Source organism: Rhodococcus sp. H29-C3 (assembly GCF_030063405.1).
Lineage (GTDB): Bacteria > Actinomycetota > Actinomycetes > Mycobacteriales > Mycobacteriaceae > Rhodococcoides.
Genome location: NZ_JASITC010000002.1, coordinates 440,426 through 671,111 on the forward strand (window position 1 = coordinate 440,426; position 230,686 = coordinate 671,111).

Sequence of the window (230,686 nt, forward strand, 5' to 3'; positions counted from 1 at the left end):
AATAGGCCGCAAGGTCGTGGGAGAGCAGTAGCCGGTCTCCGTAACCTCGGGCGCACAACTCCGCGATTATCCGCACCCGATCTTTCAAGCCGAGTCCGACGTCGCAGTATCCGAAGCGGTCCATGCCCAGGTAGCAGCCACGTTCGAGCATTCGCTCCAAGTAGTCGATATTGTCGGTGTCTCCACTGTGCCCGAGCACTACTTGGTGCGGCGCTACGCCGACGCTTTCGAATAGGTCCATGATCTCATCGCCATTACCGAGGTGCGCATGGTGATGGGAGAAAATCGGCAGCCGCTGTTCGACTGCTACCCGGCCGATGGCGCGGAAGACCTTGTCCAGGATCGGTGTGATGCCGGCGTCGGCGCAGGCAGTTTTCATGATCCCTGGCCGGACGCCGGTCTTGCCGATGCCGTCACGGCACTCCCCGCTGATCAGCGCATAGATCTCGTCCTCGGTGCGCCAGTTCAGATACACCTCATCCTGGTAGTAGAAGCCGCTGGAAACGATGAAATTAAGCCCAGTCCGTTCTGCGACTTCACGGATCAGTGCGATGTCGCGGCCCATGTTTACCGGGGTGCCATCCACCACCGTCCGGATCCCACAGGCCTTCGCGCGGTTGAACTGCTCTACAGCTTTCTCGAGCACGACGTCGTGCTGGTAGTACTGGTCACCGAATGCCATGCGCATCGACCAGTCGGCCGTCGCAACGTGCTCGTGGATCAGTGTTTGGCCGAGCTCAGAGACATCGATCGGGCCTAGCACACCGTGGACGGTCATGAATTCTCTTCCAGGAGTGGTCAGTTGCGCTCACTGGCGATGACCCATAACAACCAGCGTGGCTCGACCCGGGGAGGGCTGAACGGACCAATGATGCTCACCTATCGGTGACTCAGCGCACACTTTGTCCCACTGACCGGAATCGGGTGTCCCCGCCCGATCGATGAACCTGCGTGATGATCGAGACAACGCGCTTGTCTGTCGAGCCGCGTCGCGACCTGACAGCGGACCGATGTCGATCGCCGGACTACCAGAACAACCATGCGAATACGGTCAGGTGAACATGATCAACTCATGAGCGACTGAAGTTCTCTGTGAGGTGATCACTCAGATCCCCCACCAGGTCGAGGAGCGAGTAGTCGCGGAAGGTGAAACGCCAGACTCCGTCCACGCGAGCAAACTCGTCGTGATATCTCCCTGCGGCGATAACTTGGAGCGGCACCGTAAGGGTTTCCTGCAGGACCGAGTAGTAGGAGCGGCAGGTCGCGGTGCCTGCCGCCTCATCAACGTCGATTATGGGGTTGGTGATCACATGCTTGGTTCGCGGCGTGCCGCCGGGGTGAATCTTCACCACACTTCGCCACGAGTTGAGCAGTGCGACATGATCGAGGACCTTTTTGCCGGTTCGCACCCGCGCATTTTCGAACATCGCGCTGGCCTCCTCGAAGCGGCCGGAGTCCATGTTCTCCGCATACCTGTACAACAGATTGGCAATGTCAGTCGCGGCGCAATTCATATCTGTCCTTCGTGGGTCGTCGGTGCATGGCCGGAGATGGCGTTGGCGGCAGATATTCGGGCGTTGGCGGCCGCTCGGCGGACGATATTCTCGGCCACCTCCTGGCGCCGGCCCTCCACCGGGCGCCGGCATGGAAAGGAGCTGCGGCATAGTCACTTTCGATCTTGCCATGAGTCAGGTCGTCTCCCATGTGCCGGCAGTATCTCGAGGGGTCCCGGCTCATACCCCCCCCCCGCAAGTCAGGCCCCGTGCTGTCTACGAGCCCGTCCGGGTACTCCAGCCCGCGTCGACCGGGACAACGATCCCCGTCAAGTGGGCGCTCGCCTCAGCTGCTAGGAAGAGCACGACCCGGCTGACCTCGCTGGAGTCCATGACCGCGATCGGCTGGACATGCAGCTGACCGAGTAAGGGACCCACATCATCCCAGGTGGGCGACTCCAGATCGGGGCGTACCAGGCTGTATAGACGCTCGTTCTTGACCATGGGCGTGTCGATGTTTCCTGGCGTGATGACGTTCACAGTCACACCGCTATGCGCGAGATCCTGCGCGGCGGACTTCGACATCCCGATCACTCCCCACTTGGAGGCGCCATACGCGACCTGGTTGGGCGCCGAGCTGCGGCCGAGCATCGACGAGATGGTGACGATGCGGCCGTAGCCGCGCTCGGCCATGCCCGGGGCAACCGCCGCGAGGGTATTGAACACGCCGGTCAGGTTGGTGCCGATGACCTCGTCCCAGAGTGCCTGGGGATGATCGGTGATCGAAGCCGCGCTGGAGACCCCGGCATTTGCGACCGCGATATCAATGCCGCCGAGTTCCTTCTCTGCCTGCGACACAAAAGTATTCATCGCATTGCGATCGGAGGTATCAACCCTGCCCGAGAAACACTTTCGGCCCAGCTCCTCGACCATCCGCTTGGTCTCTGCCAATTCGGCCTCCGTGCCGAGCGGATAGCCGACGGACTCAGAATCCGCGCAGCGATCGCAGATCGCAATGTCAGCCCCTTGCTCAGCGAATGCCAGGGCGTGCGAACGGCCCTGCCCACGTGCGCCGCCAGTAATCAGTGCAACCTTGCCCGCAAATTCGTCGGTGCTCAATTCATACTCCGTTTCAATAGAATTTTGATCGCGCAGAAGTGAAATCATTGTGTTGCGCATGCCGTTCGGTCCCGGTACACCGTCAGGACACAACTTTCTACCCTGAAGGAGTTGACATCTCCCGTATTGAGCAAGCGCTTGATTAATGGCCAAGCTAACACATGGTGCAGAACTTGATCTACGTTATTTGTCCGGGAATCTACTGATGAAGGATGTGGCTGCTGTGAGCGCAGCATCGAACAGCGACTGGACCAGCATGACCGCAGTAGATGCTCTGCAGCGTCATGCGCCTGAGGTGGCGGCACGGCTGGCAGACCTGATCGCGCTGAACCCGCCGGTCGCAGCCGCGCCGCTGGCTGCCTTGGTGCGCACGGTCTGCGCCGGCGCAGTCTCGCTGCCGCCGCTGCCTCACCCCTACGCCGAGATACCGGCCGCCACGAGCCTCGATGCCGGCGCGCAGATCGCGCTCGAGTTCGCAGAACAGTTCAGCATCGACGTATCGGCAATCGACGATGCGACGCGCACCGCGCTGATGGATGCGCTCGGCGATCGGACCGGTGCATTGGTGACGGCCATGTATGTCGCCGATTGGGCGCCGCGGGTTCGCCGCGCGCTCGAGCAATTGTTCGCGCCGGCCGCCGACGGCTGGGGCGTGCCGGCCCAGTGGAACGAATCAACGGACGATCTCATGCCACTAGTCGACGAGTTCCTGGCTAGCGTGGCTCGGGTGCAGGGTCTGGATCCGGTGACCACTGAACTTGTCAGGCTGCGCGAGGCCCGCCAGCACAATTGCCGGATCTGCAAGTCGATTCGGATCAGGTCGGCACTCGCCGCCGGAGGCGACGAGTCCATGTACTCCGAAGTCGACAGCTACGAGGACAGCAACCTATCCGGCCGTCACAAGGCCGCGTTGGCACTGACCGACGCGATGATCTGGCAGCCGGGATACATAAGCGAAGCCGTGACTGACGCTGTGCGAAAGTATTTTTCACCTGCAGAGGCGGTCGAGCTGGTCGTGGACATGATGCGCAATGCCAGCGCCAAGATGGCGGTCGCGAAGGGCACCGATGAGGCCAATGTGAGTGAGGGCGTCGAGATCTACGAGGTCAATCCAGACGGCAGCATGGACTTCGGCCTCACCGCGCCCGCGCCGCGCTGAAGGCCGCCCGATATCTAGATGTTCTTCGCGGGGGAAGTTATGGACGGATCCTAAGACGTAGCTCCTGACGAGTCAAACTGCGGCAACGGCAAGGGCATCCACGAATTCCGTTGGTGCAGGGAGAGACTGGTACCCGTCTGCGAGAATGCGGCGGCACCCGTCGAGCTCGACGTGGACTTCGAGAGGTTCCCAAGTGTTCGATACCGGACTGGGGGACAACGAGAACGTGGCGAGCGAAGTAGCACGCTGGGCGCACGGCGCTGCCGGCGCCAGATCGGCAAGTACGGCGAACGCGTCGGGACCTGATTGGACGTCGTACCGATCTGCACCCAAGAACAATGGGACAGCACCCGATATATCGAAGCGGCAGAATCCCGACGGCAGCCAGGGAAAATCGGTCAGGATTCCGGCCCCGGCGTCAGGGCCCTCGATACGGGCGAGCAGTTGAAGAACCGGGAGATTCCGACCGCGTCGAGTCTTACGCCGTGCTCGACAGCAGCGGTTTCGTCCAGTTTCCCGATCTCGTACAACCCGAGGGTGTTGTCGATCCCGCAGTCGCTGAGTGGGTACGAGGGTTCCAATGGCGGCCCGACGCGCCACAACTCATCACCAATCCACCCGCGCTGCCATCGCGAGCAATCTCTCTCGACGCGTACTGCTCGTTTCACCGATGCGCGCGATGCGCCCGTACACGTGGGCGCGGAAATCTGTACTCCCGTTCAGGTTTTGGACATCAGCACCCGTCGTGATGCAGTTGTGGAGCAGCGCGCGCAGGGCGTCGTATTCGGCTCTGGGTACTGCGGGCCAGTCGTTGACCACCAGGCCGGTCAGTTGTTGTCGCTGGTGTGCCCGCCGCACCCGCGTCTTGTCCGGGTGCAGGGCGAAACCCTCGTCATGTGCGACCTGACCGACCACCCACTGCAGGGTGTCCACGTCTGGGCTACCGGAGAATGCCAGGTCGTCGGCATAACGGGTATATCGCAGCCCCATGGATCGCGCGAGACCGGTCAACCGGATATCCAATTGCCGTGCTGCAAGATTGGCCAGTGCCGGTGATGTCGGCGCGCCCTGCGGCAGATGAGTGGATCGCAATCGAGAGGCTGTCGGCCGGTCGATTCCGACCAATTCGGCCGCGGGCGTCACCGTCGTACACACGCCTGCAAGATTCGACGCGACAGTCGGGGGATAGCCCACAGCTTCGAATATCGCTACGACACGGTCGAATCCGATGGATGGGAAGAAGTTCTTCAGGTCGACTGATACGACAACTTCGCGGCCTGCGTGTGGAATTGCGAAGGTCCGCGCACTGCGGGCTCGCCGAAATCCATGTGCGGCAGGGTGCGCGGGCACTCGATCGAGAATCCGCCGTAGGACCTTTCGCTGAATCTCGCGCAACCGCGGCTTCGGCACTTCCAGGAGCCGCCAGCCGACCCGCTTGTCGATTCGGGCAGACCGATAGTGCTGCATCGGAAACGGCGCTCTCGTCAATCTTCCCTGAAGATCAGCGAACCAGTCCATTTCGTTGATCGTGAGATCGAGAGACTGTGCAAGCTGACCCGTTGTCTCGTAGCGAGGCACCTCGAAACGCCACGGCTTGACGTTGCCTCCCGGCGGCGGCGTATGCGAGGACACCGAGGGCTCCGGGATGAACGGCAGGTCGCGCAGAAGGCGGAAGATCGACGACTCGTCGAACGGCGGCATCGGAAAAAGATTGATCACGCGGTCCGCCAACCACGACGCTCTGGCCGGAACGAGCGCCGCGAATGCATCCTCGAGCCCGCTACGCGTCCACTGCACATCCGCAGCCAGAGCCGCCAACGCCGCAGCCGATCGCGGCGTCAGTTCTCGGTCGGCCATGCATCTCCTGGAATGAAACACAGCGGCGCGGGGCGACCGAAATCTTTCGTCCTCGGAGCAGGCAAGCACGCGGAGCGTGCCGAGCTGCTTCGGACGCAGTGACCGATTCTCATTTCTTTCCCAGGGGTTACCCCTGAGCTTGGTCGCACGGACCAACTCTCGCCCACGCGCCGCTGCATGCCTCCCACTGTGCCAAAAATGTCCGACTTCTGCGCGGTGTTCCATCCTTGGAGTTCTGTGTATCGAGCGAAAGTGCCGAGAGGGCCTACCTCTGGCGCTGCGCTAGAGGTGTTCGGACACCAGTACCGCCACGGTGTTCGGCTCCAATGCTTCGAAGGTGTGCGGCTGATCCCCGGGTACGAAATGTAGTCACCGAGATGTAGCTCGACGGGGTCTCGGTAGGTCCAACCAGTGCGCGACCCACCGACATGACGACATGTTCGACTACGCCTGGCGAGTGGGGATCTGCCTGCCGTGCGTCACCGACTTGGGCGTTGATGATGTAGAGGTCCCGACGCGCATGCGGTGGGCAGGAGGCGAGCAGCCGTTCGATATGGCGAACACCCGCGCCGCGAGACATCGCCCTCGTATGCCTAGCCGACGGCCTCGTCGGTGCATCCCAGTTCATTCTCGTGGGAGTTCTTGCTGCAGGAGGAAATCCAGTCGCCGCAGTCGCCAGCGCGATGCTCGTAAACACCAGACTCGTCCCACTCGGCTTCTCGGTCGGCGACGCATTGGCCGGCTCGAGCTGGCCCAGAAAGGGAACATCGGCGTGCTCGGTGGTGCGGTCATCGCCGTCGCCGCTGCCACCGTGCTCCCCCCGGGAATTCCGGTCCTCCTCGCACTCGTCGGCGTTGCCTGATCGGAGCGACGGGCACGCAACCAATACTTCTGTGGGCGAAGAACCCCTTCCCGAAACCGGCGACAAGGCGTACTATTCGTACTGGCCTTATACCCCCCAGGGGTATCAACCACGAACTCGATCAGTGGGAGTACATGCACGATGAACAACCACATGAACCCCGACACTGCACATCCACCTCGGCCGGATTCGGCGCATTCCGGCCAAGATGACATGGCAGGGCACGACATGTCCGGACACGCAGGGCACGCCGGACACGGCGATCACGCCGGCCAGTTCCGTCGCCTGTTCCTCATCATGGTGTTCTTCGCCGTCCCAGTCGTGTTCGCCTCGAACATGTTCGCGATGATCGTCGGTTATCCGCTACCCGACGCAGCGTGGATCGCCTGGATCTCACCGGTACTGGGCACCGTCATGTACTTCTGGGGAGGGTCACCGTTCCTGACCGGCGCGGTCAGCGAGATACGTTCGCGTACACCAGGAATGATGCTCCTCATCGCACTGGCGATCACGGTCGCATTTCTCGCATCGATGGGTTCGAGCATCGGCGTACTCGACCACCAGCTCGACTTCTGGTGGGAACTGGCACTGTTGATCGTGATCATGCTGCTCGGGCACTGGGTCGAGATGCGGTCACTTGCGCAGACCACCTCTGCATTGGATTCACTGGCAGCGCTTCTCCCCGACACCGCCGAACGCGTCGAGGACGGCGGTGTCGTCTCGGTGACGCCGGATGACTTACGGGTCGGCGACGTCGTCGTCGTCCGTCCAGGCGGGCGGGTGCCTGCCGATGGCACCATAGTCTCCGGGACCGCGAGCATGGACGAATCGATGGTCACCGGCGAATCGCGCACTGTCCGCCGCAGCGACGGTGACCACGTCGTCGCCGGGACCGTGGCCACCGATTCCGGCGTCCGCATCCAGGTCACTGCCATCGGCGAGGACACCGCCCTCGCAGGAATCGGACGTCTGGTCGCCGACGCGCAGAATTCGTCGTCGCGGGCTCAGCGCATTGCCGATACCGCGTCGGGTTGGTTGTTCTGGTTCGCGCTGGGAGCGGCGGCCATCACCGCGGGAGTGTGGACACTGTTCGGGCTGCCCGACGACGCCGTCATCCGCACGATCACCGTGCTGGTCATCGCCTGTCCACATGCCCTCGGGTTGGCGATCCCCCTGGTGGTGTCCATCGCCACCGAACGAGCCGCCCGCAGCGGTGTCCTGATCAAGGATCGGTTGGCGCTGGAAACCATGCGGACAGTGAATACCGTGGTATTCGACAAAACAGGAACGCTGACCAAAGGTGAGCCCACCGTCATCGCGATCGAGGTGACCGGGGGCCACACCGCCGACGAAGTCCTGGCGTCGGCCGCCGCCGCCGAAACCGATTCCGAGCATCCACTCGCCCGCGCCATCGTCGAAGCCGCGCGTCACCGTGGCCTGACAGTACCGACCGCTACCGACTTTCGGTCGTCCCCGGCAGTCGGGGTGTCCGCCGACATCGACGGAACTCGTATCCACGTCGGTGGCCCCGGCCTGCTCGAACAGGAGCACGCCCGCGAACTCGCTGTCGCCGAACGCTGGGGTGACGACGGTGCGATCATCCTGCATGTCCTCGCCGAAAGCGAGGTCATCGGAGCATTGAAGCTCGCCGACGAGATCCGACTGGAATCACGCTCCGCGATCGAGGAGCTTCATAGCCGCAACATCGAGGTCGTCATGATCACCGGTGACGCCGATGCCGTCGCGAAGTCCGTCGCCACCGAACTCGGTATCGACCGCTATTTCGCCGGAGTAAAACCAGAAGACAAGTCCCATCACGTCGCCGACTTGCAACGAGAAGGACGCACAGTGGCGATGGTCGGCGACGGCGTCAACGACGCTCCGGCGCTTGCGCAGGCCGACGTCGGGATCGCGATCGGCGCGGGCACCGACGTCGCCATCGCGTCGGCGGGAGTGATCCTGGCCAGCGACGACCCCCGATCGGTGCTCTCGGTGATCGAGCTTTCGCGTGCCTCCTATCGGAAGATGAAGCAAAACCTGTGGTGGGCAGCGGGATACAATCTCATCTCCGTGCCGCTCGCGGCAGGAGTACTGGCACCGATCGGGTTCGTGCTGCCGATGTCGGTCGGGGCGATCTTGATGTCGTTGTCGACGGTCATCGTCGCGGCCAATGCGCAGTTGTTGCGTCGACTCGATCTCACACCTGAAAGCATCGCCGACGACGAGCATCCGAATGATGTGGCCGAAGAGCATCGACCAGCACTGAAGAGCTGAGTTCGAGGCAGACAGTGGAACGACCGAAGGCCGCACCCCCACGAGGGGTGCGGCCTTCGGTGTGTAACAGGTCAGCCCAGGAGCTGGCGCATCGTGTCGATCTCCTCCTGCTGGGAAGTGACGATCATCCGCGACATCGCCTGAGCCTCAGGATTGGAACCCTGTTCGATTTCGACATTCGCCATGTCGATAGCACCGGTGTGGTGGGCAATCATCATCGTCAACCACTGGCGGTCGAACTCGGGTCCCGAGGACGCCATCAATGACTCCATCTCCTGATCGGTCATCATGCCGCTGCCCGAGCCATGATTCATACCGCCCATACCGCCCATCTCCCCCAAGTCAGCGGAAGGGGCAGGCTGGCCCCACTCGGAGAGCCACGCGGTCATCTGGTCCATCTCCGGCTGCTGCGCGGCTTCGATCGCCGACGCCAATGCCAGGACATCCGGGTTCTCGGTCCGCCCGGTTGCCATCTCGGACATCTCGACAGCCTGTGCGTGATGCGGGTACATCATCTGCGCGAACATCACGTCGGCATTGTTGAACTGCGCCGACGCATCCGACGAGGACGAAGTGGACTGCGACGAGTTCATCGACTGCCCATCCATCATCTGCCCGTTCATCGGAGTGTTTGAAGAGTCGTCGCTGCAGCCGGTGAGGAAAATAACGCCTGCCGAGGCAGCCGCGAGTGCAGCAAGTACTGGAGTACGCATGTGAATTCCTTACGAGAGTGATCTTTTACGGAGTTCGGATACAAAAAGCGATCCGCCGAGATGCAGGAGCATTTCGGGCTCCCCGTCACACTCGCAAGGTCACCGATTTGTCCAACTCCGAGAGAACCCACGGCGGTGCACGTTCCAGCGCGGAGGCGGTGCGGCCGCCGAAGATATCCACCGCTCGTGGTGAAAAGTCGAAGTCGATGCTGGTGATCGGCACTGTCAGAGCAGGCCACGACGTCGTCGTGCCCGCGCACGGATGCATCATCGAATGTGCAGACGGGCAGTCGTGCTCCCCGAACGCGACAGGCCCCGAAGCGTCGAGTCGATACTCCGACGCCATCGCAGAACCACCGCCGCCCATCGGTGACATGGACGACATGGACGACATGGACGCCACCGAGTGCATGAGCAACATCCCGAAGATGGTGAATGCAATCAACAACCCGGTAGCCGAGGCTGTACCTCGTCGACTACCGCGGATAACTGAGTGCATGCAACCGACGGTACCAGCCATACCCCCGGGGGGTAAAAGCGTCATTGTCGCTGGGCGGGCTACTCGATCTCGCCTCGATAGCGCCGCGAAGCCGCGATGATCTTCGTTATTCCGTCCAGGACTCGAAGTATCTCCTCTTCCCCCACTGCCTGCCCGACGGCGTCGGCCCACGCATGTTGATCGTCGCGTAGCGCCGTCAGGGTGGTCCGCCCTGCTGGTGTGGGCCGAAGCAATTTGGCGCGTCGATGCTTGGGGTTCGCGAGGTACTCAGCCCATCCCTTGCCCACCAGGATGTCCGCCGTGCGCTGCACGCTCTGCCGCGCAAGACCGAGGCCGACGCGTCGAGCGATCTCGGCTACTGCCAACGGCTCCTCCAGCGTGGCACCGAGTACTTGCCACCACGCAGGAGTCAGGCCCGCTGGTTCGGCTATCTGCCGCGCTGCCGCGAGAAATTCACCATTGAGTTCGAATGCAGGAAGTACGACGGAGGTCAGCGCATCACCGGCTGGTGAACGGTTCATCCGGCGACCAACTGGTCGTAGAACTTGCGCTCCCCGGTGGAGTACAGCCCGTACCAGGCCTCGATGATCGGCTGCGGGAAGAGTTCGAGTACCTCGAACATTGCTTTCGTGAACTGCAATGCAGCCGTGCCGGGTGCGGTCACCAGGGAGCGATCGGACACCACCCGTGCATCGCGATAGTGCTCACTGCCGGTGTATTCGGCTGCACCGGAGATGAATTCGAGTGCATTGCTGGTGTGTGGGCGAGCATTCAGCAGTCCGGTGCGCGCAAGCCCGAGCGTGGCACCGCAGATGGCACCGACGGGTACTGCGCGATCGATCGCCGTCCGAGCGAGCTCGAGCACCGCGGAGTGCCCCTCACCCCAAGTGTCGCCGCCGGGGAGGACTAGCGCCGCGAGCGATCCGACGTCGAGATCGGTGACGTCACCGTCGGGAAGAACACGAATGCCACCGGCGGTGGTGACCTTGCCGCCGCCGTCGGAGACAACCTTCAGCTCGTACCGAGAGTTGCCTTGTTGCCGCGCCATGGCGATGCCTGCCACGAGGTATCCGTATTCCCAGTCCGCCATCGTGTCGAGTGCGTAGAGAGCAATGGTCTTCATCGGAACCTCCATAGTTGACAGGATGCTGTCACTGTAGCAATCGACAGAATCCTGTCAAGATGCGCGGGCAGGTACGCGTTCGGTCCGAATGCGTTGGAGAAGTGTCGCTCCGTCGCAATGTGGGCACAATAGAGTCGATATACGAAACCAGCACGGAAAGCGGGTACCCATGGCAGCCCTCGATGCCCTACGCGGCCGGTGGCCGAAAAGCTTGCCCCTGCAGCCATTGCCTGCAGAGGCGTGGGCCAAACAGGAACCGACGTGGAAGGGTGCGAATCCGCAGGTCATCGAGTCCGCGCTCAAACGCGCGAAGATGCGGCCGTCGGGAAACTGGTTCGTCTTCGCCGCGAGCCGCGACATCCCGAAGGACAAGCCGTTCGGACGGCATATCGGTGGCACCGAACTGGTGGCCTGGCGCGACGAGAAGCAAGGAATCCACATCGCCCCTGGAGTGTGCCCACACCTCGGCGCGCCGCTGGACAAGGCCAAGATCGAATGCGACACCCTCATCTGCCTGTGGCACGGCATGCCGCTCGGCCCCAAAGGACGCCCCGGGTGGAAGCCGCTACCCGCCTTCGACGACGGCATTCTCGTCTGGGTCCGGATGGACGAACTCGGTGGTGAAGAGCCCACCGAAGTGCCGATCGTCCCGATCCGACCACCCGCCGCAAACTCGGTCGATGCGGTCGTGACGGTGACCGGCATCTGCGAACCGGACGATATCGTCGCCAATCGCCTCGATCCGTGGCACGGAGCCTGGTTCCATCCGTACTCGTTCGCACGACTGAAGGTGGTCGACGCACCCACCGACGTCGATGTCCCCGAAAAGGACGATCGGTTCCTGGTCGACGTGACATTCCGCGTCAGCCGAGGAGTCGGCGTACCGGTCCGTGTCGAATTCGTCTGCCCAGGTCCACGCACCATCGTGATGCGCATTCTCGAAGGCGAGGGCATCGGAAGCGTCGTCGAGACGCATGCGACGCCACTGGGTCCCGGGCCGGACGGCAAGCCACGGACAGCCGTCATCGAGGTCACCGTCGCCAGCTCCGAGCGTCCGGGATTCAAGATGGCCCGCAAGGTCGCACCGCTGCTTCGTCCCGCCATGGGATGGACTGCTGAGCGACTGTGGAAAGACGACCTCGACTACGCCGAGCGAAGGTACGAATTGCGTTCACGCGGCATGTGAAAAACCAACCTGTCGATCCCCCCGATACGCGGGGGGATCGACGCGGTCAGCGCTTGGTGAGCCGAGCCAGCTTGTCGAACACTCGAAAGCGTCCGCGTGTCGGGACCGTATAGATCGGGTGCCCGGCGATGCCCCAGCCCGAGAGCAGAGTGTTCGCCGCATGCAACCCCGTTGTCGCGGCACGTTCCATCAGAGCGACCGGCAGATCGATCCTGATGCCGTCCCCTGCTAGCACGACGCCCGGTTCCGGGGTGCGCACGGTGGGCCGATTGGCGAACTGACCGAGGCCGAACAACGGGCAATCATTGCGCCATTCGGTGCGCTCGGATACCACTGTGGCCGAAGCGGTTTCAGGGTAAATCTCATGCATCCGCGCCATCAACTGCGCGCGCGTGTCCTCTTCGGAGTCGACGGCGGCATACGCGTGCAGTTCGACAACCGATCCGCCGGTGCGAGCGGCCCACTCCGCCGCCTCGTCCTCGAACCGCTCGAGCACGCTGATGTTGTCGATCGGCGGCATTCCGCCGGTTCCGATGAAGGCCGGGCGATCGGCATTCACCGGCTTGTCGAGCCACACTCGATGCACCAGAAACGGCGGCGTATTTTCCAGTGCCTCAATGCGTTTACGCCACTCCGACGTCCCCAGATCCGGCGAGTTCTCCACCACGTTCTGCAAGCCGGCGATATCGGTGGCAAGCACCACGGCGTCGACCTCACCCACTCCGACTACGTCGTATGCGCGTTCGCGGCCCCGGGCAATCCCCTCACACGCGGTGCCCACCCTGATATCGACGCCCAAGCCTAGTAAGTACTCTCCCAACGGATTCCACAGCGCCTGCGGATACGGTCCCCGAGGCACGTCGAAGATCAGCCCCTCCGACGAGCCGAGGAAATAGATGTGGAACATCATGGCCAGCTCGGCCGCGGACATGTCCTCGGGATCGGCGAAGAAGCTCCGCGAGAAAACCCCGAACGCCAAGTGTCGCGCGGCCTCGGGGAAGTTGATGTTGCGCAGAAACTCCGCCGCCGGGGTCGTGTCGAGCTGCTCGAACGTCTCCGGGACACTGACATTCATCAGCGGTAGCGCCGCTACACCCTTGAGCGAGAACAACTCTCGCATTCGGAAAGTAGGACTCCGAGCGACGAACGCGAACGCATTCAACGGCGGCGTCTGCGGCAGACCCTTGAAGCCGTCGATTCGGCCATCGCCGTCGATCAGCGGATAGTCCTCGACCGGACGTAGCCGTCGCAGGCCCGGATCACTGCGCTCCATCAGGTTTCGAAGGTTGTAGTACTGCCGGAAGAACGCATGGAAACCGCGGCTCATCGTCACAGGAGTGCCGTCGTCGAGCGTGGTATCCCACCCGCCGACGCGACCGCCCAGGTAGTTCTCACGTTCGAGCACGGTCACCTCGACACCGCGCTCCGCCAATGCCGTTGCCGCACTGAGGCCGGCGATCCCGCCACCGACAACGACGACGCGCGGCACACGAGTCAGCGAACCGGCATCCGGAAACCCGGCAGGAGCGGGATGTTCGACGCGTCGACTATCGGTCACAGTGTCTCCATCGGGCGGGCCCCGAGAAAGGTGTGTACGACACCGTTCTGCCAGCCCGTCATAGTCTCGGTAGCCAAGGAAGTGAAACCTGCACGCTGCATACGCCTGGCGAACTCTCCAGCACCGTCGAACGTCACCACACTGCGCCACAGATGCTGGTACAAGGTCGTGTTACGGGTGGCCAAGTAACCGAGCGGAATGATGACCGCCCAACACACGAACGTCCACAGCACCTGTGCACGAATGGAATCCTTGACCGAATACTCATGAAAAGCGATGCTCCCACCGGGCTCGAGCAACGACATCAGAGACTTCAACTCCGTATCAGGATCGTCGACGTTCCTGATCAGGTACGCAGCGAGAATGCCGTCGAACGGGCCATCGACCCCGTTGACATTGAGATCCTCGACGCGACTGTGCACGAACGTCACATTCGACGGCCACGACTTCGAGCGCGCCACCTCGAGCATCTCCGCCGACGCATCGGCAGCAACGATCTGCGCGTGCGGAGCCGCCTTCAACAATGCCGCCGTCGACGCACCCGTGCCGCAACCGATATCGAGCAAACGAAGCCCATCACCGAGCCCAGGAAGGCGTAGCCGCTCCGCTGATTTCGCCAAATGATCGTGATAACCGGGGTTCGCACCGACCAACCGGTCGTACGCCCGTGCCCCGACGTCGAAAGCCCCAGGCACCTCATCTCGCGGCAAACCCATACCCGTCACCCGCATGCCACCCCATTCGCGCCCGCCAACCTTCACAGCGCCGACTCACTCACGACGCGAGCCGACGGGCCACCGTCGATCGAGACGACATCGCCCGAATGAAGTTGGCGACCACGTCGCAGATCCACCTCACCATTGACGCTGACCTGCCCATCGGCGATGAAAGTCTTCGCCTCCGCCCCCGACTCGATGAGGTTCGCCAACTTGAGAAACTGCCCGAGCCTGATGGACTCGTCACGGATCGGAACATCTTGGGAGTCAGCCATGACTCCATCTTGGACTACACCAAGCAGATGGTCACTCCGCAGGCTCCGCTCCCGACCTCTCTGGTCACTCCGCAGGCTCCGCTCCCGACCTCTCTGGTCACTCCGCAGGCTCCGCTCCCGCCGCCTGGAAGCGCCGCAAACGCAGACTGTTGGTCACCACGAACACCGAGGAGAACGCCATCGCCGCGCCCGCGAGCATCGGATTGAGCAGACCCGCCGCCGCAAGTGGGATAGCCGCGACGTTGTACGCGAACGCCCAGAACAAGTTGCCCTTGATGGTCGCGAGCGTCTTACGGGAGAGCCGAATGGCGTCGCCGACGGCGCGAAGATCCCCGCGAACGAGGGTCAAGTCGCTAGCCTCGATCGCGACATCGGTGCCGGTCCCCATCGACAATCCGAGATCGGCCGTGGCCAATGCTGCCGCATCGTTGACGCCGTCGCCAACCATCGCGACGACCCTGCCCTCGGCCTGCAGTCGCGCGATGACATCGACCTTGCCCTGCGGGAGCACGCCGGCGAATACCTCGGTGATGCCGACTTCGGCGGCGATCTTCCGCGCAGCTGCCTCGTTGTCACCGGTCAGCATGACCGGAGTCAGACCGAGTTCACGCAATTCGGCGATGGCCTGCTTCGACGTCGGCTTGAGTGCATCGGCGACGACGAGAATTCCCCGTGCACGCCCGTCCCAACCGAGCGCGACGGCAGTTCGGCCGTCGGCCTCCGCGTCGTGCAGCGCGCGCTCGAGTTCCGGCGGGAGCGGGAGTGACTTCTCGGCCAACAGGGCTGCCCGCCCTAACACGACCGTCCGGCCGTCGACAGTTCCGGTGACCCCCAGGCCTGCAACGTTCGCGAAATCGACCACCACGGGCAGTGAGTCCTCTTGCCTGGCTGCCGCGGTGATGGCCGCTGCGATGGGGTGTTCGGAGCCGGACTCGATGGCGCCCGCCACCGTCAAAATCTCGTCGCGGTCTTCACCGTCGGCGCCATGGACCGCGAGCAGCGTCATCTCACCGGTGGTGACAGTGCCGGTCTTGTCGAGGACGACGGTGTCGATCCGACGCGTCGACTCGAGCATCTCGGGGCCCTTGATCAGGATGCCGAGCTGGGCGGCTCGACCGGTGCCGACCATCAATGCCGTCGGAGTCGCGAGTCCGAGCGCACACGGGCAGGCAATGATCAGAACAGCAACCGACGCGGTAAATGCCGCGGCGACGGAACCACCGGTTCCGAGCCAGAAGCCCAGTGTCGCAACGGCGATAGCGATGACGATGGGAACGAAGATCCCGGAGATGCGGTCGGCCAGGCGCTGCACCTGAGCCTTGCCGGTCTGTGCTTCCTCGACGAGGGTGGCCATCTGCGCGAGCTGCGTATCCGCGCCGACCCGCGTGGCTTTCACCACGAGCCTGCCACCGACGTTGACGGTCGCGCCGACCACCTCGTCGCCGGTGGAAACTTCGACGGGCACGGACTCACCGGTCAGCATCGACTTGTCGACGGCGGAGGCGCCGGATTCGACGATGCCGTCCGTCGCGATCTTCTCCCCCGGCTTGACGACGAACCGATCTCCGACGGCCAGTTCTGCGACCGGTACCTGCTTTTCGACGCCGTCCTTCAGGACTGTGACGTCCTTGGCACCGAGGTCCAGCAATGCCCGAAGCGCGGACCCAGCTCGCCGTTTGGCGCGCGCCTCGAAGTAGCGGCCGGCAAGAATGAACGTGGTCACGCCAGCAGCAGCTTCGAGGTAGATGTTGGACATGCCGTCCATGCGGGCGATGGTCAGTTCGAACGGATGCTTCATTCCCGTCACCCCGGCGGTTCCCAAGAACAGCGCGTACAACGACCATCCCAGCGCCGCGAGCGTGCCCATCGACACGAGCGTGTCCATCGTGGACGTGCCGTGACGCAAGTTCTTCGCGGCTGCGACATGGAAAGGCCACGCGCCCCAGACGACGACGGGTGCCGCGAGAGTCAGTGACAGCCACTGCCAATTGTCGAACTGCAACGCAGGCACCATCGCCATGGCGATGACGGGCACGGACAATACGAGGGAGATCAGCAGGCGCTGCTTCAACGGGTCCGAGGCGTCTGTTTCGGCAGTAGCTTCGCCGGCAGCCGGATCTTCGGTGCGGGGCAGGGTGGCGGTGTACCCCGCCTGCTCCACGGCCTTGATCAGATCGGCAGTCAAGACGCCGTCACTGACGACTTTCGCCTTCTCGGTGGCGTAGTTGACCGTGGCTGTCACGCCGTCGAGTTTGTTCAGCTTGCGCTCGATGCGATTGGCGCACGACGCGCACGTCATGCCGCCGAGGATCAGTTCGGTGTTGGTAGTCACGACTCGTTCACCTGTACATGCTCATGGCTGGCGGGAACCTGTTCTCCGACTGGTCCCACCAACGATCCGACGAAGTAGGCGGCGAAGAACACCACTGTAATTCCGAGCACGAACATCGAGAGTTTGGCCAGCATGTCGATCTCCTTCATTCATCAAGTTCTACCATACCCCCTGGGGGTATAAAACGGCCGGGCTGAAATCGGGGTGTAACGCGATGGGAGCCCCGTGCGAAATCCAGGTAGCCCGCCACGCAGACCGGCGCGGGTCGAAGTTCATGGTGAACCTGCGCGATCAACTGCAGGTTCACATCGGTTCGGGGTCGAGTCGACCAACTGATGGGGATATCTGATGCCTTTACGCCGTTCGGCCCGCGGGCCCGCACATCGCCGACGTCTCGCCACGAGTGCAGTTGCGTTCCTCTCACTGGGCGCACTGGCCGTCGGTGGCGTCGCACTGACCGATTTCGGTGGATTCACCTCCTCTGACGCAGAAGTCGAACTCGCCTCGACGGCAACCTGCTACGACATGGTCAGCATCGCCGTCGGCGGACGTGGTGACAGCCCGAAGAACGGTGTCACCAAGATGCTGACGACACCCGATGGAACGGCGCTCCCCGCAGCACTGGCAGGCGATTTCGAGAGCGACTGGATCGACCAGATGGTCGGCGCGCCCAACGGCCAGGTCAAGGAAGGCTCGTACGCAGCCGTCTACGTCGAGTACCCCGCCAACATGGCGTCCTACGACGAAGCCGTCAACACCGGCGTGGAGAACTCACAGAAGGTCATGCGCGCCATCGCCGCATCCTGCCCGAATACCCGCTTCGCCATCGTCGGCTACAGCGAAGGCGCCGACGTCACGCGTCGAGCAGCCATGGAAATCGGCAATCAGACTCCTGACGGCAACGGCAACTACGGAATCGTCGACCCGTCCAAGGTCGTCGGTGTCGTCATCCTCGCCGACGCCGGACGCACCGCAGGTGAAGGTGCATTCCCCGGATCCGCGTCCGGAACAGGTCCCGACGGATTCGACACGGTCTACCAGAACGGTTCCGGTCCTGCAGGCGCCGGCGCACTGCCAGGCACGTCCGGCAGCTTCGGCGCGCTCGAGGGCAAGGTGGCGTCATTCTGCTCCGAGGGCGACCTGACCTGCGCAATGCCGGAGAACACCTCGCTACTGCACCTCGCCGCCAACGTGGGACGTCAGCTCGACGTCGACACCCTCCAGCGTGACGGCGCGCTCACCCCCGCCACCGGTGCAGACATGGCCATGGTGCTCGGCCGCATCGCCGTCGCAGCGTTCAGTGACATCGCGAGTCAGGACAACTGGCTGGCCGGTGACGAGACGTTCCTCGAGGTGCTGATCAAGGTGTCCGACCCGGGCTACAAGCCGGGTGTCGTGACCAAGCCGGCCGCAAAGGTCGACGAAGCTGGTGAACCACTTCCAGCCTCGGAAGCCGTCAACCTCGCCTACCTGCCGTCGAAGATCGCCAAGGAGATCATCGGCTTCATCGGCTCGAACACGAACACCGTCCAGGTAGTGATGAACGATCCCTACGGGCAGACACTCGGACCGGGATCGGGACACCACTTCGACTACTGGCGCGACGCTGACCCGGCCAAGGGCAAGCCGCTGACTTCCGCTCAGTACGCCGCGGCCTGGTTGACCCAGCTGGCCAAGGACGCGGAGGCAGGCAAGCCGATCAAGACCGACGCCGCGCAGGAAAACGCTCGACTCGCCGTCCTGGCAGATCCGACCACAGCTACGACCACCTCGGCTGCTCCGACGACGACCTCGGTCGTCACGGCACCCCCCGCGGCACCGGCTGAGCTGGCTCCGATCGCACCTGCAGTTGTGGCTCCGCCCGTCGACCCAGCGCTACCGGTCGATCCGGCTCAGCCCGTCGACCCAGCGTTGCCCGTCGATCCGGCTCAGCCTGCAGACGGCACGCAGACAGTGGAAGGCACTCAGCCTGCCGAGGGGACGGTCACTACTAGCACTGTCGCCCCGACGACAGTGGCGCCCACCACGACGCCGGCTCCGTAAGTTCTTTCCCTCTCAGCGCCTATCCGAGATCGTTCGGGTGGGTGCTGAGTCGTCTATCCAGTGTGTCTACCCCGTGTTCTGGAGGTTTGCCTCGGGAAGGCAGATACGGGCTAGGAGCTCGAGCGGGACGTCCAAGACAGCTGCAAGTGCAGCGACCGTCGTGAAGGCTGGGGTGGCCAGACGGCCGGTCTCGATCTTGCGCAAGGTCTCGGGTGAGATCGACGCGGCGAGCGCCACTTCGGCAGGCTTGCGGTCGCCTCGCGCTTGTCGGAGGTAAGCGCCGAGACGTTTACCGGCATCGAGCTGCTGCGGCGTCAAAGGGGATCGCACCATACGAGCAGGCTACGCCATCCCGGTATGAAAATACCTAACCGTCGTTTACTGTGGTATTTCTATACCGATCTATCGGCGACGAAGTGGAGAGCAAACGCGTGCTGGAACTCAAAACACACCAGGAAATCGAAGCAATGCGCACCACCGGCGCCTTCATCGCCCAGCTACTCGACGAACTGCAGGCGCGCGCCCTGGTAGGAGCCAATCTTCTCGATCTCGAACAACACGCGCGAAAGATGATCACCGAACGTGGCGCGGTGTCCTGCTATTGGGACTACGCGCCCTCGTTCGGCCGGGGTCCGTTCCGCAATGTCATCTGCCTGTCCGTCAACGACGCAGTGCTCCACGGTCTTCCGCACGACTACACACTGCTCGACGGGGATCTGTTGACCATGGACATCGCGGTCTCGATCGACGGCTGGGTGGCAGACTCGGCGCGCAGCCTGATCGTCGGCACGCCCCGAGCCGAAGACCAGCGATTGATCGAGGCCACCGAGAACGCCCTCGTCGCCGGTATCGACGCCGCACGTTCCGGCCGACGCCTGGGCGATATCTCCGCAGCGATCGGGGCCGTCGCGGCCGACTACGGCTATCCGGTCAACACCGAGTTCGGCGGGCACGGGCTCGGTCGAACCATGCACGAGGACCCACACATCCCCAACCAGGGGCGCGCAGGCCGCGGCCTGGTGCTTCGGCCCGGACTGACCCTCGCCCTCGAGCCGTGGTTCGCTCACGGAACCGACAAGATCGCCTACGACCCCGACGGCTGGACCATCCGATCCGCCGACGGCTCACGGACCGCCCACAGCGAACACACGATCGCGATCACCGACGGTGATCCACTGGTTCTGACCCGCCGCGCGGGGTGATGGGGGCGGCGTTCGTCTGCGGCGAGCGCACACCCTTTGTGCAAACCGAGCACCGGTATTCTTGTCCGAACTCGGGTGCACGGTTACCAAAAAGGGTGCGCGGTCCAGAGAACCAGGCATCGATCACCGCAGGGTGTACTCGTTGACCACGACCCCCGATTCGTAGGGCGTACTGGCGACCAAGTTTGCTCGCATGGGCGCATACTCGCGCGCGGCGAAGATTCGTTTTCCCGAACCCAACAGGATCGGGTTGATCTTGATGATCAGCCGGTCGATCTCGTCGACCAATTCCGATGCGAGGATGCCACCGCCTGCAAGCCAAATTCCACTGCCGTTCTCCTGCTTAAGCTTTCGAATGAGCTCGACAGGGCTTTCAGTTGGAATTGTCACTGCAGGTTCGACGTCGGTGTGGTTCCGGGAGAACACGTATTGCTTCAGATGACCGTATGGGCCACCAGTCGGGTGTGGACCGCCAGCGGCATAGGTGTTCCATCCCATCAAGACTGTGTCGAAACGGGTCAGGTCCGGCGTCAAGCCGGTTGCTTCGAGTGCGAGGGTAGGAAGAGTGTCCGTGTACTCCCGCAGGATCATGTCGATGTGATCACCCTGCATCGGGAAGGCGTCGAACGTGTCGTCCGGGGCAGCGATGTATCCGTCGAGGCTGACCGCGACGTAGTAGACGAGTTCACGCAAAGGAGGCTCCAATCACGACAGCTGTAGTGGTCACTTTAAGACTACGACAGCCGTCGTGGTTGCGCTAGGCTTTTTCCATGGCCCGCAATCTGCAGAGACGCTCCGAGCTCGCCGACGCCGGTCTCCGCATCCTCGCGCGCGAAGGCGCACGCGGACTCACGCATCGGGCGATCGACGTCGAGGCCTCGGTGCCCAAGGGAACGACGTCGAACTACTTCAAGTCCCGCCACGACGTCTTCGCAGGCCTGATCGATCGGATCGGCGAAAGACTCGCACCCGATCCCGTCGTCCACGGGCCACTGGCAGAACAGGTCCCGAGCCCTGCACTGTTCGCCGACTACATTCGCGACATCGTCGCACGGCTTATCGGCAATCCAGATGTGACGCTGGCCCTGTTCGAGTTACGGCTCGAGGCATCGCGACGTCCCGAGATCGGCGAGATACTCGGCGACTGGCAACGCTCGAACTTCGCCGCAGACGTCGAATTCAATATTGCCGCAGGCCTACCCGGCGGTGCAAAAGAAGTTGCACTGTTCCATTACGCGATCGACGGCCTCCTGCTCGACCGCCTCACCTACCCGATAGACCCCGAGACGTCGACGGACGAGATCGTCGACGCTCTCGTCGACGGCCTGCTCAGGTAAATTTCACTCCCTGAGCCAACGGCAGATCATTGGAGTAGTTCACGGTGTTGGTTGCCCGGCGCATGTACGCCTTCCAGGCATCCGATCCGGATTCGCGGCCGCCACCGGTTTCCTTCTCGCCTCCGAATGCTCCGCCGATTTCGGCACCGGACGGCCCGATGTTGACGTTGGCGATACCGCAGTCCGAGCCTGCTGCGGACAGGAACATCTCCGCCTCACGTAGGTCGGTGGTGAAGATCGAAGACGAAAGCCCTTGTGGCACATCGTTGTGCAGGGCAATAGCCTCGTCGAGCGTGTCGTAGGTGAGCACGTAGAGGATCGGCGCGAACGTCTCGTGCTGGACGATGTCCGTCTGTGTGGGCATCGTGATGACGGTCGGCTCGACGTAGTACGCGTACTCACCGAATATCTCGACGCGGTTGCCGCCGGCACGCACGATGCCGCCGTCGGACACTGCCACGTCGAGCGCCTTCTGGAAACCGGCGAACGCGGGTGCATCGATCAGCGGTCCGACCAGAGTGCCTGGGTCCAGGGGCGATCCGATCGACAAGGTGGCGTACGCCCGCGCGATCCTTTCCACGAGTTCCTCGGCTATGGACGTGTGCACGATAGCGCGTCGCAACGACGTACACCGTTGTCCTGCAGTGCCTGCCGCGGAGAACACGATACCGCGGGTGGTCAGGTCGAGATCTGCTGACGCTGTCACGATCGCCGCGTTGTTGCCGCCGAGCTCGAGCAGTGTCCGTCCGAATCGCTCTGCCACGCGAGGTGCGACGGCCCGTCCCATCCGCGTCGATCCCGTCGCCGACACGAGCGCCACCCGCGAGTCGTCGACGAGGGCTTCACCGGCAACCCGATCGCCGATGACAAGCTGCGCAACCTTCGGATCCACGCCTGCTTTCTCGGCGGCACGCTCGAACAATGCCTGCACCCCGAGGGCGGTCAGTGGCGTCTTCTCCGAGGGCTTCCACACCACCGTGTCACCGGCAACCAACGCCAGCACGGCATTCCACGACCACACCGCTACCGGGAAGTTGAACGCAGTGATGACGGCGACGACGCCGAGGGGGTGCCACTGCTCCATCATTCGGTGGCCGGGTCGTTCGGTAGCAATCGTCTTTCCATAGAGCTGACGCGACAATCCGACGCCGAAGTCGCAGATGTCGATCATTTCCTGCACCTCGCCGAGGCCCTCGGAGACGATCTTGCCGGCCTCGATCGACACGAGCGCACCGAGATCGTCTTTGTATTCACGTAGCAGTTGACCGAGTTCACGGATGAGGCCACCGCGGACGGGCGCCGGCACGCTCGACCACTGGGCATAGGCCGTCCTGGCGTCGGCGATGACCGCGTCGACGTCGGAGACCGTGGCCGAACCGAGGGATGCCAAATTGCCACCGGTGATCGGTGAGCGCGCCACGATCGGCATTGTCGAGATGGTCGCCGTGGTCGCCGTGGTCGAGATGGTCGCCGTGGTCGCCGTGGTCGAGGCATCGAGATCGACACGAACGCCGAGCCGCCCGAGAATGGCGCGGGTCTCGACACTCAACGCATCGTGGGTGACGGGTGAGGGCATGGTGCGCACCTTTCGAAGCCGGAGAGTGTCACTTCAATCTAGTCGAAGGCCCGAAGACAGGAAAATATACTGCTGACCGGGCTTACTAACGGAATATTAACGCGTATCTTGAGCAATATGACGCAGGTATTGCAGCGCGCGGCAGCGGCCACATCGACTGTCGACGCCCACGAGGTTCATGCCATCATCGGTCGCCACATGCTCGCCGACGGATTCGAGATGGTTCTCGATCTCGACAAGAGCCAGGGATCGACGCTCGTCGATGCCAGGGACGGCACGTCGTACCTGGATCTGTTCACGTTCTTCGCCTCTTCTGCGCTCGGGATGAACCATCCCGGTCTGGTGTCGGACGCGGCGTTCCGCGCCGACTTGCTGCAGGCGGCGATGAACAAGCCGAGCAACTCCGATGTCTACACCGTGGCCATGGCGCGGTTCGTCGATACCTTCGCCCGAGTGCTGGGAGACCCGCGTCTGCCGCACCTGTTCTTCGTCGAAGGTGGTGCGCTCGCCGTCGAGAACGCACTCAAGGTCGCGTTCGACTGGAAGAGTCGATGGAACGCCAAGCACGGCATCGACCCAGCACGGGGTACCCAGGTACTGCATTTCGAGCATGCGTTCCACGGCCGCACGGGGTACACGATGTCGCTGACCAACACCGACCCCAACAAGGTCGCCCGGTTTCCGAAATTCGATTGGCCACGCATCCCGTCCCCGTACATCCGCAGCGGTGTGAACATGGACGCGCTCGAAGCCGACGCGCTTACCGCAGCCAGGATCGCCTTCGAGGCGAATCCTCACGACATCGCTTGCGCGATAATCGAACCCATTCAAGGCGAAGGCGGCGACAACCATTTCCGCCCGCAATTCCTGGTGCAACTACAAGATCTGTGCCACGAGTACGACGCATTGTTCGTTCTCGACGAGGTACAGACGGGCGCCGGAATGACCGGCACCGCATGGGCTTTCCAGCAGCTCGACGTCGTCCCCGACGTGCTCGCGTTCGGCAAGAAGGTCCAGGTCTGCGGCGTCATGGCGGGCGGGCGCGTCGACGATCTCGACGATCACGTGTTCGCGGTCTCCTCACGAATCAACTCCACGTGGGGTGGCAACCTCACCGACATGGTGCGTTCTCGCCGGATACTCGAGATCGTCGAGTCCGAAGGGCTCATCGAGCGGGCAGCCGACCTGGGGTTTCACCTGAGGAGCCGCCTCGACGACATGGCAACGCGGCACGAGATGGTCACCGAGGTTCGCGGCCGCGGGTTGATGTGCGCTTTCACGATGCCCGACGCCGGGAGCCGCGACCGCTTGATCGAGGACCTCCGCACCGAGGAGCACGTTCTCGCACTCGGATGCGGCCATAGTGCGATCCGCTTCCGGCCTGCGTTGACGATCAGCGAAGCAGACTTGGGCCGTGCCGTCGACGCGATCGAGCGCGTACTGATGCGGATGGCGAGCTAGCTCGGGGCGCGAGAGTGTGTACAGTCACTCGACATGTACGCACCTCTACTCGTTGCAGGATCATGGTGGTGGCGCTCTTAGGCGCCCACACCTTTGCGTACTTCAACCGTGGCCGCCTTTCGAGGTGGCCATTTTTTGTTGTCTCGGCCCCTCGGCGGGCAGCCTTTTGCGAATCCGAAAGGCTGATCGACGTGCACGAAGCTCCGACCTCGAAAGTTTTGAAGAAGGCTCTCACCGGTTCCGCGCCATTCGCGATACTGAGCCGCGAACACGGTATCGACGTTCTGATCGGCGATGTCACCGATGCGCCGTCCCTCGCCGACATTCCATTGAATCCGCATGCCGACGGCCCCGACGTGTTGGCACTGGTCCCATTTCGGCAGGTCACCGAACGCGGTTTCGTATGCCACGACGACGAATCCCCGCTGCAGTGTCTGCAGATCCGCGAGCATGCCCTGCTGAGTATCGACGCTGTGCTCGGCGCACTTCCGAGCGCCGAACTGAACCTTCTCGACGGCCGTTTCGAGCCCGAAGACGACGCGTATGCTGCGGTCGTGGAGCGGGTGCTCACCGAAGAAATCGGCCGGGGTGCGGGTGCGAACTTCGTCATTCGTAGAGACTTTCGGGCCCAGTTGGACGATCCGATCGCCAGTGGACTCGAGATCTTCCGAAGACTTTTGGTCGGTGAATCGGGTTCGTACTGGACATTTTTCGTACACACACCGCAGATAACGCTCGTGGGTGCGACCCCGGAACGGCACGTCGGATTCGATGGCACGACGGCGATCATGAATCCGATCAGCGGTACCTACCGGCACCCGGTCGAAGGCCCATCGGGCGCAGGTGTTCTCGACTTTCTCGGGGATGCGAAGGAGAATGACGAGCTGTTCATGGTCGTCGACGAGGAACTGAAGATGATGAGCCGCATCTGCGAAAACGGTGGCCGCGTCATCGGTCCGCGCCTCAAACAGATGGGTCATCTGACGCACACCGAGTACATCCTGGTGGGAGACAGTGCGCTGGATCCACGCGAGATCCTGCGGGAGACGATGTTCGCACCCACTGTCACCGGTTCGCCGATCGAGAACGCCGCACGTGTCATCGAGCGTTACGAGAACACCGGTCGCGGTTACTATTCCGGCGTGCTGGCACTGTTCGGGGGCACCGACGGGGTGAGCACACTCGACGCGCCGATCCTTATCCGCACGTGCGAGATCTCGCCTGCCGGTGAGCTGAAGATATCGGCAGGCGCCACCCTCGTGCGCAACTCGATACCCGAACACGAAGTGGCCGAGACACGTTCGAAGCTCGGTGGCGTACTTGCCGCCCTCGGTGTCGAACCAGCACGTCCACGCGGAACGGACGCGGTCCGTCTCGACACCTACCCGGGCGTCGCCGACGCGTTGGCGTTGCGTAACGACAAGCTGGCGTCGTTCTGGCTCGACCAGCAGCCGCTCGTCGTGCTGCCCGAACTGCTGGGCCGTACCGCGGTCGTCGTCGATTTCGAGGATCAGTGGACGGCGATGATCGCCCATCAGCTCCGCCACCTCGGCATGGACGTGTCGGTTCTTCGATGGGAAGAGTACTCCGGCACCGACGCCGACCTGCTGGTGTGCGGACCGGGGCCCGGGGATCCGAACGATCTTCTCGACAACCGGATTCGTGCTGTCGAACGGGCAGTCCGCGCTCGACTCGACGCCGGCGCACCGCTACTCGCGATCTGCCTGAGCCACCAGGTTCTCGCGCGGATTCTCGGCCTGGGCGTCGTCGCGCTTCCTCATCCGCAGCAGGGGGTTCAGCGGGCGATCGAGCTTTTCGGAGAGCGTCGGACACTCGGATTCTACAACGCGTTTCTGGCGCAGCCGGGAGAGATTTCAGGGGTGGAGTCCTCGGTCGATTCTCAGGGCGTCAACGCGCTACGCGGCGCCGGATTCGCGTCCGTTCAGTTCCATCCGGAGTCCATATTGTCGACCGACGGGATCGACGTTCTCCAGTGCATGGTTCAGCGGTTGTTGGAGCCGGTCGGCGTGGTATCGGCAAGAGCGCCTTTCGGACATAGGTCTTCAGAAGTCGTCCAAGCGTCTACCAAAACAAGGTAATCATCCTGTTTCTAGCGCGAAAGCAAACTTTCGGGCTATTCTTGCGCGTGGCCGACCGGTCACAGGGGGGGAGTATGAACCGAGATCCCTCCATGCCCCGACCACGAATCGAAGATCCGCATTCGGCGCCACGTGACGCGCTGGATGCGATCCCCGAAGCCCTCCTGCTTGTCGACGCCTCCCTTGTCATCACCTACGCCAACCCTGCCGCTGCGCAACTGCTGGGTACGACGCTCGATCGCCTCCTCGGACGCGAACTCGAAGCGTGGTTCAACGAAGCCGCTCGGGCAGAATTCCTTGCCAAGTGCACCCTCCCCGGCTGGTCCGGCGTGGTCGAAGATTTCTCGTACGCACTGCAGAAGTGGCTGTCGTACAAGGTCAACCCAGGCTCGGGTGGCTACGCAATCTGGGCCCTGGATGTCACGACCGAGCGGCTCGGCGACGGTCGAAGCGAATGGACCGACGAGCTCGCCCAAACCATGCTCGACGCAGTCCCCGCTGGGACCGTTGTACTCGACACCATCGGCACCATTGTGCTGGTCAACCAACAGTGGGATCAGTTCTGGGGCAGTTGGCCGGGTGGTTCTCGCTACGTTCCGGGCGAAAACTACTTCGATATGTGGCGCACTGAGGCCGAGTCCGGAAATCAGGACGCCGCGATCGTCCTGACCGGACTCCAGGGACTCGTGGCCAGTGACTCGGCGATGCATACCTTCGACTTCCGATGGTCCACACTCGAAAACAACTACTGGTACCGAATGCGTGCCGCGCTGCTCGCCGACGGAAACGGCCTCTACATCACCCACACCGACATCACCGCTCTTACGGCGGAGCTGGGTGAGGCTTCGCGGCAGGACCCGCTGACCGGCCTGGCCAGCCGCGACGAGATCGAAACGCTGTTGCGCGTCGAACTTCAGCGGCGTACCACCGACAACGAGGTCAGCGTCCTACTCGTCGACATCGACGGTTTCAAAGAGTTCAACGACGCGCTCGGACCCACACAGGGTGACGAACTGCTCCGCCTCGTCGCACACCGCATCGAGGCGTCGACGCGCCCCACTGACACCCTAGGCCGACTCACCGGTGACGAGTTCGTGGTCATCGCCCGCGGATGTCAATCCATCGCGGCACGCGCACTTGCCGCCGGGTTCGTCAGCGTGCTGGAGCCGTCGTTCGAGCTCGGCACCCGCCAGCTGACCATCACTGCCAGTGTGGGCGTAGCCACCTCCGATGCGGAGAACACCGACCCGGTTCAACTCATTCACGACGCAACCACGGCGATGCACGCAGCCAAATCGCTCGGACGCAGCAGCCACCAGGTGTTCTCGACCGACCTGCGCGACAGCAACCGCACTCGGTTGGAAATTCTCGAACGCTTGCGCGGGGTGGCCATGGCCGAACACGAACTGGAGATGCTCTACCAGCCCATCGTCGAAGTGTCTTCCGGCATCGTCATCGGCGCCGAAGCACTCATTCGATGGAATCATCCCGAACTGGGTCTACTGATGCCCGACACCTTCATCCCCCTCGCCGAAGACGCCGGCCTCATCATCCCGCTCAGCAACTGGATTCTCAACGAGGTCGGCCGTACCATCGCCAGCTGGCAACATCGCGGTATCGCGGCGCAGATCGGCATCAACGTCAGCCCACTGCACTTCGCCGCAGGAACACTGGCCACCGACGTCATCGACGTCATCGACTCACTCGGCATCGAGCCCGGACGCGTCGTGCTCGAATTGGCAGAATCGAAATCGTTGCACAACGTCGACGCCGTGCAGTATCAACTACTCGACGTGCGCCGACACGGCGTTCTCGTCGCGATCGACGACTTCGGCTCCGGCTTCTCCTCGCTCGAACGCCTCGCAACCCTTCCCGTCGACATCCTCAAGATCGACAAATCACTCACCCAGCACCTCGACAGCAAGAACCTTCAGCGCAGGCGGGCCATCTCCGCGCTGTGCAAAGCTGTCGTCGACGTCTCGCACGACCTCGGCAAGGACACTGTTGTCGAAGGTATCGAAACGCCAGAACAAATGGCTTCCTGCACTGACATGGGAGTCACCTTCGGACAAGGCCACCTTCTCGGTCATCCGATGACAGCCGTCCAGCTCGAGAAAGTTCTGTTCCAGGATGGCGCACACAGCGCCTCTGCATGACAGAGCCCCAGCTTCTTACGCACCCCGGATCGAGGAAGGAATCAACCGTGAAGATCGCCGACGACACCATCAGATTCTCCGCCGCCCACCGAGCGATCCTGTCGACGATCAATCCCGACGGCACACCACATCTCGTGCCTGTCGTCTTCGCCGTCGTCGACGATCGCATCGTCACCGCCGTCGACTGGAAGCCGAAATCCACCCGTGAACTCCAGCGACTGGCCAACATCCGCGCCGACCCGGCTGTCGGCCTCATCGTCGACAATTACGAGGACGAGTGGGACAACCTGTGGTGGGTTCGCGCCAGCGGATCCGCCCGTGTCGTCGACGCTCACTCCGACGAGGGCAGAGCCGCAATCGACGCCCTCGTGGAGAAGTACGACCAATACGCTTCCGCGCGCCCGGAGGGGCCGGCAATCATCGTCGAAAAGTTGAGCTGGCGGTCCTGGAAAGCCTCCTAACCAGCACCCTGTAGGCCCACGACTGTCGAATGATCCCCCCTGAACCTGCTGTCGGCGTTACCGTTGCCCCTGAGTAGTTGGGTAGTTGGCAACGCTGACGGCAGGAGTGGGCATTGACGAGCACATCGGTGTCACCGGAGAAGTCCGCCCGCGCGGAGGAGAAGCCCGCGCGGGCCTTTGCGCCACCCGAACACGGCCGGCTGGCGCAGGTTCCACACATCGCTGGGCTGATTCTCGGCACTTTCGCTGTGCTGGTGTTTCTGTGGAGTATCTCCCCGGCGCTGCGAGAGGCCGTACGGGTACCGCGAGAGTACGTGGACAACTTCTACATCGATGCCCCGGACACCTCACTGGCGTGGGCGCTCGTAGTCGGTCTCACGGCGGCAGCATTGGCAAGCCGTAAGCGCATCGCCTGGTGGTTCCTGACGCTCTATCTCGTACTCTTCGCACTTACCGATCTCGCCGAGGGAATCCAGGAAAAGAACGCCAACGCCTGGGTCGCCCTCGGCGTTCATGTCGTCATCATCGGCATTCTGCTGGCAGCGCGCAAGGAGTTCTACACCCGAGTACGACGCGGCGCGGTGTGGAAGGCACTCGGTGTTCTGGTGCTGGGCGCGATCATCGGCACCCTGCTCGGATGGGCTCTGGTCGCATTGTTCCCCGGGACACTGCCGGAGAACGAGACGTTCCTGTGGGCCTTCAACCGCGTCACGGCATTGGCGACGGTCGACAACGAGCAGTTCAGTGGTTACCCACACGGTTTCGTCAATACTTTGCTCGGCCTGTTCGGCGCACTCGCCTTGCTCGCAGCCGTCGTCACCCTGTTCCGGTCCCAGCGCTCGACCAACGCGCTGACGGGTAGCGACGAGTCGGCACTGCGCGGCCTCCTCGACAAATGGGGTGCGGAGGACTCTCTCGGCTATTTCGCCACCCGCCGTGACAAGGGTGTCGTGTTCGCCCCGAGCGGTAAGGCTGCGATCACGTATCGCGTCGAGGTCGGGGTGTGCCTTGCCAGCGGCGATCCGATCGGCAATCCCGAGGCATGGCCGCACGCCATCGAAGCGTGGCTCGAGTTGGCCGCAAAGTACGGGTGGTCGCCCGCAGTGATGGGGGCCAGCGAAATCGGTGCGACGGCGTACAAACGGGCCGGCCTGAACGTCCTCGAACTCGGCGACGAGGCCATCCTGTACACCAAGACGTTCAACCTCAACGGCCGCGAGATGCGTCCGGTCCGCCAAGCCGTCACACGTGCACGCAAGGCCGGCGTGACGGTGGAAATACGTCGTCACCGCAACATTCCTGCACCCGAGATGGCCGAGATCATCGACTGCGCCGACACGTGGCGCGACACCGAGACCGAGCGCGGATTCTCCATGGCGCTGGGCCGCCTAGGCGATCCGCTCGACGGCGAATGCATGCTGGTTCAAGCCAGACAGGGTGAAAAAACCGTCGGAATTCTGTCGTTGGCGCCGTGGGGGCGCACTGGCGTGTCGCTGGATCTGATGCGACGCGATCCCCAGTCCCCCAACGGAGTGATCGAACTTTTGGTCACCGAATTGGCGACCGGTGCAGATCAATTCGGTGTCAGCAAGATTTCTTTGAACTTTGCGGTGTTCCGAGCCGTATTCGAGGAAGGCAGTCGAATCGGTGCTGGGCCGGTCCTGCGGATCTGGCGTTCGATGCTCGTGTTCTTCTCGCGGTGGTGGCAGCTCGAAGCGCTGTACCGCTCGAATCTGAAGTATCAACCCGACTGGGAGCCGCGCTATCTCTGCTTCGCCGACAGTCGCGTACTACCGAAGGTCGGCATCGCATCTGCCATTGCCGAGGGCTTTCTGACGCTGCCGAGTTTCCGACGCGCACGCAAACACACCGGTAGCCACGTAGCTGTGCCTGCAGCTCTCGCCGACAGTACCGATATCCACAGTGACGGAAGCGGACCGGAAAATGTAGCGGAGGAGGACGAGCAGCCGCAGGGGCCGCGGCGCCCCGACCAGGTTCGCGTCCGGATCTCCAAGCTCGAGCGCCTCGAGAGCGAAGGCACCGAGGGCTACCCCGTCGCGCATCCGCCGACGCATTCGGTCGCCGAGGCATTGGCGGCCCCTCGAGGGACGACGGTTCGGATTGCCGGTCGTCTACTGCGAATTCGCGACTACGGCGGGGTCGCCTTCGCGATCGTGCGGGACTGGACCGACGACATCCAGGTGTTGTTCGACCGGGCGCGCGTCGGGGACAAGCTGGACGTATTCGATGCCGACTTCGACCTGGGCGATCTGATCGAGGTCAGCGGAGTAATCGGACGAAGCAACAAGGGCGAGTTCTCACTGCTGGCCGGCGACTGGCGGATGAATGCCAAATGCCTGCACCCGCTGCCGGACAAGTGGAAGGGCCTCAAGGACCCGGAGTCTCGGGTGCGCCAACGCTACGTCGATCTTGCGATCAACCGCAGCACAAGGGATTTGATGATCGCTCGCAGCAACGTCGTCAAATCGATGCGAGACTCACTGTCCGGCCGCGGATACATGGAGGTGGAGACGCCGATCCTGCAGCAGGTTCACGGCGGAGCGAACGCGGCGCCGTTTGTCACGCACATCAACGCCTACAACCTCGATCTGTATCTGCGGATCGCACCCGAGTTGTACTTGAAGCGGTTGTGCGTCGGCGGGATGGACAAGGTGTTCGAGATCGGCCGAGTGTTCCGCAACGAAGGCGCCGACTTCAAGCACAACCCGGAGTTCACCATCCTCGAGGCGTACGAAGCACACAGTGACTACGAGCAGGCGATGGTGTTGTGCCGCGAGCTCATTCAGCAGGCCGCTATCGCCGCGCACGGTCGCGAAATCGTCCTCCGACCCGACGGCCCGAACGGCGAGATGATCGAAATCGACATCTCCGGTGAATGGCCCGTCAAAACACTGCATGGGGCCGTCGCGGAGAAGCTCGGCGTCCCGGTCGCCCCCGACACCTCGCTCGCCGAACTTCGCAGACTCTGCGAGGAGAACGACGTTCCCTACGAAAAGAATTGGGATGCAGGCGCCGTCGCACAGGGGATGTACGAGCATCTGGTCGAGGACTACACCGAGTTCCCCACCTTCTACACAGACTTCCCGACGTCGATGTCGCCGTTGACCCGTCCGCATCGATCGATTCCGGGTGTTGCCGAGAAGTGGGATCTCGTCGCGTGGGGTGTCGAACTGGGCACGGCGTACAGCGAGCTCACCGACCCCGTCGATCAGCGTCGCCGACTGACCGAACAATCCCTTCTGGCGGCGGGTGGTGACGAGGAAGCGATGTCGCTCGACGAAGACTTCCTGCAGGCACTCGAGTACGGCATGCCGCCGACAGGCGGTCTCGGCATGGGTGTCGATCGCGTCGTCATGTTGATCACCGGTGGCAGCATCCGCGAGACCTTGGCCTTCCCCCTTGCGAAGCCGCGACAGTAACGAAAAAAATGGAATGTTTCACATGAAACAATCGCCTCCCGGCAGGTTCGTCGTAGTCGACGAGCTGCGCACTCACGTCCTGGTGACCGGTGGTGGTCCGACGATCGTCCTGTGCGGCGGACTCGGAGGCAATTGGTTCGACTGGGACGACGTGGCCGCGATCCTGTCGGCATTTCACACCGTCGTCGTGTTCGATCGACCCGGGTTCGGGCTCAGCGAACCGTTTCCGCACGGCCACACCCCCACCGTCGAGGCCGAGGCAGCTCGCATCTTCAGCATTCTCGACGCCCTCGAGCTGCCAGACCCGGCCGTGGTCGTCGGGCACTCGATTGCGGGGTTCTACGCAGAGGCGTTCGCTCGGCTGTACCCGTCACGCACCGCGGGAATGCTGCTGCTCGACTCGAGCGCGGAGCGCGATCCGCGGCATCTGATTCCGAGGCGCTGTCGTATTTCGGCGGCATACGCTCTCTCGAGGACCCTGACGACACTCGGACTGCAGCGACTGCTCGGAACGACGGTCCGACGCATTCTCAATCAGTCCATCCCTCCCGACGGCATTCCCATCGAGACCTACGACTGGATTGCACAGATTTATCGGACGCCGTCGTACCTCGAGGCGGCGCTGGTGGAGGACTTCGTCTACCCGGATATGGCACTCGAACTCAACCGAATCAGGCGCACCCATCCGACACCGGATGTGCCTGCGACCGTCGTCGCCGCCCATACCGGCCGTCCGACACCGTGGGGACGCCACTGGATCGCCAAGCAACGACGATTGGCGCACTATCTCGGCGCCGAATTCACGGTCGTCACGAACGCCCATCATCACGCGATGATCGACCAGCCCGCCGAGGTGGCAAGCCTGATCGCCGAACTGGTGTGACGCACCGAACTCCGCGCACGTAACGTGTCCTCTCGAGCCCGTAGCCCAAGACCCGATCCACAGTTCGGCGATGGCGCGGTAGCACGAGAGGAACACAGATGGGTGCATCGATCAGCACAACTTCCGGCCGGCAGTCCAAGCTTCTCGGCTTGGGTGTCCACCGCCCCGAGCGGGTGGTGACCAACGCCGAAATCTGCGAAACCATCGACTCGAGCGACGAGTGGATTCAGACGCGGACGGGCATCAAGAATCGTCGCTTCACCAAGCCCGAAGAAAACGTCGTCTTCATGTCCATCGAGGCCGGCAAGAAGGCTCTCGCGGCAAGCGGCGTCTCGGCCGAGGACATCGATACCGTCATCGTCGCGACATCGACGCACCTCGAGCAGACCCCGCAGGCTGCCGCCAAGGTTGCGCACGCCCTGGGCACCAAGGGCCCTGCCGCATTCGACATCGGCGCCGGCTGCGCAGGATTCTGCTACGCCCTCGCCGTCGCGTCCGATCTGGTCAAGGCCGGAACCGCCAAGTACGTCCTCGTCATCGGCGCCGAGCAGCTGAGTGAGACCACCGACCCCTACGACCGCACGACGCGATTCATCTTCGCCGACGGCGCGGGCGCGGTAGTCGTCGGCCAGAGTGACGAGACCGAGATCGGGCCTGCCGTCTGGGGCTCCGACGGCTCACAGGCGGACGCGATCTACCAGACCATCGACTGGTACGACTACATCACCACAGAGGGTGCCGAGCGTCCCTGGATCAGGATGAACGGCATCTCGGTCTTCCGCTGGGCCGCGTTCGAGATGGGCAAGGCGGCACAAAAGGTGATCGACGCCGCGGGCATCAAGACCGAGGAACTGCACGCGTTCATCCCGCATCAGGCCAACAGCCGGATCACCGAACTGCTCGCCAAGAGCCTGCACCTCGGCGACGACACTGTCGTCGCCAACGATATCGAGGAGACCGGTAACACCTCGGCCGCGTCGATTCCGCTGGCGATGGAGGAATTGCTGCGCACCAACAAGGCCAAGGCGGGCGACACCGCCCTGCTCCTCGCCTTCGGAGCTGGCTTGTCCTACGCCGGGCAGGTCGTCAAGCTCCCCACCCTGTAGTTCCTCTCTTCCAGCAGTTCTTCTCTTCCGGCCGAGACCGACCTCGTTCGTTCTCGGCCGGAAGTAGAGTGGCGTCATGCCGAAACCACCGCTGCCGCCAGAGGCCATCGAGCTACTGAAGAAGCCGAACCCCGCAGTCATGGCGGTGGTACGAGCAGATGGCACACCCATCACCGCCCCCACCTGGTACCTGTGGGAGGACGGCCGGATCGTCCTGAACTTCGAGGCCGGCCGTAAGCGCCTCGAGCACATCCGCGGCAACCCCCGGGTGTCGATCTCGGTGCTCGACGAGGCCAGCTGGTACACCCACATCACCATTCACGGCACCATCACGCTGGCGGACGATCCGGATCTGGTCGACATCGACCGCATCTCGACCCACTACACCGGTGACAAGTACCCGGTGCGCGACCAGCCGCGGGTCACCGGCCATCTCTCGGTCGACGCCTATGTCGGCTGGGGCAGCATGAAGACCGACTAGTCGTGCTGTCCACTCCCGTCGCGATCACCATCGGCTCAGTCTGCATCGGATTCGTCCTGTTCGTCTCGGCGGCCGCCGGAGCTCAGCAGAAATGGGATCGCCGAGGGGTCATCGCAATGTTGATACTGGCGATTTGTTGCCTGAGCGTCGTCCCGCTCACGGTCGCCCTCAGCGCTGCGGTGTGACCTGAGGCGTCGGGGCCGCGAGCGTGGTTTTCAGTCGTGTGCCCTGTAGCAATGCCCATCCACCGGCGGTCGCGATCAGACCGATGACGAACAGCGCCATCGCGGTCCAGCCGTACATCTGAAATACCACTCCGCCGAGCCAGCCGAGAACGCTGGATCCGCCGTAGTAGAAGAGGTTGTACAGCGACGTCGCCTGCGTCCGTCCGACCACCGCACGCTGACCCGTCCATCCCGACGCGATGGCGTGGGCGGCAAAGAATCCGATGGTCAGCACGACCAGTCCGGTCAGGATGACGATCAGGTTGGTGCTGATGGTCAGTGCGACACCGGCGGCCATGGTGGCTGTCGAACCCGCGAGGACGACGCCTCTGCCGTGACGGACCGCCAGTTGTCCGGCAATGCGCGAGGACACCGTTCCGCTGAGATACGCCACGAAGATGAGGCTGATGAGCGACTGAGGGAGCCCGAACGGGCCGGCCTCGAGCCGGAAGCCCAGGTAGTTGTAGATGGCGACGAATCCGCCCATGAGCAGGAAGCCTTGGCCGTACAGGGTCAGCATGCCGGGCTCGCGGAGGTTGGCCCATAAGCGTCGCGGCAGTGAGGGGCCGTCGCGGGAGACGGTGGGAGATCTGCGCGGAGTCGGTGCCAGCCACACGAAAAGGGCGGCCGCTACCGCTGCGAGAACCGACACCGTCAAGGTACCGACGCGCCAGTTGGTGTACTCCGCGACAGGTCCGGCGACGATCCGACCCAGCAGACCGCCCATGGAGGTACCGGAGACGTACGTCGCTGCGGCGAGCGCGGTGTGTTTGCCGTGCACTTCCTCGCTCAGGTAGGCGATGGCAATCGCGGGGAGTCCACCGAGGGCTGCACCTTCGAGGAAGCGAATCGACAGCAGCATCGGTAGCGACGAAGACAGCGGAACCATCAGTCCCAGAATCGTTGCGGCGATCACCGAGATCGTCATCGCGCGGACTCGTCCGATCCGATCGGCGACCACCGACCAGGGCAGGACCGCAGCGGCTACACCGACCGTGGCCGATCCGACCGCAAGAGAGGACTGCGACGGCGTGATGTCGAGGCCGGCCGCGATGAGCGGAAGAATGCCCTGCACCGAGTAGAGCTGCGCGAACGTCGCGATACCCGCGAACAGCAAGGCCGCAACCAGCCGCTTGTATTCACGCGACCCGCGAGGATGGCCCTCCCAGAGGAGGTCAGCGTCCGCATCGGTCGTCGATGAACTCATTTTCTCGACGCTATCGTTGCGGTGTACATGCGTCCAATGCATATGCACCCGGCAATCCATACTTACGCGATATCATTGCAAAGGTGCGCGAGGAATCGAAAGAACTACTCCCCCTCATCCCGACGCTCGTTGCCGTCGCGGAAACCGAGCACATCACCGAAGCTGCCCACCTGCTCGGGATCCCCCAGCCGACCGTCAGCCGACAGATCGCCCGGGCAACAGCAATCCTCGGGGTTGCGGTCGTCGAACGTCGCGGACGCGGCATCGCGATGACTGCCGCGGGCCGAATCCTGATTCCCTATTTGCAACGCGCCCTGGTCGATCTCGAGGCCGGTCTCGACGCGATGAGCGAGCACGACGCGAAGGCCCGCGGCCGAATTTCCATCGCGTTCCAGAACACGCTCGGCGAGGACATCGTGCCGGCACTGATCAAGGCCTTCGGGACCGGTCACCCGGCCGTGACATTCGATCTCGATCAGGGTGCCCGCTCGCGCTGCCTCGACCGCCTCGACGACGGCTCCGCCGACCTCGCCTTCGTCTCGCTCAGTACCGAGCACACCGACGCCAATTCCTTCCAGCTCTACGACGAACGACTGGTCCTGGTCGTACCCACCGGACATCGCCTGGCCGGTCGCCGCGGCGTGCACGTCATCGACACTGCCGAGGAGCGCTATATCGCCATGGGCCACGGGTTCGGCATGCGGTCCATCTGCGAAGGCCTGTGGGCCGAGGCAGGCATGTCCCCGCACATTGGGTTCGAAGGACAGGACATCCACACCATCCGCGGACTGGTCGGAGCCGGTCTGGGCGTAAGTATTCTTCCCAAAATTCGCGGGCCACGATACGAGACCGTGGAAGTACCCCTGGCCGATCCGACTGCCCGGCGACGCATCGGCATGGTCTGGTCCGAGCGCATACCGGCGAGCCACGTGCAGGCCTTCCGTGCAATGACGATCCGCAACGGCCGCAGTCTCGTGGTCAGGTAGGCACGGTGGTCAAGTAGGCACGGTGGTTAAGTAGGGACGGTGCAGCTCATACTGGTTCGCCATGCGCTCCCGCAGCGCTCCGAAGACACCGCCGATCCCCCACTTGCCGAACTCGGCCACGAACAGGCCGCCCGCATCCCTGCCGCGCTGGCCCGGTTCGCGGTTGCCAGGACCGTCTCGAGCACTCAACTCCGCGCCCGGCAGACCGGCTCGGTCTTGGCCGCCGAGCTGGGGTCGACGCTGGAGTCCGACGAGCGCCTCACCGAATACGACCGAGATTTCGGCGGCTACGTTCCGATCGAACTTGCGCGCACCGAGTTCCGCGATGCATTCGACCGGATCAAGGCCGGACACCTACCAGAGGAGGTCGACGAGGACGCGTTTCGTACGCGAGTACTCGTCGGCATCGACGCAGCGGTCTCGGGAGTCGAACACACCGACACGGTGGTGGTGTTCGCCCACGGCGGTGTCATCAACATCCTGCTCCAGGACATCCTGCAGACCCCCACGGTGCTCGGATTCCCGATCGACTACTGTTCGATCACTCGAATCCTGTACTCCCGCAACGGCAGTCGATCGGTCGCAGCGGTAAACGAGACGCAACACGTGTGGGATTTGCTGCCCCGCAACAGAGACCGATCCGCCAACTCCACAGAGAGCTCTTAAAGTGCCTGCTCAGAGCGGCGTTTCAGTCCACATCAGGGCTTCTCGTGGTCATGGTGCCGTCAGTGGCCGGTTAGCCTCGAAAGCACTATGGGTAAATTTCGAATCCTCCGGCAACCGACCGCCGCCCTCGTCGCTCTCGCCTTTCCGCTGGTAGCGGCCGGAGCGTTCGCGCTCGGTGCGGGCTACGACCTGAGCCCCGAAAACACGGCGCCGGCCACCGCGGACACGGCAGCGGGTACACCCAGCGCCTCCGCCGGCGATCCCCTGGCCACATCGAGGAAGAGCCTGCAGCAAGCAGGCTTACCCATCAGCTTCCTGTCCGGGGGCGTATCCCAGCTGACCGATGGCGGTAAGCAGCTCAACGACGGCGTCGTGATCCTCGCCGACGGAATAACCCAAGCTCATGACGGCACGATTCAGCTCGCCGACGGATTCGTCCAATACCGTGACGGCATCGGGCAACTCGGTGACGGTGCATCCCAGATCAGTGGCGGAGTCGATCAGCTCGTCGATCAGCTCGCCGGCTTCGGTGCTCAGCAGGGTGAGTTCACGGCGAAGCTCGAAGCCACTGCACAACAAATCGACAGCTTCCCGCACCCCGGATCCGACGCCATCTCCGGCCAGATTCGCTCGGTGATCGACACCCTGAACACCCAGGGATTCGGCCCATCGACGCTCGATCAGCTGCAGACCCTCAAAGGCGGTGCACGCCAGCTGTCCGGTGAGCTGAACGATCCATCCGGCCAGTTCCTGACCGCTACCGGTCAGCTCGGCGACGCTACCGTCCAACTTCGAGACGGACTGGGCCAGCTCGACGACGGCGGCGGACAACTCCGAGCCGGAACCGACCAGTTGGTGACCGCCGTCGGCCCGGTCTCCGGAATCGTCAGCGGTATCGCGACCAACGTCCAAGAAGCAACCGCCGGGCTCCCGACGGCCAAGGAGCTGAGCGCGGGCTCACCTGCACCTTCTTCAGGGACCGAGGTGACGCAGGCAGCCGCGTCGAGCACGCCGATGGCGCCGTATCTGGTTGCAGCACTGGTGGCGGTCGGTGCTATCGGCGCGGTGAGCCTGGTACGGGTTCTGAGCCGCGATTCCCGCTTCCGCTGGATTGCGGCCGCGGTCGCCGTCTTCGCCGTCGGGGTGTGTGCAGCATTGGCGTTCGCGTTCACCGCACCCGACACGGGGATCGGTGCCCTACTGGGAGCGGGTCTGTTCCTCGTCGCTTCCGCGGCCGCCTATTTAGGCGCTGCCGGCGCAATCCAACGCCTGCTCGGCAACGTCGTCGGCCAAGCGGTCAACGTCGGCTTGCTACTCGTCCAGGTCGTGGTGTGCGGAGCTGCCTATGCGAGTAGTGCCTCGATCTGGGGGCACCTGTCGGCGTTCATGCCGATGAGTTACACCGCTGCGGGCGCGCGTGAGATCGGATACGGGCAGATGACCTCGACAGGCTGGCTGGCAATCGGTCTGACCGTCGTTCTCCTCGCTGTCTCCGGGATCGTCTTTAGAACTCTCGATACCGAACCCGGCGACAGCGAAGCGAACGAATCAGGCGGAAAACTACCCGACTACGCGTAGCGGGTGAATGGACGGTGCACTGGCGAGGTGGGCACCGAACTCGCCCAGTGCCTTCTGCAGGTGGGGTGTCTGCATGTGCGCGTCGAGGTCCTCTTGCGATCCCCACACCTCGATGGTGACGAAAGTGCCCGGCTCGGAAGCTGACTCGAACAGTTCATAGGAGACGTTTCCGCTCTCCTTCGCCGACTCTTCGGCCAGCGTTGCCAGACCTGTTCGTATGGCATCGACCGACTCCGGCTTGGCGGTGATGGTGGCGACAACCTTCAGCTCATTGGGCATACTGCGTCCTCTCGTATGTGGCACCTGACAGGCAACCACCGAATGCGACGGTACCGTCATGTGGGTCCTCCGCATCGGCGTTGGCGAACAAAAGAAGTGATTGCGGCGGAAGAAGAGATCCATGACCGGCGACCCCCCGAAGGCAACCCGCAAGGATTGGCTCGGACTGAGCGTTCTCGTAATCCCGATCCTGCTGGTCTCGATGGACATGTCGGTGCTCTACCTGGCGCTTCCTTTCATGACCGCAGACCTGGAACCGAGCAGCAACCAAACACTGTGGATTCTCGACCTGTACGGCTTCCTTCTGGCTGGTCTGCTCATCACGATGGGTTCTGTCGGTGACCGGATCGGCCGTCGCAGACTTCTGATGATCGGTGCAGTCGTTTTCGGAGCCGCATCGCTGCTCGCAGCCTTCTCGACATCACCCGAGATGCTTCTTCTCTCGCGAGCACTCCTGGGCGTCGGTGGCGCCACCATTGCGCCGAGCACATTATCGTTGATACGCAACATGTTTCATGACCCGGGTCAACGTAAGGAAGCCATCGGACTGTGGACCGCCGGATTTGCCGGGGGCGGCGCCCTCGGTCCCGTCATCGGCGGGGCGTTGCTCGAGCACTTCTGGTGGGGCTCGGTGTTTTTGATCAACATTCCGATCATGGTCGTCCTGCTCATCTCGGCGCCGCTGCTGGTGTCGGAGTTCAAGGATCCCGATCCGGGCCGCTTCGACCCGCTCAGCGTCGTGCTGTCGATCGCGGCGATGCTCGGGATCGTCTACGCAATCAAGCACGGCGCACAGGACGGGATCGACGCTACGACTACCGCCACGGCTACCGCCGGAGCAGTTCTGGGCTTGCTCTTCCTACGAAGGCAACGGCGCGGGCGCGACCCCCTCATCGACATCACCCTGTTCGCCGAACGTGCCTTCAGCGCAGCAGTACTCGTTCAATTCCTGGTGATCTTCGCGCTCACCGGATTCAGTCTGTTCGCCTCGCAGTATCTGCAGCTGATCGTGGGGCTCGGTCCACTGGAGGCGGGTCTGTGGCTGCTGATCCCCGCGATCGCAGCCGGAGCCGGGGCGGTACTTGCACCGAGCCTGAGCAAGATCGTCTCGACCGGAGCGATCATCGCCGGCGGACTCGCCTTGATCGCCGTCGGCGCCGCGGCGATGGCGTTCATTCAACCCGATTCCGGACTGCCGCTACTGGTGGTGGGCATGTCTCTGCTGGCGCTCGGAGTCGGTGCGTCTTCGACGCTCAACTCCGACATCGTCCTCACAGCTGCGGCGCCGGAGAAAGCAGGTGCCGCCTCGGCACTGTCGGAGACCGGCGCCGAACTCGGCGGCGCCGTCGGTATCGCCATCCTCGGAACTATCGGATCGACCGTCTACCGCCACCGACTCGAGGCCGCCCTGCCCCCGGATACCCCGCCGGACATCGCCGGGGCGGCGTCCGAGACCGTCGGCGGCGGCATGACCGTTGCCGACCACCTTCCGCCACCACTGGATTCGGCACTGCGAGACATCGCGGGAGCGGCGTTCGTCGACGGGCTCACCCTCGCCGCCACGTGGAGCGCACTGGGGATGGGAGCAGCGGCGATCGTGGTCTATCTCCTACTGCGAACCCAACCGACCTGCATCGAGGCCGGACCTTCTCAAGCCTGATCGAGCAGGTAGTTCGCCAACCACGACGTTGCACTCGTTCCATTACCGTCCACCGCATAGCTTCCGTATTCCTGGTGGATCCCAGAGCGATAGAACGCGTCGATTTCGCGTCGACGCTGCTCGTTCGCCTGATCGGTCAGCTGACCCTGCAGTACCGGAAGACCGCCCGCTGCCGACAGATCGCCGATGAGAATCTGCGCCTCCTGCTGCGCCTTCGCGACCACATCGGGGTTGGGATCGGAAGACACCGCGAGGAAGCCGGCCAGCCGGGAAATGTAGTCGTCCTTGGGCGTCGAGCAGTACAGATCACCGATCGCGCAGAACGTCTTCACCACCGGGCTGACGAAACCGAACCCACCGACGCGCGGGCCACCGACACCGGTACCGACGACCTCGGGGCCGACCAGTGCATCAGCGTCGGAACGCTTCGGGTCTGAGATCAGACCGACCGCGACGACCCGATTCGCCGGCACCACGCCCAGACCCGTTCCGATCGACGCAGCGAGATCGCCTGCAGCGTCGGCACCTTGGCTGTAACCGATGATGCCGAGCTTCGTTGCTCCGCACTGCGCGGCCATCGCTTCGAGCATTCCGCCCGCATTCGCCGTGGCGATCGCTCGAGACTCCCCGTAGATCCCGCCCTCCCAAGGAAACGCGGTGGCCGGGTACGACACGTAATCGGTGCGTACGGACGAACTCGCGATGCGGTCGGTGACGACCGTGAGCATGCCCGGTTTGGGCGCTGCGCCCGAACTCGTCTCCCACGTCCCCGGGATCGCGACGACATACAGATCCGGGCAGCCACCTGGATCGGCCGACGCGGTCTCCGTCGACAGGACCGACGTCCCGGCAGCAACCGCCATGACGGCTCCGACGGTGGCGACGAGTTTCTTCACGCGCATGGTAACGGCCTCACTGCAGTAGCGGACTTTCGACTTCGAGGGTCAGGATGCCAGTCGCTGATGTCGAATTGATGCCCAATCGGTAAACGGAGGTTACCTAAAACCAGGACATCTCACCATCGGTAACGAAAACGAGGTTATGGAGCGGAAAAACCGGCTTTCCGTCCATAACCTCGTTCTGGCTCAACCGATCAGCGCTGCGGCGCCTGAGTGGGGACGATAGGCGATGGGAGGGCCGTCACACCCTCGAGGAACGTATCGACGGCAGCCGCACACGAACGGCCTTCGGCGATGGCCCACACGATGAGCGACTGCCCACGGCCCATGTCACCGGCAACGAACACACCGGGCACGTTGGTGACCCACTCGTTCGAGCGCTTGACGTTGCCACGCTCGTTCAGGTCCACGCCGAGATCGGTCAGCAGTCCCGGCTTCTCGGGACCGACGAAACCCATGGCAAGAAGCACCAGATCGGCCTCGAGGGTGAACTCACTGCCCTCGACCTTCTCGAACTTGCCTGCCTTGAACTCGACCTCGTGCGCTTCGAGACCCGTGACCTTGCCGTCGGCACCGACGAAACGCTCGGTGTTGACCGAGAACACTCGCTCGCCGCCCTCTTCGTGAGCCGAAGCGACGCGGTACATCAACGGGTACAACGGCCACGGGGTGGACGTCGCACGCTCTTCCGGCGGGCGAGCCATGATCTCGAACTGGTGAACGCTCTCCGCGCCCTGACGATGCGAGGTGCCGAGGCAGTCTGCACCGGTGTCACCGCCGCCGATGATCACGACCTTCTTGCCCTTCGCCGTGACGGGCGGAGCGTCGTAATCGCCCTGCTGCACGTGATTTGCTCCAGGAAGGAACTCCATCGCCTGGTAGATGCCCTCGAGTTCGCGTCCCTCGATCGGCAGATCGCGCCACGCGGTAGCACCACCGGACAGAACGACGGCGTCGAACTCTTTGCGCAGTTCTTCGGCCGAGATGTCCACTCCGACATCGACACCGGTACGGAAGACCGTGCCCTCGGCCTCCATCTGCGCCAGACGACGGTCGATGTGGCGCTTCTCCATCTTGAACTCGGGGATGCCGTAGCGCAGTAGCCCGCCGATGCGGTCTGCCCGCTCGAACACGGTGACGGTGTGTCCGGCACGTGTCAGCTGTTGTGCGGCTGCCAATCCCGCAGGCCCCGAACCGACGACGGCGATGCTCTTGCCCGTCAGGAACGTCGGGTAGACGGGAGTGACCCAGCCCTCTTCGAAGGCCTTGTCGATGATCTCGACCTCGACCTGCTTGATCGTCACGGGATCCTGGTTGATTCCCAGTACGCACGACGCCTCGCACGGAGCAGGGCACAGTCGCCCGGTGAACTCCGGAAAGTTGTTCGTGGCGTGCAAGCGGTCGATGCTCTCGCGCCAACGATCCTTGAACACCAGATCGTTCCACTCGGGAATCAGGTTCCCCAGCGGGCAGCCGTTGTGGCAGAACGGAACACCACAGTCCATGCAGCGGCTCGCCTGTGTCTGCAAGGCTTCCTTGGGGAAGTCCTCGTAGACCTCTTTCCAGTCCATCAACCGTAGGTCGACGGGTCGACGCTTCGGCAGTTCACGAACCGTGTGCTTCAAAAATCCTTGTGGGTCACCCACGAGCTGCCTCCATGATCGCTTCGTCCACGTCCGCGCCGTTCTTCTCGGCTTCGGAGATGGCCAGCAGTACCTTCTTGTAGTCGCGCGGCATGACCTTCACGAAATGGTTCACCTGCTGTGACCAATCGTTGAGGATTCGCTCTGCAACTTCGGATCCCGTTTCCTCGTGATGACGGGTGACGATGTCTTTCAACCAGATGAACTCGTCGCCTTCGATGTCCTCGATATCGACCAGCTCGGTGTTCAGGTTCGCCTCGAACGTCTTGGCCGGGTCGAAGACGAATGCGACGCCACCGGACATGCCGGCACCGAAGTTCCGGCCCGTCTCACCGAGGACGACGACCTTGCCACCGGTCATGTACTCGCAACCGTGGTCGCCGACACCCTCGACGACGGCCACCGCACCGGAGTTACGTACTGCGAAGCGCTCACCGACGACGCCTCGGATGAGGGCTTCGCCATTGGTGGCACCGAACAGGAAGACGTTGCCGCCGATGATGTTGTCCTCGGCGACGAAGCCTTCGGGAGCATCGAGCGAGGGCCGCATGACGATGCGTCCACCGGAAAGACCCTTGCCGACGAAGTCGTTGGCGTCGCCGTGGAGGCGAAGCGTCATTCCGGCCGGCACGAAGGCGCCGAAGCTGTTGCCCGCCGAGCCGGTGAAGGTGATATCGATGGTGTTCTCGGGCAGGCCGACGCCGCCGTACGCCTTGGTCACCTCATGGCCCAGCATGGTGCCGACCGTGCGGTTGACGTTGGTGATCTTCGAGGAGAACGACACCTTCTCGCCCTTGTCCAGAGCATTTCGACTCTGCACGATGAGCTGCTGGTCGAGTGCTTTGTCGAGGCCATGATCCTGGGTACCGGTGTTGTAGAGGTCCTGGTTCATGAACGCCGACTCGACCTCGTCGAGAATCGGCGACAAATCGAGCTTGGATGCCTTCCACGCGTCCTTCGCTGCGGTGGTATCCAGTAGCGCCACCTGGCCGACGGCCTCGTTGAGGGTGCGGAATCCGAGCTCGGCCATCAGCTCGCGAACTTCCTCGGCGATGAACATGAAGAAGTTCTCCACGAACTCCGGCTGACCGGCAAAACGCTTGCGCAACAGCGGGTTCTGCGTGGCAACACCGACCGGGCACGTATCGAGGTGGCACACGCGCATCATGATGCATCCCGTCACGACGAGAGGCGCTGTTGCGAAACCGAACTCCTCACCACCGAGCAGAGCTGCAACCATGACGTCGCGTCCGGTCTTGAGCTGTCCGTCGACCTGGACGACGATGCGATCACGAAGACCGTTGAGCAACAAGGTCTGCTGCGTCTCGGCCAAACCGAGTTCCCACGGCCCGCCCGCATGCTTGACCGACGTCAGCGGCGTTGCACCGGTACCGCCATCGTGACCGGAGATGAGCACCACATCGGCGTGCGCCTTGGAGACACCCGCGGCGACGGTGCCGACGCCGAGTTCCGAGACGAGCTTGACGTGAATGCGCGCTTGCGGGTTGGCGTTCTTCAGATCATGGATCAGCTGCGCCAGATCCTCGATCGAATAGATATCGTGGTGCGGCGGAGGCGAAATCAAGCCGACACCTGGCGTCGAGTGGCGAACCTCGGCAACCCAGGGGTACACCTTGTGCGCCGGAAGCTGGCCGCCCTCACCGGGTTTCGCGCCCTGAGCCATCTTGATCTGAATATCGGTGCAATTGGTCAAGTAGTGCGAGGTGACACCGAAGCGTCCCGACGCGACCTGCTTGATCGCACTGCGTCGCCAGTCACCGTTCTCGTCGGGCTCGAAACGCGAGACATCCTCCCCGCCTTCACCCGAATTCGAACGCGCACCGAGGCGGTTCATTGCGATCGCCAAAGTTTCGTGCGCCTCGGCGGAGATGGAACCGTAGCTCATCGCTCCCGTCGAGAAACGTTTGACGATCTCCGACGCCGGTTCGACTTCGTCGATCGAAATCGACTGCCGGTCTTCGGTTTTGAAGCGGAACAGTCCACGCAGCGATGCCAGGCGCTCCGACTGGTCGTCGACCATCTTCGTGTATTCCTTGAAGACGTCGTACTGGCCGGTGCGGGTGGAGTGCTGGAGCTTGAACACGGTGTCCGGGTTGAAGAGGTGGTACTCCCCTTCACGACGCCACTGGTACTCCCCGCCGGTCTCGAGCTCACGGTGCGCGCGCTCGTGCCGGTTGGTGAGATAGGCGATGCCGTGACGCGTCTGCACATCAGCGGCGATCTGGTCGAGATCGATACCGCCGAGCTGACTGTTGAGTCCGGTGAAGTACTCGTCCACCAGGGTCTGCGCGAGGCCGATCACCTGGAACAGTTGCGCACCGGTGTACGACGCCAACGTCGAGATGCCCATCTTGGACATCACCTTCAGGACACCTTTGCCTGCCGCCTTGATGTAGTTGGCGACGGCCTTGTCGAGCTCGATATCAGCGAGGGCACCGCGCTCGATCATGTCCTCGATGGACTCGAACGCCATGTACGGATTGACCGCTGCCGCACCGAAACCGATGAGAAGCGCCATGTGGTGCACCTCGCGGGCATCACCGGACTCGATGATCAGGCCGACCTTGGTGCGGGTCTTCTCGCGGACCAAGTGCTGATGAACCGCTGAGGTCAGCAGCAGCGACGGGATCGGCGCGAGCTTCTCGCTGGATTCACGATCGGAGAGCACGACGATGCGCGCTCCACCGGAAATCGCGGCAGATACCTGTGCCCGAATCGCCTCGAGCGACTGTCGAAGTCCCTCGCCGCCCTCGGCCACCGGATACAGACCGCGCACGACCACCGAACGCAGGCCTTCCTGCGTGCCGTCGTCATTGATGTGGATCAGCTTGGACAGGTCGTCGTTGTGCAAGATCGGCGTCGGGAGCACGATCTGCTTGCACGCGTCGGCGCCAGGGTCGAGCAGGTCGCCCTCGGGTCCGATGGTGCCGCCGAGGCTCGTGACGATCTCTTCACGGATCGCGTCGAGCGGCGGGTTGGTGACCTGCGCGAACAGCTGCGAGAAGTAGTCGAACAACATCCGCGGGCGGGCCGAGAGAACCGCAATCGGAGTGTCGGTACCCATCGAGCCGATGGCCTCGGCCCCGGTCTTCGCCATCGGCGAGAGAAGAACGCTCAGCTCCTCGGTGGTGTACCCGAAGATCTGCTGACGGATGAGAACGCGATCGTGCGGCATGTGCACATGCGGGCGGTCGGGCAGATCGTCGATCTCGGTGAGACCGTCGTCGAGCCATTGCTGATACGGGTGCTCCGCAGCGAGCTCGTCCTTGATCTCGTCGTCGGAAACGATGCGACCCTGAGCGGTGTCCACGAGGAACATCCGTCCGGGCTGGAGACGAACCTTGCTGACGACATTCGCCGGATCGATGTCGAGCACGCCGACCTCGGACGCCATGATGACGAGACCGTCGTCGGTGATCCACAGCCGGCTCGGACGCAGACCGTTGCGGTCCAGCACTGCTCCGATGACGGTGCCGTCGGTGAAGCACACCGAGGCGGGGCCGTCCCAGGGCTCCATCAGCGAAGAGTGGTACTGGTAGAACGCACGACGGGCGGGATCCATGCTCTCGTGACGCTCCCAAGCCTCGGGGATCATCATGAGTACGGCATGCGGAAGACTGCGGCCGCCGAGGTGCAACAGTTCGAGTACTTCGTCGAAACGAGCTGTGTCACTTGCACCGTGGGTGACGACGGGGAAGATTTTCTTCAGCGCGTCGGGACCGCCGAAGACGTCGGAGGTGATGAGGGCCTCGCGGGCACGCATCCAGTTCTCGTTGCCGGTCGCGGTGTTGATCTCGCCGTTGTGTGCGACGCGACGGAACGGGTGCGCCAACGGCCACGACGGGAACGTGTTGGTCGAGAAACGTGAGTGCACGAGTCCGAGTGCGCTTTCGACACGATCATCCTGCAGATCGATGTAGAAGCCCTTGAGCTGTGGGGTCGTCAGCATGCCCTTGTAGACGAACGTCTGCGAGGACAGGGACGGGAAGTACACGGTCTCGCGGCCGGGGCCGCCTTTGCCGGGCCCCTGTTCGCCGAGCTCGTGCTCGACGCGTTTGCGGATGACGAATGCGCGACGCTCGAGATCCATATCCGTAACGGAGGAATCGGAAGAGCCGAAGAACAACTGACGGAACGTGGGCATCGCATCTCGCGCAAGTGCCCCGAGAGAGGAGTCGTCGGTGGGAACATCACGCCAGCCCAGAACGGTCAGGCCCTCGTTCTCGACGATCTTCTCGACGTCCTCGCACGCCCGAGCGGCATCGACTTTGCCTTGCGGCAGAAAAGCGATTCCGGTGGCGTACGCGCCCGCGGCGGGCAGTTCGAAATCGACGACGGCTCGGAAGAACGCGTCCGGTACCTGAATAAGGATTCCAGCGCCGTCGCCGGTGTTGGGTTCGGAGCCGGCGGCGCCCCGATGCTCGAGATTGACCAGCGCAGTGATGGCCTTTTCGACGATGTCACGGCTACGGCGACCGTGTATGTCCACCACGAACGCAACTCCACAGGAGTCATGCTCGTTACGGGGGTCGTAGAGGCCTTGCGGGCCCGGAGTGTGCTTCATACCTAGCCTTCGGATAAGTCCAGCTTTCAAGTACGCCAGAGCGGCTCGGCACAGATCACCGGCCGTCGCGGACGGCTGTTGGGTGCCGTTCGCCGTTGAAGCAGCACCCCCGAGCGTCGGTCCTTGCCTACCGTCGAGCAGATCAGCTCGGGGGCACACGCAAGCCTCGTTCGGGTGGATCGGCCGTTTGTACGCCGGTCCAATGACAAACGATAAATCAGTACCCTGGTAACACTGCAAATAAGGTTAACCTATTAATGTCCTCGAGCTGGGGGTTCACAAAATTATTTTCAAGCCCAGATCGACCCCTGCGCTCCGGTTTCGTACGCGAGAAGCGACCCGAGAGAGACACTGCCCGGAATTGCCCTCGGGCTCACAATCCGGGTGTCACCGAAGGACATCGGGAAACAACGTCGGTGTAATTCGTCACCTGGGTTCGGCGAAAGTGCGCCCGCCGAGTTCAGGGCGGGCGCCCGCAGTGCGGCCGAAAGCCGGATTGCACTCGGCGAACAGTGCATTGGGCATCGACCAGTCCGACACCTGACGTTCGGATCCGGTCTTCGCAGCGGAGCCGCAGCCAAGGGAAACAGTCCGGCTCGAGCTGGACCGACTTACTGTGCTAACTCGAATTCGCGCAGCTCAAAGGGCTCAGAGCCCGGGCCCTGCGGGCTAGGGTGAGGACAACGACAGTGTCATCTCCAGTGTTTTGCTGTGTTTACGAGCACAGTGCCGACACCACCGTCCTGGTGCGCAGGCAACAGAAGGGAACAGATTTGTGAGTTCATCGGTCGAGGATTCCAAGCCAGATGTGGCCGAAGTACCGGAGGCTCGATCGCGGGTGAACTGGCGGGTCTTCGTACCCGCTGCACTGTTCACTCTTGCGATTACGATCTGGGCGCTGATCGCACCGGAGAACGCGGAGAGTGTGCTCGGCAGTGCAGTGACGTGGACGTCGGACTGGTTCGGGTGGTTCTACGTGGCGCTGGTCGCAATCGTGCTCGTTTTCGTTCTTTACCTGGCCTTCTCGGGGTTCGGCAATCTCAAACTGGGGCCCGCTCACTCGCAACCGGAGTTCGGGTTGCTGTCATGGGCGTCGATGCTCTTCGCCGCCGGCATCAGCACCGATCTGATGTACTTCGCCGTCTCCGAGCCGGTGACGCAGTACCTCCAACCACCGAGCACCGAAGCCGGTTCAGTGGATGCTGCCCGCGAGGCGACCGTATGGACGCTCTTCCACTACGGAATCAGCGGATGGGGCCTCTACGCCCTGATGGGGATCGCGTTGGCCTACTTCGCGTATCGGAAAAATCAGCCGCTGGCGATCCGCTCGGCACTCGCGCCCATCTTCGGCAAACGCGTCAAGGGTGTGCTGGGCGACACTGTCGACTTCGCTGCACTACTCGGAACGATCTTCGGCGTGGCGACCTCGCTGGGAATCGGTGTCGTAATGATCAACGTGGGACTGAACGTAGTTTTCGGACTGGAGGTCAGCACCGGTGTCGAAATCGGCATCGTCGCCGTCGGTGTTGCCATTGCCACACTTTCGGCCACCTCGGGCGTGGACAAGGGCATCAAGATTCTCTCGCTCCTCAACGTGTTCTTGGCATTCGCACTGTCGATCTGGGTGCTCGTCATGGGCCAAACCCAGTTCCTGCTCGACGCCCTAGTTCTGAACGTCAGTGACTTCGGTCGACTGTTCCCGAACATGGTCGGTCAGACCTTCGCGTTCGAGGACACCGGCACATGGATGACCGACTGGACACTGTTCTTCTGGGCCTGGTGGATCGCGTGGGCCTCGTTCGTCGGCCTTTTCCTTGCGCGGATCTCTCGAGGCCGCACCATCCGCCAGTTCGTACTCGGGACTTTGACGATCCCCTTTCTCTACATCCTCATGTGGGCCTCGGTCTACGGAAACTCTGCCCTTCAGCGGGTTCGCGGCGGTGACAGCGAATTCGGCGAACAAGCGATCCTCAACCCGGAGGGCGCGTTCTACGAACTACTGAGGGACTACCCGGCATTCATCTTCATCGCCGCCCTCGCCACCTTCACCGCTCTTCTCTTCTACGTCACGTCCGCGGACTCGGCCGCGCTGGTGATGGCCAACCTCTCCTCGCACCTGCCGAGCCCGCAACACGACGGGAACGCGCCGCTTCGCATCTTCTGGGCGCTGGCGACAGGCGGTTTGACCGTGGCCATGCTCGTCGTAGGCGGCGTCGGAGCTTTGCAGAATGCTGCGGTCATCATGGGCTTGCCCTTCGCCTTCGTCATCATCCTCGTCATGATCGGGCTCTACCGGTCGCTGAGAGTGGAAACGTTCCGAATCGAAAGCGCCGAGCAGAGTTTGCCGGGCTCGCTCTCGGTCCGCACCGGAGGAAACCGCGGAGTCGATTGGTCCTGGCGCCACCGACTCAGTCGGGTTCTCAGATTCCCCGGCGAGGACCGAGTGCGAGAGTTCGGACGCGAGGTGGTGTTGCCGAGTTTCAACGAGGTCGTCGAAGAAATGCGGGCGCAAGGGATCGATGCCCGATGCGGTCCCGTCGATGACACCGAGGACCTGTACGAACTCGAGGTCGGTGCAGACCACGCTCATCCGTTCCGCTATCAGGTGTGGCGACGCAAGGTCGCCGTCCCGTCCTTCGGGCTGACTCTGCCTCGCACCGAAGACGAGTACTACCGGATGGAGGTCTATTTGGACGGTGGTTCCGGTCAGGGATACGACATCATGGGATATACGAAAGACCAGGTCATCGAAGATATCCTGGACCATTACGAAGGGCACCTGACTTTCCTCCAGCTCGAGGAGAACAGCGGCGGTTCTTGACCGCTACAACCGCACGGACAGCCCTATCAGCACAACCCACGCAGCAAGGAGACCAGCCTCATGCCCAAGACGTTGTTTATCGATGGTGAGTGGACCTCTGCGGTCAACGACGGAACTCGGGAGATCCACTGCCCGGCGAACGGCGAACTCGTCGGCACCGTCGACGAGGCAGATGGTGCCGATACCGCAGCGGCCATCGCCGCCGCCCGACGCGCATTCGACGCCGGAGTATGGAGTTCCACCTCGGCGAGCGAACGTGGCGCGTTGTTGTTACGGGTCGCTGATGCGATCCAACAACGTAAGGACGAGTTCGCCCGCGCCGAGTCACTCGATACGGGCAAGCGCCTCGCGGAGAGCGAAATAGACATGGACGACATCAGTGCCAGCTTCCGCTATTTCGGGGTGCTCGCCGGGCAGCAGGCGGGGCGGGTCGTGGATCCGGGCATGCCCGACGTCGTGAGCAAGGTCGTGTACGAGCCCATCGGTGTCTGCGGAATGATCACCCCCTGGAACTACCCTCTCCTGCAGGTGGCGTGGAAGGTGGCACCCGCTCTCGCAGCGGGCAACACATTCGTGCTCAAGCCCAGCGAACTCACCCCGCACACTGCGATGCTTCTGATGGATGTACTCGATGGGCTCGGACTACCCGCAGGCGTGGCGAACCTCGTGCTCGGCGCCGGTGCCACCGCGGGCGCGCCGTTGTCGGAACATCCCGATGTCGACATGGTCTCGTTCACCGGCGGGCTCGCGACGGGCCGCGTGGTCGCTGCAGCGGCAGTGCAGACGGTCAAGAAGGTGGCGCTCGAACTCGGCGGGAAGAACCCCAATGTCGTCTTCGCCGACGCCGACTTCGATGCGGCCGTCGACAATGCCCTCAACGCAGCCTTCGTACACAGCGGCCAGGTGTGCTCGGCAGGAGCGCGTCTCATCGTCGAGGAGTCCATCCACGACCGCTTCGTTCAGGAGTTGATCCGGCGGGCCAAGCAGATTCGCTTGGGCGGGCCGTTCGACGAAGCTGCGGAGACGGGTCCGCTCATCTCGGCGGACCATCGTGACAAGGTCACCGCCTACGTCGACGCTGGCATCGAGGAAGGGGCCGTCGTCGGCTGCGGCGCCGAATGGGGCACCGGTGAACTCGAGGCGGGCTTCTACTATCTGCCGACAGTCCTCGACGGCTGCAACACCGCAATGTCGGTGGTTCAGGAAGAGGGCTTCGGTCCCGTCGTCACCGTGGAGACCTTCCACACGGAGGAGGAGGCCATCGCCATCGGCAACGACACTCGGTACGGGCTCGCCGCAGGCGTCTGGAGCCAGGACGCCGGAAAGACCGAACGCGTGGCAGCGCGGTTGCGCCACGGCACCGTGTGGATCAACGACTTCCACCCCTACCTGCCACAAGCCGAGTGGGGCGGATTCGGCATGTCGGGCAACGGCCGCGAACTGGGTCCGACCGGTCTGGCCGAATACCAGGAGATCAAGCACATCTACCAGAACCTCCGGCCCGCGGTCACCGGCTGGTTCCCGCAGCACTGAGCACACCACCGATTCTTCGGTTCGGTTCGGTTCGGTACAAGGAGAGGCGCAAGAAACATGTCCGAAAAGCGATTCGATTACGTGGTCGTCGGTGGCGGCAGCGCCGGCGCGGCCGTGGCGGCACGTCTCAGTGAGGACTCGTCCGTCACCGTCGCGTTGGTCGAGGCCGGCCCCAGCGACGTCGGCGTCGACGCAGTCCTCCAGCTCACCCGCTGGCCTGCACTGCTCGGATCAGGTTTCGACTGGGACTATCAGATCGAACCGCAAGAGCACGGTAACTCGTTCATGCGCCAGTCGCGGGCGAAGGTGCTGGGCGGATGTTCCTCACACAACTCGTGCATCGCTTTCTGGCCGCCTACCGAGGATCTCGACGAGTGGGCCGGCAAGTACGGTGCCATCGGCTGGGATTCCGAGCAGATGCTGCCGCTGCTTCGAAAGCTCGAGAACAACGACCAACCGGGCACGCACCACGGTCACGACGGGCCAGTGCGCATCCGGAACATCGAAGCCGTGGACCCGGCAGGTGTGGCGATTCTCGAAGCGTGTGAGCAAGCCGGCATCCCCACCGTGCAGTTCAACAACGGCACGGTTGTCGCGGGCGCCGGGTTCTTCCAGGTGAACGCGCTGGCGGACGGCGTGCGGTCCTCGTCTTCGGTGTCTTATCTACACCCGGTCATGAACACGCGCAGCAACCTCGAGGTCCTCACCGGTCTCTGGGTCAAGAAGCTCATCATCGACGCGGACAAGCGATGCACGGGCGTACAGGTTCTGAACCCGGACCTGGTGCACACCGACACCATCCACGCCGACCGTGAGGTCATCGTCTCGGCCGGCGCCATCGACTCCCCCAAGTTGCTCATGCTCTCCGGCATCGGCCCGGCCGACCACCTACGCGAGTTAGGTGTCGAGGTGGTGGTGGATTCACCCGGCGTCGGCTCGCACATGCAGGATCACCCAGAGGGCGTCATCTCGTGGGACGCGAAGAAACCGATGGTCACCGAGTCGTTGCAGTGGTGGGAAGTAGGAATCTTCACCCGCATCGACAAGGAACGCGACCGACCGGACCTGATGTTCCATTTCGGCAACACCCCTTTCGACATGCACACGTTACGACAGGGCTACCCCACCTCGGAGAATGCGTTCTGTCTGACCCCGAATGTCACGGATGCACGGTCGCGCGGCACAGTCCGTCTGCGCAGCCGAGACTTCCGCGACAAGCCGCGGGTCGATCCGAAGTACTTCTCGGACCCGTACGACATGCAGATCATGACCTACGGGATCAGGCTGGCCCGCGAGATCGTCGGGCAGCCTGCGATGGCCGAATGGGCGGGAATGGAGTTGTTCCCAGGTGACGACGTACGCACCGACGACGAGATCGCCGACTACATCACGCGCACCCACAACACCGTCTACCACCCCACAGGCTCGGTATCGATGGGCGCGGCCGATAATCCCGACGCACCCCTCGATCCGCAGTTGCGGGTCAAGGGGGTACGCAACTTGCGCGTGGCCGATGCGTCGATCATGCCGAAAATCGTGGCCGTCAACCCCAACATCACCACGATGATGATCGGTGAAAAGTGCGCGGAGATGATCAAGAAGGGCACCTGAGCAGGCACAAAAGAAAACCCGGCCGAAGGAATTCGGCCGGGCTTTCCGTGTGTTCATCGCGACATCTCGGTCGTAGATAAAGCACTGGCCGCAGCGAACGAATCAGCTGCGACCAGTGTTGTGGGCGGAGGGGGACTTGAACCCCCACGTCCCGAAGGACACTGGCACCTGAAGCCAGCGCGTCTGCCATTCCGCCACCCGCCCGGGTGACCGGTGAACGTTAACACGCACATCCGGCGACGAAGAAATCGAGAAGTCGACCGTTCAGCGCACGGGTGCTTACCGACCCGCAACGTATATCATGCATGGACGAAGACCTCGAGCAGACACGCGTTCGCGGTCACGCGTTCGGTTCCTACTCGAAGTTGGTTCCTCGAGCAGGAACGATGCAGACCGAGCACTATAAGGGAGGGAAGGTCACCATGGGTATTGTCCAGCGTTTCGAGCGAAAGCTACAGGGCGCGGTCGGTGACGTATTCGCCCGAGTGTTCGGTGGCGGAGTGGTTCCGCAGGAAGTCGAGGCAGCGCTTCAACAAGAAGCGTCGGACCTGGTCCGTCCGCTCGACGGCGGCCACTACCTCGCACCGAACAGCTATGTGATCACCATCAACAGTTCCGACCATGACGGACTCGCCGCAGATCACGATCTGACCGTGAAGGCTTTTTCTCGCCACCTCGGTGACTACATTCGTGATCAGGGCTGGCAGACGTACGGGGATGTCGTGGTTCGATTCGAACCGTCGCCCACCTTGCACACCGGTCAGTTCCGGGCCAGTGGTTCGGTCGATCCCGATGTGGGACGATCGTCGACTGCAACCGGTAACGCCTCGGCGGCCGGCCTACGCCCCCCGCGACCGTCAGCCCCACCTAAGTCGACATCAGGAGCCGGCCCCATGACGCAGAACCCAGGCTACGACCCGCAACGCGAACCCGCTGACGGCTCTCGCCCCGATCCGCGCGCCCACAACGGGTATCCGGCTCCCGGCCAAGATCCGCGTTATGCGCAGGGCCGCGACCAGAACGGATACGACGCGCGCCGCAACGGCGCTCCGTATGCGAACGGCGCTTACGGCGCCGATTCCGAGGCTCCTCCGCAGCAGGGTCAGCCCCGAAGTGATCAGTACAACCAGGGCTACGAACAGCAGGCCTACGGAGATCAGGGGTACGACCAGCAAGCGTATTCGGATCAGGGTTACGCGCAGGGTGGTTACGCGCAGGGTGGTTACGCGCAGGGTTACTCGGCTCAGCCGCCACCCGAGCAGGCCTACTCGGACCAGCAGGGCTACTCGGACCAGCAAGCCTATGGCCAGCAGGCGTACGCCGAGCCCGCTTACGGCGAGCAGCCGGCCTACGGGGAGCCCCAGCAGGCCTACGGGGACCAGCGCTACGCCGAGCCCGCACAACAGCCTGCTTCCTATCAGCAGCCCGCGTCCTACCAGCAGCCCGCATACGACTATCAGTCTCAGCAGGGCGGCTACCAGCAAGGCGGATATCAACAGCCCGACTATGGTTATGCCGAGCCCGCCTACAACGATGCTCAGAGTCTGGCCGCGACATTGCAGCTCGAGGACGGTAGCGGCCGCTACTTCCAGCTTCGCGAAGGCCAGAACATCATCGGCCGTGGTCAAGATGCCCAGTTCCGGCTCCCGGACACCGGAGTATCGAGGCGACACGTCGAAATCCGTTGGGATGGACGCGTCGCGATGTTGTCTGATCTAGGTTCGACCAACGGCACCACCGTCAACGGCGCATCCGTTCAGGATTGGCAGTTGGCAGACGGCGACGTGATCCGCGCAGGACACTCCGAAATATTGGTCCGCATCGTTTAGCGCACCCCGCCAGTATGGTGATCGACACACACAGCTTCTCTCTAGGATGCTGTGTGTGAAAACGTCTGCACGTGGTGCGTGCATGGGGGAAGGAACCGGCGTGTTTTCCACGCTGGTCGACACAGATGTGGCAAAGGAGGTGGACGGCTGTGCAGGGATTGATTCTGCAGCTGACCCGAGCGGGTTTTCTACTCTTGCTTTGGTTCTTCGTCTGGGCCGTCCTACGAACCCTACGGAGCGACATATACGCCGCTTCCGGCATGCGTATGCCAGCACGCTATTCCCGGGGCTCGAAGGTTCTTCCCTCGTTCAACAAACAGAAGGTTGCCAAGAATCTAGTGGTAACACAGGGCGGTCTCGCCGGAACTCGCATTTCTCTCGGCACGCAACCGGTTCTCATCGGCCGCGCCGACGACTCGACACTCGTGTTGACCGACGACTACGCGTCGACCAGGCACGCACGCATCTCGCCACGCGGGGGTGACTGGTACGTCGAAGATCTCGGTTCGACCAATGGCACCTACCTCGACCGGGCCAAGGTGACCACTGCCGTCCGCGTCCCCCTCGGCACTCCGGTGCGTGTAGGCAAAACCGTGATCGAGTTGCGCCCGTGACTCTTGTATTACGTTATGCGGCCCGTAGTGACCGCGGGCTCGTGCGATCGAACAACGAAGACTCCGTCTACGCAGGAGCTCGACTCCTCGCGCTGGCCGACGGGATGGGCGGACATGCCGCGGGCGAGGTCGCTTCGCAATTGATGATCGCCGCCCTGGCGCACCTCGACGACGACGAGCCGGGTGACGACCTTCTCGGCAAGCTGGAAGCGGCGACTCGCGAGGGCAATGCCTCCATCGCCGATCAGGTCGAAGACGAGCCCGAGCTCGACGGGATGGGCACGACCCTCACCGCAATTCTCTTTGCAGGCAAGAAGATCGGCCTCGTTCACATCGGCGATTCGCGGGCATACATGCTTCGCGACACCAAGCTCTCCCAGATCACTCGCGACGACACCTTCGTTCAGTCGCTCGTAGACGAGGGCCGGATCACCCCCGAGCAGGCGCACACACACCCACAGCGCTCACTCATCATGCGGGCGTTGACCGGCAACGAAATCGAGCCGACGCTGACCGTCCGCGAGGTTCGTGCGGGTGATCGTTACCTGCTCTGCTCGGACGGTCTGTCCGACGTGGTGAGCGACGAAACCATCGAGAACACCATGAACGAGGGTGACTGCGCCGAGAGCGCCGACCGCCTCATCGAACTTGCTCTACGAAGTGGTGGACCGGACAACGTCACCGTCGTCGTCGCGGACGTCATCGACCTCGACTACGGCCAGAGTCACCCGATCGTCGGGGGTGCGGCCAGTACCGAGGAAGAAGAGTACTCACCGCCGCTCAACACCGCCGCCGGTCGTGCTGCGGCTATGCGGCCGCCGAGGTCGACACCGAAGCGAATCGCCACTCCCGCACCGGAACCCGAGAAGAAGTCGCACAAGCTCCGCTGGTCGTTGGTCGCGCTGACACTCATCGCATTGCTGGTCGGCGGCGCCTTCGTCGCCAATGCGGCGATCCGAAACAACTACTACGTCGGCGAGGAGAACAACCGCGTCGCCGTCATGCGCGGAGTTCCGGGTTCGATACTGGGTTACTCGCTTCAGACGGTCCACTCCGTCGGCTGCCTCGACGCAGACGGCGCGCTCACCCTGCGTGGCCCCGATTCTTCCGCAAGCTCATGTGACGTCTTCGAGGTCGACGATTTGGTGCCCGCTGCTCGGGAACAGGTACGAGCCGGACTGCCGTCGGGCAAGCTCGACGAGGCGAACGGACAGATGAAGCAGCTAGCCGCCGGTGACCTGTTGCCGCTGTGCGAGCCCGAGCCTGCGACCCCCGCTACTACGACGACGGCGCCACCGGTGCCACCGCCGCCCGGTGCTCCAGCGTTGCCTCCGGCGCCCGATGCCCCGCCACCTGTCCTGCCCGAACCAACGGCCACCCCAGCACCGTCAGCACCACAAGTAGCAGGTCAGAACTGTAGGGCCGGTATTTGATGAGCTCCAATTCTTCTGTGGGGGCATCCTTTCCGAGTCCGCCGGAAGGATTTGCTCCGGCCCCCGTTCAGTCGAACCGACGTAACGTCGAGTTGCTGTTGCTCGGGATAGCGGTCGTGATCACCACATTGTCCCTGGTGTTGGTAGAGGCAAGCCAAGAACAAACCATCACCCTCGACCTCGTCAAGTACTCGCTGGCCTATCTGGCGTTGGTGACGGTGGCGCATCTCGCAGTCCGCAGATTCGCCCCGTACGCGGACCCACTGCTGCTGCCGATAGTGGCGCTGTTGAACGGTCTCGGCCTCGTGCTGATCCATCGGCTCGATCTCGCCGACCAACAGTCGGCCGCCTACCTGGGTCAGGAGATCCCGTCGCCGGACGCCAATCAGCAGGTGCTGTGGACGACCCTTGCGATCGCCGGATTCATCGCCGTGCTGGTCCTGTTGCGGGACTACCGCACGCTGGCGCGCTACAGCTACACCGTCGGTCTGGCAGGCTTGGTGCTGCTCGCCATTCCCGCACTGCTTCCGTCGGCGTTCTCCGAGGTCAATGGATCGAAGATCTGGATTCGGCTGCCCGGCTTCAGCCTTCAGCCCGGTGAGTTCGCGAAAATCCTGTTGCTGATCTTCTTCGCATCGCTCCTCGTCGCCAAGCGTGAACTGTTCACCACTGCCGGCAAACATGTACTCGGGATGGACTTTCCCCGTGCGCGCGACCTCGGTCCGATCCTGCTGGTGTGGATCGTCTCGGTCGCCGTCCTCGTGTTCGAGAAGGACCTCGGTACGTCGCTGCTGATCTTCGGCACCGTGCTGGTGATGATCTACATCGCCACCGAACGCGTCGGCTGGCTCATCATCGGATTCGCGCTGCTGTTGATCGGCTTCCTCTTCGCCTATCAAGTCTTCGGACACGTCAAGATCCGCACCGATACCTGGCTGCATCCGTTCGAGGACTACAACGACACCGGCTATCAGATCGTCCAGTCGATGTTCAGCTTCGCCACAGGCGGCCTCGCGGGTACCGGTCTGGGAAGTGGGCGTCCGTCGCAGGTGCCGTTCGCGAAGACCGACTTCATCATTGCGACAGTCGGCGAGGAGCTCGGACTCATCGGACTCACTGCGGTCCTGGTCCTCTACCTGGTCTTCATCATCCGTGGCCTGCGCACCGCGCTCGCCGTTCGTGACAGCTTCGGCAAACTTCTCGCTGCCGGGCTCGCGTTCACCATCGCCATTCAGTTGTTCGTCGTGGTGGGTGGCGTAACCAAGCTGATTCCGCTCACCGGACTCACCACCCCGTACATGTCGTACGGCGGATCCTCGCTGCTCGCCAACTATCTACTGCTGGCGTTGTTGATCAAGATCTCCGACGCAGCGCGTGAGCCCGCCGTTCCGAACAAGAAGCCGGTGGTGGCGACGCCGATCGCGGAAGCGCCGACCGAAATGGTGAAACGCCCGTGAACACTCCACTTCGACGGGTCTCCATCGCCGTCATGGTCATGGTCGTGGCTCTTCTCGCCAATGCGACCTACCTGCAGGTGATCAAGGCGGACGATCTGCGGACCGATCCACGTAACTCGCGCGTACTACTCGACGAGTACTCACGCCAGCGCGGACAAATTTCGGCAGGGGGCCAGGTCCTTGCCGCATCGCTCGCTACCGACGATCGATACAAATACCTACGCACCTACCCGTCGAATCCGGCGGCGACGTCGAGCCCGTTGGCGAATGCGCCTGTCACCGGGTTCTACTCGATGCTCTACTCGAGCAGTGGCCTCGAGCGCACCGAAGATCAGGTGCTCAACGGTTCGGACGATCGTCTGTTCGGTCGTCGCCTCTTCGATCTGATTTCAGGACGCGACCCGCGCGGGGGCAACGTGGTGACCACCATCGATCCCGTCGTACAACAGGTGGCATACGACCAGCTCACCTCCAAGGGTTACACCGGATCCGTCGTCGCGATCGAGCCCTCGACGGGCAACGTCCTCGCGATGGCGAGTACACCGAGCTACGACCCCAATTCGTTGGCGAGTCACGACGGGCAACAGACCACCGAGGCGTGGGATGCACTGAACGCCGACCCCGACAAGCCGTTGCTGAATCGCGCGATATCGGCGACCTACCCGCCGGGATCGACCTTCAAGGTCCTCGACACGGCAGCGGCCCTCGAGAACGGTGCTACACCTGACGATCAGCTGACGGCGGCGTCGAACATCACCCTTCCCGGCACCCAGACCACCCTCGAGAACTACAACGGCAGCACATGCGGCGGCGGGGCGACGGCGTCGCTACGTGAGGCGTTCGCTCGCTCCTGTAACACCGCCTTCGTCGAGCTCGGCATCAAGACCGGTGCCGATGCGCTTCGAGATACCGCGAGCGCGTTCGGTATCGGGGAAGATACGACGTCCTTGCAGCTCCCCGTCGCCGACAGCACGATCGGATCCATCCCCGATGACGCCGCGCTGGGCCAGACGAGCATCGGTCAGCGAGATGTTGCGCTGACGCCGCTACAGAATGCCGTGATCGCAGCGACAGTGGCGAACAACGGAGTTCGGATGGCGCCGCACTTGATCAGTCAGCTGCAGGCACCGGATCTGTCGGACCTCTCGACCACCAAGCCACAATCGGAAGGCCAGGCCATCAGCACGGAGGTCGCTTCGACTCTGACCGATTTGATGATCGGCGCCGAGAACAATGCCGGTTCACAGGGCAAGATCCCCGGCGTGCAGATCGCATCGAAGACCGGCACTGCCGAACACGGGACCGATCCTCGGAACACACCACCGCACGCGTGGTACATCGCTTTCGCGCCGGCCGAGGCACCGAAAATTGCCATCGCCGTACTCGTCGAGGACGGTGGCGACCGCGCACTCGCAGCGACCGGTGGTTCGGTGGCTGCACCGATCGGTCGCGCGGTCATCGCTGCCGGATTGCAGGGGAGGTGAGAAGCAGATGCCACTGAATAACGGTGCCGTGATCGCACAGCGTTATCGGCTCCTGAGGCTCATCGCCACCGGCGGTATGGGCCAGGTATGGGAGGCGATGGACAATCGTCTCGACCGCAACGTTGCCGTCAAGGTCCTCAAAGCCGAGTTCTCCGAGGATCCGGAGTTCTTGCAGCGCTTTCGTTTCGAAGCGCGTACGACGGCTCAACTCAACCACCCCGGTATTGCCGGGATCTACGACTACGGCGAGACGCGCGACGAATCAGGTGAATCGCTGGCGTATCTCGTCATGGAACTCGTCAACGGTGAGCCGCTCAACGCTGTGCTCGGACGGATCGGGAAGTTGCCGCTCGGGCATGCCCTCGACATGCTGGAGCAGACCGGTCGATCGCTTCAGGTCGCGCACTCGGCAGGCGTTGTTCACCGCGATGTGAAACCGGGCAACATTCTGATCACCCCCGCGGGACAGGTGAAGATCACCGATTTCGGGATCGCGAAAGCTGTCGACGCATCACCGGTCACCAGGACCGGCATGGTCATGGGCACCGCCCAGTACATTGCCCCCGAACAGGCTCTCGGCGACGAAGCCACCTCGGCCAGCGACGTCTACTCCCTCGGTGTCGTCGGCTACGAGGTGCTCTCGGGTACGCGGCCGTTCCTGGGCGACGGTGCACTCACCGTCGCGATGAAGCATGTCCGCGAGATGCCCGCCCCGCTGCCCGCCGACCTGCCGCCGTCCGTTCGCGAGCTCATCGAGATCACGATGGCCAAGGATCCTGCCGCCCGGTACGCAAACGGCGGTGAGTTCGCGGACGCTGTTGCCGCAGTGCGTGCCGGCCGACGGCCTCCAGCTCCCGGTAACGGTCGGGGTCCGGGTACCGGCCGCGTTCTGATGCCCGGTGTGGTCGGTGCTGGCGGCACCAATCCCGACAGCACGCAGATGATGCCGACGTCGCAGAACCGATATACCGGGCCGACCACGGGCGCCGCGGTTCCCGCCACGCCGGAACCCACGGGGATGACCTCTGCCCAGAAGGCTCTTGCTTGGGGTGGCGCCGGCCTCCTGGTGCTGGCGATCATCATCGGTGGATACGTGCTGCTGACGGGAGGGGAGGGAACACAGGCGCCGTTCACGCCGCCGACGACGAGGCCCGTCCCGACCACGACGACCACCACAACCACGGAACCGACCACCACGGAACCGACCACCACCCGGGAAACCACCACCACAACTACCCCGCCCCCGACGACAACCACAACGGAACCGCCGACCACGACCACCGCGCCGCCGACGACAACGACGGCCCCAGCGGTGACGACGACGAGCGCTGGGTTCACCTTGCCGCAGTTGACCCTCCCATCGCTGCCCGGCGCCGGTGACGAAGAAGACTCCGGTGACACCGGAGCCGGCGGCGCCTCCAAACCTCAACTCGGACCTGATCGACAAGGACAACCATGACGACTCCCCGCAATCTCTCCTCCCGTTACGAGTTGGGTGAGATTCTCGGCTTCGGTGGCATGTCCGAGGTCCACCTTGCGCGCGACAGTCGACTCGACCGTGATGTAGCCATCAAGGTGTTGCGGGCAGATCTCGCTCGCGATCCCACGTTCTATCTTCGGTTCCGACGCGAGGCGCAGAATGCCGCGGCTCTCAACCATCCGGCGATCGTGGCGGTCTACGACACCGGTGAGGCCGAGACCGAAGCCGGTCCGCTGCCGTTCATCGTCATGGAGTATGTCGACGGCAATACTTTGCGTGACATCGTCCGCGCCGATGGTCCGATGACACCGCGCCATGCGATGGAGGTCATCGCCGACGTCTGTGCGGCTCTCGACTTCAGTCATCGCAACGGCATCGTGCATCGCGACGTCAAACCTGCGAACGTCATGATCAACAACGCCGGTGCAGTCAAGGTGATGGACTTCGGTATCGCCCGCGCGATTGCCGACAGCTCGAGTCCGATGACGCAGACCGCCGCCGTGATCGGCACGGCTCAATACCTGTCCCCCGAACAGGCCAGAGGCGAGCAGGTGGACGCCCGCTCGGACGTGTACTCGCTCGGTTGCGTCTTGTTCGAGGTACTGACCGGTGAGCCCCCGTTCAAGGGTGACTCACCAGTGGCCGTCGCATATCAGCATGTGCGGGAAGATCCACAACTACCGTCCTCGGTCAATTCTGCGATCCCGCGGGAACTCGATTCGATCATTCTCAAGGCCATGGCCAAAAACCCGGCCAACCGCTATCAGTCGGCAGCAGACATGCGCACCGATTTGGTGCGAGTGCTCGGCGGACAGCGCCCCTCGGCCCCCACCGTCATGAACGACGACGACCGCACCACAATCCTCGGCTCGATGGATTCGCGGGAGCCGCAGTACCGATCGAGTGACGCCGACCGCCCGGCCGAGCAGCCCTCAGCCGGGCGCGGTGAAGACAACACCTCGAAGCGGAGAGGACTGCGAATAGCAGTGATCGCACTGGCAGCGGTAGTCGTGGTCGGCATCATCACCGCGTTTCTGTTATCTCTCGGCAGCGATTCCTCACCGGAACGAGTCGCCATCCCCACCGTCGCAAATCTGACGACCGCAGAGGCGACCTCTGCTCTTGCAGACCTCGGACTTCGAGTCCAGACCCGCGAGAAGCCCGATCCCACGATCGCTGCGGGCAGAGTCATTGCGTCACAGCCGCCCGCCGGGACGCAGGTCGATTCGCCGAGCACGGTCGACCTCGATGTCTCGACCGGTCCGGAGCAGGTGCAGGTTCCGGCGTTGGCCGGCAAGACTGCCCAGCAGGCAACTCAGACGTTGTCCGCAATCGGTCTCGAACTCGACGCTTCTGTCGCCCGAGTGGCTTCGACACCGGAGAATCTCGACAAGGTAGTCGAACAGAATCCGTCGACCGGTGTCGGGATCACCGTCGGTTCGGCCGTCAAAATCACGTTGGGCAGTGGCCCGTCGCAGATCCGGGTGCCCGACGTCACCGGTCAGCAGGTCGACGTCGCGCGACCCAACGTCGAGGCTGCCGGCTTCAAGGTGCAGATCGAGAACATCGACTCGGGTCAGACCGTCGGTGAGGTTGTCTCGACGAGCCCGGCAGGTGGATCGAATGCCGCCGAAGGTGACACCGTCACACTGCGCGTCTCGAACGGAGACAAGATCCCCATGCCCGATCTTGTCGGAATGACGCCTGCACAAGCGCTGTCGGCACTCGAGGCAGCAGGGTGGACGGGTACGTCAGCCAACATCACCTCGACCCCGCAGAGTCAGCTCGACCCGACCCTGGTGGGGCGGATCGTCAATCAGGCCGAACCCGCCGGATCGGAAATCACCAAGTCCCAGTCGCTCAACGTGAACGTAGGGACGCTGGGAATTCCGCCCCGGTAAGTGGTGCGCCGCGTCAGCTGAACGCGAGTGCGACCTGCGCCTCGAGTTCGACCACGAGGCGCTCGTCCTGCTCGAGTCCGCAGACGGCCAGCCAGTTGGACAGCATCCGGTGGCCACCCTGAGTGAGTATCGACTCGGGGTGGAACTGGACGCCGTGTATCGGCAACGTCCGATGGCGCATGCTCATCACAAGGCCGGATTCGGTGCGTCCTGTCACCTCGAGTTCGTCGGGGATGGTGTCCTCGATGACGGTCAACGAGTGGTATCGAGTAGCGGTGAACGGCTCGGGTAGTCCTTCGAGGACGCCGACGCCCGTGTGATGAATGCTGCTGGTCTTTCCGTGCAGTAGTTCGGGCGCGCGGTCGACGGTCGCACCGAATGACGCACCGATGGCCTGGTGCCCCAAACACACCCCGAGAAGTGGAGTACCGGACGCAGCGGCCGCGGTCACGAGATCCATCGTGGCTCCCGCTCGCTGCGGTGTTCCCGGCCCTGGGCTGAGCAGAATGCCGTCGAAGTCTGCAACGACGGCGGCCCGGTCGGTCAACCTGTCGTCGTCGTTACGCCAGACGGTCGCGTCGACTCCGAGTTGGCCCAGGTATTGGACGAGGTTGAAAACGAAGCTGTCGTAGTTGTCGACGACCAGAATGCGCATGGGGCAAGGATAGGTGAGCGCGTCGGGCACGAATCGCCCCGATGTCCCTTTCCGACGGTGTGGCTGACTACTGCCGAGGCGCTCATCGCGCAGGCTGGGCGAATCCGATGCGTATCGGTCCGGTGTATCCGGGCACGGTCAAGGCGTCGGAACGTGTTTCCTCGAAACCCAGCCCGTACCGAAACGCATACTGCCGAAAGATCCGAACACCTGGATTGTCGGCGAGCGCCGCAGAGAGCCGCTCGGGGTCTCCCAAGGCCGTCACCACGTAGGGCGGACTGTACGTGCGTCCGCCCAGCAGAAGCGTGTTACCGATGCAACGCGGCGCGACCTGGCTCGTGATCCGTTGATCCTGCATGGCCATTGCCGAGGCGCCGCCGGTCCACAGTGCGTTGAGCACACTCTGCACGTCCTGTTGATGCACGACGAGATCGTCGGGCGACGCGTCCGACGCGTATCGCCCGTCCGGGCCCCGGGCTGCGTCGGTCAACGTCACGACCACACCTGGCCCCGATGCCGGCTCGACCCCCGCCTGGGCGGCGAGCGGATCGGCCGCGGCAAGCGCACGTCCCACTTCGACGTCGGAGGAACCAGCTGTGCGCTGCAGGTCGTCGACCTGCCGGGCCAGGTCGTTTCTGATCGACTCGGCGTCGTCACTGTTGCTCTGGGCCGCTCCGACCAGATCCGACAACCTGGTGGTGTCGCTTCGCCGTATTTCGTCACCTTGAGATACGACCCTGGTGGTCGCAAGGAGTACCCCGACGACAAGGCACACGACGAGGACCAGGATCTGCCAGCCACGCGCCGCGACGCGCTCCCTGGTGGTCGATTCCTCGATCATGGTTTTCATCCGATGCTCTCTCGTGACATTGCGCTGAGCTAGCGTGTGTGGGCATATGGTGACCGGTTCGAAAAGCCGGGCCTGTGGATAACAACGCCAGGCAAAGCAGTGTTGGCTCAATAACAGTGCGAAACTCTACTAGCGAGGACGCTACCTGTTGCGGTTGTCCACAACCGTTATCCACAGGTCGACGGGTCGTGTACCGGTAAGTCGCCTGTACGAGCGTGAGCACACTACGAAGGGTTGAACATGCCGAAATCGAAGGTTCGGAAGAAGAAAGATTACACCGTCGCACCCGGCGCCAAATCTGCTGGAGCGCTGAAGGCTGGGCCGTCGAGTCCTCTTTTCGTGGCGGTGATGCTCGGGTTCATGCTGGTAGGGCTGTTATGGCTCATCGTGTACTACTTGGCTGCCGACAATATCTCGTGGATGAACGACCTCGGTGCGTGGAACTTTCTGATCGGTTTCGGCTTCATGGTTGTCGGTCTCGTCATGACCATGAAGTGGCGATGAACAGGCCCCGTCGACGGCTAGTTACACGCGTGTCATTCATCCCCAATGTGGATAAAGCCTGTGGATAACTTTTCGGAGTCTCCACAGCCTGTGGATAGATTGAGCTGGGCGACGCCCCTTTCGGCTGTCATCGCGATGACCTTGGGCGGATTCGCACTGTTCGGAGCGGCATTGTTGACCGGTACGGACGCCACCGGCCGACTTCTCATCTCGATAGCGGCCATCGGCCTGTGGACGATCGCGGGGCTCGCTGCCCTGCAGCGGCCGAGACTGGCGATCGTCGACGGCTCACTGTCGATGAAGCGCCTGTCGGGAGTGCAGGCATACGCCCCGAGCGAGATCGTGCGAATCAAGCTCGCTCGATACCCCCGACTCGGGCGGCGAGTGCCGATGATCGAAATCGACCTTCAACGCGCGGGCGACACCGAGGATCGGCTGATCATCTTCGGTCGCTGGGATCTTGGAACCAGTCCGGAGACAGTGTTCGAGCAGCTCGAGCGACATGGGTTCGTACCCGCGGGCTGACGAGCCGGGCGGTTGTTCCAACGGTGCTGGAGGGTTCTTACAGACCCATCATGGAGCGAAGCGACAGCACGCGAACTGCGATGACTGCGACACATAGGGCTGCGACCGCACCGACGGCGATCCACCCGATGTTCGGTGTCCGCAGGCGGCTGGGCAGAAACACGATGCCCGCGGTCGCGGCGGCACCGGCGACGAGGCCGCCCATGTGTCCCCAGAGCGAAATTCCGGGGATCGAGATACTGATGAAGATATTGAGGCCGATGACCACAAGAATCGGAGTCGGGCTGCGGCGAAGCTTCAGCAGAATTACCGCTTGCGCACCCAACAGTCCGAAAATTGCGCCCGAAGCTCCCGCAGTGACGGTGATCGGGGCCTCGAGGACCATGACCGAGGCACTGCCCCCCAGTAGCGAGACGAAGTAGACCGCAAGGTATCGGCTTCGACCGAGAATCATTTCGACATCGCGGCCGATGATGTACAACGCGAACATGTTGACGAGTAGGTGGATCGGCCCGATATGCAGGAAGCCGCTGCCGATGAGGCGCTCGACGTCACCGGTAGCTACCGATGGTGGAAACAGCGCCCAGGCATTGAATAGTGGCGACGCGTCGGTATTGCCCATCACATCGCGGGATTGCATCGCCGTCACCGCGAAGACGAGGACGTTGAGGGCCATGAGGATGTACGTGACGAGTCCGTACGTCGATCCGGCCCGCGCACCGGCGACGGTCCGGATAGGCCGGACCGAGGCATTGGCGTCACGTACGCAGTCGACGCAATGCTGCCCGACTGCTGCAGGTCGTAGACACTCGGCGCACGCAGGGCGTCCGCATCGCGAGCACGCCAGTCCGGTCGCTCGATCGGGATGCCGGACGCACCTCGACTGGGGTGGGGTTGGCTGATCGCCGGGCGCGCCACCCCAGCCGGGGTCGGTCATGGTGAAGTTCCTCTACGGTGAATTTTTTTAAGCACCTGAATTGGTGATGTGAACGTTTCTCAGGAGAAAGCGATCACGCAATGGTGACGCTGTTGATGACGACATCCTCGACGGGACGATCGCCGCGGCCGACAGCAGTTCCGGAGATGGAATCGACTACCTTCTTCGACGCCTCGTCCGTCACCTCACCGAAGATGGAGTGCTTGCGGTTCAGGTGCGGGGTCTTGCCGGTGGTGATGAAGAACTGCGATCCGTTGGTTCCCGGACCGGCGTTGGCCATGGCCAGCAGGTAGGGGCGGTCGAACGAGAGCTCGGGGTGGAATTCGTCGCCGAACTTGTAGCCCGGTCCACCCGAACCCGTTCCGGTCGGGTCTCCGCCCTGGATCATGAAGCCGTCGATGACGCGATGGAAGACAGCGCCGTCGTAGAACGGGCCGGTCTTTCCGCCGGACGCGTTCGTCGAGGTGTAGTCCTTCGATCCGTCCGCGAGCCCGACGAAATTCTCGACCGTCTTCGGCGCATGGTTGCCGAAAAGATCGATGATGATGTCGCCGTGGTTGGTGTGCAACGTGGCAGTGGAGGTCTTGTTTGGTGAAGTCACCCCTCCATCGTGCCATTGACGCGCTACCGAGCGGTCGGCAACGGTCCTTCGAAGTGTTCATTCCGGGCCCTACGCCTGCATATGGAACAGTGAGGGCATGACGAGCACATCGAAATCCGGCCGGATTCGTGGAATTGTGACGACCACCGGTGGCTCTGCCGTGCAAGCTGCGAAAGTTTTCAGTGGAGGTGCAGCGGGCGTCGGACTCCAGCTCTCCACTCGAGGACTGAAGCTTGCCCGACGCGAAATTGCGCGGCGTAAGCAGAGCGGTCCCGTTCGGCGAAAGGCCGAGCCTCGCCTCTCACCTGGCACGAAGCGGATTTTGATCTTCGGGGCCCTGTTCGGGACAGTCGCCGGCATCACAGTTCTCGCTACACGACGTCGCAACACCTTCCAGCCGCCCGCTGACGCGCCGCCCAGTCTCGCCGACTACGACTCCGAGACATCCCACGCTGCCGACGGTCAGCCCGACCCCCTCGAACACCCCTAGCCGCGATCGTCGGGCGTTGCCGGTCAGCCTCCGGCAATTTCGGAGGCCCGTCCGGCAACGACCAGCGCGCTGTTGTGCTGTGCCGTGGTGCCCTCGACGAAATAACCTCCATGCCCTTCGACCGGCAGGTACGCCGAGCCTTCGGTAGGGAGCCATGCTGTGCCTTCGAGTCGGCTCGGATCCGTGCCGAAGGCCCCGAGGTCCGCCACCCTGTCGTCGGATGCTTCACCGACGAATACGTGACCTGGCGGTACGGACAACTCGGCGACAGTCCCGGTTCCCAATCCTGGCGACCCAACAACGACCAGATCGTCGACGCCCGTGTCGTCGGCACCGCGGACCCCGTACGCGGCGGTGAGCGAACCGTAGGAATGACCGAGCAAAGACAAATGAGGGTCCTCGGCACGCGCGGCATCGAGTCCGTCGAGAAATGTCGACAACCGCTCTCCGCCCGCGATCGCCGCTGAGCCGGAGACGACGGAACGGTCCGGGTTCAACAGGTTCCATCCGAGGTGCGGAGCTTCGTAGTTCATCCAGGTCACGCACGCGGCGGTCTCCGGCGGATCCGCCGGAAGTAGTTGCTCGACAGCCATTTTCAATGAATCTATATCGCCGTCGTATCGCCGCAAGTCCCCTTGGACATCCGAGTCGAGTCCGGGCACGAACACCGCCACATGGGTAGCGGTGTCGACATTGCCCACCGCGATCGCAGCCAAGGTGTCCTCGCCACTCCGATTGTCCAGCACCAACAGTTGGCGATCCCCCTGGTCAAGGGTGGTCGTAATCGCGTCGAGCGCGGCCAAACGCTTGTGTGTCTGCGCCAACCCCGCATCGGCATTGTCCAACATCCCACCGAAGATGTTGTCGTTCAAGCGATCCTGCAGATCGGCGGCAGCTTCCTCGAGGCGGCTTCTTTCGCGAACGAGCATCCGTCGGTTGGCCGCATCCCGGACCACCGCCGGAATCCCGTCCAGGTTCCCGATCAGCTCGGGTCGATCGACCAGTAGTCGGGTTCTATCGGCCATCGTGAGCGAATCCCAGAACGCGGCGTTGGCGGACGCACTCTTTCCGGTCGGTAAGGCTGTCTCGGTCGGTACTGCAATTCTGGATGCTGGTGCAGCAGCGGGGACCGTGGAGACGTCCGCTCCTGTCGCCGATACCGAATCGGACAGTGTCCGCAGTATCGCGGCTCCCTGCGAGTCGAGATATCGCGCACGCGTCAGAAGTTCGGTAGCTCTGTCCCGCAGATCGCGTATTCGCCTGAGCCGATCACGACCGAGGCTCCATGCATCTTCGGACGCGCTGGAGTACAGCGGCATTCGATCCACAACACCGCCGTCGTCGTCGATGTCGGCATCGCTTTCCCGGGCGTCACGGTCGCAGTCGAGAACCGAAGCCACGAGCGGGTACATCGAATACGTAAGGCCCTCGACACACCTACCGATCGACATCAACTGATCGGCGGCGCAAATATATTCGTCGTGAAGGCGGTAAATCTCCGTGCGCGCCGCGTCTGCAGCAGCACCTGTCCACTCGAGGCTCTCGGACAATCGCTCGAGCGCCTGCATATCCCCCATCAGCACGTCCGACGTGTGGATCAGCGAGTCGGCAAGCAGACCGATCTTCTCTGGGTCCCAACGGCGAATGTCACTCCAGGTAACCATGCACACATCCCCCGTCGACTGCCGAATCGTCGTCCGGTCGGTCGACGTGAGAACACAGTCAACACTCTTTCCAGTTCGCGCTGCCGAATCTATCCACAGGCTGTGGATGAATCCGGGCGGCGGTGCGTCAGCGCTGTATTCTCCACTCCGGTTCGCCGGTGGATTCGGTTTCAGCAGCGCCAGGCTGCCTTTGCGCTCCCGGTCTGCTGCGCTTGGCACGATACAAATCTGCATCGGCCGCCCGGTATATCTCCGCCCACCGACACGTTGCAGGCATGCAGACCAATCCGACACTCCATTCTGCACGATGTGCGCGCCGCAGCCGTTCGATGATGTGCCAGGCCTCTGCCTCGTGGACGCCCGGCATGAACAGGACGAACTCATCGCCCCCGAGCCGGCCGAGCACGTCCCGTCGAGTGAGTTCGGCTTTCCACGCCTTCGACAGGCGCGAGAGCAGCACGTCACCGGCGATGTGCCCGTATTCATCGTTGATCTGCTTGAAGTTGTCCAGGTCGAGCACAGCCACGCTGACCGACAGACCGCGAGCCGCGCAGGCCGGGAGCATCTTGTCCACCTTGGATTCGAATCCGAAGCGGTTGAGAAGCCCGGTCAGAACGTCGTGTGTCGCGGAATAGCGCATACGCCGGGCAAACGTACCGAAGACTTCGGTGGAGCCGACTACGCCGAGCGCAATGAGGATGTACGCGATGAACGGCGAGTCGTATGGCGCCACAGAGGTACCCGCTACCGCCGAAAGCGCCACGAACGCCGCCCATATCCCCGCATTACGCTCGGACCAGAACGCCCCGACGTGCATGCCCAGAAACATCGCGGACTGCACACTCACGAGAAGGGTCGGCAGGGCGGTACTGACGGCCGACGTCAACGCCAGAGCGACGGTCGCCATGAATGTGACACTGCCGATGGTGCGCTTCGGGCTCGGTTGCTTCGATCTCAGAAGCATTACCGCGGATGCGATACCGAGAGCCGTCGACGCGAGAACTGCGAGCCGACCCGCTACCCCCAGTTGGCCCCACGATGCGCTTCCGCCAGCGAGGGAAAGAAGCGTCGTTCCTACGATGAAAACCAGCAGTGTCAGGGCAGCTTCGTCGAGCTCGAGTTTTCTCACGCGCGATTGGCCCCGCACGAGTACACGCGGAGGCGTCCCAGATGCCCACTCCGTCGACTTCGATTCGACATGGTCCACCTCCCATGGTCGCGTCATGTGAAACGTAGGCAGACGCGCTCTACGTGCCGGACCTTAACACTTACCGACGACACTCGAATCGGTAGAGCAGTCGGGGAGAAGGCACTTTCGACATCGGCCTGTCGAGGGGATCCGTTCGGACATCCACCATATCGCGCCGACAAAAAAGATGACGCCCAGCTGGTGCTGGGCGTCATCTTGTGTCTTCGTGAAACTGTGGAGCCTAGGAGATTCGAACTCCTGACATCTGCCTTGCAAAGGCAGCGCTCTACCAACTGAGCTAAGGCCCCGGGTCTATCCGGCGAGCGAACAACACGTTACATGTTCACTTACCTTTTGCAACAACCGGTCTCTGACAACCGGTTTCACCTCACCGTCGGACGTTCAGGCAGTTGTGACTTCGTGCCAGACACCGTCTCCGCTACGCACTGTGCGCAGCTTCGTCACCGTCAGAACCGCTGTCACAACCGCACCGGCGAGGAGGAGAATCTTTAAGAGTCTCATCCTCTCCGCCTTCCGGTTGTGGGCCTAGGAGGACTTGAACCTCCGACCTCTTCCTTATCAGGGAAGCGCTCTAACCGCCTGAGCTATAGGCCCTCGAACCTCGGTCACAGGGACCATTGATCCGAGGAAATTATTCTCCTCGAACCGAGGAGTGAGGTTACCGCATCGAGCCGCTGTAAACCAAAACGGCTCGATGCGGTGACCGTCCAACGCTGTGTCAGTCCCGATCCGCGAGCGTCACTTCGACGCCCCCGACCAGGTCGGACGACAAGTTGTAGATAAATGATCCGATCGTCGTCAGTGCAGTGAACAACACCACATTGAGGATTCCGATGACGGCTGCGTAGCCGAACACCTGACCTGCACTCACCAGTCCGCCACCGCCATCCTCGTTGACGATTTCGGTGAAGGCGCTGTTCAGTCGGTCCCACACACCCATGCCGTCCAGGACGGCGTACAGAAGTCCTACTGCCACCATCCAGACGAAGAACAAGGACACCGCGATGACGAGCGAGATCTTCAGGGTCGACCATGGATCGATCTTCCGGATCTGAATCGTGGCACGTAGCGGCTCGCCCTCTGCCCGCGCAGCCACCGCAATCGGGACAGGAGCCTTCTGTGCCTCGCTACTGGGCGCTGGATGTCGAACCGATGACAAGTCCGGCATGTCCTTCGCCAGATCCTTGCGTTCGATATGACGAGTAGGACCGTCGATGACGGCGGCTTTCGACTTGGCATCTTCCCGCCGCTGAGCCTTCGCCCCCTGACTTTCGCCACGGGCTTGCGTGGTGGGAGTGACTGGTCCGTCGGCAGGTGATCCAGCCGGCAACGAGCCGGTTCGAGTCGACAGATTGGTCTGCGGCTGGTTCTGCGCACGATTCACGGTCTCGTGCTGCCCCTGCCCTTGACCACGTTGCCACGGTGGCGCTCCCTGCGCAGATCTGTTGGGCCCCGCACCATCCGGCACACCAGCCGAGTCGGCGTGCTCCTTCGGCAGAGCGGTCGTCGGAGGCTGCTGACTTCCGGCCCTCACTGGATCGAGTGGAGCCGACGCCGATCCCGACGCTGCAGCAGGTGCAGCCACCGAAGGCTTCTCATGCGGACGCCCAGGCACACCTTTGACCGAAGGTGCTGCCTGAGTCGGCTGTGGCTCCGCCGCGGTCGGTCGAGACGCAGGCTGCACCCCGGCCGGAGGCTGCACCCCGGCCGGAGGCTGCACCCCGGCCGGAGGCTGCACCCCGGCCGGAGGCTGGGCCCCCGGTGAAGTCGGGGTCCCCGGTGCCTTCTGCGGCCGCTGTGAGGCGGGCTGCTGAGCGCGCTGTTCGGCCGTGGCCGGAGCCTCGGAACCGGTTCGTCGAGTAGGCGCAGTAGCACCGGCACTCGGTCGTTGGCCGGAAACTCCCTGCTGTGGGGGTCCCTGTTGTGGGGGTCCCTGTTGTGGGGCGCTCTGAGCCGGGGGCCCCTGCGTCGGCCGCGTGGGAGGACGTGCACCGCTCTGCGGCGGCTGCGGCGATCCTGCCGCGGCCGGCCGCTGTGGTGCCTGCTGCGACGGGGTACGCCCGGGCTCCGGTGCGGAAGGAGGCCGTGCGGCCGGCTGCGGTCGCGCGGCAGCATCGCCTTGTTCGCCCTGCGGGGCCGGCCTGCTACCGGGCCTGTTGGGAGTACTCACTACGACTCCTTCGGTGCATCTTCTTCGGTGCCCTCAGCGCCCAACTCGGGCTCATCGGCATTGCGGGCAATAGCGAGCAGTGTGTCGCCTTCACCGAGATTCATCAACCGAACGCCCTTCGTCTGTCGGCCTGCTTTCCGGACCTGCTTTGCCGCGGTACGGATGACGCCGCCCCCGGATGTGATGGCATACAGCTCGTCGTCATCGTCGACGATAAGAGCCCCTACCAGCGTGCCACGCTTCGGATCGTACTGAATCGTCAGCACGCCCTTTCCGCCTCGGCCCTGCTGCGGGTAGTCCTCCATCGCGGTCCGCTTCGAGTAGCCACCCGAAGTTGCGACCAAAAGGTACTTACCTTCGCGGACGACATTGAGGGACAGTAGTCGATCTTCACCGTTGAATCGCATGCCCTGTACACCGGATGTCGCCCTACCCATCGGACGCAGCACTTCGTCCGTCGCCGAGAACCGGATGGACTGGCCCTGCGCGGAGACGAGAAGCAGATCGTCGTCAGAGGACGCCAACACTGCACCGACCAGTTCGTCCTCACCGCGGAGGTTGACCGCCACGATGCCGCCGCTTCGGTTGGAGTCGAAGTCTGTGAGCTTGGACTTCTTGACCAGACCGCCCTTGGTCGCGAGAACCAGGTACGGCGCGTCTTCGTAGGTCTGGATCTGAATGACCTGAGCTATCCGCTCGTCCGGCTGGAAAGCGAGCAGGTTGGCGACGTGCTGGCCACGCGCGGTGCGATTGGCTTCTGGCAGCTCGTACGCCTTCGCGCGGTAGACGCGCCCCTTGGTGGTGAAGAACAGAATCCAATCGTGCGTCGAGCAGACGAAGAATTTGCTGACGATGTCGTCCTGTTTGAGTCCCGCACCCTGAACGCCCTTGCCGCCGCGCTTCTGCGAACGGTAGAGATCGGTCCTGGTCCGTTTCGCGTAACCGGTCTCGGTGATGGTGACCACGACGTTCTCGCGTGCGATCAGATCCTCGTCGTTGACGTCACCGTCGGATGCAATGATCCGGGTGCGCCGGTCGTCGCCGAACTTCTCGACGATCTCGGCTAGTTCGTCGCGCACGATCTGGCGTTGACGCTCGGGCTTGGCAAGGATGTCCTCGAGCTCGGCGATTTCGATTTCGATTTCTGCCAATTCGTCGATGATCTTCTGACGCTCGAGGGCAGCGAGCCGCCGGAGCTGCATCGCGAGGATCGCGTCGGCCTGAATCGTGTCTACCTCGAGCAAGTCGATGAGGCCCGTGCGGGCGGAATCGACGTCGGGAGAGCGGCGGATCAAAGCAATGACCTCGTCGAGCGCATCGAGCGCTTTGACCAGTCCGCGCAAGATATGTGCGCGCTCCTCCGCTTTGCGCAGCCGGTATCGCGTGCGGCGGACGATCACTTCGAGCTGATGGGTCACGTAATAGCGGATCATCTGGTCGAGCCGCAAGGTACGCGGGACGCCATCGACGATCGAGAGCATGTTGGCGCCGAAGCTCGTCTGCAGCTGGGAGTGCTTGTAGAGGTTGTTCAGTACCACCTTCGCGACGGCATCGCGTTTGATGGTGACGACGATGCGCAGGCCGACGCGGTCCGAAGACTCATCGTCGATCTTCGAGATGCCACCGAGCTTGCCGTCACGCACCTGCTCGGCAATCGAGGTGATCATGTTGTCCGGGTTGACCTGAAAGGGCAGCTCGGTGATCACGATCGTCGCACGACCGTTGGAATCTTCTTCGATCTCGACCACGCCGCGCATCCGGATGGATCCGCGTCCGGTGGAGTAGGCATCCTGGATGCCCTGGCCACCGACGATGAGCCCGTGTGTCGGGAAGTCCGGGCCCTTGACGCGTTCCATGCACGCGGCCAAGGTAGCTTCCTCGTCCGCATCGAAATTGTCGAGGGCCCAGAACACGGCTTCACTGAGCTCGCGCAGGTTGTGCGGCGGAATGTTGGTGGCCATACCGACGGCGATTCCGTTGGACCCGTTCATCAACAAGTTGGGTACCCGCGACGGAAGTACCGTCGGCTCTTGGGTTTTGCCATCGTAGTTGGGAATGAAGTCGACGGTTTCCTCGTCGATGTCGCGCAGCATCTCCATCGCGAGCGGAGTCAGACGTGCCTCGGTGTAACGCATTGCGGCGGCGCCGTCGTTTCCGCGCGATCCGAAGTTGCCCTGACCGTCGACCAACGGGTATCGCATCGACCACGGCTGTGCCAAACGGACCAACGCGTCGTAGATCGAGCTGTCGCCGTGCGGATGGTAGTTACCCATCGTTTCGGCAACGGGGCGTGCGGATTTGACGTAACTGCGGTCGGGGCGGAAGCCCGAGTCGTACATGGCGTAGAGCACGCGGCGGTGCACCGGCTTCAAACCGTCTCTGACCTCGGGTAGCGCGCGGCCGACGATGACGCTCATCGCGTAGTCGATGTAACTACGCTGCATTTCCTCTTGAATGTCGACCGGATCGATCCGGTCTCCACCCTCGGCGTTGGTGGTCGAACCGGGAGGCGGTCCTACTGGTGGTTCGGTGATATCGGACATAAGCGTTTTCTCCTAGAGAAAGTCACCGTAGGTCAGCACGAAACAGTGGCGGGCCGACCTACGGACATCAACTAAACGTCAAGAAAGCGAACATCTTTGGCGTTGCGGGCGATGAAACTGCGACGAGCGGGCACGTCCTCGCCCATCAGTACGCTGAAGAGTTCGTCTGCAGCAGCAGCGTCGTCGAGAGTGATCAAACGCAAGACGCGCACCGACGGATCCATCGTCGTTTCCCACAGTTCCTTGGGATTCATCTCACCGAGACCTTTGTAGCGCTGCACACCGTCCTCGATGTTGATCTTGCGCTTGTTGGCTATACCTGCCTCGAGCAAGCCGTCTCGCTCAGAGTCGGAGTAGGCAAAATCGGGTTCGCCGCGACTCCACTTGAGCTTGTACAGCGGCGGCATCGCGAGGTAGACGTGGCCATGTTCGATCAAGGGCCGCATGAATCGGAACAGCAACGTCATCAGCAGCGTGGAGATGTGCTGACCGTCGACGTCGGCGTCGGCCATCAGCACGATCTTGTGGTAACGCAGCTTGGTGATGTCGAACTCGTCGTGAATACCGGTGCCGAAGGCGGTGATGATCGCCTGGACTTCGTTGTTCTTGAGTACGCGGTCGATGCGGGCTTTCTCGACGTTGATGATCTTTCCGCGAAGCGGCAGGATCGCCTGGAACATCGAGTCGCGGCCGGATTTGGCCGAGCCGCCGGCGGAGTCGCCCTCCACGATGTAGATCTCGGACTTGCTGGGGTCGTTGGAACGGCAGTCGGCTAGCTTGCCCGGCAGTCCACCGATATCGGTTGCGCTCTTGCGCCGCACCATTTCTCGCGCTTTACGCGCAGCCATACGAGCCTGTGCCGAGGACACGGCCTTGTTGATGATCGTCTTGGCGTCGGCCGGGTTCGACTCGAACCAGTGCGAGAGATGCTCGTTGCAGGCCTTGAGAACGAACGAACGAACCTCGGTGTTGCCGAGTTTGGTTTTCGTCTGGCCCTCGAACTGGGGTTCGGCCACGCGAACCGAGAGAACGGCAGCCAATCCCTCACGGATGTCGTCTCCGGTGAGGTTCCCGTCCTTTTCTTTGACCAGCTTCTTTTCTTTGGCGTACTTGTTCACCGTCGCAGTCAACGCCGTGCGAAATCCTTCTTCGTGGGTTCCGCCCTCATGCGTGTTGATGGTGTTGGCGAAGGTGTGAACCGACTCGGAGTAGCCGGCGTTCCACTGCATCGCGACCTCGACCTCGTGGCCCGTGCCCTTGCCGGTGAATCCGACGACCGAGGTGTGGATCGGGGTCTTCTTCGCATTGATGTGCTTGACGAAGTCGACCAGACCGTCCGGGTAGTGATACGTCCTTTTCCGTGCCTTCGGGGGCTTGGCGACGGCTGCTTCGGCCTGTTCCTCGGAAGCAGACTTAGGGGCCAGCGCAGTTTCGCCCAACTCGTCTTCGGTCACTTCGGCGACGGCAATGCGCTCGTCGGCGAAGTTGATGGTCAGACCCTTGTTGAGGAAAGCCATTTCCTGTAGGCGACGGTGCACGGTCTCGAAGTTGAAATCTAGCGTCTCGAAAATCTTGCCGTCCGGCCAAAAGCGCGTCCTGGTACCGGTGTCGCTGGTATCTCCGACGGTTTCGAGCGGACCGGGCTTGGCGTAGTCGTACGTTTGGGTGTAGCGATGCCCGTCGCGGGAGATCGTGAGCTCGACCTTCGTGGACAGTGCGTTGACCACGGAGATACCGACGCCGTGCAGACCACCGGAGACCGCGTACGAGTCCGAGTCGAATTTGCCGCCTGCGTGCAGCTGGGTCATGACGACCTCGACAGCGGGTACACCGGAGGAGTGGGTGTCGACGGGCATTCCTCGACCGTCGTCCGCGACCTCTACGCTTCCATCGTCGTGGATCGTGACGTCGACGGTCGATGCGTATCCGGCCATCGCCTCGTCGACAGAGTTGTCCACAACCTCCCAAATCAGGTGGTGCAGGCCTCGCTCGCCGGTCGAACCGATATACATACCGGGTCTCTTACGGACTGCTTCGAGCCCCTCGAGAACCGTGATCGACGAAGCGCCGTAATCCTTGTTATCGCTCTTACCTGACTTTTGGGCAGTCACGGTCGGGTTGTTCTCCTTCTACGCATCTTCGACTCCCCCTCGCACCACACGGTGCTGCCGCATCGAAAACACACTCGTGGTGCTCCGGCACGGAAGCGACACACCGTCAGGGACGCCTTCCGCATTCGCGGTGGACGTCCTGGTTCGGCAGAGTCGATCCGAAGGGCTTCCTTACGTTACCGTCCTATACTACTGGTACACGCTGGCAGCATGGGGCCATTGACACCCCAAACTGGCCTCTGAATGGCTCACAGACGCATTTTCTCGGAGTGCGACGGCAAAGATGGACAGTAGATCCGCCTCGAGGGTCAGAGGTCCAGCACGATCCGGTCACCGCTCGAGCGGGACACACAAATCAGCATTTCTTGCTCCTGCTCGTCCGAGGTCAGCCTGTGTTCGCGGTGTTCGGGCCTTCCACTGAGAACCCGAACACGGCACGTGCCACAAAACCCCTGCTGACAGGAGTAACTGACATCGGGCCGAATCTCCCGAATCGTCTCCAACACAGTCTTGTCCGCCGGAACAGTGACAACTGTTCCGGAATTCACGAGCTGAACCTCGAACTCCACCCCGCCGCGCACCGGTGGCGCTGAGAACCGCTCAAAATAAAGATGTGTAGCAGGGAACGCGTCGAACGCCGTTCGCACACACTCGATCATCGGCGGTGGACCGCAACAATAGACAGCACCACCGACAACGGGCTCGAGCAGTGTCGGGCCGGACGGCACACCTTCGACATCGTCGGTGCGTACCGTCACGCGGTCCGAATCCCACATTGCTATCTCGTCGAGAAACGGCATCGATTCGCGAGAACGCCCGCAGTAGACGAGATGCCAATCCATACCCACTTCGCGTGCGGCACGCACCATCGGAATGATCGCAGTGATCCCGATTCCACCGGCTACGAACACCGCCTGCCCTGTAGGCACGAAAGGAAACCCATTGCGTGGTCCGCGCACCACAAGTTCGGCTCCCTCCTCGAGGGCGTGCATTTCCGGTGATCCACCGCCTCCGTCCGGGATGTACCGCACCGCAACGGTGTAATTGCTGAGATCCCCAGGATCGCCACACAACGAGTACTGCCGACTCCGGCCCGAAGGCAGGTAAAAGTCCAGGTGCATTCCCGGCGCCCAGGCAGGCAAGGGCGACCCGTCGGAAGACCGGAAAGTCAGCTGAACCACACACTGATCTACACAGAGAATCTCTCGCCTGTCGAGGGTGAGTGAGACAGTACGCACCAGTTCTGGCGCAGCATACTCGCCGGAATACGGTCCATCGTCGAGAAGGGCGAACCACTTGTCCAGGGCATCGGTGACGATCGACACCGTCTGATCCGACGCGGCCCGCCCGTACAAATCACCCGGGATCACTCGGCCCACGCGGAAGGTCTCGACGGACCGCGTCATTTTTGCCCACTTGCGACGAAAACCCAACACACTCACCGTGCAGCTGCGCGTGCAGCCGGGGAAGTGGCGAGATATTGCACCGCCTGCGCGGTGGATCCCTCCTGTGACGGGTGATAGTCGGACCGCAGATAGCGTAGCGATGCTTTCCACAACGACTTCGGACTCGGAAAGAGCCCTCGAGCAGCAACCCGGCGATAGTCACGCAACGAGGGGCGGCGCTTTTTCGGTGGTAAAGCTGCCAATGTCGGGTCCTGATCCATCAAGAACCGCACCCCGCGCGTCCAGAACCACACCATGGTCGGCGCGATGGCGATATAGGTCCGCAGCCGTCGTGCCGGTCGAACGTCGAAATACTGCATGACCTCGAAAGCGACCGATCGGTGCTCGACTTCTTCGGCCCCATGCCACCTCAACAGGTCCAACATGGTCGGGTCGAAGTCGACGACGTCGAGCTGACGGGCATTGAGAACCCAATCTCCGAGAAAAGCCGTCAAGTGCTCGACTGCTGCGATCAGCGCAATGCGCTCCACCAGGCTGTTGCGCGAATGTCCGGTCCTGTTTCCCAGTGCACGCCCGAACAGGAATCGCATTTGCTCGACGTAAGGCTCGACATCGATCCCGTAGGCGGTGAGCTGGTCGAGGACCTGTGTGTGGGCCTGAGCGTGTACTGCTTCCTGCCCGATGAAGCCGATGACGTCGTCTTTGAGTTGCTCGTCATGGATCAAAGGCATCGCTTCTTTGAATGTCCGAACAAACCACTCTTCGCCCTCGGGCAGAAGAAGATGCATCACGTTGAACAGATGGGTCGCCAACGGATCGGAGTCCACATAATGCAGCGGCAACGAGCCCCAGTCGAACGAGACGTTCCTGGCCTGCAGAATGACCCTGTCATTCGGGGTAGCGGCGTCGACATGGCGCGTAACTGCGGCGGTCGAGTGCCCGTTACGGTCCGAGGATCGAAAATTCTTGGGTAACACTGCATCCCTTCGTCGCCTGCGTCGGCTGCCCCGAGCCAACAGCCCTTGTGGAGCCGAGTGAATACGCATCCGAAAACGGCCAATCACCCACAATACGCTTGAATCACCGGCGAAGCTGTGATAATCCCACTCGTGAATTATCACGAACAGGAGTAATCACCCATAGGTGTCCCGGGGACCCCTCCCCTTGACGTGGCGATCGCCCTTACGCCAGCTTTTCGTCGTAGGTCCGGTGATCTTCAGCGACTTCACGATCCCGTGGCCGACCGCCGCGGCGATCTTGGCCAGAATCTGCGCCTGCATCAACCGAAGTTGAGTCGCCCACGCCGTCGACTCCGCCGATATGCTCAAAACACTGTCCTCGAGCTTGACAGGGACGGCATGTGCCGCAATGTCCTCACCAACGACAGTGGGCCAACGCCCCATCACCGTGCCCTCTGCCACCTTGTCGGACCATCCACGGTTCTTTGCAATCGAGCCCGCCACCGAACCGAGTGTCTGTGGGTCGCGATCGTCTGGTCCGGCCCCGGACCATCCACGCTTGCGTCGACCTCGAAGCGCGCGAACTCCACCGCTGGGCGATGATCGCCCCTGCCCCACGGACTTACCACTCGCCTTCGCCGCCGCCCGCGCCTCCTCGAGGGCACGTCGAGCAAGGTCGACTCCGCGTAGTTCGTTCTCCGGGTCTTTGCCTTCGGCACCGTCCGTCATCAGCACACATTTTCTTCGAGCGGAGTGATGGTGGAGATTCGACTCGAATCTCCCTGAACAGCTTCGACGCCGAAGCGCCTGGCGTCGATCTCGGCTGGAAGGTCCTCGGCAACCGCAGCCGTGATGATTACCTGCTCCGCCCCGGAAGCCACCCGCGCAAGTGCGCTACGACGTTTGCGATCCAGCTCGGCGAATACGTCGTCGAGCATCAGGACCGGGTCACTACCCTCGGCGCGGAGCAGCCCGAACGACGCCAAGCGCAACGACAACGCGAAGGACCACGATTCGCCATGGCTCGCATAGCCTTTCGCTGGTTGATCACCAAGCCCAAGTTCGAGATCGTCCCGGTGAGGTCCGACCAGACAGACTCCACGCTCGATCTCACGGGTACGCATTGTCGAAAGCTGATGCAAGAAAGCAGCTTCCAAAACCTCCACATCGTCGGATTCGGGTTCGCGATTCGGATCCGAAAACTCCGGTGGCAGCGCTTCGGCGAGGCTGCTGCGATACTTGATTGTCGCGGGACGTGACTCCGGGGCAATGGACGAGTACGACTCGGCCACATGAGGTGTCAGCTCGTGCACCAAAGCGATTCTTGCGGAAAGCAATTCGGCACCGTGCGCAGCGAGATGCCCATCCCACACATCCAGAGTCGCCAATGCGCCCACACCGTCGCTCGAGTTCGAGCCACGTCTCAACGCTCCACCGGCTGTCTTGAGCAGCGCCGATCGCTGACGGAGCACCTTGTCGTAATCTGCTCGGACAGCGGCCATTCGGGGACGACGAGTGGTCAAAAGTTCGTCGAGATATCTACGCCGCTCGCCTGGGTCTCCCCGCACCAGCGCGAGATCCTCGGGCGCGAACAACACACTGCGCAGTACCCCCAAGATTTCACGAGGCCGCCGAACCGGAGATCGATTCATTCTTGCCTTGTTCGCACGGCCCTCGAGGATCTCGATATCGATCGTTAATTCTCGACCCTGATTTACTACCGATGCACCCGCAAAGGCTCGCTCCGCGCCTGCTCTGATCAGCGGCGCATCCGAGGACACACGGTGAGAGGACAACGTCGACAGATATCCGAGCGACTCGAGGAGATTCGTCTTCCCGTGCCCGTTGGGACCGACGAACACCACCGAACCAGGACCGAGATCAGTGGTGACGTCATCCCACGAACGAAAATCGCGAAGAGTGAACGAACGAACGTACAAGGCTATTTCTTGGGGTCGGGTGCTCGAAGCAATTCATCGGCACCTGCCCGCTTGACGGCATGGCCACCGAACTGGTTACGAAGAGCCGATACAGCCTTCATCGAGGGCGAATCATCCTGCCGCGAAGCAAATCTCGCGAACAATGCGGCCGAGATAACCGGCACTGGGACCGCATGCCTGATCGCCTCTTCCACCGTCCACCGACCTTCACCGGAATCCTCCGTGTAACCGGAGATCTCGCTGAACTCGGGGTCCTGCGCCAAGGCCTGGACGAGCAGATCGAGCAGCCACGAACGAACGACGGTACCTTTGCTCCACGCACGCAGCACACCGTGGACGTCCTGAACGAGTTCTTCCGCCTCGAGCAGCTCGTATCCCTCGGCATACGCCTGCATGAGGCCATATTCGATGCCATTGTGAACCATCTTGGCGTAGTGGCCTGCACCGACCGGGCCTGCGTGGACGAACCCGTCGGCACGCTCACCCTCTGGGCGTAGGGCGTCGAAGATCGGAAGGGCGCGTGCAACGTCCCCCTCGGAACCACCCACCATGAGGCCGTATCCGTTTTCGAGTCCCCAGACACCACCTGACACGCCGGCATCGATGTAACCGATGCCTTTCGCCGCAAGTCGCTCGGCGTTCGCAGCGTCGTCGGTGAACCGCGAGTTGCCACCGTCGATGACCAGATCACCGGTGTCGAGTACCTCGCTCAACGAAGCGATCGTGCTTCGGGTGATGTCACCGGACGGAACCATGACCCATACGACCCGCGGCGCCACCAAGGTCTTGGCCAGCTCCTCGAGGGACGGAGCGTCGGTCACCTCTGGTCTTGGGTCGTACCCGATCACTTCGTGCCCGTGCGCACGCAGGCGCTCGCGCATGTTGAAGCCCATTTTCCCGAGGCCGACCAGTCCCAGCTGCATGAGGAGATGTCCTTCTCTAGTGTGCGGATACCCCGTGGTATCGAGTAAACCGCATTCACACGTGTTCCGTATCCGATCAGCCGGGTAGTCGAACCGGCATCAGCAGATACGTGTACGCGCTCTGCGGTGCTGGGAACTTGCCCGAAGAATCCGGAACGAGCTCATCCTCGGTGGTCGGACGCAGAACTGCAGGTCGACTGGGAGTGGTGAACCCGAACGTGACTTTTTCGCTGTGCAACGACGACAATCCGTCGATCAGATAACCCGGATTGAAGGCAATCGTCAATGCCTCACCTTGGAAGTCTGCAAGCAGTGCCTCTTCGGCACGCCCAGCGTCGTCACCGCCTGCGGAAAGCAGCACACCTTCGGCCGAGAACTCAAGTCGCACCTGGGCACCGCGCTCGGCGACCAACGCGACGCGCTTGATCGCTTCTACGAGCGGAGCGATCTCCACGACCGCTACGGCCGTGTGCTCCGGCGGCAACAGCTGGCGGAACTTGGGAAAGTCTGCGTCCAGGAGTCGGGTGGTGGTGCGACGTCCTTCGCTGATGATGCCCAGCAAACCGTCGGCACCGATGGTCGACCCAGAACCCAATGCGAGTTCGACGGGTGAGCTCGCATTTCCGACCAGGGTCTTCGCCGACTCGGACAAAGTTTTCGCTGGTATCAGAACTTCGGTCGTGATGTCCTCGCCGACAGGTGTCCACTCGAGCTCGCGGACGGCCAGACGGAACCGATCGGTTGCAGCGAGCACCACCTTGGTGCCCGCAATCTCGACTCGAATGCCGGTCAGCATCGGAAGGGTGTCGTCCTTGCCTGCCGCAACTGCAACCTGCGCAATGGCTTCGGAGAACACCTCCACCGGGATAGATCCGGTCTGCGTCGGCAGTTCGGGAAGCTGCGGGTAGTCCTCGACGGGCATCGTCGGCAACGAGAACTTCGCGCTCCCGCAGGTGATGAGCACTCGAGTTCCCTCGACACCGACGTCGACGGGCTTGTTCGGGAGAGACTTCGTGATATCGGCCAGAAGCTTGCCGGACACGAGGACTCGGCCGGAGGTTGCGACCTCAGCAGACACCCGGACCTGGGCTGATACCTCGTAGTCGAACCCGGAGACAGTCAGACCCTGCTCGTCGACGGCGAGAAGAACTCCACCGAGAACGGGAACGGGCGGCCTGGACGGGAGGCTTCGAGCAACCCAGGCAACGGAATCGGAAAAATCTTCGCGAGCAACGCGAAACTTCAGACTTCCAAGCTCCATCGCTAAAGTCTTTCCTCTCGTTCGGCAGCAGTTCGTTCCCACAAAGGCTGCGGTGAGCGCGACGTGCGCTCATGACCGGTGCATCGAAGAGTCTGACACAACCGAGCAGAAGCACACCGTATGCCCTTCCCGACCAACTTGAAAGCCGAACGACGGGGTCGACGACGTAGGCCCACGGCTGTCGGGTGGGGCCTGTGAACGAATCGTTCCCCAACACCTGTTTTAGAAGAAGGTCTTTTCAAGAGAAATTCTTAGTATTAATAGGTCCTGTGGAATCTGTGCACCGAGGTGTGTAGACCCTGGTCGCCAAGCGTGGTGTCGTGGGGATGAATTCGGGACCAATCACCGGTGGCGTGCCAACAGCCTGTGGACGAATTACATCGGTTCACAGGCTCTCACAAACCATCCCCAGATACAGCCAGTTATCCACACGGTTATCCACAGGTGTGAATCATTCGAACGGAGTCCTGAAAGTACGGTTTTTTGGGCATCCAGGCACCGAAAATCGACCAAAAATTTCTTACGGAGAGTGGCGGACGTCGCTCGAGGGGCACGGTTGAGTGATGTGGAGCGCACTCAACCGTGCCGGCGTGGGTAGCCGCGAGGAAAGTGGAAGAGAACCCGCTCAGCGACGAAGTGGGCTACGCGTCAGCGCTTGGACCGCTGCTTCACTCGAGCGGTCAGCTCTTGGACCTGGTCGTACACCTTGCGTCGCTCGGTCATCTCTTTGCGAATCTTTTTATCTGCGTACATGACCGTTGTGTGATCGCGGCCGAACGTCTGGCCGATCTTGGGCAGTGACAAGTCGGTGAGCTCACGGCAGAGATACATAGCAATCTGCCTGGCCATCGCAAGCGCACGCGCCTTACCGGGTCCACAGAGATCGTCGATCGAGGTGTCGAAGTACTCCGCAGTGACAGCCATGATCGTCGCGGCGTTGATCTCGAGGCTCGAAGAGTCGGGCATCAAGTCGCGAAGTACTACCTCTGCCAGAGTGAGGTCCAGCGCCTGACCGTTCAGCGACGCGAATGCCGTCACACGGATCAACGCGCCTTCGAGTTCACGAATATTGCGCTCGATCCGACTGGCGATCAACTCGAGGACATCGTGCGGAACATCGAGACGATCCATCCGAGCTTTTTTGCTGAGGATGGCGATGCGAGTCTCGAGTTCCGGAGGTTGAACGTCCGTGATCAGGCCCCACTCGAACCGAGTGCGTAGACGCTCCTCGAGGGTTGCAAGCTGTTTCGGCGGGCGATCGGAGGAAACGACGATCTGCTTGTTCGCGTTGTGCAAGGTGTTGAAGGTGTGGAAAAACTCTTCCTGAATACCTTCTTTACCCTCGATGAACTGAATGTCGTCGACGAGGAGTACGTCCGTCTCCCGGTATCGGCGTTTGAACGCCACCTTTCGGTCGTCACGAAGACTGTTGATGAAATCGTTGGTGAATTCCTCGGTCGAGACGTACTTCACGCGCATGCCTGGGAAGAGACGTTGCGCATAGTGGCCGGCAGCGTGGAGCAAGTGCGTCTTCCCTAGCCCGGACGCTCCCCAGATGAATAGAGGGTTGTATGCGCGAGCAGGTGCTTCCGCGATGGCGACTGCCGCTGCGTGGGCAAATCGATTCGATGCGCCGATGACGAAAGTATCGAAGGTGTACTTCGAGTTGAGGCTTTGTGCCCCCGACGTCGTCGATGTGGTTGCCGGCGGCTTGGTGAAGTAGGTAGGCCACGAGTTCTGCACACTCGCCAGTGCTTCCCGCTCGTCGTCCACTTCCTCGTAGTCTGCAGTTTCCGAGTCGGACGGATCGTCATCGGTGCTGGTGAGGAAGCGTCTGCGGTAAGTCGGAGTGCTCGCTGCCTCCGAATACCTCGGTTGCTCAGGTTCGTGTTTCTCTTCCTCGGGCGCTGAAATTCGCACCCCGAGGCCTTCGACGCCCTGGCCGAGGTGACGGCCGAGTGCGTTCAGTATCGGTTCACGCAAGTCGCGCTCTATCGCTTCCTGCGCGAAAGACGAAGGGACCGCCAGCAGTGCGAAGCCCTGAGTCAGGGTAAGGGGTTCGACGAGAGCGAGCCATGCCTTTTGCCCTTTGGTCAGAGGTTGACCACTGTGCCGGTCGGACGTCAATTCCGTGACTACCTCTGGCCAGATACGCGCCAGCGCATCCGGATCCTCGTTCACGGTGCCTCCCCATTCGGACGTGCGATTGAAGCGAACGTGCATGTCGTCGACAGCACGTGCCGCGGACAGTGCCTTCGAAAGACGCTGTTGTTTCACGCTCGCACCGCATCGAAGTCCGATATCGTCGTCGTCGATCACGAGTTCATCGGGGAACCACAGCCGGAAGTGCAACGTATCGGGTACGGACGTGCCGTGTACGAATATGCCATTGGTTCGTGTTTCCACACAATTATCCACAGGTGTGGATGAACGACATCGGTGTCACCCCGATCGGCGAAATTCTCCTGAAACTGTCATGCGCAGTGTCTTGACCAGTGCTTTTGGTGAACGCGAATTTCTCGAGTTACAGGTTTCCGCCGAAGACTCGACCGGGAACAGCGGCGAGAGTGGTTATCAACACCCCTTGCTCCCCAGGCCTGGGGATGAATTACACAGATGTGATGCAGGGTCGTAGGATCGGACGGGTTTGACCACCGCTAAGTCGATCAGTACTGTCGAACAGTCACCCAAGGCGAGGTGGCCGATGCTTGCTGGCTGCTCACAGTCTGTGTTCACTCGGATTTCTCGCTGTTGGGGTGTAAACGAGTTCGACCGAACTCGCTACCACCGTTTCGGACGCTTCAGAGTAAGCGTCTTTGATTTTCGAGGAGTGTTGACCGTGGCCAAGGGCAAGCGGACGTTCCAGCCGAACAACCGACGCCGCGCGCGTGTTCACGGCTTCCGTCTTCGTATGCGTACGCGTGCAGGTCGTGCAATCGTGGCGGCACGTCGCGGCAAGGGCCGCAAGGAACTAACCGCCTAATCCATGTTCGTCTGAGTTTACGGAGCTCGGGGTGTTACCTGAGCCGCATAGACTGCACCGAAGCGCTGATTTCACCCGCGCGGTGCGTCAAGGCCGCCGAATGGGTAGACACGACTTGGTCGTCCACGCCTACGCGCGTGACGATGCAAGTTGTGTTGGTGTCGGCGAACCTAGATTCGGATTGATCGTGAGCAAAGCTGTCGGGCCGGCGGTAACTCGTCATCGAGTTGCGCGCCGGCTTCGGCATATCTGTTCGGAGATTCTCCTGGAAGTACCCGAGACTTGCGACGTCGTTATTCGCGCACTGCCTGGCTCTGCGAACCTGTCCTCGAAAGATCTGCAACGACAGGTTCGTTCCGGGTTGAAGAAGCTGGGATACCTCGGAGCGGTTAGAGATGCACGCTCATGAAATTCATACGCCTCGTCCGGTCGTTCCCTGCGCGGATTTTGATCTTCTGTATCGAGCTCTACCGGACCTATGTGTCTCCGCTCAGACTCCCCACCTGCCGTTTCTCCCCCACGTGCAGTGAGTATGCAGTCGAAGCGTTGAAGACTCACGGGGCCGTCAAAGGAACTTTGCTAGCTATAGCGCGGCTACTGAAGTGCGCGCCCTGGCACTCTGGAGGCTGGGACCCGGTGCCTGATCACGGGTCATGGCGGGTACACAAGCAGACTTCGACCGAAGAAAGCCACGATCTCGCGAGAGTGGACGAACAGAGGAGTACATAGAGCCGTGCTGGATTTCATCTATTATCCGGTCTCCTGGATCCTCTGGGTATGGCACAAGGTGTTCGGTGCCGTCCTCGGAGCGGACAACGGCTTTGCATGGGCCTTGTCCGTAGTGTTCCTCGTGTTCACTTTGCGATTGATTCTGTACAAGCCGTTCGTCAAGCAGGTTCGTACCACGCGTCAGATGCAGGAACTGCAGCCTCAGATCAAGGCTTTGCAGAAGAAATACGGCAAAGACAAGCAGCGCTTGGCCGTGGAGATGCAGAAGCTCCAAAAAGAACACGGATTCAACCCCATCATGGGTTGCTTGCCGGTCCTTGCACAGGCACCCGTGTTCATCGGCTTGTTCCACGTTCTGCGCTCGTTCAACCGTACGGGTACTGGGGTCGGTCAGCTGGGCCTTGATCCAGCGGACAACCGTACGATTCCGAACTACGCCTTCGATGTCGCCGATGTGAACTCTTTCCTGGACGCCCGACTCTTCGGCGCCCCGATCTCGGCCTGGATCACGATGCCGAAGGCACAGCTGGACGCCTTCGCGAACCCCGAGCTCGGTTTGGGGATCCCGTCGATCTGGACGATCGTCGCTGTTGCGGTGCCGCTGATGATCATCGCCAGCATCGCAACGCACTTCAACTCGCGCGCCTCGGTTGCCCGACAAAGCGCAGCGGCTGCGGCCAATCCGCAGTCCGCGATCATGAACAAGCTTGCTTTGTACGTGTTCCCCCTGGGTGTTCTCGTCGGTGGACCCTTCCTCCCGATCGCCATCCTGCTGTACTGGGTCTCCAACAACGGCTGGACCTACGCCCAGCAGCACATCGTGTTCGCGAAAATCGACAAAGAAGAAGCTGAGAAGAAACAGCAGTCCATCGAGAAGAGAACCGAGAACGCGCCGAAGCCTGGCGTGAAGCCGCCGGCCAAGCCGAAGCCTGGTGCACGGCCCAAGCTCTCGAAGCTCCCGCCCGCGACTCTCGACGCTTCCGATGGGGTCACCACATCGGATGAAGTATCTTCTGCTAGTTCGACTGCATCCGACGGCTCACAGCCACAGAAGCCCACCCAGCCGAAATCTCAGGCGAACCGTAGTAAAGCCAAGCGCAAGCGACGCTGAGACGCATCGAAGACAAGGACACCAAGCACATGTCTGCAGATACTGACGAAGTGACCAACCCCGACGAAGCAGTGAGCGCTGGGGAGGGTAGTGAAATTGTGGCAGTCGATTCAGAAACGGATCCGACTGAGGGCGAAGCGTCCAAGGTGACGTCTGTCGACACCGTGGCCGACGAAGACACGGATTCGGACGACGAGGATTCCGAAGACTATCTGGTCGAGGAGGGCGAGATTGCCGGCGATTATCTCGAACAGCTCCTCGATGTGCTCGATTTCGATGGAGATATCGATCTCGATGTCGAAGGTGATCGCGCAATCGTCAGCATCGATGGCGGAGATGACCTGACGAAGCTCGTCGGACGAAAGGGTGAGATTCTCGATGCCCTGCAAGAACTGACTCGACTTGCTGTCCAGCAATCGACGGGCGAGCGAAGCAAGTTGATGCTCGACGTAGCGGGCTGGCGGGCTAACCGCCGGAGCGTACTGAGCGCCTTGGGTATCGAGGCCTCGAAGCGAGTCCTCGAAAGCGGCGAGCGTGAAGAGCTGGACCCGATGACTCCGTTCGAACGGAAGATCGTGCACGACGCGGTGGCCAAGGTCGACGGCGTCGAGAGTGAAAGTACCGGTGTCGAACCGTCACGACGAGTAGTTGTCGTCAAGTCTTGAACTGATGAACTGAAAAGGCCCCCAGGCTTCGGTCGGGGGCCTTTTCGTTCCTTGAACAAGGCTGAGTCGACGTGAACTACAGCGCTGTTATTAGTTCGGTAGGTCCTGTTTCACGTGAAACAAGGTATGCGGTCGAAACGTCACTGTGACGGACCCACTCGGTGCAGTCTCCTCTTGATGTTTCACGTGAAACCATGATCGTTGGCGTCCGAACACGAGGTGAGGTCGGCCTCGGAATATTCTCCTTTCGGTCGTCATTCCCGGGCCTGGCTTCGCCTTTGGAGAGGCATGCTTTTTCTGCAGGATCTCGAGACTTGTCCGGTCCATTTGTGACGCGCGTGCTACAGCCGGTTTGGATAGTGCCGGATAGTAGAACTGAGACGTTCCAGGCTGTGGAAAGCAGTCATTCGCCAAGCCGCGCTGCGTCACTGGCTGAACAAGTGTCTCTCAATCGATTGCTTTCGCGTGGATACCCGCCTGCGATCTCCGCGAAAATTTGGGCCACAACATCAGGCGTTCTCCATATCCATGATTTACCGAGAGATGTCGAAGTGCTTGAGGAGCGCGCCCCCCTGCGATACCTAGTGCAGCGCTGATTCTGCTGAATCTGCTGGGCTGTTACTGCGCAGAAGTAGTCGGTTCTCAGGTGAGCGCTCGTGAATCGAATTTCGGAGGTCTCCAGTGCCTTTCCTCCTGGTGGATCAAGAACTGATCGGTGCGAGACACGCTCACTCTTTGTGTCCCCTGGGAAGCGAGCAGGACGCATTGCAATATCGAAGGTCGATTCGCCTTCGTCTGGTGGACACCAGGTGATTGCGCTCAGTGAGCCGTGGACCGACAAAGTGAATCGCCCTCCTCGCTGCATGGGCCGTCGGTCGTCGTTGCGCTGTTTGTGGGGAGAGCAAGCGGGCCGGATACACGGGCTGTACGGCCGAATGTGGATGATCGGTGGGATCGTTCTGGCGTGTCCCCAGTGAACGGGGCCATCGATTTTCAGAGTCTTGTTGCCGTTATGAAGAGACCTGTTCACGATCAGCGGACCTATCGCTAGCAGTCCATCGACGCTCCACCACACCCGGCAACACCACCCCTCGATTCTTGACGAAGGGACAAGAAGTCATGCGAGGTCTGACGACCGCAGCCGTCTGTTTCAAGGACCATCAATAGATAACGGGAGACGCACGACAGTGAACTTTCCATTGTGGCAAGACTGAAGTTTCCCAGGTGGAAAGACGCCCAGAATTTTCCCGTCAGAAGCACGTGCCGCTCTGGAATCGGTTGCCGATGCCAAAAGACCGCTGGCGTCGCACACTCGATCCCCGTTCTGGCTCTATCCAACGCTCGGTTTCGCCAGTGCCGCCCTCGTCTCCGGAATCGCACTGTCGAAGCATGCCCCGTTGGCGACGAGCGTGATCGCCGTGACGGTGCTGGTGCTGGCGGTTCTGCCGTCGATTCCGCGACCGAAGTTCCAAGTGAGAATCGATGCGTTCTCCCACCCGCGGAACACCACTATTGTGGCGATCTACTTCGGTGTGTTGGTGTCCGTAGCGGTGACCGCGTTGGTTCTGTCTCCTCGGCCGGGGGCGATAGCGTTGACAGCTTTGGCGGCGTTCGCGTGGACGGTCGGCATCGGAACGTTTCTGGACAAGCGCCTCGAACGGGCACTTCGGGATGGGCGGTGACCGTGTTCAACGACATCATTCATGTCCCCACGCGCCTACGAACCTGCTCGATTCTCGCCGAAGCCGATGAAGTCGAGTTCGGGTTGGTACGCGACTCGGTCGCTGTCAGCGACTCGGTGCTGAGTAAGCACATCAAAGTTCACGAACAGGCAGGCTACGTGACAATCCGGAAAGGAATTGTCGATTCCCGAACTCGCACATGGTTAGCGTTGAGACGCGCAGGTCGACAAGCATTTACAGATCACGTAGAGGAGTTACGCAGGCTTACCTCCCCTGCCGGCAATAGGTACGAACCGCGTACAGCACATCGACTGACTTGAAGCAGAACGTCGTTCTAGATCGCGGTGGTCAGACTATTGGGGATCTGCCAGTTTCGTTGGGTGTAGAGGATAGTCTGCACCTGCTGCACCTGCACCTGCACCTGAATCGAGCGACGAAGGGTGGGGTTGGTTGCGCCCTATGTGCCGTCCTATGTGGCATGCCTCTCCGACACTCTCGTCGGGCGGAGTCAGTGAGTCGCTGAAGCCTTCGGTCACGGGTTCGGTGTCCGAGAAGATGTGCGAGTCGACGAGAATTTCGGTTGGACATTGATGGTTAGCGCTCGAGGGAGTCGGGTTCAAGAGTGGGCGGTTCGATCCGATCGGTGTACTGCTCCAGAAGGTGTGCCTCGCCGTGGTGGCAGTCAGCTCGACGCACATGATGGGACGGCATCAGTGGGCCGACGATTTGTCACAGTTGAGACAACCAATCATCGTGGGCTGATTCACGTCGGTATCGAAATGATGAACCCACGCGGTCGAGGATTTCGCTCGTCGAGTGCCGTGGAAGATCTGCCGCAGACTGTGTCGGTGCCTGTACGCCTGTTCCCTCGCACCGGCCGGTGTACTCGGTTCAGGTTGATGAGCAATCCGGCCGGTACTTGGTGAATTCAATTGTGTTCAGACTCGGCGGGCTGTCCCGGCTTACGTGCACTCGTCTTTCTCGACTGTGGTTGTGGGTTCGTCCGAGGCGGACCGGTGGAGCGCGTTAGCCACTGGCTGTCCGTTTGGGTCCGCATGCTCGATCAGTAGCGCATCCGTCGGCGGCTCATGTTTCACGTGAAACCTCTCGGTGACGGGTAGTCGATCCGCCGCGCGGGTTGTCCTCCAGCGTCACGTCGCGCTCGGTGCTGTGCTTGGACGTTTCGACCATGGGTGCATGCAGAGGACTGCTATCGATGAGCGGCCTTGTCGTCTACCCCTCGGCGTCGCTCCTCCCCCGGGCGGACTATTCAAGAACTTGGGAATGGGTGTTTCACGTGAAACACCGAATGGGACCGGTCGAGTTGAGACTGCGATCATCAGAGCCGCTCGGTATTGGCTAGTCCGATCTATGTGCTTCGCTTTGATGCGCGAGCAGTCATCCTGAAGCAACTCGAGATGACACGGCCAACGAAATTCGACCAATCCCCTCGAGGAGGTTGCCGATTGGATCGATAGTTCGGTGGACCCTCATCGGCACGTGATTCCTCGACCGTCGATGCCGTCCGACTTTTGAGCTGGCCAGTTTCGGCGCGGAACAAAGGTCACGTCGAATCGGGGGCCGTATCAGTGAGGCCCACTTTCGCCTAGAACGGTGATGCGCTTGCCGCCGAAACTACCTTCCTGCTAAGAGTGACCGGGGACGCTATGTCGCAGATGAAACGTGCGACGGTGCCCGTTTGGTGCGCGTCGACGACTTAGGTGAGCGCGTCGGTAGCACTATCTGCCGGACGCGCCTTGGTTGTCCGGGGGTATTTGGGCTTCGAAGGGGATCGCCACGATGTCGTCATTCGTCGGGGGTGACTTGTCTGTCGGGAGGACTCCACGCTGATGTCATTTTCGAGTCGGCCTCTCGCAGGACGAGTGGTGAAGTTGATTGCCACTGATGTTCTGTCTTATGTGGCGGGCCTTGTAGCCTTGCCACCGGGCGGGGTCAGTGAGGCGTTGGGTGTTCGGGCTCGAGGTCGTTGTTCTAGTAGGTGCGGGTGTCCATCCGTCTGACGGGGAGTGTTCGTGGGTGGCCGGCGATGACGGAATCTTTCGTCGGGTGTTTTGGCGGGCGCGGGTGCTGAGCGCGGAATCGGTGCTGAGCGCGGAATCATTGGGGCGCTCTGTGGTACCCGACCCGACCCCTCGAGGGGTGCGGCCGAATCTAGTGTGTTTCGGGCGTAGCCTCCCCGACTATCGGGCGCCTCGCCACTCGGGGGTTCGAGCAACTGCCGAGTCGCGCACAGTCTCCAGCACCGGACGATCGACGTCCCCTGTCTGGGGAGCGCGACAGGTCCCGCGACCGTTGGCGCGAGTGTTGGTGATGCGCGCTCGGCAGAAGGACTTCGTCTGATAATTCAGCGAAGCTCTGTCGAGGGAAGATGCCAACGCCCGAATACCGTGAGGGCCGGGCGACATGTTCCGCACACCCCGTCGTCCGCTTAGTCCATTAGCCGGGGTTCGCTACGAAGAGTGCGTGTTCCGTTCGAGACGATCGCGCCGCAGAATCTATCCAGGTTTCGGCGTCGACTCGACTGCTTCACTTGGGTGAACGTGCGGGTTTCATCGTGGACAATTCATCTCTGCTCAAATGCTCGGCCTGTTGGGATTCGAACCCCCTACAGGAGGTTCGAACCCCAACACGGAGAGTAAATTCCCCGAGCGGTTCCCAACCCGATCCCGAGCTGTCCCCTCGAGCCGAGCTGTCCCCTCGAACCCGCGCCGCGCCGAATCCGTGCTCTCCAAACCCATGCTGCCCTAGACCGAACCGCGGCGCCGATGTCGGTGTGGTCCAGGGGCCATTGGATAATTCGAGTTTGCTGCCTCTCTGAAGGGGGCGTCGCGAAGTAAGTCCACCGGTACACAGGAGCGTCCTTCCTCGAGTGCGCTGCCTGGCTGTGACAGATATTTTCGGAGTCGTGTGAAGTGTCGCCCGCGCCCGCAAAATGCACCGCCCTTACTGTGCGGGGGACAGTGGCGTCCCCACCGGTAGCTCGGCGAACTCCGAACTGAGTCCGCTCCCCTGTCAAGTTCGATGACCGCCGGCTGACTGTCGTCAGGTCCGTGAGACGAGCCTGATCTGACATGTGCGAGCTGTAGGTCTGTACTTTTGTCTCCGCGCGGTGCCTGCCGACCGCCACTGTTTCACGTGAAACTTTCGGTTCCGACGGGATAGACCGGATGAGTCGTTCTCACTGTCCACCATGGTGACGCCACGCTGTGGACTAGGACGGTCGGATGAGCCCCGATGTTCCAGGCGACGGCCAAGTCCGCTGACACTCTGATACCGATGTCGAGTCCGGTGATGTGCACCTGAAGCAATGGCGGGGACGCGGAGGGTTGGGCATGGGGTAGGTTGCCGCAGTTTCCGCGCAAGGGCGGCCAGGCTCCCATGTGCTTCGCGTAATGGTGTCGTGGTCCATTCGACGAGCGCTGAAACGAGGTGCGAGCGTGGCGTCAATTGACATCAGCTCGGCCAAGGCGGGTGTAGGACGACGCCGATCCCGCCTCCGCTTCACATGAAACCGCCGGACCTTGGGCGTTCGACGGTATTTTCTTGGGCACGAGGACGACTCGTCACGCGACACGGCTATGGAATGCGCCGATGGTTTGGCGAACGGTGCTCGGAAGCGAGAGAATGTTTCACGTGGAACCAGAAGCGTTGGATGACGATCGATTGATGGCAACCGCAGAACGCGTGTTTGGTCCGCGCCTGAATTTGGCACAGCAATATTACGAATCTCTTGCAACTGCGGGAGTCGAGCGCGGGCTGATAGGTCCGCGCGAGGTTCCTCGGTTGTGGGAGCGGCACTTGCTCAATTGCGCAGTCGTCGGTGAGTTGATCGACGAGGGTGAGCGGGTGGTGGATGTCGGGAGCGGTGCTGGATTGCCGGGAATACCTCTGGCGATTGCCCGCCCGGATTTACACATCACTCTCATCGAGCCGCTCCTTCGTCGAACGGTGTACCTGGCTGAGTTCATCGAGAAGCACGAGCTGAACGTTCTTGTGGTGCGAGGGCGCGCAGAACAGCCCGGAGTGAAGAAGGAAGCCGGAGGCGCCGACGTCGTCACCTCGAGAGCTGTTGCCCCTCTGGAGAAGCTCGCCAAGTGGTCGCTGCCGCTCATTCACGAGCGTGGTCGGATGCTTGCGCTGAAGGGAACGAGCGCCGAAGAAGAGATAGAACGCGATCGGGCTTCCCTTACTCGCATGGGTGCTGGCAAGCTAGAGGTTGTGAAGTGCGGTGTCGATATATTGCCGACACCGACAATCGTAATTCGAGCCGAAAGAGCACCTCGGCGCTCCCTCCGCACATGATGTGCGCTTGTTTCATTCCTGCTCGTTCGTAAGCAAAAAAACCAGTTCCGCAATAAGGAGCACCTATGTCGGGTGGATTTGATCCTGCTGTTTCACGTGAAACAAGCACCGCGAAGAACGATGCACAACCCGCTTCCAAGTCGAAGGGGGGATCTGGGTTCGATGCATTCAGCGGCATCTCCGCCAATGACACCCCGATCGGTGCTGCCGCACAGCGGGCAAGCCAGGTTCTACATCCCAAAAGCGTGACGTTGCCGAAGCCAACGCATCGCCGAATGCTGACGATCGCAAATCAGAAGGGCGGGGTCGGAAAGACCACGACAGCGGTGAATCTCGCTGCGGCTTTGGCACTGCAGGGGCTGACCGTCCTGGTGGTCGATCTAGACCCCCAGGGGAACGCCAGCACCGCTTTGGGCGTCGAACATCACTCGGGTGTGCCGTCGAGCTACGAGGTGCTCATAGGCGAAGTGACCGCCAGAGAAGCGATCCAGCAGAGCCCGCACAGCGAGCGTCTGTTCTGCATTCCAGCCACAATCGACCTTGCCGGCGCGGAGATCGAACTGGTATCCATGGTCGCCCGCGAAGGACGTCTCAAGACTGCGCTGATGGACCTCGCGGACGTCGACGCAGACTTCGTATTGATCGACTGCCCTCCGTCTCTCGGACTGCTCACGGTCAACGCCATGGTTGCCGCCACCGAGGTTCTGATCCCGATTCAGTGCGAGTACTACGCCCTCGAGGGTGTAGGCCAGCTCCTGCGAAACATCGAACTGGTACAGGCCCATCTCAATCCCCAACTGCATGTTTCGACAGTCATCCTCACGATGTACGACGGCCGAACAAAGCTCGCAGACCAGGTTGCGGAGGAAGTACGAAAGCACTTTGGCGATGCAGTGCTTCGCGCGGTGATTCCGCGCAGCGTCAAGGTCTCGGAGGCGCCCGGTTATGGAATGACGGTATTGGATTACGACCCAGGTTCCCGTGGCGCGATGAGCTACTTGGATGCCGGTCGTGAACTCGCAGCACGGTCGTCCTTTGCGACAACCGATGGAACTCAGGAGCACTAGGGATATGAGTCAAGCACGCAAGGGTGGACTGGGACGCGGACTAGCTGCTCTCATTCCCACAGGGCCCGAGGCCGGTCCGCGACTCGGGAGTGCAGCCGCAGATGTAGTGATCGGTACTGCGGCGGACGGAAAGATCAGTCGGAACGCAGCAGAGAAGGCAGCGCGTGAGGCATCCGCACCGACTCCGACGCCACCCGTTCGGAGTGGCGAAGAGGACCTCTCCCCCGCCGGCGCGGTGTATCGGGAGATCGATCCGAAGCTGATTCAACCCAATGCCAAGCAGCCGCGGTCGGTGTTCGACGAGGAAGCTTTGACCGAACTCATCCACTCGATCCGCGAGTTCGGCTTGATGCAGCCGATCGTAGTGCGACCGGTGGCCGATGGTCGATACGAACTGGTGATGGGCGAACGCCGCTGGCGCGCGAGCCAAGAAGCGGGCCTCGAGTCGATTCCTGCAATCGTTCGTGAAACAAATGATGACGCAATGTTGCGTGACGCGTTGCTCGAGAACATCCATCGAGTTCAGCTCAATCCCCTCGAGGAGGCTGCCGCATATCAGCAGTTGCTCGAGGAATTCGACGTCACCCATGAAGAGTTGGCGGCGAAAATCGGTCGCTCACGTCCTGTTGTGACCAACATGATTCGACTGTTGAAGCTGCCGATTCCCGTTCAACGACGAGTTGCAGCCGGGGTTTTGTCCGCCGGCCACGCGCGCGCTCTCCTGTCGTTGGATGCGGGTTCGGATGCGCAGGAGTCCTTGGCTGCGCGAATTGTTGCCGAGGGCCTGTCGGTTCGTGCAACAGAAGAAGCAGTTACGTTGGCGAATCGCAACGACGACATCAGTCCTAATCCCGCTCCTCGCCGCAAACCGATTCAAATGCCGGGCCTTCAGGATGTCGCCAATCGACTCTCGGATTCGTTCGATACCCGCGTGACAGTGAGCTTGGGTAAGAGAAAAGGCAAGATCGTCGTCGAATTCGGCTCGGTCGACGACCTCGAAAGGATTGTCGACATGATGGAGAGTCAGAAGAAAAAGTAGCGGCGAAATCTCAGGTACAAACACCCACGGTAGTTATGTCACTGTGACGTAAGTTCGCTATCGAAGACCGGAAGGACGCGAATGATGTTGCTATACAGCATTATTCAGCTCTCCGGCTTTCTCGAGGATCAAGGTTGTGGCGATCGCTTACTTTTGACGCGCGTGCCGGTGCGTCATCGAGGTCGAACGACAAAATTCGGTGCATGGAGGCTGAGGTAGCAGTGTCGACACTCGTCACTGGAGTCACATTGGACTCCTTCGATCAACTACCCAAGCACACGCGACGGTGTCGTTTCTGGGTGCTCGATCCAGCTAGGACACGAGCAGACGGTGAGTCACTCGATGTGGAGTTCGAGAACGAGGCGTGGCTTTCGATGGTCATGCTCGAGTGGGGATCCTGCGGACAAATGCTGTCGGTCGGATCGGAGATGGTGGGATGCGCCTTGTACGCACCCCCGGGCGCAGTTCCTCGGTCCACCACTTTTCCGACGTCACCTGTCAGCGCTGATGCCGTGTTGCTGACAACGTTGAGAATCGAGTCGGATGTCGATCGGGAGGGACACTCGGCTTCGTTGATTCAGGCTGTAGTCGCGGATCTCGTCAATCGTGGCGTTCGTGCGCTCGAGGCATTCGGGATTCGTCGAACCGAGGAAGACGAGGCGATCGGTCCGCGGGCGACGATGTCGTTGACCTGTTCGGACACGGAATGCATGATCGACGCCGACTTCTTGGAGCAGGCCGGATTCGAAGTGGTCGCGCCACATCATCGATACCCGCGACTCCGACTCGAATTGCATCGCGATCATGGATGGAAGGAAGACGTCGAGTCCGCCCTCGAGCGATTGCTGATTGCGGCCAGTCTGACTGCGGTAGAGATCGAGCACAAGGAAACCGTCGGAGTCAGATGAGCGGAGGTAGCGAAGCGCGGCTGGCCGTCAACTTCGATCTGCGGCAGCAAGCTCGTCTGCGAGAAGCTCGGCGAAGGTGAATGTTCCGGTGGGCTGATCGTCTTGACCCAGTAGGTACAGACGCTTCACCGAGATGAGAATTGCCTCGGCGATGATGTCCCGGGATCGGGGATCACTGAGCACATCGATGTCGGAAGTGTTTGTCAGATAACCCATGTCTACTTGCACTGTCGGCATGTTGGTAAGCCGCAACAGATCCCAAGTTCGCCCATGGCTACGGCAATCGAGTAGTGGAGTTCGGGCGACGATTTCTCGTTGGATGTAACCGGTAAGGATCTGACCGATCAACGACGCCGAACCGTGTGAGTTGCCGAAATGGAAACTTGCCACTCCGTTCGCGGCTGGACTCGAGCTCGACGCACAGCGAAGTGAAATCATCAGGTCCGCATTGAAGCCATTGGACGTCTCGGCGCGCTCGGCAACACTTGGATTGGTTCCACGTGCACGGGACAGAAACGTCTCCATCCCGGTGGCGGCCATTCGGCCCTCGAGGCGACTGGCGACATCCCAGAGAATTTCTGCTTCGGAGACTCGGCCGAACATACCTTGGACTATGCGTCCGGTATCGGCGCCCCCGAGATCGGGGTCGATTACGATGCGCTTGCCAGTCAGCTGGGGGCCGGCCGCCCGTACGAGTTCTTGTTCACTGATGGCGTGTGGTGATCCCCCAGTGACACGCGTACCGAGCAGTTCGAGAGAACGCAGCGTCGCCGGGCCGCAAATACCATCCGGGGACAGCCCGATTTCCCGTTGGAAAGAGGAAAGCCCTTCGTGAGTTTTAGGCCCGAAGTATCCGTCGACGCGTTCGCTGTAGAAACCCAAATCCTGCAGGCGCGTCTGGAGGGTCGCAATATCGTCCCCATACAGAGGAGCTGAGAGCTGGTAGATGAGAGTGCGAGCCCCGAGCCGGTATGACGCTTCCTTCAGGGATCGGTAGGTAGCGGGTCCTACGACACCGTCGACCAGCAGGCCCCGATATTGCTGAAAGGCGCGTACGGCGCCTCCCAAGGATTCATCGAAATCGGATGCGGGTGGCGTCCAATGCGTCGGATCGCTCGCGAAAGTTGGATCCGTGTCCTCCACCAGAAATCCGAGCGAGACAAGCGTGCTCCGAACCTCCGCGACGGCGGGTCCAGAATCGCCGTGACTGAGTCGGTGCATACAGTTGACCTTCCGATCTCCAGATTCGATTCTTGCAACGACTGTATCCGCAACCCCGGAACGGAGAGTTCCGATTCCGGGACTGGGTCGATACAAAAGTCGATGTGCCGAACTTGTCGGCACATCGACCAATTGTCGCAGAAAGTGACCGTCAAGCCCCAATCCGCCAGGTAGAGCCGACGGATCGCGGCGGCTGTGTCGGTTACTGCTCAGGCATTGTCTTCCTGATCACAAGACCGCTTCGAGGTCCTTGAGAAGGGCTGCCTTGCCCTTGGCGCCGACGATTTGCTTGATCGGCTTGCCGCCCTGAAAGAGGATCAGAGTGGGAATCGACATGACCTTGAAGTCACGAGCTGCCTGCGGGTTGGCGTCGATGTCGAGCTTTGCGATCGTCAGCTTGTCCGAGTGTTCGGCCGCGATTTCCTCGAGTACCGGAGCGACCATCTTGCAAGGCCCGCACCAGGTGGCCCAGAAGTCGACGAGAACGGGCTTTTCGCTGCTGAGCACGTCGTCGACGAACGACGCATCCGTGATGGTGACGGTCTTCTTGTCGTCGGACATGTGTTTCTCCTGGTTGTGTAGTAGTGCGGAACGAGAATTCAGGCGTTGACGACGTCTACCGGCTGGTCGGCGTGCTCGAGCGTGTTGGAGGAGATGTCGCCCTGCTCGGCGAGCCAGCGCTCGGCGTCGATGGAGGCCGTGCAGCCGGTTCCGGCCGCGGTGATTGCCTGCTGGTAGACGTGATCCACCAAGTCACCTGCGGCGAACACTCCGGGTAGCGACGTAGTCGAGGATGGCGAGGCTACCTTGACGTAGCCTGCTTCGTCGAGCTCGACCTGGCCCTTGACCAGCTCGTTTCGCGGATCGTGACCGATAGCGACGAACATTCCCGTTACCTCGAGGGTGGTCTTCTCCCCGGTGATCGCATTTTCGAGTGCCACACCGGTGACAGAGGTCTCACCCAGGACTTCGAGAACGTTGGTGTCGGTGAGGAAGCGAATCTTCTCGTTGGCCTTTGCGCGCTCGAGCATGATGCGAGATGCACGAAATTCGCTGCGCCGATGGACGATGGTGACGCTGCGTGCGAAGCGAGTGAGGAAGGTCGCTTCTTCCATAGCCGAGTCCCCGCCACCGATGACGGCAATGTCCTGATCGCGGAAGAAGAATCCATCACAGGTGGCGCATGAACTGACACCGCGTCCGAGCAGCTTTTCTTCACCTGGTATGCCGAGGTACCGCGCCGCGGCGCCCATCGCCAGAATGACCGCGCGTGCCTGGTAGGTCTCGCCGCCGGCGGATACGGTTTTGATCTCGCCGCGGAGGTCCATCTCTTCGACGTCTTCGGTACGAATGTCCGCGCCGAACCGCTTGGCCTGCTCGCGCATCTGCTCCATCAGGTCCGGTCCCATGATCCCTTCGCGGAAACCGGGAAAGTTCTCGACGTCCGTGGTGGTCATCAAAGCGCCACCGAACTGAGTTCCCTCGAACAGAATCGGCTGGAGTTCAGCCCTGGCTGCGTATACACCGGCGGTGTATCCGGCCGGTCCCGAGCCGACGATGATGAGATCGTGAACCTGTGGGGTTGTCATGCGGGCCTTCCGATCGAATGTGCTGTCTACCGATTGCGTTGAAACAAGTCTGCGTTGAAACAAAAGTCGGGGGCGTAGTTCTGGTACGCCCGCCGGTTATGTCAACACCAGCGTAAAGGGTGTTGTTCCCGGTAGTTCTCCTGCGCGTCCGAGATCAGTTCAGATCGCGACGGACCAGTGTCTGCGGGTTGCCCTCTCCGCAATCCGCGCCCACCACGAGTACGGTCATGCCGTCTATCGGAAAACGCGGCACGACGAGCAGTGTTGCGGACCGCCCGTCGACCTGTACCGGAGTGGCTGCGAGCAGAATTGCCCGAGGGTCGAAACCGTTGGCCGCCAGACACTCTGGAAGATTCCCGGCGTCCTTCAGTTCGGTTGGATCCTGTCGGCCGAGGAGGTCGCGGACAACGGCGGAATTCAAGCCGTTCGAGTCCAGAACCAGGCTGGGCGGATAAGCGGGCGCAGCAACCGTGTCGGGGCCGGTAGGCCCGCTCGAGCGGGCGAACAGCAAGGCGGAAAGCGCAGCGACGATCGCGGCCGCAGCTGCGATACCGATACCCGTATAGGCCCACCCGCGTGAATAACGATCGGGTCGGTCACCGAACGATGATTCCTGCTCGGTCATCAGAGCGCGATCGATCCTCTCGGCGACGTCCGGAGGCATCGGCTCGCCGGACTCGAAGTCGCTTCCGAGTGAACCGAGACGGGCAGAAAGCGCGTCGAGAGCGGAGATGATCTCCATTGCTCTCGGATCTTGTCGAACGAGAGGCCAGAGCTTCTCACTTACCGACTCGTCGAGCACTCCTGCATGGAGATCCGCCAACAGGTCGGGCGAGTACGGAGCGACGGGTAGAGGCTCGGTTCCGTGCGATGCCACTTCGGTCTCCTCCCAGCGCAAGCTCTACCCACGGCCCGTCTTGTTTACGGGGCAATCGTGCCTACACATGGTAAGACGCGCCGGATCCGCTAACGGTTCCCTTCGTACCGCAAATACTCGAGTTGTATTACCAGTTTCAACCGTCCACGGGCGCATCGGCTCTTGATCGTGCCGGTGGGTACACCGAGTATGCGGGCAGCATCTGCAACCGAGTAACCCTCCATGTCCACAGCTACGACGGCTGATCGTTGTTCGGGTGGCAACGACATGAGCGCCTTGCGGACCTCGATGGAGGTTTCGACGGCAGACATTTGATCCCGACCGTCGACCGGCTGGATGTCGTCCTCGTTGGTAAGCGACACGGTCGGTCTCGAACGGTTACGTCGAATGCGGTCGAGGCACGCGTTGACAACGATCTTGTGTAGCCAACTGCGAACAGCAGCATCGGCCCGGAAGGTGGCGGCGGTGCGGTGGGCTGACAAGAGTGCTTCTTGCAGTGCGTCGGCAGCGTCCTCGTTGGTATAGCTGGTTCGGCGTGCGGTCATCCAAAGGTGCTCGTGGTGTCGGTGTACCAGCAAGGTGAACGCATCGGCCTCCCCGGCAACGTGCGCACTCAACAATTCGACGTCGGAGCGTCCGCCGAGCAGACCCCCGACAGCCCAGTCCCTATGTAAATCCCCCATACGAAAACGGCTCCCCCCGTATTACCGCATTGTCGGAGAGCCTAAGGCATAGAGACCGTCGAGTACGAAACGTCCCCCGAACCGAGACATTCGCCGGTTGAGACGGGTGAATCAGGAGTAGCCGTCACGGCTGCGCGGTGAAGCCGAAATCCGCGATTGTCGATTGGTTGCGTCCATCGTCGTTGCCGAGTCCGGTAATCCACAGTAGAACATGCGTTGTGGGCTCGGAAACGGTCAGTGGAATATCGGTGACGCCGTTGCCGAGCGTCGCCTGACCGATGACGGTGGTGTCGCTGAGGCTTGCAGAATCGCTTGGGGCGGAGCGGATTTCGACAACGGTACCCGGAGAGGGCGAGTTGACGAAGGCACTGGTGAGGACCTGCGAAGACGGCAGGGTCGCGAGTAGTCCTACGCCTTCCTTGAGTGACGGGAAGGGCTGGAAGTACGCGTCCGTGGTCCACGTGGAGCTGGGGTTGCCGTCGATGGCATTGCCTGCTGAACCGGCGTTGTCGGCACTGCCCTGAGGTGAGAACACCTCGACCGAGTCGATCGCCGTCGGAGCAACTGCGGCAGGCGGCGCGACGTCTTCTGCACCAGGTGCGGCAGGGGCGGTCACGCTGGTGGTGAGGCCGAAGTCCTGCTGCGTCAGCGGCTCGTCGGAGCTGTCACCTGCGAGGAATGTGAAGAGCCAGTAACCCGCGAAACCGAGAACGATGACGGTCAATGCGCCCAATACGACGAGCGCGATGTTGGTGCGCTTCGACCGCAATTGCTGAGCGGCGATTTCCGCTGGGTCGGCCAGCGAGTGGCCGGTGGCACCCGGTGCACGCTGACCGAGGCGCAGTGCGGGCATCAGATCGGTCTTGTCGTTGATGACTGCAGCTTGATCCAACACGTGCTGGACGGTTGCAGCCGTACGGATACCACTGTTCTGCTCGAGTGCACGGACGGCGACTGCCGAGATCTCGAAGGGCACGTCGGGTCGGATACGACGCGGCTCGATGGCGTTGCCACTTGCATCACGGTCCGCAGGGCGCATGCCGCCTACCGATCGCGGCGATGAATCAGAATCCGAACCAGGAGTCTTTCCGACAGCGTCGGCGAGAGGCCAACGCGCAGTGATCAGGGCGTACAGCATCGCGCCGAGCCCGCGAACGTCGGAACCTGGGTCTGCATCGGCCAATGTCGCCGGGAATGCGAGAACTGCGTTTCCGCTGCTGCTGATTCGGACGCGGTCGGGATGGTCGATCGAGAGTGCCCCGCCGCTTCGGTGTGCTGCTTCGGCGGCCGCTGCGAGGGCCTTGATGGCCCGGGCTGCGCCGGTCGGCGATGGAACGGTGTCGGCCATTTCACGTAGCGAACGACCCGGGGTCCATTCTGCGACGACGATGCCGCCGGAGCTGCCCCGGACGACGTCGAGAACGCGAGCAAGCCCTGGGGAGTTGATCCGGCCCAGTCGCAGGGTGCGGGAAAGGATCGCCTGAGGGCCCTCGGGTCGGTCGGGCGAGAGCGAGGACGCTTGCTGGTCGGCGTCGACGAACGTCAAGGCCACTTCGCGATCCAACTTGACGTCGTGGGCCTGCCAGAACTTGAGGCCACGTGATCCACCGTGCGGGGTGAGCAGCCGGTAGCGACCGCCTGCCACGGACGCACCCGGGATGAGCTTGGGGCCGCGAAGAGACCGTGCAGGCTCGGAACCCGGTCCGACAGGCGGCAACGATGGTGATCCGACTGGAGCGGCACCCGTGTCGTGTGCGACGCCACGGGGGGACTTCACGGCTGCGGTCGTGGACGCTTCGTCTGCTGCGTCTTCGTCGGCCACCTCACGTCGAGGGTGGTCCGTGTTGGTGGTGTTCTCGGCGCCCGATACGACTGCTGCGCCCGAAACAACTTTGCCCGCCGCCGGAGTGTCCTTGGAGTCGTCCTTGGCAGGCTTGGCCTTCTGCTCGGCAGATGCTTCCGAAGTTGTGGCCTCGGTTGCGTCGACTTCCTTGGAAGGTTCCGCTTCCTCGGTCGGTGACGGCTTCTTGAACGGTGAGGGCATCTTGGTAGGCGTGGTGGGCGTGGAAGGCGTCGTGGCCTTCGATGACTCGAGCTTGCCCGACGCATCTTTGGCGCGATCGTCCACCTCGACACCGCCGGCATTTCGCTCGGTGCCGTTTGTTGCGGACTCGGCCGGCCCCCCAGCCACATCGTCGTCGGTCACTCTCACTCCTTCACGCGTCTCTGCCCCGAGTTGTCCTACATAGCGTCCCGTCGCATGTCGCAGCGGCGGTGGTGCCGCCGGCTGACCTGAGGTGTACGGGGTCCCAGTCTGTCGCGGTCCAGGGTACGGGAGTTGTCGGGGAGCATTCTCCCATGCAGGTCCCGAGCGGACGACCGGTATGTGTTCAGTCGTATCGATGTCGGTCGTCCGCATCGGATCGTGGGTCTCGATCGACTTCCCGCGGAATCGTCGAATCAGTTTGCTGACGGCGACGGTCACTGCCAGAACCTCTGGGATCCGGCCGAACCAGAGGATTCCGAAAGTTATCGACAGCATCAGGACGGCGCAGATGCCGACTCGGAGCATTGCACCGATGGCTCCCAGTGCGTCGGTGATGTTGCCGAGGTCGGCGACCCGGTCGATGGCCAGCATGGCGGTACCGCCCGCGGCCGATGCCATCAAGACCATCCAGATGGTCTTACCGATATTGATCATCCGCAGGTTGCCGAGACTGCGATGGAGCAGGAAGCCACCGATGCATGCACCGACCACGAATCCGAGTCCGTTGGCGACGCCGAGGATCAGCACCACCTGCTCGTCGTTGCCGGCCAGTATCGGGGCCAAGGCCGACAGCGCGATCTTGACGCCCGTGATTCCGAGGATGATCCAGGTGGGAGTCCATGCCTGTTCTCTGGCATAGAACACGCGCAGATGGATCAGTACGAGTGCATAGGGAATCAACGTGAATGCCGACCAGCTGACGGCTTCGCCGAGACGGCTCGCATCGTCGGCGAATTTTCCGAAGCCGAACAGTGCTTCGCCGACCCATGGGCCGGCGAAGGTCAGGAACACCACGATCGGCACCAACGCGACCAGTGTCAACCGGGTGGCCACCGACAGGTCGTCCACGACGGCTGGAGTGTCTCCGTCGGCTGCGTTACGGCTGAGCCGCGGCATGATGGCGGTGAGAACGGTGACGCCGAGGATGCCGTACGGAAGTTGAAGCAGGATCCAGGCCTGGGAGTAGATCGTCGGGCCCGCGTCGTCTGCTTCGGCGGAGATTCTGGTGGCGAACACGAGCCCCGCCTGGCTGATGACGACGTAGAGGATGATCGCGGCGGCCATACCGCCGAAGGTCTTGAGTCGGGCGTCGATTCCCCATAGCGGTCGAAGGTCGATCTTTTCTCGACGCAGTGCCGGGATCAGTGCGACGACCTGCGTGATCACACCTGCGGTGACACCGAGCCCGAGGATGAGGACGTGTGGGTCACTGATCTGCACCGGATCGAGGGAGATCTCACCCGGCACGAAGAAGTAGAGGGAGAAGATCCCCAGCACCACCAGGTTGTTCCAGACCGGTGCCCACGCGCCGGGTCGGAAATTCTGGCGTGTGTTCAGAATGGCGGTCAGCAGGCCCGAGAGTCCGTAGAACAGGATGGCGGGCAAGAGCAGGTACGACAGCGCAGTGGTCAGATCACTGCTGACTTTCGCATTCTCGTCGATCAACACGCGGCTGAGTAGGGGGGCACCGATAGTGGCGATCAAGGCGACGATGGCCAACATCGAGAATGCGATGGTGAAAAGCCGTCGAACGAACGACGCTCCGCCGTCGGCATCCTCCATCTCGGCGCGAACCAGAACCGGAACGACGATGGCGCTGAGCACGGCACCGAGAACCAGTTCGGAGATCATGTTCGGGAGGATCGCCGCGGAGGTGAACGAACTCGCGATCGCGCCACCGAGAATCCCCAACATGGCGATCTGCTTGAAGAACCCGGTGATGCGGCTGACGAGCGTTGCGATCGCGATGGACCCCGTCGCAGCCATCAGGGAGCTCTGTTGCTTTTCGGGGGCCGGCGGCTCGACTGGACCCGGAGCGCGCGTCGGCTCTGCGACGGGTGGGTAGTCCTCGTCGCGGAACCGAGGAATCAACTGCGTGACGGAATTGTCCGGGGCAGGGCCACCATCCGGGGACGGCGGTGCTGGATAGCTCCGCATCTCCCGGAACGGATCACGGGGAGCCGGCTCGCGTTCCCAGGGCGCCGCAGACGGCTCGAGAGTTCGGCGGAAGACCTGTGCCGCGGGCAGCCGCGTGCGTGGGACGTCCCCCTCGTACGGGATGTTCCCGGTCATGGTCGTTCGTACCCTTCGTCGGCCGGGTCGGGTTGATCCCTGAACCTGTGCCACAGTCGGCGTCCGGCAAGCAGTAGCAAAAGAACACCTGCGCAGACGGTAATGATGGCCAGCGCTTGTCCGTACGCATTCGACCGTACGGACACAGTCGACGCTTCGCCCAATTGCTGGCCGTCGAGGGTGGTCAACGAAAAGTCGACCGACAGATTGCGGCTGTCGTCGACCTCGGCCGGAACGGTGATCGTCCGGCTCCCTCGAGGTGGAAGCGCGGTGGCACCGACGTCGGTGATGCGCATTTCGGGAGGCGCATCGACATCCAACCGCACGTTGATGCCTACCGGCAGATCGTTCTGCGCGACCAGAAGCAGTGGACTCTGCTCCGACGCCAACGTGTAGACCCCGCCTGGGGCGAGGACCGTCACCGCGTCGAGCAGCGCGTCGACGCCCGCCTCGGAACTGCTCGTTCGAATTTTAGCCATCTCGGCCGCAGCGGTGGGATCGGTGTTCTTTCCTGCCGAGCTCAGCGCGCGCAGCAGGTCCTCCTTCAGTGGTGCCGTGTACAGCCGGGGTGTCAACGGCAATTGGGGGTCATCGACCAGGGATCCGGACAAAGATTCGATCCGCCCATTCTGGACGCGGACACGATCCTCGGTAGTGATGTCCCTGCCGGTTTGCTGCACCGTTCTGGCTTCGACGGGCATCCCGGTAGGCGGCTCGGCCAGCAGTTCGGTGAACGGCCGCGGTGACGCGAGGCCGGAGCGCAGCATCGAGGAGATCGAAGACAGAATCGTGGCGGGCTCGTCACCGTCGGCGCTCCAGTTCTGCGGTGGTGCAATCGTCAAGTTCCGCGGGGTGCCGTTGGGCGGAGTGAGAGCGTGATAGACGACGGCTCCGACGGCGTCCTGCAGGCGGGCGGTTCGTGAGTCCTGCTGGAGGTCGAAACGTTGATCCGCGGGAGTGAAGTCTGGGGTCGAGGGTTCGGACCCGACAGCTGCCAGTGCGGTAGCGGTGGCTGCGTCGAATACGGCAGCCTTCAACTCGGCGTCGACGCTACTTCCACCGGTGACCAGCGCAACTCCGCCCGCCGCTGCGGGGGCCACGCTGTTGTCGGCGACCAGGGCAGTCCGTGGACCGACGGAACGTACCGTTGCCGCGGCGCGGGCGCCGAGCTGACCGGAGGAACTCCAGACGACGTCGGGGACCGATGTCACTCCGAGGATCGAGTCCACGATGGTCGACGGAGACTCGAGCGCAGTCGATACCAATGATGCATCGCCGACATTGCCGAGTGCGTCGAGATCGACTTGGGCGAACGGAACGGCGGTGACACACATCGAATCGGCGAGTGGCTCGAGCCGGGAAACCCAACTCGCGGCAGCGTCTCGTCCGGTCCCGTTGTGGGCCGACCCACGGGGATCGGCTGGATCGTCGACCACCAGGTAGCCCCGAGCCATATTGGTGACCGTGACCAGGAGGTCGGGATCGATGGCCAGGCACATGCTGTCGGCGAGGCGGTTCTCCGGATCGAGTTGGTCGCTCGTGGCGTATTCGACGGCTGCAAGTAGCTTGTCCAGACGACCACCCGTCGCGAGTTCTTCGGCGAGCTCGTCGTCGACGAGTCGGACCTTGTCCTCGAGCGACCCGGGGATACCGGCAGCGAGTCGGGGTTTGTCCGCTAGTGGCCACATCACCGTCGTTGCGACCGGGCTCGACGTGCTCGGTGGAAGCGCGACGGCGTCGGGGGACGTCGGGTCTGGCGCGGTCGGATCAGGCGGAACTCCGGCGACGGGCAGCAGGAAGCGGGCGTCGTCGAGTCGGGCAGTGCCGCCGTACTCGGGTGTGCCGTTGACGTTGAGAAGAAGCGGGTAGACCCCTGGTGCATCGATTCCCAGCGAGGGCCCCTGGGTGCCTCGCAGCGGTAGCGACACTACGAATTGGGTGCTCGCGCCACGCTCGAGGCTCTCGGCGACGTCCTGGAACTCCCCGACTGCCCCGAACTGCTCTTGTTCGAGCGTCAGCGACGTACGCAGCTCCTCGGGCCGGTCGACGGCGTCAGCGCCCTGCATGCGGACACTGATGGCGTCGACGCGCCGGTCGCCGGTGTTGGTGACGGTGGCGCGCACGGTCACGAACGGTTCGCTGGTGGTGGTGACGGTGGCGGGTGCGACGGTGTCGATGGACAGTTGGAGGAACTGAGTGCCCCGGCGAGTCTCGGGAAGGTCGCTGTCCTCCGATTGGTAGGTGAGATCCGCCGACGTCGACGGGTCGCTGTTCCACGGCTCCTGCGCGATCGCCGTTGCCGGCGTCAAGGCAGCAGCCGGCGCGAGGACAAGCAGGAATGCGGTCAATGCCGCCGCAGTGACCCTGGTACGCCGCACGATCACTCCTTGCCGGCGGCGGTAGCGCCAGGTGTCTTGGGAGGGCTGGGTGTCTGCGAGTCGGGTCGATGCATGTCCGCGATCAACCGATCAGCGATGGCGGCCAGTTTTCGTTCGTCGGCATACGCGAGTCGCGACTGGAGTTCGCTGAGCGGGACCCAGGCCACTTCGGTGACCTCGATGTCTTCGTCGGAGAGTTCGCCGCCGAGGAAACGGAGCAGGTAGTGGTGGACGGTCTTGTGGACGCGGCGACCTTCGGTGACGAACCAGTAGTCGATACTTCCCAGCGCCGCCAGGACCGAACCCCGGATTCCGGTTTCTTCGGCTACTTCACGCATGGCGGTCTGCTCGGCTGTCTCGCCCTGTTCGATATGGCCCTTCGGAAGCGACCACAGCAGCCGACCTCGGCGATCGGTGCGTCCGATGAGCGCGGCGCAGCGTTTCTCGGGTGGGCCGTCGAGACCGTCCACGACCAGGCCACCGGCAGAAGTTTCCCGCACTGTGCGGAGTTTGGGCTTGTCGCTGTCGACGCGTGCGTTTCGCCGCCGCGGGTTGCGGCGGCTCCTGTTCGCACGTTCGCCAGCAGACACCCAATCCATACTAGTTGGAAAAATGGGGCGATCTCTCCTCCCGCACCGAGACGGGCGTACTCATGATCACGACCTCTCGCCTAGGCTCTATCAACGTGGCCGAACAGTCTCCAACTCCCCGACACTCCGACGCGAGCGACGACCGGCGGGAAAGACTGATGGAAGCGGCTACGTCGACCCTCGGAGAGTTGTCCGGCGTGTTGAGCCCGCTTGCCGATCGCTTCGCTGCTCACGGGCACGAGCTGTACTTGGTCGGTGGCAGTGTCCGCGACGCGGTCCTCGGCCGGTTCTCCGGCGATTTGGACTTCACCACCGACGCGCGCCCCGAGATGGTGCAGCAGTTGCTGTCCGGCTGGGCCGACAATCAATGGGACACCGGCATCGCGTTCGGCACGATCAGTGCCGCGAAGGACGATCAGCTCATCGAGATCACCACCTTCCGAACCGACTCGTACGACCAGGTCTCGCGCAACCCGCAGGTTCGGTACGGAACCAGCCTCGAGGAAGACCTGATCCGACGCGATTTCACCGTCAATGCCATGGCGGTTCGGCTCGGCCCGGACGGATTGCAGGAGTTCGTCGATCCGCTCGGCGGGATGGACGCATTGCTCGAGGGGCTTCTCGATACGCCGTCCACGCCTGAGAAGTCGTTCAACGACGACCCGTTGCGGATGTTGCGCGGGGCACGGTTCGTCTCGCAGCTCGGCTTCACGCTGATGCCGCGCGTGCACGAGGCCATTTCGAACATGGCGGGTCAGATCGAACGAATCACCGCTGAGCGCGTCCAGGCAGAGCTCGACAAGTTGCTACTCGGCGAGTACCCCATCGACGGTATCGACGTGATGTGCGAGACGGGTCTTGCGGCGTACGTGCTGCCGGAGGTGCCGGCGATGAAGCTCGAGATCGACGAGCACCACCAGCACAAAGATGTGTACTGGCATTCGTTGACGGTGTTGCAGCAGGCCATCGATCTCGAGGACGGTGACCCCGACCTGGTATTACGTTGGGCTGCACTACTTCACGACATCGGTAAGCCGGACACGCGTAAGCACGAGCCGGCTGGTGGTGTCAGCTTCCACCACCACGAGGTCGTCGGGTCGAAGATGGTGCGCAAACGGATGCGCGCGCTGAAGTACTCGAAGAGAATGATCGACGACGTCTCGCAGTTGGTATTTCTGCACCTTCGATTCCACGGCTACGGCAAAGGGCAGTGGACCGATTCCGCGGTCCGACGCTATGTCACGGACGCGGGAGAGCTACTTCCTCAGCTGCACAAGCTCGTTCGCGCCGACAGCACCACCAGGAACAAGCGTCGAGCGGCGGCGTTGCAGGCGACGTACGACGATCTGGAGGAGCGGATCGCGCGTCTCGCCGAGCAGGAGGATCTGGCCAGAGTGCGCCCGGATCTCGACGGCAACGCCATCATGGACTTGCTCGGTATCACGGCCGGACCGGACGTCGGGAAGGCCTGGAAGTTCCTCAAGGAATTGCGGCTCGATCACGGACCACTCCCCCGTGAGCAGGCAGAGGCCGCGCTGCTCGAGTGGTGGAAGACGCAATCGGTCAGTTGAGGTCGGCCTTCATCAGGTACACGTTGTAGCTGTCCCATTCCGATATCGCGAAATACAGCTCGCCGTTCTTCGACCACGGGTGCATGAATCCACCGTAGGCTTTCGGGTACTCCGCAGTCCGAACCAGAGTCGACGGCGCGGTCCACTCTCCCTGCGGTGAATTCGCTTCGCGGAGAACGATATTACCGGCGATCGGATCGAGGTAGGTCATCTGCCACAGGCCGTCGTGGAAGCGGACCGACAGTTCCGCCGAGATGCCGTCGGCGATCGGGGTCGCCTCGTTGGAGTCCACCGGCGCCCAGGTGCCGTCGACCCAGTATTGGTAGGCGGTCTTGTCGAGGACCTCGCCCTTCGGCACTCGGGCCAAGCCGACCGTGCCGATCCGGCCATTGACGGTGCCGAACATGTAGACGAAGTCTCCGGCGGGAACCATGGTGGACACCTGGAACTTGGAGAAGCCGAACATGTTGTCCCACCGGGCATATGGGTCTTTGGCCCAGGTGGAACCGTTGTCGTCGGAGTAGGCGATGCCGCCGTAGTTGGTCCACCACATACCCGGGACGACGCTCCAGCGACGGATGGACATGTACGACATGTACTGCCGATCCCCGACGGCGAATCCGGAGGTCGGAATGACCGTCGTCTCCCAGTTCTTGATTTTGCGACTGTTGAGCAGTTCGGCTGCGTGGCAACGGGAATCCTGCACCATACTGTCGAGGGTCAGGCCGTCGGACAGGTCGGTGTCGGTGCTGTGGCCGAGGACGTTGCTGCGCCAGTCGTCTCCGCCGACGACTCCGTACTCCCAGCTCTTGCCGAAGGAGTCACCGAAGACGACGGCCACCTCGCCTGGCTTCGATTCCCACATGATGCCGAGGTCGGTGCCCTCGACCTGCCAGCGCTTGTCCGTTCTGTTGATCGAACCCTGGCCCGTCATCTGCGAGATCACCGAGACGTTCCCCACCAGAGGCTGTTTCGGCGCTGGAGAAGTCGGGCCCGCCTCGGCTGGATTCACGACGGCGGGAGGTGCGGGTAAATGCGGTGCTGCTGGCGGGCCGGGGATGGGAATGGGGATGGTTTCCGGTTGCGGCTCGATCTTGATGCGTGGGAACGGGAGATGGGCAGATCCGGTCGCGGCGACGGGTTCTTCGGTCGTGTCGGTGAGATCGGGGCACGGATCCATGCATGGATCGGGTAGCGGGTCCGCGTCGACTCGGGTGTTGTCGGGTTCGGGATCGGGGACCGGTACCAGTTCGACGGAGGGATACGGCACCGGAATGACGAACTTGTCCGGCAACGACGGTATCGGCGGCAGCACGGGCGGAGCGTTGGGATCGACTGGCTCGGGTGGATAGTCCTTGGGATCGAAGCCGGTCTCTCCGCACTGGTTGACCGGGGCGGGCGGGGCCGCATTCGCCGGTGCTGCCAGCACGCTGCTCGATACGAGTGCGAGCGCGCATCCCACGACGGTCAATCGGGCACGCATCTTCGTCCTTTGGGCCGGCGACAACGGAACAGACCGTGCGGTCCTCGATCAAGGTATCACTGTGACGAGCGGCGAGCACGACGGTTGTTGAGGGTGACGGCGAGCAGGCCCAGCATGTAGACCACCACTCCGGCGTAGACGACGGCGTGCGCCGACGTCTCCTCGGCAAGGTTGGTGGAACCGGCGCCCACCGCGAAGGCGGCAGCTGCGAGCGAGGCGACGAAGGCGATGTTGAAGACGGTGTCCTGCAGGGCGAAGACGCGTCCGCGATGGTCGTCGTCGATGTCGGTTTGCATCGACGCATCACCCGTGAGCTTGACGGTTTGTCCAGCGACGCCGAGTAGAAAGGCGCCGAGAAGCAAGCTCGTCTGGGTCATGGTCGCAATGAACGTCGCCTGGACGACTGCGGCGAGGATCAAGGCCCCGACAATGGATCGCACTCGCCCGAATCGTGGAAGGACGAACGGGGTCAGGACCGCTGCCAAAAGCATTCCCGCTGCTGTTGCGCCCACGGCGATTCCGAAGCCGGCAAGCCCGCCGGGGAGAGAACTCGAGCCTTTCTCGCGCAGGATGAGCACCATGATCAGGGTGTCGGCACCGAATACGATGCGGTGCGCGCCGATACCTGCCAGCGCTGCCGTCACCATCGGAGATCGCCACACTGCGGCAGCACCGGATCCGAGGCCTGCTGCAATGTCGGCGATTGCCCGTAGCGCGGCGTGCTCGGTCGGTTCGGCGACTGTGGCAGGCCCGAGTGACTGTGGTGCGAACCGAGCTGCGGCAATCGTTCCGACGATGGATCCGGCTGCCGCCGCGCCGACTGCTATGCCGGATCCGAGGTCTCCCGCTCCGATGATCCCGATGATCCCGACGGCGGTGCCTGCTCCTGCAGCGGCGAATCCCGATCCGATGGTCGCGAGCAGTGAATTCATCGGAACCAGCCATGAGGTGCGCACCACGTGGGGCAGAGATGCGGATACTCCGGCGAGTACGAATCTGCTCAACCCGACTGTGGTGAGCGCCAGCAAGAGCAGCGGGGTCTCGCCACCACCTGTGCACAGGAGAAGCGAGGTGGTCGCGATCAGGATCATGCGTAGGACGTTGGCCCACAGCAACACCGCGCGCCGATCCCATCGGTCGAGCATCGCGCCCGCGAAGGGGCCGATGACCGAATACGGAACCAGCAGGACGGCAAATCCAGCGGCAATGGCTACTGGATTGGATTCGCGTTCCGGGTTGAACAGGATCGCTCCGCTGAGCGCGGCTTGGAACAGTCCGTCCCCGAACTGACCGGCAAAGCGAATCGCGGTGAGCTTGCCGACGCCGGGCGATGTGCGCAGCCGCATCCGCAATGTTTCTTCACTCACTCCCCGCACAGTAGCCCCAGGGAAGGGCGCGGCTCAGCCGAGCATCGTCAGGACACCGGGGTTATGTGGGTCGACTTCCACCACGCGAGAGTGCTCGCTGCCCCTTCCTCGAGTGGAGTGGGATGGAGGCCGAGGAGCGCTTCACTTCTGGTGCTGTCGAGTTGGTAGGGGTATTGGAATTGGTAGAGAGTGTCGCCGAGTTCGCGGATCTGCCCGGGGACGACGCCGAGAGTGCGGATCAGCCAGGCCGGTAGTGTGCCGACCCGAGGTGCGTCTACTCCGGCTGCGCGGGAGAGAAGTTCGATCATCTCTCGCTGGGTGAGTGCGGGTGCGGTGGGCGCGTGAAGAAATGTGTCCCACAGTGCGGGGTCTGCTGCGGCCGCGATCATTGCCGCGGCGAAGTCCGGCACGAAAGTGAAGGAATGCGGTATGTCGGCGTTAGCGAGAACTCGAATGGCTTTGTGGTCCAGAATGTTCGGAACGATCCGTTCGCCCATGTGTGCGGTGCGTACCCGTGGACCGTAGAAGTCGGAGGCCGCGACGCTGATCGTCGGTGTCGAGTGGGCGTCACGAGCGGCCAGTAGTCCGGTTCGGACGCCGAGCTTGCGGTAGGTTGCGTTCCGCGGCAGGTCTTCTCGAATCGGTCCGTCGATCTTGCCGTAGGAGTAGAGACTCTCCGGGAAGACGACGACGGTACCGGCGGCCGCGTCGAGGACCAGTCGTTCCATTGCGGGGAGTTGGGCGCGCCAGGCTTTGTCGCTGTAGGCGACGTGGGTGCAGTGATAGATGGCGGTGGCGCGGTGGAAGGCGCCGCGGAGGTCTCCGGTCGTGATGTCGACCTGGCGTCGTTCGATCGACGGGTGTTCGGGTCCGGATCCGGAACGAGTGAGAATGCGTACCGAATATCCCTGGGCGGCAAGCTGTTGCGCGACGGTCCATCCGACGGGTCCGGCTCCGGTGACGACGTGTAGTTGGTTCACGGTAACTCTTTCCCTCGAAAATGTGAGCGCTGCTCTCTGTTGTTTCGAGTGTGCGCCTGCCTGAAACAAAAAGCAAGAGCAGTGCTCTCTAAAACGTTCGGTGCTCTAGTATCGGCAGCATGACGACCACTCCCCGTGAACGAGCGCGCACTCGGACGCTGGCCGACATCACTCGCATCGGCCGCGAACACCTCGCCGTCGATGGGGCTGCGGCGCTGTCGCTGCGTGCCGTCGCGCGAGACCTGGGCGTCGTGTCCTCGGCGGTGTATCGCTACGTCAAGAGCCGCGATGAACTGCTCACCCTCCTCGTCGTCGACGCGTACACCGAGCTCGGTGACGAGGTGGACGAGGCCGTGGATGCACTCGACTCGGCCGTCGAGAAATTTTTGGTACTCGGGCGGACCGTGCGCGCATGGGGTCTGCGCGAGCCTGCCGGCTATGCGTTGCTGTTCGGAAGTCCGGTCCCCGGATATCACGCGCCTGCAGAGCACACGACCGGACCCGGCACCCGGGTCATCGTCAAGCTCGTCGAGATTTTCGACGCGGCCTGGCGCGCCGGCAGGTTGGTGGAACGGCCGACCACGGTGTCGCTGTCCGGATTGCACCAAAGTTTCGTCGAGGTTCGTAACGAAATGGGCACGAATATGTCCGACGAAGCGCTGGCCCGAGGAGTGCTGGTGTGGGCATCGCTGTTCGGTGCCGTGAGCTTCGACGTCTTCGACCAGTACGGATCGTCGACTTTCAGCGCCCGCGACCAGCTGTTCGAGCATCAGCTTGCACTCTTGGTCGAGCTTGCCGGCCTGACGTAGCGCCCGAAAACGCATGGCATGCCATGCGTTCCATCGGGTGGTCGGCGGTGCCACAATGACTCCATGGCGTCGCATGCGGAAGAACCCGAAGACCAGATGGCATCGGTCGATCAGGCGGTGCGCCCGGGGAGCTTGTTGGTGTCTTCGATCGAACTTGTCGAGCCCACGTTTCGCCGAACCGTGGTGTACGTGATCGAACACAATGACGCCGGTAGCTTGGGTGTGGTCATCAACAGGCCGAGCGAGACTGCCGTGCAGAATGTTCTGCCGCAGTGGACGGATTTGGCCGCTCGACCGAAAGCGCTGTACGTCGGCGGACCGGTCAAGCGTGATTCGGCCCTGTGTCTGGCCACGGTCCGAACCGGCGTCGCCATCGACGGTGTCCCCGGGATTCGACGCGTCGACGGGCGGGTGGTGATGGTCGATCTCGATTCCGATCCGGCAGAGATCGAATCCCTCGTCGAAGGCGTTCGAATCTTCGCGGGATATTCGGGTTGGACATTCGGCCAGTTGGCGAGCGAACTCGAGCGAGAAGACTGGATTGTCGTCTCGGCCCTGGCATCCGACGTCATCGGGGCGCCGCGGGTGGATCTGTGGGCGCACGTCCTGCGCCGTCAACCGATGCCGTTGGCGATGCTGGCCTCACACCCGATCGACGTCACGCGTAACTGAGTACGATTTTTCGCGCTCGGACCGCTGCCAGGAGCGAATCAGTAGTGGCGCAATAATATCGAGGATGAAACGGCGTCGAACGAGGCTTTCAGAGCTTGGTTGTCGAACTTCGATTGCCACCGTCGAGTTTGGCCCGGTACATCATCGAGTCGGCAATCCGGCCGGCCTTGTTGATGACCGAGGGTCCGTCGACCCACAGGCTCGAGGGCGAGGCGAGGACGCACGCGCCGACGCTGACGGTGATGGGGATGGGGTCGCTGGAACTGTTCAAAGTGTTCACAACGTCGTGGATCCGTTCGTGAACGATGGCGTCCGGTGCGGCGAAGACGGCAATGAATTCTTCGCCGCCGGTGCGCGCTACGACGCCGTCTTCCTGAAACAGCATCGACAGGCGGTCGGCGACGCGGACGATCACGGCGTCACCGCTGTCATGCCCGTAGTAGTCGTTGACGACTTTGAATCGATCGATATCGATCACGAGGACCGTCAGGCTGAACTCGCGCCCGTGACCTCGGTGCCATAGGTCTTCGGCCGCGTCGTCGAGTCCGCGACGGTTGAGCAGGTTGGTCAAGGGGTCGAGCAGTGAGCGTCGAGCATCACGACCGATCGCGGTCCATGCGATATGAGCGAGCAGCGGTACCACTGCGGTGGCTGCAAGAATTACCAATGCGGTAGCCAGGACGGTAGGGGTGTCCTCGTCGGCGGTCAGGAGGTTGCGCACCGTCATGGCTGCGATGAAGCTGCAGCACAGGGCCAGATGAGCCAGCATCCATTTCTGGCTGACGAAGAAGATGCACAAGCCGCCGGTCAGCGCGAAGAGGCAGCATCCAACCAGCGCACCGAACGGTGAATAGAGCATCAGCACCGAGGCGGTGCCGGCATCACCGAAGATGGCATACGCAATGAAGTCCCGCTTGACGGGCAGCGGACCGAAGAACCAACGCAGAGCGACGGCCACCTGCATGAGCAGCACAATCGAGATCCACGCTTGCGCGCCGAATCCGTGCGGGCCTCGCGAACTGAACAGCATCAAAACAGAGGCGACTGCGTACAGCGTTGTTGCCGAGCCGAAGAGATATTGCAACGGCTGGTGGAGGCCACGTATCGACCGGTGCTTGGCCATCCACTCGTAATCGAACGGCTGGGTGTACCAATCGATCAGCGCGGCCCGGGCGCTGTGTAGGGCCGGTCGGCGGTGACTGGTCGGTCGATTCGTCTCCGACTGTCGACCACTGAACGGCGGTGTCGTGTTGTTCGTTCCGACCTCCCGTCCCCAACCCAAACCACGTTGGAGATTAGCCGACAATTCCGGCTCTCGATCTGTTTCGGTGTTCAGCGCCGCGAGGCAAGGGTGTTGAGTACTCCGACGATCTCCTCGGCACGGTCGCTCGTGATGGTCAGCCGCTGGCCGTTGGCGAAGGTAATGAACGCGGCGGGCCCCTTCTGGACCGCGACGGCGTAGTTTCCTCGCCCCTTGACGCGTAGACCCCATCCGCCGAAGTCACCGAACGGATCGACCTCGCGAACCGATGCCCCGGTCACTTCGTCGATCGAGTAGTCGAAGGCGGCCATGCCGAAACTCCGCACGCCGATCCCTGACTCGTCGACGACCAACTGGTACCGCATGAGAGACAACGGAAGTATCGAGACGGGCACGAATATAGCGATTGGCCACCAGGAGTTCGATACCCAGCAGGTGAATGCGGCGGCTGCGGCAAGAATGACGAACAGGACGATCACGGCCACTGGACCTGCACCGAGGCGTTGGACGATCGGACCGTCGAATTCAGCTCTCGGAAGGCTGGCCGGGGGTGGCGATGTCGCAGGCGTGCGTTCACGGTAATCGCGTAGAAGCGAGGCTCCCAGAATTCCCACCGCGAACCCGACCAGGGTGCCCAGGCCCAACGCCCAACTGGGCACCTCGGCATCCTCGACCGTGCTGACGTCGAGCTGCCCGGACAGAATGGCCAGCTGCAGAACTGTGATGAGTCCGACGACCGTCGATCCGATCATCAGCATCGTGCGTCGCATGATCAGGAGCGCGTGGGCCAGTGCTCCGACGGCGCTACATCCGCCGCCGACCAGCACGATGACGATGGCAAGGGTCCAGGCGCTGGTGGTGGGGCTGGTGAAGGCGTCGGGCTCGGTGCCACTCCAGTGCGTCGCAATCTGTTGTGGGAGCCGCGACTTCCACAGGTAGGCCGCCATGACGCCGAGTCCAGCCGCGAGTATCGGGACAACCACCCCGAAGACGACTCCAGCGGGATCGAATGTCCGCACCTTGTCGGTTCGGGCGTCTTGCGTTCCCAATGTCATCTCGCGCTCAGCTCGGCTGGCACGCGTCTTTCAGGGTGCACGAGATGCACGAATGCCCGCAGTCTTCCTCGGCGACCGGGACGGGCGCAGCGGCAGCGGCCCGCGCTCCGATGGAACCACCGATACCTGCTACGACGAATGCTGCGAGAACGCACGCAACAACGGCGACGACGGAGAATGCGCCACTGAGCATCAGGCCGGCAGCGCCGCCGATGAGCAGGAGCAACGCTGCTGCAGCGTTCGTCGGTCCGGCGACACGGTTGGCCATGACGAACGTCTCGTCGTCGCGCATCGACTCGGGGGTGCGCACACCGGCCCAGCGGTTGCGCGGCAACCGGCCCAGAAGACTGGCGGTGGCGACTGCGCCGACCACGAGAGCGAGCACGAACATCACTACGGACACGATGAGCACAGTGGCCACGATACGTCTCCACGAGGCCGAAGTACCAGTCGGCCCAGCTCACGCCTTAGGCTGGTGGGTGTGACCGATCCAGTTGATACGCCCTACGAGACCGCACCCGAGTACCGCTACACCGCGGATGTGGCCGGGCGTATCGAGGAGCAGTGGCAGGACCTGTGGGATGAGCAGGGCATCTTCGACGCCCCGAACCCGGTCGGCGAGCTCGCCGGTGACGTACCGAAAGACAAGCTTTTCGTCCAGGACATGTTCCCGTACCCATCGGGCAGTGGTCTGCATGTCGGTCACCCACTCGGTTACATCGCCACGGATGTGTTCGCCCGGTTCCATCGGATGCACGGACGCAACGTTCTTCACGCCCTCGGATACGACGCCTTCGGGTTGCCTGCCGAGCAGTACGCGGTGCAGACCGGCACCCATCCGCGGTCGACCACCGAAGCCAACATCGCGAACATGCGACGCCAACTTCGGCGGCTGGGACTCGGCCACGACCGTCGCCGCTCGCTCGCGACGACCGATGTCGACTTCTACCACTGGACGCAGTGGATCTTCCTACAGATTTTCAACGCCTGGTACGACGTCGATCAGGCGAAAGCTCGTCCGATCTCGGAGCTCGAAGCTTCCTTCGCCGACGGTTCACGCTCGATGGACGACGGTCGAGACTGGTCCTCGCTGTCGGCGACCGAACGGGCAGGCGTTCTCGATTCCTACCGTCTGGTCTACGAGTCCAACTCGATGGTCAACTGGTGCCCCGGTCTCGGTACGGTCCTGGCCAACGAAGAGGTCACCGCCGACGGCCGAAGTGACCGCGGTAACTTCCCCGTCTTCCGTAAGAACTTGCGCCAGTGGATGATGCGTATAACCGCGTACTCGGATCGACTGATCGACGATCTCGAGTACCTGGATTGGCCCGAGAAGGTCAAGACGATGCAGCGCAACTGGATCGGACGTTCACGCGGAGCGCAGGTGGCGTTCGGCACACCGGCCGGTGACGTCGAGGTGTTCACAACGCGTCCGGACACGCTCTTCGGTGCCAGTTACGTGGTGCTCGCGCCTGAACACGAACTGGTCGACGGTGTGACCGCCGCGCAGTGGCCCGCCGACGTCCCGACCCCGTGGACGGGCGGCGCCGCCACCCCGGCCGAGGCAGTCGCGTCGTACCGTGCCGCCATCGCGGCGAAGTCCGACCTGGAGCGCCAGGAGAACAAGGAGAAGACCGGTGTGTTCACCGGCTCCTACGCGGTCAATCCCGTCGACGGTCGGCAGGTTCCGGTATTCATCGCCGATTACGTGCTCACCGGTTACGGTACCGGCGCGATCATGGCCGTTCCCGGGCACGATCAGCGGGACTGGGATTTCGCCACCGCGTTCGGTCTGCCGATTCTCGAGGTCATTTCGGGCGGGGACGTCACCGAAGCTGCGTACACCGGCGAGGGTCCGCTGGTGAACTCCGAGTACCTCGACGGCCTTCCCGTCGACGAGGCCAAGGCCACCGTGATTGCCCGCCTGGAAGAAGAAGGCAAGGGCCGCGGCACTATTCAGTACAAGCTGCGTGACTGGCTCTTTGCTCGCCAGCGTTACTGGGGCGAGCCGTTCCCGATCGTCTACGACTCGAGCGGCAATGCGCATGCTCTACCGGAATCCGCTCTGCCGGTAGAGCTTCCGGAGGTCGAGGACTACGCTCCCGTCTCGTTCGATCCGAACGACGCCGACTCCGAGCCGTCGCCACCGCTGGCGAAGGCCACCGAATGGGTCGAGGTCGAACTCGATCTGGGTGACGGCCTGCAGACCTACAGTCGCGACACCAACGTCATGCCGCAGTGGGCAGGAAGCTCGTGGTACCAGCTCCGGTACATCGATCCGACGAACTCCGAGACCTTCGCCGATCCCGAGAACGAAAAGTACTGGGTAGGACCGCGTCCCGAGATTCACGGACCCAACGATCCGGGCGGGGTGGATCTCTACGTCGGTGGCGTCGAGCATGCGGTTCTGCATCTGCTGTACTCGCGATTCTGGCACAAGGTTCTCTTCGATCTCGGCCATGTCAGTTCGAGCGAGCCGTATCGCCGCCTGTTCAACCAGGGCTACATCCAGGCATACGCATTCACCGACGCGCGCGGGGTATACGTGCCCGTCGAAGAGGTGGAAGAGCGCGACGGCGGCTGGTTCTACCAGGGTGAACCCGTCAACCGTGAGTACGGGAAGATGGGCAAGAGCCTGAAGAATTCCGTCTCCCCCGACGACATCTTCGCCGAATACGGCGCCGACACTCTGCGTGTCTACGAGATGTCGATGGGACCGTTGGATACTTCACGGCCATGGGCGACGAAGGACGTCGTCGGTGCGCAGCGATTCCTGCAGCGCGTCTGGCGACTGGTCCTCGACGAGGAAACCGGTGCTGTCCGCGTCACCGACGAGAAGCCGAGCGAGGACACCTTGCGCGTCCTCAACCGGGTGATCGAGGGCGTGGAGGCCGATTACATTGCGCTGCGGGACAATACGGCCGGGGCGAAGCTCATCGAGCTGACCAATCACCTGACCAAGGCGTATCCGGCAGGCGCACCACGTGGAGTGGTGGAGCCTTTGGTGCTGATGCTCGCCCCGATGGCACCGCACTTGTCCGAGGAGCTGTGGAAGCAGCTCGGGCACGATCGCTCTCTCGCACATGGTCCGTTCCCGCGGGTGGAGAAGAAGTGGCTCGTCGCCGACACCGTCGACTATCCGATCCAGGTCAACGGCAAGGTGCGTAGCCGCATCAGCGTGCCCGCCGATTCCGCCAACTCCGACGTCGAGAAGACCGCCCTCGCGGACGAGAAAATTCTCGCGATCCTCGAGGGCAAAACTCCGACCAAGGTCATCGTCATCCCGGGCCGGATGGTCAATATCGTTCTGAAGTAGCCGCGGGGTACACGGCTTCGGTACACGGAAAGGCTGGCCGGCCCAGTGGGACATGCAGCCATGGGATCTGGCAATCACTTTCGGACAGTTGCCGAGTGCGACAGCCTGACCGGTGTGCGCGGCGACCGAGGTATCGTCGTGTTCGGCGACAAATACCGATCGGGGGGTTCGATGAGTCTGGCACGCGACATCCAACTGGTTCTGCCGGTGTTCTGGTTGGGCATGGTGATCGCGATTTCGTTCATCGAAGCGCCGATCAAGTTTCGGGCACCGGGGGTGACGCTGGCGATCGGCCTCGGCATCGGTCGTAAGGTGTTCGCGGCGTTGAACATCGTCGAGGTGGTCCTCGCCGTCGCGCTATCGGTCGCGTGGATTTTCGCGGACACGAATGGCTGGTTGCTACTTGTGCTTGTCTCCGCGATCCTGGTGCTCCAGGTCACGGTGGTTCGTCCGCCCCTGACGAAGAGGTCGAACCGGATCCTTGCCGGTGAGGACCTGCCGCGGTCGAATATCCACTTGGCTTACATCGCACTCGAGGTACTCAAAGTCATTCTGCTGATTGCGGTGACTGTCGATCTCCTGGCGCAGATTTAGCTTCCTATTCTAGGATAGGAAGTCCGACTCGCTCCACACGATCACCGGCGAACAGGTGTTCTACCGCCCCACCGACCAGTAGGGCGATCGAGTCCGCGCAGTGGTTAGGGTCCTGCGGCAACAGTCTGGCACCGACGCCGATTCCATGATGTGAACCGCTTCTCCATGATGTGAACCGCTTCGATTTCGCACTTGGGCAGATGAAATGCGCGAATTTATCGGCCCAAGCGCGAATTCAATTCGTTGTTCAGCGTTTGCGCTTGGTTAGCAGTTCCGTCGACTCGCGGCTTTTTTCGCGCTTTTCAGCACGACGCTCTTTGATGCTTTGCGCGGGTTTTCGTAGGTTTCGACCCGGTGTTTTCTCAGCCATTGACGCTCCCTTTTCGAAGTGGCAATCACGATCTGACACCGACCATACCCAGTAAATAAAATAAAGCCAGTCGCGAGCATTTTCTATCCGACGAAATTGACTACGGTGCAATAATTTTCGCTACCGTCAGCAATACTGTCGAGGTCTCGAGCGCTTCGAGCGCGTGACGTGAATTGGGCACGACGAGCAAATCTCCGGCCGAGCCTTCCCAGGCGTCCTCTCCTGCGGTGAGACGGACGCGGCCGTGTAGAACGTGGACGGTTGCCTCACCGGGGTTTTCGTGCTCGGCGAGCACCTGACCGGCGACGAGCGCGACCAACGTTTGGCGCAGGACGTGCTCATGGCCCCCGTACACAGTGTGGGCAGCGCGCCCACTGGACGCCCTTTCGGCGCTAGCTATCTGTTCACGACCCAACGCTGTCAATGATCTCTTGTTCATGTGAATCACTCTCCTTCATCGATCGGCATCTACAGGGTCTGACGGTAGCCGAAGAATTCGTGGTCTTGGTTGTAGCCTCCGAAACCGCCCCCGACGTCGTCGAAGCTGGCGACGAACTCCACACCTTTGATCCATTTGACCTGTTTGAACCCGAGTTGCGTTTCGTTACGCAGCCGTATCGGGGCGCCGTGCCCAAATGTCAGTGGGGCACCGTTCATGTCGTAGGCCAGCATCGACAGGTGATAGGACATCTGGTCGATGGGGTGGGCGTCGTAGTAGACGCCGCCGTCGGAACCGTCGCCGAGGGAGTAGAACACTACCCATTTAGCTTCGGGACGGGGATGAACCTGGTCCATGATGGTCTGCATCGACACTCCACCCCACTTCGCGACGCCGGACCATCCCTGGATGCAGAAATGCTGTGTGATCTGTTCGTGGTGTGGCAAGTCGCGTAGTTGTGCGAGATCGAAATCGCGAGGGTTGTCGACGAGTCCGTTCACTCGCAGCCGATAATCGGTGAAGTCGTTCTCGCGCAAGGCTTGGTACTCGTCGGAGTCGGGATAACGGCCGTTGTGCCAGAAGTACGGCGAGAGATCTGCTTCGGTGTACTCGCCAGGTTTGGCGTCGACATGTTCGAACAGACGCTGAACCGGTCCGATCAGTGCAAACCCGACCCGTTGCACCAGCCGTGGATGGCGCAACGTTATCGGAGTTGCCGCAACCCAACCGGCAATCACGACGATCATCGACACTGCGAAAATCCCCAGGCCGATCCAACTCTGGTCGTCACGTGCTGCGTACATGTGGTTGAGGTTGCGCACCACACCCGTGGTCACGACCATCGTGACGTGTACGACGATGAAGACCAAGAACCAGATCAGCACGAGGAAGTGCAGTGAGCGCGCGGTTTGGATGCTGAGCACTCTGCTGATCCGTCGGAAACGGGTGGACAGCGCAGGCGACATCCCCAATCCCGTGATCATCGCGGCCGGTGCTGCGACGAACACCGTCAAGAAGTACGCCAGCAGTTGCAGGCCGTTGTACGCCACCCAGTGCCCCTCCAGCGGCCAGTCGAGCGAGAGGTATTGGATCAGCACTGAGAATGCATTGGGAAAGACGTCCCAACTGGTCGGAATCACATGTCGCCACTGCCCGGTGGCGAACAACAACACATAGAACACGACACCGTTGAGGAGCCACAGCATGTTGGTGCCGAGATGCCACCACCGCGCCAAACCGATCGAGTGTCGAATGCCCGGCAAGCCGACGTTTCCGGGTAGGGAAATCGAGTCTTCCTTCGCAGTCCACAACGGGTCGGTGGGAACCGGCTTCTGGATTCGGAACCAATCTCGCCCCGGGGTGCTGTGACGGGTCCAGTAGAGCCGAGGGTGGTCGGTGAGGATCTGCACTCCCGACCGAATGATGAAAATCATCAGGAGCAGATTGAGGAAGTGCTGCGCCCCTACCCATGCCGGCAAGGCAGCAGTCTCACCTGCAGCCGCCTCGGAGGTACCGGGATGTTCCTCGATGAACTGCTGCATGAAGTCAGTGCTGCGTAACCCTTTGGCGGCAGCCACCGCGACGATGAGGACGACGAAGCCGATCGGCAGCAACCACAGCAAGTTGAACCATCGGTTGGTACCGATGCGCACCCGCGGAGCGACGCCACTGGCCGGCTGCACCGAACCCGCCCACGTGGCCGGGTCGACCAGATCTTCACCCGACGTCAGTTGCGAGCGAAAGCTCTCGCGGTTTTGTACAGGCTCGACCATCGATGCACGTCCAAACGTTTGCGAGAAAAACGTCGGCCGACCAGCCAGCGCCTGTATGCCCCCTCGGTGGCCTCACCCTAGCCGCCACCGAGATCTTCGGTGCCGTGGCATCCTCGTGTGTGTGACGACGATGGACACACGCACGCTTCCGATTTATGCGGCCGGCGAGATTGCGATGCCGTATGTCATCGACGGCTGGGACGAGGTGATCACAACTGACACCTGGTTCGAGGAGCATTCGCATCCGACCCACGAGCTGCTGTGGAACGAGTGGGGTGCATCCACCGCTACGATCGGCTCGCGCATCTGGACCATCACCACGACGGTGGGCCTGTGGATTCCGGCGGGGCTGTTGCATTCCGGGTGGTTTCCATCTGGAACTCGGATGCGCACGGCACAATTCCGAGTGCAGGATGCCCCGGCGATCGCACCCGATCCCGTCGGCGTCGATATCACCCCGATGCTCCGGCTGCTGCTCGATCGCCTCAACACCGAGCCACTGTCGGATTCTTCGCGTGTCACTACGGAGGCGATGGTGCTCGATGTTCTCGCGCCCACCGCCCGGGAACTGCTCATCCGCATACCGCAGTCCGAGCTGGTGGCACCTATCGTGAGCACTGTTCGAGCTCGCCCCGACGATTCGACGACGCTCGAGCAGTGGGCCCTTCGACTGAAGGTGAGCACTCGAACGATCACTCGCGTTTTTCACGCGGAGACCGGCTCGAGCTTCCGGGAGTGGGTTGCGGGTGTTCGCACTCAGCATGCGATGTCCATGCTGGCTCGAGGCGATGCGATCGAGGAGATAGCCGTCGCGGTGGGCTTTCGGTCCGTGAGCGCGTTCGGTGCGTCTTTCCGGAGAGTCAGCGGTATGAGCCCGGGACAGTTCCGCGCTCAGTAGTACGACCACGGCGTGTCCGTTCGGCGACAAACGCTGTCCATTTGGCGTGATTGCGTACTTACTGAGGGTGCACTATCTTAGGTGAGGAAATCCTTGCTTCACCGGAGTTGCGGCATAGACGTCGGCGTACGCGGGCTTTCCAAACCTGCACTGCCGCAGGACTATGCGCGACGCTCTGCGTCAGAACCCCGAAGGAACTCATGTCCAACGTCTCCCGCTTTCTTGTTCTGTCCGCGGCCGCCGCGCTCACAGTCGGTCTGGCTTCTTGCTCATCCAGCAGCTCGGACGAAGCCTCCCCGACGACCAGCGCGGACTGGACGCCCGTCACCATCGAGCATGCTCTCGGCACGACGAAGATCGAGAACAAGCCCGAGCGCGTCGCCACCGTCAACTGGGCCAACCAAGAGGTGCCGCTGGCGCTTGGGATCGTGCCGGTCGGCATGGCCGCGGCGAACTTCGGTGACGACGACGGCGACGGCATCCTCCCCTGGGTAAGTGAGAAGCTCGACGAACTGGGCGGCGACGCACCGGTCCTCTTCGACGAGACCGACGGCGTCGACTTCGAAGCCGTCGCCGACACTGAGCCCGACGTCATACTGGCAGCGTATTCCGGTCTGACACAAGAAGTTTACGATCAGCTCAGCGATATCGCACCGGTCGTCGCTTACCCGGAAACCGCGTGGGGTACGCCATGGCGCGACATGATCTCGGTCAGCAGTAAGGCGCTCGGCATGGCCGAGGAAGGCCAACAGCTGATCGCCGACCTCGACGCACAGATCGACGATGCCGTGGCACAGCATCCGGCGATCGCCGGCAAGTCGGCAATGTTCCTCACCCACGTCGATACGACGAATTTGAGCGAGGTCAGCTTCTACACCACGCACGACACGCGCGCGAAGTTCTTCGAGGACCTGGGGATGGTCACCCCGCCGAGTGTCGCCGCGGCGTCGGCGTCGACCGACAAATTCAGCCTGAAGCAGAGCGCCGAGCAGGCCGATGCGTTCAGCGACGTGGAGATCATCATCACCTACGGCGGCGACGAGCTGGTCAGTGCGCTCGAGGCCGACCCACTGCTCTCGCAGATGCCCGCAGTGAAGAACGACGCGATCGTCGCACTTCCCAGTGACGGCCCGATCGGCACCGCATCGAACCCGACTCCTTTGTCGATCTCCTGGGTTCTGGAGGACTACCTGGATCTTCTGGATCGAGCAGCTGACTCCGCGCAGTGACGCAGACCCTGACGTCGGAAACAGCACCCGTTCGAAAGCCGGCACTGCTGAAGTCGACCGGACTTATCGTGCTCACCGCAGTGCTCGTGGCGTTGGTTTTCGCCTCGATCACGGTCGGTTCACGTGAGGTCGGGTTCGACGACATCATCGCGGCCCTGGGTGGATCCAAGGAAGGGTTCGACCAGGCCGCGGTGGCCACGAGACTTCCGCGCACGGTGCTGGCCCTCCTGGCCGGTGCAGCGTTGGGTATCTCCGGTGCGGTCATGCAGGGAGTGACGCGTAATCCGTTGGCGGACCCCGGAATTCTCGGTGTGAACATGGGCGCTTCACTTGCGGTTGTCAGTGGCATCACGTTCTTCGGTCTCGCTGCGGCGACGAGTTTCGTCTGGGTGGCCATCCTCGGAGCAGCCGTCACTGCGGTGTTCGTCTACGCCATCGGGTCCCTCGGGCGCGGCGGTGCGACGCCGTTGAAGTTGGCGTTGGCCGGTGCCGTCACCTCGGCTGCGCTCATTTCCTTCGTCAGTGCAATTGCGTTGCCGCGCAGCGACTTGGCAGGCGGCATCCGGTCGTGGCAGATCGGTGGAGTCGGCGGTGCTGTCTTCGACAGAATCTGGATGATCCTGCCGTTCCTACTCGTCGGGTTCGCGATCTCCCTCGCATCGGCTCGTGGCCTCAACTCGCTGGCGCTGGGCGACGAGCTCGCTGCCGGTCTCGGCGAACGCGTCGCACTCACGCGTGGGGCCGCGGCAGCAGGTGCGGTCATTCTGTGCGGGGCAGTCACTGCCGTCACGGGTCCAATCGGATTTGTGGGGCTTGTGGTTCCGCACGTATGCCGGCTGATCGTCGGCGTCGACCATCGGTGGTTGCTTCCGTATTCGGCACTCGGTGGGGCGGTGCTTCTCACTGCCGGGGACATCGTCGGACGCATCGTCGCCCGGCCGGCCGAGATCGACGTCGGCATCATCACCGCGCTCGTCGGAGCACCGTTCTTCATCTACATCGTTCGACGCCAGAAGGTATCCGCATTGTGAGCGTCGTAGATCGGCCCACCGTAGAGATGGTGGCCCGCGGCCGCAGCAGCCGCTCGAAACGTCGACGAACGACGATGGCAGTGTTGGCACTGCTCATCGTGTGCGGTTTCGCGGTCACCCTGATGGTGGGTCGGACCTTCTACCCACCGGCCGAGGTAGTCCGCGTTCTTCTCGGTCAGGACGTGGCCGGGGCAAGCTATACCGTCGGCCGCCTTCGACTTCCCCGCGCGGTCCTCGCGATCACCGCCGGGTTCTGCTTCGGCATCGCGGGCGTGACCTTTCAGACGATGCTGCGCAATCCACTCGCCAGTCCCGACATCATCGGAATCAGCGCCGGGTCCAGTGCCGCAGCCGCATTCGCGATCGTCACTCTCGGACTCGGTGCGACGCAGGTATCGATTTTCGCCATCGTCAGTGGGTTGGCGGTGGCGCTGATGGTCTACGTGCTCTCGTTCAAGGACGGGATCGTCGGCACCCGCTTGATTCTCATCGGCATCGGTATTGCCGCGATGCTCGACAGCGTCACCGCCTACATCCTCTCCCGCGCAGGTCAATGGGATCTGCAGGAGGCGACACGGTGGTTGACGGGCAGTCTCAACGGAACAACGTGGTCCTCCGTCGTACCCGTTCTCGTGGCCATGGCCGTCCTGACGCCAGTGCTGTTGATGCAGAGCCGGAACCTTGCCGTCACACAGCTCGGTGACGATATGGCTCCTGCTCTCGGGGTGCGGGTCAGTCGAACACGGCTGATCGTCATCGTGGCAGCCGTCGGGCTCATAGCTTTCGCGACGGCGGCGACGGGACCGATTGCGTTCGTGGCCTTCCTGTCCGGTCCCATAGCCGCACGCATCGTCGGAGCGGCCGGGTCTTTGCTGGTTCCCGCTGGGCTCGTCGGTGCGCTGCTTGTTCTCGTTGCCGATTTTGTCGGTCAGTACGGCCTGGGCACCCGCTATCCGGTGGGGATCGTCACCGGTGTCCTCGGTGCGCCGTACCTCATCTACCTCATCATCCGTAGCAACCGCGTCGGAGGCACACTGTGACCACCACCCATTCACTCGAGATCGAGCATCTGACCCTCGGCTACGGGGACCGAACCGTGATCGGCGACCTCGATCTGTCGGTGTCTCCGGGGAAGATCACCTCGATCGTCGGCGCGAACGCCTGCGGCAAATCGACTCTGCTGCGGTCGATGTCGCGGCTGCTGAAACCGCAGCACGGGCATGTCCTGCTCGACGGCCGAGACGTGCATCGGCTGCCGGCGAAGGCATTGGCCCGCGTCCTCGGTCTGCTCCCACAGTCACCGATCGCCCCCGAGGGCATCACCGTCAGCGATCTCGTCGGCCGTGGACGCCATCCACATCAGGGAATGTTCGCGCGATGGTCCCGTGAGGACGACGTCGTAGTCGCCGACGCGCTCGATCTCACCCAGACCGCAGCGTTGGCCGACCGTGCCGTCGACGAGCTGTCCGGTGGTCAGCGCCAACGAGTGTGGATCGCGATGGCCCTCGCGCAACACACGGATCTACTGCTGCTCGACGAGCCGACGACGTTCCTCGACGTCAGCCACCAGGTGGAAGTACTCGATCTGCTCACCGACCTCAACCGCAGACGCGGCACGACGATTGTGATGGTGCTGCACGATCTGAATCTTGCCACCCGTTACTCGGACCACCTGATTGCGTTGGCGGACGGACACATTCACGCCTCGGGCAGTCCGGGTGAAGTGTTGACAGAGGACTGCGTACGCACTGTCTTCGGGTTGAACAATCGCATCATCGTCGACCCGACATCCGGAAAGCCGCTCATGCTTCCCCTGGGTCGGCATCATGTGAAGGCGGCTGTCCAGTCCGTCGGGAGTTAGAGCAATCGTCCGCCGCACAGCGCTTCGGGAAGAACCGGCTTCGAGAAGAACCGGCTTCGAGAAGAACCGGATTCGGCTACCGATCGCTTCGATCGCAGGCAGGATCTCCTCGCCTACCCGCAGGCCACCACGTCAGCAGGAAGAAGGATCGCGGATAGCTCGACCCGAGCCTCGAACCAGGTGTGACTTCGCTTACCCTCTAAGGCGTCACCGAACCGTGGGCACCTGCCCGTCTCACCGTTCCGGTTGCGTTATCCGTTTCGGAACCGGGCAGGCCGAGCAGAAGGAAGACCAGATGCCAGACGAGTTTGCTGACCTCCACCGGCCGATTTACGCTCCGGACCTGCTCCTTACCGCCCTCGAACGGAACCACGACAAGCCGGCGTTGTACATCGGCGACGTTGTTCTCACCGGCGGACAGATGCGCGATCAGATCAGCTGTTTCGCCCAAGCACTCGCGTCGCTCGGCATCACCCAGGGCACCAGCACGGTGATGCTGTCCAAGAATCGTCCCGAAGTGCTCGTCAGCATGGGCGCAACCATGATCACCGGTTGTCGCGCCAGCGCCCTCAATCCGATGGGTTCACTAGACGACCACAAGTACATCGTCGACGACGCCGAGATCGAGACCCTCATCTTCGATCCCGACGCTTTCGAGGACCGCGCCGCAGAGTTGAAAGCGTCGTCGCCGTCGTTGACCACGATCCTGTCGATGGGGCCCTCCAAGGTGGGCATCGACATTCTGGCTCTCGCGGCCACATTCGAGCCTGCCGCTCTCACAGCCGCGCACGTCGATGCCGAGGACGCCAGCAGCATGGTGTACACCGGTGGCACCACAGGAAAGCCCAGAGGCGTTGTCGGATCCTTCCGTTCAGGCGCCGCGCTCAATCAGATCCAGATGTCGGAATGGCAATGGCCCGAGGAGAACCGTTTCCTCATCTGCACGCCGCTATCGCATGCCGGTGCCGCGTTCTTCACTCCGACGCTGCTGCGCGGAGGCGCGCTGATCGTCCTGCCTGCTTTCGAACCCGGAGCGGTTCTCGAGGCGATCGAAAAGCACAAGATCACCGCAACCATGTTGGTGCCCACCATGATCTACATGCTCATGGACCATCCGGACCTCGAGAAACGGGACGTCTCCAGTCTGCAGACGCTTTTCTACGGGGCATCCGCGATGTCGCCGGCACGTTTGCAGGAAGGCATCGAGAAGTTCGGTCAGATCTTCTTCCAGTTCTACGGTCAGACCGAGTGCGGCATGACCATCTCGGTGCTCCGTAAGGAAGAGCACCTCGCCGACGACCCCGCCCGACTTGCCACGTGTGGCCGTCCGGTGGCGTGGCTCGACGTCCGACTGCTCGACGACGACTTGAACGAAGTGCCGCAGGGCGAACTGGGCGAGATCTGTGTCCGAGGCCCCTTGGTGATGAAAGGGTATTGGAAGAAACCTGTCGAGACCGCAGAAGCCTTCCGCGGCGGCTGGCTGCACACCGGCGACATCGCGCGCAAGGACGTCGACGGCTTTCTGTCCATCGTCGATCGCAAGAAGGACATGATCGTGACCGGCGGCTTCAATGTGTTTCCGCGCGAGATCGAGGACGTGATCTCCGCGCACCCGTCTGTCGCCTCCGTGGCGGTTGTGGGTGTACCGGACGACAAGTGGGGTGAAGCCGTCAAAGCGTGCGTGGTTCTGCGCGGCGGGCTCACTGTCGCGACGGACGAGCTGGTCGAGCGGGTGAAAGCAGCCAAGGGGTCAGTGCACGCACCCAAGAGCATTGATTTCGTGGACAGCCTGCCGCTGACACCGCTCGGTAAACTCGACAAGAAGGCACTACGCGCGCGGTACTGGGAGGCCAGCGACCGCGCTGTGTAGGAGTGGATTTTCCCATCATGCAGTCCCGGATTTCAGACCGGAGGTGTCCGGCAGGCGGTGAGGTAGTCGGCGAAATCCCAGGTGCTCAGAAACTGTTGCGCAGCACGGACACCGTTGTTGTAGAGGGTCTGTCTTTGCGCGTCGGTGATGTCGAAATCCACGGCGCTGATCGACTCGGTAGGGACGAACACCGTGCGCCGCACCGTGCAGGGTGAATCGACGTAGGCGGCGTCCTGGTTGGTGAACAAGGTGTCGATCGCGGCTATACCGAGGGCCAGGGGCCCGCGCACGTGATGGGTAGCCGGGGGTGTGCCCGGTCGTGCGGTGAGCCGCACACCGAATGTCGGCCAGCGAGGCTCTACGGTGTCGGTCCGGTCGAACAATCCGACGGGGAAGTCGGAGAGCAGTCCGCCGTCGACCCAGGTTGCGCCCGAAACTTGGACGGGTCGGAAGAGGAACGGGATCGCCGCCGAGGCCCGCACCGCCTTTGCGACTGGGAAGGTATCGGGGTCGATGTCGTAGAGCGGTAGGTCCCACGGGATCCGGACAAGACGTTTCCGGGAGAGGTCGCTGGCGGTCACCACCAGCGAATATGCGTAGCTCAGCGGTTCCTCGCCGGTGCGTAGATCGCCGAAAGTGTGGACACCGAATTCGGCGAGAGTATCGGTGAGGAGGTCTTCGAGATAGGCCCCCTGATAGAGCCCGTCCGAGATGAGCAACGAAAGGACGCCGCCGATGAGAGGCACGCGCCCGAGCAGTGACGGGTCGGTCAGTTTGCGGTAGTCGACGCGCTGCGCAATCTCCGGCAATCGCGTCAAGGGCTCCTTGGCGTGCTGCAAAGCAGCCACCAAAGCCGCGACGACCGCACCGGCGCTGGACCCGGCGACGCGCGGAAAGCCATAGCCCGACTCGGCGAGCGCATGAACAGCTCCGACGAGGCCGATGCCTTTGACCCCGCCGCCTTCACAGACCAGATCTGCCTGACGGACCGCTGTCGTCACCACACCAACGGTACGCGCGAAGAACAGTGGTCAACGGTGTTTTGCACCAGCAGATCAGGAACCACAGGTGGCTGCACGTTGTCTGTGTAGAGTCTTCCCCTGTTCGGCGGATGGTTCCAGAAACTGACGCGGTGTAGCGGATTTTCGAGGGATCGGGTCCGCGCCCGCCGAACCGCTGGATCCCCGGATTGTCCTCTTGCAGGAGTGAAGTTGTCGACTCGAACCCCCGTCCGCACCGCACGTCCAAGATGGAGCAGGGCGATCGCCACGGCCACCGCCGCCGTGCTCATGATGCCGCTGGGCGTCGGGTTCGCAGACGCGACCCCCGCCATCTCCGCAGAACTTGCGCCATTCCTGGATCTGCCGCTCATCAACCGCGATGCGGGCCACGGCCCGGGCGGTGTGAATCCGGCGTTGCCCTATGACAAGGCACAACTCGAGAATCTGCTGGAGCGAGCGGATAGCGAGGGTGTCGATCCGCCCCGTTATGCGGCGTTGCTGCTGCAGTACCGCCTGGTCGATGTCACCGAGGCTGCCGGCATCGACCTCATGACCTGGGACCCGCGTGCGGGCGTCGAGGCCAACCGGCAGAACCTGATCGACTCCTACAGCTACTACGTGGGTCTGCAGTTGAGCCACCGCGAGTTGCAGTGGGCTGGTATGGGCGGACTCGTGGGCGCAGATTTCGGTGGCGGCCTGATCGACTTCGAGCTGATGTCCGGGATCTACGATTTCCCCGGGATGGCGCAGGCAGCCAACGCCATCGTCGAGCAGACCCTTCAGGTGCTCGGCCCCGAAGCGGTGGCTCTTCTGCCCAAGGGGCTGCAGGCGCTCGCTCGATCGGGTGCCACCATCACCCCCGAGGACCTGCAGCAGACCCTCGGCGAGATCTTGGTGATGCAGAAGAACATCTTTTCCGACCTGATGCCCATGCACCATGCGTATGTCACCGAGGGCCTCCCCGCGCTGGAACAGATGCACCGCGCCGGGCTGTTCGACGACACCGTCCTCAACGCCTGGAGCGATGTCGCCTCGGGTGACCATGACCGCATCGCCGCAGGCAACCGCGTGCTGCTGCAGCGCGAGCAGGGCGAGGTGATCAGGTCGCAATGGGACGACGTCCGCAACTACAAGGGCGACGTCGGCGAGGCCATCACCTACGCGTCGACCATCGCCGCCTCGCCGTCGGTGGCCGGGGTAGTCGCGCCGCGCTCGTACAAGCCGGTCGCCATCAGTGCCACGCTGGCCGACGGGCGCGTCGCTACCCTGACCACGCCGCTCCCCAGCTGGAATTGGTCGGTATTCGATCAGCGGTGGGACTACATCTCCGCCGAGCTACTGCCCAAGTACAAGGCGATAATGGCGAACAATTGGCCGCAGCTCGAGTCCGAGCTGCGCGAGCCATACGATCAGAAGCTCGAGGGCGCACGCCCGCTGCGGAACATTCCGCAGATTCTCCAATCTGCACTGGAGGGAACCACGGTGACGTTCGCATGAAACGCGCAACCACACTTTTCACAGCCACGGTCGCCTCCATCGCAGTCGTCTTCGGCGCGCAGTCGGTGGCACAGACGGAACCGGTGAGCACCCCCGGGCTCGACGAGATTTTCACCGACTACACGACGGGCATGCTCGAGGACGGCGAGTTCGCCACGGTGGACGAGATCACTGAAGCGCTGACGCCCAACGACTCTTTCTACGACGAGCCTGAGCTGACCGGCAACGAGGCTCCCGGAATGCTGCTCGAGTCGCAGCCCGTGCAGGTGATGTTCGCCGGTTTCCAGCCGGGCAACCTCGACGCCTACAAGGTCATGTACGTGACCCGCGGCGTCGACGACATGCCGGCGATCAGCACCGGTATCTTGCTGATCCCGATCGACGGCCGAGACAACGTGGACCGCCCGATCATCGGCTACCAGGAAGCCAACGACAGCGTCGGCGCCTACTGCCACCCGAGCAGCCTGTGGACCGGCGCGAATCCCCTCGATAGCGCAACGTGGTCGGCGGTGGGGCCACTGACGCTGATGCTCGACAAGGGCTACGCAGTCATGATCAGCGACGTCGGCAATGGCGGTGACTCGGACCCGCACGGCGTGTTCGCGGGCAAGTTCGGCGGACAGTCCAATCTCGACGGGCTTCGCGCCGCACTGCAGGTACAGGAGACGGGTCTGAGCAAGGAGGCGCCGATCGGTATCTTCGGCATCGCGGGAGGCGGCGTCGGCGCCGCAGTGGCCGCAGAGATCCAACAGGAGTATGCGCCCGAGCTCAACGTCAAGTCCGCCGTGCTCGAGGGCATGGTCGTCAACCAAAAGAACTTCATGCGCACCGCCGACGGTTCCGTAGGCTCCGGCTTCGCGTTCGCCAACCTGCTGGGCCTCGAGCCCTGGTACCCGGAGATGAAGATCGACGAAAAGCTCACTCCGATCGGCAAGGAGATCGCTTCCTTCTACCGCACGCAGTGCCAGACACCGGCGTACTTCGCCATGCCCTTCGTGCCGTTGCAGACGCTGTTCATCGACGGACAGAGCCCCGTCGACATCCCCGATTTCCAGCCGGCTTTCGAGGACAACAAGCTCGGCAAGCGTGCGCCGCAGGCCAAAGTCCTCATCACCTCATGTGGCGCCGACGACTCGCCGATGTCCTTGGTGCCCGCGCAGGACTCCCGAGACCTCGTCGAGAAGTACCGGGCCGGGGGCACCGACGTGACATATGCGCCTAGCGACTGCTCGATGAGCAAGACCCTCACGGACCCGTACGGGTGGGGCACCGACCTGTACGGCATGCAGACAATGGACTGGCTCGATTCGACGCTGCGGTGAGATTCCACGTTGCATCGACCTGATCTGTGGGTTGACCTGCCTCGATACGGCCATCGGCTCTACGTTCGATGTGAGGTTCCCGGCGCGGCTCAGGTGTAGCTGTTCACCAGTGGCCCGACGATCTCGAACGCGGCGGCGTCGGGGACCAAGTACTTGACGACCGTCCCACTGATGAAGGGGTGCCAGGCCGGCCCGGCGTCGGATCCCTCTGCCGAGACGACTAGGGCGCTGCCAACGTAGACGCCGGGGAAGTGTCCGTGCGCCAGGGCTTCGTTGTGGGTGGCGACGGCGAGGAGTTCCTCGGCGTGGCTTCGATCTATATCGTCGCTCATGCCGGCCAACAACTCGTGCTGGAGCTCAGCGGGGGTGCCGACGGTGCGGGACTGCAGCGGATCGCTGCCGAGCAGGGTCAGGCTGTCCACTGCGACGCCGTGCCCCTGCATGACGACGGCTACTGCGTGGGCGAGAAGGCCACCGAAGGAGAGTCCGAGAAGGTGGATCGGTCGCACACTGTTGGCGGCGAGAATCTTATCGGCGTAGTAAGCCGCGAGAGCCGTCAGCGACTTCCAATTCTCACCGGGTGTGGGCGCTTGAACACCGTAGATAGGCTGCTCTTCGTCCAGGTGCGCAGCCAATGACGCGTAGCAGGAGGCGAGTCCGTCGATCGGATGAATGCAGAAGACGGGTGCCCGTGTTCCCGCGACGCGGATCGGCAGAATCGTCGGCCTCGGATACGTGGTGGATGACCGGTCGACGATTCCCGTGATAGAGGGGTGCGAGAGATCGTTGACGACGGTCATGCTGAACCTCCGGGATCAAAAGTCTTCGGTCATTCGGCCGCGTGTGCGAACAACCTGTGAAGTTCGTATGCGCCGATCGACGAGTATGTCGCCGGAGGGGGCGCAGGTGTTACCTGCATCTCATCGATTATTCCATGATCGCGGTGTACAAAAGCCGGATCCGAAGATCTTATCGGGCGAAATACCTGCTCAGGCTGCATGGGCTCGCCGACGTTGCTTCAACGAATTACATAGTGGTAATTCAGGATTCGAGAGATGGATCAAAGTCGTGGACGCAGGGGATCGCCGGAACCTACTTGCATCTCATTGGCAGGAAAGACCGAGGCTCGGCACGCTCGTCGGACGGAATCACCGGACGGGATGAAGTGCCGGTTCATTTGAGCAAGATCCACAACCCTGACGCGCTCAGTACGATCAGACTCATCGCCAGCACGCCACCCATCGCCAACGCAGGTGTTGCCTTTTCGGTTGTGAACAGCGCCAAGCGTGCAGGCCTCGAACGGCGTTCGAATATCGTCACTGCGATTATCAGCAAAGCGGCAATCAATGGCCCGATCAATGATGCCGCTCCGAATGGTGGCAGCCATCGCAAACATGCTGCGGACAAACCTAGGATCGACAAACTTGTACGCACAAATGAAAGCGACGTGCGTTCGGACTGCAGACCCCCGTCCGGAGACTTCGGCACGTTTTCGGAACGAAGCGTGGTCATTTCAGCTCACGACGCCAATCACCAGTACCGTTGCACAGATCACCAGGATCACCCCCACCGCCGGAGCCATCAAGGGAATCGGAAGCGTGCGTTCCGCTCTCAACGCTCGTTCCGAACTGATCCAGTGAAAAAACGAGGTGACAGTGATCAATGCTCCACCGATCAACAGTAAGGCTGCCAAAGCAGAACGCGTTGTCGACGGAAGGATGTCGGCGCCGAAAGCTTCGAGTCCGACACCCGATGCCACAAATGCCGTCGCGGTGCGAATCCAGGCCAGGTACGTCCGTTCGTTGGCGAGCGTGAATCGCGGATCTGGGTCTTTTCCTGAAACAAAAGGTTTCCAGCTACCCATACTTTGCATTCCTATCTCGAGGAGACCCGTGTTGGATATTTCGTTGTACAGACTGCAGGCGGTCTTGTAATTCTTCAGGGGTAGCTGTCACCCACGTCCGGTGCTGCTGTGGTGAGGATATCGGTGACGGGCTCGGTTGTTGTCTACCTCGACCTGAGCACGATCTCGGTCGGATGGGTGTCGGCTGGGGTGTCGATAGCGTTCCGAACGGCCAGCGCGACGGATCCCGCCTGCAGAAACTTCGACCCGTCGTATTCCCCGCCTTCGTGCTCGACGATTGCGCGTTGCATATCGGTGTCGATCCTCCCGGGGTGCACCGACGTCACACGCAACGACGGCTCTTCCTGGCGCAGCGCATCGGCGAAGGCCCGCAACGCGAATTTCGACGCCGCATATCCGCCCCACCCAGGGTTGGCCCGGATGCCGGCACCCGAATTGATCAGGACCACATGTCCGCCAGCGCGCCGCAGTGCAGGCAGCAATAGCTGGGTCAGTGCAACCACCGACAGGACATTGCTCTCGTACTGGCGACGCCAATCCTCGACCGACGACTCCTCGATCGTGCCGAGTGCCGCGATGCCGGCGTTGTGTACCAGAACATCGAGCGACTCAATCGGCTGCACTGCGGCGGCGACGGCGTCGTGATCGGTGAGATCCACCGGCCAGGGCGTGCCGGTACCGAGTTCGCCGGCGATCGAAGCGAGTGATTCCGAAGACCGTCCGCCCAGGTACACGTGGTGATCGGATGCAAGTTGCCGCGCAATCGCCGCACCGAGGCCTCGGCTCGCACCCGTCACCAAAGCTGTTCGAGCCAATGCTGCTGCAGTCATGAGTCCAAACTAGTCATTGCGCTTACCTAGTCGAACGTCATGCCTGCTTCGGCCCCCATGGACATCGTCGTGTTCCCGCCGTCGAGGGATTCCCGGATGATGTCGGCGTGGCCGGCGTGCTGAGCGCACTCTCGCAAGATGTGGAGCAGGGTGTAGCGCACCGACTGCCACGAGCGTTCCGGAGCCCACGGCGCGGTCGGGAGTGGTACCTGGACGTCGAGGTCGAGGTCGAGATCGGCGATTGCCGCTTCCGATGCGGCAGCGACCAGGGCGAACTCCTCGACGAGGCCGGCGACGCTCTGGCCCGGACTCATCACGTATTCGGTCTCCATTCGGGACAAGTCGAACTCGGCGGATTCATCCATGGCAGCGATGATTCCCATCCAGGAACGCTCGTTGTTGACGACGTGGTTGAGCAGTCCGCCGAGGGTGAGGTCGCTGACGGTTGTTCGTTGGCTGGCCTGCTCATCGGTGATCCCCCGAACCGTGTACAGAAAGTTCTTGCGCTGGTCGGCGAGCATTCTTGCAATGTCGGCCTTCTCACCGGTGAGTGTCATGAAAGTTCCCTTCGTTGCTGGTGAAGACAAAGGTACGAGCGATTGCGGACAAGTTCAGTCCTCGATCGAGTCCGATGCGCGAGAAACCCAAAACAGACGCAAACTAGAACCATGGGCGACCGTGGATTCACTTCGACACAACTGGCCGCTCGAGCTGCTTATCTTCTCCGCGGCAACGACTTGGGCACCATGACCAGCGCCGCACCGCGGCTGTATCCACATATGTGGAGCTGGGATGCGGCCTTCGTGTCGGTCGGACTCGCGCCGCTCAGCGTCGAACGAGCCGTGGTGGAGCTGGATACCCTGCTGTCCGCGCAGTGGAAGAACGGCATGATTCCGCACATCGTCTTCGCCAACGGCGTCGACGGCTACTTCCCTGGACCAGCGCGGTGGGAGACGAGGGAACTGGCCGTACACGCGCCAGTCGGGCCGCAGACGTCGGGGATCACGCAGCCGCCGGTGCATGCCATTGCGGTGCAGCGCATCCTCGATCACTCGAAGCGACACGGTCGGACCACTCGGGCCGTCGCCGAGGAGTTTCTGGATCGTCGGTGGGAGAACCTCGTCCGGTGGCATCGATGGCTCGCCACGGCGCGCGACATCGAGGGCAGCGGCCGCATCACGTTGTTCCATGGCTGGGAGTCGGGCATGGACAACTCCCCGCGCTGGGATAGCTCGTATGCCAATGTCGTCGCCGGGCAGATGCCGCCCTACGTCCGCGAGGACCACGCGGTGATCACCGATCTGTCGATGCGTCCGAGCAACAGTGAATACGACCGCTACATCTGGTTGGTCGAAGAGATGAAACAAGTGGGCTACGACGACGCGGTGCTGGCAGAAAAGATGAGCTTCGCCGTGGAGGACGTTTTCGTCAGCGCCATCTTCTCGATGGCGTGCGATGTGCTCGCGACCATCGGTGAGGAGCATTCCAAACCACACTCCGACGTCCGAGACCTGCGCGAGTGGGCCGAGAAGTTTCGCAAGGGCGTAGTCGCAACGACCGATCAGCGTTCCGGGGCGGCCCGAGACTACGACGTCCGGGCGGGCCGCTGGATCTCCACCGACACGATCGCGATGTTCGCTCCCCTGCTGTGCGGAGGGTTGCCACGCGAACAGGAACGCACGCTATTGCGGATGTTCGAAGGCACCCGATTCTGCGGACATCCGGATCTGCTGTTCGCTGTTCCGCCGTCGACGTCGCCGGTCTCGAAAGACTTTCGCGCACGGGAGTATTGGCGCGGACCGGTGTGGCCGGTCATGACCTGGTTGTTCTCGTGGGCATTCTCCCGGCGTGGATGGGCCGAGCGGTCGTTGACGCTGCGTGAAGAAGGACTGCGTCAGGCCAGCGACGGGAGTTTCGCCGAGTACTACGAGCCGTTCACCGGTGAACCGCTCGGCAGTATGCAGCAGTCGTGGACGGCGGCAGCGGTACTGGACTGGCTCGGCTAGCTGCTGCCCCAGTTCTCGGCTTTCGTCAGACAGAAGGGATGGCCGGCCGGGTCCAGTAGCACCCGCCACGTTTCGCCCGGTTGGTCCTCGGGGAGGCTCGCGCCGAGTTCGACGGCCTTCTTCGCCGCATCGTCGAGGTCCGTCACCGCAAGATCGAAGTGATATTGCTTGCTGCCGTGCGTATTGGGCCACGCCGGTGCAACGTAGTCCTCGACGCGGCCGAATCCAAGGGCACTGCTCGGGCCGTCGAGCATCGCGTAGTCCCTCTCGGAATGGACGACGCTCCAGCCGAGTAGTTCAGACCAGAACTTCGCGCTGCTCGGCGGGTCGGGGCAGTCCAGGGTGACCATCTTCAGTGTTGCGACAGGCGTGTCTGTCATCTGCTTTTCTCCTGCCAACGGTGTGGAAGTCCAGACTCCTACACTCGGCGTGTGGTGGATAGGAAAAACGCGACAGCAACACATGCGGGCGTGCTGCGACCCGAAGAGTTGGCGCAGCACGTCGATCTCACGCGTTTGCCCTGCGCGCCGTCACTGGACCCGTGGGTCGAGAACTATTGGCTCCTGCGGTGGGAGTTGCCGTCCGGCAGGACCTACAGCACCTCGACGCTGCCACACCCGGCCTGCACGTTGAGTATCGAGCACGGTCATTTACGCGCCGGTGTCATCGATCCCGTGGTCGTGACCGGAGTACTCACCAAACGCTTCGATGTCACACTCGCAGAACGGGGCTGGGTCTTCGGCATCAAATTTCGGCCCGGTGGATACGCGAGCCTGACCGACACCCACGCTCGAACGCTGCGCGACGTGCCGGTCGCCCCACCGACCGCATTTCGGAAAGGCACGGTCGCCGCACTCGCCGAGTTGGGGCCGCACCACGATCCGGACTATTGCCGAATCGCCGTCGACACGGTCTTGGCGCCCTACGAACAGCCGGCCGACTCCGACTACCTGGAGGTTCTGGACATCGTGTCGGTGATGCTCCACGACCGATCGCTGGTGCGTGTGGGTGGCGTCGAGCAGCGGTGCGGTATCGGCGCTCGGCGGCTGCAGCGATTGTTCGAACGCTACGTCGGGGTGACCCCGAAGTGGGTCCTCGGGCGGTACCGCATCCATGACGCCGTCAGTGACCTCGACGGCGGGTTCACCGGTTCGTTGGCCGATCTGGCAGCTCGGTACGGCTGGTTCGACCAGGCGCATTTCACTCGTGAGTTCACCGAGCTGATCGGGGTAACGCCGAGCACCTACCTCCGCTAGCCGGTCAGCGCACGCTCCAACGTCGGCCACGATGCACGCAATGCGTCCTGCCAGTACATCCACGAATGTGTGCCGGGGGAACCGAGATCGAAGTGTGCGGGGATACCCAGTTCGTCGAGTCGTTGCTCGAGTCGCTCGGAGCAGCCGTTGGTCACTGCTTCGATGAGACCACCGATGACGACCTGGTCGGGCAGCGGAGGCGCTCCGGCGGGTCGGACGACTCCTGGCATGTCGAACCGTCCGGGCAGTCCGGTGGAATTGGAGACGAACAATTCCAGTCCGCGTAGCTTCTCGGCGTTGACGTAGGGATCGTGCTCGACCCAGCGTGGGTCGCTGTCCGGCCCCCACATGTTCTCGACATCGCCCTTGCCGCGACCTTCTACCAGTAAGCGAATAAAGTTGCGTCCCAACGGATCCGAAGTCTGCGCACAACCGCTGTACGACGCCACTCCGCGGTAGAGGCCTGGTGCCTGGATCGCCAGGTCGAGGACCGAACCGGCAGACATGGACAGCCCACCGATGGCGTTGACGCCGTTGGCGTTCAGTGCGGCGTCGAGGACGGGCGGTAGTTCCTGGGTGAGGAAGGTCTGCCACTTGTTGCGTCCGAGTGCGGGGTCGTCGCGTTCCCAGTCGGTGTAGTAGCTCAGGTACCCGCCGACGGGAATGACGACGTTGACGTTCTTGTCGGCGAAGAAGGCGGCCATGTCGGTCTGCTTCAGCCAGTTCGCGCCGTCTTCGCCGCCGCCTGCGCCGTTGAGCATGTACAGCGTCGGACGCGGTACCGACGTGTCTGCGGGCCGGAGAACTTGGAGTTGGATGACGCGGTCCATGGACGGCGAGTAGACGTGGACGTTCCAGCGGGTGTCGTCCACCTGCTCGATCCGGTCGAGCGTTCCCACTGCCGCAGTGGCGGGTTCGGCGACCGCCACGGTCGTCGGAGCGAGGAGAAGTACCGCCGTGATCGCCAGGATCAGCCTTCGCACAGTCTTCATCGCTGCACCTCGCGTCGGATGTAGTGATCGATCAGCGATCCGATGGATTTCAGTGCAGTCTCGGATGTCATCTGCCAGTGTGTGTTCGGTATGGACACTGTGGTGATTTCGCCTCGAATGTAGGGGTGCCATGTTGCGAGTCCTTGCCGTTCTTCGTGGCCGGCCGCGACGTACAGTACTTCGCCGTCGTACACGCCGGGTTGGTGTCGGGTGGAGATGTCGTGATTGTGGCGTGCGGAACCGAGGAGTCGTTCGACCTCGTCACGGCTGAGTACACCGGAGCCCGAGACGAGATCCGACAGCGATTCCAGCGATATCCGCTGATCGTCGATACCGGGTAGGGCAACACCTACTGCGTGCATCAGATCCGATGCAGCCATGTCGGTGTCCCAAACATTTTCGGGCCCAACGGCGTGAGCGTCCAACATGATGAGCGAATCCACTTCCTTGCCGGCAGCCCGCAGCGCGACGGCAATCGCGTGCGCGATCGTTCCGCCGAGTGACCAGCCGAGCAGGTGGTACGGGCCGTCGGGTGCGATCCGTTCGATCTCCCCGATGTACCGCTGAGCCAGATCGTCGAGTGAACCGGGAAGGTCGGTGAGCCCGGGTGTCTGAATACCGTAGATGGGCCCGGCCGTGTACTTGTCCAAACCTGCGTAACACCAGGACAATCCGATGATCGGGTGAATGCAGAACAGCACTGCCTTGGGCCCTCCTTCGCGAATCGGGAACACCACGTCGAAGGAGCTACCGACGTCGGCGCCCGAATCCAGGAGTGATGCAAGAGATTCGGGAACCGGATCGGCCAAGAGTGCCTGGAGTGAAAGCGTGGTACCCGTCGACTCGCGCAGGACGGTGAGCATCCGCATCGCGCTCAGCGAGGTCCCTCCCAGTTCGAAAAAGTTGTCGGTGACCGACACCTTGTCCACTTTCAGAACCTCCGAGAACGATCGAACGACGGTATCTTCCGTGGCTGTTGTCGGGGGCCGGTATGCGCTGCGAAGCCCGGAGAAGTCCGGTTCCGGCAACGCGTCGACATCGAGTTTTCCGGTGGGAGTCCTCGGGATCGTGGTGAGAACCATGACGGCTGCGGGAATCATGTAGCCGGGCAGTAGTGCCCGAACATGGTTGCGGAGAACATCGTGACCGGCGAGCCCGTCGTGGGTGACGAGAACGTACGAGACGAGCGCGGTATCTCCCGATGGACCTGGACGGCCGAGCGTGACGGCGAAGTCGACGCCGGGATGTGTCGACAGCGCTGCATCGATTTCGCCGAGTTCGACGCGGAAGCCGCGCACTTTCACCTGGTGATCGAGCCGACAGCTGTAGCGGAGTGTGCCGGTTGCCGTCCACCGAACGATGTCGCCGGTTCGATACATCCGGCCGTGTCCGAATGGACTTGCGACAAACCGTTCGCTGCTCAGACCCGGCCGGCCGTGATAACCGCGTGCGAGTGCGGGTCCGGCGACGTAGAGCTCACCGGGAACGCCGACCGGTACGGGGTGCAGGCGGGTGTCGAGAACGACGGCTTCGAACCCGGTGATCGGCGTGCCGATATCGATCGGTGACCCGTTCTCGACTGGGCCGAGCGTCGAGATGTCCGTAGCCTCCGTGGGGCCATAGCCGTTGAGCATGAGCCGCCCGGGTGCCCACCGAGTCACCAGTTCCGGGCTGCAGGCTTCACCGCCGACACAGACGACTTCGAGGTCGGTCAGGTTCTCGGGATCGAGGGTCGACAATGCCGAGGGCGTCATCAAGGCGTGCGTGACGCGCTCTGCTCGTAGGAAGGCCGTCAGTTCGTCGCCGCCGAGGATCTCCGGCGGTGAGATGACGAGCGTGGCTGCGGCGGACAGCGCCGACACCATCTCGCCGACGGCCATGTCGAAGCTCGGTGATGTGTTGTGCAAGAAGCGCGAGAAGGACTGCACTCGGTGCAGCTCGCGCCGCGATGCCGCGAGATTGGCGAGACCGCGATGGCTCACCACCACTCCCTTGGGCATACCGGTGGATCCCGAGGTGTAGATCATGTACGCAGCCGTATCGAGATCGACGTAACCGTTCGATTCGGTGGATCCTATCGGAGTCTTCGGTGCGCTTTCCTGTTCGGCGACATGCTCTTCCGAGTCGAGCTCGAGCCAGGTGATCCCGGTCGGCAGTGCCGATACGTGCTCGGCAAGAGTTATTCCCATGACCGCACCGGAATCGGTGACCATGTGTTCGAGGCGGTCGGCCGGGTATGCGGGATCGACCGGAACGTACGCGGCGCCGGTCTTGGCCACCGCCCATACCGCGAGGACGGACTCCACCGAACGAGGAAGCCCCAGCGCTACAACCGTTTCCGGGCCGATGCCGTAGCCGAGAAGCACCCGGGCGAGCTGTGTCGATACGACATCGGCGTCGGCATAGGTGTAATCACGGCCGCGCCAGCGCACGGCCACGCCGTCGGGATTCTGCGATACCGCCGAAGCGATCAGCTCCAAGAACGTACACGGCTTCGGTGCATCAGCGCCGTGTACCGGTGCCAGTGCACTGCGTTCGGCGGCGTCGAGGATGTCGATGTCGCCGACGGGACGCGACGGCTCGGCAACCGCGGCGTCGAGGATCATCTCGAATCTTCCGGCGAATCCGGCGACGGTGTCGGCGTCGAACAGGTCGGTGCTGTAGCGCAGAACGCCACGAAGTCCGTGGTCGGTTTCGGTCAGAGTCAGCGCTAGATCGAAACGTGTGACCCCCGGTTCGTAGGGGAACTCCGAGACGGTCAGACCCGGTAGATCGATGGTGTTCGGGCGCTCGTGCTCGTACGCGAGAAGTGCTTGGAACAGCGGCGAGTGCGAAGTCGACCTGGTGGGCCGTAATGCTTCGACGACCTTTTCGAACGGAATGTCGGCGTTCGCGAATGCATCGAGATTGCGCTCTCGCACCTCGCCGAGCAGCTCTGCGAAGCTCGCCGAAGGCCGGATCTCGGTGCGCAGCACGAGAGTCCCGACGAACATGCCGACGACGTCGTCGAGCACACCGGCCCCGCGGCCGGACACCGTCGTCCCGACGGCGATGTCGCTGGTACCCGACAACCGTGCGAGCAGTATCGCGTATGCGGCGTTCATGACCATGAAGGTCGAGGCACCGTGACGATGGGCGAGGGAGCGTGCGGCGGTGAACATGCGATCGTCCAGCTCGAAGGTGACCTGGTCGCCGCGCTGCGATGCGACGGCGGGTCTGCGGCGGTCGGATGGGAGTTCGAGCAGGTCCGGCAGACCGTCCAAGGTGGTTCGCCAATATTCGAGTTGGCGGGAGGCAACCGAATCCGGATCCTCGGTGGACCCCAGGACGCGGTGCTGCCACAGGGTGTAGTCGGCGTACTGCGCGGGCAGCGGAACCCAGGGCGCAGGCGCTCCGTGTAGTCGCGCTGTGTAGGCGATGAGGATGTCGCGAGTCAGTGGCCTCATCGAGACCCCGTCGGCCGCAATGTGATGCACCACGAGCAGGAGTACGTACTCACCGGCTCGTGTGCGCAGAAGCGATCCGCGCAAGGGAACCCCAGCCGTGACATCGAAGCCCCGCCCCAGAATCTTGGCGGTCTCGGCCAGCACGGCACATTCGTCGAGGTCGACCGGCGTCAGGTCCAACCCGACCTCGTCGGCATCGAGGATCACCTGCTCGGGTTCGTGGCCGCCGGAGTACGTCGTACGCAGGGATTCGTGCCGATCGAGCACGTCCCGCACGGCAAGCGCGAGCGCAGCCGCATCGAGCGTCCCGGTCAACTTGACGGCCAACGCAATGTTGTATGCGGCGGAGTCGGGATCGGCTCGGTTGAGCAGCCACATCCTGCTCTGCGCCGCGGACAGTGGAATGCGCTGCGGTCGCGGACCAGCCGTCAGCACGGGAAGCTGCGAACGCTCAGCGGCATCGAGAGCGACGGCAATGCCTGCGACGGTGGGGGAATCGAACAGAGACCGCACGGGCAGCGAGGTTCCGGCACGTTCGTTGATGCGCCCGACCACACGCGTGGCGACGAGGGAATTGCCGCCGAGGTCGAAGAAGTCCTCGTCGGACCCCACACGGTCCAGATCGAAGACGGTGGCGAACACCTCGGCGACGAGTATCTCGCTGTCGGTTCTCGGTGCGAGGAATTCTCGCTCTACCTTCACCGGTGCGGGTAGCGCCGACCGATCGAGCTTGCCTGCCGCTGTTACCGGGACCGATTCGATGATCGTCACCGATCGCGGAACCATGTGCGACGGCAGAGTCCGACGGGCATGGTCGACGAGGTCGGCCGGAACCGGTGAACGACCCACTGCCGGAACGACATAGCTGACGACGGCATCGGAATCGATATCGGAGACAGCGTTGTCGACGTCGGGATGTCGGGTGAGGACTGCGTCGATCTCGCCCAGTTCGATGCGGAAACCGCGGACCTTGACCTGCGCGTCGGCGCGTCCGAGGAACTCGAACGAATTACCGAGACTGCGGACTCGGTCGCCGGTGCGATAGAGGCGGGTTCCGCGTCGCGAGAACGGATCGGCCACGAAGCTGGCCGCTGTCGTACTGACCTTGCCGTGGTAGCCACGAGCGAGGGAGTCCCCGCCGACGTAGAGCTCGCCGATCACCCCGCTGGGTACCGGATGGAGTCGAGAATCGAGAACGTACGCGCTGACTCCGCGTATCGGTCCGCCGATTCCGAACCGTAGCTCAGGGTCCAGTGGCCCGTCGATGGTCGGGGCGATGGTGGCCTCGGTGGGGCCGTACGCGTTGAACATCGCGACCCGGCCTGCCCAGGTCCGAACCAGCTCGGTCCCACTGGCTTCTCCGCCGACGACGACGGTATTCAGCTCGGGTAAGGCGTCGGGGTCCACCGTGGCGAGGGCGGCGGGAGTCACGAAGGCATGGGTGACTCCGCGCAGGGCCCGAGTCAGTTCGGCGCCGCCGTAGATGTCGGGTTCGGCGATGACCATCGTGCAACCGGTGCCGAGAGGGAGCAGCATTTCCAGTATCGAGGCGTCGAAACTTGCCGACGCGAAGTGGAATGTGCGACTGACGTTGTCCAGCCGCAATCGTTCACACAACTCGGCGCTGAAGTTGGCAAGGCCGTTGTGCGTGACCGCCACGCCTTTCGGTGTCCCCGTCGAACCGGAGGTGTAGATGATGTACGCGCAGTGCTCCGGGCGCAGCGTGTGTATTCGGTCGGCGTCGGTGATCGGGGCCGCCGATCCAACCGACGGGTCCAGCTCGCTGGGGCGAATCCAGTGCACGGATCCGACTCCGGGCGAGCTGTCACCGGGCTGACCGATACCCAGTTTCGCACCGGAATCGGCCAGCATGTGTTCGATTCTGCCTGCCGGATAGCGCGGATCGATCGGGACGAACGCGGCGCCCGTCTTGGCTACCGCCCACAGCATCAGAACGGCGCTCGCACTGCGTCCCATCATGATTGCGACCGAAGATTCCGGACCGGCTCCGCGTGCGATCAGTTGTCGAGCGATGCGAGTGGATGCATCGTCGAGTTCCGGGTAGGTCCAGACGATATCGCCGTCCTCGAGTGCCGCGGCGCCGGTCGAGTTGACCACAGCCGATGCCAGCAGCTGCGGCAACGTACGTCGGCGCAGCGCGGGGCTGCCCTGCAGCACTGTGGGATCGGCCAGGTCGATGTCGCCGATCACTGCGTTGGGATCGGCGGTGGCAATGGCAAGAATGTTGACGAAGTGCCGGGCGAAGGAGACGACCGTCGAGGCGTCGAACAGATCTGTTGCGTAGGTGAATGTTCCGTGCAAATCGGCGGGATCGATTTCGAGTTGCAGATCGAACTTCGCGACGGCCGCGACACCGGTGACCGGAGCGACGACGAGCCCAGGCAATTCCACCGTCGGCGCCGCATCGTCCACGGACAACATGACCTGGAAAAGAGGGTGATGTGCGGTCGACCGGGTGGGCGCCAGTACCTCGACAAGTCGATCGAAGGGGACGTCGGCATTGCTGTAGGCGGCGAGGTCGCGGTCGCGAACCCGGTGCAGCAGTTCGGTGAAGCTCGCCGCGAGATCGATCTCGGTTCGCAGGGTGAGGGTGCTCACGAACATGCCGACCATCTCGTCGAGCGCCTCTTCGCCGCGACCTGCGACGGGCGTGCCGACGGTGATGTCGCGTTCTCCGGACACTCTCGCCAACAGCACGGTCAGAGCGGCATGCAGAACCATGAACGGCGTCGTCCCGGTGCGTTGCGCGAGTGCGGTTACGGCTCGGCGGGTGTCGTCGGTGACGGTGAATTCGGCGGTAGCGCCGCGGTGCGACGCGGCGGCGGGGTGTGGACGGTCCGTCGGCAGCGGCAGTCGTTCGGGTACGCCGCGGAGTTCGTGCTTCCAGAAGGCGAGCTGCTGGGAGATCATCGAGTCCGGATCGGACTCCGATCCCAGTACCTCGATCTTCCACAGCGCGTAGTCGGCGTACTGGATCGGTAGCGGAGTCCACGTCGGTGCGGTTCCGTGAGCCCGAGAGGTGTAGGCCGCCATGATATCCCGGGCCAGTGGACGCATCGACCAGCCGTCCGCGGCGATGTGGTGGGTGATCACCATCAGTACGTGTTCGTTGGGGCCGAGCCGGAGCATGGCTGCCCGGATCGGTGGTTGCGCGGTGACGTCGAATCCGCGTCCGGCCATGCTCGCCAGCGCTCCGGCGAGATTGCGCTCGGTGGTGTCGGTCGTCGGCACCTCCAGTGTGGCGGATTCCAGCACGACCTGGCGTGGGCCGTCCGGGGAATCGGGATAGACGGTCCGCAGCGATTCGTGCCGCTCGACGACGTCGAACACTGCCTGCCTAAGCGCATCGGTGTCGAGGTCTCCGGTCAGGCGAATGGCGCCCGCGATGTTGTACGCCCCCGAAGCCGGGTCGAAGCGGTTGAGCAACCACATGCGGTGCTGGTTGGGTGCGAGCGGAATCGACTCGGGGCGCACTGTGGTGCCGAGGGCGGGACCGCAGTGCCCGTGTGCGAGTTGCGCCGACAGTGACCGAACGGTGGGGTGATCGAAGAGGGCTCGCACACCGATGTTGCTGCCGAGCTCGGAATTGACCCGCGCGACGACCTGGGTGGCCGTCAGCGAATTCCCGCCGAGTTCGAACCAGCCGATAGTCACTCCGACGTCGGATCGACCGAGTACATCGGCGAAGATCGCGGCCACGGCTGCTTCGGTGTCGTCGGCCGGGGAGATCACCTCGGCCGACTCGCCGACCGGCTCCGGCAACGCGGACCGATCGAGTTTGCCGTTGCGGCCGAGGGGCATGCGCGTCAGCGGCACGTAGACGGTCGGAACCATGTAGGCCGGAAGTTCGGCTTCGGCGCGGCTGCGGATCTCCTCGATCGACGCCGTTCCGGATACATAGGCGACGAGTGTCTCGGCGGGAGTGGAGCCTGCGGAATGACTCACGTGGGCGGCGCCCGATCCGTGCACGGTGACGACGGTGGACCCGACGCCGGGTGTGCGCAGGATGGATGCCTCGATGTCACCGAGTTCGAGACGCTGGCCACGGAGCTTTACCTGAAAGTCGTTGCGGCCCAAATATTCCAGCTCGCCGTCAAGGGTCCACCGAACGAGATCTCCGGTTCGGTAGAGCCGAGTGCCGCTACCGAACGGGTCGGGCACGAATCGTTCCGAGGTCAGCGCGGCCCGCCGGAGATAACCGCGTGCGAGTTGTGCACCGGCGAGGTACAACTCGCCGACTGCGCCGATGGGGACGAGACGTAGAACCGGATCGAGAACTCGCAGCTGGGTGTTCCACACCGGGACGCCGATCGGAACCAGCGAGTCGGCGCCGGGCTCGGTCTCGTGGAACGTGACGTCGACAGCGGCCTCGGTAGGTCCGTAGAGATTGTGCAGCGAGGTATCCAGCGCGGCGTGGAACCGTCGAACCGTCGACCGCTGCAGTGCTTCACCGCTCGCGAAGACGTGCCGCAACGACGTGCACGCTGCGCTGTCACCGTACTCGAGGAACAGATCCAACATCGACGGAACGAAGTGCGCGGTGGTGATCCCCTGCTCCTGGACCAGGCCCGAGAGATACTTGGGATCGCGATGGCCTTCGGGCTCGGCGATGACGGTTCGGGCGCCGGTGAGATGGGGCCAGAACAGTTCCCACACCGAGACGTCGAATGTCGTCGGCGTCTTGTGCAGTACGACGTCGGACTCGTCCAACGGATAGGTGTCCTGCATCCAGAGCAGACGGTTGACGATCGAGGCATGCGACACCGCCACACCTTTCGGCATCCCGGTGGACCCCGAGGTGAAGATGACGTACGCCGTGTTCTCCCCGTGGGGGGCAGCCTTTCGTTCCCACGGTGCGATGGGCCCGGTACCGAACCGTGACAGGTCGAGGGTGCGCGGGTCGATGACCGGTGCAGTCGCTTCGAAGTGGGAACCCAATATCACAGTGGGAGAACAGGTATCGATCATGTAGGCGATTCGTGTGCCGGGAAGGGTCGGGTCCAGTGGTAAGTACGCAGCACCTGCGTGCACGACGGCGTGGATGGCGACGAGTTGATCGATGGATCGCGGCAGCGCGACGGCGACGACCGACTCCGGACCGACACCGCGGGAGAAAAGGAAACGCGCAAGGCAGTGAACCCGTGCGGCGAAACTGCCGTAGGTCAACGAATGCTCTTCGAACACCACGCAGGTCTCGGACGCGTACGTGCGGGATGCCGCGCTCAGAAGTTCCGTGAGCGTCGTTGGTTCGATCTCGCGGTCGTTGGCATTCCAGTCCAGGGTCAGCGCTTCGCGTTCGAGCTCCCCCAACACATCGATATCGATGAGGGCGCCATCGGGACGGTCGGTCATCGCCGTCAGTACACGCTGCAAACGCTCGGTTATCGTCGTGACCTGCCCGGGCGAGAACGCGTCGGGTGAGAACCTCAACATCATGGTCAGATCCGGTTCCAACACCGTGACGAGCGTCAACGGATAGTGCGTTGCATCCTCGACCGCGACGTCGAGCACTCGCATCCCGTCGATATCGGTATCGGACCGCAAGGCACTGCGATCGATCGGGTAGGACTCGAAGACCGTCAACGTATCGAACATCGCCCCGGGGCCTGCCGCACCCTGAATATCGGCAAGTCCGACGTGATGGACGTCGAGCAGTTCGACCTGCTCGCTCTGCAGCCGAGCCATCACCGTCCGAACAGAATCGGTGGCGCTCGATCGCACCCGCACGGGCAGGGTGTTGATGAACAGTCCGAGAGTGTCCGTCGCGCCGGGCACCTCGGCAGGCCTGCCCGAGACCGTCGCGTCGAACACGACATCACTGCGAGTGAGCAAGGAAGACAACACGATCGACCACGCAACCTGGACGACGGTATTGACCGTCACCGCTGCATCCTTCGCCAGCGCCGCGATGGCGTCGCGGTGGACGCGAACGGACACCTCGCGCGGCAACAGCGACGTGCCGTCCGCGGAGTTGGTTGCGGGCGCGAGGAGAGTCGGTTCGTCGAGCCCCTCCAGCGCGGTGACCCAACGCTCGCGGGCAGCATCGTGGTCGCGTTGGGAGAGCCATTCGAGATAGTCGCGGTACGCCCTGGCGGGGGTCGGGATCGGGGCGTCGGTGCCGTACAGGACCAGCAGATCCTTGATGAAGATCGGCATCGACCAGCCGTCGAACAGGATGTGGTGGTTGGTGACGACCAGTTGTGTGCGGCCGGCGCTGTGCAGCAACGCGAACCGGACCAGTGGGGCCGCTGCCATGTCGAATCTTCGCAGTCGTTCCTCGGCGATGATCCGCTCCGGATCGGTGACGGTCTCCTCACGCCACGGCACGTCGACGTCAGTGAGGATCACCTGCACCGGCAAACCGCGTGCGTCGTGAACGAACGCAGCGCGAAGGTTGTCGTGGCGATCGAGTAGGCGCTGCGCTGCGCGACGCAACCGCGGGCTGTCGATATCGCCGTCGAGCTCGAACACGATCTGGGCGGCGTAGACGTCCACGCTGTCACGGGTCAGATCGGCATGGAACATCAGCCCGCGTTGCAACGGTGCCAGTGGCCACACGTCTTCGATCCCGCCGAAACGGTCCTCCCACAGATCGATTCGATGCTGATCGACCTGAACCAGAGCCGCGTCGGCGGGAGTCAGACCGCCGGCCGACGGGTCGTTGGCGTGCGCGGAGAGTTCACCGATCGCAACGGCCCACAGCGATGCGAACTCGCGTACCTCGGCGTCGGTCAGCACCCCGTCGGGATAGCCGATTCGAGTCGACAGTCGTTTCCCCGCAAGCACGACGTTGATGTCGATCACCACGTCGGTTGCAAGATCCTCGCCGCTTCCGCCATGAACCTCGGCCGTCATATCCGGAATCCACCCGACGCCGAGGAGGGCGTCCGAAGTGTCCGCTACCCGTCCGAGGTAGTTGAAGCTGATCTGTGGGGTGGGAAGTCCGTCCAGAGCCCCGGCTGCGCGCAGCGACCCGTATCCGGTGCCGCGGGCGGGTGTCGAACGAAGCTGTTCCTTGACCGCCTTCACCGTCGCAGCAGGATCGGAAGCGTCGGGCACCGAGAGCCGGACGGCGTGCACGGTGGTGAACCACCCGACTGTTCGTGTCAGATCGGCGCCGGGAAGTAGTTCTTCGTCGCGGCCGTGACTCTCGATCGACACCAACTGCGACGTGCCGCGCCAACGGTGAAGAGCCAGCGCCAATGCCGTCAGGAGAGCATCCTCGGGGCCCATCCGGTACGCGGTGGTGAGCGGACCCAACACGGCGGCGGTGACGTCGGCGTCGACGTCGAGTTGGACTGTACGCGTGCTTGCCCCGGTGTCGCGCTTCGAATCGAGTGGTCGGGACCCGATCGGGGTGCTTTCACCGTCGAGGATCGATATCCATCCGTCGCGTTCTTTCGTGAAGTCGAGTTCGGCGAGACCGTGCGTCCATCGCCGCATCGAAGTCCCCGAGGGCGCGAGCGTGATCGCATCGCTGCTCTGTGACCAGGCCGACGCCAGGTCCGGCACGAGAATGCGCCAGGACACGCCGTCGATCACCAGGTGGTGGGCGACGATGACGAGCCGCGCCCAACCATCGCCCACGACAGAGACCAGTTGGAGCATGATGCCGTCTCGTGGACGGAGTCGCCGGCCCGCGCGTCGGGCGGCGCCCTCTATCGCTGGACCGAATTCGGTTTCGGAACCGACTGTTTCGTGCGAGATCACCGAATCCGGGGACGTGGTTCCTGGCTCGGCGACGACCAGGTTCTCCCCCACCCAGCGTGCCCGCAGCATGTCGTGATGATCGAGGACGGCCGCGACGGTACGACGGAGCCGTGTCGGGTCGAGGTCGGGCGGCGAGGTCAGGACGAGTGCCTGGTAGAAGCTGTCGAGGTCCGCTGGTTCGTCGGCGCGGGCGCACACGCTGCGCGCGATCGGAAGCAGCGGCATCGGGCCGACGCCACCGCCGTCGAGCTCCGCGAGCTCGACTCGATCGGCCCTATCAGCCGCAACCTCGGCGAGGGCGGCGACGGTACGACGCTCGAAAACATCGCGCGGGGTGAAGATGACGCCGGATTCCTTCGCCCGAGAAACGAGTTGAATGGCGATGATGCTGTCGCCACCGAGGGCGAAGAACGAATCGTCGATGCCGACGGAGTCGAGACCGAGGACGGCAGCCATCGATTCGGCGATGGCCAGTTCGACGAGGCCGGTTGCCGCGCGGAAGGCAGTAGTGGTCCTGGTGTCGATGGGATCGGGCAGTGCCGAGCGGTCCACCTTGCCCGTGGCCGTCAGGGGCACCGCCTCGATCTCGATCAGGTGTACCGGAATCATCTGTGTCGGAAGGAAATTCGACGCCAGAGCAATCAGGGACTCGCGATCGAAAGTGTGATCCGGCTTGATCTTGACATAGGAGACGAGTTGGGACCGACCGCCGTGACGGAAGATGGTCGAGACGACGAAGTCGGTCGAGGCATGCCACGCCAGCACGGCATCCACTTCACCCAACTCGATGCGCAGCCCGTGCAATTGGACCTGGAAGTCGCTGCGGCCCACGAACTCGAGTTCGGCCCGAGCGACGTCGGCACCCCGCCACCGCACTACGTCACCGGTCCGGTACAGCCGGGTTCCGGACCCGAACGGATCGGCAACGAATCGCGCCGCCGTCAGATCGAAGCGGCGGTGGTAACCGCGCGCCAGGCCAGGCCCGCCGACGTACAACTCACCCGTCGCTCCGGACGGAACTGGTCGTAACCAGCGGTCGAGTACGACTGCCGATGCGCCTTGGAGCGGACGGCCGATGGTGATCGAGTGTGGGTCGTGCTGCGGCTCGGTCATCGTGACGACGATGGTGGACTCGGTGGGGCCGTAGCTGTTTCGAAGATCGGCGACGCCCGCCAAGCGCTCGATCAGATCTGGTGGGCAGACATCGCCACCGACGACGACGGACTCGAGCGAGGTGACCTCTTCGACGCCAACGGTCGACAGGAGGGCGGGAGCGGTGATGACATGGGTGACGGCGTGCTCGGACATCACTTGCGTCAGCTCACGCCCGCCGTACACCTCGGGAGGCGCGATGACCATGGTGGCACCGGCACTGAACGCAGCGATCATTTCGAAGATCGACGCGTCGAAGCTGGAGGAGGAGAAGCGCAGAACTCTGGAGGCGGTAGTCAGCCCGAGCTCGGGCCGCTCCGCCGCGGTGAATGCACTCAGTCCGCGATGGGTGACCAGGACGCCCTTCGGTGTCCCCGTCGAGCCCGAGGTGTAGATCGTGTACGCGGCGTGGTCGAGAGCGAGAGTGCACCGGCGGTCGGCGTCGGTGATCGGAGCCGAGCTTCGTTCGGCGAGTTCTTCGGTCAGTGCCTTCTCGTCGAGGGACAACCAGTGGACGCTCTCGGGGAGTGCCGCGGCCAGTGAACCGGTACTGAGGCCGATCAACACCCCGGACTCACCGACCATGTGCGCGATGCGTTCTCGCGGATACGTGGGATCGATAGGGACAAACGATGCCCCGGACTTGGCGACCGCCCAGAATGCGAGAACCGAGTCGATCGACCGTGGGAACGCCACCGCGACGACGGTGTCCGGGCCTGCGCCTCTAGCGATCAGAGCGCGCGCGAGAGCGTTGCTGGAGAGGTCCAGTTCGCGGTACGTGAGCGTGTACGTCCCGGCGATCAGCGCGATACCGCCGCGATTGCGGGCCGTACCCGCGGCGAGGATCTCCGGCATCGAGGCAGTCTCGGCGGCGGCGGGTCCGCGCGCAGGCACGAGCGCTCGTACTTCTTCGACGTCGAGGATGTCGAGCCCCAGGACCGGCGCCGACGGTTCGCTGCCGAGGAACTGCGCCAGGAGCCCGAGGAATCGACGGCGAAGATCGTGGAAATCCCCTTCGCTGTAGACATTCGGGTTCGCCTCGAAGTCGATTCGAGATCTGCCGCCCCCGACGCCGGGGTAGAGGTTGACCGACAGATCCTCGACCGGTCCGGTGGACAGCACGTTGAACAACCCGGTCACAGGACCCAGTTGCACTGTGTCGTCGTACGCCATGATGTTGATCGCGGGTCCGAAGAACCCGCGTTGCTCGCGCGGCATATCGGCGTCGCGCCGGATGTCTTCAGCGCGGTATCGCTGGTGACGCAGTGCGCCCGTCAGCTCGAGTTGAACGTCAGCGACCAGGCCGGCAATGGTGGTGTCCGAGCCGATGCGGACACGGATCGGCAGCACGTTGGAGACCATGCCGCCCGAGCGGCGGAGCAACGCAGTGGTGCGGCCCGCAACCGGCAGACTCAACACGATGTCCTCGGCCCCGGTGAGCGCGGACAGGAATGCCGCGACCGCGGCGACGGCTATCGGCGCGAAAGCGGAATCGAGCCGGTCCGCGGTACGTGCCAGCGCCATCTCGAGCATCTCCGACAGCGGTTCCCCGCAGATCCGCGACCGCGACGACGGTGGAGCGGCCATCCCGGCTGGGCTGGCCGGCGCCGGCATATCGCGAGTCTTGTTCATCCAGTACTGGCGATCCTTGCCGAACCGGGGTGAAGCCCGGTACGCCGCTTCCGCCCCGTAGATGTCCACGAGGGCCCCTGCCTTCGACGGCGAAGGATCCTGGCCCGCGACGACGGCGGAGTAGATCTCGGCAGCACGATTGATCAACCGGACCGCCCCGTAGCCATCGAGTGCGATGTGGTGGCTGCGGGAATACCAGAAGATGCGGTCCGGGGAGATACGGATGATCGCGAGGCTGGTGAGTGGGCCACCGACGAGATCGATCGGTTCGCAGTACGCAGCCTGCATCCAGTCCAGTGCGGACTGCTCAGGATCGACGGCATTGCTGAAGTCGATCCGGACCGTGTCCTCGCCTCGAGCGGCGTCGACGTATTGGTGTGGCTCCCCATCGATTTCGACCAGGCGAAGCGATCCCGCCCCGAGCTCGCGAACGGTGCGCCGAACCGCGTACAGCATCAGCTCGATATCGACGGTTCCGCGGATGTCGAGATAATTCGCAATGGTGATGGGGACTTCGGGCATCAAGTGCTGCGCGAACCACAATCCCTTCTGCGCCGCGGTGAGCGGGAAGGGTGCGGCGTCAGCGGCGGATGCACGGTCGCTCTCGTCCGAACGTACTTCCAGTGATTCAACCGAATCCACAATGTGCTCTCTCAGTCGGGAGCATCGGTACCGGAGTGAGGCGCCGGGTCATCGCAAACTGAACGTTGCCCGATACGCTGTTTGCATTCGTGATGTGAAACCCAACTGCCGGTCTGTCCTACCGAGGTTTACACAAGCGTTACCGAGGGTCAACCGGAAACGGGAACACGCCGCTCCCCCTCGAGAGAAGTCACAGGGGGCGTCGACGGTTTGAATGACGACTACTAGCGACGAAGGCCCACACAGCCGCCATCCAGCAGCTATGCGGGCCTCAGGGGCACCGGCGACTAGGTTTTCCAGACCGCAACCATGGCGGGACGCGGCTGAGAATCACCGCCATCGGGCCAGTGCGACATCGGGTTGTCGGCAGATGCCTCGTCGAACTCACCCGGATGCTGGACTGCGACGACGACGCGCTCGTCGGAGATGATCGGACCGCACGTCTCGCCCCCGGCAGGGACGGTCAGGAACTGACGCGTCTCTCCGCGCCGTTCGCCGTCGAGAACCACCGCGAACAAGCCGTCGTTCGACTCCAAAGCGTTGCCGTCCGTGGAGATCCACAGGTTGCCCTTGGAGTCGAAAGCCAGGTTGTCCGGGCACGAGATGGGACTGACCTGAGTTTTGTCGAAGCCGCCGAAATAGGTGTCGGCCTCGTTCGGATCGCCGGCGACGATGAGAAGGTTCCACACGAACGTGGTGCCTGCATGGTCGTCGTCGATCTCGAGGATCTGGCCGTTCTTGTTCTTCTCTCGTGGGTTGGCCTCGTCGGCGGCGGCTTTCCCATCGGTGCCACGCTTGGTGTTGTTGGTCAGGGCTACATAGACCTTCCCGGTCACCGGGTTCGGCTCGAAATCCTCTGGTCGGTCCATCTTCGTCGCGCCGACCTTGTCTCCGGCCTGACGGGTGAACACCGCCACCTCTTCGGCGGACATGCCGTCGACCAGCGATTCGCCACGGCCGTCGTCGCCGGTACGAAGGAGCGGAATCCACTCACCTTTTCCGGCGAACTTACCGGCCTCCGGAAGCGTCCCGGTGCCGTCGATCGCGTCGGGGGCGTCACCGGTGAGTACGGCGACGTACAACGTGCCCGCATCGAGAATCGTCAGATTGTGACGCATCGCTGCTTGACCGTTGCCGGGCATCATCTTTCGGCTGGAGACGAACTTGTACATGTAGTCGAACCGCTCGTCGTCACCGCTGTACGCGACGACGGTGCCGTCAGCGGTGACGTAGATGGTTGCGGCCTCGTGCTTGAACCGACCCAGTGCCGTGTGCTTGATCGGAACCCCGGTCGGATCCCACGGGTCGACCTCGACGACATAGCCGAACCGGTTGACCTCGTTGGGTTCCTGGGCCAGATCGAACCGCTTGTCGAAACGCTCCCACTTGCGATCACTGGCCGCGCCCTCTATCCCGTAGCGGGCGAGTCGCTGCGCGGCAACAGGATCGGTGACGGATTCGGCATTACCGAAGTATTGGTTGATGTTCTCTTCACCGGACAGCACGGTGCCCCACGGGGTGAGGCCACCGGAACAGTTGTTGAACGTTCCGAAGACCTTGGTGCCTGTCGGATCAACACTCGTCCTGAGAAAGTCACTACCCGCTGCGGGGCCGGTCAGCAGAAACTCCGTCGTGCCGGTGATACGACGGTTGTACTTGCCGAGCTCCGGTGTCAGTGCGCCGGAACCGGACCGACCCGTCACCTGGACTACGGAAAGCCCATGTGCGGCAAGGGCGATATCGAACTGCGCACGCGTCGGATTCTCCGCGTCGTATCCCTTGAACAGGAACGGCTCGGTGGTGTACTCGTGATTGACCACGAGAAGGTAGGCATTCGGCGTGCCCTCGATCGGCAACAGCCCGGCAAAATCGTTGTTGTACCCGAACTGCATGTTCTGCGCGGCGGCGGTCTGATTGTCGAAATCGAACGCGGGGGCACCCGCAAGGACTGGATCACCCCACCGAATGATGACGCCCTGCTCGTAGCCCTGAGGAACCACGACGGCATCTTCGGTGTTGGGCTCCACGGCGATGAAGTCGACGCCGTCGACCGGTGGTGTGCTCATCTCGCCGCTCGAAGCTGTCGGGCTTGCCTCGTCCGTGCTGCACGCGGCAAGCATGCTTCCGGCCCCGACCGCCACGACCGCCATCGCTCCTCCGCGGAGGACGCCGCGGCGCGTCATCGCAGTCTTGACGATGTCGCCGAAGTACTGGCCCTTCGAGGTGTTAGGGATCTCGTGGAAGCAGGCGTCACCGCACTTGTACTTGCACGTCAAGGAGGAACGCGCGGAGCTGCCGTCGTGGACCGAAAGGATCGGAAGAAGCTTCATGCCGCGAACGGTGACAGGTCGAAACGAAAGCGGGGAAACGCCGAGGTGAACGGCAGGCGATATCGAAGTGCCGCGCAGTTGCCTACAGGACCTGCGAGAGGAACTGCTTCAGGCGATCGGTATGCGGGTCGTCGAAAAGTTGTTCCGGGGTACCGGTTTCGATGCCACTACCGTGATCCATGAACAGCACCTTGTTCGACACCGAACGCGCAAAACCCATTTCGTGCGTGACGACGACCATCGTCATACCGCCGGAGGCGAGGTCGGCCATCAGTGCGAGCACACCCTTGACCAGCTCAGGGTCCAGCGCCGATGTGGCCTCGTCGAAGAACATCACCTCGGGTTTCATGGCGAGTGCCCGAGCGATGGCGACGCGTTGCTGTTGACCACCGGAGAGGTTACCCGGGCGTGAATCTGCCTTGTTCGACAGACCGACGAGCTCGAGTTGCTCCATCGCTCCAGCGCGCGCCTCATCCTTCGACTGCCCTTTGAGCTTGCGTAGGCCGAGCGCGATATTGTCCGCGACTGTTTTGTGCGGGAACAGGTTGAACTGTTGGAACACCATGCCGATGCGCTGACGCAATTCGTCCGGATTGTCCTTCAACACGGATTTGCCGTCGAGCAGGATGTCACCCTGGTCGGGTTCGTGTAGGCGGTTGAGCACACGGAGCAACGTCGACTTGCCTGATCCCGAAGGCCCGATCACCGTGGTGGTTCGCCCCGCATCGACGTGAATATTCACGCCTCGGAGCACCTTGTTGGTACCGAAAGCGAGATGAATGTCGGTGCCGGTCAATGAAACAGCCATTACTTACCTCTCCACCACGATTGATACTTCCAAGGGATCGAGCGTGCCCGAAGTATCGGCCTTACCGGAGCGCATGCGCTTGTCGATGAAGTTGACGAGGTGCGTCAGCGGGATGGTGAGGATCAGATAGAACACGCCCGCAGCCAACAGTGGCGAGAGATTACCGGTCTGTGCAGCGGTGTCCTGCCCGACCCGAAACAACTCGCGCTGCGAGGCCAGCAGGCCGAGGAAGTAGATCAGTGAGCTGTCCTTGATCAGCGAGATGAACTGATTGACCGTGGCAGGCAGGACGCGTCGGATGCCCTGAGGCATGACCACCAGGGCCATCGAACGGCGGTAGCTGAACCCCAATGCGCGTGAGGCCTCCATCTGACCCGCATCGACACTTTGAATACCGGAACGGAAGATTTCACCGAAGTACGCGGCCGACATCAACGCCAATGCCGCGATGCCCAGCGGGAAAGGGCTACGGCTGCCGGTCAATTGGGTCAGCGTCGGACCGAAACCGAGACCGATGAGAAGAATGACGACCGCCGCAGGGAGTCCACGAAAGATATCTGTATACATCCGCGCCGGCCATCGGAGCCAGCGGGAGCGGGAGATGCCCGCTACCGCCAACCCGATCCCGATCACCGTGCCGATCACCCCTGACGAAGCAGCGAGAATCAGGGTGTTCGGCAATCCGACGGTGATCAGCTTGGGAACGGTGTCCCAGATGAGATCCCAATCGAAGAACGTGTCGTACAGATTCGACAGTGTGCTCATATCAGCTTGCAGGCAGGACGGAAGCCTTGCTGCCCGGCTTCCAGTCGGCGGGAACCTGGCGCTCCGGGTACCACTCGTTCTCGAGGGTATTCCACGTCCCGTCGGCGACGACGGCGTCGAGACCGGAGTTGAGAGCGTCGATCAACGGCTGATTGTCCTTGTTCACCGCGTACGCCGTGAAGTTGGTGGTGTTGATCGTCTTCTCGAGGATTGCGACGCCGTCCTCGGCCTTGACCTGACCGGAAGCCTGCTGCGACGGCGCGACCCACGCGTCGATCTGGCCGGACTTCACATTCGCGTACGCGGTGTTGTAATCCGGGAACCGCACGGGCTCGATACCGAGGGTGTTGGTGACGTAGTCGTCCTGGACGGTGCCCTGAACCACGCCGATACGCTGCTCGGTGTCGAGATCGGCGATGGTCTTGATCGCGTAGTCGTTCTTGGCGACAAGCGCCATCTCGCCGAAGTCGTATCCGTTGGTGAACCCGACGGTCTGGCGACGCGCATCGGTGGTGGAGATCGACGAGGAACCAGCGTCGTAGACCTTGTTGTTCACTGCGGCGAGCAAGCTGGAGAACTCGGTGGCCGAGAACTCGACGGTCAGGTTCAGCTTGGCGGCGACGGCCCGGAGCAGCTCGTTGTCGAAGCCGGTGAACTTGCCCGACGGGTCGATGAAGATGTTCGGCGGAGCGTCGGACAAGGTGCCGACGTACAGCTTGCCCGGCTCGATCAGACCGATGTTCGAGGTATCGATCTGATCGAGCGGGGTGACATCGTCCGTCGTGTACTTGTCGAGCGAAGTCTGGTCGGAGCCGGCAAGGGCGTCCTCGCCCGTTCCGCCCGAGCTGTTGTCACTCGAACATGCGACGGCGCCGAGCGTGAGAGCGAGCGTGGCAGCTACTGCGGCCAGGGTGCGGCCGCGTAAACGTCGACTGGTCAAGAGTGAACTCCTCGGTGCGGAAAACAAGTGAAATGACGTCCGAGGCTATCGCGAAGCCGCGAGCACCCGGAAATCAGATTGCCGCCAAGCTCAACCAGCACTCAGCGCAGTCCATTCCCGACCGGTGTTCACTGCTGACTGTTGCGCCATCCGATGGCGTCGCGCAGATCCGTCATGTCGTAGTCCGGGCCGCCGATTCCGACGGTGAACAAGGTGGCTCCGGCATCGAGAAACGCCGGTGCTTTGTCAGCCCCGGGCCACGGCACCGACTTCGTGATCACCGAGGTATCGCGCCCGACGGTGACCCCGTGCTCGGCGAGAATCCCGGACTTGCGCTTCAGCTCGTCGAGGTCGGCGAAGCTGTGCCAGATGTGCGCATACTCGGCGACCATCTTGAGCGTCTTCTTCTCCCCGCCCCCACCGATGAGAATGGGGATCTCGCGGGTAGGGGCGGGATTACCTACCGCCAGGCGATTGCTGATTCGAGCGAGGTTCTCGTTCAACAACTTCAGGCGCGACCCTGCGGTGCCGAAGTCGTAGCCGAAGTTGTCGTAGTCCTTCTGGTTCCAGCCGCCGCCGATGCCGAGGATCAACCTGCCGCCACTCATGTGGTCGACCGTTCGGGCCATATCGGCGAGGAGATCCGGGTTGCGGTAACCACCGCCGGTGACCAGTGCTCCGATCTCCACGTTGGACGTCTGCTCCGCCCACGCGCCCAGCATCGTCCAACATTCGAAGTGGGCACCGTCGAGGTCGCCGTACAGCGGATAGAAGTGATCCCAGTTGAAGACGATATCGACGCCGGCGTCCTCCGCGCGCAGAACCGCGTCGCGAATGATCTGGTAGTCGGGTGCGTGCTGGGGCTGGAGTTGAACGCCGATCTTGATAGTCATGACTTCCATGATGCGCTTCCTCGCAGCGAACCCGCTTCAACCGATCTTCACACCGTTCTCGGCCATGGTGGCACGCAGTAGGAAGCCAGCTTCCTGACCGATGATTTCCCCGACCAGTGTGACGAATCGATCGACGAACTCCCCGCCGTGGGAGGCAAGATCGGATCCTTCGGATTGCAAGTGGTGCGCAAGTTCGTGCAGGACTACCAGTTCGCGCAGCGCCCACGCCTCGTTGTTGCGGTGTAGAGGCACCGCAATGGTGTGGGTATCCCGCTCGTAGTGCGAAGCGCCGGTGCCCGAACGTTCACGGACCTGCACGACCGATCCAGCATGCGGCCAGGTTTCACGAACCCAGTCAAGCATCAAGATCGCGTCGATGTAGCTCTGCACCGACTCGATCGACGCGAACTTCCGTTCGATCGGCAGGGCGATGGTCGATCCGAACATTTCGACGGTGCGTAGTCCGCGCTCGTCTGCACGATCGAACATGACGCGAACCATGGCCTCGGCGTCGTAGACCTTCGAGCGTTGTGAGTCCCTGTTCTTCACCGATGCGATTTTATGCCCTGTGGTCCAGTGCCCTGTTCTCCAACGCAACCGCGACCCAGAACTGCAAGTCGGCGCCCCGGGTTTCCTCTGGCGAGACGGTGATCCACCCGGTGCTCATCTTGCGGCCACGCATGTCTGCACGCTGGGCTCCCGGACGGGCGATGAGCTCCTCGGTGCGCGACGGGTCGCATCTGACCAGTAGATCACCGTCTACTGTGGCGCCGACGGCGATCTTTCCGTCGATCATGAACTGCAGTCCACCGAACATCTTCTTTTCCACGACCGGTACCGAGGCCAGCGCCGAGCGAATCCGTTCCGCGAGCTGTTCGTCGTAGGACATCGGCGTCAATCCTCCGGTGGTAGGAGAGCGGCAACATCCAGTTTTGCAGGCTCTTCCATCGAGTGGGGCCCGATCGCACGAACGCCGTCCGCAACGACCCACACGGTGTCTTTGCCGTCGACGAGATGCTCCATCACCTGCCGAGTTGTGTCGAACCGCGCCCCAACTCGGGCTCGCCGCCCAAGCGTGCTGCGCGTCCCGCTCTGTCTCCTGCGGCACGTGCACCGCGGGAGTATCCGGCATTAGCGGACTGCCCGCGCCACGATCCCCGCGCTTTCGACGTCGAGGTGTAGAAGTCCTTCAGCTCGATCTCTTTGTTGCGCAGCACGAGTGCCGTCCCGGCGCCGAGCTTCTCCGCTTCGATTGCCTTCACCTCGGCCTCCTTCTTGACGCTCGCGAGCCGCTTGCCGATGCGCTCGGCGAATGCAGTGTGAAAGTTGAGCCGGGCGGTGACGCCGGCAACGACGACAACTTCTTGGCGTTTGTATTTTTTCCGACCGATGGTTTCCGTGACAGTGCGTACGGCTGTTTCGTTCCGGTAGGAACCTGACTTGATGTATGCGTCCGAAGCGCGGACCATCTGGATCAGCAGGCTCGAATACAGCGCTTCACAGGTGTCGATGTCGGAGTCGAAACCGTATGCGAACACCTGAGTCGACGATCGCGAGATGTCACATTTGACGTCGTTCGCACACGCAATGACGAGGAACAGCTTCACGAAGGTTCTGAGCCCCTTCTTGCCCGGCTCGCCGATCCTGATGACGCGTTGCGTCGGTGCTGCTTGCTTCTCGCGCGAGGCACTGTGCGACCGCGCCACCGCAAGGTCGATCGACGTCGCTGTGGCCAACCGCTGGGCGGCCTCCATGAACGCCTCCGCCTCGTGCGGATTGTCGGTGGATTCAGCTTGGCGTAGCAGTCCGCCGATGCGGGTCAACATCTTCTCCGAACTCACCGGTAGGACGCTACAACGCCCCACCGACAACTCGGTTGACCGATTCAGGTGGGGCGAAATAACACCTATCGGGTGAGTTGTGTGCCAGAGTGCGTATCGACATGTGCGTCGGGGGCAGCACAGTTGGTACATTACTGTGTTCGAACTCACTGTGCTCGTCCCCGACGCATACCAACGTGTACGAAGTTAGTGGAGAGACAACAATGGCGTCTTTGATCTCGAAGGTGGCGGTGCTGGCAACAGCTGCAACGCTACTGACGCTGACCGCGTGTTCCAGTGACAGCGGTTCCAGCGATTCCGCGTCGGAAAACACCGACGGCCGCGGCCCCATCACCTACGTCGAAGGCAAGGACACCACCGAAACCGGTGTCGTCAAGCAGATCATCGACGAGTGGAACTCGACTCACCCGGACGAGCAGGTCACGTTCAAGGAGCAGTCCAACGACGCCGACCAGGCTCACGACGACCTGGTCCAGCATCTTCAGGCAGAGCAGAGCGACTACGACGTGATGGCGCTCGATGTCATCTGGACCGCAGAGTTCGCAGCCAAGGGATGGCTCGTTCCGCTCGAAGGCGAGTTCGCGCTCGACAATGCGGGCATCCTGCCCTCGACCGTCAAGAGTGCCACCTACAACGGCACGCAGTACGCCGCTCCGAAGAACACCAATGGCGGTCTGCTGTTCTACCGCAGCGACCTGCTGCCGAAGGCGCCCACCACGTGGGCCGAGCTGACCAACGACTGTGCGGTCGCCAAGACCAACAACATCGATTGCTACGCAGGTCAGTTCGCATCGTACGAGGGCCTGACGGTCAACACGTCCGAGATCATCAATGCATACGGCGGATCGTTCGTCGGCGAAGACGGCAAGACCCCGACCGTCGACAGCCCGGAAGCAAAGGCGGGTCTGCAGGCTCTCGTCACCGCTTTCGAGACCGGAGTCATCCCGGAGCAGGACACCACGTTCAAGGAGCCCGAGAGCCAGCAGGCCTTCGAGGACGGAAAGGCCCTGTTCCTGCGTAACTGGCCTTACGTCTACGGCACTGCAGCCAAGGAAGGCTCCGCCGTTGCAGGCAAGTACGCCGTAGCACCGCTGCCCGGCGCAACCGGCGTCGGAACCTCGACGCTCGGTGGCTACAACGCTGCCATCAGCGAATTCTCCGAGAACAAGGCAACTTCCGCCGACTTCTTGCGATTCCTTCAGGGCGAGCAGGCCCAGCGCATCATCGCCGAGGGTGCACTTCCGCCCGTGCTCGGCTCGCTCTACGACGACCCGGCCCTCATCGCCGAGATGCCGTACCTGCCGGCGCTGAAGCTGTCGATCGAGTACGCTGTTCCTCGTCCCGTCAGCCCGTTCTACCCGGCCGTCTCGAAGGCCGTTCAGGACAACACGTTTGCAGCAATCAAGGGTGAGAAGTCGGTCGATCAGGCCATCACGGACATGCAGGCCGGCATCGAGTCCGCCGGTTCCAACTAGCCCGTCCGTTCCCGACCGTTCTTTCGAAGCACTACAGGAGAACACACGATGGCTGTACCTACTGGTCAAACCAGTGGGGCTGTAGACACGACCGCGGCCGGGGGAGAATCCCCCGGCCGCGGTCGGCATACACGCACCGAGAAGAAGGCAAAGTTCGGGCTCTCCAGTGGGCGAGCGTGGCTACTGATAGCGCCGACGCTGGTCATCCTGGCCATAGTCATCGCGTACCCCGTCGTACGTGCCGTCATCATGTCCTTCCAGAAGGACGCGGGCCTCGACCCGGCGACCGGCATGTTCGTCAAGGGAGGCAGCGCGGGGTTCTCCAACTACACGCATTGGATTCTGCAGCAGTGCACTTCCGCGTCGGGGACGCTGGTTCCGTGCCCGCCCGGCACTCTCGGCTCCCAGTTCTGGGGAGCGGTAGGCAACACCGCCTTCTTCACGGTGGTGACGGTATCCATCGAGGTCGTCATCGGCTTCGGGATGGCTGTCATCATGGGTAAGACTTTCGCCGGACGCGCACTGCTGCGCGCCGCGATCCTGATTCCGTGGGCTATCCCGACGGCTGTGACAGCGAAGCTCTGGTACTTCATCTTCGCCTACGACGGTATCGCCAACAAACTTCTCGGCACCAACATTCTGTGGACCGGTGATGCCTGGCCTGCACGCTTCGCGGTTATCATCGCCGACGTATGGAAGACGACACCGTTCATGGCGCTGCTCATTCTTGCCGGGTTGCAGATGATTCCCGCCGACGTCTACGAAGCTGCGCGAGTGGACGGCGCGTCGGCGTGGCAGCGGCTGACGAAGATCACGTTGCCGCTGGTGAAGCCGGCCCTGATGGTGGCGATCCTGTTCCGCACGATGGATGCGCTCAGAATGTACGACCTGCCTGCCATTCTCACCGAGGGCAACCCGGCCACGCGAACTATTTCCATTCTGGTGGTGGAGCAGATACGGCAGGGATTCAACAGTGCCGCATCGCTCTCGACCATCTCGTTCATCATGATCTTCATAGTCGCGTTCATTCTGGTGAAGTTTCTCGGGGCCAATGCTGTTGCCACGCAGGAGAATCAGCGTAAGGGCGTGGTCCGATGAAAAGTACTGCGATGAAAACTGCTCGCATCTATCTCGGCGTTGCGATCATCCTGATCTGGGGCCTTGCACCGTTCTACTGGATGGTCGTGACCGCGTTACGAGATCCGCGCTACACCTTCGATACGACGCCGTGGCCGACGCATGTGACGATGGAGAACTTCTCCAACGCCTTGTCTACGAGTAACGGCAACAACTTCGTTCGAGCGGTGATCAACAGCCTGATCATCGGCGGCGCAACCACTCTCGTTGCCCTCGTCATAGGCATCTTCTCCGCGTATGCCCTCTCGCGGATCGACTTTCGGTTCAAGTACATCGTCGTCGGTATCGTGCTCGGCGCCTCGATGTTCCCGGTCGTGGCATTGGTGACGCCGCTGTTCCAATTCTTCACCGACATCGGGTGGATCGGTACCTACCAGGCGATGATCATCCCGAATATTTCGTTCGTACTGCCGCTGACCATTTACACCCTGGCCGCGTTCTTCGCCGAATTGCCTTGGGAGCTGGAAGAAGCCGCCCGTATCGACGGCGCAGGACGCTTCCAGGCGTTCCGACTGGTCATGTTGCCGCTCGCAGCACCGGCGCTGTTCACCACTGCCATCCTCGCCTTCATCGCGGCAGTCAACGAATATCTCCTGGCGAGTCAGCTCTCCAGCGACAAGACCGAACCAGTGACGGTGGCTATCGCCCGGTTCTCCGGCAACGACCCGCATGTGGTTCCGTACGCGGCGATCATGGCGGCGGGCACCATCGTCGCGATCCCGCTGGTGATCATGGTCCTGCTGTTCCAGCGTCGCATCATCTCGGGCCTGACTGCAGGCGGAGTCAAGTCGTGACTGCGGGCGATCACCTCCAGATGCTGGCGGGCATTCTGGGGTTCTTCGCGCTGATGGCGTTCGTGGCTGCAGTAGCAGGCATCGTCGGTGGCGATCCGAGCGTATGGGCGTCGGTCGTCCTTCTCGGACTGCTTGTCGCCCTTGCTTTCGTCATCCGCAAGCTGAAGGTCACACACTAGGAAATTCGATCCTGCCCAAGATCCATGGGCGGTGAAGTCTTCCAGTACACAGCATTCTGCCCGGGTGCACATGGTCGTCAGTGGAGACCGATCACATGTACCCGGGCAGGAAGCGAAGCTGATTACGCGTCGATGATGAACGCTTCGAGCTGCGTGCGCGCGACGTCGTCGGCGAGCTGCTTGGGCGGGCTCTTCATCAGGTAGGCAGACGCCGGGATGACCGGTCCGCCGATGCCACGATCGAGTGCGATCTTCGCTGCGCGAACCGCATCGATGATGACGCCGGCCGAGTTGGGCGAGTCCCAAACCTCGAGCTTGTACTCGAGGCTCAGTGGCACGTCGCCGAAGGCGCGGCCTTCGAGGCGGACGTAGGCCCACTTGCGGTCGTCGAGCCAACCGACGTGATCCGAAGGTCCGATGTGAACGTCCTTGGCGTTGAACTCCTTCTGGAGGTTCGACGTCACTGCCTGGGTCTTGGAGATCTTCTTCGACTCGAGGCGGGTGCGCTCGAGCATGTTGAGGAAGTCCATGTTGCCACCGACGTTGAGCTGCATGGTCCGGTCGAGCTGGACGCCGCGATCTTCGAACAGCTTCGCCATGACGCGGTGCGTGATGGTGGCGCCGACCTGGCTCTTGATGTCGTCGCCGACGATGGGGACGCCTGCGTCTTCGAACTTCTTGGCCCAAACCGGGTCACTGGCGATGAAGACGGGCAGAGCGTTGACGAATGCCACGCCTGCGTCGATCGATGCCTGCGCGTAGAACTTGTCGGCTTCTTCGGATCCGACGGGAAGGTAGGAGACGAGGACGTCGACCTTCGCGTCGCGGAGGGCCTGGGCAACGTCGACTGCTTCGGCGTCGGCCTCAGTGATGGTCTCGCGGTAGTACTTGCCGAGTCCGTCGAGGGTCGGTCCGCGGAGTACCTGAACGTTCTTCGGCGGCACGTCGGCGATCTTGATCGTGTTGTTCTCGCTGGAGAAGATCGCGTCGGAGAGATCGAAGCCGACCTTCTTGGCGTCCACGTCGAACGCGGCGACGAACTCGACGTCGCGGACGTGGTACTTGCCGAACTTGACGTGCATGAGGCCGGGAACGGTGGTGTTCTCGTCGGCGTTCCGGTAGTACTCCACGCCCTGGACCAGGGATGAGGCGCAGTTGCCCACACCCACAATGGCCACGCGGATGGCGTTGCTGTTCTCACCCATGGTCGGGTTCTCCTTCTGTCTTGGAAACATTGTTCGGATTCGTAGTGGAGGTGACGGACGGGCCCGCCTGCTCGGCTGCGATTACTTCGTTGAGCCACCGCACTTCGCGGTCACTCGATTCGAGGCCGAGTTGGTGAAGCTGACTGGTGTACCGGTCGAGCGTCCCGTTGGCTCGCCCCACGGCGTCGCGGAGTCCTTCACGGCGCTCCTCGACCTGACGTCGCCTGCCTTCGAGGATGCGCACCCGGGCTTCTGCCGGTGTGCGACTGAAGAAGGCGAGGTGAACGCCGAATCCGTCGTCGGTGTAGTTCTGTGGTCCGGTGTCGGCAACCAACTCTGCAAAGCGCTTCTTACCTTGCGGAGTGAGCTCGTACACACGCCGTGCCCGACGTTTCACGAGGGTGTCCGGCCCCGCATCCTCGGCAATCAGCCCGTCCGCCTGGAGGCGGCGTAAGGCTGGATACAACGAGCCGTACGAGAAGGCTCGAAATGCACCGAGGAGTCCGGTCAGACGCTTGCGGAGTTCGTATCCGTGCATCGGCGCCTCGAGGAGCAAACCGAGGATTGCGAGCTCGAGCATGCGACCCTCCTCCTCTGATGTCTGTACCGCAACTATTGATGCGATTGCCAAGCATATACACAAAATGTATCGACCCGATATAAGTTTGAACATATCTGGGCCTTCGGGTAGCCGAAAGTGCAGTTCGAAGCTCGCGTGCGAGACCTGGGCGCTCGCAAGTGGTGAACGCTTCGGCAGAGGTGAAGCGCCATGGGCGGAGCCAATTTCAGCGAGAGGTGGCGCGCCGTTGTCACATCAGAGTCGGGATGCCAGGTTCGCAAGTCTGCGGCCGCACGTACTCTGGTCCTCGTGCGACTTCAGCGACAGGTGGTGGACTACGCCCTTCAGCGACGGTCACTGCTCGCCGAAGTTTATTCGGGCAGGACCGGCGTGGCTGCGGTGTGTGATGCCGATCCCTATCTACTACGTGCGGCCAAGTTCCACGGCCGCGGTAGCGACGTGGCGTGCCCGATCTGCCGCAAGGAGCAGCTCACCCTCGTCTCGTGGGTGTTCGGCGAGAAGCTGGGGACACTCTCGGGTTCAGCGCGGACGGCGGACGAACTCGTTCGCCTCGCGGCAACGCAGGAGGAGTTCTCGGTCCACGTTGTGGAAGTCTGCCGTTCCTGCAGTTGGAATCACCTGGTCCAATCCTATGTACTAGGTGCAGTTCCCGCCCCGAAGCAACCGCGACGGCCCCGATCGGGATCTCGCGAACCGAACCGTCGAACAGCGAGCGAGTGAGACACACCGCGTCGCTGACAATCCCGGTCGGCATACGGATGTGCCTGCCGCAACCACTGGAGACCTGTACGTGAGTTCCCCCTACGACAACACGCCTGGTGGCAGCGACAACACGCCAGGCGGCAGCGACAACACCCCAGGCGCCGGCGGCCCGCCCCCCGGTCGTCCGCCGATGGGCCCACCCCCGGGCGTTCGACGCGACGCGCAAGGTCGGCCTCTCGGTCCCCCGCCAGGACGACCGCAGGGTCCGCCGCCAGGACGACCGCAGGGTCCGCCTCCGGGTCGGCCGCAGGGTCCACCGACGGGACGGCCACCGGGTCCGCCTCCGGGTCGGCCACCGGGTCCGCCTCCGGGTCGGCCAGGCCCACCGGCAGGAGGCCAACAGGGTCCGCCGCCGGGACGTCCTCTCGATCCGCCGCTCCGACCACAGGGGCCCCCGCCGCAGACCCGCCGACCCATGCAAGGCGGTCCGCCTACAGGCCGTCCGCCTACAGGCAACGGCCCGGCTGGTCCACCTCCCGGGCGCCCTCCGCTACCCAACCGCGGCCCCGAAACGGGCCCACCGGTTGCACGCGGTGCCGGTGGGCTTCCGCCGACCGGACCGCCGGACAACCCGCCCCCACGTTCTTCGGGCAATGAACCGCCCGAACCGCCCGAGAGAGGTTCCGCCGCGAACACGAAGAAGAAGTCCAAGTGGCGGCCCGTCCGTCGCACGCTGTATGCGCTGATCGCGTTGGGGATGATCATTCCAATTCTCGCGTTCATGGTCGCCTACACGGTCGAGGACGTCCCACGCCCGGGCGACATCAAGACCAACCAGGTCGCCACAATTCTGGCGTCCGATGGTTCGAGTGTGCTCGGTAGGGTCGTGCCCCCCGAGGGCAATCGCACCGATGTCTCGATCGAGCAGGTGCCGGTGCACGTACGCAACGCAGTGCTGTCAGCGGAGGACAGGGACTTCTACTCCAACCCCGGCTTCTCGGTCACCGGCTTCGGACGCGCATTGCGTGACAACGTTCTCGGACGCGACAGTGCAGGTGGTGGCTCGACCATCACCCAGCAGTACGTCAAGAATGCCCTGGTCGGATCCGAACGCACCTTGACGCGAAAGATGCGCGAGCTCGTCATCTCGTCGAAGATGGCTCGTCAGTGGTCCAAGGACGACATCCTGGCGGCATATCTGAACACGATCTACTTCGGCCGAGGTGCGTACGGGATCGCTGCCGCGTCGACGGCGTATTTCGGCAAGCCGGTCGACCAGTTGACTGTCGAAGAAGGTGCCGTGCTGGCGGCCACCATTCAGCAGCCGTCCGGCCTGGACCCCGAGTTCAATCCGACCGGTGCTCAGACGCGGTGGAACTATGTGCTCGACGGTATGGTTTCGCAAGGAAATCTGGAGCAGGCGCAGCGTGCAGCGATGCAGTACCCACGTTGGGTTCCCGCCTCACAAGCCGATACCGGCGACAGTGACTCCGGCCCCAACGGGCTGATCAAGTCCCAGGTTCTGCGTGAACTATCAGCTGCCGGTGTCAGTGAACAGGACCTCAATACCGAGGGGTTGCAGATCACCACGACGATCGATCCCGTGGCGCAGGCCGCAGTGATCGATGCGGTCGACTCGAACATGGAGGGCGAGCCCTCCGAGCTGCGCGCGGCGTCCGTTTCGGTCGACCCACGCACCGGCGCGGTCAAGTCCTACTACGGCGGCTCGGACGGCGGCGGATTCGACTTCGCTCAGTCGGGTCTGCAGACGGGGTCCTCGTTCAAGGTCTTCGGCCTTGCGGCGGCACTGGATCAGGGCATTCCGCTTTCGCAGATGTTCGACAGCTCGCCGCTTACCGTCAACGGCATCCCCATCAGCAATGTCGAGGGCGAATCCTGCGGAACCTGCACCATCGCAGAGGCGCTCAAACGCTCGCTCAACACGAGCTTCTATCGCTTGCAGTTGTCGATGGACAACGGTTCGCAGGCGATTGCAGACATGGCACACAAGCTCGGAATCCCTGAGGAGATCCCGGGCGTCGGTCCCACGTTGACCGAGCCGAACGGTGCCGGACCCAACAATGGAATCGTGCTCGGCCAGTACCAGTCTCGCGTGATCGACATGGCCTCCGCCTATGCGACGCTCGCTGCGTCGGGTGTCTACCACGCGCCGCACTTCGTGCAGCGCGTCGTCACGGCCGACGGTACGGTCCTGTTGGATCGGGGTGCCGAGGCGGGCGAGCAGGTCACCTCCGCCGCTGTTGCAGACAACACCACCGCTGCGATGCGGCCGATTGCCGGATACTCCAAGGGCCACAATCTGGCCGGCGGCCGTCAATCCGCCGCGAAGACGGGCACTGCACAGCTCGGCGATACCGGCGAGAACAAGGACGCCTGGATGGTCGGGTACACCCCCTCGCTGTCGACGGCAGTATGGGTGGGAACCGAGCAGGGACTTCCTCTGCAAAACAGCTACGGCGGATCGATCTACGGTTCTGGACTCCCGTCGGATATCTGGAAGGACACGATGGACGACTCGTTGGAAGGAACGTCCAACGAGAACTTCCCAACTCCCGAGCCGATCGCCGGTCAGGCTGGTGTGCCGCAGTACTCGGCTCCCGCAGCCCCGGCCACGACACCCAGCGCAGCAGCAGTGGTGACGCCACCACCACCGATCACGTTGCCGATCCCGACGGAGATTTCGCCGCCCGTCGTGATCACACCGCGCCAGGTCGAGATCCTTCCGGGGGTGACGATTCCGCTACCGGGCCTCGCTCCGGCGCCGGCGCAGTCGCCCGAATCCGCCACACCACAGACGCCCGAAGAAGAGCTCGAACCTGCTCCGGCTCGGTAGCGTGACCGGGTGAGCGACGACAGATCCATCGAACCCGGAGCCTTCGAACCCGGAGCGAGGAAAGTCGTCGCGAGTCCGGGACCGTTGGCACCCGACCGATCCTCGAACGTGGCCCGAGACCTCCCGGGCGCGAACGACCCGATGACCGCAGAGTTCGCTGCGGGCATCGGTGGGTCGGCGGGCAAGCACGCACTGATCGGCCGCCAGCGATTTCTGACGCCGCTTCGGGTGGTGTTGCTCCTCGCCGTAGTGTTCCTGAGCTTCGGTTGGTTCGCCAAGGCCGGCTGTATTCAACAGGCACCCAACGGACCAGAGGGATCGCTGGGTCTCGACTGGAGTGGTAGCCGTCAGTACGTTGCAATGTGCTATTCCGACACCGTTCCGTTGTACGGCGCAGAGCGCTTGGACCAGGGCGCTTTCCCGTACAAGAAGTCGTGGGAAGAAGTGGCCGCGGACGGAAGCACGCAGATTCGCTACATGGAGTATCCGGTCCTGTCGGGGATGTATCAGTACGGCTCGATGGTCGTGGCCAAGGCGTGGAGTTCGATCTCCTGGCTGCCGCAGGCGCTCTCGGTGGTGATCTACTTCAACGTCGTTGCGATCGGGTTGGCCCTTGCATGGTTGGTCACCGTCTGGGCGACAGCGATGTCGGCCGGCCGGCGCATCTGGGATGCGGCGCTCGTGGCAGGTTCACCGCTGGTCATCGTGCACAGTTTTACCAACTTCGACGCGCTGGCAACAGCTTTCGCCGCCGTGGGAATCTTGGCTTGGGGGAGGAAGCGACCCGTACTGGCCGGTGTCCTGCTCGGTCTCGGCGGCGCGACCAAGTTGTATCCCCTGCTTCTCTTGGGCCCGCTCCTCGTATTGTGTTGGCGCGCCGGGAAGATGCGCGAATGGTTCCTGACCGCTTCCGCCGCCCTCGGAGCGTGGCTGGCCGTCAATCTTCCTATTGCACTCCTGTTTCCGAGCGGATGGTCGGAGTTCTTTCGGCTCAACTCCATGCGCGCTGCCGACCCGGATTCGATCTACAACGTCATCTCGTCGTTCACCGGATGGACTGGATTCGACGGAACCATGCATCCGGGTGACAAACCGCTGTTCCTCAACGCCGTCACGATGGTGCTGTTCGTTGCCGTGTGCGCCGGTATTGCCTACATCGCGATGAATGCTCCGATGCGTCCGCGATTGGCACAGTTGAGCTTCCTCGTCGTCGCCGGTTTCCTACTGACCAACAAGGTGTGGAGTCCGCAGTACTCACTGTGGCTCGTGCCCCTGGCTGTGCTCGCACTACCGCATCGAAGATTGTTGTTGGCGTGGATGGTGATCGACGCCTTCGTCTGGTTCCCCCGGATGTACTACTACCTCGGTGTCGCTGACAAGGGTGTCCCGGAGCAATGGTTCACCGCGGCCGTCGTTGTGCGTGACATCGCCGTGATCGCACTGTGTGCGTTGATAGTTCGGCAGATCTATCGCCCGGACGAGGATCTCGTGAGACTGGGCGGGGTGGACGATCCGGTGGGCGGAGTGCTCGACCATGCGCCGGATGCGCATCGGGTCACGAAAACCACCGCACCGCAGGCGGTTTCCGTGCCCATGCGCGTGGACTAGATGTACTTGCCGAGATGCGGAACTGCTTCGCCTGCGTGCTTGGCGGCGATGCCGTCACCGATGGCCTGAAGCTTCCAGTTTCCACCCTCGCGGTAAACCTTTGCCATGACGAGGCCGGTGAACGGCATCCCGCCCTGGAGAGTGAAGCGGGCGAGCTCGGTGTTGTTGGTGTCGTCGACGAGGCGGCAGAATGCGTTCTCGACCTGCTCGAAAGTTTGCCCTCGGTACGAGGTCACCGTGAACACGATCGCGGTTACATTCGCGGGAACACGCGTGAGGTCTACGTTCACTACCTCGTCGTCGCCTTCGCCGGCGCCGGTCAGGTTGTCGCCCTGATGCAGGATCGACCCATCCTTGGCCTTCAGCTGGCCGTAATACACGACATCTGCCACGTTGCGCCCGGCGAACATGATCGCCGACGCGTCCAGGTCGATGTCCCCGCTGCGACCGCCACCGCCGAAGAAGCCGGTCTTCTTGGGCGCCGCCACCGGGTCCCATCCCAGACCCATCCGGATCTTCGTCAGCGCGACGCCACCGTCCTTGCGCAGTGTGACCTTTTGACCCTTGGTCAGGCTGACCGGACGGGCCTTCGTCAAACTGACCTCGGATGGGCCGGACGGCGGTGGTGTCGGTGCGGGCGGTGGTGTCGGTGCGGGCGGTGGTGTGGGTGCAGGAGGAGGCGGTGCGGGAGGAGAAGTCGGGGTTGCCGGTTGCGCGGCGGGAGCGTCGTCGACGGACACACCGTGGTCGGTGACGAGTGCAGCGAAACCGCCGGAGTAGCCCTGTCCTACCGCGCGAACTTTCCAGGTGCCCGAGCGTCGATACACCTCGACTGCGATCACGATGGACTCGCTGCTCAGGCCGTCGACGACGTACTCGTACAACACGTTGCCCTGCGCGTCGGCGATGCGAGCGGTCGGCGGTGCGCCTCGGCCGAAGCTGCTCGACGCGTCGTCGAGGGTGATGACTGCGCGGATCTGTTCGATATCGGCGGGGATTTCGGTCAGCGCGATCGATAACTGTCCGGGTTGTCCGGTGGCGCCGGGAGCCAGAGAAACACCAGGCCCGGTCGGTTGATTGAAGAAGACGAAGTCCGCGTCGGTGCGGACTTTGCCGTCCCCGGTTACCAGGAGTGCCGACAGGTCGGCAGGAGCGCTGAGCTGCACGGATACGACCACATTGTTCACGGTGATCGGACCGTTTTGTCCCTTCGCCAAGGGCTGACCGGCTGGAGCAGACAATGTGTGTCCTTTTCGATGAGAGCGGGTCGTGAAGTGCGAACACCAATGTACTGGGTCGAAATGTCCGAATGCTGTGGACGAAGTTCCACCACCGGTGCCGGTGGCCGGCTTCAGTTCTCGGCTGCCAACGCTGCGGCGAGCCTTCGGACTTCCGCGGCCACGTCGGAATCGGAGGCGGGAATGACGCTGACAGTGGAACCTGACCGGACCAGGTATCGACCGTCATCGGCGTTGTCCACCCAGTGAAAACCAGCCAAGTTCTTTTCGACTCGATTGTCGGTGGTCTTGCCAGGGCAGAGGAGGATTTCGCCAGCGCTGGTTCGACGTCGGCCGAGAAGGCGGTCGAAGTGCTCCCTGGAGGTCGACCCTGTGGCGCTGTCGAACACGACGGAATTCGCAGTCGATCGGCCGATCGGAGAAGGCCGCGGAATGTCGATGCGAGGGTTGGTGCCCTTCGGGGATTCGGGCAGTGCGCCCAGCACTCCATTCACCGCTCGATACGAGGCGGCCAAGCGAACCGTCACCGGACCGCCAGAGGAATCATCGAGTCCGGGTTGTTGGATCAGCACCACTGCACTGTCGTGTCCGATCGCGGCATGGCCACGGATCTTGACGTCGGCGGAGCCGTCGGCTGCACTCGTGCTCCTCGTATGGCCGACGACCTCGATTCGAAGCCGCGGGTCGAGAAGGATCCGTCCGGCCTCGCGCAGGTCCTCGTCCATCCTCGTCGCGACGCCGATGGACGCCTCGTGGCATCGACGGTGATATTCGGCTGCCGAGCGTGCGGACGCACGAATTTGCAGTGGGAACGGCAATCGATCGCGCCCGAACTGCTCCATCATGACCCGAAATTCGAGGCCGGTCATGCTCCACTCGCGCTCGTTCACCCGCCGAGCACCGGTGGAACGACAAGTGGGAGCGTGCCGATCAATTCGTCTCCATTGACGGCATCGACCAGATAGCCGGGCGTCTTGTGGACGTCGTCTGCACCCCCCGGCCCACCGCGACCTGCGCCAGGCGACATTCCGCCCATTCCAGGGGCACCGGCACGCCCTGAGGCCGTACCCGACCCTCCGGTCGATCCTTGGCCCCCAGCCGCGGCACCGCCCTGGCCAGGAGCTCCGAGAACCGAGCCTCCGACTCCGGGGCGACTCAACCGCCCGATGCCAGACCCCGAGCCCGAACTACCCGAGCCAGAACCGCCGGAGCCCCCGCCGAACCGAGAACCGGTACCGCCTGATCCACCGCCCCGGGAACCCGAGCCCCCGGCACCTGAACCGCCGGCACCTGAACCGCCGGGACCACCGAGTGGACTACCGAGCACCGAGCCACCGGGTGAGGACCCCGCTGGTGATGAGCCGGAGGGGGCATTCGCCCCTTGCTGTGCCCCGGCCGGACCGGTGGGCGGCTGCGGCGACTGTGGTGCCTCACCGGGCGCCCAATTCGACGCCTCTGTCCCGATGTCCTGAGGATCCGATGCAGGAGACCGAAGAGCGCCGCCGTCGGAGGCAGGTGAACCGGTCTGCCCCGAAGCACCATAGCCGGATTCGGGCCCAGTGGCCGATGCGTCCGCTCGGGGAACAGGTTGCGCATTGAAGCCGGAGCCCTTGGTGCCCGGCTGGTGCCTGGCGGCATCGCCTGCGCCGCCGTCGGTGACCGGGTCAAGCGCGGTCGGCAGAATCGGAACTTGGTCGTCGGATTGATGTACGACCGGCATGTACACGCTGCGCATGACCTGGCGCGCAGCTTCTTCCGCCTCTTCACGTGCGTGTTGGGCCTGCTTCAACGCACCGGGCACGATAAAGCCCGGAACGGCGTCGAGCACTTTCTCGAACGGGCCGGTAGCCAGCGGAGGCGGAACGCTCGCCTTGGTTTGCTGAAGCCCCGTATATGCCTCGAGCAGCTTGTTCGCCACAAGATGTGCAGTCGTTTTCAACTCTGCGGTCGACTTCGTGTACGCGTGAACACCGTCGACTGCGGCGGTGGCTGATGGGCCCTGCCAGCTGGTGCTGTTCACCGCGGCCATTGCCTGAGCGAACTGATCGGCGCCCTCGGCTGCATGGGCTCCGATCGCTCGCCAGTTGTTGGAGGACTCCTCGGCCCGCTCAGGTTGGAACTGCTCGACTTTCCCGAAGATCTCTCCATGCGACATTGCCTCGAACGGGTCGTCGTCGAACACTGCCTTTGGCTCGTAACCTCCGCCGAACGCGTAACTGTCCCGCTCTTGGTAGATGACGGCGCGTGTCAGATCGCCGAACTCCTGCGCCGACATGTCACCGAACCCGCTGATGGTCCCGAGTCTGCGCAGGGTCTGCTGCAGTTCTACCGAAGGATCACCGCTCATGCCTCGTGCTCCGGATCATGCGTCGGCATGGAAACCGATTCCGCGGATGCGACACGACCCGCGCCCGTCCAGGGCCTACCTTTCGAGCCCGTTCTTCCCCAGCCCATGCCTGTACCCCCGTGTGTGCGTCAACCCCTTGCCTTGTTCGACGCAGCGGACGCACGGATGGTTCCATCGACTTCTCGAGCCGTCTCGGCATGCAGCCAGGTGAGAATCTCCTCGCCCGCGAGCCCACCCGCCGCCGTCGTGACCACCAACCCGTCGTGCCGAAAGTTTTTCGCCTCCAACTCGCCATGCCGCGGCCTGATGGACCGGTCGGCGGCGATGAGCATCTCTGCATCGAGTGCACCGTCACCCGCAGCAAGCGTGAGGGCCCCGTCGTCGAGAATGCCGTCGTCGATGCAGCGGGTGAGAACTTCGGCGACGGCGCGACTCTTGCAGACGACGTTGGGCATCGTGTAAATCTTGCGTCCCTGTTGCGAGACGTTCCATCCACGCGCGGCGCACCACGAAGACCAGTCCGCGAGGAATTGAGGCGGAACCGCTGTGGGCTCGACGACGAGGTAGCAGAAGAGATCGTCCGCAGTCCGACGCTTGAGAACCCAGTCGCCGCGGGTTCGACGCGTCAGTTCCTCGCGGACTCCGTCGAGATCGATGTCCGAGAAACTGGAACGCCATGCACGGTCGGGTTCACCGTCGACGAGGATGTTGCCGCCGTTGCTCGTGATCGAGAACCGCCAGGGCGCGCCGGGCAGTGAGATTCGCTGGAATTGCTCGATCGTACGTGTTGTTGTCGGCACCACGACGGCATCGGCGGTGAGGGTGCGCAGCGACTCGGCGGCGGTGGTGGTCATGTAGGACAGTGGCGCTCCGTCGAACATTTCGACGCAGACCACGCTGTCGTCGACCTCGAACCCCAGCGCGGCCGCGGAGAAGATCATCGTACGGTCCAGGTCGACCGCTACGAGGGTGTTCATGTGACATCCTTGATCAGGCCCATGCACGAATATGCCAGGTCGGGCACCTCGATCACCGGAACATCTCTGGCGGCAGCCAACATTCGGATGTGTCGGTGCTCGGGGGCATCGAGCTCGCGCACGAGAATCCGCCATGGAATTCGACGGAGAAGTACTCGCGTGGTTTCCCCTACACCGGGTTTGACGAAATTGACATGTGAGATCCCGAACTCTTCACGGACCTTCTCCACCGAAGCCCATCCGGTCCATGTCGGAGTGCGATCCGAGTTCGATACTGCGGTGACCGAGCGGGCAACGTCCTCGCGTACCGAGTCGAATTGTGCTGACACGGTGTCGAGCAGATGATTGGACACGTCGTCCGGTGCAAGGTCGGCGTAGTACTTGGCACCGTGGAATTCGCCGTCGTCGATCAGGTCGCGGTTGAGGACCGTCCGGGAGACGAGACCGGAGACCGTCGAATTGAGGCAAGCAGATGCGATGAGGAAGTCATCACGCGTGCCGTAGGTCCGCGCGCAGTGGCCAGGGTCGGCCAGAACTGCGAGATCGCTGTTGAATTCCGCGCCCTCGAATGCCGTTAGCGCAGCGGTCAATTCGCTGGCAATGGCACCTTTTCCTGTCCAGCCGTCTACGAAGACGACCGACCGGGGATCATGATTGTCCGCGAGGTATTTCAGTGCGACAGTATCGATTCCACGGTCACGGACGATCGAGAGGGCGTAGTGCGGCAGTTCGAGTCCATGCGCGTGGTGTGCCCAGCGGCGCATCAGTATCCCGATCGGTGTGCCGGCTCGAGCCAACGATGCGAGAACGATGTCGTGCCCGCGCTCGGCCAGAACGAGTTCGGTGACGGTACCGACTGCGACTGCTAGTCGAGAAGCGCTGTCCTGCAGAACTTCTTCGAACAATTCTCGGTACGCGAGATCGGGCTGAAACTCTACGGGCAGCGATTCGGCGTAGTGCGCTGTGCCGGCTTGAATTCGTTTCTCTCGCTCACCGACATCGGCTTCGAGCTCTACCCCCGAGAGGTCCTTGAGCAGCCACGTCACCTCACCAGGGGCGTAGGAGCCGAATGCGGGCCCGGCGAGGGGCACCGCGCGGCGCGACACCGCGAGGGCAACCGGATCGGCACCGGTGATGACGACCACGAGGACATCGGAGCCGGAAGCGGCGAGAGTGCGAGCGGCACCACCTTCGCCGAACAGACGGTCGGTGTCCGCAGGCTCGTCGACCACGAGAATCAGCAACGCATTCTCGGGACCGTCCGCATTGTAGACGTACCGAGCCTCGGGTTCGCCGTTCTCCGGCGCCAGAAACTGGAAGCCACGACGCAACGGATAATTCGGTGTATCGAGTACGTAAGCCGGTGACCGAGTGGTGGTTTGGAACAATGCCGGATGACCACCCGCACGGAGAATCAACGCGAGGCGAAGCGGCAAGTACATCAATTCTTCGTGGCCGAGGACCACTACGGGCCTGCCGACGGGCACGACGGTCTCGACGCGGGCGGCAACGTGAGCGATCGCGTTCTCGAAGGCCGGAGTGTCGAAGGAAAGGAAGCCGTGACGGCCGCCGTCGGGAACGGCTGCGGGCCACTCCACATCGAGGCGGGTCACGGTGCCCGCAGTCTCCGCGGCGGGATTGAATGTCGGGTCCGGTAGTCCGGTCACATCACCGACGAGTCCGTCGGCCAGTTCGACGCTGCCCTGCGCGAGGCTGACGCTGACGATGGTGACGCCGAGTTCGGTCGCGACGGCTTCTGTCTCGAGAATGTGCTTCTCGCTTCGCATGTCGACGAGCGAGGCGATCACGTAATGTGCACGCGGAGTGACGGCGTGGACGGAGCGGATTGCTTCGAGTGCCGTTTTACCGGTGGATATCTCGTCGTCGACCAAGACGAGGGGAAGCGGAACGGCCATGACGTCCGCGGACGTCGGCAGCAGTTTGTGATCCGTCGCGTGTGAATGACCTTCTTGGAACTCGCCGTACACCTCCAGGCCGGGCACGTCGCGACGCGTCGAATGCAGGTAGGAATAAGCGTTGAGTCGCGCCGCCACGCCATGTCCCAAACCAGTTGCTGTTTCGGCGAACCCGAGCACGACGACGTCCGATCCACCGACCGCGTCGAGTACGAGCGTCCCCAGCTGGTCGGCTGCGGAGGTCACGAGTTCGGGGTCGACCGGTATGTGTTTTCCGAGTACCTCCGACACCAACAGATGCGCACGCCTGGGGTTTCGACGCAATCCGGGGCGGACGAGTTGCTCTACCGACCACTCCGAGGACGTGCCGGTGCCGGTGACTTTGATGCCGTCGGTCGGGTTGTTCATCGGTCCGCCAGAGCGGTGAGTACGTCCACGAACGTGATCTTTTCGTTGGTGACGCCGAAAGCATCGGCACGCAGCAATGTCTGGCTCGCCCAGTTACGATGTGGTCCAAGCTCGTTCATCTTGTTACCGTAGCCCGATGCCCGGACGCCTCCGGCGTCGGATTCCAAGATGTCGAGCGCATCGTGGTACTCCTCGTGTGTGACTGCAGACAGTGCATGTACGGCTGGAACGTGAGATGGGTGAATTACCGTTTTTCCTTGAATCCCGTTGGCGCGGTCCAATGCGACTTCGCGAAGTAGGGCGTCGAGGTCACTGCTGACGAGCTGCTGCCGAAATCGAACTGCCCCGGGTTCGACGAACGGGGTCTGTCTGAGCATGGGCCGGAACATGCGTTCGTGATCGGCGAAGTACTCCCATACCGGTCCTGTGATGACGAATCCGGTTTCGTTGTTGCGCCCGAGGTGGTTGACGATGGCGCTGATGACGTCGGCGACGACTCGGACGTCGTAGATGGTCAGATCTCGGTCGCGGCGGATACCGAACATGCCGCACATGTCGGTGGCGCCGATACGCACCGCGAGTACTAGGTCACTGTGTGCCACAAGCAGTTCGCGTACCGCGATCAGTTCGGTGTCGCGTGTCTCTCGGAATACGACCTCGGCGGATTCGAGAATTGGCATCGCGAACAGTCGCTTGCCGTGCTCACTCGAACCCGCGGCGATGGCGTCGAGGAAAGAGGCGCCGTTGGCTGCTGTGAACTTGGGCACCACGAATCCGGCGAGGGCGGCGGCACCGTGAGCGATCTCGGAACAGATTCTGCGAATATGCTCCGGAGTGCGGGCCCGGACGAACACCAACGCCGTAAGGTCCTCGGCCGTGGCCAGCTCGTCGAGTGTCCGCACGGTATTGGCGAGCGCCTCTTCGAGATGGTGATCGGCGACGGCATCTTCGAGGTCGATGACCAATGAGCAGACGCCCATGCGGCTGCGTTTTGTCAACGTCGCGGTCAGGTGGGTCCGTGTCGCCGGCATGTACAGTGTCGCGCCGAGTGCCGTTGCGACACTGACGATGTCCGCATCGACGGCAATGTTCTTGGGTGGCCGGAAGAACAGTGCGTCGTGCACTGCGGGGTCGAGATGTCGAAAGTGTTGCACCGGGCGTCCTTAGCGTTCGTGAGCAAATGAATTGTGGAGTTCGGCAATCAGCGAGCCGAGCCTCGCATCCTGTCGACAACCCCGGAAATGAAGCCCGAAATGGTATTCAGATCTTGCAGGTAGGACCAGTAATCGGGGTGAGTTCCGGATAGTGCAGTGCTCGCTCTCTCGATTCGAGCCAGCTGAGCATCCAATACCGATCCCCACTCTGCAACCAGGCCGCGGTTCACGGCCAACTGTTGTGCGTCTCGTAACGTGAAACGTACCGCCCGTTCCTTCTCCCGTGGGTTTGCCTTCACCGCACGCAGCAGTTCGACTCGATCGGTGACGGCATCGACGAGGGCCTCGGCGTCGGCAAGGCGAGCGCGAGCCTGTGCGATGTAGTCGAGCGCCTGTTCGGGGTTGCTCGCGTCGGCGGCCGCCCGCGCGGCGGCGAGGTCTTCCGAGGCCTGCTCGATGTAGCGGGCGCTCATGTGCTCGTTGGCCGAGAGGTCGGCGGAGCTGGCGACATTGAACTCGCGGAGCAACGTCGAGAAGGCAGGTGCGAGTCGTTCGAAGCGCGTGCGGACAGCCTCGAGGCGTGTGCGGACCGACGAGAGAGCCGAGCGCGCTTCCTTCGCTCGGGCCGGAGCGGCTTCGAGGGCAGCCTCCAGCGCTGCTGCGGCCTCACGAACTGCGGCGGCGGCATTTCGGACGCCCAGAGCGTCACCTGACGCGGTGGCGCCGTCGAGGGTGGCAACGCCGGCGTCGAGTGTCTGCCATGCCGCCCGTATCGACGGGTAGTCGGTAAAGCTGTCATCGGCGGCCGCGACGGCCAACTGGGCCTTCTCGGCAAGAGCCTTGGCATCCTGAGCCAGGCGCGGGGTAGCGGCGAGCGTGGAACGTGCTTGTTCGAGGTCGATTCGGTGCGCTTGGTAGAACTCGTCGACAGCGCGACATGCTTCGCCCAGCGCATGCGTCGCGGCGTCGAATGCGTGCTGTGCCGCAGGGGTGGTGATGCCGTCGAACTGATCCACCGCCGTCAAGTAGGCAGCGCCGGCTTCGAAACACTTCTTCTCGGTGTCGTTCCACAAGGACGTGATGTCGCGTGCGGGAGTCAGAGCCCGGATTGCGTCGACACCCGTGGACGCGATCGACTGTCGTTTGTCCATGTCGAGGAAGGCAGCGACGGCGCTCTCCTGTGCTGCGCGCGCAGCAGACTCCGATCCACCTCCGCGGCGGAAGGTCCCAGGCCAGCGACTTGTCACCCGCTCGATAGTACTGACGGGAACTTCCCGCCGTGGTGTGCACGTTGCCGTAGTGCAACTACGACAAACAGGATCGGGCCTGCGGTGTGACCGCGAGCTCCTCACAAATCGGACAGATGACCACTACGGTGGAAAGTCGTAGCGGAATCCACACGAAAGGACAGACATGGGCGTCAGCCTCAGCAAGGGCGGCAATGTTTCACTCACCAAGGCAGCTCCGAACCTGACCGCGGTCACGGTCGGACTCGGTTGGGACATTCGAACGACGACCGGAACGGACTTCGACCTCGACGCCAGCGCCATCGCGCTGAACTCGACGAAGAAGGCATTGAGCGACGGACACTTCGTGTTCTTCAACAACCTCAAGTCCCCCGACGGCTCGATCGAGCACACCGGCGACAACACCACAGGTGAGGGCGAGGGCGACGACGAGCAGATCAAGGTCGATCTTGCTGCCGTCCCGCCGGAGATCGAAACGATCACCTTCCCCGTCTCGATCTACGACGCCGACGCGCGTTCGCAGTCGTTCGGGCAGGTGCGCAATGCGTTCATCCGCGTACTGAACCAGGCCGACAATTCCGAACTCGCCCGCTACGACCTCAGCGAGGACGCCTCCACCGAGACCGCCATGGTTTTCGGTGAGCTGTACCGCAACGGTGCCGAGTGGAAGTTCCGTGCCGTTGGCCAGGGTTACGCCTCCGGCCTCTCCGGAATCGCTCGTGACTTCGGCGTGAACGTCTAGGGTTCGTAGGTCGTACTTCGATAGGGGAAATCCCGCCGCATCATTCATGATGTATCGGGGTTCTCCCCTATTTGTTTTTATTGCTGCCAAGAGAAAGGCCACCGACAGTGGTTCTACGGATATTCGGATGGTCCATCGGAGTCACGATTGTTTCGGTGATCGTCGCTTTCCTCTACGGCGGCCTTGAGGCGATGATTCTCGTCTTGATTCTTGGTGTCCTGGAAGTGTCGTTGTCGTTCGACAACGCGGTCATCAATGCCACCGTGCTTCGCCGAATGAGCGAATTCTGGCAAAAGTTATTCTTGACCATCGGCATTGTCATCGCGGTGTTCGGCATGCGGTTGCTCTTCCCGCTCGTCATCGTCTGGGCCGCATCCGGTCTCGGACCCGTCGCAGCGATTCAACTTGCACTCAATCCGCCGGAGAACGATGCTGCGACCTTCCCCGACGGCAGTCCCAGCTACGAGACCCTCCTCACCGACGCGCATCCTCAGATTGCTGCGTTCGGTGGCATGTTCCTGTTGATGCTGTTCCTCGGTTTCATCTTCGAAGACCGCGAGATCACCTGGTTGAGCTGGCTCGAGAAGCCGTTGGCCAAGATCGGCAAGCTCGATCAGCTCGCGGTGGTGGTGGCAGGTCTGCTGCTGGTGCTCAGCGCGGAGTTCCTGGCCGACGACGACAAGATTTCGACGGTCATGGTCGCCGGCGTGCTCGGCATGATCACCTATATCGCCGTCAACGGACTGGGTGAGCTGTTCCATACCGACGAAGAGGGCGAAGAGGCATCGAGTGGTCCGAGCGAACTGGCGAAGGCGACCGGCAAGGCCGGGTTCTTCCTGTTCCTCTACCTAGAGGTCCTCGATGCTTCGTTCTCGTTCGACGGTGTCATCGGCGCTTTCGCGATCACCGCGGACCCGATCATCATCGCCCTCGGCCTCGGATTCATCGGTGCGATGTTCGTCCGATCCATCACGGTCTTCCTGGTCCGCAAGGGCACGCTGTCCGATTACGTCTACCTCGAGCATGGTGCGCACTGGGCCATCGGCGCACTGGCGATAATTCTGCTGGTATCGATCGGAGTGGAGATCAACGAGCTGATCACCGGCTTCGTCGGCATTCTGTTCATCGGCGCTGCTCTGATCAGCAGTATCAGGCGCAACAAGAAGCTGGTCGAGCAGGGTGAGGACACGAAACTCACGGTGTAACGAGTAGGGGAAATCCCTCCGTCACCAATGGTTGAGCTTGGTGTGGCCGTCCTGTAGCGCGCGAGCGAACAGGGCGGCCTTCGTCGATGCAGGCCTACCTACCGCCGCGTACTTGTGGCGAATGCGAGTGAGATGAGTGTTGACGGTGCCGACAGAAATGCGGACCGTAGATGCGGCGTCGGCTTTCGAATCCGATGAGAACCACGCAAGCATGACTTCGACTTCGCGGGCGCTGAGCGCGGGTCTGCGATACAGGTATCCATCGAGTTCGCTGGTCGACACCGAATAACGTGCAGACTCCGCTCCTGTATCCCGCGCAATCGTGGGTGGACGTGGCGAACTCGACAACGTGTACCTCCTGCAGTAAGAAATCCAGCACCAGAGACGTTCTTCCCCCATGCCGAGCGCCCGACCGCCCCGTCGATTCTGCGCGCGCAACCGGCATCTGAGAAGGGGTGTACCGAAATCTGTACACAATCAATACGTCGGTCGCGCGGAAGTACCTACAGCTCCGCGATATCGATCATCCCGTCCTGCAGAGCCCGCGCCACCAGCGATGCTTTGGTCGAGGCCGGGCGGCCGACCGCCGCGTATTTCGCCCGAATTCGCGTCAGGTGTGTGTTGACGGTGCCCAATGACAGGAACAGCGACTTGGCCACCTCGGTTTTGGAGTCGCAGCGGATCCAACCGGTAAGCACCTGGATTTCGCGTCCGGTCAACACCGGTTTGGGCAGGAACGAGCCCGACATTCCGGCGACAGGACGAGCCTGGACCGGCGGCGCGAGGCTGATCTGTGGGCGTGAAGGACGCTCGACGATCGGTGCCGAAAGACCGGACATACAGATAGCTGTCGCATCGAAACCTGTTGACATGGCGTTCTCCCCGTACTGGTGCGGCTGTGGCCTTTACTAACCGTTGACTCGAGTTTCACAGGTGGCGGGCAGGTTGTCTGCCCTCAAAACTAGGGGCATTGAATCCTTACCGACCTGGGTAATTCACTCCGAACGCCCTCAGCTCACCGGCGGCACTTCCGGCATCGGAAGCCATCCGTCTTCGACAGCTCGCTTGTAGAGATCGGTTTTCGTCGGCGCAGGGCGCCCCGCCTGGGCATACTTGTTTCTGATCCGAACCAGGTAGTCGTTGACGGTTTGCTCCGACAGCCCAGCCAGACGCGCGACGCGGCCGGCCTTCTCTCCCGACGCATACAACGCCAGTACTTCGCGCTGACGTGGACTCAAGCCGACATCGGGCAGTTGCGGGTCGCCGTCGATAGCCGCAGCCCAATCAGTGGTGACGACCTGGCCCCCGGCGGCGGCGCGTCGGATAGCCGAGACGATCGCTGCGGCCGGCTCGGACTTGCGGACGACGCCCAGAACTCCCGCCCTCGCGGCGGACCGAACGAGAAATGGATTCTCGGCACCGGTGTACACCAGGACCCGAGCACCTGCGGCGTGCAACTTCTCGACATTCGAACGCGGTGAAGACCCGTCGCCGAGACGAAGATCGAGGACGACGAGGTCCAGCTTCGGACCCGAGGCCAGAAGTTCGTCGACAGTGGCAGCGACAGCCACCAGATCCAGATCCGATTGGTCGGCGAGAATCGATCGAAGGCCAAGCGCAACCGACTCGTGATCCTCGACCAAACCGATCCTGCGGCGAACACTGCCTTCGGTCGGCATCGATCCCCCCGAGCCCTGCGTCATGCTCCGCCTCCGCCCAGCCTCACGACAACTACTTCGGCTGCCTACCGACTAGTCGGAACAAGGGGTCGGTTTGTTACCGGGTCGGCGAGTTGCGTCGTGTTTCGGTTGTCGACGTCGCAGTGTCGGAGCCACCGACGAGGTCATCGGCGTTTGCTGGATGCGTCTGGCCAGGGTTTCGTAGGCGGGCGCGGAGGAAGACGAAGAAGAAGACCACGAGCAGCACCGCGCGTCCCCACACGCCCACCTCGACGAAGAACTTCTCGGTCGTGCTGTCCGACCCCTCCGCCAGCGCTCCGAAGTACTTGAATACCCCGATGCCCATCGAGAGGTCTGCCACCAAGTACGCACCGACCAGCGCCCATGGCACACGGAGAAGAACGAAGAACGGAACAAGCCAGAGGGTGTACTGCGGTGAGTGCACCTTGTGCAGGAGTAGAAATCCGCAGAGCATCGAGCCACTGACGGCGATCCAGGGGTAGGTGTGTTCGACCTTCATCCTCCGCAGACCGAGCCACAGTGCCAACCCGAATGCTGCGAAAACTAGCAGCGGTGACAACACATCGACGGTGTCCTGGAACGACGCTTCGGCGCGCAGATAGTCCTCCGGCGTCATGGAATCGCTCATGTAGAGGTGACGTACTCCCCAATACCAAATGGAGTTGGTGGTGATATCGGCTTGGCGCAGAGTTTGGAAGGCGAACGAGGCCCGCCAACCCTCGTAACCCAGTACGGCGAAGGGAAGGTTGATTGCGACGACGGTGCCGATCGCTGCCAAGGCAACGCCGATCGCACCCTGAATGTCGAACCGACCTCGAACCGCGTGGGGCAGTTCGCGACCACCGTTCCCGCCGTAGGCGACGTAGAGGAGTAGTGGCAGCACGAATGCGCCCGGGTACAACTTGAGGCAGAATCCGATCGCGAGTAAAACTGCGGCCAGCATCCCTCTCGTGCGCAACGGAATTCGGAGGGCCATGACGAATACGGCGCCGACGGCCGTTGCGACCACCGGTAGTTCCCAGTTGTGGAATGCGTAGAGCACCAACGGAGGACCAGCCGACCACAACAGTGCAGGTTTGCCCGCGAGACGCCCGAGCATCCACGCCGTCAACAGGCCGAACGGTGCGAGCAGCGCACTCGAATAGAGCAAAAATTCTGCATCGGTATGTGATGGGATCGCACCGAGCCACATCAAAAGACCGCTCAAGACCGGATATTCGACGGTTCCGCCGGTGAGAATTCCGTTGGGCGTGATGGCACCGCTGAGATAGGGAAAGACGTGATTGTCGATATCGCGTCCGAGCCACAAGAATTGGATGTCGGAATAGCAGACCCAACTGTCCTTGACCGTGTCGAACGCGGTACTGCGACCGTTGTCGAGGAACGGAGCGACGGCGCAGCGGGCCTTGTTGAAGTAGCCGAGCGCCAGGGTCACGGCACACAGCGCCACCACTGCGACCATGGTCGCCATCGACGTGCGTTGCCCTGATCGCATGGAGACAAGCCTATGTCGCCGCCGACAGTGCTCTGGCACCGTCGTTTGATTTCGCAGGTCAGGGTGTAGCCGTGTACCCTCCAAGGGTTGCTGACGCAACGACCCTCCTGCCACGGATAGTCCGTGGCCGTTTTCACTAGTCCACAGGAGGTGATGAGGTCTTATGCGTCATTACGAATTGATGGTCATTCTCGACCCCAACCTTGACGAGCGCACTGTCGCTCCGTCTCTCGATACGTTCCTCAACGTCGTTCGCAAGGACGGCGGCAGCGTCGACAAGGTCGATGTCTGGGGCAAGCGTCGTCTGGCCTACGAGATCCTGAAGCACGCCGAGGGCATCTACGCCGTTGTGAACATCAACGCCGAGCCTGCGACTGTCAAGGAACTCGACCGCCAGCTCGGACTCAACGAGTCCGTGCTGCGCACGAAGGTCCTGCGACAGGGCAAGTAATTGTCGTTGCTCGCCTCTAGGCTGGCATCAACAATGACTTTCTACTGAAAGAGGAACCATGGCAGGCGAGACCGTCATCACCGTCGTCGGGAACTTGACGGCAGATCCAGAGCTTCGTTTCACCCCGGCCGGCGCGGCCGTGGCCAACTTCACCGTTGCGTCCACTCCCCGCACGTTCGATCGTCAGTCCAACGAATGGAAAGACGGAGACGCACTCTTCATGCGCTGCAACATCTGGCGTGAAGCTGCGGAGAATGTGGCCGAGAGCTTGACCCGCGGTGCGCGAGTAGTCGTGACCGGACGGCTCAGGCAGCGTTCATATGAAACGCGTGAGGGCGAAAAGCGGACTGTCGTAGAGCTCGAGGTCGATGAGATCGGCCCATCCCTGCGCTACGCAACCGCAAAGGTCAACAAGGCCAATCGCGGTGGTGGTGGAGCAGGCGGCGGCTTCGGCGGCGGCGGCTCCGGTTCCTCAGGTGGATCAGGCGGCGGACGCTCGTCGTCGAACGCCAACTCGGCACCCACCGGCGGAGATGACCCTTGGGGCAGTGCGCCTCAGGCGTCGGGTTCGTTCGGTGGAGCTCGCGGCGGAGACGACGAACCCCCGTTCTAGATCCTTGAAAGATCGAGAACACCCAGATGTAACGGAGAAAGACCATGCCAAAACCGCCATTGCGCGACAAGGTGCTCAAGAAGAAAGCGTGTTCCTTCTGCAAGGAAAAGGACGCGTCGATCGATTACAAGGACACGACGCTGCTGCGTAAGTACGTCAGCGACCGCGGCAAGATCCGCGCGCGTCGAGTCACCGGCAACTGCGTCCAGCATCAGCGCGACGTGGCCGTTGCCGTGAAGAATTCGCGTGAGGTTGCATTGCTTCCTTACGCCGCGACGGCACGATAGAAAGGGAGATCACTCATGAAGCTGATCCTCACCGCTGATGTTGACAACCTCGGTACGCCCGGCGACACCGTCGAGGTCAAAGACGGATACGGCCGCAACTTCCTGCTGCCCCGCAAGTTGGCCATCCTGGCCACTCGCGGAGCCGAAAAGCAGGTAGAGGGCATTCGCCGCGCTCAGGAAGCTCGTGCCGTCCGCGGCCTCGAGCACGCCAACGAGCTCAAGCAGGCAATCGAAGGACTCGAGTCCGTCAAGCTGGCAGTGAAGACTGCAGGCAATTCGGGCAAGCTGTTCGGCTCGGTTACGGCTGCGGACGTTGCTTCTGCTCTCAAGGCAGCGGGCGGCCCGATCGTCGACAAGCGCAGCATCGATCTGCCGAAGGCTCACATCAAGAGCACGGGTGGCCACGACATCGTCGTCAACCTGCACCCCGATGTGACCGCAAAGTTCAAGCTGGACGTCGTCGGAAGCTGATTCGTAGCTTCGGCCGTATCGGCTGAGAAAGGCCCCATGAACTCTAGGTTCGTGGGGCCTTTTCTTGTCTCGATGGTCTGCTGTATCGCGGCGTGGACGCGGAAGGGCCGGGGGTTGCGCATGAGCCGTTGTGCAGTCGGACGTGGCCCGGTTCATCGCCGCGGAGGGGTTGGTGTCGTGAGGTCCCGACTGGGCGGGCGAGGCGGCGGTCGGAATCTGCAACGCCTGGGTCGAGATCGGCGGATCTTGCCGAATGGCGAGGGCCTCGGTGACGCGCAGGAGAGCCGAGTCGCTAAGAGTTCGAGCCCGGATTCATGGGTGAGATCGGCAAATGTGCCGCAGACCAATCCTGTTGCCGGTTTTGGTGAGTGTTCCCAGCCACTGTGACCTAATTCACTATTAAATTCACTTGCTGTTTATTCAACACGCCCGAGTTGTCAACTCGGACGACACGCCGCGAAATAATCCATGCACAGGAGAGAAACTTTATATACATCCTCTGAGCTGGTGATATGGCCAAAATTGGAAAAGTTATACCCAGGTTATCCCCAGGTGGTCAACACGGTTCGTATGAACTATCCACAATTACTCCACAGATTCATCCACAGGCCGTGTTGTGACTGACGACGAGAACACCTAACGTCCCTCGAGCGTCTCTCCACCGCACAAGGTGGGTGTGTTCGGTGGCGGCGCTCAGTACCCGGGGGCCTCGTAGTCGAGGGGTACAACTTGTTGCAGTACGTCTTGTTGCAGTACGTCGCCGGGCCAAAACGACGATGGTGATTTCCGACAGGAAGGACGGTCGAATTCGGTGGCTGTTGTAGATGATCGAGGTCAATCGAATTACTCCTCCGAGGCACCACGAGAGGCCCCAGGCGAGGACTTCGGTCGGCAGCCCCCACAGGACATGGCTGCAGAGCAGTCGGTACTAGGCGGCATGCTCCTGAGCAAGGACGCCATCGCTGACGTCCTCGAGGTGCTGCGCCCCGGCGACTTCTACCGTCCGGCTCACCAGAACATCTACGACGCCGTTCTCGACCTTTACAGCCGCGGGGAGCCCGCCGACCCCGTCACCGTCTCGGCCGAACTGGACAGACGTGGCGAACTGAAGAGGATCGGCGGCCCGCCGTACCTGATCACGCTCACTCAGACCGTGCCGACGGCTGCCAATGCCGGCTACTACGCGGAGATCGTCGCGGAGAAGTCCATTCTGCGGCGGCTCGTTCAGGCCGGCACACGCATCGTTCAGTTCGGCTACGCCGGCGCCGACGGCCAGGATGTGGCCGAGGTGGTCGACCGTGCGCAGGCCGAGGTCTACGAGGTCACCGAGCGTCGCACTTCGGAGGACTTCATTCCCCTCGAAGAGCTACTCCAGCCGACCATGGACGAGATCGACTCGATCGCCAGCCGCGGAGGAATTTCGCTCGGTGTCCCCACCGGATTCGCGGAACTCGACGAAATCACCAACGGTCTTCACCCAGGCCAGATGATTATCGTTGCGGCCAGGCCTGGTGTGGGCAAATCGACCATCAGTATGGATTTCATGCGTTCGTGCTCCATAAAGCACGGCATGCCAAGTGTTATTTTTTCGCTGGAAATGAGCCGCACCGAGATTGTGATGCGACTGCTGTCGGCCGAGGCAGGAATCAAGCTCGGCGACATGCGCTCCGGAAAGATGACCGACGAAGACTGGACTCGTCTGGCGCGTCGTATGAGCGAGATCAGTGAGGCGCCGTTGTTCGTCGACGACTCACCGAACCTCACGATGATGGAGATCCGCGCCAAAGCGCGTCGCCTCAAGCAGCGCAACGGCCTGAAACTCATTGTGGTGGACTACCTTCAGCTGATGTCGTCCGGCAAGAAGGTCGAGTCGAGGCAGCAGGAAGTCTCGGACTTCTCCCGTCAACTCAAGCTGCTGGCCAAGGAACTCGAATGCCCAGTGGTTGCGGTGTGTCAGCTCAACCGTGGCCCGGAACAGCGAACCGACAAGAAGCCGATGGTGTCCGATCTCCGTGAGTCCGGCTCGTTGGAGCAGGACGCCGACATGGTCATCCTGCTGCACCGTCCAGATGCAATCGAGCGTGACGACCCCCGTGGCGGCGAGGCTGACCTGATACTAGGCAAGCACCGTAACGGTCCGACCGCGACAATCACTGTGGCGCATCAGCTTCACCTGTCCAGGTTCGTGGATATGGCGCGAGGATAGTTCCCTCCCCTCCCTCTCTCCCTCTACTCCCAGGTCGAAGATCTGCGGGCTTCGCTTCAGTTGGGTGCAGTGTCCAACTTCCGCAGATCTGGACTTGACGACTCGCGACGGGCGGTCACTCTGCTGCAGCGAAACGGAATTCGAGATGGGGGCCGAATGCCATTCGAATCGAGCCGTTACTGTAGCGCTGCGTCGAGGCCCTGGGCAGGGGAAACGATGATCCCGCGGTCAGGAGCCAGTGATCCGTCGCGAACGGCGGCATACTTTGCTTCCATGCCATCGAGGCCCTGCACGGTCTCGATCGTGAGCCAGCCTCGACTTTCGGCAAAGGCGCGCGTCAGGAATTCCCGGGTCTGCCGAGTGAACTCTGCGGCACCCAACTGCTTCATCCGTTCTTCGATGACTCCGGGTGCGAAGAACATCTCGCTGCGCTCACGGATGATGTCTGTCCCGTCACCGGCCTCATCCCAGTGGGTCAGGCCCACGTTGATCGAACGGAGCATCGCCTGTCCGAGATGACGGTGCACTCGTCCGAGTACCGCGCCGCTACCCGCCATGTCGACGACGACGCTGGGTCGTAGGGGGAGTGACTCCTCGATCTCGTCGTAGGTCACGACCCGGTCGTATAGATCGAGGCTCACGATGAAGTCGCGGTTTTTCGGCGAGGTGAGCCCGACGATCTCTGGTGAAGTGTGATCCCGCTTCAACGCCTGGGCGAGGCCGAGGCCGGTCTTGGAGGACGCCGATACGATGACGACCTGTTCAGCGGCGAACCATTCTGCTTCCCGCATTGCCTGCCAGAGCGCCCAAGCGGTGGTCTGCAGCGGGTTGAGCAACATCCGCAGATTGTCGTCGGCCGGGTCGTAATGCGGCTCCTGCAGTACCCGCTCGTAGGTGTTGTAACTGAGGGGAAGATCTTGGCGATGCGCAGAGGCGTCCAGCACCGGGCTCTCCGAAGGTCTCGAAGGGTCGGGGTGCATCACCAGATGCGTGGCCGGCGGGAAGTAGCCGAACAGCCGCTCCCCCACCTCGACATTGTCGCAACGAGACTCCACCACGTCTCCGAAGCCCCACACCGGCATTACGCCCCACTCATCGGCACCCTCACCACCACCGTCGTCCTGCCCGGGGGCCGCGGGAAAGAATTTCCAGTAGCCGAAGCGATCGCCCAGCACCACGTACGTGATGTTGTTCGACGACAGGCCGAACCGGTCGACCCGCACCAGGACATCGCCCCCACCGATGCTCGCCGCATAGTCCTCAGGAGTCACCTCGATGAGCCGAGTGCGTGCCGGGTCGGTCTTGTCGATCTGAAACTGGGTCATGCGAATACTGTCTCACGGTTGCCGAGGGCGCGGATGTCGGACGAGGCGAGACAACTTCCCGGCCGATGTCGAAGTTTCGTGATGCATGTCGAGCTCGCACAGTATCGCCCTCTGAACCCAACGTCGAAACGTTCGTCAACTTCATGAATTCAGCTCGGGAGCAACGAGGCTGGGTAACCAGAACATTCCTCGTCGGTTCTTCCCCATGGTCTCCTCGTTCGGACGGCAATGGCCGCCTGAACGCTCCCCACATCCACTCCGAGACGCCACACGAATCATCCGCCCGAAGTGTGCGGCGCCACGAGGTCAGTCCGAAGTGCGAGTATCGAGGTTCACCTTGGTGACACCGTCGATGGTGGAGAGCAACCTGTGCACAACATGCCGTTCGGTGTCGTCGTCGAACCCTCCTCCGATCTCGACGACACCACCGCTGCGGACTGCGATCACCCATCGACGGGTGCTGCCGGAGTAGTCGTCGAGCAGTGCGCGGACTTTCGCGGCGATAACCTCGTTGTCGCCGATGATCAGACTTCGCAACACGTCGCTGCGGGCGATGACGCCAACCAGGATCCCGGACTCGACGACGGGCATCGAGCGCACATGCCGATCCAACATCACCGCTGCCGCGGTCGACGCTTCCCACTGTGGTTCCGCTGTTTCGACCTCGCTGACCACTGCCGGTGAGATCACCGCTTTCGGATTCGATGTCTGAAACGCCAAAAGATCCGATTCCGACACGATCCCCACCAGTGCGCCCTTCCGGTCGACGACCGGTAGCGCTGCGAATCGCTTACTGGTCAACAGCATGATCGCCTCCCGCACCGGTGTGTCGCGTTGCGCGGTCACGACCTCGCGGGTCATCAGATCACGAACCTTCATTGCTTGCCTCTTCCGTTTGCTGCCGTACTGACACTCGTAAAAACCCTGATACACGGCGGCCGCGTACTCCTCGGACACTTTGACCCTAACCCCACAGCAACGTGTAACAGACTTCGAAGGGCAGTGTGTGAGCAACGGAACCGACACCCAAAATGACATGCCGACAACATCATTGACCTCAGTGGCCGCGCGGGCGGCCGCTGCCCGAACGTGTTGCCGATACGGCAGACAATAACGCTCCCGGAGTGAGAGAATCGGATCATGACCGCACCTGATGCGCATACCCCTGCTGGGCCGGTTCGTGTCTTCACCGAGGAGCAGAGCTGGGATGCGCTGCGTTCGGAGAGGCTGGGGCGCTTGGTGACCTCGGTCGGTGGTCGGATCGACGTGGTCCCTGTCAACTACCTGGCCGACGCCGGTCGGTTGTTGTTCCGGACTGCGGAGGGCACCAAACTTGTCGAGCTCAGTATCGAGAACCGCGTCGTCTTCGAAGTCGATCACATAAATCCCGGCGTTTCCGGTTGGAGCGTTGTCGTGCACGGCACGGCCCGCACCCTGAGCACCTCCGCGGAAATCGCCGAAGCCGAAGCTCTCGACCTTGTCTCCTGGGTTCCCACCACCAAATACAACATCGTCGAAATCGTCCCTACGGAGATCAGCGGCCGCGAGCTTATGTTCGGAGACAGCCCGGGAGCCTGATCGGGGGGTCTTCGACTGGGTACCCGGGTTGTTCAGGGATCAAGGGCAGCCGGGTGTCCGTGTTGTCCGGTAGTCGCCGATGATAGGGGGCGGGCCGGTGCCGGTATTGTGCTGTACGACCGATGCCGACGACGACGTTCATGAGATCAGACGCATTCATGGAGCCGACCGTCTACATGCTCTACGCGCTGATTTTTTGGAGGTCTGTGATGGCTGGTGGACTTGTTGCTCTTCTCGACGACGTCGCAGCGCTTGCTCGTCTGGCCGCTGCATCGATCGACGACGTCGGGGCGGCGACCGCGAAAGCGACAGCCAAGGCCGCCGGTGTAGTCATCGACGATGCGGCCGTGACGCCGCAGTATGTTCGTGGCCTCGCCGCCGAGCGTGAGCTGCCCATCATCAAGCGGATCGCCATCGGTTCGCTGCGCAACAAGCTCATCATCATTCTGCCCATCGCGCTTTTGCTCAGCCAGTTCCTTCCGTGGCTGCTGACCCCCATTCTGATGCTCGGTGGTTGCTACCTCAGTTATGAAGCAGTGCACAAGATTTGGGGCGTGCTCTTCGGCCACGGTGAGCATGATGAGGCGGCGGCAGACGAGCCGCGCGATGAGGATAGCGTCGTCTCCGGGGCTGTCCGTACCGATCTGATCCTGTCCGCGGAGATCATGGTCATTGCGCTCGATACCATTGCGAGCGAGGGTTTCTGGAACCGCTTGGTCGTCCTTGCGGTCGTCGCAGTCGTGATTACCATTGTCGTGTACGGCGTCGTCGGGCTTATCGTCAAAATGGATGACATCGGTCTGAAGCTTGCGGAGAACTCGACCGGGTTGTTGGAGAAGGTTGGGCGCGGCCTGGTGCGTGGGATGCCACACGTCATGTCCGTACTGTCCGTCGTCGGAACCGCTGCCATGTTGTGGGTCGGTGGACACATTTTGCTCATCGGAATCGACGATCTCGGTTTTCATCCGATTTACCAGCTGGTTCACCACCTCGAGGACGCTGTCGGTGATATCGCCGGCATCGGAGGGGTGTTGGCATGGATCGTCAATACGATCGCATCCGCGATTCTCGGTTTGATCGTTGGTCTGATAATCGTCGGCGGCCAGCTCGGGATCACCCGCGTTCTTTCCAAGCGGTCGAAAGCGCACTAGCGCGTCGGGTCCGCCGAACTCCTCCCTGCGAGAATTGACGGTCATCGCTTCCCGCCATCGGCATTGTTCAAGCGACAGGGTTGCACCCCGACCAGGACAGAGGACGGTTCTAGTGCACATCGGCGACGGGCTTCAGCTGGCCGGGATCATCGGCCTCGCTGCTCTCGGAACGATGCTTCTCGTCGTCGGCGTACTGGGTTCGGGCATTGTCATGTTGGCGGTGACAGCAGTGTGGTTCTGGCGGCTCTACCGAACGGGCGAATGAAAACCTCACTGGATTGGAGTCGTCGGTGATGACACTGGCAACGATGGAACTCGCACTGCGGTCCCGACGCGTCACGCGCGTTCTGTTGGACTTCGATCTGAGTATCGAGTTCGCCGGCGGCGCTACCGTTGCGTTCAGTGAGTTCGTGATCGGTGACGTGCTGGTGGACGAGGACAATCAGTTCGAAGGGCTGCGACTTGCCGCTGCTCTCGTCGGTCGCCTGTGCGAGAGCGTCGGGTCCGCGGATTCCGGTGAATTGACGATCCTGTTCGACGACGGAACCGTTGTCGAAGCGGCCCCACGCGAAGAGGTCGAGTCCTGGGAATACACAGGATCCGACGGTTCTACGGTGGTCTGTCTCGCGGGTGGCGACATCGAGGTCCTCTCGGGTCCTTCGGATCCTCCGGCACCAATACCTGCAGTCACCGTACCGCCTTCCCTCGGAGCCACCGTCGTCCGAATTGCATTGGGAGACAAGTCGACCGTCGAGTTCTCCGACCGGACCAGCGTGTCCGCGGCCGTATCGCTGGACGAGGCCTACCTGGTGTTGCGTGAAAGCGTGGCCGAAGTTTCCGAGCAGCAGATAGCGCTCACATCCGGTGTGGTCATTTCCGTAGCGCAGTGATCCTGCGCCGGTGCTCGACCACATGCTGAGTGAAACGAGAGACCGCAGCCGTTGGCCGATGGTTGCCGGTAACGAGCCCGACTTCCCGATCTCGTGACCCCGACAGTCGAACAGCAACGACGGAGGAGTGCTCGGATTCCCCCGGCAGCAGCGCGACGCCGAGATCATGGGCGACAAGGGCTCGGATGGTGTCGATTTCGCTGATCTCGAAAGGAACGCGAGGAGTGAAACCTGCTTCGGTGCACCAGGAGTCGAGCAGGGCTCGAAGGTGAAACGACGGTGGACTCGCGATGAAGGGTTCGTCCTCGAGCTCGGCAACAGCTACCTCTGAACGTCCGGCCAACGCATTGGTGCGCGCTACGTGAAGGCGGATGTGCTGACTTCCGAGAACTGTAACGGTCAGGTCAGCTGGCGGGGGTATGACGACGGCAACGTCGAGCCTGCCGTCGCGAATCATGTGGGCGAGCGCTTCACCGTGCGCCTGTACGAGATGCACACGGATTCGCGGCGCGGTTTCATGAAACTCGGCGAGAATCGCCGTAATTCCTATTGGACCGAGTGTCAAGGGGAAGCCGAATCGGACGAAGCCGCTCGATGGGTCGGCATTGGCGCTGACCACTGTGATGGCGTCGTCGAGTCTTCCAATAGCGTCATGAGTGCGCTCGTAGAGTTCTCGTCCCGCGGCGGTGAGCGCCACTCTCCTTCCGACGGGTTGGAACAGTGCGATACCGAGCGTTTTCTCCAACGTCTTCAGACGTCGGCTCAGCGAAGATTGAGGCACCCCGAGCTTGTCCGCGGCCCGCGTGATGTGGCCTTCGGTGGCCGCTGCGTCGAATGCTGCGAGAAGCGGCGCAACGATCTCGACATGGGGTAGCAGATACTCATCCATTTCTGGATGATATTCCACTGAATCCAACATTGGACGGATTGGTTCGTGACGACCAATATCAGTCCGACGGCCGAAGGCACATGTACAGGGGGAGGCTTCGATGATCACGCGAACCCATTTACCAATCGAGACATTCGACGTTGTCCTGATCGGCGGCGGCATCATGTCGGCCACTCTCGGCGCAATTCTCGCAAAGCTGTTGCCTGACAAATCGATTGCGTTGTTCGAGCGGCTCGATCGACTTGCAGGCGAAAGCTCGGACCCATGGAACAACGCGGGCACCGGCCATGCGGGACTGTGCGAGCTCAATTACATGCCCGACGCGGCAGACCCGACCAAATCCGAGGACATCGCTCGGCAATTTCGAATCTCACAGAGCTTCTGGGCCTCGCTGATAGCAGACGGCGAGTTGCCGCCTACATTCATCAACGAAACGCCTCACCTGAATGTCGTGTTCGGGGATCGCGATGTCGAGTACTTGAGGCAGCGTTTTGAAACTCTGCGGACGTCGCCGATCTTCTCCGGTATGCAGTACTCCGAGGACGCCGACGTAATCGAGCAATGGACGCCACTGGTCATGGCGGGACGCGTGCTGGACGGACCGGTGGCGGCCACTCGTCACACCGGTGGCACCGATATCGACTTCGGTTCTCTCACGGTGTCGCTGGCCGACTCGATGGTGCGAGGTGGCGGGCGTGTACACCTCGGACGTGAGGTGACCGACCTAGATTGCCGTGCAGACGGAACCTGGCTTGTGTCGGGCAGGAACGTGCACTCGAAGCAGCGGTTCCGTGTGCAGGCGAACTTCGTCTTTGTCGGTGCAGGAGGCTACGCGTTGAAACTCTTGCAGAAATCCGGAATCCCTGAAGTACGCGGATACGGTGTGTTCCCTTTCGGGGCAGAATTTCTACGCACCGATGTACCCGAGGTAGTAAGTCGGCACCACGCGAAGGTGTATGGGCAATCGGCGCTCGGAGCGCCGCCGATGTCGTTGCCTCATCTCGATGCCCGGGTCGTCGACGGCAAAAGATCTCTCATGTTCGGGCCGTACGCAACGTTCAGTACCAAGTTGTTGAAAGCGGGCTCGGTGAGAGACCTGTTCACGACAGTTCGGCTGCATAATTTGTTGCCCCTTCTGACTGTCGGGCTTCATAATCTGCCATTGGTCCGCTACCTGTTCAGTGAGCTACTGGCAACGCGAAGAAAGAAATTCGCGCTTTTGAAGACGTTCGTCCCGGAGGCGAATCCGGCAGATTGGTACCTGGTACGGGCAGGTCAGCGGGCTCAGCTGATCAACCCTCAGGCTTCCGGTACCCGCATCGCGCACTCTGGAGTGCTCACGTTCGGCACCGAATTGATCACCGGCGCAGGCGGAACCATAACCGGATTGCTCGGGGCATCACCGGGTGCATCGGTGGCACCATCGATCATGATCGAGCTGGTGAGCAAGTGTTTCCCGGCCCACGCCGCAGCTGCTCAAGAGTGGACGCGTGTGGCACGAAATGCGTAACCATCCTGCTGAGCGCCCGGCCCGTAGAGGGTGAGGAGATCCTCGTACTCTACGTTGACCAGCTGGCCTGCGGTGAGTGCTTTGAAACCGGTTCCGTCGATATCGGAGTAGTGAACCCAGCATCCACCTGGCAGTTCGGGTGCGTCCAGGACACCCCAGCCCTCTTCGGCGTCGAACTCCCGCACGATCGCTCGGGTCTGCAGCGGTGTCGCCGGGACGAAGGTTCCCGCGATCCCCTCGCTGAAACTTTCATCCAGGTCTGTGATCTCGGTTACGGTTCCGTCGGGGTCGATGTCGAAGACACGGGCACCGGTGAATGTCGGTTCACGTTTCGGGTCACCGTCCGGCGGCATTTCAGCGCCAACGACAGTCAGGCCGGCCGTCATCGCTGCCAATGCTGCGAGGGCGAAGCCTGCTCCCCTGGACGACGTGTGGGACATTCTTCGACGTTATCAATGCCCTTCACTTTCGGCACTTACGAATGGACGCGACCCGGTCACTTCTCCTGCGGTTCGGGCGCCGTTTCCGCCAGTGCCGCAACGAGGTCTCGCTGAATATCGGTGGCGGGTACCGTGCCATCGACGACCGCGGATACGGCGAGTTGCAACCGCCGCTGCGCTTCTCGTCGGAATACGAGGCCGCTGGTGGGGGTGCCTGCGGCGGTGCTGGCGTAGAGGATCGACCAGCAGTCCGGACGGTTGAGCAGTTCAGCGCTCGCGGTGTGGTCGAGGGCTACGGGTGGGCCGAATGTCAGTCGCAGACCGCTCCGTTTCATCGCACCTTCGACGACGCGGTGCAGCAGTATTTGTTCGCTGCGCTTGGGTAGCAGGAGTGGGTACGCGGCGAGGTCTTCCAGGCTCGGTTCGATTCGGTCGGCCAATGGGTGCCGCTCGGACAGGACCACTACGAGGTCTTCGGTCCATAGCTCCTTCGCTTGCAATCCTGATCGTTCGACGCTGCCTCGGATGAGTGCGACCTGACAATCCCCCGTCGTGACTGCTTCGATCTGTTCGGCGAATCGTTTGAGTACGAAGTCGATTTCTGCCTCGGGGTGTTGCTCACGCACGCGCACGATTGCGGCCAGTGCGTTCGCGGCGAAGGTCATGTTGCCGGTCAGTCTGAGTTGGTTGCGTTTTCGCGCGGTCAGTGCGAGTGCGGACTGTTCCAGTTCGATCATGTGTCGGGCAATCGATACCAATTGTGCTCCGACAGTGGTCAATCGGACGGAACGTGATGTCCGTTCGAACAGGGGCTCGCCCATCTCGCGTTCGAGTTTGGCGATCTGCAGGCTGACTGCGGACTGGGAGATGTAGAAGCGCTCGGCGGCCCGCGAAAAGTTCAACTCCTCGGCGACGGCGAGGAAGTATTTCACCTGTCGTAGTTCCACATTTTCTCCATCCATGAGTTCTGCTCATTGATGCTATGCGATCTTTCGCATTGATAGCGACCGAATACAAGCGTTGCATGTAACTAACAGCTTTCGAGTAGGAGGATTTGTCGTGGATGAGTACGAGGTCGTGATCGTCGGATCAGGATTCGGAGCTTTGGCTGCCGCCAAGACTCTGGGCAAGGCTGGCGTGAAGTTCTCGCTTATCTCCAGCACCACCGAGCACCTGTTCCAGCCGCTGCTCTATCAGGCAGCAACCGGAATGATCTCGACGGGAGAAATTGCCCCACCGATCAGGCGCATCCTCGCCGAGTACGACTCGGCCGATGTCCGGTTGGGCAGGGTCGTCGACGTAGATCCCGAGGGGCATGTTCTCACCTACACAGCAGCGGGCTCCACCCGTTCGATCCGGTACGGCCGCCTCATCGTCGCTACCGGCGCTACGCAGGCATATTTCGGTCACGACGAGTTCAAGGACCGCACTTTCGCCCTCAAGACCGTGGACGACGCCATCGCCCTCCGCGAGCAGATCCTGAGTTGCTACGAAGAAGCGCATCTGACCTCGGACATCGACGCCAAGCGTGAGCTTCTGAGCTTCGTCGTCGTCGGCGCTGGCGCGACCGGTGTCGAACTTGCCGGTCAGATCCGCGATCTTGCACACCGCTATTTCGCCGCCTCGTTCCCTGACATCACCCCGGACGATGTCACGGTCACGCTGGTCGACGGCGTCAAAGATGTATTGCCTGCCTACGGTGGGCGGCTGAGCAAGTATGCGCGAGCCAAACTGGAACGGTCGGGGGTAGAAGTGGTGACCGGTGCCATGGTCACCGACATCGCCGATGACACCGTCGTGATCAAAGACGTCGACACCAAGGACGTACGCACCATCGCCGCCAAGACCGTCATCTGGTCGGCAGGCGTTCAGGCAAGCGCATTGGCCGCGACGATCGCCGAGCGAACAGGGTGCGAAACCGATCGCGCCGGACGCCTACTGATTCACGACGACCTGACTGTCGGCTCGGCATCGGACATCTTCGCCATCGGCGACGTCACGTCACTGAACAGCCTTCCCGGTCAATCCCCCATCGCGATGCAGCAAGGTAGGCATGCGGCCAAGTTGATTACGGGAAAGGTGAAGGCAGGCACACCGTTCCGCTACGTCGACAAGGGCAGTATGTCGATCGTCGGTCGATTCAGTGCCGTCGCGCGTCTGTTCGGCAAGGTAGACATAGCGGGGCCGATCGCCTGGGTTCTCTGGCTGGCAGTGCATCTGATGTACATGGTGGGCTTTCGGAACCGGTACGTGGCGGTCGTGTCGTGGCTCAGCTCCTACATCGGCGACCGACGCCCACATTTCCAGTACACCGACAAATGGGTAGATCAGATCGAACTGGTCGAACCCGAAGTGGAGCGAGCGGCAGCCTGACGCCCGCAACCACGGGGTTACTCGACGAGCTTTCCGGTGGAATCGACCGTGCGGATGAGAGCGCCGATCTCCGACGGGATCGGCGGGATGGCCTCGCGTGCGACCTTGCCGGGGCCCGACCACACCAGGTCGACCTGAAGCGACGCGTCCTGGTCCGAGAAGTCCGATCTGTTGTGGCCTCCGCGTGTCTCACGGCGATGTCCGGATGCACACCGACGTCGGCGATGCGGAGTTCGATCTCGTCGAGTTCCGTCAATCCCGCCGTGAGTTCGACTTCGTCCCGCACGACGCCCGCATGTTCGGTCATCGTGTTGCGAATCGCTCACTGCAGGGCCCGCACGTTCTCACGCCCGTCTGCCGCGAGCAGGGTATCGACTTCGGCTCTTGCCTCGGAAACGGCGGTCTCCGAACGGAGTTGCGCTTCTCCGATTGCATACAGGCCTGTGACGTCGGTGCTGTGGTCGTCCGGTCGTACCCACACACCGCCCATGGAATAGTGTGCGGTCGGGGCGATTTCCATGGGATCCGTTGTGATGTCGAGCATTTGAAGTTCCATCAGCGTCTGGTCGATGCGGGCGAGTCGGCGCATCGGCCGTTTGCCTGATCCCCCCGATCCGATTACCAGCACCGAGGTCGCCATCCGACGTTCTGTGGAAATGATGAGTATCTCCTTCTGAAGGAACTTCCCGTGGTACCTATTCGACCGACCAGACGCGGGTTTCGTAGCGGGACATGCTCATCTCTTCAGCAGTGCGTCGGCCCGCCCGCGGAGGTACCGCCGCGTCGGTGCATCGGCGGACAGTGAGATTGCCTTCTCATAGGCGACTACCGATTCCTCGACGCGGCCCAATCGCTCGAGCAGATGGGCGCGTACCGCCCATGCAGGCTGGAACCGCTCGGCACCGTCGAGCTCGTCGAGCATGCGGAGCCCGGATTCGGGGCCGTCGGTTTCGGCAGTGACGGCGGCCAACGCGACGCTGCCGCCGAGCGTCGGCGCCAGTGCGTCGAGTGTGGTGTGCAGTGCGCGGAGCGTGGCCCAGTCGGTGGATCCAGTGTGTCGGCGCGCGCAGTGCACGGCCTGGATCGTTGCCTAGAGTTGGAACCGTCCGAGAGCACCTATCGCATGTGCTCGACGTAGATGCGACTCACCGCGCGCAATCGTCGCCTCGTCCCATCTCTGCACGTCCTGGGCCTGAATCGGGACCAGGACGCCGTCGAACTGGCGTGCCGGTAGGCGTGAGGTGCTCAGCAGAATGAGTGCCGCAAGTCCATGCGCTTCCGGATCCTCGGGCAGAAGTGTGCAGAGCGTCTCCGCGAGATGGAGGGCTTCACTGGCAAGGCCGTCGCGCATCTCGGTCCCGCTGGTGTGCCAGTCGATGGCGAAAGCGCCGTACACGGCTGCCTGCACCGCGTCGACCCGCTCGGGCAACACGGATCTGTCGGGTAGCTCGAAGGAGATTCCGGCCTCGCGGATGCGTCGTTTGGCCCGTCCGAGGCGGGCGGCCAGTGTGGAGGATGGCAACGCGAATGCACGAGCGATGTCCTTCGCCGTGTAGCCCAGCACGACGTCGAGCATGAGGGGCGTGTGTACCGCCGGGGCGATCGCCGGGTGCGCGCAGACGAGCATCAGTTCCAACCGCTTGTCGTCGAGCGCTTCGGGATCGAGTTCGGCGAGATGGCCGTAGGTCTCCGGCGCCGATGTCAGTGGGTCGTGCGTCCGGTGGGCTGAGGACTTCCAGACGTCCCGCTGCCGATTCCGCGCCACGGTCAGGAGCCACCCATCGGGGTTCGCCGGGACCCCATCCCTCGGCCACGTCGTCAATGCTCGTTCGAACGCGTCGGCAAGCGCATCCTCGGCGCCGGCGATGTCCCTGCTCGCCGACGCGAGGAGCGCGAGAAGCCGCCCGTACGAACCACGAGCAGAGTTCTCGGCAGAATCTCGAGCCTTCAGGTCCACGATCCGTCGATGAACGACGTCGCGGCGGCCCGTACTTCGATCACTCCGTATTGTGCGCCCGGACAACGCTCGGCCCACATCAGCGCAGCGTCCAGGTCGGGAACGTCGAGGACGAACACACCGGCGAGCGCTTCCTTGGTGTCCGCGAACGGTCCGTCCTGAATCCGAAGCGAACCGCCTCGAAGTGTGACCGTGGTTGTCGCCGATGCGCTGGTCAAAACTTCGGCCGCGACGAGAACTCCAGCTGATTCGAGGGCTTTCCCGTAGGTGCCGAACGCCTCCTGCATCTGCACTCTGGCTTCATCTGGAATGACGCCCTCACCGGGCTCTTCGTTGCTGAGGAGAAGTGCGTATCTCATGGTGTGCTCCCGATCGTCTAGTCCACGTCTGCTTCGATTGTCACCGCACTACGCGGTCTTGCACAGAGATGACGATCGAGCTGCCGTGGAATCGACAGGCACTGGTCAATGACTGGGTGGCGCCAGGACCGTGAGCTTGCCGCTCACCGGACGCGGGTCACGACGGCAATCCACAGCGGGGGCGATCCAGACGCGTGGCCATATCCGCGGGTCGAACGCGCGCATCGAGAACTCGACGTTCCGCAGGACTGTGCGTCGTGCCAAGGCCAGCAACACTGCGGTGCCGGTGACTGCCATCCACGTCGGCAAGGGGTAGAGCGCAAGGCGCTCGCCCAGACCGAAATGCAGTGCTTTCGCCAGCATGAGGACTGCTCCGAGCACTCCGACGAACGCGCACAGTGCCGACCAGATCGCCACCAGTCGCTTCTCGTGCCACAGATGCCATGCGATCAGCACGAGCACGACATGTCTTGCCACGAATCCCGGCATCACTGCCGACCAATGGATGAGCGCTCCGTCGTTCGCCGGGAACAGTCCGGTGGCTGCGGTGCTCACTGCGATGACAACCGCCAGCGAGAGAATCCACTTCTTCGACCGACCATTTCGGATGTGTCGATGCAAGAATAGGGCGCCGATGAGGGTCAATACCCCGAGCGCTACGAACGTCGAGTTCATGACGTCGTGCATCGGAGAGCACGAATCTACGTCACAGGTCGTCACACCCAGCGAGCTGATCGAATTCTGGGCAAAGCTGTAGGGCGTGTTCCACGCAGCAGCCGTGAACACCTCCGCCAACAAATATGCGAACGAGAGAATCCATGCAGTTCCTGCAGCGGCGTGGCTCAGGTTGTGGCTTCGGTGAGATGTGTCGGCGTGGTGTGGATAGCTGATGGCGGATCTCTCTGTCGGTACAGACTTGACTTCTGGGTCCGACTGTAGAGCGTCAACCTGAGAGCAGTGTCCCGAAAGTCCCATTTCGATCTCAGAATCGACCACCGTCGGAAGATTGGAGAGCATTCACTTTCGGGTCGTCCGGCATAGGCGTGTGGAGCTGGGCATCGGCTCGAAGTACGGTGTATCCGTAGCTGCTGGCCCAACGAGCGACGAGGGGATCGACGGATGCGCGAGGGTGTGTCTGTCGAGGTCACTGCAGGCGGTGATTCGATGGCGACGCCGCGGGTCAGAGTTCTCATCGTGGACGACGAACCGCAGATCCTGCGAGCACTCCGAATCAATCTGAACGTGCGCGGTTACGAGGTAGTGACGGCAGCATCGGGGGCCGAGGCGCTCCGAGTGGCCGCAAACTTCCATCCCGAGATCGTGATCCTCGACCTCGGTTTGCCGGACATCGACGGGATCGACGTCATCGGCGGCTTGCGCGGATGGACCGATGTGCCGATCGTCGTTCTCTCGGCTCGTACCGACTCTGTCGACACTGTCGAGGCACTCGATGCAGGTGCCGACGATTTCGTCACCAAGCCGTTCGGGATGGACGAGTTACTCGCGCGTCTGCGCGCGGCACTGCGACGTGGACCTCATGTGGCGGAAGCGGCGGTTGTGGTCACCGACTCGTTCACCGTCGATCTGTCCGCCAAAACTGTGACGCGACACGGAGCGAACATTCATCTCACTCGGACCGAATGGGGTGTGCTCGAACTCCTCGTTCGAAATCAGGGGAAACTGGTCTCCCAGAAGGAGATTCTGCAGACCGTGTGGGGCCCACACCATGGGCGCGAAACGCACTATCTCCGAATCTATCTCGGTCAGTTGCGGCACAAGCTCGAGGACGACCCGTCGCATCCGCGCCACCTGCTGACCGAGACCGGGATGGGTTACCGGTTCGTCTGAAGGTCATCGCACGCAGCGGTGGTTCATTCGACGCTATTCGACAAGTCGACATCGACCGGGTGCGCCGAGGCGGGCGTGGTCTGCAGCCAGTGCTCCAGTGGCGCAGGCCGCCCATAGAGGTATCCCTGCGCGAACCGGCAATGCAGAGCCTCCACCGCGCGCGCTTGCTCCTCGGTTTCCACGCCCTCCGCCACGATGGACACAGGCAGCGCCCGCGCCATCGCTGCGATGGCAGTGACGAGTGAGTCCGCGGACTCACTGGTGCCGATCTCGGCGACGAAGGAACGGTCGATCTTGAGCAAGGCGATGGGAAGTTCGCGGAGTCGGCTCAGCGAGGAGTATCCGACGCCGAAGTCGTCGAGAACGATCAACACTTCCATCGCCGCCAGTTCGTCGAGGATCTTCTTGGCAGCGAAGACGTCGTCGATGAGTGCAGTTTCGGTGACTTCGAGAGCAAGGTCCGCACCGCAGAGGCCATACTCTTCCAGCATGTCGGAGACCAATTTCGGCAACGAGTCGTCGCGGAGTTGAACCGAAGAGATATTGACCGACATCGTGACGTTCTGTCCGGCTGCCCGAAGCGCGTTCAGATCCCGCAAGGAGGTGCGCAGAACGAAGGCCCCGATCTCACCGATCAGATTCGTGGATTCCGCTATCGGAACGAACTCGACGGGCGACCGTAAACAGCCGTCGCGGTTCCATCGCACCAGCGCCTCGTAGACGACGGTGCTCCGTGAGGAGGTCGAGACGATCGGCTGATAGTGGACGACCAATTCACCGCGTCGGGTCGCCCCTCGTAGGGCGGTGGCTGTTTCGATCGCCGCGATCGAGGACGCGCGCAACGACTCGTCGAAGAAGGAGAAGCGGGAGGCCCCCAGCGACTTCGCGTGATACATCGCCATATCGGCCTCGCGGAGGAGATCGTCCAGATCGCCCGGGCGGTTGTCGGCGGCAGCGATCCCGACGGACGCAGTGATGTACGTGGTGGCAACGCTGAGTACGAACGGCTCGGAGATCCGCTCGATCACCGAACGCGCCACCTCCTCCATCTCGGGACGAGTGCAACGACCGATGACGATGAACTCGTCACCCGCGTACCGCACTACAGTGTCCGAGGATCGTACTGTCGCGCGGATCCGATGGGCAGCTGCAGCGATCATCTCGTCGCCGACCCGGTGACCGTAGGAATCGTTGACGGTCTTGAAGTTGTCGAGATCGACGAAGAGGACGAAGGTTCGCCCGCGTCCGCTTGCGAGAGCCAATCGAGCAAACTGCTCGTCGAGCATCGTTCGGTTCGGTAGCCCGGTGAGCACGTCGTGGGCCGCGCGGTATCGGGCGTCGTCCTCACTGCGTTCGACGAGGCTCATGGCGCGCTCGCCGCGCAAGAACGTGCCGATCAGCAGTACCGAGAGCAACGCCGACCGCACCACGAGATCGACCGTCGAGGTCGAGGATCCGAGCACCAACGTGGCCGCGCACACCGCCAGGAGGGCGACGACGAACAGCACCCGACGGCGACTGTGCCGAGGAGGGGAACTCTGTCGATGCGACATCGTCGCCATCTGCGGATTGAGCGCGGCAAGGGCCAGTGCGGCGTAGGCGAAGAGGTAAATGCCGTCCAGAAGTCCCGGCGACAATGGAACCGTGCGTGAGAGGGACTGGGCGTAGGCAAGGTCGCCGACCAATATTGCGAGCAAGGCGACGAGAAGAAGGCGAAGCGCATGATTGCGATGCGTCGACGAGACGAGCAGATACGTCACGAGCGTGATCATGCCTGCGTCGATTGCGGGATACACGCCGTTGCCGATCGCAGCAGCCGTACTGACAGTGCCGTCGAGCAACGGGGATATCAGCACCACCCACGACACGAAGAGGGTGCCGACCGAGATGAGCCCGGCATCGATGAGCGGAGTGATGTCGTCTCTGGACCGTCGTTCGAGGACCCATCTTGCCAGCGCCGTCCCGATCAGGCAGTAGCCACCCAGCGTCAGTGAATTGGACAGTGCGGTGACACCGTCCGGATAGACCGTCGGGTCGCCGCGGAGACCGACTCCGACGAGAAAAAGTGCAGATGCGCCGAACAGGCACCACCACGACGTGGCGTCGGCAGGTTTGTATCGACGAATACCGACACTGATGGCGATGATCGCCGACAACGCGAAAGTAGCGAGAACGATCGAGCGAACCGAGGAGTCGCCGCGGAAGAAGAGAACGCTACTGGCGACGACCGCTGAAGAAATGCCCACCAATTTGGGTACCCCGGCCAGCAGTTGGTGCATCGGAAGAACCTTCGAGTCCATGCGAAGGCTTCCCCTTTCGTGTGCGGCGCCGACGCGGCGGAGGCAATCGGCCGTTCCGCCGACTGCGAGGTTAGCCCAGGATCGCCCGAGAGCGCGCGGAACCACTACTGCTGCGACCGAATTTCATCGGTCACGAAGGGTTTGCGTCAGCTTTGTGTTCCTCCCCCGGCTTCGTCGGTCGCGGCCCGGACTGCGCTGCGCACGTCTTCGTCGATGAGGTACGCGTTCAAGGCGCCTGCCGCACGAACACCGCCTGCAGCCGAACCAATCAGAATCTCCATCGGCGAGGTCACGTTGCCGGCCGCCCAGATCCCCGCCACGGACGTGGCTCCGGTGGGGTCGGTTGCCACCGATGTGGCGCCGACGGGAACGTCACCCATCATCAGTTCCGTTGTCTCGAGACCAAGTTGGAGGAGAATGTCCGCATTTGCCTCGAACTTCGGTTTCACGACCACCGCCTGAACGGGCACAGTTCTACCCGACGTCATGTGAACGCCGATGAGCGTGTCGTTTTCGATCACGAGCTCGACGATCTTGTCCGTCTCCACTCGGATGCCGCGCGCGTCCAGTTTCACCTGGTCTTCCTCGGAAGGCTCGAAATCCTGGGTGAACAGCACGATGTCGTCGGTCCACTGACGCCACATCAGTGCCTGGTGGACACCGAACTTGCCGCCGATGATTCCGAGGGCCTGGTCGCGGACTTCCCAGCCATGACAGTAGGGACAATGCAGGACCTCGCGGCCCCAACGGTCGGCTATGCCGGGGATGTCCGGCAATGTATCGGTCAGCCCGGTCGTCACCAGCAGGCTGCGGCCGGTGACCGATGTGCCGTCGCCGAGCGTCACCGTAAATCCTCCCTCTACCTTCGTCGCCGAGACCGCGGTGTTCGAGACGATTTCCGCGCCGTAGGAACGCGCTTCTGTGCGCCCGATCTCGAGTAGTTGCAGTGGCGGGACACCCTCGCGGCCGAGGTAATTGTGGGCGTGGGCGGAGGGTGCATTACGGGGTTTACCAGCATCGATGACGAGGACGGTTCTACGTGAGCGTCCTAATGCCACCGCTGCGGAAAGGCCCGCAGCGCCCCCACCGATGATGAGTGCGTCGTACTTCAGTCGAGTTGTCATGCACTCATGTTGTAGCGCTCGGCGCGGATCGGCAAGTAAATTTGCTGGAATGGCAAGAAATTGGTCGCATCGAAGAGTTATGGCCACAAGTTTGTTCTCGCCCGAACAGCGGGAGCGTGCCCTCGTGCGGAGGAGCCCAGTCTCAACGCACGGTACATCCGAAATTAGCGGCATGGAACTTGATTGCATCTATCAACTGGGCTTGCCGTAAGTAAATGCCCGATTCGGCGGGGCGCTCACTGCTTGAAAGAGTGTGTGGTGTTGCTGTTGACTTATCGGCATAGTCGGTCACTGTCAACGGGGGCTGCGCATTTCGGGTCGGGGGGCCATGAATAGTTCGGTAGACCGCAGCGAGGACAACCAGGGTGAGTTCATGCAAGGCGACACCGTAGTCGCGGTGCAGGACTTGGGGATACGAGCGTGGCGCAGCGGCGTGCCTGCGGGATCGGTCGGCACGGTCATCGAGGTCGACTGGCTCACCGACCTTTTCGTGGTATTCGACGTCGACGGTAGCTGGTTCACCGAACCCACCGAGGTCGAGAAGGTCGTCGCGCCCGGCGACGTTCGGCTGGTACAACGCGCCGACCGTCACCGGGGCTGATACGTCAATTCATTCGGTGTCGGTGGCGGGGCCGTCGGTGGTTGCGCCACCTTCACCCGACCAGTCACCTGAATCCAGGCCGGCCGCGGGATCCGACTGCACGTCCGTGTGAGCGCCTTCGGCACCCTTGTCGGTGGTCTCGGTATGTGGCGTCTTTGCGTGTTTTCCAGTCATTACGAGTTCGTACCCGCGTCAGAAAGGTTGAAACTCCCGGCTGCTCAGCTCGGCACGATGTCCCGCAGGCGCTCGGTGTCGGATGCCGTCCCGACAGCGATCAGCACCTGCCACCAGGAGCTAGAGGTGCATACCGTCCAACGGTGCTCCGATGTGTTCGAAGTACCTTCGCGCCGAGCAGATGACGGCATCGTGGGCATCGGCGGTGATGATTCGATCCCACCAGGCACCGTAGAGAGACCCGAACGGGAAGGGCCGAACCAGATCGACAGCTTTCCTGATGGTCTCGGGATGCTCGGGGATGAGATTGGGATAGCTGTACATGAATCCGACCCAGCGACGGTCCGCCACCACAGTGAAGATGTCCCCGGCGAACAGGGCGCCAGTGCCATCGACGCCGTCACGCCAGTGCATGACCGTGCCGCCGGCAAAATGAACTCCGGCATTGATCAGGGTGCGTCCCGGGAGCACCTCATATGTGTCACCGGACCACAGGACGACGTTGTCGTTCCTCGGGACCCACTGCGCATCGCGCTCGTGCACGTAGATCGGCGCATCCCCGAATGCTCGGCTCCACTCGACCATCGAACTGTAGTAATGCGGATGCGACAGTGCTATCGCCGCGATCCCTCCCAGTTCGGTGACCCGCTCGACGGCGGCATCGTCGATGTACGTGGTGGAATCCCACAGCACGTTGCCGTCGTCTCCCGGCACCAGAAGCGCTCGTTGACCGATGGCGAGGTGCGGAGACGTCGCGATCCCCCAGAGCCCGGGTCTTTCTTCCCTGATCTCGACGGTATGGCCCTGAAGTCTGAGTTCGCCGAGGCTTGTCCACTGCTGACCGCCGTACCCCACGTACTGGCGCTCGTCCTCGCAGATGAAGCAGTGAGCAGCCGCTGTGTCGAGCGAAGCTGCGGCGTTCAGCGGGTACTGAACGCCGCAGGTCACGCAGATCGGGTAGTCGTCACCGAAAGAACGAGACAATCTTTCCTTCTCGGTCTACAGGTCTTCGCGGTTACAGACCGAAAGGGAGCACGCCCGGAGCCAGTTCGAAGCCGCTGCTGCCAGCGGAGGCCGAGCTGACGCCGCCGAGAATGAGATTGATGAAATTCGTGATCATGTGAGTTCTTTCCTCCCATAGAGATGACGATGAACCCGGTCGAGGCTACCGGTGATTCGGTCCCAGCGGCAGATGGCGAAGCTGTGGGGTCCGTGTGAACCGAGCCCGGCTATGGCGTCGAACCGGTTCATAGGTGGACGACTGTTCCCCGCGGTGCGAAATCCCCACCTACCGGTTTCCGTGGATCTCACAACACCCGACGTTGTCCTCCGTCGAGACATGCGTGGTTGGTCATCTCCGCGTCCAAAGCGGTCTCGAGGACGTTCAACTCCGCGCCTGCTCCTTTTGGGTCATGTGGCTCTCGGCTACCCTCGGTCCACCTCGGTCGCTCCCCGGGGGCCGGTATTTCGGTCATCGGCAGTTCTTCGCGCCAAGCTGAGCGCGAGGTGTCGACCAAAGACCGGATCAACCGCTATTCAGACACTTCTGATCAGGTTGCCGGGCTCAAGTGGACCGCGTTATGGACGACGTCGTTCAGTAGATCGTCGACGGCTTTCACCCTCGCGAGTCCTGTGAGCTCTTTCGGTACCGCGACCCAATAGGTCCCCTCGATAGAAAACGATTCTGGGAGAACGCAGATCAGGTTCTTGTCAGGTTCGCCGATATATGTCGGCAACGGAGCTATCCCAAGCCCATTCTGCGCGGCAAGCCAGTGCCCGGTTATGTTGTTGGTCTGGATTTGAGCGCGACCTTCGGGGGGCAGGATCGAGTCGAGGATGCGCAGCGGGGCGACGTCGAGTAAAGCTCCGACGTACCAGATCAGTGTGTGTTCCCGTAAGTCATCTCGTTTGGCGATGGTCGGGTGATTATCGAGATATTCAGCTGTCGCGTATAGGCGCAAAGCGTAGGTTGCCAGCTTTCGAGAGGACACCAAGCGAGGCCCCGGTTGTTCCAAAGTGATCGCTATATCGAATTCTCGCGCACTCGCGGTGTGGTGTTCGGTCGCTGTGACCAGTTCGACGCTCAGGTCGGGGTGGAGTCGCCGCAATGTCGCTAGATTGGGTGTGAGAACGAATGCGCCGAAGCCATCTGGCGCGGCGATTCGGACTGAACCGCGGAGGGATCCGACTCGCGATGTTTGATCTTCGAATGCGGCGATAAGGGTTGATTCGACGGTTTCCGCGTACCCGACCAGTCGTTGCCCAGCCTCGGTCAGCCGCCATCCAGACGACGTGCGGTCGAAGAGACGCTGTCCAGCCAACCTTTCCAGACTGGTCACTTTCCGGCCTACCGTCGTGTGGTCGACGCCAAGTGCGCGAGATGCTTCGTTGAGTCGGCCGTGTCGCGACAATTCTAGAAAATACCTGAGGTGGTCTGAACTGAACACCGAGTCACAGTAGCAGTGCGTGCAATTCTGCACGGAAGGGTGCGGCATTGGTCTTTGACAGGGTCATATTTGCACCAGAGACTGGGCGCACACCTACTAAAAGGAGCGCGCTGTGAGCACTGTGATTGCACATTGGAAGGGCGGAAAGCCGTTCGCCGGAATCTCAGAGGCGACCGCCCCCGTGACCAACCCCGCGACCGGTGAGGTCACCGGGCAGGTCGCCCTAGCCACCGTCGAAGACGCGCGTTCTGTCATCGGTGCCGCCGCCGCCGCTTTCCCGGAGTGGCGTGACACGTCGTTAGCAAGGCGCACCCAGATCCTCTTCAACTTCCGCGAACTGCTGAACGCGAAGAAGTGCGAGCTCGCCGAGATCATCACCGCCGAACACGGCAAAGTCCTCTCCGACGCCCTCGGCGAAATCAGCCGCGGCCAGGAAGTTGTCGAATATGCTTGCGGCATAGCGAATCTCCTCAAGGGGGGCTTCACCGAGAACGCTTCCACCAAGGTAGATGTCTACTCCATCCGCCAACCTCTTGGGCCCGTCGGCATCATCTCCCCTTTCAACTTCCCCGCCATGGTTCCGATGTGGTTCTTTCCCGTCGCCATCGCCGCCGGCAATACGGTAGTGCTCAAGCCGAGTGAGAAGGATCCCACCGCCAGCATCTGGATCGCCGAACTGTGGAAAGAAGCAGGCCTCCCAGACGGCGTCTTCAACGTCCTGCAGGGCGATAAAATCGCCGTCGACGAACTGCTCGAGAACAAGGCAATCAAGTCGATTTCGTTCGTCGGTTCTACTCCCATCGCGAAGTACGTGTACTCCACCGGGGCGAGCCACGGAAAACGCGTGCAGGCTCTCGGCGGAGCGAAGAACCACGCGATCGTTCTCCCCGACGCCGACCTCGACCTCGCAGCCGACGCTATGGTCAACGCCGGTTTCGGCTCGGCAGGTGAGCGCTGCATGGCTATCTCCGCCCTCGTCGCGGTCGGGGGCATCGCCGACGATCTTGTAGCGAAGATAGTCGAGAGAACTACACCTCTCAAGACCGGTGACGGCACGAAGGGTGCCGACATGGGCCCGCTTGTCACCAAGGTGCACCGCGACAAGGTCGCCTCCTATGTCGATGCCGGCGAGGCCGCAGGTGCCACCATCGTCGTTGACGGACGTAAGGTCCAAGCAGACGGCGGTGACGGTGGTTTCTGGTTGGGGCCGACGCTCATCGACAATGTCACGACCGACATGAGTATCTACACCGACGAAATCTTCGGACCAGTTCTCTCGGTCGTGCGGGTCGAAACCTACGACGAAGCTCTCGAGCTCATCAATTCCAATCCGTACGGCAACGGAACTGTCATCTTCACCAACGACGGTGGTGCGGCGCGGCGATTCCAAAATGAGGTCGAAGTCGGCATGGTCGGCATCAACGTGCCTATCCCCGTGCCGATGGCTTACTACAGCTTTGGAGGTTGGAAGAACAGCCTCTTCGGCGACACTCATGCTCACGGTATGGAGGGGGTCAACTTCTTCACTCGAGGTAAAGCAGTCACCAGTCGCTGGCTCGACCCCAGCCACGGCGGCATCAACCTCGGGTTCCCCGAAAATAGTTAATTCTCCGCGTTCTCCTACGGTCTGTGGGGGACGCACCAACATCCTGCAAAGGAGTAGCTATGGTCTCCAATATTTCTTTTCCTCGATTTGTGAAACTCGGCCCGGGTGCAGTGGAAGGACTAGGTGATGTTCTTACCGACCTGGCTTTGGAACGTCCGCTTCTCGTCACTGACTCGTTTATGGTTGAGAACGGATCCGCGGATCGGCTCGTTGCGATAATCAAGGCAGCCGGCAAGTCGGTGGCGGTGTTCTCCAAGACCGTACCGGATCCAACGACTGACTCTTTGCAGGCGGGCATTGATGCTGTGAAGGAACATCAGGCTGATTCCGTTATCGGTTTCGGCGGTGGTAGCCCTATTGATACCGCGAAGGCTTTAGCGGTGTTGTCCAAGCAGGGCGGTAGCATGAGTGATTTCAAAGCGCCGGGAGTGTATGCAGGTCCAGCGTTACCGATCATTGCGATCCCGACTACGGCGGGAAGTGGTTCGGAGGCAACGCAGTTCACAATTATTACCGATGTCTTGACAGACGAGAAGATGCTATGTCCTGGCCTGTCATTTCTCCCGATTGCCTCGATCGTCGATTCTGAGCTCACAATGTCCATGCCGGCTCGGCTAACTGCTGACACGGGGATTGACGCACTTACCCACGCGATTGAGGCGTACGTAAGTAAAAAGGCTAACCCTATTTCAGATGGCCTCGCATTGTCCGCCATGAAGACAATCGGTGCGTATCTCCTACGTGCATATCTCGACGGATCCGACCGTGAGGCACGCGAGGCCATGATGCATGCGTCAACCCAGGCTGGCATGGCATTTTCCAATGCAAGCGTCTGCCTCGTGCATGGGATGAGTCGGCCCATAGGGGCGCACTTCCACGTCGCTCATGGACTGTCGAATGCCATGCTTTTACCTGTCGTCACTGCGTTCTCGATCCCCGCAGCGGTCGGCCGTTATGCAGACTGTGCGCGACAACTGGGTACGGCCGATCGTCGCGACTCCGATAAAGCAGCTTCGTCGAAGCTCATAGAGTTCATCGACAAGCTCTGCGCCGATGTCCGAGTTCCCACGCCACACTCCTACGGTATCGACCAGAAACGGTGGGAAGAGCTCATACCATTGATGTCCGAGCAAGCGCTGGCATCAGGGTCGCCCTCGAACAACCCTGTTGTACCGTTGGTCGAAGAAGTAGCTGAACTGTATCGAAAAGTGTACGGGGCCTAAAGGATTTCCAGTGATCGGCCATAGATGCTCCGTGTTCATGGTTTTATCACCAGGGTGCAGAAGGCCCGCCACGGGGCGTCGAGGGTTCGTGCTGGTCATCGCGAACGAAACCTTCATCGATCGCGTGGTTCTCGCATTACTCGACACAGTGGAGGCACTTGTGAACAATGCAGGACCCGATTGGTCATCTTACGCTTTGGAAATTGACAGCGCACCAAAGGGAATTGATCATGGTGTTGAAGTTCGTGTGACGTCTTTCTTATCGCAAGCGCCATTCGTCAGGTTGGGTCCAACCTCGATCTTTCTTCCTGCTGTCGTGGTGGCCTGATCGGTTCGAGATTGTCGTTTTCGGCTGCGTTCACGTCGATCGGGCGCGATGTGTCGGCCGATGTCGATCGGTGGAACGCTCGGTTCCACGGCCCGAGGATGACTTTCATGTTGATGGGATGGGTGGTCTGGGTCGGGCGGGTGCGCGCAGCGCCGACAATGGTGTCAGGGCGGAGACGATCGAATCGGACCAGGACGCGTTCTTCGACAGTTTCAGGTGGATGCGACGGGCATGGGACGAGATGCGGCCAGCGATCGAAAAGATGTGTAGACGAATACGGTTGGGTTCCCAGTACCGGGCATCGTGATCGAGTAAGCCGAGCTTTTGTGTCCATGCGGTGAAGTCGAGAGCGAGTTCGACGAGTGCGAGCCAGCTGCGGTTCTGGTCGAAGCCGTGCAGCGGAAAGTTGCTCAGTCCCGGTGTCGTTGGCGGTGCGGATGCGGTCCTCGTATCGCGCGCGGCGCCGGTTGCGTAGTTCGAGGTTCTGGACTTGACCACCGATGGTGTTGGTGGCGAACGCGGTCAACCGCAGACCATCGGGTGTGGGTACCTCCCGCTTGCGGGGGACGGTGAACCTCAGTTGGGCATCTGGATGTGGCCTTTCCTTCCGGATGATCACCCGCTCCCCCGGCGGCCACGCGGTGATATCGATGATTGCGGTGGCGTCGATGACCCAGGCGGCGTCGCGGACCTTCTCCTGCGAGTCGTCAACGACAGACCGTGCATTCTCAGGAACAGCATCGAGGGCGGTGACCATGGCGTCGGTGAGTCCGAAGCCGATCGAGTTCGACCCCCGCTACCTGTGCAGTCAGGTCAGGAATGCGTGGCTCGCCCCAGCACCGTCGGTCCGTACCAGCACTTTCCTCCCAGGTCGCTGTCCGGTCGTGAACGGCAACTGCGCCAGTGCCTTTCGGGTCACTTCGATATGGTCGACGGCTGTGTTCGAGCCTGCGTTTCCTGGACGCAGAAGCGCTGCGACGGGTTCGCCAGTACCGGACTTTTCGTGGTCGACGAAGGCCGGCAATGGGTGGAATCCGAATCCGCTTTTGTAGTTCGGTGCCGCTTTCCCTTTCTCCGAATGGGCGGTGACCAAGGTGGCATCGAGGTCGATGTCCCCCGCAAGCGGGAGGTACCCCCAGATTGGGGGCGATTCGGGTTCATGTTCGACGCAAATGGGATCACACCTGTCGATCCAAACCAATTGACATCACGAGTTGCTACAAGAGGGAAATTGGAATGCCACCCCTGGTGAAGGTGTCTCGCGGTGATGGATCGTCGCAGTCTTGGCGCTAGCAGGCATTCTCGGTCTGACGGTGGTGCTGCCGATCGGCGGCGCGTCGGGCACGATCCTGACGAACTCGATGGCCAAAGCCATGAATCGGTCCATTCCGACGATCGTTGCCGGCGGGTTCGGTGGCGGCGAGGCTGCGGCCGCACCGGCAGGGGCCGCTGGTGGCACCGCGAAGGCCACCAGCGACTGCCGATGCTGCAATTCAGATGGCCTATGCCAACCAGGTCATTATCGTCGCGGGTTACGGTTTCGCCGTGGCGCAGGCGCAGCATGCCGTCAAGGACATGTCCGAGTTGCTCGAATCGAAGGGTGTCGAGCTCAAGTGCGCGATTCACTCGGTCGCCGGTCGCCGGTCGTCGGTCGTACGCCTATGCATCTGAACGTGCTGCTGGCCGAGGCCGACGTCGAGTACGACGCGATGAAGGAAATGGACGACATCAACGACGAGTTTTCGCGCACCGACGTCACCTTGGTCATCGGGGCGAACGATGTCATCAACCCGGCTGCGCGCAATGACTCGTCCTTCCCGATCTACGGGATGCCGGTTCTGAACGTCGATCAGTCCAAGTCGGTTATCGTGCTCGAGCGGTCGATGTCCTCCGGATGTGCGGAAATCGAGAATCCGCTCTTTCTTCGCCGAGGGCACCTCGATGCTCTTCGGAGATGCCAAGAAGTCGGTGTCCGTAGTGACCGAGGAACTCAAAACGCTGTAATGCGAGCACATTGTCTAGTATCGGTGACTCGCGGGCGCCGGACGACGCAAGAACGGCAACACCGATTCCGCAAGTGCCGCACCTCTAGCAGTGGCGCAAGAGGAAGCACCCAGAGATGACCAAAGATGCAGGGGTGTTCCTGGAACTAGTTTTGAATTATTCTGTTGTGCAGTTGAACTGAACGATCGAACGGCTACGTTCTCCAGTGCTATCGGTCATACATGCCCGCTAAACCACGTGCGAAGCTCTCACGCTGTGGACTGCGGTTAGGGTGTGTGAGTGGTTCGTCGGGCCCGACGAACCCCCAAAAATTCGGGACCATCAGGTCCGACCTCGAGTGTCAGAGATCCACTGAATTGTGGGACGTAACGGGTTTTACTGGGACACAACAAGTTGCGAAGCTATCCGATGATTCCGTACTCCTTGATGCGGTGGTAAAGGGTGCTGCGGCTGATTCCAAGATATTCTGCGGCATGCGCCTTGTTGCCGTGACAGCTTTCCATCGCCCGAATGATTGCGTCACGGCTGGCCTGCTGCCACGGGGACATCGACTTGGTGGTGGACTTCATCCGCAGCTCCGCAGGGAGATCAGCGACGTCGATGAGCGCCCCACGCAAGCGCGCCATCGAACGAAGCATGATGGACAGTTCCCGATAGTTGCCCGGCCAAGAGTACGATTCCAGGACACGAGTCGCCTGCGTCGTGAAGCGGTAGCGTACGCCCGGACCGGCCAGTTCGTTGAGTGTGGTGAGGAGCTCCGAACGTTGCGCCCGCAGGGTCGGCAGGTCCAGACGGTCCTCGAAGAGGTCGAGCAGTCGGGAGCTGTTGGTGTCCGAGATCCCGGTAGCGGCTAGAATTCGCGGCGAACCGACTGTGAGCAACTTCTCCACAAAAGCCTGAGACAGTGTTGACAGTTGGTCAAGGTTGTCGATGGTGATCAGCTCGTGGCAGGGGCGGCTGACCAAGGCGCGCAACCTATCTTCAACTTCGATCTTGTCCAAGCGGCCGTCAATGGCACCGTGCGGCTGCTTACCGGCCGCCTCCCGCAGTGCAGTGCTGCGTCCACTGCCTAACTCTCCAACTATCACACCCGATGCCGTTCCATTCTGAAAGTCATCGAACCACTGTCGCATCCGACTCCAGTGTCGCAACGGTTCCGCGGTGCGCGGGATAATTGGCCGCTGCCGACTTTGCACTCGGACCAGCACGCCATCTGATTCTCCAACCATTTCCATATCCAACTGGGCTGTATGACCGCTGGTCAGTTCGATTTCGGTGCGGGTGGACCCGTGCAAACCCTCGGCAAGTTGCTGCAGCCAGGCCAGGTCGGTCGAGGACAGCACTCGCGCGGCCGCCGCGCTCTGCAACACCATGGACCGCGATACAGCCACCACCATCGCGGCAGGATGCTGAGCGGCCTCCTCGAAGGCGCGGATCACCGATTGGCCCCTGCTGCCGATGCTGTTTTTGATGTTTCGTTGGATGTCGGCGATCGCCGAGTCGACGAACGGCCGCATCAGCGCTGACTCGGCACCGGCATCACTCATTATGTCCAGCACGCCCACGAGTTGACCGTTGAGCGGACTGAAGATGGGACGGCCATAACAGCTGTAGCTGTGCAAGCCCTCCACATAGTGCTCGGGGCCGCGAACGAACAGCGGCTCACGAGTGACGAACGGGGTGGCCAAGGCATTGGTTCCGGTGGTTTCCTCTCGCCAGAGGGCCCCTGGAGTGGCGCCGATGCGCGCGACCACCGAGTCGATTTGGGTGCAGCCGTTGATGGTCGTCAACATCTCGGCGTTCGCGCCGACCAGCATCACGGACAGCCGTTCGCCGTCGATCTCGTTGCGGACGCGTTCGAGCACCGGGGCGGCCGCTCGGAAAAGTCGACTTTCCGTGTCCACACCGTCGGCTGTGGGCGGATCCATCGGCTTGGACGGATCCAGACCTGCCTGCTGGGAACGGACCCAGGACGCTTGCAGGTTGAAGCCTTGCTGGCTTGCGGGGAATGTCGCGAAGGCGCCCTTGAAGTTGTCAACCATCGTTACCAGACCTCTCGTCAAGTCACACGGAGGCTATCCGGACGGACGCTATGCACGTCTCACGCAGCCGCCCACGGTGTGAAATTCATCACTAGCGATAGTCACCACTGTAGCTGAGTGTTCTGTCGTCAGACCCTCGGATCGTAGGTGTACGGATCACGGACAGATAGCTGTGACGAAACTCGCAATGATGAATATGTCGACTTGCCCACTCCGGTCTTTCGAACCCGGGCCCGCCACACGCCGCGCAAGGTTGCTGGCTCCCCCGGAGCTACATACACAACATTCGAGAGGATTCTGATGACCTCACTACTCACGACCACACTGACCTTCGATCTGTCGTCCAAGAAGTACGGTCAGCTGATCGACGGCCAAGTGGTCGAAGGCGCTACCGAGATGCCGGTTTTGGATCCGGGTACTGCGGCGAGAATTGCGACCACTCCGGTCGCGTCGCCCGAGCAGCTGGATCTTGCAGTGGCGGCGGCCCAGCGCGCCCTGCCCGGCTGGGCGGCTCTCGGATACGACGAGCGCGGCAAGGTTCTCCACGCGGTCGCCGATGTGCTGGCCGCTCACCACGACGAACTGGCGCAGCTGACAACCCTCGAACAGGGGAAGCCGATCGGCGAGGCCCGCGACGATGTGTCGTGGTCCATCGACTTCACTCGCTACTTCGCTGACTACCGTCTCGACACCGAGATCCTGCGCGACGACGCATCGAGCTACGTGGAGTTGCGCCGTAAGCCAGTAGGTGTGGTCGGGGCCATCACACCATGGAACTTCCCGCTGTTCCAGGCCGTCTACAAGTTGGCTCCCGCACTCATCGTCGGAAACACTATGGTTCTCAAGCCGTCACCGACCACCCCTCTTGCCACCATGCACTTCGCCGAGTTGGTGCGTGAGGTGATCCCGGCCGGTGTGTTCAACGTCGTCGGTGATGGCGGAGACCTCGGTCCTCTGCTCACCTCTCACGAGGGAATCGACAAGGTGTCGTTCACCGGCTCTACGGTGACCGGTAGACGAGTCATGGCTGCGGCCGGCCCCACCCTCAAGCGCCTCACCTTGGAACTCGGCGGCAACGACGCGGCAATCGTGCTGGACGATGCTGACATCGAGAAGACCGCCGACGGTCTGTGCAACTGGGCCTTCGCCAACGCCGGCCAGGTATGCGTGTCCATCAAGCGGATCTACGCGCCGGCCTCGCTCTACGAGCCGTTGGTCGAAGCGCTCGCCCAGCGCGTGTCTGCACTGACCGTCGGCCACGGCCTCGACCCGCTGACCCAGCTCGGTCCGGTACAGAACGAGATGGCCTTCCAGAAAGCACGCGAAGCGCTGGAGGTGGCTGCACGGGACGGCCGAGTCGTGGCCGGCGGTGAAGTGCTCGACCAGCCCGGTTACTACGTGCAGCCCACGCTGGTGCGCGATCTGGACGAGAACAGTCCCCTGGTTCGCGAAGAGACCTTCGCCCCGATCCGCTCGGTGATGCCCTACGACGATCTGGACGACGCGATCGAGCGCGCGAACGACACCCAGTACGGCCTGGGTGGCTCGGTGTGGGGCAGCGATGTGGAGCGCGCGATCGAGGTCGGCGCTCGATTGAACGTCGGCACGAGCTGGATCAACCACCACTTCCAGCTCACCCCGGACGTGCCGTTCGGTGGCGTAAAGCAGTCCGGTCTGGGTGCGGAGTTCGGCCGGAGCGGAATCGAAGAGTTCACCAACGTTCACGTTGTGAACCTCAAGCGCTCCTAGCAGACACGTCACCAACAGCCTCGACGGCGCAAGTGCGCTGCCGCCGAACAGAACAAAACAAAACTTCCGAGCCGCTCCCACCCGGGAGTGGCCGCGGCCAACCGAAGGAACCGAAATGAAAACCCTCGCAGCTGTCGTCATCGAGCCGGGCAAGCCCATCGAGATCGAAGAGCTCACGCTCGAAAAGCCCGGCCCCAACGAAGTGCTGATCCAGTACCTCTACGGCGGCCTGTGTCACTCCGATGTACACATCTCCATCGGCGACACGATCGCCCGCCTTCCGATGGTTCTCGGCCACGAGGGCGCGGGAATCATCCAAGAAGTCGGGCCGGGCGTCACCAGGGTCAAGCCGGGCGACCACGTCGTCTGCTCGTTCACCCCTACCTGTGGCCGGTGCAAGTACTGCGCAACCGGACGTAGCTCGGTCTGCGACATGAACGCCGCAATGCTCGATGGCCACCTGGAAGGCCCTCGCTGGCCCATCAGCGGGCCCCGCGGAACGTACGGCGCAATGTGCACCCTGGGCACCTTCAGCCAGTACAACGTGATCAACCAGTACTCGGTCATCAAGGTCGACGACGACATCCCCCTCGACAAGGCCGTACTGGTCGGCTGCGGTGTTCCCACCGGCTGGGGTTCGGCTGTGTATGCCGCAGAGACCAAGCCCGGTGACGTCGTTGCCATCTTCGGTATCGGCGGCATCGGCATCAATGCCGTGCAGGGAGCCAAGCATGCCGGCGCTCAGCACATCATTGCCATCGACCCGCTGAAGAACAAGCGCGACAAGGCAATCGAACTCGGTGCCACCCTGGCCTTCGAGACCGCGGCCGAGGCCAAGACAGCCATCGACGACCTGACCAACGGACAGGGTGGCGATTCGGCGATCATCACCACGGACCTGATCACCGACCAGCAGGTCAGCGACGGGCTGTCGATGATCGGACGCTGCGGTGTCATGGTGCTCACCGCGCTCAACCGTATCGACGAGGTGACCGTCAAGGTGCCGAGTACCGAGATGAGCTACTTCCGCAAGACCATCAAGGGCTCGCTCTTCGGCGACTGCAACCCGGCCTACGACATTCCGAAGCTCATTCGCATGTACGTCGACGGCAAGCTCGAGCTCGACGGTCTGATCACCAATGAGTACAGCCTCGATCAGGTCAACGAGGGCTACGCCGACTTGTTGGCAGGCAAAAACATTCGCGGGATCATCAAGCACCAACACTGACCGTTACCCGGCAACGCGGTGGTGGCAGCGCCATGTAGACGGTGCTGCCACCACCGCGTATCCGGCTGTCTCCGTGACACTACGACTGAAGGGCTTCACATGACGCTCACTGTGAGTGAGTTCGTCGGCGCCGCGGGTGGCGGCGCCTTGGGAGCAGCACTGGGTGCGCTGGGGGGCTTCGCCCTGATGGGTGTCATCGTCGTGGTCGCCACCCTGCTGGCATCGGTCGATCCGGACACCACGCTGGTCGGGGGCCTCGCTTTCGGTCCCGTTTTCGGCCCCCATGTGATGTTCGCCAGCGGTGCGGCGGCCGCCGCTTATGCCACCTACATCCGTCGTCACGACTCCGCGCGTGATATCGCGCAGCCGCTGATCACGTATAACAACATGTCCATCGTTGGTGTCGGCGCTATATTCGGCGTGCTGGGCCAGTTCCTGGCTCGCCTTGCCGGTAGTGTCCCTGCCGTCCGTACCTCTGATGGCAAAGAAATTGCGATGATGGATTCGCTCGCGGTCAGCGTGGTGCTCACTGCGCTGATCGCCGCCGCCCTATGGGCGCGCAAGCCCGCTGCCATACGCCAACAATGGCTGCCCTGGCAGCACAATGCCGCCGCGGTGCTCACTATCGGCGCCGTCGCCGGCGCGGTGGCCGGATCGGTCTATCTAGCCTGGCCGGAGGAGTCCCGGCCGATGGCAGGCCTGTTCCTTTACGGCGCGTCAGCGCTTACACTGCTCGCTCTCGTCTTCGGTAAAGCGGTGCCGGTGACCCACCACATCACGCTGCCCGCGGCGTTGACCGCCGGCGTCGCTGCTGCGCACACCGACGAGGCCACGCTGATTCTGCTCGCCGCCGTCGGCTCAGGCCTCCTCGCCTCGGTGCTCGCAGAAGTCTGGGCGAGACTGGTCCTGGAGCGCTGCCGTATGCACCTGGACCCGCCGGCTGTCGCCATTGCGATCATGGCAACCTTGCTGGCCCTCATTCAGCTCGGGATTGGTTGACGCGGACACCATCAAGCCGTGAGCCGGGCAGCTCGGCCCGGATGGTGAATGCAGACCACCCGTGAAGAAAATCGCAGCCATGCAAAGAATTCGGTGCATTCCGCACATACGCGACCAGAAAGAAGTCTGTGAACCAATGGCCAATTTCGACACTCTCACCCTGACCGTCGACGACGATGGCATCGCCCAACTGACCTTGGACCGGCCGGAAGCGCTGAACGCTCTGAACTCAGCGATGATGACCGAATTCTCCAAGGCACTGCGCGAGGCAACCCGATCCGGTGCGCGCGTGCTGGTGCTGACTGGCAACGGCCGCGCTTTCGCTGCCGGCGCGGACATCGCCGAGATGCGCGACCAAACTTTCGGAAGCATGAACGACGCCAACCACCTCGCCTTATGGGAAGGACTAGCCGACCTGCCCATCCCGACCATCGGCGCGGTAAACGGGTTCGCGCTCGGGGGCGGCTGCGAAATCGCCATGATGTGCGACATTCTCATCGCCGGCGCGAGTGCGTCCTTCGGCCAGCCGGAGATCGCACTGGGCATCATCCCTGGGATTGGTGGAACGCAAAGGCTGACCCGAATCGTGGGCAAAGCCCAGGCGATGGACCTGATCCTTACCGGGCGCCGAATCGATGCCGACGAAGCCCACCGGATTGGTCTGATCAGCCGCGTTGTCCCCGACGATGAGGTAGTCGAACAGGCTCGTGTCATCGCCCGGCAGATAGCCGGATTCTCTCCGCGTGCGGCGCGGGCGGCCAAAGAATGTGTCCTGCGGGCCGACCAGACCTCGCTGGCGGAGGGTTTGCTCTTCGAACGTCGCTGGTTCCATTCGCTTTTCGCGTTCAGTGACCAGACCGAAGGCATGACAGCTTTCCTGGAGAAGCGTCCGGCCAGGTTCCTCGATGCCTGAGCGCGACGCGGCCGCACCGCCCAAGATTTACACCGCGACGATGGATGACGCCAGCCGGGACCCGGGCGACTTCTGGATGACAGCAGCACGTGCAATCACCTGGATCGATGAGCCGAAGCGTCCCTATGAGGAGAACCCGAACGGCCTGGTCGATTGGTTCCCCGGGGCGACTCTCAATACCGCGTACAACGCCCTGGATCGGCATGTCGACGCTGGTTGCGGTGACGCGCCGGCACTCGCGTACATTTCGGCCGCTACCGGCCAGGAGTACGTCTACAGCTACCGTGAGCTTCTCGAGCAGGTATCGCGGGCGGCAGGCGCCCTCGCCGGCCTGGGCGTGGGCCGGGGCGACCGGGTGCTGATCTACCTGCCGATGATTCCGGAAGCGGTCATCACGATGCTGGCCTGTGCGCGCCTGGGTGCCGTACATGCAGTGGTCTTCGGCGGCTTCGGCGCGGCCGAGCTCGCCTCCCGCATCGATGACGCGCGGCCGGCCGTCATCGTCACTGCGACTGGTGGCCTGGAGCCCGGCCGAATCGTGCCCTACCTGCCGTTGCTCGACGCCGCGCTCACTGAGGCGCAACACCGTCCCGGGAACGTCGTCGTGGTGAACCGACCACAGATCGAGCCCCCCGCTGGGCGCGGGGTCGACTGGCCGGAACATGGATGGACCGAACTGCTCGAGGCTGCCGAGCCGGCTAGCTGCGTCCCGGTCGTTGCTACCGATCCGCTGTACATCTTGTACACATCCGGCACCACCGGGAAGCCGAAGGGGATCGTCCGTGACAACGGCGGCCACGCCGTCGCCATGCAGTGGTCGATGAAGCATGTCTACGGCATCGAGGCCAGCGACGTCGTCTTCGCCGCCAGTGACATC

General features: G+C 62.4%; 189 protein-coding genes, 3 tRNA genes and 5 pseudogenes (2 of these 197 cut by a window edge). 90 read left to right on the forward strand and 107 right to left on the reverse strand.

Annotated elements, in window-relative coordinates:
- The 3 genes from QMK32_RS06170 to QMK32_RS06180 all read right to left on the reverse strand — a co-directional run.
- Window positions 1-778 carry the 5' portion of a phosphotriesterase family protein gene (locus tag QMK32_RS06170; protein WP_283473713.1) on the reverse strand. Its footprint begins 191 nt before the window's first position, so only the first 778 of its 969 coding nucleotides appear in the window; the start codon lies at window positions 776-778; its stop codon lies beyond the left edge, outside the window.
- Window positions 779-1,070: 292 nt separating this feature from the next.
- Complete coding sequence (locus tag QMK32_RS06175) at window positions 1,071-1,514, reverse strand: nuclear transport factor 2 family protein (RefSeq protein WP_283473715.1); 444 nt, start codon at window positions 1,512-1,514, stop codon at window positions 1,071-1,073.
- A gap of 255 nt (window positions 1,515-1,769) precedes the next feature.
- Window positions 1,770-2,660, reverse strand: a complete 891-nt coding sequence (locus QMK32_RS06180) for a mycofactocin-coupled SDR family oxidoreductase (protein WP_283473989.1) — start codon at window positions 2,658-2,660, stop codon at window positions 1,770-1,772.
- 175 nt (window positions 2,661-2,835) lie between these two features.
- On the opposite strand from QMK32_RS06180, the gene QMK32_RS06185 reads away from it, so the two are divergent.
- Entirely contained in the window at window positions 2,836-3,771 is a 936-nt protein-coding gene (locus tag QMK32_RS06185) for a carboxymuconolactone decarboxylase family protein (protein ID WP_283473716.1), read from the forward strand.
- A 72-nt stretch (window positions 3,772-3,843) separates the two neighbouring features.
- Here QMK32_RS06185 and QMK32_RS06190 read toward each other — a convergent pair whose 3' ends face one another.
- A complete protein-coding gene (locus tag QMK32_RS06190) occupies window positions 3,844-4,110 on the reverse strand; it encodes a hypothetical protein (protein WP_283473718.1) in 267 nt (88 codons plus the stop codon).
- A 267-nt stretch (window positions 4,111-4,377) separates the two neighbouring features.
- Window positions 4,378-5,628: a reverse transcriptase family protein gene (locus tag QMK32_RS06195; RefSeq protein ID WP_283473720.1), complete on the reverse strand. Its 1,251-nt coding sequence runs from the start codon at window positions 5,626-5,628 to the stop codon at window positions 4,378-4,380.
- Between the two features lie 632 nt (window positions 5,629-6,260).
- Here QMK32_RS06195 and QMK32_RS06205 point away from each other — a divergent pair.
- Together QMK32_RS06205 and QMK32_RS06210 are read left to right on the forward strand one after the other, a co-directional pair.
- Window positions 6,261-6,329, forward strand: a pseudogene (locus QMK32_RS06205) (AzlC family ABC transporter permease); the annotation flags it as partial.
- A 302-nt stretch (window positions 6,330-6,631) separates the two neighbouring features.
- Window positions 6,632-8,764: a heavy metal translocating P-type ATPase gene (locus tag QMK32_RS06210; RefSeq protein ID WP_283473722.1), complete on the forward strand. Its 2,133-nt coding sequence runs from the start codon at window positions 6,632-6,634 to the stop codon at window positions 8,762-8,764.
- A 71-nt stretch (window positions 8,765-8,835) separates the two neighbouring features.
- Here the strand turns inward: QMK32_RS06210 and QMK32_RS06215 are convergent, their stop codons facing one another.
- The 4 genes from QMK32_RS06215 to QMK32_RS06230 all read right to left on the reverse strand — a co-directional run bounded on the left by QMK32_RS06215 (window position 8,836) and on the right by QMK32_RS06230 (window position 11,099).
- On the reverse strand, window positions 8,836-9,477 hold the full coding sequence (locus QMK32_RS06215) for a DUF305 domain-containing protein (RefSeq protein ID WP_283473723.1): 642 nt from the start codon (window positions 9,475-9,477) through the stop codon (window positions 8,836-8,838).
- Window positions 9,478-9,562: 85 nt separating this feature from the next.
- Window positions 9,563-9,976: a hypothetical protein gene (locus QMK32_RS06220; protein ID WP_283473725.1), complete on the reverse strand. Its 414-nt coding sequence runs from the start codon at window positions 9,974-9,976 to the stop codon at window positions 9,563-9,565.
- A gap of 59 nt (window positions 9,977-10,035) precedes the next feature.
- On the reverse strand, window positions 10,036-10,497 hold the full coding sequence (locus QMK32_RS06225) for a MarR family winged helix-turn-helix transcriptional regulator (RefSeq protein ID WP_283473726.1): 462 nt from the start codon (window positions 10,495-10,497) through the stop codon (window positions 10,036-10,038).
- Window positions 10,494-11,099, reverse strand: a complete 606-nt coding sequence (locus tag QMK32_RS06230) for a DJ-1/PfpI family protein (protein WP_283473727.1) — start codon at window positions 11,097-11,099, stop codon at window positions 10,494-10,496. The genes QMK32_RS06225 and QMK32_RS06230 overlap by 4 nt, the downstream gene beginning before the upstream one ends.
- 169 nt (window positions 11,100-11,268) lie before the next feature.
- Here QMK32_RS06230 and QMK32_RS06235 point away from each other — a divergent pair, with 169 nt between their 5' ends.
- Window positions 11,269-12,285, forward strand: a complete 1,017-nt coding sequence (locus QMK32_RS06235; RefSeq protein WP_269301934.1) for a Rieske (2Fe-2S) protein — start codon at window positions 11,269-11,271, stop codon at window positions 12,283-12,285.
- Between the two features lie 46 nt (window positions 12,286-12,331).
- Here QMK32_RS06235 and QMK32_RS06240 read toward each other — a convergent pair whose 3' ends face one another.
- From QMK32_RS06240 to QMK32_RS06260, 5 genes are all read right to left on the reverse strand, one after another.
- Window positions 12,332-13,843: an FAD-dependent oxidoreductase gene (locus QMK32_RS06240; RefSeq protein WP_283473728.1), complete on the reverse strand. Its 1,512-nt coding sequence runs from the start codon at window positions 13,841-13,843 to the stop codon at window positions 12,332-12,334.
- The gene (locus QMK32_RS06245; RefSeq protein WP_283473990.1) at window positions 13,840-14,574 is read right to left on the reverse strand and encodes a class I SAM-dependent methyltransferase; all 735 of its coding nucleotides are present in this window, start codon (window positions 14,572-14,574) and stop codon (window positions 13,840-13,842) included. Before QMK32_RS06245 ends, QMK32_RS06240 begins: the two co-directional genes overlap by 4 nt.
- 26 nt (window positions 14,575-14,600) lie before the next feature.
- On the reverse strand, window positions 14,601-14,834 hold the full coding sequence (locus tag QMK32_RS06250) for an RNA-binding S4 domain-containing protein (protein ID WP_283473729.1): 234 nt from the start codon (window positions 14,832-14,834) through the stop codon (window positions 14,601-14,603).
- A 97-nt stretch (window positions 14,835-14,931) separates the two neighbouring features.
- Window positions 14,932-17,133, reverse strand: a complete 2,202-nt coding sequence (locus QMK32_RS06255) for a heavy metal translocating P-type ATPase (RefSeq protein ID WP_283473992.1) — start codon at window positions 17,131-17,133, stop codon at window positions 14,932-14,934.
- A 29-nt stretch (window positions 17,134-17,162) separates the two neighbouring features.
- Window positions 17,163-17,315: a hypothetical protein gene (locus tag QMK32_RS06260; RefSeq protein WP_283473730.1), complete on the reverse strand. Its 153-nt coding sequence runs from the start codon at window positions 17,313-17,315 to the stop codon at window positions 17,163-17,165.
- Between the two features lie 199 nt (window positions 17,316-17,514).
- Here QMK32_RS06260 and QMK32_RS06265 point away from each other — a divergent pair, with 199 nt between their 5' ends.
- Window positions 17,515-19,209 carry a cutinase family protein gene (locus tag QMK32_RS06265; protein WP_283473731.1) on the forward strand — a complete coding sequence of 565 codons (1,695 nt, stop codon included), beginning with the start codon at window positions 17,515-17,517 and terminating at the stop codon, window positions 19,207-19,209.
- 66 nt (window positions 19,210-19,275) lie between these two features.
- Here QMK32_RS06265 and QMK32_RS06270 read toward each other — a convergent pair whose 3' ends face one another.
- Window positions 19,276-19,542: a helix-turn-helix domain-containing protein gene (locus tag QMK32_RS06270; protein WP_084348213.1), complete on the reverse strand. Its 267-nt coding sequence runs from the start codon at window positions 19,540-19,542 to the stop codon at window positions 19,276-19,278.
- A 98-nt stretch (window positions 19,543-19,640) separates the two neighbouring features.
- Between QMK32_RS06270 and map the strand changes: the two genes are divergently transcribed.
- Window positions 19,641-20,411: a type I methionyl aminopeptidase gene (gene map, locus QMK32_RS06275; RefSeq protein WP_283473733.1), complete on the forward strand. Its 771-nt coding sequence runs from the start codon at window positions 19,641-19,643 to the stop codon at window positions 20,409-20,411.
- Window positions 20,412-20,534: 123 nt separating this feature from the next.
- Here the strand turns inward: map and QMK32_RS06280 are convergent, their stop codons facing one another.
- Window positions 20,535-21,104: a dihydrofolate reductase family protein gene (locus QMK32_RS06280; protein ID WP_283473734.1), complete on the reverse strand. Its 570-nt coding sequence runs from the start codon at window positions 21,102-21,104 to the stop codon at window positions 20,535-20,537.
- A gap of 77 nt (window positions 21,105-21,181) precedes the next feature.
- On the opposite strand from QMK32_RS06280, the gene QMK32_RS06285 reads away from it, so the two are divergent.
- Window positions 21,182-21,748 (forward strand): TetR/AcrR family transcriptional regulator, encoded by a 567-nt coding sequence (locus tag QMK32_RS06285; RefSeq protein ID WP_283473736.1) that lies wholly within the window; start codon window positions 21,182-21,184, stop codon window positions 21,746-21,748.
- Here the strand turns inward: QMK32_RS06285 and amaB are convergent.
- A complete protein-coding gene (gene amaB, locus QMK32_RS06290; RefSeq protein ID WP_283473738.1) occupies window positions 21,741-23,324 on the reverse strand; it encodes an L-piperidine-6-carboxylate dehydrogenase in 1,584 nt (527 codons plus the stop codon). The two genes, QMK32_RS06285 and amaB, sit on opposite strands and share 8 nt — an antisense overlap.
- A 117-nt stretch (window positions 23,325-23,441) precedes the next feature.
- Between amaB and lat the strand changes: the two genes are divergently transcribed.
- The 9 genes from lat (at window position 23,442) to QMK32_RS06335 (ending at window position 35,596) form a co-directional block, all read left to right on the forward strand.
- Window positions 23,442-24,785: an L-lysine 6-transaminase gene (gene lat, locus QMK32_RS06295; RefSeq protein WP_283473739.1), complete on the forward strand. Its 1,344-nt coding sequence runs from the start codon at window positions 23,442-23,444 to the stop codon at window positions 24,783-24,785.
- A gap of 191 nt (window positions 24,786-24,976) precedes the next feature.
- On the forward strand, window positions 24,977-26,884 hold the full coding sequence (locus QMK32_RS06300) for an anthranilate synthase family protein (protein WP_283473740.1): 1,908 nt from the start codon (window positions 24,977-24,979) through the stop codon (window positions 26,882-26,884).
- Window positions 26,885-26,976: 92 nt separating this feature from the next.
- Window positions 26,977-29,040, forward strand: a complete 2,064-nt coding sequence (locus QMK32_RS06305; protein ID WP_283473741.1) for a putative bifunctional diguanylate cyclase/phosphodiesterase — start codon at window positions 26,977-26,979, stop codon at window positions 29,038-29,040.
- A 47-nt stretch (window positions 29,041-29,087) separates the two neighbouring features.
- Window positions 29,088-29,501 (forward strand): TIGR03668 family PPOX class F420-dependent oxidoreductase, encoded by a 414-nt coding sequence (locus QMK32_RS06310; RefSeq protein ID WP_283473743.1) that lies wholly within the window; start codon window positions 29,088-29,090, stop codon window positions 29,499-29,501.
- Window positions 29,502-29,701: 200 nt separating this feature from the next.
- Window positions 29,702-32,941, forward strand: coding sequence for a bifunctional lysylphosphatidylglycerol synthetase/lysine--tRNA ligase LysX (lysX, locus tag QMK32_RS06315; RefSeq protein ID WP_502943547.1), 3,240 nt, complete (start codon window positions 29,702-29,704; stop codon window positions 32,939-32,941).
- 13 nt (window positions 32,942-32,954) lie between these two features.
- Complete coding sequence (locus QMK32_RS06320; RefSeq protein ID WP_283473745.1) at window positions 32,955-33,824, forward strand: alpha/beta fold hydrolase; 870 nt, start codon at window positions 32,955-32,957, stop codon at window positions 33,822-33,824.
- 98 nt (window positions 33,825-33,922) lie between these two features.
- Entirely contained in the window at window positions 33,923-34,930 is a 1,008-nt protein-coding gene (locus tag QMK32_RS06325; protein ID WP_283473747.1) for a beta-ketoacyl-ACP synthase III, read from the forward strand.
- Window positions 34,931-35,006: 76 nt separating this feature from the next.
- Complete coding sequence (locus tag QMK32_RS06330; RefSeq protein ID WP_283473749.1) at window positions 35,007-35,411, forward strand: PPOX class F420-dependent oxidoreductase; 405 nt, start codon at window positions 35,007-35,009, stop codon at window positions 35,409-35,411.
- Between the two features lie 2 nt (window positions 35,412-35,413).
- Complete coding sequence (locus QMK32_RS06335) at window positions 35,414-35,596, forward strand: hypothetical protein (protein WP_084348221.1); 183 nt, start codon at window positions 35,414-35,416, stop codon at window positions 35,594-35,596.
- On the opposite strand, the gene QMK32_RS06340 is transcribed toward QMK32_RS06335, so the two are convergent.
- The gene (locus QMK32_RS06340; protein ID WP_283473751.1) at window positions 35,580-36,842 is read right to left on the reverse strand and encodes an MFS transporter; all 1,263 of its coding nucleotides are present in this window, start codon (window positions 36,840-36,842) and stop codon (window positions 35,580-35,582) included. The genes QMK32_RS06335 and QMK32_RS06340 overlap by 17 nt on opposite strands.
- Window positions 36,843-36,925: 83 nt before the next feature.
- Here QMK32_RS06340 and QMK32_RS06345 point away from each other — a divergent pair, with 83 nt between their 5' ends.
- From QMK32_RS06345 to QMK32_RS06355, 3 genes are all read left to right on the forward strand, one after another.
- The gene (locus QMK32_RS06345; RefSeq protein ID WP_283473752.1) at window positions 36,926-37,828 is read left to right on the forward strand and encodes a LysR family transcriptional regulator; all 903 of its coding nucleotides are present in this window, start codon (window positions 36,926-36,928) and stop codon (window positions 37,826-37,828) included.
- A 39-nt stretch (window positions 37,829-37,867) separates the two neighbouring features.
- The gene (locus QMK32_RS06350; RefSeq protein WP_283473753.1) at window positions 37,868-38,494 is read left to right on the forward strand and encodes a histidine phosphatase family protein; all 627 of its coding nucleotides are present in this window, start codon (window positions 37,868-37,870) and stop codon (window positions 38,492-38,494) included.
- A gap of 87 nt (window positions 38,495-38,581) precedes the next feature.
- Window positions 38,582-40,072, forward strand: a complete 1,491-nt coding sequence (locus tag QMK32_RS06355; protein ID WP_283473754.1) for a phage infection protein — start codon at window positions 38,582-38,584, stop codon at window positions 40,070-40,072.
- Here the strand turns inward: QMK32_RS06355 and QMK32_RS06360 are convergent.
- Window positions 40,055-40,351 carry a putative quinol monooxygenase gene (locus QMK32_RS06360; protein ID WP_283473756.1) on the reverse strand — a complete coding sequence of 99 codons (297 nt, stop codon included), beginning with the start codon at window positions 40,349-40,351 and terminating at the stop codon, window positions 40,055-40,057. The two genes, QMK32_RS06355 and QMK32_RS06360, sit on opposite strands and share 18 nt — an antisense overlap.
- Window positions 40,352-40,472: 121 nt before the next feature.
- Between QMK32_RS06360 and QMK32_RS06365 the strand changes: the two genes are divergently transcribed.
- Complete coding sequence (locus tag QMK32_RS06365) at window positions 40,473-42,011, forward strand: MFS transporter (RefSeq protein WP_283473758.1); 1,539 nt, start codon at window positions 40,473-40,475, stop codon at window positions 42,009-42,011.
- Here the strand turns inward: QMK32_RS06365 and QMK32_RS06370 are convergent.
- From QMK32_RS06370 to gltB, 3 genes are all read right to left on the reverse strand, one after another.
- A complete protein-coding gene (locus tag QMK32_RS06370; protein WP_283473760.1) occupies window positions 42,002-42,913 on the reverse strand; it encodes a cutinase family protein in 912 nt (303 codons plus the stop codon). The genes QMK32_RS06365 and QMK32_RS06370 overlap by 10 nt on opposite strands.
- A gap of 191 nt (window positions 42,914-43,104) precedes the next feature.
- Window positions 43,105-44,556, reverse strand: coding sequence for a glutamate synthase subunit beta (locus QMK32_RS06375; RefSeq protein ID WP_283473761.1), 1,452 nt, complete (start codon window positions 44,554-44,556; stop codon window positions 43,105-43,107).
- The gene (gltB, locus tag QMK32_RS06380) at window positions 44,549-49,138 is read right to left on the reverse strand and encodes a glutamate synthase large subunit (RefSeq protein ID WP_283473762.1); all 4,590 of its coding nucleotides are present in this window, start codon (window positions 49,136-49,138) and stop codon (window positions 44,549-44,551) included. The genes QMK32_RS06375 and gltB overlap by 8 nt, the downstream gene beginning before the upstream one ends.
- Window positions 49,139-49,913: 775 nt before the next feature.
- Between gltB and betT the strand changes: the two genes are divergently transcribed.
- The 3 genes from betT to QMK32_RS06395 are packed head-to-tail and all read left to right on the forward strand — an operon-like array spanning window position 49,914 to window position 55,103.
- Window positions 49,914-51,959, forward strand: coding sequence for a choline BCCT transporter BetT (gene betT, locus QMK32_RS06385; RefSeq protein ID WP_283473763.1), 2,046 nt, complete (start codon window positions 49,914-49,916; stop codon window positions 51,957-51,959).
- Window positions 51,960-52,019: 60 nt separating this feature from the next.
- Entirely contained in the window at window positions 52,020-53,492 is a 1,473-nt protein-coding gene (locus QMK32_RS06390) for an aldehyde dehydrogenase family protein (protein ID WP_283473764.1), read from the forward strand.
- Window positions 53,493-53,549: 57 nt separating this feature from the next.
- Complete coding sequence (locus QMK32_RS06395; protein ID WP_283473766.1) at window positions 53,550-55,103, forward strand: GMC family oxidoreductase; 1,554 nt, start codon at window positions 53,550-53,552, stop codon at window positions 55,101-55,103.
- Between the two features lie 121 nt (window positions 55,104-55,224).
- Here the strand turns inward: QMK32_RS06395 and QMK32_RS06400 are convergent.
- Window positions 55,225-55,307: transfer RNA gene (locus tag QMK32_RS06400), tRNA-Leu, on the reverse strand.
- 218 nt (window positions 55,308-55,525) lie between these two features.
- On the opposite strand from QMK32_RS06400, the gene QMK32_RS06405 reads away from it, so the two are divergent.
- The 7 genes from QMK32_RS06405 (at window position 55,526) to pknB (ending at window position 65,301) form a co-directional block, all read left to right on the forward strand.
- Complete coding sequence (locus QMK32_RS06405; protein ID WP_283473768.1) at window positions 55,526-56,932, forward strand: FHA domain-containing protein; 1,407 nt, start codon at window positions 55,526-55,528, stop codon at window positions 56,930-56,932.
- Window positions 56,933-57,081: 149 nt separating this feature from the next.
- Window positions 57,082-57,546, forward strand: coding sequence for an FHA domain-containing protein FhaB/FipA (locus QMK32_RS06410; RefSeq protein WP_084348233.1), 465 nt, complete (start codon window positions 57,082-57,084; stop codon window positions 57,544-57,546).
- A complete protein-coding gene (locus QMK32_RS06415) occupies window positions 57,543-58,979 on the forward strand; it encodes a PP2C family protein-serine/threonine phosphatase (RefSeq protein ID WP_283473770.1) in 1,437 nt (478 codons plus the stop codon). The genes QMK32_RS06410 and QMK32_RS06415 overlap by 4 nt, the downstream gene beginning before the upstream one ends.
- The gene (locus tag QMK32_RS06420; RefSeq protein ID WP_283473772.1) at window positions 58,979-60,436 is read left to right on the forward strand and encodes an FtsW/RodA/SpoVE family cell cycle protein; all 1,458 of its coding nucleotides are present in this window, start codon (window positions 58,979-58,981) and stop codon (window positions 60,434-60,436) included. Before QMK32_RS06415 ends, QMK32_RS06420 begins: the two co-directional genes overlap by 1 nt.
- A complete protein-coding gene (locus QMK32_RS06425; RefSeq protein ID WP_269301962.1) occupies window positions 60,433-61,920 on the forward strand; it encodes a peptidoglycan D,D-transpeptidase FtsI family protein in 1,488 nt (495 codons plus the stop codon). The genes QMK32_RS06420 and QMK32_RS06425 overlap by 4 nt, the downstream gene beginning before the upstream one ends.
- Before the next feature lie 7 nt (window positions 61,921-61,927).
- Window positions 61,928-63,379: a serine/threonine-protein kinase gene (locus tag QMK32_RS06430; RefSeq protein ID WP_283473775.1), complete on the forward strand. Its 1,452-nt coding sequence runs from the start codon at window positions 61,928-61,930 to the stop codon at window positions 63,377-63,379.
- Window positions 63,376-65,301, forward strand: coding sequence for a Stk1 family PASTA domain-containing Ser/Thr kinase (gene pknB, locus QMK32_RS06435; RefSeq protein WP_283473776.1), 1,926 nt, complete (start codon window positions 63,376-63,378; stop codon window positions 65,299-65,301). The genes QMK32_RS06430 and pknB overlap by 4 nt, the downstream gene beginning before the upstream one ends.
- Before the next feature lie 13 nt (window positions 65,302-65,314).
- Here pknB and QMK32_RS06440 read toward each other — a convergent pair whose 3' ends face one another.
- Both QMK32_RS06440 and QMK32_RS06445 read right to left on the reverse strand, forming a co-directional pair.
- The gene (locus QMK32_RS06440; RefSeq protein ID WP_283473777.1) at window positions 65,315-65,956 is read right to left on the reverse strand and encodes an aminodeoxychorismate/anthranilate synthase component II; all 642 of its coding nucleotides are present in this window, start codon (window positions 65,954-65,956) and stop codon (window positions 65,315-65,317) included.
- An 82-nt stretch (window positions 65,957-66,038) separates the two neighbouring features.
- Complete coding sequence (locus QMK32_RS06445) at window positions 66,039-66,797, reverse strand: DUF881 domain-containing protein (protein ID WP_283473995.1); 759 nt, start codon at window positions 66,795-66,797, stop codon at window positions 66,039-66,041.
- Between the two features lie 249 nt (window positions 66,798-67,046).
- Between QMK32_RS06445 and crgA the strand changes: the two genes are divergently transcribed.
- Window positions 67,047-67,310, forward strand: coding sequence for a cell division protein CrgA (gene crgA, locus QMK32_RS06450; RefSeq protein WP_283473778.1), 264 nt, complete (start codon window positions 67,047-67,049; stop codon window positions 67,308-67,310).
- A 45-nt stretch (window positions 67,311-67,355) separates the two neighbouring features.
- Complete coding sequence (locus QMK32_RS06455) at window positions 67,356-67,835, forward strand: PH domain-containing protein (protein WP_283473779.1); 480 nt, start codon at window positions 67,356-67,358, stop codon at window positions 67,833-67,835.
- A 37-nt stretch (window positions 67,836-67,872) separates the two neighbouring features.
- Here QMK32_RS06455 and QMK32_RS06460 read toward each other — a convergent pair whose 3' ends face one another.
- Both QMK32_RS06460 and QMK32_RS06465 read right to left on the reverse strand, forming a co-directional pair.
- On the reverse strand, window positions 67,873-68,772 hold the full coding sequence (locus QMK32_RS06460; protein WP_283473780.1) for a rhomboid family intramembrane serine protease: 900 nt from the start codon (window positions 68,770-68,772) through the stop codon (window positions 67,873-67,875).
- Window positions 68,773-68,845: 73 nt separating this feature from the next.
- Window positions 68,846-69,373, reverse strand: a complete 528-nt coding sequence (locus QMK32_RS06465) for a peptidylprolyl isomerase (protein WP_269301969.1) — start codon at window positions 69,371-69,373, stop codon at window positions 68,846-68,848.
- 97 nt (window positions 69,374-69,470) lie between these two features.
- Between QMK32_RS06465 and QMK32_RS06470 the strand changes: the two genes are divergently transcribed.
- A complete protein-coding gene (locus QMK32_RS06470) occupies window positions 69,471-69,863 on the forward strand; it encodes a hypothetical protein (protein ID WP_283473782.1) in 393 nt (130 codons plus the stop codon).
- A gap of 23 nt (window positions 69,864-69,886) precedes the next feature.
- On the opposite strand, the gene QMK32_RS06475 is transcribed toward QMK32_RS06470, so the two are convergent.
- From QMK32_RS06475 to dnaA, 15 genes are all read right to left on the reverse strand, one after another.
- Window positions 69,887-71,527: an alpha/beta hydrolase gene (locus QMK32_RS06475; protein ID WP_283473784.1), complete on the reverse strand. Its 1,641-nt coding sequence runs from the start codon at window positions 71,525-71,527 to the stop codon at window positions 69,887-69,889.
- A gap of 127 nt (window positions 71,528-71,654) precedes the next feature.
- Entirely contained in the window at window positions 71,655-72,656 is a 1,002-nt protein-coding gene (locus QMK32_RS06480) for a GGDEF domain-containing protein (RefSeq protein WP_283473785.1), read from the reverse strand.
- Window positions 72,657-72,951: 295 nt separating this feature from the next.
- Window positions 72,952-73,024 (reverse strand) — tRNA-Ala (locus tag QMK32_RS06485).
- Window positions 73,025-73,118: 94 nt separating this feature from the next.
- A complete protein-coding gene (locus QMK32_RS25335; RefSeq protein WP_502943537.1) occupies window positions 73,119-73,238 on the reverse strand; it encodes a DLW-39 family protein in 120 nt (39 codons plus the stop codon).
- Window positions 73,239-73,257: 19 nt separating this feature from the next.
- Window positions 73,258-73,331 (reverse strand) — tRNA-Ile (locus tag QMK32_RS06490).
- 124 nt (window positions 73,332-73,455) lie between these two features.
- Window positions 73,456-74,322 (reverse strand): DUF3566 domain-containing protein, encoded by an 867-nt coding sequence (locus tag QMK32_RS06495; RefSeq protein WP_283473786.1) that lies wholly within the window; start codon window positions 74,320-74,322, stop codon window positions 73,456-73,458.
- Between the two features lie 584 nt (window positions 74,323-74,906).
- On the reverse strand, window positions 74,907-77,450 hold the full coding sequence (gene gyrA, locus QMK32_RS06500; RefSeq protein WP_283473787.1) for a DNA gyrase subunit A: 2,544 nt from the start codon (window positions 77,448-77,450) through the stop codon (window positions 74,907-74,909).
- A 71-nt stretch (window positions 77,451-77,521) separates the two neighbouring features.
- Window positions 77,522-79,561 carry a DNA topoisomerase (ATP-hydrolyzing) subunit B gene (gene gyrB, locus QMK32_RS06505; protein ID WP_269301975.1) on the reverse strand — a complete coding sequence of 680 codons (2,040 nt, stop codon included), beginning with the start codon at window positions 79,559-79,561 and terminating at the stop codon, window positions 77,522-77,524.
- 308 nt (window positions 79,562-79,869) lie between these two features.
- On the reverse strand, window positions 79,870-80,967 hold the full coding sequence (locus tag QMK32_RS06510) for a PDR/VanB family oxidoreductase (protein ID WP_283473789.1): 1,098 nt from the start codon (window positions 80,965-80,967) through the stop codon (window positions 79,870-79,872).
- A gap of 32 nt (window positions 80,968-80,999) precedes the next feature.
- Window positions 81,000-82,031, reverse strand: coding sequence for a metal-dependent hydrolase (locus QMK32_RS06515; RefSeq protein ID WP_283473791.1), 1,032 nt, complete (start codon window positions 82,029-82,031; stop codon window positions 81,000-81,002).
- Between the two features lie 69 nt (window positions 82,032-82,100).
- The gene (locus QMK32_RS06520; protein WP_283473793.1) at window positions 82,101-82,655 is read right to left on the reverse strand and encodes a DUF721 family protein; all 555 of its coding nucleotides are present in this window, start codon (window positions 82,653-82,655) and stop codon (window positions 82,101-82,103) included.
- Window positions 82,655-83,866: a DNA replication/repair protein RecF gene (gene recF, locus QMK32_RS06525; RefSeq protein WP_283473794.1), complete on the reverse strand. Its 1,212-nt coding sequence runs from the start codon at window positions 83,864-83,866 to the stop codon at window positions 82,655-82,657. Before recF ends, QMK32_RS06520 begins: the two co-directional genes overlap by 1 nt.
- 2 nt (window positions 83,867-83,868) lie before the next feature.
- Window positions 83,869-84,789, reverse strand: a complete 921-nt coding sequence (gene gnd / locus QMK32_RS06530) for a phosphogluconate dehydrogenase (NAD(+)-dependent, decarboxylating) (RefSeq protein ID WP_283473796.1) — start codon at window positions 84,787-84,789, stop codon at window positions 83,869-83,871.
- A 76-nt stretch (window positions 84,790-84,865) separates the two neighbouring features.
- Window positions 84,866-86,050, reverse strand: coding sequence for a DNA polymerase III subunit beta (gene dnaN, locus QMK32_RS06535; RefSeq protein WP_283473798.1), 1,185 nt, complete (start codon window positions 86,048-86,050; stop codon window positions 84,866-84,868).
- Window positions 86,051-86,698: 648 nt separating this feature from the next.
- Window positions 86,699-88,231, reverse strand: coding sequence for a chromosomal replication initiator protein DnaA (gene dnaA / locus QMK32_RS06540; protein WP_269302817.1), 1,533 nt, complete (start codon window positions 88,229-88,231; stop codon window positions 86,699-86,701).
- Window positions 88,232-88,889: 658 nt separating this feature from the next.
- Here dnaA and rpmH point away from each other — a divergent pair.
- The 7 genes from rpmH (at window position 88,890) to QMK32_RS25340 (ending at window position 93,540) form a co-directional block, all read left to right on the forward strand.
- Window positions 88,890-89,033, forward strand: coding sequence for a 50S ribosomal protein L34 (gene rpmH / locus QMK32_RS06545; protein WP_269301981.1), 144 nt, complete (start codon window positions 88,890-88,892; stop codon window positions 89,031-89,033).
- A gap of 31 nt (window positions 89,034-89,064) precedes the next feature.
- Window positions 89,065-89,442, forward strand: coding sequence for a ribonuclease P protein component (gene rnpA / locus QMK32_RS06550; protein WP_283473800.1), 378 nt, complete (start codon window positions 89,065-89,067; stop codon window positions 89,440-89,442).
- Window positions 89,439-89,762 carry a membrane protein insertion efficiency factor YidD gene (yidD, locus tag QMK32_RS06555; protein WP_283473802.1) on the forward strand — a complete coding sequence of 108 codons (324 nt, stop codon included), beginning with the start codon at window positions 89,439-89,441 and terminating at the stop codon, window positions 89,760-89,762. Before rnpA ends, yidD begins: the two co-directional genes overlap by 4 nt.
- A 4-nt stretch (window positions 89,763-89,766) precedes the next feature.
- Complete coding sequence (gene yidC / locus QMK32_RS06560) at window positions 89,767-90,873, forward strand: membrane protein insertase YidC (RefSeq protein WP_283473803.1); 1,107 nt, start codon at window positions 89,767-89,769, stop codon at window positions 90,871-90,873.
- Window positions 90,874-90,902: 29 nt separating this feature from the next.
- Window positions 90,903-91,538, forward strand: a complete 636-nt coding sequence (locus QMK32_RS06565) for a Jag family protein (RefSeq protein ID WP_283473805.1) — start codon at window positions 90,903-90,905, stop codon at window positions 91,536-91,538.
- A 1,397-nt stretch (window positions 91,539-92,935) separates the two neighbouring features.
- Entirely contained in the window at window positions 92,936-93,220 is a 285-nt protein-coding gene (locus QMK32_RS06570; protein ID WP_283473807.1) for a hypothetical protein, read from the forward strand.
- A 2-nt stretch (window positions 93,221-93,222) separates the two neighbouring features.
- On the forward strand, window positions 93,223-93,540 hold the full coding sequence (locus QMK32_RS25340; protein ID WP_502943548.1) for a transcriptional regulator: 318 nt from the start codon (window positions 93,223-93,225) through the stop codon (window positions 93,538-93,540).
- A 2,832-nt stretch (window positions 93,541-96,372) separates the two neighbouring features.
- Here the strand turns inward: QMK32_RS25340 and QMK32_RS06575 are convergent.
- A complete protein-coding gene (locus tag QMK32_RS06575; RefSeq protein WP_283473808.1) occupies window positions 96,373-96,621 on the reverse strand; it encodes a hypothetical protein in 249 nt (82 codons plus the stop codon).
- Between the two features lie 244 nt (window positions 96,622-96,865).
- On the opposite strand from QMK32_RS06575, the gene rsmG reads away from it, so the two are divergent.
- The 4 genes from rsmG to QMK32_RS06595 all read left to right on the forward strand — a co-directional run bounded on the left by rsmG (window position 96,866) and on the right by QMK32_RS06595 (window position 100,557).
- Window positions 96,866-97,543, forward strand: coding sequence for a 16S rRNA (guanine(527)-N(7))-methyltransferase RsmG (gene rsmG / locus QMK32_RS06580; RefSeq protein WP_283473997.1), 678 nt, complete (start codon window positions 96,866-96,868; stop codon window positions 97,541-97,543).
- 65 nt (window positions 97,544-97,608) lie between these two features.
- Window positions 97,609-98,610 carry a ParA family protein gene (locus QMK32_RS06585; RefSeq protein WP_269301989.1) on the forward strand — a complete coding sequence of 334 codons (1,002 nt, stop codon included), beginning with the start codon at window positions 97,609-97,611 and terminating at the stop codon, window positions 98,608-98,610.
- Window positions 98,611-98,614: 4 nt separating this feature from the next.
- Complete coding sequence (locus tag QMK32_RS06590; RefSeq protein ID WP_269301990.1) at window positions 98,615-99,649, forward strand: ParB/RepB/Spo0J family partition protein; 1,035 nt, start codon at window positions 98,615-98,617, stop codon at window positions 99,647-99,649.
- 221 nt (window positions 99,650-99,870) lie between these two features.
- Entirely contained in the window at window positions 99,871-100,557 is a 687-nt protein-coding gene (locus tag QMK32_RS06595; RefSeq protein WP_283473999.1) for a GNAT family N-acetyltransferase, read from the forward strand.
- A 27-nt stretch (window positions 100,558-100,584) separates the two neighbouring features.
- On the opposite strand, the gene QMK32_RS06600 is transcribed toward QMK32_RS06595, so the two are convergent.
- The 8 genes from QMK32_RS06600 to QMK32_RS06635 form a co-directional block, all read right to left on the reverse strand.
- Window positions 100,585-101,778, reverse strand: coding sequence for an N-acetylmuramoyl-L-alanine amidase (locus QMK32_RS06600; RefSeq protein WP_283473813.1), 1,194 nt, complete (start codon window positions 101,776-101,778; stop codon window positions 100,585-100,587).
- A 228-nt stretch (window positions 101,779-102,006) separates the two neighbouring features.
- Window positions 102,007-102,339: a thioredoxin gene (gene trxA / locus QMK32_RS06605; RefSeq protein ID WP_084348264.1), complete on the reverse strand. Its 333-nt coding sequence runs from the start codon at window positions 102,337-102,339 to the stop codon at window positions 102,007-102,009.
- Window positions 102,340-102,377: 38 nt separating this feature from the next.
- Complete coding sequence (gene trxB, locus QMK32_RS06610; RefSeq protein ID WP_283473814.1) at window positions 102,378-103,367, reverse strand: thioredoxin-disulfide reductase; 990 nt, start codon at window positions 103,365-103,367, stop codon at window positions 102,378-102,380.
- A 154-nt stretch (window positions 103,368-103,521) separates the two neighbouring features.
- Window positions 103,522-104,244 carry an RsmA family anti-sigma factor gene (locus QMK32_RS06615; RefSeq protein WP_283473815.1) on the reverse strand — a complete coding sequence of 241 codons (723 nt, stop codon included), beginning with the start codon at window positions 104,242-104,244 and terminating at the stop codon, window positions 103,522-103,524.
- Window positions 104,245-104,333: 89 nt separating this feature from the next.
- Window positions 104,334-104,927, reverse strand: coding sequence for an RNA polymerase sigma factor SigM (gene sigM, locus QMK32_RS06620; protein ID WP_283473816.1), 594 nt, complete (start codon window positions 104,925-104,927; stop codon window positions 104,334-104,336).
- A 124-nt stretch (window positions 104,928-105,051) separates the two neighbouring features.
- Window positions 105,052-109,266: a lipid II flippase MurJ gene (locus tag QMK32_RS06625; protein ID WP_283473817.1), complete on the reverse strand. Its 4,215-nt coding sequence runs from the start codon at window positions 109,264-109,266 to the stop codon at window positions 105,052-105,054.
- Window positions 109,263-111,647, reverse strand: coding sequence for a DUF6049 family protein (locus QMK32_RS06630; protein WP_502943549.1), 2,385 nt, complete (start codon window positions 111,645-111,647; stop codon window positions 109,263-109,265). Before QMK32_RS06630 ends, QMK32_RS06625 begins: the two co-directional genes overlap by 4 nt.
- Window positions 111,647-112,234 (reverse strand): NUDIX hydrolase, encoded by a 588-nt coding sequence (locus tag QMK32_RS06635; RefSeq protein ID WP_502943538.1) that lies wholly within the window; start codon window positions 112,232-112,234, stop codon window positions 111,647-111,649. The genes QMK32_RS06630 and QMK32_RS06635 overlap by 1 nt, the downstream gene beginning before the upstream one ends.
- A gap of 158 nt (window positions 112,235-112,392) precedes the next feature.
- Here QMK32_RS06635 and QMK32_RS06640 point away from each other — a divergent pair, with 158 nt between their 5' ends.
- The gene (locus QMK32_RS06640; protein WP_283474001.1) at window positions 112,393-113,805 is read left to right on the forward strand and encodes a CCA tRNA nucleotidyltransferase; all 1,413 of its coding nucleotides are present in this window, start codon (window positions 112,393-112,395) and stop codon (window positions 113,803-113,805) included.
- On the opposite strand, the gene QMK32_RS06645 is transcribed toward QMK32_RS06640, so the two are convergent.
- The 3 genes from QMK32_RS06645 to QMK32_RS06655 all read right to left on the reverse strand — a co-directional run bounded on the left by QMK32_RS06645 (window position 113,798) and on the right by QMK32_RS06655 (window position 117,635).
- Entirely contained in the window at window positions 113,798-115,288 is a 1,491-nt protein-coding gene (locus QMK32_RS06645) for a glycoside hydrolase family 183 protein (RefSeq protein WP_283473822.1), read from the reverse strand. The genes QMK32_RS06640 and QMK32_RS06645 overlap by 8 nt on opposite strands.
- A 56-nt stretch (window positions 115,289-115,344) precedes the next feature.
- Window positions 115,345-116,634, reverse strand: coding sequence for an MFS transporter (locus tag QMK32_RS06650; RefSeq protein WP_283474002.1), 1,290 nt, complete (start codon window positions 116,632-116,634; stop codon window positions 115,345-115,347).
- Between the two features lie 68 nt (window positions 116,635-116,702).
- The gene (locus tag QMK32_RS06655) at window positions 116,703-117,635 is read right to left on the reverse strand and encodes an NAD-dependent epimerase/dehydratase family protein (RefSeq protein ID WP_283473823.1); all 933 of its coding nucleotides are present in this window, start codon (window positions 117,633-117,635) and stop codon (window positions 116,703-116,705) included.
- A 119-nt stretch (window positions 117,636-117,754) separates the two neighbouring features.
- On the opposite strand from QMK32_RS06655, the gene QMK32_RS06660 reads away from it, so the two are divergent.
- Complete coding sequence (locus tag QMK32_RS06660) at window positions 117,755-118,444, forward strand: TetR/AcrR family transcriptional regulator (protein ID WP_283473824.1); 690 nt, start codon at window positions 117,755-117,757, stop codon at window positions 118,442-118,444.
- 63 nt (window positions 118,445-118,507) lie between these two features.
- Window positions 118,508-119,116 carry a YqgE/AlgH family protein gene (locus QMK32_RS06665; RefSeq protein ID WP_283473825.1) on the forward strand — a complete coding sequence of 203 codons (609 nt, stop codon included), beginning with the start codon at window positions 118,508-118,510 and terminating at the stop codon, window positions 119,114-119,116.
- Window positions 119,117-119,204: 88 nt separating this feature from the next.
- Here the strand turns inward: QMK32_RS06665 and QMK32_RS06670 are convergent, their stop codons facing one another.
- Genes QMK32_RS06670 through QMK32_RS06680 form a run of 3 tightly spaced genes read right to left on the reverse strand, consistent with a single transcriptional unit; the run spans window position 119,205 to window position 121,844 of the window.
- On the reverse strand, window positions 119,205-120,422 hold the full coding sequence (locus QMK32_RS06670; protein ID WP_283473826.1) for a GGDEF domain-containing protein: 1,218 nt from the start codon (window positions 120,420-120,422) through the stop codon (window positions 119,205-119,207).
- Between the two features lie 26 nt (window positions 120,423-120,448).
- Window positions 120,449-121,432: an SdpI family protein gene (locus QMK32_RS06675; protein WP_283473828.1), complete on the reverse strand. Its 984-nt coding sequence runs from the start codon at window positions 121,430-121,432 to the stop codon at window positions 120,449-120,451.
- A gap of 7 nt (window positions 121,433-121,439) precedes the next feature.
- Window positions 121,440-121,844 carry an SdpI family protein gene (locus tag QMK32_RS06680; RefSeq protein ID WP_269302825.1) on the reverse strand — a complete coding sequence of 135 codons (405 nt, stop codon included), beginning with the start codon at window positions 121,842-121,844 and terminating at the stop codon, window positions 121,440-121,442.
- A gap of 69 nt (window positions 121,845-121,913) precedes the next feature.
- Between QMK32_RS06680 and leuS the strand changes: the two genes are divergently transcribed.
- Both leuS and QMK32_RS06690 read left to right on the forward strand, forming a co-directional pair.
- The gene (gene leuS / locus QMK32_RS06685) at window positions 121,914-124,748 is read left to right on the forward strand and encodes a leucine--tRNA ligase (RefSeq protein WP_283473829.1); all 2,835 of its coding nucleotides are present in this window, start codon (window positions 121,914-121,916) and stop codon (window positions 124,746-124,748) included.
- 171 nt (window positions 124,749-124,919) lie between these two features.
- Window positions 124,920-125,342 (forward strand): hypothetical protein, encoded by a 423-nt coding sequence (locus QMK32_RS06690; protein WP_283474004.1) that lies wholly within the window; start codon window positions 124,920-124,922, stop codon window positions 125,340-125,342.
- Between the two features lie 470 nt (window positions 125,343-125,812).
- Here QMK32_RS06690 and QMK32_RS06695 read toward each other — a convergent pair whose 3' ends face one another.
- Together QMK32_RS06695 and QMK32_RS06700 are read right to left on the reverse strand one after the other, a co-directional pair.
- Window positions 125,813-126,151 (reverse strand): cupin domain-containing protein, encoded by a 339-nt coding sequence (locus QMK32_RS06695; protein WP_283473830.1) that lies wholly within the window; start codon window positions 126,149-126,151, stop codon window positions 125,813-125,815.
- A gap of 29 nt (window positions 126,152-126,180) precedes the next feature.
- Entirely contained in the window at window positions 126,181-127,923 is a 1,743-nt protein-coding gene (locus QMK32_RS06700) for a molybdopterin-dependent oxidoreductase (protein WP_283473832.1), read from the reverse strand.
- Window positions 127,924-128,053: 130 nt separating this feature from the next.
- Between QMK32_RS06700 and QMK32_RS06705 the strand changes: the two genes are divergently transcribed.
- The 6 genes from QMK32_RS06705 (at window position 128,054) to QMK32_RS06730 (ending at window position 134,812) form a co-directional block, all read left to right on the forward strand.
- Window positions 128,054-128,821: a helix-turn-helix domain-containing protein gene (locus QMK32_RS06705; RefSeq protein ID WP_283474007.1), complete on the forward strand. Its 768-nt coding sequence runs from the start codon at window positions 128,054-128,056 to the stop codon at window positions 128,819-128,821.
- A 200-nt stretch (window positions 128,822-129,021) separates the two neighbouring features.
- On the forward strand, window positions 129,022-130,050 hold the full coding sequence (locus QMK32_RS06710; RefSeq protein WP_269302006.1) for an iron-siderophore ABC transporter substrate-binding protein: 1,029 nt from the start codon (window positions 129,022-129,024) through the stop codon (window positions 130,048-130,050).
- A gap of 44 nt (window positions 130,051-130,094) precedes the next feature.
- Window positions 130,095-131,081, forward strand: coding sequence for a FecCD family ABC transporter permease (locus QMK32_RS06715; RefSeq protein WP_502943550.1), 987 nt, complete (start codon window positions 130,095-130,097; stop codon window positions 131,079-131,081).
- A gap of 26 nt (window positions 131,082-131,107) precedes the next feature.
- Window positions 131,108-132,121, forward strand: a complete 1,014-nt coding sequence (locus tag QMK32_RS06720) for a FecCD family ABC transporter permease (RefSeq protein WP_283474010.1) — start codon at window positions 131,108-131,110, stop codon at window positions 132,119-132,121.
- Window positions 132,118-132,942 (forward strand): ABC transporter ATP-binding protein, encoded by an 825-nt coding sequence (locus QMK32_RS06725; RefSeq protein WP_283473834.1) that lies wholly within the window; start codon window positions 132,118-132,120, stop codon window positions 132,940-132,942. Before QMK32_RS06720 ends, QMK32_RS06725 begins: the two co-directional genes overlap by 4 nt.
- 295 nt (window positions 132,943-133,237) lie before the next feature.
- Window positions 133,238-134,812, forward strand: coding sequence for an AMP-binding protein (locus tag QMK32_RS06730; protein ID WP_283473835.1), 1,575 nt, complete (start codon window positions 133,238-133,240; stop codon window positions 134,810-134,812).
- Between the two features lie 32 nt (window positions 134,813-134,844).
- On the opposite strand, the gene QMK32_RS06735 is transcribed toward QMK32_RS06730, so the two are convergent.
- The gene (locus QMK32_RS06735) at window positions 134,845-135,813 is read right to left on the reverse strand and encodes a patatin-like phospholipase family protein (RefSeq protein ID WP_269302009.1); all 969 of its coding nucleotides are present in this window, start codon (window positions 135,811-135,813) and stop codon (window positions 134,845-134,847) included.
- 288 nt (window positions 135,814-136,101) lie between these two features.
- Here QMK32_RS06735 and QMK32_RS06740 point away from each other — a divergent pair, with 288 nt between their 5' ends.
- Entirely contained in the window at window positions 136,102-137,310 is a 1,209-nt protein-coding gene (locus QMK32_RS06740; protein WP_283474012.1) for a hypothetical protein, read from the forward strand.
- Complete coding sequence (locus QMK32_RS06745; protein ID WP_283473837.1) at window positions 137,307-138,632, forward strand: lipase family protein; 1,326 nt, start codon at window positions 137,307-137,309, stop codon at window positions 138,630-138,632. The genes QMK32_RS06740 and QMK32_RS06745 overlap by 4 nt, the downstream gene beginning before the upstream one ends.
- An 89-nt stretch (window positions 138,633-138,721) precedes the next feature.
- Here the strand turns inward: QMK32_RS06745 and QMK32_RS06750 are convergent, their stop codons facing one another.
- The 5 genes from QMK32_RS06750 to QMK32_RS06770 all read right to left on the reverse strand — a co-directional run bounded on the left by QMK32_RS06750 (window position 138,722) and on the right by QMK32_RS06770 (window position 141,883).
- Window positions 138,722-139,432, reverse strand: coding sequence for a thioesterase domain-containing protein (locus tag QMK32_RS06750; protein WP_283473838.1), 711 nt, complete (start codon window positions 139,430-139,432; stop codon window positions 138,722-138,724).
- 373 nt (window positions 139,433-139,805) lie between these two features.
- Entirely contained in the window at window positions 139,806-140,144 is a 339-nt protein-coding gene (locus tag QMK32_RS06755) for a DUF202 domain-containing protein (RefSeq protein WP_283473839.1), read from the reverse strand.
- Between the two features lies 1 nt (window position 140,145).
- Window positions 140,146-140,496 (reverse strand): YidH family protein, encoded by a 351-nt coding sequence (locus tag QMK32_RS06760; protein ID WP_269302012.1) that lies wholly within the window; start codon window positions 140,494-140,496, stop codon window positions 140,146-140,148.
- A gap of 143 nt (window positions 140,497-140,639) precedes the next feature.
- The gene (locus tag QMK32_RS06765) at window positions 140,640-141,326 is read right to left on the reverse strand and encodes an SDR family oxidoreductase (protein WP_283473840.1); all 687 of its coding nucleotides are present in this window, start codon (window positions 141,324-141,326) and stop codon (window positions 140,640-140,642) included.
- Between the two features lie 26 nt (window positions 141,327-141,352).
- Entirely contained in the window at window positions 141,353-141,883 is a 531-nt protein-coding gene (locus QMK32_RS06770; RefSeq protein WP_283473841.1) for a DinB family protein, read from the reverse strand.
- Between the two features lie 111 nt (window positions 141,884-141,994).
- Between QMK32_RS06770 and ggh the strand changes: the two genes are divergently transcribed.
- On the forward strand, window positions 141,995-143,332 hold the full coding sequence (gene ggh / locus QMK32_RS06775) for a glucosylglycerate hydrolase (RefSeq protein WP_283473842.1): 1,338 nt from the start codon (window positions 141,995-141,997) through the stop codon (window positions 143,330-143,332).
- Here ggh and QMK32_RS06780 read toward each other — a convergent pair.
- The gene (locus QMK32_RS06780; RefSeq protein WP_283473843.1) at window positions 143,329-143,712 is read right to left on the reverse strand and encodes a VOC family protein; all 384 of its coding nucleotides are present in this window, start codon (window positions 143,710-143,712) and stop codon (window positions 143,329-143,331) included. The genes ggh and QMK32_RS06780 overlap by 4 nt on opposite strands.
- A gap of 51 nt (window positions 143,713-143,763) precedes the next feature.
- On the opposite strand from QMK32_RS06780, the gene QMK32_RS06785 reads away from it, so the two are divergent.
- On the forward strand, window positions 143,764-144,588 hold the full coding sequence (locus QMK32_RS06785; RefSeq protein WP_283473844.1) for an AraC family transcriptional regulator: 825 nt from the start codon (window positions 143,764-143,766) through the stop codon (window positions 144,586-144,588).
- Here the strand turns inward: QMK32_RS06785 and QMK32_RS06790 are convergent.
- The 10 genes and pseudogenes from QMK32_RS06790 to QMK32_RS06835 all read right to left on the reverse strand — a co-directional run bounded on the left by QMK32_RS06790 (window position 144,585) and on the right by QMK32_RS06835 (window position 167,760).
- Entirely contained in the window at window positions 144,585-145,580 is a 996-nt protein-coding gene (locus QMK32_RS06790; RefSeq protein ID WP_283473846.1) for an alpha/beta hydrolase, read from the reverse strand. The genes QMK32_RS06785 and QMK32_RS06790 overlap by 4 nt on opposite strands.
- Window positions 145,577-160,183, reverse strand: a complete 14,607-nt coding sequence (locus QMK32_RS06795; protein WP_283473847.1) for a non-ribosomal peptide synthetase — start codon at window positions 160,181-160,183, stop codon at window positions 145,577-145,579. Before QMK32_RS06795 ends, QMK32_RS06790 begins: the two co-directional genes overlap by 4 nt.
- 287 nt (window positions 160,184-160,470) lie before the next feature.
- A complete protein-coding gene (locus tag QMK32_RS06800; RefSeq protein WP_283473849.1) occupies window positions 160,471-162,513 on the reverse strand; it encodes a PhoX family protein in 2,043 nt (680 codons plus the stop codon).
- Window positions 162,514-162,595: 82 nt separating this feature from the next.
- Complete coding sequence (locus tag QMK32_RS06805; protein ID WP_283473852.1) at window positions 162,596-163,321, reverse strand: amino acid ABC transporter ATP-binding protein; 726 nt, start codon at window positions 163,319-163,321, stop codon at window positions 162,596-162,598.
- A 3-nt stretch (window positions 163,322-163,324) separates the two neighbouring features.
- Window positions 163,325-165,026 (reverse strand): annotated as a pseudogene (locus QMK32_RS06810) (ABC transporter substrate-binding protein/permease).
- 128 nt (window positions 165,027-165,154) lie between these two features.
- Complete coding sequence (locus QMK32_RS06815; protein ID WP_283473854.1) at window positions 165,155-165,919, reverse strand: LLM class F420-dependent oxidoreductase; 765 nt, start codon at window positions 165,917-165,919, stop codon at window positions 165,155-165,157.
- 36 nt (window positions 165,920-165,955) lie between these two features.
- Window positions 165,956-166,468 carry a TIGR04338 family metallohydrolase gene (locus QMK32_RS06820; protein ID WP_283473855.1) on the reverse strand — a complete coding sequence of 171 codons (513 nt, stop codon included), beginning with the start codon at window positions 166,466-166,468 and terminating at the stop codon, window positions 165,956-165,958.
- 10 nt (window positions 166,469-166,478) lie between these two features.
- Complete coding sequence (locus tag QMK32_RS06825; RefSeq protein ID WP_283473856.1) at window positions 166,479-166,808, reverse strand: TfoX/Sxy family protein; 330 nt, start codon at window positions 166,806-166,808, stop codon at window positions 166,479-166,481.
- 5 nt (window positions 166,809-166,813) lie between these two features.
- Window positions 166,814-166,945, reverse strand: a complete 132-nt coding sequence (locus QMK32_RS06830; RefSeq protein WP_283473857.1) for a hypothetical protein — start codon at window positions 166,943-166,945, stop codon at window positions 166,814-166,816.
- Window positions 166,942-167,760 (reverse strand): DUF2786 domain-containing protein, encoded by an 819-nt coding sequence (locus tag QMK32_RS06835; protein WP_283473858.1) that lies wholly within the window; start codon window positions 167,758-167,760, stop codon window positions 166,942-166,944. The genes QMK32_RS06830 and QMK32_RS06835 overlap by 4 nt, the downstream gene beginning before the upstream one ends.
- A 203-nt stretch (window positions 167,761-167,963) precedes the next feature.
- Between QMK32_RS06835 and QMK32_RS06840 the strand changes: the two genes are divergently transcribed.
- From QMK32_RS06840 to QMK32_RS06855, 4 genes are read left to right on the forward strand one after another with little or no spacing between them, the layout of a single operon-like run.
- Window positions 167,964-169,235, forward strand: coding sequence for an ABC transporter substrate-binding protein (locus QMK32_RS06840; protein WP_283473860.1), 1,272 nt, complete (start codon window positions 167,964-167,966; stop codon window positions 169,233-169,235).
- A 48-nt stretch (window positions 169,236-169,283) separates the two neighbouring features.
- A complete protein-coding gene (locus tag QMK32_RS06845) occupies window positions 169,284-170,333 on the forward strand; it encodes a carbohydrate ABC transporter permease (protein WP_283473861.1) in 1,050 nt (349 codons plus the stop codon).
- Between the two features lie 11 nt (window positions 170,334-170,344).
- Window positions 170,345-171,166: a carbohydrate ABC transporter permease gene (locus QMK32_RS06850; RefSeq protein WP_269302027.1), complete on the forward strand. Its 822-nt coding sequence runs from the start codon at window positions 170,345-170,347 to the stop codon at window positions 171,164-171,166.
- Window positions 171,163-171,345, forward strand: coding sequence for a hypothetical protein (locus QMK32_RS06855; protein WP_084345836.1), 183 nt, complete (start codon window positions 171,163-171,165; stop codon window positions 171,343-171,345). Before QMK32_RS06850 ends, QMK32_RS06855 begins: the two co-directional genes overlap by 4 nt.
- Before the next feature lie 122 nt (window positions 171,346-171,467).
- Here the strand turns inward: QMK32_RS06855 and QMK32_RS06860 are convergent, their stop codons facing one another.
- Both QMK32_RS06860 and QMK32_RS06865 read right to left on the reverse strand, forming a co-directional pair.
- Window positions 171,468-172,550 carry an inositol-3-phosphate synthase gene (locus tag QMK32_RS06860; protein WP_269302035.1) on the reverse strand — a complete coding sequence of 361 codons (1,083 nt, stop codon included), beginning with the start codon at window positions 172,548-172,550 and terminating at the stop codon, window positions 171,468-171,470.
- On the reverse strand, window positions 172,543-173,130 hold the full coding sequence (locus tag QMK32_RS06865; protein ID WP_084345956.1) for a PadR family transcriptional regulator: 588 nt from the start codon (window positions 173,128-173,130) through the stop codon (window positions 172,543-172,545). Before QMK32_RS06865 ends, QMK32_RS06860 begins: the two co-directional genes overlap by 8 nt.
- Window positions 173,131-173,418: 288 nt before the next feature.
- On the opposite strand from QMK32_RS06865, the gene QMK32_RS06870 reads away from it, so the two are divergent.
- The 3 genes from QMK32_RS06870 (at window position 173,419) to QMK32_RS06880 (ending at window position 178,294) form a co-directional block, all read left to right on the forward strand.
- A complete protein-coding gene (locus QMK32_RS06870) occupies window positions 173,419-173,850 on the forward strand; it encodes a DUF5318 domain-containing protein (protein ID WP_283474013.1) in 432 nt (143 codons plus the stop codon).
- A gap of 739 nt (window positions 173,851-174,589) precedes the next feature.
- Window positions 174,590-176,686 (forward strand): transglycosylase domain-containing protein, encoded by a 2,097-nt coding sequence (locus QMK32_RS06875; protein ID WP_283474014.1) that lies wholly within the window; start codon window positions 174,590-174,592, stop codon window positions 176,684-176,686.
- Window positions 176,687-176,695: 9 nt separating this feature from the next.
- Window positions 176,696-178,294: a glycosyltransferase family 87 protein gene (locus QMK32_RS06880; protein ID WP_502943539.1), complete on the forward strand. Its 1,599-nt coding sequence runs from the start codon at window positions 176,696-176,698 to the stop codon at window positions 178,292-178,294.
- Here QMK32_RS06880 and QMK32_RS06885 read toward each other — a convergent pair.
- The 7 genes from QMK32_RS06885 to QMK32_RS06915 all read right to left on the reverse strand — a co-directional run bounded on the left by QMK32_RS06885 (window position 178,291) and on the right by QMK32_RS06915 (window position 187,485).
- Window positions 178,291-179,511 carry a TerD family protein gene (locus QMK32_RS06885; protein ID WP_283474016.1) on the reverse strand — a complete coding sequence of 407 codons (1,221 nt, stop codon included), beginning with the start codon at window positions 179,509-179,511 and terminating at the stop codon, window positions 178,291-178,293. The two genes, QMK32_RS06880 and QMK32_RS06885, sit on opposite strands and share 4 nt — an antisense overlap.
- A gap of 134 nt (window positions 179,512-179,645) precedes the next feature.
- Window positions 179,646-180,401: an ESX secretion-associated protein EspG gene (locus QMK32_RS06890; RefSeq protein ID WP_283473863.1), complete on the reverse strand. Its 756-nt coding sequence runs from the start codon at window positions 180,399-180,401 to the stop codon at window positions 179,646-179,648.
- A 17-nt stretch (window positions 180,402-180,418) separates the two neighbouring features.
- On the reverse strand, window positions 180,419-181,879 hold the full coding sequence (locus QMK32_RS06895; RefSeq protein WP_283473864.1) for a hypothetical protein: 1,461 nt from the start codon (window positions 181,877-181,879) through the stop codon (window positions 180,419-180,421).
- A 128-nt stretch (window positions 181,880-182,007) separates the two neighbouring features.
- A complete protein-coding gene (locus QMK32_RS06900; RefSeq protein ID WP_283473866.1) occupies window positions 182,008-182,856 on the reverse strand; it encodes an HAD family hydrolase in 849 nt (282 codons plus the stop codon).
- Window positions 182,853-185,180 (reverse strand): phosphoribosyltransferase, encoded by a 2,328-nt coding sequence (locus tag QMK32_RS06905; RefSeq protein ID WP_283473868.1) that lies wholly within the window; start codon window positions 185,178-185,180, stop codon window positions 182,853-182,855. The genes QMK32_RS06900 and QMK32_RS06905 overlap by 4 nt, the downstream gene beginning before the upstream one ends.
- A complete protein-coding gene (locus QMK32_RS06910) occupies window positions 185,177-186,334 on the reverse strand; it encodes an HpcH/HpaI aldolase/citrate lyase family protein (RefSeq protein WP_283473870.1) in 1,158 nt (385 codons plus the stop codon). Before QMK32_RS06910 ends, QMK32_RS06905 begins: the two co-directional genes overlap by 4 nt.
- 47 nt (window positions 186,335-186,381) lie before the next feature.
- On the reverse strand, window positions 186,382-187,485 hold the full coding sequence (locus tag QMK32_RS06915) for a hypothetical protein (RefSeq protein WP_283474018.1): 1,104 nt from the start codon (window positions 187,483-187,485) through the stop codon (window positions 186,382-186,384).
- 262 nt (window positions 187,486-187,747) lie between these two features.
- Between QMK32_RS06915 and QMK32_RS06920 the strand changes: the two genes are divergently transcribed.
- Both QMK32_RS06920 and QMK32_RS06925 read left to right on the forward strand, forming a co-directional pair.
- A complete protein-coding gene (locus QMK32_RS06920) occupies window positions 187,748-188,323 on the forward strand; it encodes a TerD family protein (RefSeq protein ID WP_283473873.1) in 576 nt (191 codons plus the stop codon).
- A 107-nt stretch (window positions 188,324-188,430) separates the two neighbouring features.
- Window positions 188,431-189,528, forward strand: a complete 1,098-nt coding sequence (locus QMK32_RS06925; protein WP_283473875.1) for a DUF475 domain-containing protein — start codon at window positions 188,431-188,433, stop codon at window positions 189,526-189,528.
- A 21-nt stretch (window positions 189,529-189,549) separates the two neighbouring features.
- Here QMK32_RS06925 and QMK32_RS06930 read toward each other — a convergent pair whose 3' ends face one another.
- The 4 genes from QMK32_RS06930 to QMK32_RS06945 form a co-directional block, all read right to left on the reverse strand.
- Complete coding sequence (locus tag QMK32_RS06930; protein WP_269302842.1) at window positions 189,550-189,810, reverse strand: helix-turn-helix transcriptional regulator; 261 nt, start codon at window positions 189,808-189,810, stop codon at window positions 189,550-189,552.
- Window positions 189,811-190,031: 221 nt separating this feature from the next.
- Entirely contained in the window at window positions 190,032-190,400 is a 369-nt protein-coding gene (locus tag QMK32_RS06935) for a response regulator transcription factor (protein WP_283473877.1), read from the reverse strand.
- 138 nt (window positions 190,401-190,538) lie between these two features.
- Window positions 190,539-191,231 carry a response regulator transcription factor gene (locus tag QMK32_RS06940; protein WP_502943540.1) on the reverse strand — a complete coding sequence of 231 codons (693 nt, stop codon included), beginning with the start codon at window positions 191,229-191,231 and terminating at the stop codon, window positions 190,539-190,541.
- A gap of 73 nt (window positions 191,232-191,304) precedes the next feature.
- On the reverse strand, window positions 191,305-192,723 hold the full coding sequence (locus tag QMK32_RS06945; RefSeq protein WP_283473878.1) for a glycosyltransferase family 87 protein: 1,419 nt from the start codon (window positions 192,721-192,723) through the stop codon (window positions 191,305-191,307).
- A gap of 163 nt (window positions 192,724-192,886) precedes the next feature.
- On the opposite strand from QMK32_RS06945, the gene rpsF reads away from it, so the two are divergent.
- The 5 genes from rpsF (at window position 192,887) to dnaB (ending at window position 196,751) form a co-directional block, all read left to right on the forward strand.
- A complete protein-coding gene (gene rpsF, locus QMK32_RS06950) occupies window positions 192,887-193,174 on the forward strand; it encodes a 30S ribosomal protein S6 (protein ID WP_186627379.1) in 288 nt (95 codons plus the stop codon).
- Between the two features lie 58 nt (window positions 193,175-193,232).
- Window positions 193,233-193,787 (forward strand): single-stranded DNA-binding protein, encoded by a 555-nt coding sequence (locus QMK32_RS06955; protein ID WP_269302045.1) that lies wholly within the window; start codon window positions 193,233-193,235, stop codon window positions 193,785-193,787.
- Between the two features lie 44 nt (window positions 193,788-193,831).
- Window positions 193,832-194,074: a 30S ribosomal protein S18 gene (gene rpsR, locus QMK32_RS06960; protein ID WP_084345822.1), complete on the forward strand. Its 243-nt coding sequence runs from the start codon at window positions 193,832-193,834 to the stop codon at window positions 194,072-194,074.
- Between the two features lie 15 nt (window positions 194,075-194,089).
- Entirely contained in the window at window positions 194,090-194,545 is a 456-nt protein-coding gene (gene rplI, locus QMK32_RS06965) for a 50S ribosomal protein L9 (protein ID WP_186627378.1), read from the forward strand.
- 811 nt (window positions 194,546-195,356) lie between these two features.
- A complete protein-coding gene (gene dnaB, locus QMK32_RS06970; RefSeq protein WP_283473879.1) occupies window positions 195,357-196,751 on the forward strand; it encodes a replicative DNA helicase in 1,395 nt (464 codons plus the stop codon).
- Window positions 196,752-196,927: 176 nt separating this feature from the next.
- On the opposite strand, the gene QMK32_RS06975 is transcribed toward dnaB, so the two are convergent.
- Window positions 196,928-198,076 (reverse strand): DUF2855 family protein, encoded by a 1,149-nt coding sequence (locus QMK32_RS06975; RefSeq protein ID WP_283473880.1) that lies wholly within the window; start codon window positions 198,074-198,076, stop codon window positions 196,928-196,930.
- 306 nt (window positions 198,077-198,382) lie between these two features.
- Entirely contained in the window at window positions 198,383-198,955 is a 573-nt protein-coding gene (locus QMK32_RS06980; protein ID WP_283473883.1) for a CBS domain-containing protein, read from the reverse strand.
- Between the two features lie 261 nt (window positions 198,956-199,216).
- On the opposite strand from QMK32_RS06980, the gene QMK32_RS06985 reads away from it, so the two are divergent.
- The 4 genes from QMK32_RS06985 to QMK32_RS07000 all read left to right on the forward strand — a co-directional run bounded on the left by QMK32_RS06985 (window position 199,217) and on the right by QMK32_RS07000 (window position 201,695).
- Window positions 199,217-199,654: a pyridoxamine 5'-phosphate oxidase family protein gene (locus QMK32_RS06985; RefSeq protein WP_136170650.1), complete on the forward strand. Its 438-nt coding sequence runs from the start codon at window positions 199,217-199,219 to the stop codon at window positions 199,652-199,654.
- 209 nt (window positions 199,655-199,863) lie between these two features.
- Window positions 199,864-200,805: a DUF808 domain-containing protein gene (locus tag QMK32_RS06990; protein ID WP_269302843.1), complete on the forward strand. Its 942-nt coding sequence runs from the start codon at window positions 199,864-199,866 to the stop codon at window positions 200,803-200,805.
- Between the two features lie 112 nt (window positions 200,806-200,917).
- Window positions 200,918-201,070, forward strand: coding sequence for a hypothetical protein (locus tag QMK32_RS06995; RefSeq protein ID WP_283473886.1), 153 nt, complete (start codon window positions 200,918-200,920; stop codon window positions 201,068-201,070).
- A 28-nt stretch (window positions 201,071-201,098) separates the two neighbouring features.
- Window positions 201,099-201,695 carry a DUF6188 family protein gene (locus QMK32_RS07000; protein WP_283473887.1) on the forward strand — a complete coding sequence of 199 codons (597 nt, stop codon included), beginning with the start codon at window positions 201,099-201,101 and terminating at the stop codon, window positions 201,693-201,695.
- On the opposite strand, the gene QMK32_RS07005 is transcribed toward QMK32_RS07000, so the two are convergent.
- The gene (locus QMK32_RS07005) at window positions 201,676-202,584 is read right to left on the reverse strand and encodes a LysR family transcriptional regulator (protein WP_283473889.1); all 909 of its coding nucleotides are present in this window, start codon (window positions 202,582-202,584) and stop codon (window positions 201,676-201,678) included. The genes QMK32_RS07000 and QMK32_RS07005 overlap by 20 nt on opposite strands.
- Before the next feature lie 100 nt (window positions 202,585-202,684).
- Here QMK32_RS07005 and mqo point away from each other — a divergent pair, with 100 nt between their 5' ends.
- Window positions 202,685-204,094: a malate dehydrogenase (quinone) gene (gene mqo / locus QMK32_RS07010; protein ID WP_283473890.1), complete on the forward strand. Its 1,410-nt coding sequence runs from the start codon at window positions 202,685-202,687 to the stop codon at window positions 204,092-204,094.
- On the opposite strand, the gene QMK32_RS07015 is transcribed toward mqo, so the two are convergent.
- Window positions 204,061-204,534 (reverse strand): S1 domain-containing protein, encoded by a 474-nt coding sequence (locus QMK32_RS07015; RefSeq protein WP_283473891.1) that lies wholly within the window; start codon window positions 204,532-204,534, stop codon window positions 204,061-204,063. The genes mqo and QMK32_RS07015 overlap by 34 nt on opposite strands.
- A 56-nt stretch (window positions 204,535-204,590) precedes the next feature.
- Complete coding sequence (locus tag QMK32_RS07020) at window positions 204,591-205,496, reverse strand: LysR family transcriptional regulator (RefSeq protein WP_283473892.1); 906 nt, start codon at window positions 205,494-205,496, stop codon at window positions 204,591-204,593.
- 97 nt (window positions 205,497-205,593) lie between these two features.
- Between QMK32_RS07020 and QMK32_RS07025 the strand changes: the two genes are divergently transcribed.
- Window positions 205,594-206,907 carry an NAD(P)/FAD-dependent oxidoreductase gene (locus QMK32_RS07025; protein ID WP_283473895.1) on the forward strand — a complete coding sequence of 438 codons (1,314 nt, stop codon included), beginning with the start codon at window positions 205,594-205,596 and terminating at the stop codon, window positions 206,905-206,907.
- 259 nt (window positions 206,908-207,166) lie between these two features.
- Here QMK32_RS07025 and QMK32_RS25240 read toward each other — a convergent pair.
- The 6 genes and pseudogenes from QMK32_RS25240 to QMK32_RS07045 all read right to left on the reverse strand — a co-directional run.
- Window positions 207,167-207,214 (reverse strand): annotated as a pseudogene (locus QMK32_RS25240) (hypothetical protein); the annotation flags it as partial.
- A gap of 15 nt (window positions 207,215-207,229) precedes the next feature.
- Window positions 207,230-207,547 (reverse strand): FAD-binding protein, encoded by a 318-nt coding sequence (locus QMK32_RS07030; protein ID WP_283473896.1) that lies wholly within the window; start codon window positions 207,545-207,547, stop codon window positions 207,230-207,232.
- A gap of 96 nt (window positions 207,548-207,643) precedes the next feature.
- Window positions 207,644-207,982, reverse strand: coding sequence for a tetratricopeptide repeat protein (locus tag QMK32_RS25245; protein ID WP_349307548.1), 339 nt, complete (start codon window positions 207,980-207,982; stop codon window positions 207,644-207,646).
- A gap of 15 nt (window positions 207,983-207,997) precedes the next feature.
- Window positions 207,998-208,864 carry an RNA polymerase sigma factor gene (locus QMK32_RS07035; RefSeq protein WP_349307549.1) on the reverse strand — a complete coding sequence of 289 codons (867 nt, stop codon included), beginning with the start codon at window positions 208,862-208,864 and terminating at the stop codon, window positions 207,998-208,000.
- Window positions 208,855-209,223 carry a YciI family protein gene (locus QMK32_RS07040; RefSeq protein ID WP_269302054.1) on the reverse strand — a complete coding sequence of 123 codons (369 nt, stop codon included), beginning with the start codon at window positions 209,221-209,223 and terminating at the stop codon, window positions 208,855-208,857. Before QMK32_RS07040 ends, QMK32_RS07035 begins: the two co-directional genes overlap by 10 nt.
- Window positions 209,224-209,328: 105 nt before the next feature.
- Window positions 209,329-210,021 (reverse strand): DUF998 domain-containing protein, encoded by a 693-nt coding sequence (locus tag QMK32_RS07045; protein ID WP_283474024.1) that lies wholly within the window; start codon window positions 210,019-210,021, stop codon window positions 209,329-209,331.
- Between the two features lie 366 nt (window positions 210,022-210,387).
- Between QMK32_RS07045 and QMK32_RS07050 the strand changes: the two genes are divergently transcribed.
- Window positions 210,388-211,071, forward strand: a complete 684-nt coding sequence (locus QMK32_RS07050) for a response regulator (protein ID WP_283474026.1) — start codon at window positions 210,388-210,390, stop codon at window positions 211,069-211,071.
- A gap of 23 nt (window positions 211,072-211,094) precedes the next feature.
- Here the strand turns inward: QMK32_RS07050 and QMK32_RS07055 are convergent, their stop codons facing one another.
- Together QMK32_RS07055 and QMK32_RS07060 are read right to left on the reverse strand one after the other, a co-directional pair.
- On the reverse strand, window positions 211,095-213,371 hold the full coding sequence (locus QMK32_RS07055; RefSeq protein ID WP_283473898.1) for a putative bifunctional diguanylate cyclase/phosphodiesterase: 2,277 nt from the start codon (window positions 213,369-213,371) through the stop codon (window positions 211,095-211,097).
- Window positions 213,372-213,517: 146 nt separating this feature from the next.
- The gene (locus tag QMK32_RS07060) at window positions 213,518-214,495 is read right to left on the reverse strand and encodes an NAD(P)/FAD-dependent oxidoreductase (RefSeq protein ID WP_283473900.1); all 978 of its coding nucleotides are present in this window, start codon (window positions 214,493-214,495) and stop codon (window positions 213,518-213,520) included.
- A gap of 328 nt (window positions 214,496-214,823) precedes the next feature.
- Here QMK32_RS07060 and QMK32_RS07065 point away from each other — a divergent pair, with 328 nt between their 5' ends.
- Window positions 214,824-215,096: a hypothetical protein gene (locus QMK32_RS07065; protein WP_283473901.1), complete on the forward strand. Its 273-nt coding sequence runs from the start codon at window positions 214,824-214,826 to the stop codon at window positions 215,094-215,096.
- Window positions 215,097-215,105: 9 nt separating this feature from the next.
- On the opposite strand, the gene QMK32_RS07070 is transcribed toward QMK32_RS07065, so the two are convergent.
- From QMK32_RS07070 to QMK32_RS07080, 3 genes are all read right to left on the reverse strand, one after another.
- On the reverse strand, window positions 215,106-215,270 hold the full coding sequence (locus QMK32_RS07070) for a hypothetical protein (protein ID WP_269302058.1): 165 nt from the start codon (window positions 215,268-215,270) through the stop codon (window positions 215,106-215,108).
- A gap of 120 nt (window positions 215,271-215,390) precedes the next feature.
- Window positions 215,391-216,254 carry an MBL fold metallo-hydrolase gene (locus tag QMK32_RS07075; protein WP_283473903.1) on the reverse strand — a complete coding sequence of 288 codons (864 nt, stop codon included), beginning with the start codon at window positions 216,252-216,254 and terminating at the stop codon, window positions 215,391-215,393.
- Between the two features lie 566 nt (window positions 216,255-216,820).
- On the reverse strand, window positions 216,821-217,717 hold the full coding sequence (locus QMK32_RS07080) for a LysR family transcriptional regulator (RefSeq protein ID WP_283473905.1): 897 nt from the start codon (window positions 217,715-217,717) through the stop codon (window positions 216,821-216,823).
- A 112-nt stretch (window positions 217,718-217,829) separates the two neighbouring features.
- Here QMK32_RS07080 and QMK32_RS07085 point away from each other — a divergent pair, with 112 nt between their 5' ends.
- The 3 genes from QMK32_RS07085 to QMK32_RS07095 all read left to right on the forward strand — a co-directional run bounded on the left by QMK32_RS07085 (window position 217,830) and on the right by QMK32_RS07095 (window position 220,874).
- Entirely contained in the window at window positions 217,830-219,323 is a 1,494-nt protein-coding gene (locus QMK32_RS07085; RefSeq protein ID WP_283473906.1) for a CoA-acylating methylmalonate-semialdehyde dehydrogenase, read from the forward strand.
- Between the two features lie 59 nt (window positions 219,324-219,382).
- Window positions 219,383-220,546, forward strand: coding sequence for an iron-containing alcohol dehydrogenase (locus QMK32_RS07090; protein WP_283473908.1), 1,164 nt, complete (start codon window positions 219,383-219,385; stop codon window positions 220,544-220,546).
- A gap of 88 nt (window positions 220,547-220,634) precedes the next feature.
- A complete protein-coding gene (locus QMK32_RS07095) occupies window positions 220,635-220,874 on the forward strand; it encodes a hypothetical protein (protein WP_283473909.1) in 240 nt (79 codons plus the stop codon).
- Between the two features lie 105 nt (window positions 220,875-220,979).
- On the opposite strand, the pseudogene QMK32_RS07100 reads toward QMK32_RS07095, so the two are convergent.
- Window positions 220,980-221,985, reverse strand: a pseudogene (locus QMK32_RS07100) (IS1380 family transposase); the annotation flags it as partial.
- A 157-nt stretch (window positions 221,986-222,142) separates the two neighbouring features.
- Here QMK32_RS07100 and QMK32_RS07105 point away from each other — a divergent pair.
- Window positions 222,143-222,878 (forward strand): annotated as a pseudogene (locus QMK32_RS07105) (NAD(P)(+) transhydrogenase (Re/Si-specific) subunit beta); the annotation flags it as partial.
- Between the two features lie 401 nt (window positions 222,879-223,279).
- Here the strand turns inward: QMK32_RS07105 and QMK32_RS07110 are convergent.
- A complete protein-coding gene (locus QMK32_RS07110; RefSeq protein ID WP_283473910.1) occupies window positions 223,280-224,920 on the reverse strand; it encodes a sigma-54-dependent Fis family transcriptional regulator in 1,641 nt (546 codons plus the stop codon).
- Between the two features lie 300 nt (window positions 224,921-225,220).
- On the opposite strand from QMK32_RS07110, the gene QMK32_RS07115 reads away from it, so the two are divergent.
- The 5 genes from QMK32_RS07115 to QMK32_RS07135 all read left to right on the forward strand — a co-directional run.
- A complete protein-coding gene (locus QMK32_RS07115) occupies window positions 225,221-226,669 on the forward strand; it encodes an aldehyde dehydrogenase family protein (RefSeq protein WP_283473911.1) in 1,449 nt (482 codons plus the stop codon).
- 115 nt (window positions 226,670-226,784) lie between these two features.
- Window positions 226,785-227,897: an NDMA-dependent alcohol dehydrogenase gene (locus QMK32_RS07120; RefSeq protein WP_136170661.1), complete on the forward strand. Its 1,113-nt coding sequence runs from the start codon at window positions 226,785-226,787 to the stop codon at window positions 227,895-227,897.
- A gap of 99 nt (window positions 227,898-227,996) precedes the next feature.
- The gene (locus tag QMK32_RS07125; RefSeq protein ID WP_283473912.1) at window positions 227,997-228,896 is read left to right on the forward strand and encodes a DUF7973 family transport facilitator; all 900 of its coding nucleotides are present in this window, start codon (window positions 227,997-227,999) and stop codon (window positions 228,894-228,896) included.
- Window positions 228,897-229,032: 136 nt separating this feature from the next.
- A complete protein-coding gene (locus QMK32_RS07130) occupies window positions 229,033-229,809 on the forward strand; it encodes an enoyl-CoA hydratase-related protein (RefSeq protein ID WP_088942681.1) in 777 nt (258 codons plus the stop codon).
- A protein-coding gene (locus QMK32_RS07135) for an AMP-binding protein (protein WP_283473915.1) crosses the window boundary here: on the forward strand, window positions 229,802-230,686 show its 5' end (the start). The gene runs 1,038 nt beyond the window's last position; 885 of the gene's 1,923 nt are visible here — the first part of the coding sequence; its start codon is at window positions 229,802-229,804; its stop codon lies off the right edge, out of view. The genes QMK32_RS07130 and QMK32_RS07135 overlap by 8 nt, the downstream gene beginning before the upstream one ends.

Coding starts and splice junctions, on each gene's coding strand:
- QMK32_RS06175 (WP_283473715.1), bottom strand. CDS start 1,514: ATGAATTGCGCCGCGACTGACATTGCCAATCTGTTGTACAGGTATGCG.
- QMK32_RS06180 (WP_283473989.1), bottom strand. CDS start 2,660: ATGATTTCACTTCTGCGCGATCAAAATTCTATTGAAACGGAGTATGAA.
- QMK32_RS06195 (WP_283473720.1), bottom strand. CDS start 5,628: ATGGCCGACCGAGAACTGACGCCGCGATCGGCTGCGGCGTTGGCGGCT.
- QMK32_RS06210 (WP_283473722.1), top strand. CDS start 6,632: ATGAACAACCACATGAACCCCGACACTGCACATCCACCTCGGCCGGAT.
- QMK32_RS06215 (WP_283473723.1), bottom strand. CDS start 9,477: ATGCGTACTCCAGTACTTGCTGCACTCGCGGCTGCCTCGGCAGGCGTT.
- QMK32_RS06220 (WP_283473725.1), bottom strand. CDS start 9,976: ATGCACTCAGTTATCCGCGGTAGTCGACGAGGTACAGCCTCGGCTACC.
- QMK32_RS06225 (WP_283473726.1), bottom strand. CDS start 10,497: ATGAACCGTTCACCAGCCGGTGATGCGCTGACCTCCGTCGTACTTCCT.
- QMK32_RS06230 (WP_283473727.1), bottom strand. CDS start 11,099: ATGAAGACCATTGCTCTCTACGCACTCGACACGATGGCGGACTGGGAA.
- QMK32_RS06235 (WP_269301934.1), top strand. CDS start 11,269: ATGGCAGCCCTCGATGCCCTACGCGGCCGGTGGCCGAAAAGCTTGCCC.
- QMK32_RS06245 (WP_283473990.1), bottom strand. CDS start 14,574: ATGCGGGTGACGGGTATGGGTTTGCCGCGAGATGAGGTGCCTGGGGCT.
- QMK32_RS06250 (WP_283473729.1), bottom strand. CDS start 14,834: ATGGCTGACTCCCAAGATGTTCCGATCCGTGACGAGTCCATCAGGCTC.
- QMK32_RS06255 (WP_283473992.1), bottom strand. CDS start 17,133: ATGACGTGCGCGTCGTGCGCCAATCGCATCGAGCGCAAGCTGAACAAA.
- QMK32_RS06260 (WP_283473730.1), bottom strand. CDS start 17,315: ATGAAGGAGATCGACATGCTGGCCAAACTCTCGATGTTCGTGCTCGGA.
- QMK32_RS06265 (WP_283473731.1), top strand. CDS start 17,515: ATGCCTTTACGCCGTTCGGCCCGCGGGCCCGCACATCGCCGACGTCTC.
- QMK32_RS06270 (WP_084348213.1), bottom strand. CDS start 19,542: ATGGTGCGATCCCCTTTGACGCCGCAGCAGCTCGATGCCGGTAAACGT.
- QMK32_RS06285 (WP_283473736.1), top strand. CDS start 21,182: ATGGCCCGCAATCTGCAGAGACGCTCCGAGCTCGCCGACGCCGGTCTC.
- amaB (WP_283473738.1), bottom strand. CDS start 23,324: ATGCCCTCACCCGTCACCCACGATGCGTTGAGTGTCGAGACCCGCGCC.
- lat (WP_283473739.1), top strand. CDS start 23,442: ATGACGCAGGTATTGCAGCGCGCGGCAGCGGCCACATCGACTGTCGAC.
- QMK32_RS06305 (WP_283473741.1), top strand. CDS start 26,977: ATGCCCCGACCACGAATCGAAGATCCGCATTCGGCGCCACGTGACGCG.
- QMK32_RS06320 (WP_283473745.1), top strand. CDS start 32,955: ATGTTTCACATGAAACAATCGCCTCCCGGCAGGTTCGTCGTAGTCGAC.
- QMK32_RS06325 (WP_283473747.1), top strand. CDS start 33,923: ATGGGTGCATCGATCAGCACAACTTCCGGCCGGCAGTCCAAGCTTCTC.
- QMK32_RS06330 (WP_283473749.1), top strand. CDS start 35,007: ATGCCGAAACCACCGCTGCCGCCAGAGGCCATCGAGCTACTGAAGAAG.
- QMK32_RS06340 (WP_283473751.1), bottom strand. CDS start 36,842: ATGAGTTCATCGACGACCGATGCGGACGCTGACCTCCTCTGGGAGGGC.
- QMK32_RS06355 (WP_283473754.1), top strand. CDS start 38,582: ATGGGTAAATTTCGAATCCTCCGGCAACCGACCGCCGCCCTCGTCGCT.
- QMK32_RS06360 (WP_283473756.1), bottom strand. CDS start 40,351: ATGCCCAATGAGCTGAAGGTTGTCGCCACCATCACCGCCAAGCCGGAG.
- QMK32_RS06365 (WP_283473758.1), top strand. CDS start 40,473: ATGACCGGCGACCCCCCGAAGGCAACCCGCAAGGATTGGCTCGGACTG.
- QMK32_RS06370 (WP_283473760.1), bottom strand. CDS start 42,913: ATGCGCGTGAAGAAACTCGTCGCCACCGTCGGAGCCGTCATGGCGGTT.
- gltB (WP_283473762.1), bottom strand. CDS start 49,138: ATGAAGCACACTCCGGGCCCGCAAGGCCTCTACGACCCCCGTAACGAG.
- QMK32_RS06390 (WP_283473764.1), top strand. CDS start 52,020: ATGCCCAAGACGTTGTTTATCGATGGTGAGTGGACCTCTGCGGTCAAC.
- QMK32_RS06395 (WP_283473766.1), top strand. CDS start 53,550: ATGTCCGAAAAGCGATTCGATTACGTGGTCGTCGGTGGCGGCAGCGCC.
- QMK32_RS06405 (WP_283473768.1), top strand. CDS start 55,526: ATGGGTATTGTCCAGCGTTTCGAGCGAAAGCTACAGGGCGCGGTCGGT.
- QMK32_RS06420 (WP_283473772.1), top strand. CDS start 58,979: ATGAGCTCCAATTCTTCTGTGGGGGCATCCTTTCCGAGTCCGCCGGAA.
- QMK32_RS06430 (WP_283473775.1), top strand. CDS start 61,928: ATGCCACTGAATAACGGTGCCGTGATCGCACAGCGTTATCGGCTCCTG.
- pknB (WP_283473776.1), top strand. CDS start 63,376: ATGACGACTCCCCGCAATCTCTCCTCCCGTTACGAGTTGGGTGAGATT.
- QMK32_RS06440 (WP_283473777.1), bottom strand. CDS start 65,956: ATGCGCATTCTGGTCGTCGACAACTACGACAGCTTCGTTTTCAACCTC.
- QMK32_RS06445 (WP_283473995.1), bottom strand. CDS start 66,797: ATGATCGAGGAATCGACCACCAGGGAGCGCGTCGCGGCGCGTGGCTGG.
- crgA (WP_283473778.1), top strand. CDS start 67,047: ATGCCGAAATCGAAGGTTCGGAAGAAGAAAGATTACACCGTCGCACCC.
- QMK32_RS06455 (WP_283473779.1), top strand. CDS start 67,356: ATGTGGATAAAGCCTGTGGATAACTTTTCGGAGTCTCCACAGCCTGTG.
- QMK32_RS06460 (WP_283473780.1), bottom strand. CDS start 68,772: ATGACCGACCCCGGCTGGGGTGGCGCGCCCGGCGATCAGCCAACCCCA.
- QMK32_RS06470 (WP_283473782.1), top strand. CDS start 69,471: ATGACGAGCACATCGAAATCCGGCCGGATTCGTGGAATTGTGACGACC.
- QMK32_RS06475 (WP_283473784.1), bottom strand. CDS start 71,527: ATGGTTACCTGGAGTGACATTCGCCGTTGGGACCCAGAGAAGATCGGT.
- QMK32_RS25335 (WP_502943537.1), bottom strand. CDS start 73,238: ATGAGACTCTTAAAGATTCTCCTCCTCGCCGGTGCGGTTGTGACAGCG.
- gyrA (WP_283473787.1), bottom strand. CDS start 77,450: ATGTCCGATATCACCGAACCACCAGTAGGACCGCCTCCCGGTTCGACC.
- QMK32_RS06510 (WP_283473789.1), bottom strand. CDS start 80,967: ATGACGCGGTCCGTCGAGACCTTCCGCGTGGGCCGAGTGATCCCGGGT.
- QMK32_RS06520 (WP_283473793.1), bottom strand. CDS start 82,655: ATGACGGACGGTGCCGAAGGCAAAGACCCGGAGAACGAACTACGCGGA.
- gnd (WP_283473796.1), bottom strand. CDS start 84,789: ATGCAGCTGGGACTGGTCGGCCTCGGGAAAATGGGCTTCAACATGCGC.
- dnaN (WP_283473798.1), bottom strand. CDS start 86,050: ATGGAGCTTGGAAGTCTGAAGTTTCGCGTTGCTCGCGAAGATTTTTCC.
- yidD (WP_283473802.1), top strand. CDS start 89,439: ATGAAATTCATACGCCTCGTCCGGTCGTTCCCTGCGCGGATTTTGATC.
- QMK32_RS06565 (WP_283473805.1), top strand. CDS start 90,903: ATGTCTGCAGATACTGACGAAGTGACCAACCCCGACGAAGCAGTGAGC.
- QMK32_RS06575 (WP_283473808.1), bottom strand. CDS start 96,621: ATGGGAGCCTGGCCGCCCTTGCGCGGAAACTGCGGCAACCTACCCCAT.
- rsmG (WP_283473997.1), top strand. CDS start 96,866: ATGTTTCACGTGGAACCAGAAGCGTTGGATGACGATCGATTGATGGCA.
- QMK32_RS06585 (WP_269301989.1), top strand. CDS start 97,609: ATGTCGGGTGGATTTGATCCTGCTGTTTCACGTGAAACAAGCACCGCG.
- QMK32_RS06590 (WP_269301990.1), top strand. CDS start 98,615: ATGAGTCAAGCACGCAAGGGTGGACTGGGACGCGGACTAGCTGCTCTC.
- QMK32_RS06600 (WP_283473813.1), bottom strand. CDS start 101,778: ATGCACCGACTCAGTCACGGCGATTCTGGACCCGCCGTCGCGGAGGTT.
- trxA (WP_084348264.1), bottom strand. CDS start 102,339: ATGTCCGACGACAAGAAGACCGTCACCATCACGGATGCGTCGTTCGTC.
- trxB (WP_283473814.1), bottom strand. CDS start 103,367: ATGACAACCCCACAGGTTCACGATCTCATCATCGTCGGCTCGGGACCG.
- sigM (WP_283473816.1), bottom strand. CDS start 104,927: ATGGGGGATTTACATAGGGACTGGGCTGTCGGGGGTCTGCTCGGCGGA.
- QMK32_RS06625 (WP_283473817.1), bottom strand. CDS start 109,266: ATGACCGGGAACATCCCGTACGAGGGGGACGTCCCACGCACGCGGCTG.
- QMK32_RS06640 (WP_283474001.1), top strand. CDS start 112,393: ATGGAAGCGGCTACGTCGACCCTCGGAGAGTTGTCCGGCGTGTTGAGC.
- QMK32_RS06645 (WP_283473822.1), bottom strand. CDS start 115,288: ATGCGTGCCCGATTGACCGTCGTGGGATGCGCGCTCGCACTCGTATCG.
- QMK32_RS06650 (WP_283474002.1), bottom strand. CDS start 116,634: ATGCGGCTGCGCACATCGCCCGGCGTCGGCAAGCTCACCGCGATTCGC.
- QMK32_RS06660 (WP_283473824.1), top strand. CDS start 117,755: ATGACGACCACTCCCCGTGAACGAGCGCGCACTCGGACGCTGGCCGAC.
- QMK32_RS06665 (WP_283473825.1), top strand. CDS start 118,508: ATGGCGTCGCATGCGGAAGAACCCGAAGACCAGATGGCATCGGTCGAT.
- QMK32_RS06675 (WP_283473828.1), bottom strand. CDS start 121,432: ATGACATTGGGAACGCAAGACGCCCGAACCGACAAGGTGCGGACATTC.
- QMK32_RS06690 (WP_283474004.1), top strand. CDS start 124,920: ATGAGTCTGGCACGCGACATCCAACTGGTTCTGCCGGTGTTCTGGTTG.
- QMK32_RS06695 (WP_283473830.1), bottom strand. CDS start 126,151: ATGAACAAGAGATCATTGACAGCGTTGGGTCGTGAACAGATAGCTAGC.
- QMK32_RS06700 (WP_283473832.1), bottom strand. CDS start 127,923: ATGGTCGAGCCTGTACAAAACCGCGAGAGCTTTCGCTCGCAACTGACG.
- QMK32_RS06705 (WP_283474007.1), top strand. CDS start 128,054: ATGGACACACGCACGCTTCCGATTTATGCGGCCGGCGAGATTGCGATG.
- QMK32_RS06710 (WP_269302006.1), top strand. CDS start 129,022: ATGTCCAACGTCTCCCGCTTTCTTGTTCTGTCCGCGGCCGCCGCGCTC.
- QMK32_RS06720 (WP_283474010.1), top strand. CDS start 131,108: ATGGTGGCCCGCGGCCGCAGCAGCCGCTCGAAACGTCGACGAACGACG.
- QMK32_RS06730 (WP_283473835.1), top strand. CDS start 133,238: ATGCCAGACGAGTTTGCTGACCTCCACCGGCCGATTTACGCTCCGGAC.
- QMK32_RS06740 (WP_283474012.1), top strand. CDS start 136,102: ATGATGCCGCTGGGCGTCGGGTTCGCAGACGCGACCCCCGCCATCTCC.
- QMK32_RS06745 (WP_283473837.1), top strand. CDS start 137,307: ATGAAACGCGCAACCACACTTTTCACAGCCACGGTCGCCTCCATCGCA.
- QMK32_RS06750 (WP_283473838.1), bottom strand. CDS start 139,432: ATGACCGTCGTCAACGATCTCTCGCACCCCTCTATCACGGGAATCGTC.
- QMK32_RS06755 (WP_283473839.1), bottom strand. CDS start 140,144: ATGACCACGCTTCGTTCCGAAAACGTGCCGAAGTCTCCGGACGGGGGT.
- QMK32_RS06760 (WP_269302012.1), bottom strand. CDS start 140,496: ATGGGTAGCTGGAAACCTTTTGTTTCAGGAAAAGACCCAGATCCGCGA.
- QMK32_RS06765 (WP_283473840.1), bottom strand. CDS start 141,326: ATGACTGCAGCAGCATTGGCTCGAACAGCTTTGGTGACGGGTGCGAGC.
- QMK32_RS06770 (WP_283473841.1), bottom strand. CDS start 141,883: ATGACACTCACCGGTGAGAAGGCCGACATTGCAAGAATGCTCGCCGAC.
- ggh (WP_283473842.1), top strand. CDS start 141,995: ATGGGCGACCGTGGATTCACTTCGACACAACTGGCCGCTCGAGCTGCT.
- QMK32_RS06780 (WP_283473843.1), bottom strand. CDS start 143,712: ATGACAGACACGCCTGTCGCAACACTGAAGATGGTCACCCTGGACTGC.
- QMK32_RS06790 (WP_283473846.1), bottom strand. CDS start 145,580: ATGAAGACTGTGCGAAGGCTGATCCTGGCGATCACGGCGGTACTTCTC.
- QMK32_RS06800 (WP_283473849.1), bottom strand. CDS start 162,513: ATGAAGCTTCTTCCGATCCTTTCGGTCCACGACGGCAGCTCCGCGCGT.
- QMK32_RS06805 (WP_283473852.1), bottom strand. CDS start 163,321: ATGGCTGTTTCATTGACCGGCACCGACATTCATCTCGCTTTCGGTACC.
- QMK32_RS06815 (WP_283473854.1), bottom strand. CDS start 165,919: ATGACTATCAAGATCGGCGTTCAACTCCAGCCCCAGCACGCACCCGAC.
- QMK32_RS06825 (WP_283473856.1), bottom strand. CDS start 166,808: ATGTCCTACGACGAACAGCTCGCGGAACGGATTCGCTCGGCGCTGGCC.
- QMK32_RS06840 (WP_283473860.1), top strand. CDS start 167,964: ATGGCGTCTTTGATCTCGAAGGTGGCGGTGCTGGCAACAGCTGCAACG.
- QMK32_RS06845 (WP_283473861.1), top strand. CDS start 169,284: ATGGCTGTACCTACTGGTCAAACCAGTGGGGCTGTAGACACGACCGCG.
- QMK32_RS06850 (WP_269302027.1), top strand. CDS start 170,345: ATGAAAACTGCTCGCATCTATCTCGGCGTTGCGATCATCCTGATCTGG.
- QMK32_RS06860 (WP_269302035.1), bottom strand. CDS start 172,550: ATGGGTGAGAACAGCAACGCCATCCGCGTGGCCATTGTGGGTGTGGGC.
- QMK32_RS06865 (WP_084345956.1), bottom strand. CDS start 173,130: ATGCTCGAGCTCGCAATCCTCGGTTTGCTCCTCGAGGCGCCGATGCAC.
- QMK32_RS06875 (WP_283474014.1), top strand. CDS start 174,590: ATGATCATTCCAATTCTCGCGTTCATGGTCGCCTACACGGTCGAGGAC.
- QMK32_RS06890 (WP_283473863.1), bottom strand. CDS start 180,401: ATGACCGGCCTCGAATTTCGGGTCATGATGGAGCAGTTCGGGCGCGAT.
- QMK32_RS06895 (WP_283473864.1), bottom strand. CDS start 181,879: ATGAGCGGTGATCCTTCGGTAGAACTGCAGCAGACCCTGCGCAGACTC.
- QMK32_RS06900 (WP_283473866.1), bottom strand. CDS start 182,856: ATGAACACCCTCGTAGCGGTCGACCTGGACCGTACGATGATCTTCTCC.
- QMK32_RS06905 (WP_283473868.1), bottom strand. CDS start 185,180: ATGAACAACCCGACCGACGGCATCAAAGTCACCGGCACCGGCACGTCC.
- QMK32_RS06915 (WP_283474018.1), bottom strand. CDS start 187,485: ATGGACAAACGACAGTCGATCGCGTCCACGGGTGTCGACGCAATCCGG.
- QMK32_RS06920 (WP_283473873.1), top strand. CDS start 187,748: ATGGGCGTCAGCCTCAGCAAGGGCGGCAATGTTTCACTCACCAAGGCA.
- QMK32_RS06935 (WP_283473877.1), bottom strand. CDS start 190,400: ATGTCAACAGGTTTCGATGCGACAGCTATCTGTATGTCCGGTCTTTCG.
- QMK32_RS06940 (WP_502943540.1), bottom strand. CDS start 191,231: ATGACGCAGGGCTCGGGGGGATCGATGCCGACCGAAGGCAGTGTTCGC.
- QMK32_RS06945 (WP_283473878.1), bottom strand. CDS start 192,723: ATGCGATCAGGGCAACGCACGTCGATGGCGACCATGGTCGCAGTGGTG.
- rpsF (WP_186627379.1), top strand. CDS start 192,887: ATGCGTCATTACGAATTGATGGTCATTCTCGACCCCAACCTTGACGAG.
- QMK32_RS06955 (WP_269302045.1), top strand. CDS start 193,233: ATGGCAGGCGAGACCGTCATCACCGTCGTCGGGAACTTGACGGCAGAT.
- rpsR (WP_084345822.1), top strand. CDS start 193,832: ATGCCAAAACCGCCATTGCGCGACAAGGTGCTCAAGAAGAAAGCGTGT.
- rplI (WP_186627378.1), top strand. CDS start 194,090: ATGAAGCTGATCCTCACCGCTGATGTTGACAACCTCGGTACGCCCGGC.
- QMK32_RS06975 (WP_283473880.1), bottom strand. CDS start 198,076: ATGACCCAGTTTCAGATCGACAAGACCGACCCGGCACGCACTCGGCTC.
- QMK32_RS06980 (WP_283473883.1), bottom strand. CDS start 198,955: ATGAAGGTTCGTGATCTGATGACCCGCGAGGTCGTGACCGCGCAACGC.
- QMK32_RS06985 (WP_136170650.1), top strand. CDS start 199,217: ATGACCGCACCTGATGCGCATACCCCTGCTGGGCCGGTTCGTGTCTTC.
- QMK32_RS06990 (WP_269302843.1), top strand. CDS start 199,864: ATGGCTGGTGGACTTGTTGCTCTTCTCGACGACGTCGCAGCGCTTGCT.
- QMK32_RS07000 (WP_283473887.1), top strand. CDS start 201,099: ATGACACTGGCAACGATGGAACTCGCACTGCGGTCCCGACGCGTCACG.
- QMK32_RS07005 (WP_283473889.1), bottom strand. CDS start 202,584: ATGGATGAGTATCTGCTACCCCATGTCGAGATCGTTGCGCCGCTTCTC.
- mqo (WP_283473890.1), top strand. CDS start 202,685: ATGATCACGCGAACCCATTTACCAATCGAGACATTCGACGTTGTCCTG.
- QMK32_RS07015 (WP_283473891.1), bottom strand. CDS start 204,534: ATGTCCCACACGTCGTCCAGGGGAGCAGGCTTCGCCCTCGCAGCATTG.
- QMK32_RS07020 (WP_283473892.1), bottom strand. CDS start 205,496: ATGGATGGAGAAAATGTGGAACTACGACAGGTGAAATACTTCCTCGCC.
- QMK32_RS07030 (WP_283473896.1), bottom strand. CDS start 207,547: ATGGCGACCTCGGTGCTGGTAATCGGATCGGGGGGATCAGGCAAACGG.
- QMK32_RS07040 (WP_269302054.1), bottom strand. CDS start 209,223: ATGAGATACGCACTTCTCCTCAGCAACGAAGAGCCCGGTGAGGGCGTC.
- QMK32_RS07050 (WP_283474026.1), top strand. CDS start 210,388: ATGGCGACGCCGCGGGTCAGAGTTCTCATCGTGGACGACGAACCGCAG.
- QMK32_RS07055 (WP_283473898.1), bottom strand. CDS start 213,371: ATGGACTCGAAGGTTCTTCCGATGCACCAACTGCTGGCCGGGGTACCC.
- QMK32_RS07060 (WP_283473900.1), bottom strand. CDS start 214,495: ATGACAACTCGACTGAAGTACGACGCACTCATCATCGGTGGGGGCGCT.
- QMK32_RS07065 (WP_283473901.1), top strand. CDS start 214,824: ATGAATAGTTCGGTAGACCGCAGCGAGGACAACCAGGGTGAGTTCATG.
- QMK32_RS07070 (WP_269302058.1), bottom strand. CDS start 215,270: ATGACTGGAAAACACGCAAAGACGCCACATACCGAGACCACCGACAAG.
- QMK32_RS07090 (WP_283473908.1), top strand. CDS start 219,383: ATGGTCTCCAATATTTCTTTTCCTCGATTTGTGAAACTCGGCCCGGGT.
- QMK32_RS07110 (WP_283473910.1), bottom strand. CDS start 224,920: ATGGTTGACAACTTCAAGGGCGCCTTCGCGACATTCCCCGCAAGCCAG.
- QMK32_RS07115 (WP_283473911.1), top strand. CDS start 225,221: ATGACCTCACTACTCACGACCACACTGACCTTCGATCTGTCGTCCAAG.
- QMK32_RS07120 (WP_136170661.1), top strand. CDS start 226,785: ATGAAAACCCTCGCAGCTGTCGTCATCGAGCCGGGCAAGCCCATCGAG.
- QMK32_RS07125 (WP_283473912.1), top strand. CDS start 227,997: ATGACGCTCACTGTGAGTGAGTTCGTCGGCGCCGCGGGTGGCGGCGCC.
- QMK32_RS07130 (WP_088942681.1), top strand. CDS start 229,033: ATGGCCAATTTCGACACTCTCACCCTGACCGTCGACGACGATGGCATC.